The organism is Pseudomonas sp. B7(2017) (assembly GCF_002112745.1).
Taxonomy (GTDB): domain Bacteria; phylum Pseudomonadota; class Gammaproteobacteria; order Pseudomonadales; family Pseudomonadaceae; genus Aquipseudomonas; species Aquipseudomonas ekonensis.
This window is the reverse complement of sequence record NZ_NEIP01000010.1, coordinates 1-225,400: the sequence shown is the minus strand read 5'-3', so window position 1 is coordinate 225,400 and position 225,400 is coordinate 1. Positions and strand designations below refer to the sequence as shown.

188 protein-coding genes, 3 tRNA genes, 1 rRNA gene, 1 other RNA gene and 4 pseudogenes are annotated in these 225,400 nt (G+C 63.0%); 120 read left to right on the top strand and 77 right to left on the bottom strand.

Features of this window, described 5'->3' with window-relative positions; genetic code table 11:
• The 7 genes from rrf to CAG29_RS19685 form a co-directional block, all read left to right on the top strand.
• Positions 1 to 97, top strand: a 5S ribosomal RNA gene (rrf, locus tag CAG29_RS19715); the annotation flags it as partial.
• 153 nt (positions 98 to 250) lie between these two features.
• Entirely contained in the window at positions 251 to 3,703 is a 3,453-nt protein-coding gene (gene recC / locus CAG29_RS19710) for an exodeoxyribonuclease V subunit gamma (RefSeq protein WP_085695011.1), read from the top strand.
• Entirely contained in the window at positions 3,700 to 7,386 is a 3,687-nt protein-coding gene (gene recB, locus CAG29_RS19705; protein WP_085695010.1) for an exodeoxyribonuclease V subunit beta, read from the top strand. Before recC ends, recB begins: the two co-directional genes overlap by 4 nt.
• Complete coding sequence (gene recD / locus CAG29_RS19700) at positions 7,383 to 9,491, top strand: exodeoxyribonuclease V subunit alpha (RefSeq protein WP_085695009.1); 2,109 nt, start codon at positions 7,383 to 7,385, stop codon at positions 9,489 to 9,491. The genes recB and recD overlap by 4 nt, the downstream gene beginning before the upstream one ends.
• A 120-nt stretch (positions 9,492 to 9,611) precedes the next feature.
• On the top strand, positions 9,612 to 10,187 hold the full coding sequence (locus CAG29_RS19695) for a YfiR family protein (protein ID WP_085578310.1): 576 nt from the start codon (positions 9,612 to 9,614) through the stop codon (positions 10,185 to 10,187).
• Positions 10,184 to 11,452 carry a diguanylate cyclase domain-containing protein gene (locus CAG29_RS19690; protein ID WP_085695008.1) on the top strand — a complete coding sequence of 423 codons (1,269 nt, stop codon included), beginning with the start codon at positions 10,184 to 10,186 and terminating at the stop codon, positions 11,450 to 11,452. The genes CAG29_RS19695 and CAG29_RS19690 overlap by 4 nt, the downstream gene beginning before the upstream one ends.
• Positions 11,453 to 11,499: 47 nt before the next feature.
• Positions 11,500 to 11,952: an OmpA family protein gene (locus CAG29_RS19685; RefSeq protein WP_170929987.1), complete on the top strand. Its 453-nt coding sequence runs from the start codon at positions 11,500 to 11,502 to the stop codon at positions 11,950 to 11,952.
• Here the strand turns inward: CAG29_RS19685 and CAG29_RS19680 are convergent.
• A complete protein-coding gene (locus CAG29_RS19680; RefSeq protein WP_085578316.1) occupies positions 11,949 to 12,896 on the bottom strand; it encodes a LysR family transcriptional regulator in 948 nt (315 codons plus the stop codon). The genes CAG29_RS19685 and CAG29_RS19680 overlap by 4 nt on opposite strands.
• A 149-nt stretch (positions 12,897 to 13,045) precedes the next feature.
• Here CAG29_RS19680 and CAG29_RS19675 point away from each other — a divergent pair, with 149 nt between their 5' ends.
• Positions 13,046 to 14,572, top strand: coding sequence for a CoA-acylating methylmalonate-semialdehyde dehydrogenase (locus CAG29_RS19675; RefSeq protein ID WP_085578318.1), 1,527 nt, complete (start codon positions 13,046 to 13,048; stop codon positions 14,570 to 14,572).
• A gap of 10 nt (positions 14,573 to 14,582) precedes the next feature.
• A complete protein-coding gene (gene mmsB / locus CAG29_RS19670; protein WP_085578320.1) occupies positions 14,583 to 15,470 on the top strand; it encodes a 3-hydroxyisobutyrate dehydrogenase in 888 nt (295 codons plus the stop codon).
• A 100-nt stretch (positions 15,471 to 15,570) separates the two neighbouring features.
• On the opposite strand, the gene CAG29_RS19665 is transcribed toward mmsB, so the two are convergent.
• Positions 15,571 to 15,921, bottom strand: a complete 351-nt coding sequence (locus CAG29_RS19665; RefSeq protein WP_003221437.1) for a cupin domain-containing protein — start codon at positions 15,919 to 15,921, stop codon at positions 15,571 to 15,573.
• 531 nt (positions 15,922 to 16,452) lie between these two features.
• Here CAG29_RS19665 and CAG29_RS19660 point away from each other — a divergent pair.
• The 11 genes from CAG29_RS19660 (at position 16,453) to CAG29_RS19610 (ending at position 31,144) form a co-directional block, all read left to right on the top strand.
• Positions 16,453 to 17,022 (top strand): acyl carrier protein, encoded by a 570-nt coding sequence (locus CAG29_RS19660; protein WP_085578322.1) that lies wholly within the window; start codon positions 16,453 to 16,455, stop codon positions 17,020 to 17,022.
• Between the two features lie 8 nt (positions 17,023 to 17,030).
• Entirely contained in the window at positions 17,031 to 18,305 is a 1,275-nt protein-coding gene (locus CAG29_RS19655) for a beta-ketoacyl-[acyl-carrier-protein] synthase family protein (RefSeq protein ID WP_085695007.1), read from the top strand.
• Between the two features lies 1 nt (position 18,306).
• A complete protein-coding gene (locus CAG29_RS19650) occupies positions 18,307 to 19,359 on the top strand; it encodes a beta-ketoacyl synthase (RefSeq protein ID WP_085578326.1) in 1,053 nt (350 codons plus the stop codon).
• Positions 19,356 to 20,651, top strand: coding sequence for a beta-ketoacyl-[acyl-carrier-protein] synthase family protein (locus CAG29_RS19645; protein ID WP_085638304.1), 1,296 nt, complete (start codon positions 19,356 to 19,358; stop codon positions 20,649 to 20,651). Before CAG29_RS19650 ends, CAG29_RS19645 begins: the two co-directional genes overlap by 4 nt.
• A 2-nt stretch (positions 20,652 to 20,653) precedes the next feature.
• The gene (locus CAG29_RS19640) at positions 20,654 to 21,856 is read left to right on the top strand and encodes a beta-ketoacyl synthase N-terminal-like domain-containing protein (protein ID WP_371916636.1); all 1,203 of its coding nucleotides are present in this window, start codon (positions 20,654 to 20,656) and stop codon (positions 21,854 to 21,856) included.
• Between the two features lie 54 nt (positions 21,857 to 21,910).
• Positions 21,911 to 24,781: an aminotransferase class III-fold pyridoxal phosphate-dependent enzyme gene (locus CAG29_RS19635; RefSeq protein WP_085695005.1), complete on the top strand. Its 2,871-nt coding sequence runs from the start codon at positions 21,911 to 21,913 to the stop codon at positions 24,779 to 24,781.
• Between the two features lie 9 nt (positions 24,782 to 24,790).
• Positions 24,791 to 25,528 (top strand): 3-oxoacyl-ACP reductase family protein, encoded by a 738-nt coding sequence (locus tag CAG29_RS19630; protein ID WP_085578335.1) that lies wholly within the window; start codon positions 24,791 to 24,793, stop codon positions 25,526 to 25,528.
• Entirely contained in the window at positions 25,525 to 26,289 is a 765-nt protein-coding gene (locus CAG29_RS19625) for an SDR family NAD(P)-dependent oxidoreductase (RefSeq protein WP_085695004.1), read from the top strand. Before CAG29_RS19630 ends, CAG29_RS19625 begins: the two co-directional genes overlap by 4 nt.
• A gap of 2 nt (positions 26,290 to 26,291) precedes the next feature.
• Positions 26,292 to 27,590 carry a DUF1302 family protein gene (locus tag CAG29_RS19620; RefSeq protein ID WP_085695003.1) on the top strand — a complete coding sequence of 433 codons (1,299 nt, stop codon included), beginning with the start codon at positions 26,292 to 26,294 and terminating at the stop codon, positions 27,588 to 27,590.
• A gap of 68 nt (positions 27,591 to 27,658) precedes the next feature.
• A complete protein-coding gene (locus CAG29_RS19615; RefSeq protein ID WP_085578341.1) occupies positions 27,659 to 28,492 on the top strand; it encodes an outer membrane lipoprotein-sorting protein in 834 nt (277 codons plus the stop codon).
• A 36-nt stretch (positions 28,493 to 28,528) separates the two neighbouring features.
• The gene (locus CAG29_RS19610; protein ID WP_085695013.1) at positions 28,529 to 31,144 is read left to right on the top strand and encodes an RND family transporter; all 2,616 of its coding nucleotides are present in this window, start codon (positions 28,529 to 28,531) and stop codon (positions 31,142 to 31,144) included.
• A 69-nt stretch (positions 31,145 to 31,213) separates the two neighbouring features.
• Here CAG29_RS19610 and CAG29_RS19605 read toward each other — a convergent pair whose 3' ends face one another.
• The 3 genes from CAG29_RS19605 to CAG29_RS19595 form a co-directional block, all read right to left on the bottom strand.
• Positions 31,214 to 31,624: a MerR family transcriptional regulator gene (locus CAG29_RS19605; RefSeq protein WP_085578343.1), complete on the bottom strand. Its 411-nt coding sequence runs from the start codon at positions 31,622 to 31,624 to the stop codon at positions 31,214 to 31,216.
• Between the two features lie 209 nt (positions 31,625 to 31,833).
• Positions 31,834 to 32,415 carry an NAD(P)H-dependent oxidoreductase gene (locus CAG29_RS19600; RefSeq protein WP_170929982.1) on the bottom strand — a complete coding sequence of 194 codons (582 nt, stop codon included), beginning with the start codon at positions 32,413 to 32,415 and terminating at the stop codon, positions 31,834 to 31,836.
• A gap of 52 nt (positions 32,416 to 32,467) precedes the next feature.
• Positions 32,468 to 33,358, bottom strand: a complete 891-nt coding sequence (locus CAG29_RS19595; RefSeq protein ID WP_085695002.1) for a LysR family transcriptional regulator — start codon at positions 33,356 to 33,358, stop codon at positions 32,468 to 32,470.
• Positions 33,359 to 33,630: 272 nt separating this feature from the next.
• On the opposite strand from CAG29_RS19595, the gene CAG29_RS19590 reads away from it, so the two are divergent.
• Complete coding sequence (locus CAG29_RS19590) at positions 33,631 to 34,395, top strand: sulfite exporter TauE/SafE family protein (RefSeq protein ID WP_085695001.1); 765 nt, start codon at positions 33,631 to 33,633, stop codon at positions 34,393 to 34,395.
• Here the strand turns inward: CAG29_RS19590 and CAG29_RS19585 are convergent.
• Complete coding sequence (locus tag CAG29_RS19585) at positions 34,385 to 34,699, bottom strand: putative quinol monooxygenase (protein WP_085578349.1); 315 nt, start codon at positions 34,697 to 34,699, stop codon at positions 34,385 to 34,387. The genes CAG29_RS19590 and CAG29_RS19585 overlap by 11 nt on opposite strands.
• A 198-nt stretch (positions 34,700 to 34,897) precedes the next feature.
• On the opposite strand from CAG29_RS19585, the gene CAG29_RS19580 reads away from it, so the two are divergent.
• The 8 genes from CAG29_RS19580 to CAG29_RS19545 all read left to right on the top strand — a co-directional run bounded on the left by CAG29_RS19580 (position 34,898) and on the right by CAG29_RS19545 (position 43,211).
• Complete coding sequence (locus tag CAG29_RS19580; protein ID WP_085578351.1) at positions 34,898 to 35,488, top strand: NAD(P)H-dependent oxidoreductase; 591 nt, start codon at positions 34,898 to 34,900, stop codon at positions 35,486 to 35,488.
• A gap of 60 nt (positions 35,489 to 35,548) precedes the next feature.
• Positions 35,549 to 36,460 carry a LysR family transcriptional regulator gene (locus CAG29_RS19575; protein ID WP_085633624.1) on the top strand — a complete coding sequence of 304 codons (912 nt, stop codon included), beginning with the start codon at positions 35,549 to 35,551 and terminating at the stop codon, positions 36,458 to 36,460.
• Between the two features lie 522 nt (positions 36,461 to 36,982).
• A complete protein-coding gene (locus CAG29_RS19570) occupies positions 36,983 to 38,704 on the top strand; it encodes a carbamoyltransferase C-terminal domain-containing protein (RefSeq protein ID WP_085695000.1) in 1,722 nt (573 codons plus the stop codon).
• 63 nt (positions 38,705 to 38,767) lie between these two features.
• The gene (locus tag CAG29_RS19565) at positions 38,768 to 39,943 is read left to right on the top strand and encodes an MFS transporter (RefSeq protein WP_085633621.1); all 1,176 of its coding nucleotides are present in this window, start codon (positions 38,768 to 38,770) and stop codon (positions 39,941 to 39,943) included.
• A 1-nt stretch (position 39,944) separates the two neighbouring features.
• Positions 39,945 to 40,607, top strand: coding sequence for an HAD family phosphatase (locus CAG29_RS19560; RefSeq protein WP_256575747.1), 663 nt, complete (start codon positions 39,945 to 39,947; stop codon positions 40,605 to 40,607).
• Positions 40,604 to 41,242, top strand: a complete 639-nt coding sequence (locus CAG29_RS19555; protein ID WP_085633617.1) for a YdcF family protein — start codon at positions 40,604 to 40,606, stop codon at positions 41,240 to 41,242. The genes CAG29_RS19560 and CAG29_RS19555 overlap by 4 nt, the downstream gene beginning before the upstream one ends.
• A 24-nt stretch (positions 41,243 to 41,266) precedes the next feature.
• A complete protein-coding gene (locus tag CAG29_RS19550; protein ID WP_085694999.1) occupies positions 41,267 to 42,724 on the top strand; it encodes an amidohydrolase family protein in 1,458 nt (485 codons plus the stop codon).
• 118 nt (positions 42,725 to 42,842) lie between these two features.
• Complete coding sequence (locus CAG29_RS19545) at positions 42,843 to 43,211, top strand: glyoxalase superfamily protein (protein WP_085578365.1); 369 nt, start codon at positions 42,843 to 42,845, stop codon at positions 43,209 to 43,211.
• Positions 43,212 to 43,471: 260 nt separating this feature from the next.
• Here the strand turns inward: CAG29_RS19545 and CAG29_RS29100 are convergent.
• From CAG29_RS29100 to CAG29_RS29090, 3 pseudogenes are all read right to left on the bottom strand, one after another.
• Positions 43,472 to 44,068: pseudogene (locus CAG29_RS29100) on the bottom strand (methyl-accepting chemotaxis protein); the annotation flags it as partial.
• 309 nt (positions 44,069 to 44,377) lie between these two features.
• Positions 44,378 to 44,428: pseudogene (locus CAG29_RS29095) on the bottom strand (hypothetical protein); the annotation flags it as partial.
• A gap of 165 nt (positions 44,429 to 44,593) precedes the next feature.
• A pseudogene (locus CAG29_RS29090) lies at positions 44,594 to 45,391 on the bottom strand (methyl-accepting chemotaxis protein); the annotation flags it as partial.
• 275 nt (positions 45,392 to 45,666) lie between these two features.
• Here CAG29_RS29090 and CAG29_RS19535 point away from each other — a divergent pair.
• Both CAG29_RS19535 and CAG29_RS19530 read left to right on the top strand, forming a co-directional pair.
• Entirely contained in the window at positions 45,667 to 46,338 is a 672-nt protein-coding gene (locus CAG29_RS19535) for a histidine phosphatase family protein (protein ID WP_085633611.1), read from the top strand.
• Positions 46,339 to 46,364: 26 nt separating this feature from the next.
• Positions 46,365 to 47,186, top strand: a complete 822-nt coding sequence (locus CAG29_RS19530) for a phosphatase PAP2 family protein (RefSeq protein WP_085578371.1) — start codon at positions 46,365 to 46,367, stop codon at positions 47,184 to 47,186.
• Between the two features lie 63 nt (positions 47,187 to 47,249).
• Here CAG29_RS19530 and CAG29_RS19525 read toward each other — a convergent pair whose 3' ends face one another.
• On the bottom strand, positions 47,250 to 48,683 hold the full coding sequence (locus CAG29_RS19525; protein ID WP_085694998.1) for a glycosyltransferase family 39 protein: 1,434 nt from the start codon (positions 48,681 to 48,683) through the stop codon (positions 47,250 to 47,252).
• 68 nt (positions 48,684 to 48,751) lie between these two features.
• Positions 48,752 to 49,339, bottom strand: coding sequence for a ribosomal protein S5-alanine N-acetyltransferase (gene rimJ / locus CAG29_RS19520; RefSeq protein ID WP_085694997.1), 588 nt, complete (start codon positions 49,337 to 49,339; stop codon positions 48,752 to 48,754).
• 149 nt (positions 49,340 to 49,488) lie between these two features.
• Between rimJ and CAG29_RS19515 the strand changes: the two genes are divergently transcribed.
• The gene (locus tag CAG29_RS19515; RefSeq protein WP_085694996.1) at positions 49,489 to 50,070 is read left to right on the top strand and encodes a GNAT family N-acetyltransferase; all 582 of its coding nucleotides are present in this window, start codon (positions 49,489 to 49,491) and stop codon (positions 50,068 to 50,070) included.
• A 97-nt stretch (positions 50,071 to 50,167) separates the two neighbouring features.
• On the opposite strand, the gene CAG29_RS19510 is transcribed toward CAG29_RS19515, so the two are convergent.
• Positions 50,168 to 50,530 carry a DUF6124 family protein gene (locus CAG29_RS19510; RefSeq protein ID WP_085694995.1) on the bottom strand — a complete coding sequence of 121 codons (363 nt, stop codon included), beginning with the start codon at positions 50,528 to 50,530 and terminating at the stop codon, positions 50,168 to 50,170.
• Between the two features lie 109 nt (positions 50,531 to 50,639).
• Positions 50,640 to 51,122, bottom strand: a complete 483-nt coding sequence (locus CAG29_RS19505; RefSeq protein ID WP_085694994.1) for an isochorismatase family protein — start codon at positions 51,120 to 51,122, stop codon at positions 50,640 to 50,642.
• A gap of 779 nt (positions 51,123 to 51,901) precedes the next feature.
• On the opposite strand from CAG29_RS19505, the gene dpdE reads away from it, so the two are divergent.
• Genes dpdE through dpdD form a run of 8 tightly spaced genes read left to right on the top strand, consistent with a single transcriptional unit; the run spans position 51,902 to position 69,321 of the window.
• Positions 51,902 to 54,994 carry a protein DpdE gene (gene dpdE, locus CAG29_RS19500; RefSeq protein ID WP_139831515.1) on the top strand — a complete coding sequence of 1,031 codons (3,093 nt, stop codon included), beginning with the start codon at positions 51,902 to 51,904 and terminating at the stop codon, positions 54,992 to 54,994.
• On the top strand, positions 54,991 to 57,456 hold the full coding sequence (gene dpdF / locus CAG29_RS19495; RefSeq protein WP_085694992.1) for a protein DpdF: 2,466 nt from the start codon (positions 54,991 to 54,993) through the stop codon (positions 57,454 to 57,456). The genes dpdE and dpdF overlap by 4 nt, the downstream gene beginning before the upstream one ends.
• 2 nt (positions 57,457 to 57,458) lie before the next feature.
• Positions 57,459 to 58,343 carry a protein DpdG gene (gene dpdG, locus CAG29_RS28315; protein WP_139831514.1) on the top strand — a complete coding sequence of 295 codons (885 nt, stop codon included), beginning with the start codon at positions 57,459 to 57,461 and terminating at the stop codon, positions 58,341 to 58,343.
• Entirely contained in the window at positions 58,340 to 61,420 is a 3,081-nt protein-coding gene (gene dpdH, locus CAG29_RS19490; protein WP_139831513.1) for a protein DpdH, read from the top strand. The genes dpdG and dpdH overlap by 4 nt, the downstream gene beginning before the upstream one ends.
• Entirely contained in the window at positions 61,413 to 62,171 is a 759-nt protein-coding gene (locus tag CAG29_RS19485) for a hypothetical protein (RefSeq protein ID WP_085694990.1), read from the top strand. Before dpdH ends, CAG29_RS19485 begins: the two co-directional genes overlap by 8 nt.
• An 11-nt stretch (positions 62,172 to 62,182) precedes the next feature.
• Entirely contained in the window at positions 62,183 to 66,604 is a 4,422-nt protein-coding gene (gene dpdJ, locus CAG29_RS19480) for a protein DpdJ (RefSeq protein WP_218191445.1), read from the top strand.
• A 9-nt stretch (positions 66,605 to 66,613) separates the two neighbouring features.
• The gene (gene dpdK / locus CAG29_RS19475; protein WP_085694988.1) at positions 66,614 to 67,141 is read left to right on the top strand and encodes a phospholipase D-like domain-containing protein DpdK; all 528 of its coding nucleotides are present in this window, start codon (positions 66,614 to 66,616) and stop codon (positions 67,139 to 67,141) included.
• The gene (dpdD, locus tag CAG29_RS28550) at positions 67,138 to 69,321 is read left to right on the top strand and encodes a protein DpdD (RefSeq protein ID WP_170930385.1); all 2,184 of its coding nucleotides are present in this window, start codon (positions 67,138 to 67,140) and stop codon (positions 69,319 to 69,321) included. The genes dpdK and dpdD overlap by 4 nt, the downstream gene beginning before the upstream one ends.
• A gap of 135 nt (positions 69,322 to 69,456) precedes the next feature.
• On the opposite strand, the gene CAG29_RS19465 is transcribed toward dpdD, so the two are convergent.
• Genes CAG29_RS19465 through CAG29_RS28305 form a run of 7 tightly spaced genes read right to left on the bottom strand, consistent with a single transcriptional unit; the run spans position 69,457 to position 75,296 of the window.
• Positions 69,457 to 69,846, bottom strand: a complete 390-nt coding sequence (locus CAG29_RS19465; RefSeq protein WP_218191444.1) for a 6-carboxytetrahydropterin synthase — start codon at positions 69,844 to 69,846, stop codon at positions 69,457 to 69,459.
• Between the two features lie 50 nt (positions 69,847 to 69,896).
• A complete protein-coding gene (gene queE, locus CAG29_RS19460; RefSeq protein ID WP_085694985.1) occupies positions 69,897 to 70,529 on the bottom strand; it encodes a 7-carboxy-7-deazaguanine synthase in 633 nt (210 codons plus the stop codon).
• Entirely contained in the window at positions 70,526 to 71,230 is a 705-nt protein-coding gene (gene queC / locus CAG29_RS19455; RefSeq protein ID WP_085694984.1) for a 7-cyano-7-deazaguanine synthase QueC, read from the bottom strand. Before queC ends, queE begins: the two co-directional genes overlap by 4 nt.
• 28 nt (positions 71,231 to 71,258) lie before the next feature.
• Complete coding sequence (gene dbpB / locus CAG29_RS19450) at positions 71,259 to 72,314, bottom strand: DGQHR domain-containing protein DpdB (protein WP_085694983.1); 1,056 nt, start codon at positions 72,312 to 72,314, stop codon at positions 71,259 to 71,261.
• Positions 72,311 to 73,609 carry a tRNA-guanine transglycosylase DpdA gene (gene dpdA, locus CAG29_RS19445; RefSeq protein ID WP_085694982.1) on the bottom strand — a complete coding sequence of 433 codons (1,299 nt, stop codon included), beginning with the start codon at positions 73,607 to 73,609 and terminating at the stop codon, positions 72,311 to 72,313. The genes dbpB (CAG29_RS19450) and dpdA overlap by 4 nt, the downstream gene beginning before the upstream one ends.
• Positions 73,606 to 74,727, bottom strand: coding sequence for a DGQHR domain-containing protein DpdB (gene dbpB / locus CAG29_RS19440; protein ID WP_085694981.1), 1,122 nt, complete (start codon positions 74,725 to 74,727; stop codon positions 73,606 to 73,608). The genes dpdA and dbpB (CAG29_RS19440) overlap by 4 nt, the downstream gene beginning before the upstream one ends.
• Complete coding sequence (locus tag CAG29_RS28305) at positions 74,724 to 75,296, bottom strand: hypothetical protein (protein ID WP_139831512.1); 573 nt, start codon at positions 75,294 to 75,296, stop codon at positions 74,724 to 74,726. The genes dbpB (CAG29_RS19440) and CAG29_RS28305 overlap by 4 nt, the downstream gene beginning before the upstream one ends.
• A 543-nt stretch (positions 75,297 to 75,839) precedes the next feature.
• On the opposite strand from CAG29_RS28305, the gene dbpB (CAG29_RS19430) reads away from it, so the two are divergent.
• Positions 75,840 to 76,895, top strand: a complete 1,056-nt coding sequence (gene dbpB / locus CAG29_RS19430) for a DGQHR domain-containing protein DpdB (protein ID WP_218191443.1) — start codon at positions 75,840 to 75,842, stop codon at positions 76,893 to 76,895.
• A gap of 31 nt (positions 76,896 to 76,926) precedes the next feature.
• Positions 76,927 to 77,364, top strand: coding sequence for a hypothetical protein (locus tag CAG29_RS28300; RefSeq protein ID WP_139831511.1), 438 nt, complete (start codon positions 76,927 to 76,929; stop codon positions 77,362 to 77,364).
• Positions 77,365 to 77,534: 170 nt separating this feature from the next.
• Here the strand turns inward: CAG29_RS28300 and CAG29_RS28805 are convergent, their stop codons facing one another.
• The 12 genes from CAG29_RS28805 to CAG29_RS19370 form a co-directional block, all read right to left on the bottom strand.
• Positions 77,535 to 77,810, bottom strand: a complete 276-nt coding sequence (locus CAG29_RS28805) for a hypothetical protein (RefSeq protein WP_085694979.1) — start codon at positions 77,808 to 77,810, stop codon at positions 77,535 to 77,537.
• Positions 77,807 to 78,787, bottom strand: a complete 981-nt coding sequence (locus CAG29_RS19420; RefSeq protein ID WP_085694978.1) for an integrase domain-containing protein — start codon at positions 78,785 to 78,787, stop codon at positions 77,807 to 77,809. Before CAG29_RS19420 ends, CAG29_RS28805 begins: the two co-directional genes overlap by 4 nt.
• Positions 78,765 to 79,124 (bottom strand): hypothetical protein, encoded by a 360-nt coding sequence (locus CAG29_RS19415; RefSeq protein ID WP_085694977.1) that lies wholly within the window; start codon positions 79,122 to 79,124, stop codon positions 78,765 to 78,767. The genes CAG29_RS19420 and CAG29_RS19415 overlap by 23 nt, the downstream gene beginning before the upstream one ends.
• The gene (locus CAG29_RS19410; protein WP_085694976.1) at positions 79,108 to 80,505 is read right to left on the bottom strand and encodes a YfjI family protein; all 1,398 of its coding nucleotides are present in this window, start codon (positions 80,503 to 80,505) and stop codon (positions 79,108 to 79,110) included. The genes CAG29_RS19415 and CAG29_RS19410 overlap by 17 nt, the downstream gene beginning before the upstream one ends.
• 964 nt (positions 80,506 to 81,469) lie before the next feature.
• Positions 81,470 to 82,726, bottom strand: a complete 1,257-nt coding sequence (locus CAG29_RS19405; protein ID WP_085694975.1) for an integrase domain-containing protein — start codon at positions 82,724 to 82,726, stop codon at positions 81,470 to 81,472.
• 187 nt (positions 82,727 to 82,913) lie between these two features.
• Positions 82,914 to 83,303, bottom strand: a transfer-messenger RNA (tmRNA) gene (gene ssrA, locus CAG29_RS19400).
• 96 nt (positions 83,304 to 83,399) lie between these two features.
• The gene (locus CAG29_RS19395) at positions 83,400 to 83,684 is read right to left on the bottom strand and encodes a hypothetical protein (RefSeq protein ID WP_085694974.1); all 285 of its coding nucleotides are present in this window, start codon (positions 83,682 to 83,684) and stop codon (positions 83,400 to 83,402) included.
• Positions 83,685 to 83,813: 129 nt separating this feature from the next.
• Positions 83,814 to 86,636 carry an FAD-binding and (Fe-S)-binding domain-containing protein gene (locus tag CAG29_RS19390; protein WP_085694973.1) on the bottom strand — a complete coding sequence of 941 codons (2,823 nt, stop codon included), beginning with the start codon at positions 86,634 to 86,636 and terminating at the stop codon, positions 83,814 to 83,816.
• Entirely contained in the window at positions 86,633 to 87,304 is a 672-nt protein-coding gene (locus tag CAG29_RS19385; protein ID WP_085656194.1) for a lactate utilization protein C, read from the bottom strand. The genes CAG29_RS19390 and CAG29_RS19385 overlap by 4 nt, the downstream gene beginning before the upstream one ends.
• The gene (locus CAG29_RS19380; protein ID WP_085694972.1) at positions 87,304 to 88,758 is read right to left on the bottom strand and encodes a LutB/LldF family L-lactate oxidation iron-sulfur protein; all 1,455 of its coding nucleotides are present in this window, start codon (positions 88,756 to 88,758) and stop codon (positions 87,304 to 87,306) included. The genes CAG29_RS19385 and CAG29_RS19380 overlap by 1 nt, the downstream gene beginning before the upstream one ends.
• Positions 88,755 to 89,579, bottom strand: coding sequence for a (Fe-S)-binding protein (locus CAG29_RS19375; protein WP_085694971.1), 825 nt, complete (start codon positions 89,577 to 89,579; stop codon positions 88,755 to 88,757). Before CAG29_RS19375 ends, CAG29_RS19380 begins: the two co-directional genes overlap by 4 nt.
• A 149-nt stretch (positions 89,580 to 89,728) precedes the next feature.
• Positions 89,729 to 91,423, bottom strand: coding sequence for a lactate permease LctP family transporter (locus tag CAG29_RS19370; protein ID WP_085578401.1), 1,695 nt, complete (start codon positions 91,421 to 91,423; stop codon positions 89,729 to 89,731).
• Positions 91,424 to 91,684: 261 nt separating this feature from the next.
• On the opposite strand from CAG29_RS19370, the gene CAG29_RS19365 reads away from it, so the two are divergent.
• A complete protein-coding gene (locus tag CAG29_RS19365) occupies positions 91,685 to 92,452 on the top strand; it encodes an FCD domain-containing protein (protein ID WP_085694970.1) in 768 nt (255 codons plus the stop codon).
• 73 nt (positions 92,453 to 92,525) lie between these two features.
• Here CAG29_RS19365 and smpB read toward each other — a convergent pair whose 3' ends face one another.
• The gene (smpB, locus tag CAG29_RS19360) at positions 92,526 to 93,008 is read right to left on the bottom strand and encodes an SsrA-binding protein SmpB (RefSeq protein WP_085578405.1); all 483 of its coding nucleotides are present in this window, start codon (positions 93,006 to 93,008) and stop codon (positions 92,526 to 92,528) included.
• A 118-nt stretch (positions 93,009 to 93,126) separates the two neighbouring features.
• On the opposite strand from smpB, the gene CAG29_RS19355 reads away from it, so the two are divergent.
• The 3 genes from CAG29_RS19355 to CAG29_RS19345 are packed head-to-tail and all read left to right on the top strand — an operon-like array spanning position 93,127 to position 95,279.
• On the top strand, positions 93,127 to 94,530 hold the full coding sequence (locus CAG29_RS19355) for a sodium-dependent transporter (RefSeq protein WP_085578407.1): 1,404 nt from the start codon (positions 93,127 to 93,129) through the stop codon (positions 94,528 to 94,530).
• Between the two features lie 7 nt (positions 94,531 to 94,537).
• Complete coding sequence (locus CAG29_RS19350; RefSeq protein WP_085578409.1) at positions 94,538 to 94,972, top strand: type II toxin-antitoxin system RatA family toxin; 435 nt, start codon at positions 94,538 to 94,540, stop codon at positions 94,970 to 94,972.
• Positions 94,965 to 95,279, top strand: a complete 315-nt coding sequence (locus CAG29_RS19345; protein ID WP_085694969.1) for an RnfH family protein — start codon at positions 94,965 to 94,967, stop codon at positions 95,277 to 95,279. Before CAG29_RS19350 ends, CAG29_RS19345 begins: the two co-directional genes overlap by 8 nt.
• Positions 95,280 to 95,340: 61 nt before the next feature.
• Here the strand turns inward: CAG29_RS19345 and CAG29_RS19340 are convergent, their stop codons facing one another.
• Positions 95,341 to 95,871, bottom strand: a complete 531-nt coding sequence (locus CAG29_RS19340; protein ID WP_085578413.1) for an outer membrane protein assembly factor BamE — start codon at positions 95,869 to 95,871, stop codon at positions 95,341 to 95,343.
• Positions 95,872 to 95,968: 97 nt separating this feature from the next.
• On the opposite strand from CAG29_RS19340, the gene fur reads away from it, so the two are divergent.
• Positions 95,969 to 96,373, top strand: coding sequence for a ferric iron uptake transcriptional regulator (gene fur, locus CAG29_RS19335; protein ID WP_007915216.1), 405 nt, complete (start codon positions 95,969 to 95,971; stop codon positions 96,371 to 96,373).
• 75 nt (positions 96,374 to 96,448) lie between these two features.
• On the opposite strand, the gene recN is transcribed toward fur, so the two are convergent.
• Positions 96,449 to 98,122 (bottom strand): DNA repair protein RecN, encoded by a 1,674-nt coding sequence (gene recN, locus CAG29_RS19330; protein ID WP_085578414.1) that lies wholly within the window; start codon positions 98,120 to 98,122, stop codon positions 96,449 to 96,451.
• 239 nt (positions 98,123 to 98,361) lie between these two features.
• Here recN and grpE point away from each other — a divergent pair, with 239 nt between their 5' ends.
• The 4 genes from grpE to dapB all read left to right on the top strand — a co-directional run bounded on the left by grpE (position 98,362) and on the right by dapB (position 103,186).
• Complete coding sequence (grpE, locus tag CAG29_RS19325) at positions 98,362 to 98,928, top strand: nucleotide exchange factor GrpE (RefSeq protein WP_085578416.1); 567 nt, start codon at positions 98,362 to 98,364, stop codon at positions 98,926 to 98,928.
• Between the two features lie 102 nt (positions 98,929 to 99,030).
• Complete coding sequence (dnaK, locus tag CAG29_RS19320) at positions 99,031 to 100,947, top strand: molecular chaperone DnaK (protein WP_085578418.1); 1,917 nt, start codon at positions 99,031 to 99,033, stop codon at positions 100,945 to 100,947.
• A 298-nt stretch (positions 100,948 to 101,245) separates the two neighbouring features.
• Positions 101,246 to 102,370, top strand: a complete 1,125-nt coding sequence (dnaJ, locus tag CAG29_RS19315) for a molecular chaperone DnaJ (RefSeq protein ID WP_085578420.1) — start codon at positions 101,246 to 101,248, stop codon at positions 102,368 to 102,370.
• Positions 102,371 to 102,379: 9 nt separating this feature from the next.
• Positions 102,380 to 103,186: a 4-hydroxy-tetrahydrodipicolinate reductase gene (gene dapB, locus CAG29_RS19310; protein WP_085578422.1), complete on the top strand. Its 807-nt coding sequence runs from the start codon at positions 102,380 to 102,382 to the stop codon at positions 103,184 to 103,186.
• Positions 103,187 to 103,254: 68 nt separating this feature from the next.
• Here the strand turns inward: dapB and CAG29_RS19305 are convergent, their stop codons facing one another.
• The gene (locus tag CAG29_RS19305; protein WP_085694968.1) at positions 103,255 to 104,670 is read right to left on the bottom strand and encodes a DNA cytosine methyltransferase; all 1,416 of its coding nucleotides are present in this window, start codon (positions 104,668 to 104,670) and stop codon (positions 103,255 to 103,257) included.
• A gap of 288 nt (positions 104,671 to 104,958) precedes the next feature.
• Here CAG29_RS19305 and carA point away from each other — a divergent pair, with 288 nt between their 5' ends.
• From carA to CAG29_RS19285, 4 genes are all read left to right on the top strand, one after another.
• Positions 104,959 to 106,095, top strand: coding sequence for a glutamine-hydrolyzing carbamoyl-phosphate synthase small subunit (gene carA, locus CAG29_RS19300; RefSeq protein ID WP_085578426.1), 1,137 nt, complete (start codon positions 104,959 to 104,961; stop codon positions 106,093 to 106,095).
• A 125-nt stretch (positions 106,096 to 106,220) separates the two neighbouring features.
• Positions 106,221 to 109,442, top strand: coding sequence for a carbamoyl-phosphate synthase large subunit (carB, locus tag CAG29_RS19295; RefSeq protein ID WP_085578428.1), 3,222 nt, complete (start codon positions 106,221 to 106,223; stop codon positions 109,440 to 109,442).
• A complete protein-coding gene (greA, locus tag CAG29_RS19290) occupies positions 109,439 to 109,915 on the top strand; it encodes a transcription elongation factor GreA (protein WP_085578431.1) in 477 nt (158 codons plus the stop codon). The genes carB and greA overlap by 4 nt, the downstream gene beginning before the upstream one ends.
• Complete coding sequence (locus CAG29_RS19285) at positions 109,893 to 110,342, top strand: MFS transporter (protein ID WP_085578433.1); 450 nt, start codon at positions 109,893 to 109,895, stop codon at positions 110,340 to 110,342. Before greA ends, CAG29_RS19285 begins: the two co-directional genes overlap by 23 nt.
• Before the next feature lie 12 nt (positions 110,343 to 110,354).
• Here the strand turns inward: CAG29_RS19285 and yhbY are convergent, their stop codons facing one another.
• Positions 110,355 to 110,663 (bottom strand): ribosome assembly RNA-binding protein YhbY, encoded by a 309-nt coding sequence (gene yhbY / locus CAG29_RS19280; protein ID WP_085578435.1) that lies wholly within the window; start codon positions 110,661 to 110,663, stop codon positions 110,355 to 110,357.
• 102 nt (positions 110,664 to 110,765) lie between these two features.
• On the opposite strand from yhbY, the gene rlmE reads away from it, so the two are divergent.
• The 16 genes from rlmE (at position 110,766) to CAG29_RS19200 (ending at position 126,303) form a co-directional block, all read left to right on the top strand.
• Positions 110,766 to 111,389: a 23S rRNA (uridine(2552)-2'-O)-methyltransferase RlmE gene (rlmE, locus tag CAG29_RS19275; protein WP_085578437.1), complete on the top strand. Its 624-nt coding sequence runs from the start codon at positions 110,766 to 110,768 to the stop codon at positions 111,387 to 111,389.
• Positions 111,390 to 111,602: 213 nt separating this feature from the next.
• Positions 111,603 to 113,507, top strand: coding sequence for an ATP-dependent zinc metalloprotease FtsH (ftsH, locus tag CAG29_RS19270; protein ID WP_085578439.1), 1,905 nt, complete (start codon positions 111,603 to 111,605; stop codon positions 113,505 to 113,507).
• An 8-nt stretch (positions 113,508 to 113,515) separates the two neighbouring features.
• Positions 113,516 to 114,367, top strand: coding sequence for a dihydropteroate synthase (gene folP / locus CAG29_RS19265; protein WP_085638365.1), 852 nt, complete (start codon positions 113,516 to 113,518; stop codon positions 114,365 to 114,367).
• A 15-nt stretch (positions 114,368 to 114,382) separates the two neighbouring features.
• Complete coding sequence (gene glmM, locus CAG29_RS19260) at positions 114,383 to 115,720, top strand: phosphoglucosamine mutase (RefSeq protein ID WP_085578443.1); 1,338 nt, start codon at positions 114,383 to 114,385, stop codon at positions 115,718 to 115,720.
• A 65-nt stretch (positions 115,721 to 115,785) separates the two neighbouring features.
• Positions 115,786 to 116,541: a triose-phosphate isomerase gene (gene tpiA / locus CAG29_RS19255; protein ID WP_085578445.1), complete on the top strand. Its 756-nt coding sequence runs from the start codon at positions 115,786 to 115,788 to the stop codon at positions 116,539 to 116,541.
• A 4-nt stretch (positions 116,542 to 116,545) separates the two neighbouring features.
• Complete coding sequence (gene secG / locus CAG29_RS19250; protein ID WP_085631752.1) at positions 116,546 to 116,929, top strand: preprotein translocase subunit SecG; 384 nt, start codon at positions 116,546 to 116,548, stop codon at positions 116,927 to 116,929.
• A gap of 22 nt (positions 116,930 to 116,951) precedes the next feature.
• Positions 116,952 to 117,037: transfer RNA gene (locus CAG29_RS19245), tRNA-Leu, on the top strand.
• Between the two features lie 98 nt (positions 117,038 to 117,135).
• Positions 117,136 to 117,212: transfer RNA gene (locus tag CAG29_RS19240), tRNA-Met, on the top strand.
• Between the two features lie 127 nt (positions 117,213 to 117,339).
• Positions 117,340 to 117,798 carry a ribosome maturation factor RimP gene (gene rimP / locus CAG29_RS19235; protein WP_085638536.1) on the top strand — a complete coding sequence of 153 codons (459 nt, stop codon included), beginning with the start codon at positions 117,340 to 117,342 and terminating at the stop codon, positions 117,796 to 117,798.
• 59 nt (positions 117,799 to 117,857) lie between these two features.
• Positions 117,858 to 119,339 (top strand): transcription termination factor NusA, encoded by a 1,482-nt coding sequence (gene nusA, locus CAG29_RS19230; protein WP_085578449.1) that lies wholly within the window; start codon positions 117,858 to 117,860, stop codon positions 119,337 to 119,339.
• A 27-nt stretch (positions 119,340 to 119,366) separates the two neighbouring features.
• A complete protein-coding gene (gene infB / locus CAG29_RS19225) occupies positions 119,367 to 121,889 on the top strand; it encodes a translation initiation factor IF-2 (RefSeq protein WP_085578452.1) in 2,523 nt (840 codons plus the stop codon).
• A gap of 159 nt (positions 121,890 to 122,048) precedes the next feature.
• Positions 122,049 to 122,450 carry a 30S ribosome-binding factor RbfA gene (gene rbfA, locus CAG29_RS19220; RefSeq protein ID WP_085578454.1) on the top strand — a complete coding sequence of 134 codons (402 nt, stop codon included), beginning with the start codon at positions 122,049 to 122,051 and terminating at the stop codon, positions 122,448 to 122,450.
• 4 nt (positions 122,451 to 122,454) lie between these two features.
• Complete coding sequence (gene truB, locus CAG29_RS19215) at positions 122,455 to 123,372, top strand: tRNA pseudouridine(55) synthase TruB (RefSeq protein WP_085578456.1); 918 nt, start codon at positions 122,455 to 122,457, stop codon at positions 123,370 to 123,372.
• Positions 123,373 to 123,511: 139 nt separating this feature from the next.
• Positions 123,512 to 123,781, top strand: a complete 270-nt coding sequence (gene rpsO, locus CAG29_RS19210) for a 30S ribosomal protein S15 (RefSeq protein ID WP_085578459.1) — start codon at positions 123,512 to 123,514, stop codon at positions 123,779 to 123,781.
• A gap of 209 nt (positions 123,782 to 123,990) precedes the next feature.
• Positions 123,991 to 126,096 carry a polyribonucleotide nucleotidyltransferase gene (gene pnp, locus CAG29_RS19205; RefSeq protein ID WP_085578461.1) on the top strand — a complete coding sequence of 702 codons (2,106 nt, stop codon included), beginning with the start codon at positions 123,991 to 123,993 and terminating at the stop codon, positions 126,094 to 126,096.
• A 131-nt stretch (positions 126,097 to 126,227) separates the two neighbouring features.
• Positions 126,228 to 126,303, top strand: a tRNA-Thr gene (locus CAG29_RS19200).
• A 6-nt stretch (positions 126,304 to 126,309) separates the two neighbouring features.
• Here the strand turns inward: CAG29_RS19200 and CAG29_RS19195 are convergent.
• Positions 126,310 to 126,924, bottom strand: coding sequence for a hypothetical protein (locus CAG29_RS19195; RefSeq protein ID WP_085694967.1), 615 nt, complete (start codon positions 126,922 to 126,924; stop codon positions 126,310 to 126,312).
• A 275-nt stretch (positions 126,925 to 127,199) separates the two neighbouring features.
• On the opposite strand from CAG29_RS19195, the gene CAG29_RS19190 reads away from it, so the two are divergent.
• Complete coding sequence (locus CAG29_RS19190; RefSeq protein ID WP_085638374.1) at positions 127,200 to 127,496, top strand: DUF6388 family protein; 297 nt, start codon at positions 127,200 to 127,202, stop codon at positions 127,494 to 127,496.
• 51 nt (positions 127,497 to 127,547) lie between these two features.
• Here CAG29_RS19190 and nadC read toward each other — a convergent pair whose 3' ends face one another.
• Positions 127,548 to 128,396: a carboxylating nicotinate-nucleotide diphosphorylase gene (gene nadC / locus CAG29_RS19185; RefSeq protein ID WP_085578467.1), complete on the bottom strand. Its 849-nt coding sequence runs from the start codon at positions 128,394 to 128,396 to the stop codon at positions 127,548 to 127,550.
• Positions 128,397 to 128,709: 313 nt separating this feature from the next.
• Here nadC and CAG29_RS19180 point away from each other — a divergent pair, with 313 nt between their 5' ends.
• From CAG29_RS19180 to CAG29_RS19160, 6 genes and pseudogenes are all read left to right on the top strand, one after another.
• Positions 128,710 to 130,887: a DUF1631 domain-containing protein gene (locus CAG29_RS19180; protein WP_085694966.1), complete on the top strand. Its 2,178-nt coding sequence runs from the start codon at positions 128,710 to 128,712 to the stop codon at positions 130,885 to 130,887.
• A gap of 64 nt (positions 130,888 to 130,951) precedes the next feature.
• A complete protein-coding gene (gene ampD, locus CAG29_RS19175) occupies positions 130,952 to 131,512 on the top strand; it encodes a 1,6-anhydro-N-acetylmuramyl-L-alanine amidase AmpD (RefSeq protein ID WP_085578471.1) in 561 nt (186 codons plus the stop codon).
• Positions 131,509 to 132,345, top strand: a complete 837-nt coding sequence (gene ampE, locus CAG29_RS19170; protein WP_085578473.1) for a regulatory signaling modulator protein AmpE — start codon at positions 131,509 to 131,511, stop codon at positions 132,343 to 132,345. Before ampD ends, ampE begins: the two co-directional genes overlap by 4 nt.
• 199 nt (positions 132,346 to 132,544) lie before the next feature.
• Positions 132,545 to 133,684: pseudogene (locus CAG29_RS29085) on the top strand (HAMP domain-containing protein); the annotation flags it as partial.
• Positions 133,685 to 133,828: 144 nt separating this feature from the next.
• Complete coding sequence (locus CAG29_RS29080; RefSeq protein WP_371916637.1) at positions 133,829 to 134,542, top strand: methyl-accepting chemotaxis protein; 714 nt, start codon at positions 133,829 to 133,831, stop codon at positions 134,540 to 134,542.
• A gap of 179 nt (positions 134,543 to 134,721) precedes the next feature.
• The gene (locus CAG29_RS19160) at positions 134,722 to 135,111 is read left to right on the top strand and encodes a hypothetical protein (protein WP_085694965.1); all 390 of its coding nucleotides are present in this window, start codon (positions 134,722 to 134,724) and stop codon (positions 135,109 to 135,111) included.
• On the opposite strand, the gene CAG29_RS19155 is transcribed toward CAG29_RS19160, so the two are convergent.
• Both CAG29_RS19155 and cra read right to left on the bottom strand, forming a co-directional pair.
• The gene (locus tag CAG29_RS19155; RefSeq protein ID WP_085694964.1) at positions 135,112 to 135,888 is read right to left on the bottom strand and encodes a TatD family hydrolase; all 777 of its coding nucleotides are present in this window, start codon (positions 135,886 to 135,888) and stop codon (positions 135,112 to 135,114) included.
• Positions 135,889 to 135,891: 3 nt separating this feature from the next.
• Entirely contained in the window at positions 135,892 to 136,887 is a 996-nt protein-coding gene (gene cra / locus CAG29_RS19150; RefSeq protein ID WP_085694963.1) for a catabolite repressor/activator, read from the bottom strand.
• Between the two features lie 296 nt (positions 136,888 to 137,183).
• On the opposite strand from cra, the gene ptsP reads away from it, so the two are divergent.
• The 4 genes from ptsP to CAG29_RS19130 all read left to right on the top strand — a co-directional run bounded on the left by ptsP (position 137,184) and on the right by CAG29_RS19130 (position 144,417).
• A complete protein-coding gene (ptsP, locus tag CAG29_RS19145) occupies positions 137,184 to 140,045 on the top strand; it encodes a phosphoenolpyruvate--protein phosphotransferase (protein ID WP_085694962.1) in 2,862 nt (953 codons plus the stop codon).
• Positions 140,046 to 140,987, top strand: a complete 942-nt coding sequence (gene pfkB, locus CAG29_RS19140) for a 1-phosphofructokinase (RefSeq protein WP_085578486.1) — start codon at positions 140,046 to 140,048, stop codon at positions 140,985 to 140,987.
• Between the two features lie 11 nt (positions 140,988 to 140,998).
• A complete protein-coding gene (locus CAG29_RS19135; protein ID WP_085631740.1) occupies positions 140,999 to 142,732 on the top strand; it encodes a PTS fructose-like transporter subunit IIB in 1,734 nt (577 codons plus the stop codon).
• A gap of 143 nt (positions 142,733 to 142,875) precedes the next feature.
• The gene (locus CAG29_RS19130) at positions 142,876 to 144,417 is read left to right on the top strand and encodes an alkaline phosphatase (protein WP_085694961.1); all 1,542 of its coding nucleotides are present in this window, start codon (positions 142,876 to 142,878) and stop codon (positions 144,415 to 144,417) included.
• A 107-nt stretch (positions 144,418 to 144,524) separates the two neighbouring features.
• Here the strand turns inward: CAG29_RS19130 and CAG29_RS19125 are convergent, their stop codons facing one another.
• Together CAG29_RS19125 and CAG29_RS19120 are read right to left on the bottom strand one after the other, a co-directional pair.
• Positions 144,525 to 147,053: a sulfite reductase flavoprotein subunit alpha gene (locus tag CAG29_RS19125; RefSeq protein ID WP_085694960.1), complete on the bottom strand. Its 2,529-nt coding sequence runs from the start codon at positions 147,051 to 147,053 to the stop codon at positions 144,525 to 144,527.
• A 236-nt stretch (positions 147,054 to 147,289) separates the two neighbouring features.
• The gene (locus CAG29_RS19120; RefSeq protein WP_085578494.1) at positions 147,290 to 149,611 is read right to left on the bottom strand and encodes a TonB-dependent siderophore receptor; all 2,322 of its coding nucleotides are present in this window, start codon (positions 149,609 to 149,611) and stop codon (positions 147,290 to 147,292) included.
• A 208-nt stretch (positions 149,612 to 149,819) separates the two neighbouring features.
• Between CAG29_RS19120 and CAG29_RS19115 the strand changes: the two genes are divergently transcribed.
• On the top strand, positions 149,820 to 150,500 hold the full coding sequence (locus tag CAG29_RS19115) for a Fe2+-dependent dioxygenase (RefSeq protein ID WP_085578496.1): 681 nt from the start codon (positions 149,820 to 149,822) through the stop codon (positions 150,498 to 150,500).
• Positions 150,501 to 150,557: 57 nt separating this feature from the next.
• A complete protein-coding gene (locus tag CAG29_RS19110; protein WP_085578888.1) occupies positions 150,558 to 151,256 on the top strand; it encodes a tetratricopeptide repeat protein in 699 nt (232 codons plus the stop codon).
• Between the two features lie 172 nt (positions 151,257 to 151,428).
• Here the strand turns inward: CAG29_RS19110 and CAG29_RS19105 are convergent, their stop codons facing one another.
• The 5 genes from CAG29_RS19105 to CAG29_RS19085 form a co-directional block, all read right to left on the bottom strand.
• Positions 151,429 to 152,592: a type III PLP-dependent enzyme gene (locus tag CAG29_RS19105; RefSeq protein WP_085578498.1), complete on the bottom strand. Its 1,164-nt coding sequence runs from the start codon at positions 152,590 to 152,592 to the stop codon at positions 151,429 to 151,431.
• Between the two features lie 727 nt (positions 152,593 to 153,319).
• Positions 153,320 to 154,474 (bottom strand): betaine/proline/choline family ABC transporter ATP-binding protein, encoded by a 1,155-nt coding sequence (locus CAG29_RS19100; protein ID WP_085694959.1) that lies wholly within the window; start codon positions 154,472 to 154,474, stop codon positions 153,320 to 153,322.
• The gene (locus CAG29_RS19095) at positions 154,471 to 155,124 is read right to left on the bottom strand and encodes an ABC transporter permease (RefSeq protein WP_085578502.1); all 654 of its coding nucleotides are present in this window, start codon (positions 155,122 to 155,124) and stop codon (positions 154,471 to 154,473) included. Before CAG29_RS19095 ends, CAG29_RS19100 begins: the two co-directional genes overlap by 4 nt.
• Positions 155,125 to 155,137: 13 nt before the next feature.
• On the bottom strand, positions 155,138 to 156,031 hold the full coding sequence (locus CAG29_RS19090; RefSeq protein ID WP_085631732.1) for a glycine betaine ABC transporter substrate-binding protein: 894 nt from the start codon (positions 156,029 to 156,031) through the stop codon (positions 155,138 to 155,140).
• Positions 156,032 to 156,051: 20 nt separating this feature from the next.
• Positions 156,052 to 156,768, bottom strand: a complete 717-nt coding sequence (locus CAG29_RS19085) for an ABC transporter permease (protein WP_085694958.1) — start codon at positions 156,766 to 156,768, stop codon at positions 156,052 to 156,054.
• 326 nt (positions 156,769 to 157,094) lie between these two features.
• Between CAG29_RS19085 and CAG29_RS19080 the strand changes: the two genes are divergently transcribed.
• Entirely contained in the window at positions 157,095 to 158,678 is a 1,584-nt protein-coding gene (locus tag CAG29_RS19080; RefSeq protein WP_085578509.1) for a peptide chain release factor 3, read from the top strand.
• Positions 158,679 to 159,008: 330 nt separating this feature from the next.
• On the top strand, positions 159,009 to 159,269 hold the full coding sequence (locus tag CAG29_RS19075; protein WP_085631730.1) for a hypothetical protein: 261 nt from the start codon (positions 159,009 to 159,011) through the stop codon (positions 159,267 to 159,269).
• Between the two features lie 119 nt (positions 159,270 to 159,388).
• Here CAG29_RS19075 and CAG29_RS19070 read toward each other — a convergent pair whose 3' ends face one another.
• The 9 genes from CAG29_RS19070 to CAG29_RS19030 all read right to left on the bottom strand — a co-directional run bounded on the left by CAG29_RS19070 (position 159,389) and on the right by CAG29_RS19030 (position 171,487).
• Entirely contained in the window at positions 159,389 to 160,369 is a 981-nt protein-coding gene (locus CAG29_RS19070) for a peptide ABC transporter ATP-binding protein (protein ID WP_085578514.1), read from the bottom strand.
• A complete protein-coding gene (locus CAG29_RS19065) occupies positions 160,369 to 161,337 on the bottom strand; it encodes an ABC transporter ATP-binding protein (RefSeq protein WP_085578516.1) in 969 nt (322 codons plus the stop codon). The genes CAG29_RS19070 and CAG29_RS19065 overlap by 1 nt, the downstream gene beginning before the upstream one ends.
• 10 nt (positions 161,338 to 161,347) lie before the next feature.
• On the bottom strand, positions 161,348 to 162,274 hold the full coding sequence (locus tag CAG29_RS19060; RefSeq protein WP_085578518.1) for an ABC transporter permease subunit: 927 nt from the start codon (positions 162,272 to 162,274) through the stop codon (positions 161,348 to 161,350).
• 10 nt (positions 162,275 to 162,284) lie between these two features.
• Positions 162,285 to 163,295, bottom strand: a complete 1,011-nt coding sequence (locus CAG29_RS19055) for an ABC transporter permease subunit (protein WP_085578520.1) — start codon at positions 163,293 to 163,295, stop codon at positions 162,285 to 162,287.
• Between the two features lie 73 nt (positions 163,296 to 163,368).
• Positions 163,369 to 164,964, bottom strand: a complete 1,596-nt coding sequence (locus CAG29_RS19050; RefSeq protein WP_085578522.1) for an ABC transporter substrate-binding protein — start codon at positions 164,962 to 164,964, stop codon at positions 163,369 to 163,371.
• 77 nt (positions 164,965 to 165,041) lie between these two features.
• Complete coding sequence (locus tag CAG29_RS19045) at positions 165,042 to 166,460, bottom strand: OprD family porin (RefSeq protein WP_085578524.1); 1,419 nt, start codon at positions 166,458 to 166,460, stop codon at positions 165,042 to 165,044.
• A 177-nt stretch (positions 166,461 to 166,637) separates the two neighbouring features.
• Positions 166,638 to 168,236 (bottom strand): ABC transporter substrate-binding protein, encoded by a 1,599-nt coding sequence (locus CAG29_RS19040; protein ID WP_085578526.1) that lies wholly within the window; start codon positions 168,234 to 168,236, stop codon positions 166,638 to 166,640.
• 301 nt (positions 168,237 to 168,537) lie between these two features.
• A complete protein-coding gene (locus CAG29_RS19035) occupies positions 168,538 to 170,163 on the bottom strand; it encodes an ABC transporter substrate-binding protein (RefSeq protein ID WP_085578528.1) in 1,626 nt (541 codons plus the stop codon).
• 607 nt (positions 170,164 to 170,770) lie between these two features.
• Positions 170,771 to 171,487, bottom strand: coding sequence for an SIMPL domain-containing protein (locus CAG29_RS19030; protein WP_085578530.1), 717 nt, complete (start codon positions 171,485 to 171,487; stop codon positions 170,771 to 170,773).
• Between the two features lie 236 nt (positions 171,488 to 171,723).
• Here CAG29_RS19030 and CAG29_RS19025 point away from each other — a divergent pair, with 236 nt between their 5' ends.
• The 4 genes from CAG29_RS19025 to CAG29_RS19010 all read left to right on the top strand — a co-directional run bounded on the left by CAG29_RS19025 (position 171,724) and on the right by CAG29_RS19010 (position 176,257).
• Positions 171,724 to 172,983, top strand: coding sequence for an ATP-binding protein (locus tag CAG29_RS19025; RefSeq protein WP_085578533.1), 1,260 nt, complete (start codon positions 171,724 to 171,726; stop codon positions 172,981 to 172,983).
• Positions 172,980 to 173,543, top strand: a complete 564-nt coding sequence (locus CAG29_RS19020; protein ID WP_085578535.1) for a response regulator transcription factor — start codon at positions 172,980 to 172,982, stop codon at positions 173,541 to 173,543. The genes CAG29_RS19025 and CAG29_RS19020 overlap by 4 nt, the downstream gene beginning before the upstream one ends.
• A gap of 96 nt (positions 173,544 to 173,639) precedes the next feature.
• Complete coding sequence (locus CAG29_RS19015) at positions 173,640 to 175,367, top strand: ABC transporter ATP-binding protein/permease (RefSeq protein WP_085694957.1); 1,728 nt, start codon at positions 173,640 to 173,642, stop codon at positions 175,365 to 175,367.
• Positions 175,368 to 175,507: 140 nt separating this feature from the next.
• A complete protein-coding gene (locus CAG29_RS19010) occupies positions 175,508 to 176,257 on the top strand; it encodes a FadR/GntR family transcriptional regulator (RefSeq protein WP_085578890.1) in 750 nt (249 codons plus the stop codon).
• Positions 176,258 to 176,505: 248 nt separating this feature from the next.
• On the opposite strand, the gene CAG29_RS19005 is transcribed toward CAG29_RS19010, so the two are convergent.
• Together CAG29_RS19005 and CAG29_RS19000 are read right to left on the bottom strand one after the other, a co-directional pair.
• The gene (locus CAG29_RS19005; protein WP_085638398.1) at positions 176,506 to 176,697 is read right to left on the bottom strand and encodes a hypothetical protein; all 192 of its coding nucleotides are present in this window, start codon (positions 176,695 to 176,697) and stop codon (positions 176,506 to 176,508) included.
• An 11-nt stretch (positions 176,698 to 176,708) separates the two neighbouring features.
• Entirely contained in the window at positions 176,709 to 178,013 is a 1,305-nt protein-coding gene (locus CAG29_RS19000; protein ID WP_085694956.1) for a phospholipase, read from the bottom strand.
• Between the two features lie 234 nt (positions 178,014 to 178,247).
• On the opposite strand from CAG29_RS19000, the gene kdgD reads away from it, so the two are divergent.
• The 5 genes from kdgD (at position 178,248) to CAG29_RS18975 (ending at position 184,834) form a co-directional block, all read left to right on the top strand.
• Positions 178,248 to 179,159 carry a 5-dehydro-4-deoxyglucarate dehydratase gene (gene kdgD / locus CAG29_RS18995; protein ID WP_085578543.1) on the top strand — a complete coding sequence of 304 codons (912 nt, stop codon included), beginning with the start codon at positions 178,248 to 178,250 and terminating at the stop codon, positions 179,157 to 179,159.
• A gap of 62 nt (positions 179,160 to 179,221) precedes the next feature.
• Positions 179,222 to 180,661, top strand: a complete 1,440-nt coding sequence (locus tag CAG29_RS18990) for an aldehyde dehydrogenase family protein (protein WP_085578546.1) — start codon at positions 179,222 to 179,224, stop codon at positions 180,659 to 180,661.
• Positions 180,662 to 180,761: 100 nt separating this feature from the next.
• Positions 180,762 to 182,126 (top strand): MFS transporter, encoded by a 1,365-nt coding sequence (locus CAG29_RS18985; protein WP_085578548.1) that lies wholly within the window; start codon positions 180,762 to 180,764, stop codon positions 182,124 to 182,126.
• Positions 182,127 to 182,137: 11 nt separating this feature from the next.
• Entirely contained in the window at positions 182,138 to 183,691 is a 1,554-nt protein-coding gene (gene garD / locus CAG29_RS18980) for a galactarate dehydratase (protein WP_085694955.1), read from the top strand.
• A 201-nt stretch (positions 183,692 to 183,892) separates the two neighbouring features.
• Positions 183,893 to 184,834, top strand: a complete 942-nt coding sequence (locus tag CAG29_RS18975) for an AEC family transporter (RefSeq protein ID WP_085631716.1) — start codon at positions 183,893 to 183,895, stop codon at positions 184,832 to 184,834.
• A 163-nt stretch (positions 184,835 to 184,997) separates the two neighbouring features.
• Here CAG29_RS18975 and CAG29_RS18970 read toward each other — a convergent pair whose 3' ends face one another.
• The 6 genes from CAG29_RS18970 to gatC all read right to left on the bottom strand — a co-directional run bounded on the left by CAG29_RS18970 (position 184,998) and on the right by gatC (position 190,218).
• Positions 184,998 to 185,378: a carboxymuconolactone decarboxylase family protein gene (locus tag CAG29_RS18970; protein ID WP_085631714.1), complete on the bottom strand. Its 381-nt coding sequence runs from the start codon at positions 185,376 to 185,378 to the stop codon at positions 184,998 to 185,000.
• The gene (locus CAG29_RS18965) at positions 185,375 to 186,436 is read right to left on the bottom strand and encodes a calcium/sodium antiporter (protein WP_085631712.1); all 1,062 of its coding nucleotides are present in this window, start codon (positions 186,434 to 186,436) and stop codon (positions 185,375 to 185,377) included. Before CAG29_RS18965 ends, CAG29_RS18970 begins: the two co-directional genes overlap by 4 nt.
• A 46-nt stretch (positions 186,437 to 186,482) precedes the next feature.
• The gene (locus tag CAG29_RS18960) at positions 186,483 to 186,857 is read right to left on the bottom strand and encodes a septal ring lytic transglycosylase RlpA family protein (RefSeq protein ID WP_085631710.1); all 375 of its coding nucleotides are present in this window, start codon (positions 186,855 to 186,857) and stop codon (positions 186,483 to 186,485) included.
• A 149-nt stretch (positions 186,858 to 187,006) separates the two neighbouring features.
• The gene (gene gatB / locus CAG29_RS18955; RefSeq protein WP_085578560.1) at positions 187,007 to 188,452 is read right to left on the bottom strand and encodes an Asp-tRNA(Asn)/Glu-tRNA(Gln) amidotransferase subunit GatB; all 1,446 of its coding nucleotides are present in this window, start codon (positions 188,450 to 188,452) and stop codon (positions 187,007 to 187,009) included.
• Positions 188,453 to 188,462: 10 nt separating this feature from the next.
• Complete coding sequence (gene gatA, locus CAG29_RS18950; protein ID WP_085578562.1) at positions 188,463 to 189,914, bottom strand: Asp-tRNA(Asn)/Glu-tRNA(Gln) amidotransferase subunit GatA; 1,452 nt, start codon at positions 189,912 to 189,914, stop codon at positions 188,463 to 188,465.
• Positions 189,915 to 189,930: 16 nt separating this feature from the next.
• Positions 189,931 to 190,218, bottom strand: coding sequence for an Asp-tRNA(Asn)/Glu-tRNA(Gln) amidotransferase subunit GatC (gene gatC / locus CAG29_RS18945; protein ID WP_020297123.1), 288 nt, complete (start codon positions 190,216 to 190,218; stop codon positions 189,931 to 189,933).
• Positions 190,219 to 190,429: 211 nt separating this feature from the next.
• On the opposite strand from gatC, the gene mreB reads away from it, so the two are divergent.
• The 8 genes from mreB to tldD all read left to right on the top strand — a co-directional run bounded on the left by mreB (position 190,430) and on the right by tldD (position 201,691).
• A complete protein-coding gene (gene mreB, locus CAG29_RS18940; RefSeq protein ID WP_002555108.1) occupies positions 190,430 to 191,467 on the top strand; it encodes a rod shape-determining protein MreB in 1,038 nt (345 codons plus the stop codon).
• Between the two features lie 141 nt (positions 191,468 to 191,608).
• Positions 191,609 to 192,751: a rod shape-determining protein MreC gene (mreC, locus tag CAG29_RS18935; RefSeq protein ID WP_085631708.1), complete on the top strand. Its 1,143-nt coding sequence runs from the start codon at positions 191,609 to 191,611 to the stop codon at positions 192,749 to 192,751.
• Complete coding sequence (mreD, locus tag CAG29_RS18930) at positions 192,751 to 193,242, top strand: rod shape-determining protein MreD (RefSeq protein ID WP_085578566.1); 492 nt, start codon at positions 192,751 to 192,753, stop codon at positions 193,240 to 193,242. Before mreC ends, mreD begins: the two co-directional genes overlap by 1 nt.
• Positions 193,243 to 193,332: 90 nt before the next feature.
• Positions 193,333 to 193,929: a nucleoside triphosphate pyrophosphatase gene (locus CAG29_RS18925; protein WP_085578568.1), complete on the top strand. Its 597-nt coding sequence runs from the start codon at positions 193,333 to 193,335 to the stop codon at positions 193,927 to 193,929.
• 58 nt (positions 193,930 to 193,987) lie between these two features.
• Complete coding sequence (gene rng, locus CAG29_RS18920; RefSeq protein WP_085578570.1) at positions 193,988 to 195,445, top strand: ribonuclease G; 1,458 nt, start codon at positions 193,988 to 193,990, stop codon at positions 195,443 to 195,445.
• A gap of 75 nt (positions 195,446 to 195,520) precedes the next feature.
• Positions 195,521 to 199,324 carry a YhdP family protein gene (locus CAG29_RS18915; RefSeq protein ID WP_085694954.1) on the top strand — a complete coding sequence of 1,268 codons (3,804 nt, stop codon included), beginning with the start codon at positions 195,521 to 195,523 and terminating at the stop codon, positions 199,322 to 199,324.
• A 58-nt stretch (positions 199,325 to 199,382) separates the two neighbouring features.
• Complete coding sequence (locus CAG29_RS18910; protein ID WP_085578574.1) at positions 199,383 to 200,243, top strand: carbon-nitrogen hydrolase family protein; 861 nt, start codon at positions 199,383 to 199,385, stop codon at positions 200,241 to 200,243.
• 5 nt (positions 200,244 to 200,248) lie between these two features.
• Positions 200,249 to 201,691 carry a metalloprotease TldD gene (gene tldD / locus CAG29_RS18905; protein WP_085631702.1) on the top strand — a complete coding sequence of 481 codons (1,443 nt, stop codon included), beginning with the start codon at positions 200,249 to 200,251 and terminating at the stop codon, positions 201,689 to 201,691.
• 51 nt (positions 201,692 to 201,742) lie between these two features.
• On the opposite strand, the gene yjgA is transcribed toward tldD, so the two are convergent.
• A complete protein-coding gene (gene yjgA / locus CAG29_RS18900) occupies positions 201,743 to 202,267 on the bottom strand; it encodes a ribosome biogenesis factor YjgA (RefSeq protein ID WP_085578578.1) in 525 nt (174 codons plus the stop codon).
• Between the two features lie 108 nt (positions 202,268 to 202,375).
• Between yjgA and pmbA the strand changes: the two genes are divergently transcribed.
• From pmbA to CAG29_RS18870, 6 genes are all read left to right on the top strand, one after another.
• Positions 202,376 to 203,722: a metalloprotease PmbA gene (gene pmbA, locus CAG29_RS18895; RefSeq protein WP_085694953.1), complete on the top strand. Its 1,347-nt coding sequence runs from the start codon at positions 202,376 to 202,378 to the stop codon at positions 203,720 to 203,722.
• 217 nt (positions 203,723 to 203,939) lie between these two features.
• Positions 203,940 to 204,347, top strand: coding sequence for a FagA protein (locus CAG29_RS18890; RefSeq protein WP_085578580.1), 408 nt, complete (start codon positions 203,940 to 203,942; stop codon positions 204,345 to 204,347).
• A complete protein-coding gene (locus CAG29_RS18885; RefSeq protein ID WP_085578582.1) occupies positions 204,328 to 205,704 on the top strand; it encodes an aspartate ammonia-lyase in 1,377 nt (458 codons plus the stop codon). Before CAG29_RS18890 ends, CAG29_RS18885 begins: the two co-directional genes overlap by 20 nt.
• A gap of 26 nt (positions 205,705 to 205,730) precedes the next feature.
• Positions 205,731 to 206,171, top strand: a complete 441-nt coding sequence (locus CAG29_RS18880) for a hypothetical protein (RefSeq protein WP_085578584.1) — start codon at positions 205,731 to 205,733, stop codon at positions 206,169 to 206,171.
• A 1-nt stretch (position 206,172) separates the two neighbouring features.
• The gene (locus CAG29_RS18875) at positions 206,173 to 206,784 is read left to right on the top strand and encodes a superoxide dismutase (protein WP_085578586.1); all 612 of its coding nucleotides are present in this window, start codon (positions 206,173 to 206,175) and stop codon (positions 206,782 to 206,784) included.
• Between the two features lie 30 nt (positions 206,785 to 206,814).
• A complete protein-coding gene (locus CAG29_RS18870; RefSeq protein ID WP_085631696.1) occupies positions 206,815 to 207,708 on the top strand; it encodes a ZIP family metal transporter in 894 nt (297 codons plus the stop codon).
• A gap of 42 nt (positions 207,709 to 207,750) precedes the next feature.
• Here CAG29_RS18870 and CAG29_RS18865 read toward each other — a convergent pair whose 3' ends face one another.
• From CAG29_RS18865 to CAG29_RS18820, 10 genes are all read right to left on the bottom strand, one after another.
• A complete protein-coding gene (locus CAG29_RS18865) occupies positions 207,751 to 208,026 on the bottom strand; it encodes an HPr family phosphocarrier protein (protein WP_085578591.1) in 276 nt (91 codons plus the stop codon).
• A 15-nt stretch (positions 208,027 to 208,041) separates the two neighbouring features.
• Positions 208,042 to 208,899, bottom strand: coding sequence for an RNase adapter RapZ (gene rapZ, locus CAG29_RS18860; protein WP_085578593.1), 858 nt, complete (start codon positions 208,897 to 208,899; stop codon positions 208,042 to 208,044).
• A 2-nt stretch (positions 208,900 to 208,901) separates the two neighbouring features.
• Positions 208,902 to 209,366, bottom strand: a complete 465-nt coding sequence (ptsN, locus tag CAG29_RS18855; RefSeq protein WP_085578595.1) for a PTS IIA-like nitrogen regulatory protein PtsN — start codon at positions 209,364 to 209,366, stop codon at positions 208,902 to 208,904.
• 11 nt (positions 209,367 to 209,377) lie between these two features.
• On the bottom strand, positions 209,378 to 209,686 hold the full coding sequence (gene hpf / locus CAG29_RS18850; RefSeq protein WP_085578597.1) for a ribosome hibernation-promoting factor, HPF/YfiA family: 309 nt from the start codon (positions 209,684 to 209,686) through the stop codon (positions 209,378 to 209,380).
• A gap of 73 nt (positions 209,687 to 209,759) precedes the next feature.
• Positions 209,760 to 211,253 (bottom strand): RNA polymerase factor sigma-54, encoded by a 1,494-nt coding sequence (locus CAG29_RS18845; protein ID WP_085578599.1) that lies wholly within the window; start codon positions 211,251 to 211,253, stop codon positions 209,760 to 209,762.
• 188 nt (positions 211,254 to 211,441) lie between these two features.
• A complete protein-coding gene (gene lptB / locus CAG29_RS18840) occupies positions 211,442 to 212,167 on the bottom strand; it encodes an LPS export ABC transporter ATP-binding protein (RefSeq protein ID WP_085578601.1) in 726 nt (241 codons plus the stop codon).
• A complete protein-coding gene (gene lptA / locus CAG29_RS18835) occupies positions 212,167 to 212,715 on the bottom strand; it encodes a lipopolysaccharide transport periplasmic protein LptA (RefSeq protein ID WP_085578603.1) in 549 nt (182 codons plus the stop codon). Before lptA ends, lptB begins: the two co-directional genes overlap by 1 nt.
• Positions 212,702 to 213,274, bottom strand: a complete 573-nt coding sequence (gene lptC, locus CAG29_RS18830) for an LPS export ABC transporter periplasmic protein LptC (protein ID WP_085578605.1) — start codon at positions 213,272 to 213,274, stop codon at positions 212,702 to 212,704. Before lptC ends, lptA begins: the two co-directional genes overlap by 14 nt.
• An 8-nt stretch (positions 213,275 to 213,282) precedes the next feature.
• Positions 213,283 to 213,807, bottom strand: a complete 525-nt coding sequence (locus CAG29_RS18825; RefSeq protein ID WP_085578607.1) for an HAD family hydrolase — start codon at positions 213,805 to 213,807, stop codon at positions 213,283 to 213,285.
• A complete protein-coding gene (locus tag CAG29_RS18820; protein WP_085631690.1) occupies positions 213,808 to 214,782 on the bottom strand; it encodes a KpsF/GutQ family sugar-phosphate isomerase in 975 nt (324 codons plus the stop codon).
• A 277-nt stretch (positions 214,783 to 215,059) separates the two neighbouring features.
• Here CAG29_RS18820 and CAG29_RS18815 point away from each other — a divergent pair, with 277 nt between their 5' ends.
• The 10 genes from CAG29_RS18815 (at position 215,060) to hisC (ending at position 223,026) form a co-directional block, all read left to right on the top strand.
• Entirely contained in the window at positions 215,060 to 215,872 is an 813-nt protein-coding gene (locus tag CAG29_RS18815) for an ATP-binding cassette domain-containing protein (protein ID WP_085578611.1), read from the top strand.
• Positions 215,872 to 216,669 (top strand): lipid asymmetry maintenance ABC transporter permease subunit MlaE, encoded by a 798-nt coding sequence (gene mlaE, locus CAG29_RS18810; RefSeq protein ID WP_085578613.1) that lies wholly within the window; start codon positions 215,872 to 215,874, stop codon positions 216,667 to 216,669. Before CAG29_RS18815 ends, mlaE begins: the two co-directional genes overlap by 1 nt.
• Positions 216,669 to 217,136: an outer membrane lipid asymmetry maintenance protein MlaD gene (gene mlaD / locus CAG29_RS18805; protein ID WP_085578615.1), complete on the top strand. Its 468-nt coding sequence runs from the start codon at positions 216,669 to 216,671 to the stop codon at positions 217,134 to 217,136. The genes mlaE and mlaD overlap by 1 nt, the downstream gene beginning before the upstream one ends.
• Before the next feature lie 11 nt (positions 217,137 to 217,147).
• Positions 217,148 to 217,798, top strand: a complete 651-nt coding sequence (locus CAG29_RS18800; RefSeq protein ID WP_085578617.1) for a phospholipid-binding protein MlaC — start codon at positions 217,148 to 217,150, stop codon at positions 217,796 to 217,798.
• Positions 217,795 to 218,100 carry a lipid asymmetry maintenance protein MlaB gene (locus tag CAG29_RS18795; protein ID WP_085578619.1) on the top strand — a complete coding sequence of 102 codons (306 nt, stop codon included), beginning with the start codon at positions 217,795 to 217,797 and terminating at the stop codon, positions 218,098 to 218,100. The genes CAG29_RS18800 and CAG29_RS18795 overlap by 4 nt, the downstream gene beginning before the upstream one ends.
• Positions 218,101 to 218,215: 115 nt before the next feature.
• Positions 218,216 to 218,455, top strand: coding sequence for a BolA family protein (locus CAG29_RS18790; RefSeq protein WP_007953556.1), 240 nt, complete (start codon positions 218,216 to 218,218; stop codon positions 218,453 to 218,455).
• A 22-nt stretch (positions 218,456 to 218,477) separates the two neighbouring features.
• Complete coding sequence (gene murA / locus CAG29_RS18785; RefSeq protein ID WP_085578621.1) at positions 218,478 to 219,743, top strand: UDP-N-acetylglucosamine 1-carboxyvinyltransferase; 1,266 nt, start codon at positions 218,478 to 218,480, stop codon at positions 219,741 to 219,743.
• Positions 219,744 to 219,884: 141 nt separating this feature from the next.
• A complete protein-coding gene (gene hisG / locus CAG29_RS18780) occupies positions 219,885 to 220,520 on the top strand; it encodes an ATP phosphoribosyltransferase (protein WP_085578623.1) in 636 nt (211 codons plus the stop codon).
• Positions 220,521 to 220,644: 124 nt separating this feature from the next.
• Entirely contained in the window at positions 220,645 to 221,970 is a 1,326-nt protein-coding gene (gene hisD, locus CAG29_RS18775; RefSeq protein WP_085638423.1) for a histidinol dehydrogenase, read from the top strand.
• A gap of 3 nt (positions 221,971 to 221,973) precedes the next feature.
• Complete coding sequence (hisC, locus tag CAG29_RS18770) at positions 221,974 to 223,026, top strand: histidinol-phosphate transaminase (RefSeq protein ID WP_085694952.1); 1,053 nt, start codon at positions 221,974 to 221,976, stop codon at positions 223,024 to 223,026.
• Between the two features lie 192 nt (positions 223,027 to 223,218).
• Here the strand turns inward: hisC and algW are convergent, their stop codons facing one another.
• Positions 223,219 to 224,379 carry a Do family serine endopeptidase AlgW gene (algW, locus tag CAG29_RS18765; protein WP_085578629.1) on the bottom strand — a complete coding sequence of 387 codons (1,161 nt, stop codon included), beginning with the start codon at positions 224,377 to 224,379 and terminating at the stop codon, positions 223,219 to 223,221.
• A gap of 102 nt (positions 224,380 to 224,481) precedes the next feature.
• Between algW and CAG29_RS18760 the strand changes: the two genes are divergently transcribed.
• Positions 224,482 to 225,240, top strand: coding sequence for a Nif3-like dinuclear metal center hexameric protein (locus CAG29_RS18760; RefSeq protein WP_085578631.1), 759 nt, complete (start codon positions 224,482 to 224,484; stop codon positions 225,238 to 225,240).
• The last annotated feature ends 160 nt before the right edge of the window (positions 225,241 to 225,400 follow it).

Sequence of the window (225,400 nt, the reverse complement as noted above, 5' to 3'; positions counted from 1 at the left end):
TGGAACCACCTGATCCCATCCCGAACTCAGAAGTGAAACGATGCATCGCCGATGGTAGTGTGGGGTTTCCCCATGTGAGAGTAGGTCATCGTCAAGATTAAATTCCGGAACCCCAACTGCGAAAGCGGTTGGGGTTTTGTTTTGCCCGCAGGAAAGTTCGTACAGCACACCCAGCCTCCGTCCGGCTGTCACAATCAGTCGACAGTGCTAATGTTCTGCCCTGGTTTTGTTCTTCTCCAAGGAATCCTCCATGCCGGACGCCCAGTCCCTCAACCCTGCATTCATGGTTGTTCAGAGCAACAGCCTGGACGAGCTGCGCAGTCTGGTGGTGAGCGTCATGCGGCGTTATCCGCTGGCACCCCTGGAGAATGAGATCGCTTTGGTGCAAAGCAACGGCATCGCCCAGTGGCTGAAGCTGGCACTGGCCGAGGAGCCCGGCGAGGATGACTCGGGCGGTTGCGGCATCGCCGCCGCCATCGACGTGCAATTGCCGGGCAGCTTCATGTGGCAGCTCTACCGTACGGTGCTGGGGCGGGACGAGATTCCGGCAAAGTCCTTGCTCGACAAGGCCCCGTTGACATGGCGGTTGATGCGTCTGCTGCCGCAGGTCATCGAGCGACCGCACTTCGAGCCGCTTCAGCGATTCCTCACCCGTGACACCGACTTGCGTAAGCGCTATCAGCTTTCCGAGCGCCTCGCCGATCTCTTCGACCAATACCAGGTGTACCGTGCCGACTGGCTCGAGGACTGGGCCGAGGGCCGTCATCAACTGCGCAGCGTCAGAGGCGAGATCAAACCGCTGCCGCCGGCCAGTTGCTGGCAAGCCGAGCTTTGGCGTGCGCTGCTCGACGACGTAGGTGCAGAGGGCATGGCCCAGAGTCGGGCGGGGGTTCATCAACGGTTCATCGAGCGCATCAACAACCTTGAGAGCGCGCCTGCCGCCATACCTCCCCGGGTCATCGTCTTCGGGATCTCTTCGCTGCCCGCCCAGGTTCTGGAGGCGCTGGCAGGGCTGGCCCGTTTCAGTCAGGTGCTGCTGTGTGTCCACAACCCGTGCCGGCACCACTGGGCCGACATCGTCGCTGACAAGGACCTGCTGCGGCACCAGTACAAGCGTCAGACACGCAAGACCGGCATGCCCGTGGTCCTTGATCCGGATTCCCTGCATCAGCATGCCCATCCGCTGCTGGCCGCCTGGGGCAAGCAAGGGCGCGACTACATCAACCTGCTCGACAGCTATGATGAGCCCGACAGCTACCGTGCGGCCTTTCGGGATGGGCGCATCGACCTGTTCAGCGAAACGCAGCCCCATACGCTGCTCAATCAATTGCAGGACGACATCCTCGAGTTGCGCCCCCTCAATGAGACGCGTGAGCGTTGGCCCGCCGTTGTTCCGGAGCAGGACGAGTCCATCCGTTTTCACGTCGCCCATAGTGCCCAGCGTGAGGTGGAGATTCTCCACGACCAGTTGCTGGCCCGCTTCAGTGCCGACCCCGGTTTGCGTCCCCGCGACGTGATCGTGATGGTGCCTGACGTCGACAGCTATGCGCCCCACATCCGGGCGGTGTTCGGCCAGCTCGACCGCCGCGACCCGCGTTTCATTCCTTTCACATTGACGGACCAGGGCCAGCGCGGACGCGAGCCGCTGCTGATCGCGGTCGAGCATCTGCTCAAGCTGCCGGACAGCCGCTTCCCGGTCAGCGAGATCCTGGATCTGCTGGATGTGCCGGCCTTGCGCTTGCGTTTCGGGGTGCACGAGCGTGATCTGCCCACCTTGCACCGCTGGATCGAAGGTGCCGGAGTACGTTGGGGCCTGAACGCCCGGCAGCGTGCCGGACTGGGCCTTCCGGGCGAACTCGAGCAAAACAGTTGGAGCTTCGGTTTGCGCCGGATGCTGCTCGGTTACGCGGTCGGACATTCCGATGCCTACGAACAGATCGAGCCTTACGATGAGATCGGCGGCCTGGACGCTGCGCTGATCGGCCCCCTCGTCGCCCTGCTGGATGCATTGGAGCTTGCCCACCGGGAGTTCATGCAGCCAGCGCGACCTGAGGCGTGGGGGCGCCGGTTGCAGGCCTTGATGCAAGTGTTCTTCAAGGCCGGCGATGAACACGATGAGTACCTGATCACCCAGCTCGAGGATCTGCGGGAGACCTGGCTGGAAACCTGCGACGCTGTGAGGCTGGAGGACGAGCTGCCACTGACCGTCGTTCGGGAAGCCTGGCTGGCGGGGCTGGATCAGGGGCGTTTGTCCCAGCGCTTTCTCGCCGGTGCCGTGAACTTCTGCACACTGATGCCGATGCGCGCCATTCCTTTCAAGCTCGTTTGCCTGCTGGGCATGAACGACGGAGACTATCCGCGGGCGCAGCCTCCCCTGGATTTCGACCTGATGGGCAGCGACTACCGGCCGGGCGACCGTTCGCGACGCGAAGACGACCGCTACCTGTTGCTCGAGGCCCTGCTGTCCGCGCGTCATCAGCTCTACATCAGTTGGGTCGGACGCAGCATTCGCGACAACAGCGAACGTCCTCCTTCCGTGCTGATCGGTCAGTTGCGCGACCATATCGCCAGCGGCTGGCACCTGGGCGACACTGCCGAGAGCCTGGTGCACGTCCTCACCGAGGAACATCCTCTGCAGCCATTCAGTTCGCGCTACTTTCAGGAAGGGCGAGCGCTGTTCAGCTATGCCAGCGAATGGCGGACTCTGCATGAGCGCCAGGAACCCGGCGCCGTCACGCCGATGCTTGAGCCCCATGTGCCGGAGGAGCCCCTGAGCCCGGCGTTGCTGCAGGACTTTCTGCGCAATCCGGTTCGCCATTTCTTTACCCAAAGGCTCAAGGTCCATTTTGAATCTGCCCAGGCGCCACTGGCGGACGAAGAACCTTTCGTGCTGGACGCCTTGCAACGCTACACCCTGAGCGACAACCTGCTGGAAGCCGCACTGGGGCACCCGGACGACGCGGCAACGGCGCTGGAGACGCAGGTCCGTCGTCTGCAGAACAGCGGGTTGTTGCCGATGGCCGGGTTCGGCGAGTGCCTGCAGCGGGAGTTGATCGAGCCGCTGCCGAACCTGCTGCAACGCTATGGGCAGTTGCTGGCCTTGTGGCCGACGCCGCTGACGGGCGCCATTCCGGTCAGTCTCGAATGGCAGGCGCTGCGCCTTGAGGGATGGCTTGGCGGACTGCATCAGCGGGCGGACGGCGGGCTTCTGTCCGTCACCACCATCCCCAACGGCATCGGATCGGTCAGGAACCGCAAATGGCATCGTCTGACCAAACCGTGGGTCAATCATGTGTTGGCCTGTGCCAACGGCGTGTCCTTGACGACCGCACTGGTGGCCAGCGATGACTCGCTGCTGCTCGATCCCATCGCGTCGGACAGCGCCTGGCGAATCCTGGAAGACATGCTGCTTGCCTGGCAGACGGGGATGCGTCAGCCGCTGCCCGTCGCCGTGAAGACCGCTTTCGCGTGGCTGACCCAGAGCGATCCGCTCAAGGCCGAAGCCGCTGCCCGAAAGGCCTATGAAGGGGACGGCCTGACCAGCGAGGGCGAGCGAGGCGAAAGCCCGGCCCTCGTCCGTCAGTTCGCTGACTTCGATGCGTTGGCGGCCGACGAAACCTTTCCGGATTGGTGCGGTGCCTTGTATCGCCCATTGCTTGAGGCCGGTTGGCGTTCGTTGAGCGAAGAGGGGAACCGTCCATGACCGCAAAGACGCCTCTGGCCCTGACCTTTCCGTTGCATGGCAGCCAGCTGATCGAAGCCAGTGCCGGCACCGGCAAGACCTTCACCATCTCTGCGCTTTACCTGCGGCTGATCCTCGGCCATGGGGGCGAGCAGTCAGGCTTCGGCCGTGAGCTGCTGCCGCCGCAGATTCTCGTGGTGACCTTCACCGATGCCGCCACCAAAGAATTGCGTGAGCGGATCCGCACCCGCCTGGCCGATGCCGCGCGCTTCTTCCGCGACGAGACGCCGGCGCCGGACGCCTTGATCCAAGCCCTGCGCGGACAGTTCGATCCGCAGCGCTGGCCTGGCTGCGCCAGTCGCCTGGACGTCGCCGCGCAGTGGATGGACGAGGCCGCCGTGTCGACCATCCACGGTTGGTGCCAGCGCATGCTGCGCGAGCATGCCTTCGACAGCGGGAGCTTGTTCACCCAGACGCTGGAGACCGACCACACAGAGCTGCTCGCCGAGGTGCTGCGCGATTACTGGCGTCTGTTCTGCTATCCGATGCAAGGCGATGCCCTGAACTGGGTGCGCAGCAACTGGGGCGGGCCTGCGGCCTTGCTGCCGCGGATACGGGGCCTGCTGTCCAGCGTCCATGAAGGCGACGAGAGCAAGACGCCGGCCGAACTGATCGAAGAATGCCTGCAGCAACGGCGAGCGGCGATGCTTGAGCTGAAAACGCCTTGGCGGCGTTGGGCCCCCGAGCTGCTTGCGATCTGCCACGAGGGCGTTGCGGGCAAAGCGGTCGACGGCCGCAAGATGCAGGCCCGCTACTTCGAACCGTGGTTCGAGAAGCTCACGGCGTGGGCCGAAGACGAGGCGCTCGAACAACTCGACATCGGCACGGGGTTCACCCGTCTCACCCCCGATGGCATGGCCGAGGCCTGGAAAGGCGTACCTCCAAGCCATCCTGGGCTGGAGGCCATGTTGACGCTCAAGGCGAGCCTCGACGCGTTGCCCACGCCTGATGCCGCCGTGCTGGTGCATGCCGCCGGATGGGTCGGTGCCCGCTTCGAGGCCGAGAAGCGCCGCCGGGCCGAGATGGGCTTCGACGACATGTTGCTGCGCCTGGACGCGGCATTGCGTGCCGACGGCGGAGAGCGCCTTGCCACGCTGATCCGTGAGCAGTTCCCGGTCGCCCTGATCGACGAGTTCCAGGACACCGACCCGGTGCAGTACCGGATCTTCGACAGCATCTACCGCATCGGGGACAACGATCCCGAGACCGGGCTGTTCATGATCGGCGACCCCAAGCAGGCGATCTATGCCTTCCGCGGCGCCGACATCCACACCTATCTGCGGGCCCGGCAGGCCACCGCCGGCCGGTGGCATACGCTGGACACCAACTTCCGCTCCAGCCACGGCATGGTCGATGCGGTGAACCATGTGTTCGACCATGCCGAATCCCGGGAGGGAGGGCGAGGCGCGTTTCTGTTCCGGGAGAAGGACGGTGACAACCCGGTGCCGTTCCAGGCCGTGAAGGCCCAGGGGCGAACGGAGCGGCTGCAAGTGTCGGGGCAGGATGTCGCTGCGCTCAACCTCTGGCAGTTGTCCGTCGATCAGCCCTTGTCCGGTGTGGTCTATCGCCAGCAGTTCGCGGCGGCCTGCGCCAGTGAGATCGTGTTCCGACTCAATGGCGGGCAGACCGGGCAAGTGGGCTTCGCGCAAGAGGGCAAGGCATTCAGGGGGCTGAGGCCGGCGGACATCGCGATCCTGGTGCGCGACGGCAAGGAGGCCAAGGCGGTGCGCGACGAACTGGCGAAACGCGGCGTGCGCAGCGTTTACCTGTCGGACAAGGACTCGGTCTTCGCCGCCCAGGAGGCCCGTGACCTGCTCGGTTGGCTTAAGGCCTGCGCCGAACCGGACGTCGAACGCTCGCTCAAGGCGGCCTTGGCCTGCGTCACGCTGAACCTGCCGCTGCTGGAGCTGGAGCGCCTCAACCGTGACGAACGGGCCTGGGAAAACCGGGTGATGCAGTTTCGCGGATACCGTGAACTCTGGCGCAAGCAAGGCGTGCTGCCCATGCTGCGGCGACTGCTGCACGACTTCCGTCTGCCGCAGACATTGATGGCGCGCAGCGACGGGGAGCGGGTGCTGACCAACCTGCTGCATCTGTCCGAGCTGCTGCAGCAGGCCGCCGCCGAACTGGACGGCGAACAGGCGCTGATCCGGCACCTGGCCGAGCATCTGGTGTTGTCCGGGCAGGCGGGCGAGGAACAGATCCTGCGCCTGGAAAGCGATGAGCAACTGGTCAAGGTGGTGACCATCCACAAATCCAAGGGGCTCGAGTATCCGCTGGTCTTTCTGCCGTTCATCTGCTCGGCGAAACCGGTGGACGGCAGCCGTCTCCCGCTGCATTACCACGATGCACAGGGCGAGGCGCAGGTGAGCCTCAGGCCCACGGCGGAGCTGGTCGCCCTGGCGGACGACGAACGTCTGGCGGAGGATCTGCGCCTGCTCTACGTTGCGCTGACCCGTGCGCAGCATGCTTGCTGGCTGGGGGTGACGGATCTCAAACGCGGCAACAGCAACGGTTCGGTGCTGCACCTGTCCGCATTGGGTTACCTGTTGGGCGGCGGTACGCCGTTGGCCGAGTCCGCAGGATTGACCCGGTGGCTGGAGGATCTGCGGCAAGGCAACTCCTCGCTCAGTCTCGAGGCGATGCCCCTGGCGACCGACGAGCATTACCAGCCTCCGGGCGACGACGCGACGCTGCGTCCGGTGTTGATGCCGGCACGCAGAGCCAGCGAGAACTGGTGGATCGCGTCCTACAGCGCCTTGCGCATCAGTGATGTGTTGAGCGATGGCCCGGAGGAAGCGCCCGAGAGTCCGCAGGCGCAGAAGCTGTTCGACGATGAGCGCCTCGACCCCGATGCGCCACAGGAGACCGTCGAAGGAGGCGCCGATATCCACCGTTTCCCCCGTGGCCCCAATCCGGGAACGTTCCTGCACGGCCTTCTGGAGTGGGCGGGCGAGGAAGGTTTTGCCGTGTCCGGCGACGCGCTGAAGGATGCGGTCGCAAGGCGTTGCAGCCGACGTGGCTGGGAGTCCTGGATCGTGACCTTGAGCGAATGGTTGCGGCACCTGCTCAAGTCGCCCCTGCCCGTTGGCGAACAGCCGCCGGTGGTGCTCGAAGGGTTGCGCCAGTACCGGGTGGAGATGGAGTTCTGGTTCGCCAGCCACAAGGTCGACGTGGCGAAGCTGGATGGCCTGGTGCGCCAGTTCACCCACCGTGGCGTGGCACGGGCCGCCGCCGAAGAGGTGCAGCTCAACGGTATGTTCAAGGGGTTCATCGACCTGACGTTCGAACACGATGGCCGTTACTACGTGGCGGACTACAAGTCCAACTGGCTCGGTGCCGACGACACCGCCTACACCGATCAGGCGATGGAGCAATCGATGCTCGACAACCGTTACGACCTGCAATATGTCCTGTACCTGTTGGCGCTTCACCGCCAGCTCAAGGCCCGTCTGGCGGATTACGACTACGACCGGCATGTCGGCGGTGCGCTGTACCTGTTTCTGCGCGGCAGCCGGGCGAACAGCCGGGGCGCATACTTCACTCGGCCGCCGCGGGAGCTGATCGAACGCCTCGACCGGATGTTCCAGGGCAAACCGGAACCCAGAAGCGAACCGGCCTGGGAACAGGGAGTCTTGCTATGAGCCGCACGTTCGCCGATCTGCTGCCCACACCGCTCGCCGCCGACAGCCTGGCCGGCCTGGCACCGTTGACCTGTGCCGATGACTTGCTGATCCTGCTGACCCGTTGGGTCGAGCGCGGCTGGCTTCGTGCACTGGACAAGGCATTTGTGGCGTTCCTTCACGAGCTGGCGCCCGAGGGGGATCCGCTGGTGCTGCTTGCCGCGGCGCTCACCAGCCACCAGCTTGGCCACGGGCATGTGTGCCTGGACGTGTTCGAAACCCTCAAGGCACCGGATTTCGCCCTGTCGCTGCCGCCCGAAGGCGATGTGCAGACGGGCGCGCGGCTGTTGCCGTCGCAGTTGCTCGCCACGGTCGAGGGGCCCCACTGGTGCAAGGTGCTGGCCGGCAGCCCGCTGGTGGCGTTGGCGGCCGATACGGCCGTAGCGGCATTGCAGCGTCCGCTGGTGCTGTCCGGCAAGCGTCTGTACCTGCGGCGTTACTGGTCCTACGAGCGGCGCATCGATGTCGCGTTGCGCCTGCGTCTCGCGCAGCCCGAAACGACCCCGGACGACCTGCCGCAGCAGCTCGATGGATTGTTCGGCGCGGCGAAGGGATCCGCCGTGGTCGACTGGCAGAAACTGGCGTGTGCCTTGGCGGTCCGGGGCGCCTTCAGCATCGTCACCGGAGGGCCCGGCACCGGCAAGACCACGACGGTCGTGCGTCTGTTGGCCTTGCTCCAGGCGCCGGCGGTGACGGCCGGTCAGCCGTTGCGGATCCGTCTGGCCGCGCCCACCGGCAAAGCGGCCGCGCGCTTGACCGAGTCCATCAGCCAGCAGGTGCAATCGCTGAAAGTTCCGGAAGCGGTTCGGGACAAGATCCCCACGGAGGTGACCACGGTTCACCGTTTGCTCGGCAGCCGGCCCGGCACCCGGCACTTCCGTCACCATGCAGGCAACCGCTTGCCGCTGGATGTGCTGGTGGTCGACGAGGCGTCGATGATCGATCTGGAGATGATGGCCAACCTGCTCGATGCCTTGCCGCCCCAGGCTCGGCTGGTGTTGCTGGGGGACAAGGATCAGCTGGCCTCCGTCGAGGCAGGGGCTGTGCTGGGGGATCTGTGCCGCGATGCCGAGAACGGATGGTACAGCCCCGAGACCCGGTGCTGGCTGGAGTCGGTCAGCGGCGAGTCCCTGCAGGACAGCGGCCTTCAGGAGGACACCCAAGGGGTGTATCCGCTGGCCCAGCAGGTGGTGATGCTGCGTCACTCGCGGCGTTTCGGCGAAGGCAGCGGCATCGGCCAGCTCGCACGGTGCGTCAATCAGCAAATTCCGGAAGAGGCTCGACGGGTGCTCGCTGCCGGCAACAATAGCGATGTGTTCGCCTTGCAGCTCAAGAACGAGCAACACCATCAACTGGAACGCCTGGTGCTCGACGGGCGAGGTGAGGGCCCCCAGGGCTATCGCCATTATCTGAACGTATTGCGCGATCGGCGTCCGGCTGCGGGGACGCCCCTGGAGCAGCCGGCATGGGCCGACTGGGCGCGCGAAGTCCTGCAGGCGTTCGACACCTTCCAGCTGCTGTGCGCCGTGCGCAAGGGGCCTTGGGGCGTCGAGGGCTTGAACCTGCGCATCGCCGAGGCCTTGCTCAAGGCGCGCCTGATCCCAAGCGACCAGCAGTGGTACGAGGGGCGCCCGGTGCTGATGACCCGCAACGATTACGGGCTGGGGCTGATGAACGGCGACATCGGCATCGCGTTGTCGTTGCCCGGGCAGGACGGCGACGACGCGGGCAAGCCGCTGCTGCGGGTGGCGTTCCCGCGCAATGACGGGCGCGGCGGCGTGCGGTTCGTGTTGCCAAGCCGGCTCAACGACGTCGAGACCGTTTACGCGATGACCGTGCACAAGTCCCAGGGCTCGGAGTTCGCCCACACGGCCCTTATCCTGCCGGATGCCTTGAATCCGGTGCTGACCAAGGAGCTGATCTACACCGGCATCACCCGGGCCAAGCATTGGTTCACCCTGATAGAACCTCAAGAGGGCGTGTTCGAGGAGGCCGTGCAACGCAAGGTCAAGCGACTGAGCGGGCTGATGCTGGAACTGGAGGAGGGGATCGGGCACAGCGCGTGAAGACAGCGGCGTTTGGCTGCGCGAACTGACCGACCGGTCAGGGGGCTGGCGTCTCGCTGGTGTACCTGCGCTGTGCTATCGTTGCGGCATCATTTTGTGACGATCCAAGAGAATCCCTGCATGAAGCTGGCTGTCTGGGCCACAGAGCGCGTGGTTGGCTGCAAGCAAGCGTTGCTTGTGGGCCTGCTCTGTTTGCTGACGGGCATGGCGGTCGCCCAACCGCAGTCTCCGGCGGGCATGGCCGAGCAACGGGCCAAGTCGGTCACTCAGGTGGTCCTGGGCATCCTCAGCTATGCGCGCTGGCCGGTCGAGCCGGCGCAATTGCGTCTGTGCATCGTCGGCCCCACCGAATACACCGATGACCTGGTCAAAGGCACCACGCAGGCCACGGGACGTCCGGTGGTCGTGCGCCGGCTGCTGGCCGACAGCCCGGCCATCGCCGGCGAGTGCGATGCGGTGTACATCGGCAAACTCACGGCAGAAGAACGCAGTCGCCTGTTCGCCTCCTTGACCGGCCATCCGGTGCTGAGCATCAGCGAGGGCGGCGACCAGTGCACGGTCGGCAGTCTGTTCTGCTTGCGGGTCGGCGACGAGCAGGTGTCCTTCGAGGTCAACCTCGATTCCGTGGCCCGCAGCGGCGTGCGCATCCATCCGAGCGTGCTGCAGCTGTCTCGACGCAAGTCGGCGGTGCCATGAAGCGCAAACGATCCATGGGGCGTCCGGCCCTCGGCGCGGTGATCGGCCGCGGCCACCTGATCGTCGCGCTGGTCGCGGTGGCGATGGCCAGCATTTCCCTGACCCTGTTGGGCGTGCTGGCGCTGCGGGTCTACGCCGACCATAACCTGCACTTGATCGCCCGTTCGATCAGCTACACCGTGGAAGCCGCTGTGGTGTTCGACGACAAGGCGGCCGCCACCGAGGCGCTGGCGCTGATCGCCTCGACCGAAGAGGTGGCGGACGCTCAGGTGATCGACGAGGAAGGCCAGTTGCTCGCCCGCTGGCAGCGCCCGGAAAACGGCTTGATCTCCGAACTGGAAATGCAGCTCGCCCGCACCATTCTGGAAAAGCCCATCAACTTGCCGATCCTGCATCAGAACCGCGAGATCGGCCGCATTCTGCTCACCGGCCACGGCGGCAACCTGATGCGCTTTTTGCTGAGCGGCCTGGCGGGCATCATCCTGTGCACGGCGATCAGCGCCTGGGTCGCGCTCTACCTGGCCCGCCGCCAGTTGCGCGGGATCATCGGCCCGCTGCACAGCCTCGCCGCCGTCGCCCACGCCGCCCGCAGCGAGCGGGCACTGGACCGGCGCGTGCCGCCGGCGCGGATCGCCGAGCTCGACAATCTGGGCAACGACTTCAATGCCCTGCTCGATGAGCTGGAGTCGTGGCAGACGCACCTGCAGAGCGAGAACGAGACCCTCGCCCACCAGGCCAGCCACGACAGCCTCACCGGATTGCCCAACCGCGCCTTTTTCGAAGGCCGCTTGATCCGCGCCCTGCGCAGCGCCAACAAGCTTCATGAGCGGGTGGCGGTGCTGTTTCTCGACAGCGACCGGTTCAAGAGCATCAACGACAACTTCGGCCACGCGGCCGGCGATGCGGTGCTGGTGGCGGTGGCCAACCGGGTGCGGGCGCAGTTGCGCGAAGAGGATCTGGTGGCGCGCCTGGGCGGCGACGAGTTCGCTGTCCTGCTCACGCCCCTGCACAAGACCGAAGACGCCGAGCGCATCGCCGACAAGATCCTCGCCAGCATGGACATGCCCATCGCATTGCCGGGCGACACCAGCGTCGTGACGTCGCTCAGCATCGGCATCGCGGTCTACCCCGATCATGGCGCCACCCCCGGCGCGCTGCTCGATGCCGCCGACGGGGCGATGTACCAGGCCAAGCGCCTGTCCCGCGGCGCCCAGTTCACCGCCGGGTCGGAGGATCCGGTCGTCAATCTTCAAACCAGGAGCTGAATCCCGTGTTCTCACTTCCCCTGCGATTGTTTGCCAGTTTGCTGCTGATGGCCGTTCTGGCCCTGACCGGTTGCCAGTCCGTTCCGCCCAAAGGCCTGACCCCGGAGCAGATCGCCGTGCTCAAGCAGCAAGGCTTCGAGCTGACCGACGACGGCTGGGAGTTCGGCCTGTCGGGCAAGGTGCTGTTCGGCAGCGATGACGACAGCCTGAACCGGCAAAGCACCGAGATCGTCGAGCGCATCGGCAAGGCACTGACCGGCGTCGGCATCGAGCGGGTGCGGGTGGACGGCCATACCGACGCCTCGGGCAAGGAGGGCTACAACCAGCAACTCTCCCTGCGCCGCGCCAAAAGCGTCAGCACGGTTCTGAAAACCGTCGGCATGAAAGAAGAAAACATCCAGCTGCGCGGACTGGGCAGCAGCGAACCGGTGGCGTCCAACGCCACCGCGACCGGACGCAACGAAAACCGCCGGGTGTCGATCGTGGTCAGCGCCGACTAATCGGCAAAGCGCATCTCGCGGCTTTCCCCCATCAACAGCGCCTGGTTGCGCTCCGTCACTTCGCGGATGTAATCCCACAACAGGGTGATCCGCTTCAACTTGCGAAGATCCTCCCGGCAGTACATCCAGAACTGCCGGGTGATGTCGATTTCCTCCGGCAGCACCGGCAGCAGGCGTGGATCCTGTGCGGCGAGGAAGCACGGAAGGATCGCCAGCGACCGCCCTTGCTGCGCCGCCACGAACTGGGCGATCACGCTGGTGCTGCGCAGGTGCGCGTTGGCGCCGGGCAGCACATTGGCCAGGTAGAGCAGCTCGGAGCTGAACGCCAGGTCGTCCACATAACTGATGAACCGGTGCTGGCTCAGATCCGCGGGGCGGCGGATCGGCGGGTGCTGGTCGAGGTATTCCTGGGTCGCGTACAGCTGCAGGCGGTAGTCGCAGAGCTTGCAGCACACGTAAGGCCCGTGCTCCGGCCGCTCCAGGGCGATGACGATGTCCGCCTCGCGCTTGGACAGGCTGATGAAGTGCGGCAGCGGCAGGATGTCCACCGAGATCGCCGGATAGTCATCGACGAAACGGCTCAACTGCGGGGTGATGAAAAAACTGCCGAAGCCTTCGGTGCAGCCCATGCGCACATGGCCGGACAGCGCGACGCCGGAGCCGGACACCTGCTCGCAGGCCATGTGCAGCGTGCTTTCGATCGATTCGGCGTAACTGAGCAGGCGCTGGCCTTCGGCGGTCAGCACGAAGCCGTTGGTGCGCGACTTCTCGAACAGCAAGGTGCCCAGCGCCGCCTCCAGCGAACCGATGCGCCGCGACACGGTGGTGTAGTCCACCGCCAGGCGCTTGGCTGCCGTGCTGGCCTTGCGGGTGCGGGCGACTTCGAGGAAGAACTTGAGGTCGTCCCAGTTCAGCGACCCCAGCGAGGTGATGTTTTTTTGCATGATGGACGGGCTTATATGTGCGTTCTTATTAGAAGTTTGCACATCTATACTCCAAAAACGGTCCGACAACCAATGTGCGGCACACGCCTCCTTCCAAGGCGGACCTTTCGCCTTGGCTCCCACGATAAAAACAAGTTCCGGAGACCAGCATGAACGCATCGCTCACGCCCAACGACACCACGGTCCAGAAGGTCAAGCTGCTGATCGACGGTGAATGGGTCGAATCGCAGACCACCGAGTGGCACGACATCGTCAACCCGGCGACCCAGCAAGTCCTGGCCCGGGTGCCGTTCGCCACCGCCGCCGAAGTCGATGCCGCGGTCAGCGCCGCCCAGCGCGCCTTCCAGACCTGGAAACTGACCCCGATCGGCGCGCGCATGCGCATCATGCTCAAACTGCAGGCCCTGATCCGCGAGCACTCCAAGCGCATCGCCGTGGTGCTCAGCGCCGAGCAGGGCAAGACCATCGCCGATGCCGAGGGCGACATTTTCCGTGGCCTGGAAGTGGTCGAGCACGCCTGCTCCATCGGCTCCCTGCAAATGGGCGAGTTCGCCGAGAACGTCGCCGGCGGCGTCGACACCTACACCCTGCGCCAGCCGATCGGCGTCTGCGCAGGCATCACCCCGTTCAACTTCCCGGCGATGATTCCGCTGTGGATGTTCCCGATGGCCATCGCCTGCGGCAACACCTTCGTGCTCAAGCCGTCCGAGCAGGATCCGCTGTCGACGATGCTGCTGGTGGAGCTGGCCATCGAGGCCGGCATCCCGGCCGGCGTGCTCAACGTGGTGCACGGCGGCAAGGACGTGGTGGACGGCCTGTGCACCCACAAGGACATCAAGGCGGTCTCCTTCGTCGGTTCCACCGCCGTGGGCACCCACGTCTATGACCTGGCCGGCAAGCACGGCAAGCGCGTGCAATCGATGATGGGCGCCAAGAACCACGCCGTGGTGCTGCCGGACGCCAACCGCGAGCAGGCGCTCAATGCGCTGGTCGGCGCCGGTTTCGGCGCGGCCGGGCAACGCTGCATGGCCACCTCGGTGGTGGTGCTGGTGGGCGCGGCCAAGCAATGGCTGCCCGACCTGAAGGCGCTGGCGCAGAAGCTCAAGGTCAACGCCGGCAGCGAGCCGGGCACCGATGTGGGACCGGTGATCTCGAAGAAGGCCAAGGCGAGGATCCTCGACCTGATCGAAAGCGGCGTCAAGGAAGGCGCCAAGCTCGAACTGGACGGCCGCGGCATCAGCGTGCCGGGTTACGAGAACGGCAACTTCGTCGGCCCGACCCTGTTCTCCGGGGTGACCACCGACATGCAGATCTACACCCAGGAAATCTTCGGCCCGGTGCTGGTGGTGCTGGAAGTTGACACCCTTGACCAGGCCATCGCGCTGGTCAACGCCAACCCGTTCGGCAACGGCACCGGCCTGTTCACCCAGAGCGGCGCGGCGGCGCGCAAGTTCCAGGCGGAGATCGACGTCGGCCAGGTCGGCATCAACATCCCGATCCCGGTGCCGGTGCCGTTCTTCAGCTTCACCGGTTCGCGCGGCTCGAAGCTCGGCGACCTCGGCCCGTACGGCAAGCAAGTGGTGCAGTTCTACACCCAGACCAAGACCGTGACCGCGCGCTGGTTCGACGACGACAGCGTCAACGACGGCCCGAACACCACCATCAACCTGCGCTGAGGAACCGGCCATGAAAATCGCATTCATCGGGCTGGGCAACATGGGCGCGCCGATGGCGCGCAACCTGATCAAGGCCGGCCACTCGCTGAACCTGGTGGACCTGAACAAGACCGTGCTGGCGGAGCTGGAGCAACTGGGCGGCACCATCCGCCCGACCGCGAAGGACGCGGCCAAGGACGCTGAGCTGGTGATCACCATGCTGCCGGCCGCCGTGCATGTGCGCGGCGTCTGGTTGGGCGAGGACGGCGTGCTGGCCGGCATCGGCAAAGGCGTGCCGGCGGTCGATTGCAGCACCATCGATCCGCAGACCGCCCGCGATGTGGCCGCTGCGGCCGCCAAGCAAGGCGTGGCCATGGCGGACGCGCCGGTCTCCGGCGGCACCGGCGGCGCGGCGGCCGGTACGCTGACCTTCATGGTCGGCGCCACGCCGGAGCTGTTCGCCACCCTGCAACCGGTGCTGGCGCAAATGGGCCGCAACATCGTGCATTGCGGTGAGGTCGGCACCGGCCAGATCGCCAAGATCTGCAACAACCTGCTGCTCGCCATTTCCATGGTCGGGGTCAGCGAGGCCATGGCGTTGGGTGATGCGTTGGGTATCGACACCACAGTGCTGGCCGGGATCATCAACAGTTCCACCGGGCGCTGCTGGAGTTCGGAGATGTACAACCCGTGGCCGGGCATCGTCGAAACGGCGCCGGCGTCGCGAGGCTACACCGGCGGGTTCGGTGCGGAGCTGATGCTCAAGGATCTGGGCCTGGCCACCGAAGCGGCGCGGCAGGCGCACCAGCCGGTGATGCTCGGCGCGGTGGCGCAGCAGCTGTACCAGGCGATGAGCCAGCGCGGGGAGGGCGGCAAGGACTTCTCGGCGATCGTCAACAGCTACCGCAAGCCGCAGTAGTCGTCAGCCCCACGCCTCAAGTGCTGCAGATGCAGTGACAGTCAGAATGCAGTAGGTGTTGCCGGGAAACCGCGTCGGGCGGTCTCCCGGCTTTTTTGCGTCAGGCGAACACGAAATACTTGCGCACGGTCTCGACCACTTCCCACGTGCCCTTCATGCCCGGCTCGACCACGAAGATGTCGCCGGCGCGCAGATGGATCGGCGCCATGCCGTCCGGGGTGATGATGCAATAGCCTTCCTGGAAGTGGCAGTACTCCCATTTCACGTAATCCACCCGCCATTTGCCCGGCGTGCAGATCCAGGTGCCCATGATCTTGCTGCCGTCTTCGCTGGTGTAGGCGTTGAGGTTGACGGTGTGCGGATCGCCTTCGAGCTTCTCCCATTTGCAGGCGTCGAGAACCGGCAGCGGGTGGGTGTCGCGCAGAACGGTAATGGGGGCGGTGGCGGTCATGGGGACTCCGGCAATGGAATGGACGAAAGGAATCCGCACCCTATAGCGCGTGCTGTCTGTGCTGTTGTCTGCGCTCGACATCCAGTTGCCCATAAACGCAGTTGCGCCGCAGGCCCTGTTGTTCTTCCTGACGCCGTGCGTTGCGCGAAGGTCGAATTGATGTGGAGCAAAAGTTCTGAAGTTATAACTTATTTAATTGTCCGGTTTTGTTTCTTCATGCGTCTGGAGAGTGCCTGCTCAAGTTAGTGCTTTAGTTCGACCAGCAGCGCTTGGCGAAGCAGCGCCGGCGCCATACCGTATACCGTCTCTGTTAAGTAAATGTGTCGTGTCTCCTGAGGTTTGCACCATTGGGGTGCGATGGGCAGGCTCTTTTGTATGTCCGTGCCAAGTGGTCGAAAAACTTCGGAAAGTCCGTTGACTCTCCCCTTAAGGTCAGAGTTTAGATTGCCGCCGCGTGAGAAGTTGTTGTGGGAAAAGTTACTTCTCACGGACGGAATCCATGAAGTAATCACGACATATACGGAGATAAAGATGAACAATCCATTGGACTTGGAAAACGTCATTGCCAGCACCCGCGAAATCCTTGCGCAACTGTTGGTGATGGGCGCCGATGACATCGACGAGCACAGCAGCATCGTCGAAGACCTGGGCGCCGATTCTCTGGACATCGTCGACCTCAGCTTCCAGCTGGGTCGCCAGTACGGCTGCACCTTGCCCAAGACCAGCGTGCTGGATCACGCCGTTGCCGTGTGCGGTGACGCCAGCGAGTTCCTGGCCAACGGCCGCATCACCGAAAGCGGCAAGGCGTTGCTGGAGCAGAGCCTGAGCGCCTATGCCCCGGACCAGCTCCACGCCGGCATGCAACCGGCCCAGGTGTTTGCCGCCACCACCGTGCGCAACTGGGCGCAGCAGTGCCGCAACCTCTTCAACTACCTGCCCAAGGCCTGCCCCGACTGCAATGCCCATCAAGCCGTGCTGAACGAGCGTCAGCAAGTGGTGTGCGGCGCTTGCAGCGCGCGCCTGACGCCGGCCGACGGCGATGAGGTGTCCCGCCAACTGGTCGAGCGCTTTGTGGCTTCCCACGTCAAAGAAGCGGTCTAGGAGTTCCCATGCGGGCACGAGAAGTCTGTGTGAGCGGGTACGGCCTGGCGGCGCCGATGGCGCTGGACGCCGCCACGTTGTTCGAGCGGATCAGCCGCAAGCGATCCTGTGTCCGCGAGCATCCATGGTTCAAGGCGCTGGGGTTTCGCAACAGTGCGGCCGGGTTCATCGATGACCAGCAGTGGCAGCGGATCACGGCGGGGTTCGGCGGCAACGCAGCGCAGCATCCGCGGCAAAGCGTGCTGGCCGACTATGTCGCCCGGCAGGCCCTGCAGCATGCGGGCCTGACGCCGGCGGATTTCGCCCGCAGCCGCAGCGGGCTGTTCCTGGGCGCCAACAAGTACTGTGCCGACAGCCATGACCTGCAATGGGTCGCCCGTTGCATGGACGAGGCGGGTCAGGTCGACCTGGACCGACTGCTGGAGCGTCCGGCGACGTCGGGCACAGCGTTTGCCCGGCGGGTCGATCAGCAGACTCAGGATCTGGCTGACCGTCTGGGCATCCGCGATCACGTCTCGACCCACTCCGATGCCTGCGCCGCCGGCACCATGGCCATCGGCAGCGCGTTCCGGGCCATCGAGCGCGGCGAGATCGATCTGGCACTGTGCGGCGCTGTGGAGTTGATGGCCAACGAGTTGCCTTACTACATGTTCAACAGCCTTGGCGCGATCTGTCAGGCGGACTTGCCGGCCAGCGAGCAGAGCCGGCCGTTCATGCCCGACCGCAGCGGCTTCGTGCTCAGCGAAGGCGCGGCCCTGGTGGTGCTCGAATCCGCCGAGCATGCCCGCCGGCGCAAGGCCAAGGTGCTCGGTCGGGTGCTGGGCTACGCCAACGTGTGCGAGGCCCAGAAGATGACCTCCAGCAGCCGGGACGGCAGCAAATACGAGGAATGCATGGAAGCGGCAATCGAAGACGCCGGCCTGCTGAGCAGCGCCGTGCAGCACGTCAACACCCACGGCACATCCACCCAGGCCAACGACAGTTGCGAGGCCCTGGCCCTGCAGCGCGTGTTCGGCGATGTCCAGGACCATGTGACCTACACCGCCAACAAGTCCGCCGTCGGCCATTCCCTGGCCGGCAGCGGCGCAATCGAGGCGGTGCTGTCGCTGATCAGCCTGCGTGACGGCGTGCTGTTGCCGACGCTGAACTATGAGCCCGAGCGTGCCGACTACCCGGCGCTGCGGTTCCTGGATGAACCGTTGCAGCAGTCGATCAGCGTGGTGATGTCCAATTCCTTCGGGTTCGGCGGCATCAACAGTTCGCTGCTGCTGGGGAGGGCGTGAGATGAACAGCGTCTTTATCCATGCGGCGGCCGTGCTGAACGCCGCCGGCAGCGAATGCGCCGATCTGTTGGGCGCGCCGACGTCGGCGCAACGGTTGGCCTTCGACGCCGAGCGTCGGGCGTTTGCGCTGGCGCCGCCGCGCCTGGCCGGCAACCTGTTCGACCGCAAGATCCAACGCAGCGTCGAGCCCCAGGGCCTGCGCCTGCTGCACTGCGCCGCCCGCCTGGCCCCGGCGCTTGCGGCCCTGAACCTGCCGCCGGAGCGCATCGCCCTGACGGCGGCGATTCCGGAGGTCGACGCGCCGAGCCCGTGCTGGGACGCGGTGCGGGCCATCGCTGAGCAACCGCAGAAAAAAGTCGCGCAACTGTTGGCCAATACGCCGCCGTTGCACGCGCTGACCTTGCTCAACAGCAGCGTGATGGCCTACGTCGCCGAAGCGCTGCAATGCCAAGGACCGATGGGCGGTTTCTGTTCCGGTGACAACGCCGGACTCGATGCGCTGATCGAAGCCAGCCGCCAGATCGGCGAGCAGAACGCCGATGCGGCGTTGGTGGTCAGCAGCAGCCCGAACCTGACGCCGGCGCTGTACCTGCGCGAGGCGGATCCGTCGGGCGAGCCGGTCCACGGTGAAGGCGCCGCTGCCTTGCTGCTGTCCGCCAGCCCTCCCTCCGGTGCCGGGCAGGTGTTGCGCGTCGCCGGATTCGCCCGGGGCTACACCCGCGATCCGCAGCGGGCGCAAGCGGTCGGGCGGCGGGTCATCGAACAGGCGTTGAGCGAGGAAAGGCTGCTTCCCGGCGATGTCGGCCTGGTCGTGGGCAATGCCGGCGACCCGCACTGGCAGGCGCTGTTCGACGCGCCGCCGAGGGCGGTGCGCAGCATCCTGCCGATGACCGGCGACCTCGGCGCCAGCACGCTGCTGACCGAAGCGGCCCTGACCCTGCACCAAAGCCTGGAAGCGGTGGAGCCCGGCTACACGCTGCTGGTCAGCCACAGTCGCGGCGGCCATTGGGGCGCCTTGCTGCTGGCCTGTGAACCCATGGAGAAGTACGCATGAGCGCGACACGGATTGTGATTACCGGCATGGGGGCCGTGACCGGGTTCGGTTTCGAATGGCAGACCCTGTGGGAAAAGATGCTCGGCGGCGAACATTGCGTGCGCCCCTGGCAACCGGAAGACCTCGGCGAGGAACCGTTTCCGGTGCGCTACGCGGCCGCCGTCGACATGGCGCTGATGCCGCAGCGGCTGCAAGGCCATCCGGCCTGGGACATGCCGCTGGAGCGACGCAGTCGGTTCGGCTGGGTGGCCGCCACCCAGGCGGTGGCCGACAGTCGCCTGACGCCCGACCAACTGCGCGATGCGGCCGTGCTGTGCGCGTCCGGCGCGCCTCAGCACATGCTTGCCGACATGTTGCTGGCCCAGGCCCCGGACGGCCGCGAGGCGGACTGGTCGCACCTGATGAACCGTGCGGCGCAGGTGAGCGAAGAAGGTTCGCTGCGTCAGGGCAACGACCGCCTGGCTCGGGTGATCGCCGACGACCTGGGCTGCGAAGGCCCGGTGATCAACATCAGCAGCGCCTGCGCCGGCGCGGCCCAGGCCATCGGCAACGCGTTCCAGATGATCCGCCGCGGCGAGGTGAGCGTGGCGCTGGCCGGCGGCGCGGACTCGGTGCTCAATCTCGACACCATGGCCGCGCTGTACCTGCTCGGCGCCGCGTCGGGCGAGCAGCGTTGGGGCGCCGATCTGTGCCGTCCGTTCGACCGTGACCGCAGCGGTCTGATCGCCGGCGAGGGCGGCGGCTTCGTCGTGCTCGAAAGCCTTGAGCACGCCTTGGCGCGCGGGGCGACGCCCTACGCCGAGGTGCTCGGTTTCGGCAGCAGCCTGGACGCCTACAAGGTCACCGCGCCGCAACCGCAAGGCCGGGGCGCGGCGCTGGCCATGCAGGCGGCGCTGGACGACGCGGGACTGCGCGCCGCGCAGATCGACCTGATCAACGCCCACGGCACGTCCACGCCGCTCAATGACGTGGCCGAAACCCTGGCGATCAAAAGCGTGTTCGCCGAGCAGCGCCACTACCGCTCGCTGGCGGTGAGCGCCAACAAATCGCAGTTCGGCCACCTGATCGCGGCGGCCGGCGCGCCGGAATGCATTGTCACGGCCCTGGCCTGCCTGAACGATCTGGTCACGCCGACCGTGAACCTGCACCACGCCGATGAGCAGTGCGACCTCGACTATTGCCCCGGCGAAGCGGTCAGCCGCCGGGTGGATTTTGCGCTGAGCAATTCCTTCGGCTTCGGTGGCCTCAATACCTCGCTGGCGCTTGGCAAATACCGGGAGCAAGGACAATGAACATGGACTCTGTACAGGTTGCCATCGCCGGCAGCGGTTGCGTGCTGGCCAGCGGCCGGGGCCCGGAGCACCTGTGGTCGGCCGCCGTCGAGGGGCGCAGCGGCATCGTGCCGTTGAGCTCGCCCCTGTTTCGCAGCGAGCGGATCGCCGCGTTCGGCCATGTCAGCGAGCAGGCGCACCAGCGCAGCCGTCAGGATGTCCCGCAGAACCTTCAGCGCTACTGCCCGCCGGCGGTGATCTGGGGCGTCAGCAGCGTGCGCCAGGCGTTGGCCGAGGCGGGGCTTGAGCCGGGCGCCGACGGCCTGCGTTACGGACTCTATTGCTGCCAGGGCGGCTACACCCATCCGTCGGTGGCGTCCTACGGCGAACTGCTGGACGAGTGCCGCGACGCCTCCGGTGCCGACATGCAGCGCCTGGCGCAGCGTGTGCTGCAGGAGCGCGCGCTGGATCCGTTCCTGGTGCTCAAGAGCCTGAGCAACGGCTTGCTCGGCATCGTCAGCCTGGCGCTGAAGCTGGAGTGCGAGTGCAACGCCTACATGCAGGGCGTTGCCGGCAACCAGGCCGCTCTGCGCGAGGCGCGGGCGGCCCTGCAAAGCGGACGCATCGATGCCGCGATCGTGGTCGGTGCCGGCAGTGAACTCGACCCGCTGGCGCTGGCCGCCCTGGCCGAGGCCGGGGCCATCGGCACCGACGGGCCGGTGAGCCTGCGCGCGTTCGACCGTCAGGGCGGCGGCGGGATCGCCGGCGAAGGTGCCGCCGCGCTGATCCTGCGCCGTGCCGACGATCTGCCGCCGGGGCCGCAGGTCTGCCTGGCGGAGCTGGCCGCGCACCCGCGCCTGGAGTCGTTGAACCTGCCGGATCGGCAAGCGGATCTGCTGATCGGCAGCGCCAGCGGCGACCCGCAGCAGGACGCCGACCTGGCCCGCACGCTGGCCCGCACCGGCGCCGCGCACATCACCAGCGGCGTCGGGGTCACCGGCCTGCTCAGCGGTGCGCCGAGCCTGGTCGATCTGATCCTGGCCCGCCAGGCCCTGGTCGCCCAGTGCGTGCCGCCGGTCATCGGCCTGGAGCAGCCGGTGGATCCGCACCTGCCGTTCGTGGCCGGCGGACACCGGGATGCGGTGCTGCACGACTGCTTGATCGTCAACCGCGACACCAACGGCTTCAGCGCCTGCTACCGACTCGATTTACGGGCGGGCGACTGACCGCCCGAACGCAATGCATCGCCTCTCGTTTTTTACCCAAGGGATATGACTGTCATGGATTACCGCGATTACGTACGTCCGAAATTCGTTGAACTGATGCAGGCCCTGGGCCTGGAGTGCCAGTTTCACCGGGCATTGGGCAGCAAACTGTTCTACCGCGACCCGCAAGGCGCGGAAGTCACCGTCACCGATTTCCTCGGCGGCTACGGCGCCGCGCTGTACGGCCACAACGATCCGCAATTCGTCGATCAGCTCTGCGGCCTGTTGCGCGCCGACGTGCCGTTCAACGCACAGATGTCCGTGCGCGGCGCGGCGGGGCAGTTGGGCCGTGAGTTGAGCGAGGCGTTCAACCGCGAACTGAACAACACCGAGCGCTACATTTCGACCTTCTCCAACAGCGGCGCCGAGTCGGTGGAGATCGCGGTCAAGCACGCCGAGTACCGTCGCCAGAAAAACCTGCAGAAGGCGTTCGACGAGCGCGACTTCGCCCTGGCCGAACTGACCGCCAGCGACAAGGCCTATGTGGAGCTTGAGGTCGATGACCTGGACCTGCCGCCAGGCCTGCTGCCGGCCCACCTGACCACCGTGACCGTGCGTCAGGTGGTGGAGGCGGTGCGTCAGCACAACCTGGCGCAACTGCACGTCGAGCCGGTGTTCCTGGCCGTGCGCGGCAGTTTCCACGGCAAACTGGTGAACACCGTCCAGCTGACCTACGGCAAGCAGTACCGCAAGCCGTTCGCCCGGTTCGGCCTGAACGTGGAGTTCATCGATCCGCATCAGCCGCAGCAGCTTCAGGAACTGCCGGCCCGCCATCAGCGCCACTGGCTGAACCTTGAGTGGAGCGGCGAGACCTTGCAGGTGCGCCGCGACGCGTTCAGCGCGATCACCGCCGTGCTGCTGGAGCCGATCCAGGGCGAGGGCGGGATCAACGAGTTCGCCGGCGCGTTCTACCTGGGCCTGCGCAAACTGTGCAACGAGCACCAGTGCCCGCTGATCATCGACGAAGTGCAGTCCGGTTTCGGCCGCACCGGCACCTTGCTCGGCGCCAGCCATTTCAACCTGCAGGGCGACTACTACTGCCTGTCGAAGGCCTTGGGCGGCGGCCTGATGAAAATCGCCGCGACCGTGATCCGCGCCAGCCACTACGAAGTCGATTTCAGCTACATCCACAGCTCGACCTTCGCCGAGGACGATGTCTCCTGCCACATCGCCCTGTCTGCCCTGCGCCGTCTGTTCGAGAACGACAGCGCGATGCTCAAGGACGTGGAGCGCAAGGGCGAATACCTCAAGTCTTCGCTGCTGGAGCTCAAGGCGGCGTACCCGGACGTGATCGCCGATGTGCGCGGGCGCGGCCTGCTGCTGGGCTTCGAGCTGCATGACCTGACCGGCAGCAGTTCGCTGGTGCAGGCCTCGGCGCAGTACAACGACGCGCTGGGCTACATCATCGCCGGCTACCTGCTGCAGTTCGAATCGCTGCGGGTGGCGCCGTCGGGCAGCAACGCCAACGTGATCCGCCTGGAGCCGCCGGTGTGCATCACCTTCGAGGAGATCGACGGCCTGATCGGTTCGTTGCAGAAGGTCTGCGACATGCTGCGCCGCCGCGACGCCTTCCCGCTGGCCGCCGGCGTGCTGGCCGGCACCGTCCCCGGCGTGCCGGCCCGCGACACCAGCTTCAAGGGGGACGAAAGCCTCCCAAAGCCTGACGCGAACGTCCGCGTGGTCGCGCGCGTGGCGTTCATCAACCACCTGATCGACGCCGACATGCTCAGCGATGTCGACCCGTCGCTGGCCACCCTCAGCCCCGAGCAGAAGCGCGAGTTCATCAAGCGTATGGCTCCGGAGCGCCGGGCGGCGCCCATCGGCCCGGTGCAGATCCGTTCGAAGCTCGGCACGGCGGTGGAGTTCACCCTGTATCCGCTGTGCATGCACTCCGACGCCATGGCGGAGTACATCGCCAACGGCGACCTGGAGACCATCCGCGACGAAATCGGCAACCGCATCCGCGATGCCCGCGCCGACGGCTACAGCGTGGCCGGGCTGGGCATGTACACCTCGATCGTCACCAACAACTGCCAGGCGCTGAAGATTCCCGACATGGCGCTGACCTCCGGCAACGCGCTGACCATCGGCATGGGCCTGGAAGCCATCGAGCAGGGCTGCAAACAGCAGGGCCTGGAACTGGCCCGGCAGACTGCGGCGGTGGTCGGCGCCGCCGGCAACATTGCCTCGACCTATGCCTCGCTGCTGTCCGCCGGGGTCGAGCACCTGATCTTGATCGGCAGCGGCCGCGACGGCTCCCTGCGCCGTCTGGAGAAGACCGCGCAGCAGATCTACGCCGACGCCGCCCGGGCGATCCTCAAGGGTGTCGCCGCCGATGACCGCCTCGCCAGCCGCCTGCAAGGGCTCGACGGCATGGACGCCTTGCTGCAGGCCCACGGCGCCGGCGCCGACCTCGGTCAGCGCGTGGCGAAACTGGTCGAAGAACGTCTGGGCGCGAACGCGTTCATCACCGTCAGCAACGATCTGGAAATGCTCAAGCAAGCGCGCATCGTGCTGTGCGCGGCGAACGCTCCGCAGCCGTTCCTCGATGCCCGGCATTTCGCCGAAAGCAGCGTGATCTGCGACATCGCCGTGCCGCTGAACGTGGACCAGAACCTCTCCAGCGAGCGTGCCGACGTGCTCTACATGCACGGCGGGATCGTGCAGACGCCGATGGGCGACGGGCTGGCGCCGAACGTGCGGGCCTACCTCAAGCAGGGGCAGCTGTATGCGTGCATGGCCGAATCGGTGTTGATGGGCCTGTCCGGAATGAAGCAGCACTACTCCTACGGCGACATCAGCCGCGAGCAGGTGCAGCAGATCCGTGCGCTGGCCGCGACCCACGGTTTCAGCCTCGCCCAATTCAAAACCGCCAACTCGCTTTAAGGAGCGGTCATGCCGAACAAAACAGCAGTGGTGACCGGCGGCAGCCGCGGCATCGGCCGGGCGATCGTCCTGGCCCTGGCCGGCGCGGGTTATCAGGTCGCGTTCAGTTACGTACGTGACGAAACGGCGGCGATGGAGCTGCGCGGGCAGCTCCAGGCCCAAGGCGTCGAGTGCCTGGCGCTGCAATGCGATGTCGCCAGCGCCGACAGCATCCGCACCTTCTTCGAGCGGGTCGAGGCGCATTTCCAGCGCATCGACCTGTTGGTGAACAACGCCGGCATCACCCGCGACGGCCTGCTGGCGACAATGCCGGTCAAGGACATCGTCGAGGTGATCCAGACCAACCTCGTCGGCACCCTGCTGTGCTGTCAGCAGGTGGTGCCGGGCATGATGCGCCAGCGCGGCGGCTGCATCGTCAACATCGGTTCGGTGGCGGCGCAGAAGCCCGGCAAGGGCCAGAGCAACTACGCCGCCGCCAAGGGCGGGGTCGAAGCGCTGACCCGCGCCCTGGCGGTGGAGCTGTCGCCGCGCAACATCCGGGTGAACGCGGTGGCGCCGGGCATCGTCAAGACCGAAATGAGCACCGCGCTGATCGGCAGCCAAGAGGAGGAAATCCAGTCGCGGCTGCTGATCAAGCGTTACGCCGAACCTGAGGAGATCGCCGAGGCGGTGCTGTACCTCGCCGAGCGCGGCCTCTATTTGACCGGGGAGGTCCTGCCGGTCAACGGCGGGCTGAAGATGCCATGAACCGCACCATCCTGATCACCGGTGCCGCCAAGGGCATCGGCCGTGCCGTGGCCGAGGCCTTTGCCGCCGACGCCGGCAACCGTCTGATCCTGCTGGATCTGGATCTGCCGCAGTTGCAAGGCTGGCTCGATGCGCAGCCACAGCAGATCCGGGCACAGGTCGAGACCCACCGGGCGGACATCGCCGACCTGCCGGCCATGGAAACGCTGTTCAAGGCCCTCGGCAAACAGGTCGCGCAGGTCGATGTGCTGGTCAACAGCGCGGGCATCTGCAACGAGAACGAACCCGATGACCTGCTCAACTGGCACCGGGTGATTTCGGTCAACCTCAACGGCACGTTCTACGTCACGTCGCTGTGCCTGCCGCTGATGCCCGACGGCGGCCGGATCATCAACATGTCGTCGATCCTCGGCCGCGCCGGCAAGGTGCGCAACACCGCGTACTGTGCCTCCAAGCACGGCATCGTCGGCATGACCAAGGCGCTGGCGCTGGATCTGGCGTCGCGCCGGATCACGGTCAACGCGATCCTGCCGGCGTGGATCGACACGCCGATGCTGCAGGGCGAGCTGGCGACGCAGGCGGCGATGGCCGGGCTGACCCAGGAGCAGATCCTGCGCAACGCGAAGAAGAAACTGCCGATGCGCCGTTTCATCGAGAGCGAAGAGGTGGCGGCCATGGTGAGCTACCTGGCGAGCCCGCAGGCGGGGGGCGTGACGGCCCAGAGCCTGGTGATCGACGGCGGCGTCGGGTTGGGAATGTAGCGATGCCCAGACTTCACATCAGCCGGGCCGCCTGGGCCGCCGTGGCCTGCCTGAGCGCGGGGCCGGCGCTGGCCGGCCTCACGGCGCAGGATCTGCAGCCGGACTACGCCGACGCCGAGGTCGGCGTGGCCACCGCCGTGCGGTTGCACGGCGATGACCGGGTCACCCAGAAGGCCGTGTATTTCAAGGCCAACCTGGAGGACAACTGGGACGGCGGCTACTACAAGGCCAAGGGCCGCGTGCGCTATGACGCCCGCTACGACGGCAGCAACCCCTACGGCGAGCGGGCGCAGGACAAGTACCGCTTCGACGCCGACTGGCGGCACCTGTACGTCGGCCATTCGTTGGGCGACGGCGAGGTGACCGTCGGCTGGCAGCAGGTGGTCTGGGGCCGTGCCGATGAACTGCGGGTGCTCGACCAGATCAACCCGCTGGACTACCGCGACGGCCTGACGCCGCTGCTGGAGGACAGCCGCATCGCTGTGCCGATGGTGCGTTTCGCCCAGCCGGTGGGCGAGTGGGAACTGGAGGCGCTGTGGATCACCGGTTTCGAAAAGAACCGGCCGCCGGTGGCCGGCAGCGAGTTCGACGCGCCGCTGTTCGCCGTGCCGGACCCGCAGTATTTCCTGGTCGACTCCAAGCCCGGCTATGACGGTGACCAAGGCTTTTCCTACGGCCTGAGCGCCAACGGCCGGATCGGTGCGGTGGACACCAGTTTCGTCGCCCTCAACGCCCGCCAGCAGGATCCGGTGTACGCCGTCGAAGGCCTGGCCGAGGACGGCCGCACGCGTCTGGAACGGCGGTTCCCGCGCTACACCATGGGCGGTGCGGGGCTGGCGATCGATGCCGGCCACAGCATCGTGGTGCGCAGCGAAATCGCCTGGTTCGACCGCTGGCGGGTCACCAACCCGACCCGCGGCTACGGCGCCGACAGCACGCCGATGGTCAAGTCGCTGCTGGGCGTCGACTACCTGTTGCGCGACTGGCTGATCTCCGCGCAGTGGCAGCGTCAGCAATTGGTCGACTGGCAGGCCGGCATGGTGCAGGACAAGCTCGACCACCTGTTCACCCTGTCGGCCGAAGGCACCCACTGGCAGGACCGCCTCAAGAGCCGGCTGGTGGTCGCCGCGTCGCCACCGTTCCACGACGATGCGCTGCTGCAGGGCATCTTCACCTACAAGCCGGTGGACTGGATCAAGCTCGGGCTGGAAGTCGACGTGTTCTTCGGCAAGCCGGACCGCTCGTTCGGCGAGTACAGCGACCGCGATCAGGTGCGGCTGTCCGCCGGTTATCTGTTTTGACCCCATGACGCCTGCGTGCCCCGGCGTACAGGCCTGAAACGACTCAAACAACGAAAAGGGAAGCTCACATGTTGCCGTTACTGAAAACCATGACCGCCGCCGCGCTGATCCTCGGTGCCGCCTGCGCGAACGCCGCCGGCCAGAACGCCGACGACATCATCCAGAAGGTGCGCGACCGCAACGACGGCACCAGCTTCATGTCCCAGGTCTCGCTGATCCTGCACGACAAGAAGGGCAACACCCGGGTGCGGGAGTTCACCTACCTGCAGAAGGATTACCCGGACAGCGACAAATTCAGCATGTACTTCTCCGCGCCCACCGACGTGCGCGACGTGGCGTTCCACATCGAGAACCCCCACGAACCCCTGGGCCTGGAGGACAGCCAGTGGATGTACCTGCCGGTCAGCCGCCAGACCCGGCGCATCTCCACCACCGACAAGCGCGGCTCGTTCATGGGCAGCGAGTACTCCTATGCCGACCTGGACAAGATTCGGGTCAAGGACTACTCGCAGGTGCTGGTCGGCGAAGAGCAGGTCAAGGGCCGCGACTGCTACGTGATCGAACGCGAACCGGCCTCCCCGGAGGTGCTGGCCAAGACCGGCTACAACAAGCTCAAGGTGTGGATCGACAAGGGCAACTTCCTGGTCATGCGCCAGGACTTCTTCGACATCAAGGGCGTGCTGATCAAGCAGATGCGCACCCAGAAGGTCGAGACCATCGATTCGATCGACAGCATCGTGCTGAGCGAGACCGAGCACTTCATCGACGGCACCCGTTCGGAGATGCGCTTCAACCAGCTGCAGTACAACGTGCCGCTGGAAGACCGCCTGTTCACCCAGACCGCCATCAAGCGCGGCCTGAAGACCGGCGACCTGCCCGAGTTCGCCGTGTCCGCCCGCTAACCGGGCGCCGCCCCGAAGACCCTGGAACGCATGATCATGGAAAGATACCTGAACTTCGTCGAGCGCCATGCGCGGGCGATCGTTTTCCTGCTGGTGGCGATCACCGCGTATTTCACCTATACGCTGGGTGCGCTGGTGTCCGACACCAACCCTTACTTGCTCAAGGACACCCACCCGGCGCGCAAGACCATCATCGACCTGCAAGGTGAGTTCACCGGCACGTTCGACTCAGTGATGGTGGCGCTGAACAACCCGCAGACGGTGTTCAACAAGGACACCCTCAACGCGCTGTTCTCGCTGTCGCAGTCGGTGCGCAAGATGATCCTGGCCAACGACGCCGACAAGGAACAGCTGGCGCAGATCGTCGCCGGCCATCCCGACGACAGCCGCGCGCAACTGCTGACCCGGGACATTCTGGAGGACGGCTTTTCCCAGAACGACTACGCCCAGGCCAAGGCCCTTCGCGACCATGCCCAGAGCGAGGGCTGGGATCCCCACGACCAGCTGTTCCTGACCTTCCTGGCCGAGCGGATCAACCCGATCCGCGAAATGGCGTCCATGGGCGATCTGGAGAACATCGTCCTGACCGACGGCGGCGAGCTGCTGATCCACAAGACGCTCAACGCCTATGACATGGATCCGGCGCTGGTCGAATCGCAGATCATGGGCAACGAGCTGATGGTCGACGGGGTGGTGTCCAAGGACAAGAAAGTCGCGATGCTGGTGGCCGAGCTCGGCACCAAGCAGGACGACGCCCAGGCCCAGCTGCGCGCCTACCAGATCGTGCGCGGCCTGGTCGCGCAGTACCAGGCCGAGCACCCGGCGTACAAGGACGAGATCTTCATCGCCGGAATGCCGATCTTCATCGCGGCCCAGCAGGAAATCATCGACCACGACCTGGCGGTGCTGTTCCCGATCGTGTTCCTGCTGATCACGCTGCTGCTGATCTTCTTCTTCCGCAAACCGCTGGGCGTGCTGCTGCCGCTGTTCAACATCCTGTTCTGCACCATCTGGACGCTGGGGCTGATGGCCCTGTGGCGGGTGCCGTTCGACCTGCTCACCAGCGTGTTGCCGGTGTTCCTGTTCACCATCTGCTGCTCGGACGCGATCCATGTCATGGCCGAGTACTACGAGCAGAAGAACGCCGGCAAGAGCAACCGCGAGGCCAACCGCCGCACGCAGCGGCTGATGGTGGTGCCGGTGGTGCTGACGACCGTGACGACCATCGCCACGTTCCTGATCTCCACCACCAACAACATCGTCAGCATCCGCAACTTCGGGGTGTTCATGTCCATCGGCCTGACGGCGGCGCTGATCATTTCGCTGCTGCTGATTCCGGCCTGGATCTCGATCTGGGGCAAGGACCCGACGGCGCAGGCCAAGGTGGCGGTGCACAAGGAATCGGTCATCTCGCGCTATCTGGTGGCGTTCTGCGCGTGGATGATCCGCTTCCGCAAGCCGATCCTGGTGGTGCTCGTGCCGTTGCTGGCGCTGGCGACGGTGTTCACGTTCCGCGTCGACATCGAAGACTCCGGCATCGCCTACTTCAAGCCGGACAGCCACATCCGCATCTCCGACCAGTTCATCAACCACGCCAAGGTGGCGGGCACCGCGCCGGGCTGGATCGCCATCGACAGCAAGGAGCCCCGTGGCGTGCTGACCACCGAGACGGTGCAGTTCATCGACCGGCTCGACCGCTTCATCAAGCAGCAGCCGAACGTGAGCTACGGCTATTCGCTGGCCACCTACGTCAAGCGCATGAACCTGGTGCTCAACGACATGGACCCCGCGTACCTGCGGGTGCCGGAGGCGGTCGAGAAGGTGTCCTCGGTCAACGACGACGGGCAGGTCGAGCAGTTCGAGGTGACGGGCAACTCACTGATCGAGCAGCACGTGATGCTGTTCGAGAACGGCGGCGGCTCGGACCTGAACAACGTGCTCAACGCCGACTTCTCCAAGGCGTTGACCCTATACACCATGACCTCGTCCGTGGCCAGCGACTATCAGGGCATGCTGGACCGCCTCGACGCCTGGCTGCTGGTGAACAAGCCGGCCAACCTGGAAGTGACCCACGCCGGCACGCCGCTGATCTGGACCGGTGTGCTGCAGGAGATCACCCAGGGGCAGGTGCTGAGCTTTTCCCTGGCGCTGGTGGTGGTCACGCTGATGATGATGTACTGGCTCAAGTCCGTGCGTCTGGGCCTGCTCGGGATGCTCACGCTGCTGACCACGTCGGTGACGGTCTACGGCTTCATGTTCCTGTTCCACATCGAGCTGAACATCGGCACGACGCTGGTGACGTTCCTGGTGGTCGGCGTGGTCGACTACGCGGTGCACCTGCTGTCGCGGATCAAGCTGCTGGTGCAGGAGGGCGTCGAAGTCGATGCGGCGATTCTGCAGGCGATGCACTGCGTCGGCCGTTCGACGGTGATCAACGTGGTGATCTTCTCCGTCGGCTTCATGGCCCTGCTGTTCTCCGACTTCAAGCCGATCGTCGACCTGGGGGCGCTGGTGGCCATGGCGCTGTTCTCCAGCGGGGTCATGACCATCGTGCTGGTGACGCTGGTGTCGCCGTGGTTCTTCGGGGCGGTCGTTCCGCTGGCGCAGGTGGCCGACACACACTCTGCCGGTGGGGAACCGGCCATGAACTGATTCGGCGAAAACCGCTTCCGCCGGCCCTGGTACGGCCTGCGGGAGCGGTCACCCGGTGCAGCAGGACATTCAGTTCAGTGTGTTGCCGGAGTTTTTTTCGCCTTGGCGGGCGATGCGCTCGAACTGACACTCTTGGCGCGCATCGCTGAGGTTGTTCTCAAAGGCTTCCAGGCCATCGTGCAACTGCCGCAATTCGCCGATCCGGGCCACCAGATCGGCTTTTTTTTCGGCGATCGCCTGCTGCGCCATGTCCCAGGGGAACACGTCGCCGCGGTAGCTGTTGAGGATCACCTGAAGTTCCTTGAGCTTGAAGCCCAATTGCTGGGCGCACTTGATGAACGTCAGCACCTCGACGCTCTCCTGGCTGTAGATCCGGTATTTGCCCTCACGCCTGGGCTCCGGCAACAGGCCGATCTCTTCGTAGTGGCGAATGCTTTTGACTGTGGTGCCCGACAGCTGGGCGGCTTTGCCGATATACATAAAGGTCCGTCTCGATGATCAAACAGGGCTGATGCGCGACCAGGCCTCATGCCTGACCGGGGGCGATCATACCGTGGATAACATGGAGAGGTTGCGGCTGCGTGCTTATGACGCGCGCAGCCGACCGACGGCCCCTTGCCGCAAAGAACCGCAAGGGACCGCAGAAGCGCTGACGGCGGTGTGCCGTCAGCGCAATGAAGGGAAATGCCTCAGCTGGCGGCGGCGGTCACGCGCGCCTGCTCCAGCCAGATGTCGCGCTGTTCCGGCTTCGAGCCGAGGATCGGGCCGAACGTCAGGGTCTTGATCGGTTTGATGCCGCAGAACTCCAGGGTGGTCTTGCGCATCTGGTGCAGGCCCGGCATGCGGTAGATCCACTTGTAGTACCAGGGCGGCGTGTCCATGGTCACCAACAGGTGCGCGGTGCGGCCCTTCAGCAGCTTGTCCGGGAAGGCCTTGCCTTTGCGGTACTTGAAGGCGAAGCCGGACAGCAGGATCCGGTCGAGGAAGCCTTTGAACAGCGCCGGGATCCCGCCCCACCAGATCGGGTACACGAAGGTCAGGTGCTCGGCCCAGGTGATGTCGGCCTGGGCCTGGAGCAGATCCGGCTCCAGGGGCTGGGGCTTGTTGTAGCCTTCGTGCAGCACCGGGTCGAAGTCCAGCGTGTCCAGGCGCAGCAGGCGCACGTCGTGGCCGGCCTCCTTGGCGGCCTGGACGTAGGTTTCGGTCAGGGCGCCGCAAAAGCTGTCGGTGGAAGGATGCCCCAGAATCACGAGCATTCGTTTGCGCATCATGTGTACTCCTGAAATGAAGCCCTCAGGATAGAGTCTGCCCCTAACGGTAGAGTCAAGGCGTTCCCGGCGTCAGCGCGTCCAGCAGGGCGCGGGCGTAGGCGGGCAGGTGGGCGAAGTCGCGGGCGCAGAGGTGGAGTTGGCGGTTGGCCCAGTCCTCGGACAGGGTGCGGTGGGCGATCCGTGGTTTTTGCGCGGAGCGCTCCAGCGCCGCCAGCGGCACGATGGCAAGGCCGGCACCGTGGGCGACCATGCGGATGACGGCGTCGAAACCCTCGGCGCGCATCCGGATCGCCATGCGCTGGCCGATGTGCAGCGCTTGTTCTTCCAGGTGGATCGCCAGTGCGCTGGCGGCGCCCAGGGCCACGTAGTCGTGGCTCAGGGTCTGGGCGAAGGTGAGCGAAGGCCGTTCGGCCAGGGCATGCCCCGGCGGCAGGATCAGCACCAGCGGATCGTCGCGGAAGAAGCGGGTCTGCAAGCCTTCGCGGTCCACCGCATCCGAGACGATCCCCAGGTCCGCCGCCCCCTCGCGCAGGGCGTGGGTGATGCGCGCGCTGGGCAGTTCCTGCAGGTCGATGTCGAGGTTGGGGTGGCGGCCCAGGAAATCCGCCAGGGCTTCGGGCAGGTATTCGGTGATGGCCGTGGTGTTGCACAGCAGGCGGATCCGGCCTTTGACCCCATGGGCGTAGTCGGCCAGGTCCTGCTGCAGGCGTTCGGCCTGCTGCAGCAGGATCCGGGCGTGGTGCGCCAAGACCTGGCCGGCCGGCGTCGGGGTGACGCCACGGCGGCCGCGCTGCAGCAGATCGGTGCCCAGCGACGCTTCCATGGCGCGGATCCGCGCGCTGGCGGCGGCCAGCGACAGGTGGCTGCGGTCGGCGCCGGCGGTGATGTTGCCGGCGTCGAGGGTGTGCAGGAAGAGGCGCAGGTCGGTGAAGTCGAAGTGCATCGGAGAGTCTCGGGCAGTGTGTCGTTTGCACTGGCCTTATCGCCAGCAGGCTGGCTCCCACAGGGATTGTGGTGTCCCCCGGAACGGTGGGAGCCGGCCTGCTGGCGATGGGGCCTGTGAGGTCGTCCTGTCTACCGCATCCCCCTGTGGGAGCGGGCTTGCCCGCGATGGGGCCAGTGGCCTCAGCACTATTCTCAGCCTCTTGTTTTGCAATAGGCTGCCTCAGTATATGGCAGATTTCCAAAACGTCCGGCCAGGCGCACAGTGGCGCCATGAACGCCTACCTCGATTTCTACCAGAACCTCGGCATTGTCCTGTCTTTGCTGGTCATCGCCACTTTCTTCCTCGCCGGCTCGGTCAAGGGCGTGATCGGCCTCGGCCTGCCCACGGTCGCCATGGGGCTGCTGGGTCTGGCTATGGCGCCGGAGCAGGCAGCGGCGCTGCTGATCGTCCCGGCGACCCTGACCAACCTCTGGCAACTGGCCTTCGGCGGCCACTTGCCTGGGCTTGTGAAGCGCCTGTGGCCGATGCTGCTGTCGATTTTCCTCGGCACCGGCGTCGGCACCCTGTGGCTCGGCATGGCGGGCGGGCATTGGGTCGTGCGCGGGCTCGGCGCGGCGTTGCTGCTGTATGCGCTGTACGGGTTGTGGCTGCCGGCCTTGCGGGTCAATCGTCGGTATGAGCCCTGGCTTGGTCCGGTGTGCGGCGCCGTGACTGGGGTCATCACCTCGGCCACCGGCGTGTTCGTGATCCCGGCGGTGCCTTACCTGCAAGCGTTGGGCTTGAGCCGTGATGAGCTGGTGCAGGCGCTGGGCCTGTCCTTCACCGTGTCGACCCTGGCCCTGGCCGGCGGCCTGCTGTGGCGCGGCGCCCTGGGCGGTGCGGAATTCGGCGCCTCTTGGCTGGCGCTGGTGCCGGCGATGCTCGGCATGGGGTTCGGCCAATGGCTGCGCCGACGGATCAGCGCCACCTTGTTCAAGCGGGTGTTCTTCATCGGTCTGGGCGCGCTCGGCGCCCATCTGCTGGTCAGCGGCTAGCCGACGAGGCGCTGAGCATCTCGATCGGGCGGATGTCGAAATCCCGCTCCAGGTATTCCATGCGCTGCGCCAGGAACTGCTGCATGTGCGGCAGGTTCGAGTGCACGTCCAGGTGCGCCTGGGATTCCCAGATCTCGTAGAAGATGAACAGGGTCGGATCGTGCTTGTCGCGCAGCATGTGGTACTCGATGCAGCCCGGTTCGGCGCGGCTCGGCTCGACGTGGGCGCGGAAGAACGCCTCGAAGGCCTCGGCTTTTTCCGGGCGGGTCTTGGCGTGCAGGATGAAGCCTTGGCGTTCGCTCATCGTTCGGTTCCTCAAGTTGAAGTGGCGGCCAATGCTACGGCACGAATCGTTGGGTGATTCGTGATTTTCAGTCAAATGTCATTTGCGCAACCGCTGCTTATTCCGCGCGGGGCGGACCGTTAACCTGCCGCCATTCCTTCACTTCCCTTCTCCATCCGGCGAGTGCGCCGGGCATTGGAATCCATTCGAGGCTGACCCATGAAAAAAGTACTGTTGCTCAACGGCGGCAAAAAATTCGCCCACTCCGACGGCCGCTACAACGCCACCCTGCACGAGGCGGCGCTCGCCGTGCTCGACCGCGGCGGTCTCGACGTCAAGACCACCTTCATCGACGAGGGCTACGACGTGGCCGAAGAGGTGGCCAAGTTCCTCTGGGCCGACGTGATCATCTATCAGATGCCGGGCTGGTGGATGGGCGCGCCGTGGACGGTGAAGAAGTACGTCGACGAAGTGTTCACCGCCGGCCACGGCAGCCTCTACGCCAGCGACGGCCGCACCCGTTCCGACGCCTCGCAGAAGTACGGCAGCGGCGGCCTGATCCACGGCAAGCAGTACATGCTGTCGCTGACCTGGAACGCGCCGCAGCAGGCCTTCGAGGATCCGACCGACTTCTTCGAGGCCAAGGGCGTGGACGCCGTCTACTTCCCGTTCCACAAGGCCAACCAGTTCCTGGGCATGACCGGCCTGCCGACGTTCCTGTGCGTGGACGTGATGAAGCGCCCGAACATCGAGGCCGACGTGGTGCGCTACGAGCAGCACCTGAAAGAGGTGTTTGGCCTCAAGGCTTGAGGCTCGGCTACTATCGCAGGCCTGAGCCTGAGGTGCAGGCCTGCCGATTCGAGGACACCCGTGAAAGCCAGATCCGATGAGTTGCAGATTTTCGTCTGTGTGATCGAGTGCGGTTCGATCTCCGCCGCCGCCGAGCAGGTCGGCCAGACGCCGTCGGCGGTCAGCCGCACCCTGTCGCGGCTGGAGGCCAAGCTCGAAACGACGCTGATCAACCGCACCACCCGGCGTATGGACCTGACCGAAGAGGGCAAGTACTTCTTCGCGCAGGCCAAGCGCATCCTCGACCAGATGGACGAGCTGGAAGAGCGGCTCATTTCCCGCCACCAGACCCCGTCCGGGCGGCTGCGGATCAATGCCGCCTCGCCGTTCATGCTGCACGCGGTGGTGCCGTACGTCGACGAGTTCCGCCGTCTCTACCCGGACATCCTGCTGGAGCTCAACAGCAACGACCTGATCATCGACCTGCTGGAGCAAAGCACCGACATCGCCATCCGCATCGGCACCCTGGCCGACTCGACGCTGCACGCCCGGTCGCTCGGCTGCAGCCCGCTGCTGATCGTCGCCAGCCCGGCATACCTGGCCGCCCACGGCACCCCCGCCGAAGTGGCCGACCTGAGCCGGCACGTCTTGCTCGGCTTCACCCAGAACGAAGGCCTCAACCAGTGGCCGCTGCGCCATGTGCACGGCGACCGCTGGCCGGTCACCCCGGCCATCGGCGCCTCCAGCGGCGAGACCGTGCGTCACCTGGCGTTGGAAGGGCAGGGCATCGCTTGCCTCTCGCACTTCATGACCATCGACGACATCCGCTCCGGGCGCCTCAAGGTGGTGCTGGCGCAATTCAACAGCGGATACCGGCAGCCGATCAACGCCGTGTACTACCGCAACTCGCAGCTGGCGCTGCGGATCCAGTGCTTCCTGGATTTCATCCAGGGCAAGCTGGCGACCTACGCCAATGCGGACTTCAAGGGCTGATCACGCTTGCGCACACAAAACAGACCTGTAGGAGCGAGCCTGCTCGCGATTACGTAGTGTCAGTCGATGCCAATGTCGAATGACAGACCGCAATCGCGAGCAGGCTCGCTCCTGCACGTTTTTGTGTGTCTTGAGTCGCGCAAACCTTTGGAAACAAAAGACTTCGGGCGGCATTTAAATTTTAGGTCGCGTTTTGCGGGCGCTCCGCACAATTGCGGCTAGGCTGATTCCCGGACACGCAGATTCGATACTGCAGGTTCGGCACCCACTTGATGTCAGGCATGAGGCCGTGTGAGTGGGTTACCTCCCGTGGAGTTTTTTCTACAAAAGGAATTGGCGATGACCATGCGCACTCATGATGCCCTCCCCTAAAGGCATGTCCCGGCGAACGTAACCGCTTCGCCGCCTCACTTGTTAACGACCCACGGCCACTGACGGCCGGAATCCGCCATGGGCCCGGGCAACAGATGCCTGGCGCACGGGCGCGCTCATCCATGAAGTCGGCAATAACAGGGAACAGTCATGCTCATTCTAGGGATCACCAACAACGATCTGTCGGGCGCTTGCCTGGTGCGCGACGGTCAGATTCTGTCTGCGGTCAGCGAAGAACGCTTCACCCGGATCAAGGACCACAAGGTCTGGCCCGCCCAGTCCATCGAATTCGTGCTGAGCCAGGCCGGGGTCTCGCTGGAGGACCTCGACCATGTGGCGTACGGATGGAACGCGGGCTTCAACGCCGACAAGCACATGGAGCTGTACTTCGACCGCATCGTCGAGGAGGCGCGGAACAATCCCCAGGGCCTTGCGCAGTTCCGCAAGCGCGTCACCGACGAGATCCGCAACGATAAGGAAAAGCGCGCCGAGTTCGACCGGTTCATCGCGGACAACGGCCTGGCCGGCAAGGCCTACTTCATTGACCACCATGAATGCCATGCCCTGGGTGCCTATGTCTGCTCGCCGTTCGACGAGGCGCTGACCCTGACCTGCGACGGGCGCGGCGACTTCCAGTCCCTCACCGTGAGCTGGTACGGCCCCAACGAAACCACCGTGCTGCAGCGCGAGACCAGCATCGACAGCCTGGGCTATTTCTACGGGCGCATCACCCGCCTGCTGGGTTACAAGCCCAACCGGCACGAGGGCAAGATCACTGGCCTTGCCGCATTCGGCGATCCGCAGAAGCTGCTGGGCGTGATGCAGCAGATGATCCGGTTCGAAGACGGGCGCATCAAGGCGGTGTGCGGCGACCTGTTCCTGCCGTCCTACGACCACTACGCCGACAGCCTGCAGGCCCTGCTGGCCGATGAGACCCCCGAGGACATCGCGGCGGCCGCCCAGCGCCACACCGAAGACCTGCTGGTGGCGACCGTCAGCCATCACCTGGCGCAACGGGGCAGCGCCGCCCTGTGCCTGGCCGGCGGCGTGTTCGGCAACGTGAAGCTCAACCAGCGCCTGCGCGAGATCCCCGGCGTGACGGACGTCTACGTGCTGCCGTGCATGGGCGACGGCGGCCTGGCCCTGGCGGCGGCGGTCGGCGCGGCGTACCTGGAGAACGGCACCCGCTTCAGGGCCCCGTCGATGATGCTCGGGCCGGATTCGCGCAGCGTGTCGCAGAACATCAACCTGATCCACCGCGACTACCCCGAGCTCGGCTACCACACGCCGTCGAACCTCATCGAGGTGCTCACCGAGGCGTTGCAGGAAAACCAGGTGCTGGGCATGTTCAAGGGCAAGATGGAGTTCGGCCCGCGTTCGCTGTGCAACCGCAGCATTGTCTACCACGCCCAGGATGCCGAGGTGAACGACTGGCTGAACAAACGCATGCACCGCACCGAGTTCATGCCGTTCGGCCCGGTCACCGCCATCGAACAGGCGGCGGCCTGCTACGTCGGCTGGGAGGAAAGCCAGGTGGCGGCGGACACCATGACCATGACCTACGATTGCCACCCGACGTTTCGCGAGGCGAGCCCGGCGGTGGTGCACATCGACGGCACCGCACGGCCGCAGGTCATCCGTCCGCAGTCCGATCCGTTCATGCATCGCCTGCTGACCGCCTGGCACGAAAAGACCGGCCAGGCCGCGTTGATCAACACCTCGTTCAACCGCCATGAGGAACCCATCGTCTGCACGTCCCGGGATGCCCTGGATGCGTTGAAGGAGGGGATGGTGGACCTGGTGGTGATGAGCGAATCGCTGATCGTCTGGCGCAAGGGCAAGAACCCTTTCACCCAGCACCGTTTCGAATAGACGCAAGACCGACAGCAGGGCTCCGCCGGAGCCCTGACCGGAGGCAAGTCCTATGGATGACGAATGTATCTGATCTTTTTCGGTTTCTTTGCGGCGGAAGGGATCATCTATCCGTTCTGGCCGACCTGGCTGGACTCGCTGGGCTTCAGCGCCAGCCAGATCGGCCTGCTGATCGCGGCGGTGTACTGGCCGCAGGTGGTGACCGGCGTGCTGATCACCTACGTGGCCGACTGGCGCGTGGACCAACTGCGCCTGGCCGCCGCGCTCGGTTTCTCGGCGGCGCTGTGCACGCTGCTGTTCCATTTCATGCCGGCGCACCTGTGGGGATTCGTGTGCCTGAGCATCCTGTTCGGCGGCCTGTGGATGGTGGTGCTGCCGCTGTCCGAGTCCTACCTGCTCAAGCGCGACAAGCAGGCGTTGCAGAACTACGGCTGGGTGCGGGCGGTGGGGTCGTCGGCGTTCATCCTGACGTCGACCCTCGGCGGCCTGCTGTTCGCGCACCAAGGCCAGTCCTGGGTGCCGCTGGTGATCGCGGCGAGCATGGCCTTCACCGGGGTGGCCTGCCTGTGGCTCAAGCATCGGGTGCCGCGCACGCCGCCGGCGCCGGCCGGGCCCCCCCCCAAGCGTCCGGACTGGACAGCGCTGTTCGCCCACAAGCCGCTGCTGATCGCGGTTGCGGCGGCCAGCTGCATTCAGTTGAGCCACACCCTGTACTTTTCCACCGCCTCGATCGGCTGGGGCGTGAAGGGGTATTCCACGAGCTGGATCGGCGCGTTCTGGGCGTTGGCGGTGCTGGCGGAAATCACCTACTTCGCGTTCTCCAACAAGGTCCTGGCGCACTGGCCGGCGCTGCCGGTGGTGATGGTCTCCAGCGTCTGCGCCGCCGTGCGCTGGGCGTTCTTCTCCGACAGCGACGCGCTGGCGCTGATCGTGCTGGGGCAATGCCTGCACGCCCTGAGCTTCGCCGCCTACCATTCGGCGATCATGCGCCTGATCCGCGATCACGCGCCGCAGGACATCCAGGTCTTCACCCAAGGCGTCTACTATTCGCTGGCTGTCGCGTTGCCCATGGGGCTGGCCACGCCGTTCGCCGGCTACCTGTACGAGACGCTGCCGCAGTGGTCCTATCGCGTCATGGCCCTGTTCGCCCTGGCCGGCACGGCGCTGGCCTTCATCGCCCACCAGAGAATGCGAAGTTCAACGGATGACACCAAGAACGTTTACAGCCGTCTGCTTTGACATGGACGGCGTGCTGATCCAGTCCCGCGAGGTCATCGAACTCGCCTGGACGACCGTGGCGCGCCAGTACGCAATCGCCGTCGACCAGGCGTTCATCGACGAGCACATTCACGGCCGCCCCGGTGGCTACACCTTGCAGGCCCTGTTCCGCCGCTTCGACGAGCGTAAGCGGGCGGCGATCAAGCAGGAAGTCGACGCCATCGAGGAACGTTCCGCGTGCTCGCTGGTGCCGGGCGTCGCCGAACTGATCGGCCGGCTCAGGGGCCGCGTGCCCATGGCCCTGGTGACCAGCAGTTGGCGGGCGCGGGTCGAGCATGTCCTGCAGCAACATGACTTGGCCTCGGCCTTCGACACCATCATCTGCCGTGACGATGTGCGCCACGGCAAGCCCGCGCCCGATCCCTATCACCTGGCGGCGGCGCGGCTGGGTTGCCGAAGCGATGAATGCCTGGTCTTCGAAGACTCCGTCAGCGGCGTGCAGTCGGCCACCGGCAGCGGCGCGCTGTGCATCGGCATCGGCGACGACCCGACCCTGACCGGGCACGGCGCCGCGTGCGCGTACGCCGACTTCACCCGGCTGCCGGTCTCGCTGGCGGCGGAATCGGCCCATGGCTACGTCGACGGCGGTCTGGTCCTCGGTGCCCGGGAGGCGGTTCTCTCATGACGCCGACCCTCAAGCACGCCAGCGTCCTGTGGGACTTTCTCGGGTCGGGGCGCGGGCACGAGTCCTGCGAGCTGATCGTAGTCTGCGGCTCCTACGACCTGCGGGTCTGCGACTACGCCTGCGAGCTGCTCAAACGCGGCGTCGCCCCGCACCTGCTGTTCACCGGCAACACCGGCAACTGGACGAAGCATTTGTGGGAACGTCCCGAAGCCGAAGTCTTTGCGCAACGGGCCCTTATGCTGGGGGTGCCGGCGGAGCGGTTCACCCTGGAGCGCCGCGCCACCAATTTCGCCGAGAACATCGCCTTCGCCAGGGCGCTGTTTCCGGACGTGCGCCGGGCGACGTTCCTGACCAAACCCAACTCGATCCGGCGCGTGGCGTTGACCTTGCCCGTGCAGTGGCCGGAACTCGACGCGCTGGTGGATGCGCCTGCGTTCGGCTTTCCCGACGGGGTCAGTCACTTGATCGGCGTGCTGGGGCTGATCGACGAAATGGTCGGGGATGTGCACCGGATCAAGGTTTATCCGTCGCTGGGCTTTCAGGTCGGGCAGGAAATCCCGGAAGATGTCCAGGTGGCCTGGCGCTACCTGATCGAGCAGGGATTCGATCATCATCTGATCAAGGGAAGGGACTGACGCTGGCCTGATGCCGGAGACCCCATGCGCTACGACACACTGATCCGCAACGCCCACGTCATCGACGGCAGCAATGCCCCCGGCTACACCGCCGACGTGGCGATCCGAGCCGGCCGCATCGAGCGCATCGGCGACCTGCCGGACGCCTGCGCCCGCGAAGAGGTCGACGCGGCCAGTCGGGTGCTGGCACCGGGGTTCATCGACGTGCACACCCACGACGACACCGTGGTGATCCGCCAGCCGCAGATGCTGCCCAAGCTTAGCCAGGGCGTGACCACGGTGATCGTCGGCAACTGCGGGATCAGCGCCGCACCGGTCAGCCTGCGGGGTGATCCGCCGGATCCGATGAACCTGCTGGGCAGTGCGGCGGCGTTCGTCTATCCGCGCTTTCGCGATTACCGCGCCGCGGTCGAATCGGCGAACACGACGCTGAACGTGGCGGCGCTGGTCGGGCATACGGCGCTGCGCAGCAATCACCTCGATGACCTGTTCCGCACCGCCAGCGCCGAAGAGATCGCCGCCATGCGCGAGCAGTTGCGCGAAAGCCTCGAAGCAGGGGCCTTGGGGTTATCCACAGGCCTGGCCTATGCGAGCGCGTTCTCGGCGTCCACCGAGGAAGTGATGCAACTGACCGAAGAACTGAACGCCTTCGGCGCGGTGTACACCACCCACCTGCGCAGTGAATTCGAACCGGTGCTGGAGGCCATGGACGAAGCGTTCCGCATCGGCCGCCACGCGCAATCGCCGGTGATCGTCTCCCACCTCAAGTGCGCCGGCGTCGGCAACTGGGGGCGCAGTCCGCAACTGTTGGCCTCGTTGGAGGCGGCGGCGAAAAACCATCCGGTGGGCTGCGACTGCTATCCGTACGCGGCCAGTTCCTCGACCCTGGACCTCAAGCAGGTCACCGACGCCCACCGCATCACCGTCACCTGGTCCACGCCCCACCCGCAGATGGGCGGCCGCGACCTGGCCGACATCGCCGCCGAATGGCAGGTGCCGCTGCTGGAGGCGGCGCGGCGCCTGCAACCGGCGGGCGCGGTGTATTACGGCATGGACGAGAACGACGTGCGGCGGATCCTCGCGCATCCGCTGACGATGGTCGGCTCCGACGGCCTGCCGGAAGACCCGTTCCCGCATCCTCGCCTGTGGGGCGCGTTCCCTCGGGTGCTGGGGCATTTCAGCCGCGATGTCGGGCTGTTTCCGTTGCACACCGCCGTGCACAAGATGACCGGGCTGTCGGCCAAGCGCTTCGGCCTGGCGGAACGCGGGGAAATCCGCGAAGGGCATTGGGCGGATCTGGTGCTGTTCGACCCGGCCACCGTGCGCGACGTGGCGGACTTCAACGACCCGCAACGGCCGGCGCAGGGGATCGACGGCGTGTGGGTCAACGGCGCTTTGAGCTACCGCGACGGGCAAGCTACAGGGTGCCGGGAAGGACGGTTTCTGGCGCGCCGGGGCGACCTGCGGGAGGGATTTCGCTGAGGATTCCGAGCAGTGCGTCACAGTGGTGGCACATTGCAATTAAAGAATGCCGGGCGCAGGCCGAAGCGCTGACATCCAGCCCGTCTACAATTGGGGCCAATCAGTCAGGGAGCAACCCATGAGCTTCGGCAAAACCACTCCGATCCTGCGGATTTTCGATGAGGCCAAGGCGATCGAGTTCTACGTCGGTTTCCTCGGCTTCACGATCGATTGGCAGCACCGCTTCGAAGAAGGCTTCCCGCTGTACCTGCAAATCTCCCGGGGTGATTGCGTGCTGCACCTGTCCGAACACCACGGCGACGCCACGCCGGGCTCGGCCCTGCGCATCGAGACCGACGAACTGGAGGCGTTCCAGCAGCAACTGATCGCCAAGGCCTACAAATTCGCCCGCCCGGACATCCAGGCCATGCCGTGGGGCAGCCAGGACATGACCGTGACCGATCCGTTCGGGAACCGGTTGGTGTTCACCAATGCGATTTGTGTTTGAGGCGTTCGCTGGCGTAGCAGAGCGTCTGCGGTAACGGCCGAACGTTTTCGGCAACCCTTCTGACCGCTTTCGCGGGCAAGTCGCATCGCCGTTCCCACATGGCTTTGCGGTGGGCGCAGATTCTGCATCCACCCCAATCCTCTGTGGGAGCCAGCCTGCTGGCGATGGCGCCAGAGAAGGCGCCCCAGGAAAAGATCAAGACAGTTGCTCCCGCAGGTTCGTTGCGTCCCTGCGGGAGCAGGCTTGCCCGCTGACGGGTGTCAGACGCGGAAGTGACTCACCATCTGCTGCAGCTGACCGCCCAGGCGGGCCAGTTCGACGCTGGACGCGGCGGTCTCGTCGCTCGCGGCGGCGGTCTGTTCGGACACGTCGCGCACGTTGATGATGCTGCGGCTGATCTCTTCGGCCACGGCGCTCTGCTGCTCGGCGGCGGCGGCGATCTGCTGGTTCATCGACTGGATGTTCGACACCGTGCGGGTGATGTTCTCCAGGGAGTCGCCGGCCTTGCGGGTCAGGGCCACGCTGCTGTCGGTCAGGGCGCGGCTGTTGTTCATCACGGCGGCCACTTGCTGGGTGCCGTTCTGCAGGCCCGCCACCAGTCCTTCGATTTCCTCGGTGGACTTCTGCGTGCGCTGGGCCAGGCCGCGGACTTCGTCGGCGACCACGGCGAAGCCACGGCCCGCCTCACCGGCACGGGCCGCTTCGATGGCGGCGTTGAGGGCCAGCAAGTTGGTCTGTTCGGCCACGGCCTTGATCACGTCCATGACGCTGCCGATCTTGTCGCTTTCCTGCTGCAGCACGGTCATGGCTTCGGTGGAGCGCACCACTTCGCTGGCCAGACGCTCGATCTGGGCGATGGCTTCGTTGACCACCTTGTCGCCGTCGCGGGCTTCGCCGTCGGCGGCCGCAGCGGCCTGGGAGGCCTCTTCGGCGTTGCGCGCGACTTCCTGCACGGTGGCGGTCATTTCATGCATGGCGGTGGCGACCTGATCGGTCTCGACCTTCTGGCTGTTGACCCCGGCGCTGGTCTGCTCGGTGACGGCCGACAGCTCTTCGGCGGCGCTGGCGATCTGGGTGACGCCGTCGCGGATGCCGCTGATCAGGTCGCGCAGGGTCACGCCCATGCGGGCGATGCCTTGCTGCAGCACGCCGAGTTCGTCGCGGCGGGTGACCTTGACGTTCTGGGTCAGGTCGCCGCTGGCGATGCGCTCGACCACGGTCAGGGTTTCCTGCAGCGGACGGGTGATCTGACGGGTGATGATCACGGCGGCGATCACGCCCACCAGCAGCGCCAGCAGGGTGCTGATCAGTTGCAGGGTGCGGGCCTGGGCGCTTTCCACGTCGCGGCGGTCAAGCTGGATCTGGTACAGCTGCTCGCTCAGGGTCACGATGGTGGCGCCCTGGTCGGTCATTTCCTTGCGCGCCTGCACGGCGTCGGTGTTGGCGGCCTTGTAGGCCTGCAAGGCGCTGCGGTAGCTGACCAGCGCGTCTTCCAGCTGGCGCAGGGCGCTCTGGTGGGAGCTGGCGAAGTGCGCGTTCAGCTGCTTGAGGCTGGCGATCGCGACATTCAGCTGGGCGACGGCTTTCTGTTCGGTGTCGGCGTTGGTGGTGGCGGTATAGCCGCGCACTTCGTAGCGCGCCAGGATGAACGCTTCCTTGGCTTCGGTGATGGCCTGGAACTGCTCGAAGCGCTGCTCGCTCATCGGCAGTTGGCGGACGAAGTCGCTGATGGTCTCAAGCTGGGTGTAGGCGGTCTCGGCGTTGGCGGACATGGTGTCGCGTGCGCTGTTGCCGGTGCGGTAGGCGTTGCGCATCTTGTTCAGCGACGTCTGGTACTCGGCGATGGTCTGCGCCTGCTCCTTGAGCAGTTTGACGTTTTCCGGGCTTTTGAACTTGCTGATCAACGCCTGCTGCTGAGCGGCGAAGCCGTCGAGGGTGGTCTGCACGTTCTGCGCGGCGGTCTCGTCGCCGTTGGTCAGCATGTATTGCAGGCGCACCACGCGCAGCTTGGTCAGGCCGGCGTTGAGCTGGGTGATGTCGCTCATCCAGTTGCTGCGGTCAATCAGGCCGCCCAGGCTGGTCCAGCCGGTCAGCGCCAGGATGCAGGTCAGTGCCAGGACAAGGCCGAAGCCCAGCCCCAGTTTGAGGTTCACGCTGATGTTGCCGAACCAGCTATTCATCACAATTCCTCCAGAAACGTTGTGCTGCTTGATCGTCGGTTGGGCTGGAAGATTGTTGTTCTTTTGAGCCAGCAAGGGTGTTAGCAGGACTGTATCGGCCGCAATCCCGAGAGCTGAAAGGATTTTGTCGGACGGAATCTGTAACAAAGCTTTCCGGCGCGTCCGCATGTCCTCCCAAGGTTTTTTTCACACGCGTTTCACCGGTCGCCCACGCCGCTGTCCTTAACCTCGCCGCTTTGAATGTCGCGTGCTGTATGCCGGTGAGGCGGCCTGCTGTGGAATTGAGACTGAGTCTGTTCGGGGTCAAACGCTCGCTGTCGCTGGGCGGCCTGGCCCGCTACCGCAATGCCTGGGTGATCCTGGCGGCCACGCTGCTGGCGGTTCCCTTGACCCTGTGGCTGCTGGCGCCTGCGGCGGTGCCGGACCTGGCCCACGGCAACGTGGCCGGCGCAGAGGCGCTGGCGGCGGGGTGGGCCAAGGGCGACATGATCGTGCTGGTGCGCCATGTCGAGCGCTGCGACCACTCCAAGGCGCCTTGCCTGATCGGCAACGATGGCATCACCGACCGCTCGCGCAGCGTCGCCGTGGGCGTCGGCGCGCAGTTCGAGCGCCTGGGCCTGGCCCACGCCGACATCTACAACAGCCCGATGCTGCGCACCGTGCAGACCGCCGGCTACATGTTCAACCGGGCGGCGACCGGCGAGGACTGGCTGATCAACTGCAAGGGCCGGATGCTGCAGGACGCCCTCGCGCACAAGGTGCCGGGGCGCAACCTGATCCTGGTGACCCACAGCGAATGCATGGCGCAGCTGGAAAAGGATCTGAAGGTCTCCGCCTCGACGCCCGGCTACGGCGCCTCCCTGTTCATCTCCGCCGCCAACCCATCGGCGCCGAAAATGCTCGGCCTCATCGAAGCCTCGGACTGGCGCTCGGTGACTGCCCAATGACTGCCTCCCTCACCTCAGGACACTCCATGACGCCCAGCCGCTACTACCTGTTCAACTTCGGCATTCCCCTGGCCTGCGCGGCGCTGGTGTTTGCGGTGTTCGACATGACCCACCTCGATGTCGCCTTCAGCAACCTGCTGTTCGACCCGGTGAGCCAGTTGTTCCCCATCGAGCAGAACCACCTGTTCGAACAGTTCACCCACAAATGGGCGCGAATCATTCCGAACTGGACGGCCGAAGGGGCGTTGATCGCGTTGATGCTGTCGTTAGTCTGGCCATTGTTGGGCACCGACCGGCGCCCGCGCCTGGGTGCGTTCCTGGAGCGCAGCCAGGTGGCGCCGGTTCTGCGCTTCGCCGCTGAGCATCGGCGCGACTGGCTGTTCGTCGTCGTGGCGTTCGCGCTGTGCACCGGCGTGATCCATTTCCTCAAGGCCCACACCAGCGTGTATTGCCCGATCGAAACCACGCTGTACGGCGGCAAGATGGCGCACGTCGACTGGTTCAGCAATTTCCAGCTGTTCCGCGAGGCCGGCGACGGCCGCTGCTGGCCGGGCGGCCACGCGTCGGGCGGGTTCACCATGCTGGCGCTGTACTTTGTCGCGCGCCGTCACCAGTGGCGTTTCTCCAGCGCCGTGCTGTACGGATCGCTGCTGCTCGGCCTGATCTACGGCACCACGCGGGTGCTGCAGGGCTGGCACTACATGTCCCACACGTTCTGGGCCGGGATCTTCGTCTGGCTGACCTGCCTGCTGACGGCGCTGGCGTTCTACGGCCAGGCCCGGCTGGCATTGCCGGTGCTGCAAGAGCGCCGGCGGCCGGTGTTCGCCGCCCAGGCCGGCACCGCCTGACCCTTCTGCGTCGTGCATGAAAAAACCGCCGTCACTGGCGGTTTTTTCATGGGCGTGAATCCCTCAGTAGCCGACGAAATAATAGGCCTGGCGCCCGACCATCATGGTCTTGAGCACTTTGAGCGGCGCGGCGGGCTCGCTGTCGCCGGACATCACCGCCACGTGGGCCGGCGAGGCGCGCAGGTAGGCGTCCAGTTGGGCGGGGGTGTCCAGGCCCTTGAGGATGCTCTGGGTGTAGAACACGCTGGCGCCACCCAGCCGCTCGTTGGCCTGGAACAGCGCCACCTGTTGGCCGTTGGCCTGCATCGACTGGATCTGCTCGGTCAGCGGCAGGAACGACAACTGGCGGTCGGCCCGGGGCATCGCCCACTGCGCTGCGCCCAGGTAACTGGCGATCACCAGCGCCAGCAGGCCGGACGCCAAGGCCCGGCGGTGCCGTGCGAGCCAGCCGGTGAAGCCGTGTTCGCGGCCCTTCAGCCGTTCGAACAGCACCGCCGCGTACTCCGCTGCGATCACAGCGGCGGCCGGGGTCATCGACATCAGGTACACCGTGCGTTTGCTGGAGGCCAGGGTCAGCATGATGAACTGGGCAATGATCCACAGGCTGAAAAACAGCAGGTAACGGTTGGCCCGCAGGCTTTTGCGAAAGTGCCACAGCCCCAGGTACACCAGAATGTTCCACGGCAGGAACGCTTCCGGCAGTTTGGCCAGGTAGTAGTAGAACGGTTCGTAGTGGCCGGCCTCCACGAAGGAGCCGCTGAAGCGCCCGACGCTGTTGGTCAGCAGCACTTCGCCCACGGCCTGCGCGCCGCCGCGCTGGTACAGCACCGCCAGCCAGATCAGCAGCGGCACCAGCCCCAACGCCGTCAGCAGGCCCGGACGCAGCCAGGCGCCGAGCTTCAGGCGCCGGTCCATCAGGTTGTCCGCCAAAAGGTACGCGAAGATCACCACCCCCGGCATGGCCAGGCCCAGCACGCCTTTGCTCAGGGTAGCGACGGCGATCCCGGCGGCGAACAGCAGGCCGTTACCCACCGTCGGCGAACGCAGGCCCTGGAAAAACGCCAGCAGCGCGGTGGTCACGCCGAGCGCCAGCAACGCGTCTTCGCCGACGCCACGCACGTTGCTCCAGTAGCTGGCCATGGTCGCCAGCAGAATCCCCGCCGTCCAAGCGATGGCCCGTGGCCGTCCGAGGCGGCGCAGCATCGTGTACAGCACCATCACGCTGAACAGCCCGGCAAACGCCGACGCCAGCCGCACCGCCCACGGCGACACGCCGAACACGCGCAGGGCGCCGGCGTCCAGCCACAGGCTCAGGGGCGGTTTCTCCAGGAACGGCTCGCCGAACAGGCGCGGCGTCACCCAGTCGTTGTCCAGGTGCATCTCCATGGCGATCCCGGCGACCCGGGCCTCGGTGGAGCCTTGCAGTTGATGGTTGCCCAACGCGAAGAAGAACAGCAGGGCGGCAAGCAGGAACAGGGACGAGGCGGCACGCGACATGGATTCAGGCAACCGGAGTGAGCAGGAAACCCGAGCTTACCCGGCCAATGCTTAACAAATTGTGAACGTCAGGAAAGACGTCGCGACCAACGCTGCTCTTCCGCCTCGAACCGCTCGTTCACCCGCGCCGTCAGCACATGGTCCTGCCAGCGCCCGGCGATGTTCAGGTACGCCTTGGCGTAACCCTCACGCTCGAACCCCAGGCGCTCCAGCAACCGCGCACTGCGCTCGTTGCCGGGAATGTAGTTGGCCATGATCCGGTGCAGGTTCTGGCTTTCGAACATGTAGGCGATGCCGGCCTCCAGCGCTTCATGCATCAAACCCTGGCCCTGATGGGCCTCATCGATGTGATAGCCCAGGAAGCAGGCCTGGAACGCGCCGCGGATGATCCCGCTGAAATTGCACGCGCCGATCATCTGCCCGCCGTCCGGCGTCAGCAGCGCCAAATGCACCGCCAGCCCGGCCTCGAAAGCGCTGCCCTGCACCTCAAGGCGCCGGCGGATCTGTTCGGTGGAAAAGTAGTCGTCGGTGCGGATCGGCGACCACGGGGCCAGGTGACGCTGGTTGCGTCGGTAGAAATCGTGTTCCAGACCCGCCTGCTCCGGATCGAGCACGGCGAGCGTCAGGCGTTGGCAGGGCAGGGTGAGCAGCGGCATTGTGCGCTCCGTTGGCGGGACTTACTGGAAGAATTGCCCGATAGGGACGAAAACACAAACCGCTCGCTTGAGTTTGCGCAGGGTTTGAAGATTCACGAGGCGGCTTCGTATATCGTCGAGCCCCATGGAATCCGATCAAGGAAAAGGAAATGGAGTTTGCGTTCACCACCGGCCAGCAATCATTGCGCCTGCTGCCCCCCGACCCGACGCTGTGCACCGCGCTTGCCCACGCGCTCAACACCAGCCACGTCGCCCACGCCGAATTCCTGCCCTGGGCCCGTCCCCACACCACCGAGGAACAGGCGCTTGAGTTCCTGCTCATGTCCCGTGACGACTTCAGCAGCGAAACCGGCGAACGCCGCTGGTTCATCGTCACCGACGACGGCCAGACCGTCCTGGGCTGCATCGGCCTGAAGCCTCGGCGACGCAATCGTTACGTCGTGGGGTACTGGGCCAACACCGAGCATTCGGGCAAGGGCTACATGCGTGCTGCATTGAGCCGATTGCTTTGTGGTTTTCCTGACGCTGCCTTCTATCTGAGCGCGTCTTCGGCCAACACCCGCAGCCAACGCCTGGCAGAATCCGTCGGATTCGAGCTGATCCGCGTGCACCGCGCGGCCCGCAACTCGCCGCAGCACGGCGTGCAAGACACACTGGCCTACCGCCTCGATGCCAAATCCGAGGCAAAAAAAAAGCCCGCGGGAGAGCGCGGGCGAACCGTAGTTTCTTGAATGAGCGAGGGCAATGTACACGGCCGTCGATTAAGCGGGGGTGAAGAAAAGTTCATGTCGATGAATGACTTGCACCCACGGCGCCAAGCCTGCCGACTCAGTGGACAACGGGCGCCGGCGGTGGCGCGACGGCCTGCAGCGGATCGACAGTTTCCAGCGCCCGGCACACCAGCATCTCGGTCATGGTCGCCAACTGCTGAATCGCCAGCATCCGACTGCGCTGCGCCCCCTCGAAACCGTCGGCGAAATTGGCCGTCACGGTGGTGAGCGCGGCCAGGGTTTGGGTGGCGTGCGTGAGTAGGGTCAGCGTGTCCACATCGGTGCGGACGCTGAACAGCTCCTTGAAGGGGGGCGCTTGCCGACGCTTGCGCACACGTTCGCTGGGCTGCGGGCGGGACTCGTGGGTTTCCGAATCGGGCGCTGAGGACTGGGCTGGTGGGGTCTGGTTGTCTTTCTTCATGACGGGGCTCCAGGCATTTGATGGCCGGGTGAAAGCGAAGCCAGGAGCCTATCGTGTCGGTGATGCTTGAAACAGTTCATGGAAGTCGACGCGTGTTGCGGGAAACTTCCTAGGACGTGCTTAGCGAAGCACGGAGCTCGCTTGATGTCAGCGTGTGCCGGAAGTGGTGCTTCCACAGCTGAATGCCCAGCCCGCCGGAGCGGTCCAGCGATGAGCCCACGGTCAGGTCGGTGATCAGCGTCGGCTGTAATCCTGCGTCGAACAACGCAAAACCGGCGGCCAAGCAGCAGGTCTCGGTTTGCAGGCCGCAGACCAGGACGCGGTCCGGGTTTTGGCTTTTCAGGTAGTCGAGGGTTTCGGACGAGGGGGCGTAGCCGTGTTTGATGAAAATCCGGTCGGCGGCGATCAGGCAGTTGTCGTCGGGGGCGGGGTGCCAGCCGAGTTGGCGGTGGAAGGGGGTGTGGGATTCGTTGTGGCGTTCGATCGTGGCTACGGTGGGGAGGAGGCCTATCAGGGGGCGGATGCCGTCGATGAGCCAGGTTGGTGGGTTGAAGGTGGGTTGGATGTCGATGATTAGGAGGGTTTGGTGCATGGGGGGGCTCCGGGTGTGGGTCGCCAGATGTGACAGGTGGTGTGTTGGGTGCGCCGGGGTGAGTTGAAATGGATCTATATCCATATGAAAATTAAGTGGAAATTTTTTCTGCAAAATAAACTGGAATACCATTTGGAATACCTAGTCCCGAATTTTAAATCTGAGATTGGCCTGGCAGATTCTTTGAATTTCGCTACCAGAGCTTTGCGTGAGCATGGAAAGCTTGGTTGACCGATGCCAAAGTATCGCTGACGTCACCCACAGTATCGCTCAGAGTACTAACTTCCATTAGAGCGCCGTCTTTCATGGCGTGATGGATATTTTCAAATCGAGTAGCCGACTTTAAGCAGCGCATTTTTCGCGTGGTTCGACCTGTTCGAAAAGTTTACCCGTACGGCTAGGCGCATATGGACATGTCTTTAAGGATTGCATTCTGTTGATTCCTGCAGCGAATCGCGTCATGGATATTCTGCTAATACACTGGCGGTATTCAAGGATCAGGCAGTGCAGGGTGTACCTGTCAGGCGATTGGAAGTGTGGCTGTTCGTCCCCTTTTGCGGGGCTCACGTGATGGTTGCGGGCGTGTGCTAGCTATGATGGCAAAAAAACACCGTGCATGGCTTTACCCAGGTGTCGCCAGCGGATAGGGTGAGGGCCATCGGAAGAATTGGCCTCAGAAGTAGCGCCTATTAACGTGTGAGGCGTCAGGCGCCAAGGCCTCATTCACGTCGTCGGTGAGAGGCGGATAAAAGTGGGAATAATACTGGTAGAGGGACGAAGTGAACCAGGTTTTATACGTTGGTGAGTTGGTTTTGTCTAGTGCTTTTCCCGGCATTGGTAAATTGTCGGGACTGGATCGTGAGAGAGGCGAGTGCGAGGTCACTTTCTTCGAATCCCCTTTGAACCCTGAGGCGAGGAAGTTCAAGGTTGATCTGGCCGACGTTAGGAAAACTCAACTCTATGAGGAAGCCATCGTTTATTGTCGAGATCAATTGACAGGCATCTGGCGACGTGGCCGTTACGGTGGTTCGCGGCCACTCAATCGGCACTTGGTGATCTTTCGCACTGACGATAACGATCAAGCGGTAGTCGATATCGATGAAATCTACTGCCTGAACCTCGGTGCGCAGGATTTGCTCGATCCCTCTGCGTTCCTAGCGGCTAGGGCTAACGACGCGCCTTTTTTCTTCCCCTTGCGCCAGGATTTCCTCGAAGCCTATATTGAGCAACGGGCGGCTTGCCGTTCCATCGGTGCGATTACCAGCAGCAGCGTAGAGTTGGAGCCGCATCAAATTGCCGTAGTTAGGCGTATCCTTAAGGATCCATGCCCTAAGTACTTGCTAGCGGATGAAGTGGGCTTGGGCAAGACAATCGAGGCGGGCCTGATTGTCCGTGAGCACGTACTTCAGAAGAAGTTCGACGCCAATGTTTTAATTGCGGCGCCGGCTTCCCTTGTCACTCAGTGGCATGAGGAGTTAAAGGGCCGATTTCATCTTGGCGAGTTGATGTCTACAAAGCATCGATCGGAACAGCTGATTCGAGTATGCAGTCATGAACAGTTGGTGACGGCTTTGCGGGAGGGTGGCCAGCCTAGCTTGTTCGTCGTTGACGAGATGCATCAATTGGCGCCGCTGGCCTGGTCTTCCGAGCAACACTCGAATGACCGGTTTCAGGTGCTGGCGGAGGCCTGCCAGGCAGCTGAGGTGACTCTGTTGTTGTCAGGAACCCCGTTGAATGGGAACGAAAGAAATTTCCTGGCGATGCTGCACTGCTTGAGTCCCGAAGCTTATGAGATCTCAGAAGCGGGGGTTCAGCGTTTCATCGCTCGAGTCAAGGAGCGTGAGTGGCTTGGCGGGTTGTATAGCGCACTGACCCCGGGTAACTCGAACGCCGCATTGGAACAAGCACTACAGGATCTGCGGGGGAAATTCCCTGAGGATCAGGAGTTGCAAGAGCGAATCGGCAGTTTGATGCCGTTGGTGGATCTCTTTGCCGAGGAGAGCGGCGAGCAGCGCGAGCAACAAATCATAGGCTTGCGGCATTACCTCGGAGAGCACTACCGCCTGCATCAGCGCATGCTTCGTAACCGCCGGGAAATGGGGCATCTCGCGCAGTTGTTTCCAGGATTGGCTGGTTTGCGCCGTCAATACTGGCCGATAGAACCACGCAGCATGCCATTGGATCTGTTGTTGGAAGAGTACCGCAGCCAGGCCTGCCGGGATCCTGATGAGTTCCAGGCAATGAGTTCTGGAGAGTACCTGAACTGGGTTGACGACTTGTTGGGCAGTCCATTACTGGTCAAGCAGCGGGCCGATAGGTTCGACAGGCAACTGGCGGCGACGCTTGAAGCAACCGAGCGAGAGTTCCTCGCCGAAATATCCAAGCAAGCCTCACTCGAGCAGGCGTGTAAAGATCGGAGTTTGATCGCGAGTCTGGAAGATTGGTTGGCCGAAAACCCTAAGGGCAAGGTGGTTGTTTTCTGCGGTGACGAAGTAGTCGCGGATCATGTTGCTGCTACGCTCGGTGACTCTCTGGCTGTAGGTATAGAGCGCAATGCTTCCGACCGCGACTTGCATTTCTTGCAGTCGGGCGGTTCTGTGCGGGTATTGGTTTGCGATCAAGGTGGTGAAGATGGTCTTAACCTGCATGGGGGGCAGAAACTCGCCGTGCATTACAGCCTACCGAGATCGTTCAGTCGCGTTGAACAACGTCTGGGACGATTGAACCGTTACAGCGCAAATCTGCGTGGCATCAGGCCTGTGGAAAGTTTGGTTTTGATGTCTGACCATGATGGTTTGTTCCGACGGTGGCTAGATCTGCTTGACACATCGGTAGGTGTGTTCAATCAGACGGTGGCCAGCTTGCAGTACGTACTAGAAGAGTACCTCGAAAAAACTTGGCAGGCAGTCGCGCGATCCGGCGATGAAGAGTTGCTTGTCTGCGCCAAGCAACTGAGCGGCGAGGGCGGCCTGCTGGACCGCGAGCGCCGTCGGGTGAAAGTACAGGAAGAATTGCTTGCATTGGACGAGGATGTCGCCAAAGCACGGGACTTCGCCGAAAAAATTTCTGAGGCGGACGAAATAGCCGAGGAGCAGATTGGCCGCATGTGTGCCTGGATGACGCGCGGCTTGAACTTCAGGCTAGAAGGCGATCTGCAGCAGCAATTCAGGTTGGGCTTCGGCCTTGACCCAAATGAGCGTGGCGGTCGGACCCTGGTGGACGTGAAGACCTTTATCGAAGGTTGCATCACGGGTATTGATCCGGAAAGTGGTAACCCGCCATACACTGCTCCCATGAGCTTCTTGCGGCAGCAGGCTTCAGCTCAATCGGGCGTGTACCCCTTCCGTTACGGTCAGCCGTTCGTGGATTCCATATATGAACTGGCCGCTGGTGATTCGCGGGGGGCAACCTGCGCATTCTTGCGAATTCTTAATAGCAGTGCACTGCAGGCGCCAAAGATTTTCTTTCATTTCAAGTGGCTGGTAACGGCTGCCCGGCCGGATTGCACGTATCAGGAACAGGTTATCGCCGATGAGTTACTGGCACCTGCGGTGTATGGCCACTGGCTCGCTGAAGACGGCAGGCTGGTAAAGGCCGAAAGCACATTGAAATCCCTGGAATGGCCTTACAAGAAGCCCGCGGGCGCCATCTTCCAGGATATCAATCTGCGCCATGATGTCTGGTCCGAGTTGGAGTTTCTATTACCTGTGGGCGAATGGAAACGCATGGTGCTGGGTATCACTGAGTTGAGCCGAAAGAGGATCGTAGAGGAGATAGGTGCTCTGCGAGGCTCCGTCCTTGAACCGCACGTGCACCTTATGGCGGTACGCGCCCAGATCCTGTGCTCGAAAGATCTGTGGAGGAATGAATGATTCAGGCCCAATGGAATGCCTTGCAGAGGGCTCTGCTGGTGCCAGAGCACCAATCCGAGCAGACAGTCGTCGAGCCGTACTTTCTCCGCCTGCTGATGGTATTCGGCGACGCAAAGGCGGGCTCGGCCGATCGCGCCGTCGCTTGTCGTGATGCTTTCGGTTGTGCTCAAGCTCATGGCTGCACTGATTTGCTGCTACAACTGCCTGCCGGTTCCGTTGAAAGGCAACACGTAGCCCGAGTGGGCCTGACTCAAGATCCGTTAACCGACCGGGTCAGGTTGGAGGCTGCTCTCGAGGAAGCGGAGTTGGCGGTTTACAGACGTCAGCGTCGCCGAGTCCTGCACCAACCTCAAATAGACGTGGCCTTGAGCAGTGCTTTGGGCCGAGTTGGATTTAGCAACTACAACGGCCTCGGTCAGCAAGTTGCAGTGCGGACATTGCTGACCTCTCCGGATGACAGCACGGTCTTCATCAACCTGCCGACAGGTTGCGGCAAGACGCTGGCTGTTCATGCTTTGAGTTTGTTTGCCTATCGGCAGAAAGTGGTGCTTGTCATTGTGCCAACGACCGGACTTGCCATTGAGCAGGCCGCGCGTGCTGGAGAAGTGCTGGAGGCTGCAGGATGCGATCACGGCGGTAGCTACGTTTGGATCGGGGGCCAGGAGGAAGCTGAGCGTCGAGAGATTCGTGAGCGTCTGCATTGCGGCACACAACGGATCTTGTTCTGTGCGCCCGAGTCCGCCATATCGGGCCTTAGACCATTGTTGTTCGAACTCGCCGGAAAAGGACTGCTGGGTGCGCTAGTAATCGATGAGGCACATCTGGTCGGCCAATGGGGGGCGGAGTTCCGTCCTGACTTCCAACTGCTTGCCCCTCTTTTTCACTCCCTCAGAGAGCACTCCTCAAGCGCCATCCGCACCTTGTTGATGTCAGCTACGTTTAATTCCGCCGCTCTGGAGGTGTTGAAGGAAGCATTCGTCCCCGAAGGAACTCAGGCTATCGAGATCAATGGCAGTTTTTTGCGCCCAGAGTTGAACTTCAATGTCCGCCGAGTTCCTGCAGAAGAAGAGCACCGGCAGGTTGTCGTGGACTTGCTATGGCGCTTGCCTCGACCTCTGATTCTTTACACAACGACCCGGGAGGATGCACAGAACTGGCGAGACATGCTGGTCAAGCAGGGCTTCCGTCGGCTTGGCCTGTTCCATGGCGAAACCAACACCCAGGAGCGCGAGCGTCTGATCGGCCAGTGGCAGGATGACCATCTGGACATCATGGTTGCGACGTCCGCCTTCGGTGTTGGCATGGATAAGAGCGATGTCCGTTCGGTATTGCATGCGGCAGTGCCAGAAAATCTGGATCGTTTCTATCAGGAGGCGGGGCGTGCCGGGCGTGACGGTAACGCCTGTTGGTCCTGGCTGGTTTTCTATCCGGGCCAGATAAATGTGGCAGAGCAGATTTCAAGGGCAAGGCTGATTTCCAGTGAAGTGGGATTGGATCGCTGGAACACCTTGCTGCAGAGCCGTCGACGTAGCAGTGATGGTTGCTTCAGTGTTTCTCTGTCTATGTTACGCCGCGATTTGAAGCGACGCAGCGAAGGTAACGCAGAGTGGAATGTACGCACTTTGCTTCTGATGCAGCGTGCTGGTCTGATTCGATTGCGCTATTCACCGCCCGAGGTACCTCACGAAAACGCAGCGGTAGTCGATACGGAATTGCCTCAGGGCGAGAATTATTTTGACCGCATCGATATACAGATCCTGATGGATGCGCATCAGTCCACAGATACTTGGCGGCACTATGTTGATCCGCAACGTGCCCTTGAACAACGGGCCATGGCAAACGGTTTCGCCAGTTTGCGCAGATGGCTGGATGATCCGGACCAGTCGCTGTGCCGCCAGTTAGAAGAGTTCTATCGACTGGATGGCATCAGCCCTGAACGCAGTTGCGGCGGTTGCCCTGGTTGCCGCGCTCAGGGGCGGGGACCCTTTACGCCAACGTTGAGCGCGTCTTTCCATGTGACTGGTGTAGTAACTCCCGCTATGCCGAAGTGGATGCCAGACTCCCAGTTGCTGCGGATTCGCTACAGTACTGAGAGTTATCGTAGCGTCACTCCCCGTGCTCTGATTCATAACTGGCGGCGATGGATGGTCGCTCTTCTGCGCAGCCAGCAGGTGCAGGCTGTCCGTGCCAGTCGGGCCTTGTTGGATGAAATACAGACCGATGCTGGTTTAAAAACACTACCGTTCTGGTGTGCCCTGGAACCGCGCGACAGTGCTGGGAGTTGGACTGAGTTGGTTTTACTCATGCCGGAGGAAAGCAACCTGCCTGCGGGTGGCTATGAGGTTCCAGCAAGATTGATAGTTGCGCCCGAGACTCTGAGTGATCCGTATCACCCGTACCGAAGCTGGTGGGAGTGTGATTCCCAAAGCAAGGATTTGGTCGACTTCGAAAGGGAAATATAAGTATGTCGATGGTGAATAATGCTCACCCAGGCAGCAGTCTGATCCTGCTAAATCTTATTGATCGAGCATTGGTTCGCAGGGGAAAACCAATTGCTCGCGCGGAGTTATTGGAGACATTGCGGCCGGAGTTGCTCCCGAAAAGTGAGACAGGAGCAAAACGTTTTGAGTCGAACCTGGATTTCTGGTTGGAAGAAGGGTTGTGGTTGCAGGACAGTGAGGGAATGATTTTCGCGCCCCCTCAGGCCAGTGAGAATGATCTCCCGTCGCGTGTATTGCAGTTGCTTATTGATAATGCAGCCACGCGGTCGGAATCGGCTATCTTGGACGGTACTCGCACTGAGCCATTTCTTCGTGCAATGACCTGTTTGTTAGTGCAGCGTCGGTACACCTTCATGGGAGGGGAGTCGGTAAGCTCTTTCAATGCCGCCGAGGCGGTAAATAGCCATCTACCGGGTCGGGAATTGAATGAGTCTAACGAACTCTCGACCTTTTTGGCCTATGGGGAATTCCTTGGCTTCTTGGAGCCCTTCGGAAAGGGTTACATTGTAGATCCTACTTTAGCTATCGAACCCTACCTCGAGAGAATTTTCGAAGGCGGGCGAGTACTTCCGTTTAGAGTATTTGTCGAACGTTTGGGAAAGTACCTGCCACTGCTTGATGAGGGGGGCTATCGTCGATTGTTGGAACCTTGCATGGAAAATTGGAAGCCAGACGCACCATATGAAGTAAGTGCCGCACTCAGTCACGCTCTAGTCCGTCTGGAAAGTCTGTTTCGATTGCGCTTGGAAAAGTCCTCTGACGATAGTTTGAGTATGCGTCTGCTTTTGCCAAATGGTGTTCAACGCTCCGTAGGTGAGATTCAATACCGTACCGAGGTTGCTGTATGAATCTGATCAATTACTGGCCAAGTTCGGAACATATTTCCCAGTGCATCCGTACGGAGGCAGAGGAGTTAGCTGAGCACGTACTCTTAGCGGTGCATGAACCTATGCAGTTGCTTCGGGTAGGTAACGGAGCAGAGCAGCAATGTACTGAGGCCGATCTGCTAGCGCACTTTCTTGAGGTGGAGAGACCGATTCCCTTGGTCGGGCGTTCCGGCGTTGGAAAATCCCACCTGATTCGCTGGTTGGAAGCTCAACTAAAACTGCAGTCGCTGTCCGCCAACTGGCATATCGTTCGCATTCCGAAGAATGCAAGTTTGCGCCAGGTATTGGAAATCCTTCTGGATGGCTTGGAAGGAGAAGAGTTCGAGAGTGCACGTCTACGGATTCGGTCGGTAGGTGAGATGCTGAGGACCGGAGAGGTCGCTGACTTGCTGTTGACCTTCATGTCACAGCAATTGCAGCGACTCAACGCCCGCGTCGCAGAGCAAATTAGCTATTACCGAGGAAACCCGCAGGCCAGTCAACAATTGTCTGCTGAAGAAAAGCAGCGTTGGCGAGATGTTAACGCGCATACCACGCTGGGGTGTGGTCTTTCCGAACTGATTACCGACCCTAATTTCAAGAGAAGCTTGCTTGATCCGAAGCATTGTATTTATCAGTTCGCAAGTCGGTTGACTCAGGGCGCTACCGATCAAGAGTTAAGTCGAAACGATTACCAGATCAGGGCCGAGGACTTGGACTTCAGTTTCAACCTCGATGACCTGTCGCAAAGCGCTCGGCAGTATGTCAGTCGAGCCCAATTAAATACCAATCGGCAAGCCCAAGAGTCCGCAGCAGGCGTATTAAACGAAGTTTTGGGTGAGTCCACCAGAACTGCTTTTCGTCATTTGTTCAGTTTCAATGGCGGTAGTTTTTTAGATCTTTTTAAAGACATCCGTCGTACCTTGAAACATCAGGATCGCACTCTGGTGGTACTGGTGGAGGATATGGCGGCGATTTCTGCTATCGAGGACGTGCTGATCGACAGCCTTCTGGAAGAGGCCGTTAGGGATGAAAAGCAAGAACTGTGTACGCTTCGCTCGGCTATCGCGGTAACAGATGGTTATCAAGGATATCTGCGGCGGCAGGACACGATTAGAACACGTGCACAGTATGAGTGGTTGATACGCGATCATGGCCAGAGTCGCGAGCAAACGCTGGAGCGCATCGTTGATTTCTGCGGTCGGTACCTGAACGCTGCCCGTCACGGTAGTTCAAAACTGAAAGAGTCCTGGTTGGAGCGTTCGACAGACGTCAGTTGGCCCTTAATCTGGCAAGATCCCGAAGGCCCGCCGGAGGAACTCCAGGCATTCGGCCATTCGCCTTCTGGCGTGCCGCTCTTCCCTTTCAATCGAAACGCGATCAATGCGCTGGCGGATCACTATTGCAGCAACGATGAAGAGTTGAATTTCAACCCCCGCCAAGTGTTGAACCAAGTGGTGTTGCGAGTACTACGTGATCATCGGCAGGCGTGCCAGGAGCATAGATTCCCGCCGGCAGATTTCGCCAGTATCAAGGCCGGTGCGGGACTGATTGACCTGTATAGACTCGACGAACCAGCGCGCTGCGAATCCTTGGCTGCTATCTGGGGGTACGGTTGCCGATCTATCGCAGAGTTGCAGCAGAGCATGGATTGGCGCATAGCAAACGTCTTCGGTCTAAACGCATTGGCGTCTTTGTTGGAAGAGGTTCAACCCGTTGGTTTTATTCGCCCGCCAACGCGGACAGGCACTGGCCCGAAGAAAGCCAGACCGACTGTAGAGCCAAGAGGAGTGAAAACAGATCCCGATCCCGATCAGCACCGATTGGAAGAGATCGTTTCAGAATGGTTTCAGCGCAGAAGAAAATTGGAGCAAAACGAATCCAGGGACCTAAGAAACGCCCTGAATAAGATGTATCAGCAATATGCTCACCCAGAATGGCTCGGCTTAGGGGCGCGGCCGGAATTACTGCGTGGGGCGATTGTTAATATCAATATTCCATTCTCCATTACCGGTAACAAAGCCACTAATTTCGTGTGGTTTTGCCAGGAGACGGACTTTGAGGATCCTCAAAAGGCAGCTGCTTTGAAGGGGGTTGCGCTGGCGCTTCTGCGTTACGAGAGCGTCAATCGGAGATCCAATGGGATAGGTTGGCAATATACTGGTGGATTCGATGATTACTTGCGCTACCAGAATTTCGCCTCACATTGGGTTCCTCAGGTTCTACAAACACTTTCGCTGATGGAGCGCTCAAAGCTTCATGAGGTGATCCAGGAACAATTGAGTCTAGTACCCATCTTGGGGTTATGGAGGACCGCGTCCAATGATCGCCAACGACTCAATGAATTGCTCACTCCGGCACAGAGGATTCTGGAGTCATTGCCAAAACCTGCTTCTCCTGTACTGCTAGAACTCCGCAAAAGTGCGTTGGATGAGTGGGAAGGGAAGCGAGATGCCTGGTTGAAGTTGGTGGCTGCCAATGACCATGGTATGGACGGAGAGTTGGCGCTCAGGTCATTCAAAGAGGCTAGTAAGACTGATTTTAAGCAGAAACTGCCACGGTATGACAGAGAAATAACCCAGGCACTGCAGTCGTCGTTCAATGTGCTGTCCGTTCTAGATGGCTATTCTCGGCACGAGCAATTTTGCCTCTTGCTGGATCAAATGTCTGAAATTGTTCGTGGTGTAAGTGAAGACGGGTTGCATTATCCCGCTCAGTTTTCAGACGTGCCGAATGCCAAGAGAATGCGTGAGGCATTGAACTCTCTAAAAGCGAGCGAGGTTTGGGCGGCAGTCAAGGTTTTCCTCTCATCTTGGAACGAATCTGATTTGTCCAAGAAGTTGCAGTTGATCAATCAGGTCGACGGTCAGAAATTAGAAGAGGCCGTTCAGACACTGGGGGCGTGGGATAAATTCTACTCCTATGTATTGCCGCGTCTGGAGAGTGAGAATCGTCAATCTGGCCTGGACGTCTTGGGGCAGTCGCAGGAGAGGGTCACCGGATTGTTGAAGGGGTTGACGGGCACTTTGAAGGACTTGTTGGAGGCGTGCCGTGAGTAGTCTTGAGCAAAAAGTTTATGCTTTGCGCGAGCAGTTTGAACTAAATCGCTCGGCCGGTGAACTGCGCACCGCCATTGATGATTGCCAGGAGATTTACGAGAGATTTGTGTCGCTTTCCGAAAGGCTTGATTTGCTGCAGCGCCAATCATCGAGCATTGGCGCTTTACCGGTTGACGCTCCAGAATTGTTGGATTTGAAAGCAGAGTTTAAAGAGCAGGTGTCCACGTCTCTGGCAAGTTTGGGAGTTTTTTTTGAGGTTTGGCGAAAGAATAAACAAGTTTCTCGTCAGGACGATTCTCTCGAGAATTCGCGAGTTGCACTTGAAAGTCTGGTTGTTCGATTGGAGAGCAAAATCGACTCCTGCTGGAAAAAGTGGACGGAACAACTGTACAGCCAGTGCATGGTCGAGAAGGTGATACTGGATAGTCAACGCGAGATACCGGGTTCCGAACGCGTATACAGCGACTATATCGAGTTGCAGGGAAGGTTTAAAGATCTAGCAAAGCAAGTACCGGAGACCGTATGGCCTCTTCGCGACTTGATGGACCTTAAAAATCGTATGGAGCAGGTTAGAGGGGAAATGCAACTCGATCTTCCTGATAACGTTAAGCGTTTCTTCAAGTTATTGAACCAGCGCGGAAGGTCTACGGGTGTTCCATTGTCGGAGATGGACAAGGATACCTTCTGTTGGTTGCTTGAGCACGACTTGCTAGGTCAGTTCTCCGTCGAACGCAGTAGGAAGCTATTTTGATGGAAATATCCATGGAGCGTTTGTGTACTGCCCTCGATCGCCTGGAGGAGTTGGAGACAAGTTTGCTGGCCTGGGGGGACACCGGTGGCTTCTTCACTGAAGACGAGATACTTGCGACACTCGAAGAGGTGCTTCCCGAGGACGATCCCTATGACGTTCTGCTCGGACTCTGCGATCACGCAATGGTGATCGAGGCTCCCCACCCCGAGGGATTGTCCAAGCGCTACAGGACGCGAATGGGAGAGGCTGTGCATCTGTACCGCCATCTTCGCCAGTGGTTCCTAAACAAACCGGTCGACCAGGCCCGTACGCTAGTTTCCGATTTTCGTTTCGTTCGGCGGCCGCGTAGTTACCCCTGCCGCGATCAGAGTTTGCAGAAACTGCTAGATGGCTTGGGCGAGGGCGCTTCTGCGCGATTCCACCTGCCAATCCGCGCTCTACTGGGACAACAGGAGAACCTGCTTCTGGCCGGCTTTCAGGTGCGTGCTACTACTCGAGTCCTGCAGGCGTCTAAGGATCGGTCCATCCATGCTGCCGGCAGCATAGTCTGTGCCGGCACTGGTAGCGGCAAGACCTTAGCTTTCTATTTACCAGCCTTAGCTGCCTTATGCAGTCAATTGGCTGAGGATGCTTCCTCGCGAGTACGCATTCTGGCGATCTACCCGCGGCGTGAACTGCTGAAAGATCAGTTCATGGAGACTTGGAGCCAATGCCGAAAATTGGACGAATTGGTCAAGTCGCAGTCAGACCGAAAAATTTCCATTGGGGCATTTTTTGGCGACACGCTGGAGAACACCAGTACTGCCCATGAAGCCGCAAAAAAGTTCAGCGGCAATTTGCCGTTCGACTTATTGCGTTGCCCAACGAAGGATTGCTCCGGAAAAATGGAATGGCGTCTGGAGGGTTCTGTCGCGCAACGCGAAGAACTGCACTGCAGTCGCTGTGATCATTATGTACCTCATGATGAGGTTCGATTGACTCGGCGGTCTCTGGCTGCTGCGCCACCGGATATCCTCTTCACGACGACTGAAATGCTGAATCAGCATCTTGGGAACTATGCATTCCACCACTTATTCGGGGTAGGTAACTGCGAGGGGCCCACACTGGTGCTGCTGGATGAGGTGCATACTTATGAAGGTAGTAGCGGAGCGCAGACGGCCTATCTGCTACGGCGTTGGATGAAGCGAAGTGAATGCCGGCCACACTTCGTTGGACTTTCCGCTACTTTGAGCGACGCACCTGCTTTTTTTTCCGAGTTAATTGGGGCGAAAGAAGGTCATGTGGAGTTGATCGAACCTCTTGCGGATGAGATGGTGGATGAGGGCGCCGAGTATCTCATGTTGTTGCGCGGGGATCCGGTTTCTCAAACTGCATTGCTTTCCACCACCATTCAGGCCGCCATGTTGACTCGGCGTATCCTAGATAATCGTGACAAGAGATCGCGTGGTACATGGGGAAGTAAAACTTTCGTCTTTACCGATGATCTGGATGTCAACAATCGACTCTATCACCAACTGGCAGATGCTGAAGGTTGGAAAACCAGGGGCGCTCAGTTGGTGCCGGATCATGAACCGCTGGCAAGCTTGAGGGGAGGTGGTCGCTATCTGGATTATCCAAGCCGTCTTAAACGTATTCAGTTAGGCCAAGACTGGCAAATAGGCATGGATATCGGGCATTCGCTCGACAATGATGATCGCGCTCGGGTAGGCCGGACCTCTAGTCAGGACTCTGGCGTCGACCCTAACTCCGAGATAGTGGTGGCTACTGCTTCGCTGGAAGTCGGCTTTAACGATCCATCGGTTGGGGCGGTTTTGCAGCATAAGGCGCCGCGAAGCGTTGCGTCCTATCTGCAGCGCAAGGGACGTGCTGGGCGCCCCCGCGGGATGCGCCCATGGACCCTCGTTGTGCTTTCTGAGTTCGGTCGAGATCGAGTTGCTTTCCAGCGTTACGAGGAGTTGCTTACCCCTGAAATCAAGCGACAGAGGTTGCCCCTTCAGAATGGGCATATCCAGAAGATGCAGGGGGCAATGGCGACGCTGGATTGGTTAGCGATGCTGCTGAAGGAGGGGTCGGTTTGGAGAATCCTGAAGTATCCCAAAGGATCGTCTGCACAACTGACGACCTTACTCTCGTTTGTTGAGCAAGTACTGCAACCAGGTGGAATGCAGGACCGATATGTTGGTTATTTGAAGGACGCGTTGCGCATAGATGAGGCAGCCTTGCAGCAAGTGCTGTGGGCTTCACCGCGATCATTGATGTTGTCTTTTTTGCCGACGCTTCGGCGGCAATTGAAAACGCTGTGGTGCGAGTATGGAGAAAAGTGGAAAGAATTACCCCGAGGCCGCTCTCCGATGCCGGCTTTCATTCCAGAGGCAATGTTCGCCGAATTAAATATTCCTAACCTATTCGTGTCTTTGCAGCGTGGGGAGGGTAGTGATGCAAAATGGGAAGGACTGCCATTTTATCAGGCTTTGCGCGAGTTCTCCCCCGGCAGGATTTCCAAGCGTTTTGCTATCAAGTATGACCTGGCTGACTGGTTGATCCCGGAGGGATTTCAGCCGATTGCCGATACCCTACAACAGGTTGACTTTGAGATTGCAGAAGCATTCGGAGAGTACCTACAGAACGAAGGGGAGGTGGCCGCGGGATCCGATGCAGAATTGTCTGTAGTGCGCCCACGGGAAATACATACCCGCGCTCTGCGCAAGGCGAGTGGGTTGACGGAAAAGAGTAATTCCCGCCTGCGTTGGGACTCGGAATTCATCTTGGCTGAACATACATCTGTTCAGAAGCCACCGATGGGAAGTTGGGGGAAGCACCTGATTGATGTGGCGTTTTGCCTCCACCAGCAGATGACGCCGCTTGAGGTGGTACGCTATAGCAAAGGAGCTGACGCCACGCTGCGTTTTCGCAGCGGCAAAATCGCGCGGGTGAATTTTGCATGGAAAAGCCAAGGTGAGCCGATAGCTGTAGGTGCGCGTCAGTGGGTGGATGGTATGCGCCTTCGTTTTCGAGTCGGCGATGAAACTATTGCCGATCTCCTGGGGACCCTTGCCATATCGGCCGCATTGCGTCCTTTGTTGTTCCGGCGGCGGGTCGAGCAACTAGGTCGTTTCGACGGTGACCCCTTTACAGCCAATTGGGTATGCGAGTGCTTCCTTGCCGCTTTGGGCGCTGAGTTGAAAGACGTAGACCCGGCCGAGCCATCGGTGATGCATGGAGCCTTGCGCCGTCTACTTTCCGACGAGGGCAAGGAGCGCTTGCTCGCTATTCCGCAAAGCCTTTTCCAACTTGATGTGCAAGAAGAAAGTTCCAGAGAGCAGGAATTACAGGCCGACCTGCGCGGACTCCTGGGATGCTCTGAAGTGCTAGCCCAACTAGCAGATTGTGCCGAGCCTCTGTGGCGGGATATTCATGCCTTGCCAGATATCGTGGAATGGACAAAAGAACTGCTGGCCAATACGTTGGCAGCAGCAACCCAGCAAACACTATGTACCTTGCTTGGGGACGTTAACGAACGCTCGGTGAATGCTGATGCGCTTTGGCAAGACGGTGACCTGGAAGTATGGCTCAGCGAGGTCGAAGCGGGTGGTTGTGGAATCATTAGTCGCTTGGCCGAAGACTACTTCGATGATCCTTTGCGATTTCTGAATGTATTGGCGTGCAGTTTGCGCCCTGGTGACTACGAGCAAATTGACTTCGATCTCTACGAATTGCTGGAGAAAGCTTCTATTGATGAGGAAGTCGAGAGGGTTCTAACGGATGTCCGTGCAGCTGCCGATCATAAGCAGCGTCGCAAGGCCGGTGCAGCCATGCATTCCAGTCTCTCGCGGGCGGGGTTTGTACTTAGCCACAGTTTTCTCAGTGTATTGCACTCTCGCATACTCAAGCCGAGCAGCAGTCGGCAAACGGATGCTGAACTGCTTACATTGCTCAAGCAATGGCGAGAACTTGAGGTTAGGAGTGGCATTGAGTGGCCCCTTAATATCGTTTCCCACACGTTGGCGGCGCAGAAGATGAGAGCGAATGCGACTGTCTCTGATTTATTTCGTGCTTATTGTGTGAATCAGGGGTTATTGTGGCCGCGAGGTAATACAATTCGCCAATCGGAATTGAATCGCTACAATCCTTTTAGTAATGGGAGTGCGGCCACGGAACGAATGCTGGGCGCTGGTTTGTTCGCCGGGCGTAGACCTCGGATAGTGTATTCAAATTCCTATTTTAGTGAATTGCACAAATTCTTGCGAGAAGAGGGTAGCGTCGAATTGGTGATTCCCCGCGACCAGCAGGGGGGATTGTCCAAAGTTATTACCGAGGTACAGTTGTATCCGGTTGACTATCTGGGTTTGTTACTTTACCCCAGAGTGGGCGAACTACAGAGAGAAGACGGTTCCCTGGTGCTGGTCATAGAGTTGGCGGAGGCTTTGCAGTGAGGGCGCGCTATGAATGAGCAGCGGCAGATTTTTCTGCATGGACCTCTGGGGCGTAGGCAGTTTCGTGAAGTGCTAAGCACTATGCTGGCGTCTTTGCTGATCAATTCAGACGAGATCTGGCTTGTATCGCCTTGGTTGAGCGATTTTCCTTTATTGGATAATCGCTCAGGTCAATGGAATTCATTGGAACCCAAGTGGGGTAGTCGAACCGTTTCGTTCAGCGAGTTATTGGCACGGGCGGTCACGGGGGGGTGTTCCTTGCGAATTGCAACCCGCGATGTAGACTCCAGTCGCTATTTTGTCCGTGGTCTTGAAAATCGTCTCGGCGACAATCCGGACTTTCACTACTTGATCAGTGACACCCTGCATTCGAAGGGCTTCTTGACCCGATCGGGGTTTCTTAAGGGCTCCTTGAACTACACATTCAGTGGTACGCAACGAAACGATGAGCATGTGACTCTGACACAAGACGCGCAGGTGATATCCGATGCGTTTCTTGAATTTAAAAATCATTATCGTTTCGAGGTCGATAGATGAATATCCCACCAGATTGGCTTCGAAACTTTTTCGCAGAAGACAATCAAATCGATCTTGATCGAGTGCTTTCGTTGAATAACCCGTACGATCCAAAGTTTCAGGATCTACTCAAGCCACTCGTGTCTTCAGCAATCGAGGGAAAATGGCCGTTGCTGCTTCCGGTTAGTCGTGGCGGCGAACTTTATTTCTATGGTGCTGAACGCGACAGGCGATCTTTGGAGGAGTTGCGGCAGATACTGCAAGCGGTGCTGGGAGCAGCGGATACGTATCCAGAGTTTCCATTGATTAAGGTAGCCCGGGAAAAAATCGAACAGATTCTTTTACAGCAGGCACCTTCAGGGCTTCTCAAAGTTGATTTGTTGCGCCAGTCGCAGAGCGACTTCGCTTTACGTAAACGAGTGTTTCAAGCGTTGGCATCGGTGCTGGACCTCTATCAGCAACGGCCGCCAGTAACCGCTGTGGTGAAGCGGCCAGTTGGGCGGATCCTGCGGGATTTCTTCGCTGCTTGTCAGTCCAGGGATGGTTCGAAAACATCGCACTTTTTTGACGAACTCAAAACGACAGGCAATTTCAGTCAGCGGAACCTGATTTCTCTGGAGTTGCAGGCCTGGGAGGCTGAGCGTCGTTGGTCGGACATTCTAGGACATCCCCGACTAGTGGATATGCTGGGCGGAAGAATGCCTGCCCAACTGGTTCGGGTTCTATTGCGTGCCATAGGTAATTTAGGCGGTGATCGCTTGCTGGAACCAGCAGCGTTTGGCGAACTCCCCCTAGAGCATATACGTCTTCTATGTCAGCCGATCAGCCCTCTTTTTGCCAATCGGCCTCCCCTGGAGACGCGCGAATGCTTTGCATCCGACTGGAAACTCTGGGCGATAGGCGCCGGGGCATTGGGCTTCTCCGATGGCCTTGATGGTCTTCCTGACTTCATCGATCCGGCCTGGATTTGCGGATTGCACGACTGGGCCAATTTGCCGACCAAGACCCCGGTAGCGCCAACCATAGCGCCAATCCCTTCGTTGCAAAAAGTCGGATCTCCCCAGACCTTTAACGATCTGCGACTAGTCCTCGAAGGCTCGCTATCTGCCTCCATGGAAGAGTTACGCGAGATCTGGGTCGCAGTGCAGGAAGCACCCGAAGAGTTAAAAAATGAACTCTACGTTTATCCACGCCTGCAGTCGGTTTGGCAAGGCATATGCCAGGTCTTTGATGGTAGTAGGGAACTTGGTTGGAAGGGATGGCTAGAACGCCTGAAGGAGGCTTCTACTGACCCAGATGCCCTGATTCATGAGTTGCAGGAGGAGAGCCAGAGCTGGTCAATAGAGTCCTTCTCGGAGGCTCAGTTGAGTCAGTGTCTGCATGGCGATGCCAGTACTGCCCTATTGTTGCGAGACAGTTTGCCATTGCTGCTTGACTGGCTGGATCGTCGTCAAATCCTCTGCTCCGGGCACTTCTGGCTGGAATGGCTGGAGTTGCTGGCGCTCGATGATTTGGTTAATCCGTCGGACGTACAATTGGCAGGGCAGATTGTGCGACGCTTCTTGTCCCGCCCTAGCCATATCGGCGACCGTGCGCGCCTAGGGGAAGCCTTGGAGTTGTTATGGGAAAAGGGCGGTTCGGTCAGTGCTTATTCGGAAATGCTCGAGATTGTCGAGTTGCTCCTTGACGAGACTCAACCGGAGCAGCAAGAGTTGCAAAAGCTCTGGTTGGTACTTCAAGGATTTGCCTTGAGTCGCTGGACTCGTCTCGAGTTAGCGCAGCGTTTTCTCACCAAAAGCCTCGCCAGAGAGATATTTGGTGAAAGCAATGAAGCGTGTTATCCGCCACTAGTTGCTGAAGAAAGCGATGCTGATTTTGACGTCCAAACAAGAAAGCTATCGGGTAGGCTGCTGGCTATCTACAGCCTCACTGAAGGGGCCGCGCGACGGGCTAAAACGGTACTGGAAGGCATGTTCGAAGGGCTGCGAGTGGAACTCAATCATGATCACACTGCGACCCCAACTCTGCAGAATTTAGCCAAAAAAGCTAATTACTTTTTGTTTGTTGCCGGTAGCGCGAAGCATCAAGCCTTCTATCCCGTGAGTCGGATAAGACAGGATTTGATCTATCCCTTAGGAAAAGGCGCATCGAGCATCATCGAAGCATTCTGCAAAAGCTGCGTAAATTCTACTTCGGAGTGATTAGGTGAATTTATAAAGGTCAAGCGTTCTGCGTCATCGTTCGGCGAGCATGCAGAGTTGCTTCGACTCGACATGCGTGTTGCCTGACGGGTTGTCGAGTGAACAATCCGTCAGCATTACCTACGTGATCAAAGTCTACCGCGTCCAGCGTAACACGCAGCGGTCACCGCTGAGGCGACGCTCGACCATCACGGCGCAAAGACTAGGTACTGAATCTTCGAGTTGCTTACGGATAAACGCACACAGGTTTTCGATTGTGGCCGGCCCCAGATCCTGCACCTCGTCAAGTAGTCGGTGATCGAGCATCTCGCGAACGCGGGTAATCTCGCTTCGTAGGTATCCCAGGTCAATTAGCATGCCGGAGGTGGCATCTGGTTGGCCTGCGACGGTGACCTCCGCTTCATAGGTATGCCCATGGATGCGGCGGCTACTTTCGGTCTCTATGCCACGATTCAACGTATGGGCAGCCTCAAAGTAGAACCGCTGCGACAATTCGCAGACCGTGTTGCTATTCGAGTTGAGCATGGACTCAGCGGTGGGCGAAGGGGAGGGAGGAGCAACTGGAGGCGTGGACATCAGCGGATCTCCAATATCTTGTGTGTTTGCACGGACAGTCGCCACTTGGTATTGGCTTGACAATAGGCAATTGCGGATCGAGTGTTTTGCCGTTGCAATGGACCATCCATTGGTTGTAATAGGTAGTACTTGAAGTCAGTGGCGGTAATGGTGTCGGGCAGCAGTCCCGGTTGTGGGTAGACGAGTTTCAACTCGTCACCGCTTTGCTGTACCCATTCTGTGCCAGCCTTGGGGCTGACACAGATCCAGTCGATACCGGCAGGCGCTGCGATGGTCCCATTTGTCTCAACCGCTACCTCGAAATCTTGGTTATGAAGTGAATTGATCAGGTCCTCATCGACCTGTAGCAACGGTTCACCTCCTGTGAGCACGACATAACGGTGCGCTTGGCCAACTGGCCACTGCGAGCTAATCCGCTCGACCAAGGCCTCCGCGCTCAGGTACTTACCTCCCGAGGTTCCATTTGTACCTACAAAATCGGTGTCACAGAACTGGCATACCGCTTGGGAGCGGTCGGCTTCCCGGCCGCTCCAGAGATTGCACCCAGCAAAGCGACAGAATACTGCTGGCCGGCCCGCTCGAAGCCCTTCTCCTTGCAGGGTGTAGAAAATTTCCTTAACGCTGTAGGTCATACGGCGTTATCCCGCTGGAATGCCTCGAAGCCGTTTCGGCGCAATTCGCAAGCTGGGCAGTCATTGCACCCATATCCCCACTCATGTCGATGCTGACGATCGCCTAGGTAACAGGTGTGGGTTTCCTCCTGTACAAACTCGACAAAGCCAAGCCCGCCAAGGTCTTTGGCCAAGCCCCATGTTTGTTTCTTATCCAGCCACATCAAGGGAGTCTCGATAACCAACGGTAAATCCATGCCAAGGCCGAGAGACACCTGCAGCGACTTCAGCGTGTTGTCTCGACAATCTGGATAGCCTGAGTAGTCCGTTTCACACATTCCGCCCACTAGTACGCTAAGTCCTCGTCGATACGCGATGGCGGCAGCAAAGGTGAAGAACAGCAGATTGCGCCCAGGGACAAAAGTGTTGGGAAGCCCGTTCTTCTCAAATTCTATTTCCTTCTCGGCTGTCATCGCTGTATCGCTGATCTGGCCGAGTAATTTGAGATCAAGTACGTAATCATCACCAAGTCGCTTAGCCCAGTTTGGGAACCTGTTACGTATTTCCAACAAGATGTTTATCCGGCACTGGAGTTCTATTTCGTGCCTCTGGCCATAATCAAAGCCAATAGTCTCAACGTACTCGTAGCGCTCTAGCGCCCAGGCAAGGCAGGTTGTGGAGTCTTGCCCGCCTGAAAATAAAACTAAGGCTTTTTTATGCATATTCCCATCCTCGGAACTGGGCGTGTATTTAGCGACGCTTCAATTCGTGCTTTAGCTTTTCGGTCAGGTACTTCGTAAGTAGTCCGATATCAGTAGGGGTATTTTGGATACCGTTCCAGGGGCGTTGGTCAGTTTCTGAAATATGCCATTCACCACTTGTCCATGCGGTATGAGGTTTCAAAAGTTTGAGGCCTTTGATGAACTCTTCTTTGCTGGCCGAACCTTGCTCGGAGTAAAGCATTTCCATAACGAAACTCAACGATACTAGGCCTGCCCCGTGCTTCAAACGTGAGTTTCTGGGCGCTAGTCCTTCCCACTCCGATCTGAAAACCACGCGCACAGCGTGAAAGAAATTGTTGATGAGTTCGATGCTGCGCCCCTCAAAGTCATCGAATTTCATAAAGCTACGAATGGCGCCGTCGTTAGCAGAGTTCATTACAAACTTCTGCATCGCCATATCGCTTAAAACTCCCTTGGGGTTTGTATGTTGCTTGATCTCGCCAAATAGAGAAGAGTTTGGTAAGAAGTTTAATAGATCAATAATGTGAGCTGCGAATTTGCGACTGGTAAATCTTTCGGGCAAGCCGTCAACAGTTGGTAGCAGTTCATAGATCAGTGACTTTGGAAGCGGCCGCGTATTGTTAACGAGCACAAACTGTTGTCGTAATTCGTTGTAGTCTTTACAAATCAATGCTGATACGAACACCTGGAACCCAGGCTTTTCCATCGTCGCAAGGGCACTGAGTCGTTGTTGGCCATCAACTACAAAGCCCGGCTTGGAATCAGTAGTCTCAATAACGATTTCTACGATGCCTTCGCCGAGGTCTTTAATCGTGACTCCATCTAGAAAGGCTAAGATGATCGCGTTAGGGAGCAATGCATCATCGCGTTGAAGGTAGTCGCGAATATCTCTAATGTGCGAGGCAACCTGATGGCGCTGAAAACCCTTAAGATGACCGTCCTCATTGCGTCCGACTCTCTCAATTTCAGAAAATTCTAAAATGTCATTTGGAGTGGCCGCGAAAGAAAATACGTCATGCCCGGATGCCTGTTGGGCGCGCACACCCTTGAATCGATAGATCATTGTTTCGAAGATTCCAGAGTTTTCTGAAGGTGGCGGTGATAAACGCCCAGGTTGTGAAACCCGCGTCTTTTGTTTCTGTTACTTGCTCTAAATATAATGGTTTCGATGCCGGTTGACTGGCAAATCGAGCACTGGCATTTTTGCCACGGCTTATCTCTCAGTGTGGGTGAGATTAGCCGGATATGTTTTGCTACTTCTTTTTCCATTTCTGCTGGTGATGATATCGATCCCGACAGTGTTAGCCGGAGATAGTCGACTAACACTCCTAGGGTTGAGTCAAAGTCGAGCAGGCCTTTATCGTACTCACGAATTGCTGATAATGCCGATTTTTCTTTTTTTTGTAGTTCTTCTGCGCTCAGCGTGCCTTTTTTTATTCCCTGCATAAGGCGTGGGTTTTCAATTGCCTGAGGGATGCGGATGGCGGTGTAATAATCCAGTTTGCTTGTTGTGGTGCCCATGTAATAGTTGCATTTTGCATCTTTGAATGCGCGTATGAGAGGGGACGTTGAGTCGAAACTGGTAATGCCATATCCAGTGAATTCATGTATGTTTTCGGCTTTGGCAAAGCCCAGGAGATGAATATTTGTTTCTGGCTTAAGAGTCGCACGAAGCGCTTTCAGAACTTCATGAATTTGATCGACCTTTAGAGGGACTAATCCCCCGATTGCCAAGTAGCGATATCCCATGTCTTCAAGTTGTTTGGCAGCGCTCGCCATGCTCTGTGGAGACCAACCCTGCACTGCTCCTAGAGGCTCAAAGGGCCATCCTGCCTCTTTCACCAGGCGCAGAAATTCTTGCGCATTTTTTAGTGTAATTTCGTACCGAAACAGCACATCTTCCGACTGACTCTCCGCTGGAGGATTGCTGGAGTCGCAGTCGAATATGATGTGGTCCGGCGAGCAACCGTGGGTGAATCCTGCATCTGAGTAAAACTCTACTACCTCGCTTGGGCTATACGCAGGGGTCGGATGCTCTACATAGGCGAAAGCCCCACAGTCACCCAAAACCATAGTGTCTTTGAACTGGACGCCATCGAGTCGTAGAAATTTGCGCACACCCTCTCTCAGGAAACGCTGCTGTTCGGAGGTTGAATACCGAACCTTTGAATTAGCGACCCCATTTGCGGGCCGCACAGCGCTCATCGAAACCAAGAGTCCGTCATAAGGGATAGGGGACATCATTTCGTGCGCATAACGGTCATCCCAGTATCTCTTACGGCCCGGCGCATTTCGATCGTTGATGAAGTCGTAGTCCGGGTCTACATAGTCTTGGGTGTCGGCGTATAAGAATTTCATTGGTGAGCGCTGGTCATATAGAGGCGGATCAAGGTTTCTTGCAGTACCTTGATATCTTGGGGGGTGCTTTGGATTTCATTCCACTGGGCATTAATAATCGGCCACTGACCTGACGTCCATGCACAGTAGGGGGCGACTCTGCTCAGTTCATTTAGTATGGCGTCGTAGGTCTCGTGCTGCCCTCCGATTTTGGCGTAGATCCGATCCATAAGGACGCCCATGGCAATTACCCCTGCAGAGTGCATGAGGCGACTGCTCTTGGACTCAAGTGCCCACGCCTCTGGGAACGTATCGCGGACAGCTCGCCAGAAGGTTGTCAGCAGGTGATACATGGACTCAACGTTAGCTGCACCGTCTCTGCTTGAGGTGTACGGAGCCAATGCCCCCAGCGGATTACTAATGCTATTCCGGATCATCGTAATGACAGCAGTGTCAGTGATAACTGCTTTGCAATTGTGCTCGGACGACCGCTTTATGAGTTTATAGAAAGGAGAGTTAGGATCACGGCTAAGAAGCCCGCATAACTCAGCCGGAGCTTTGCGAGCACTCAGTTCGCGGGGTAAAAGAATACCGCCCGTCTCTGGCAGTAGTTCATTGATCAGTCGAGTAGGCAAGGGCTTTGCTTTGTTGACTAAAATGAACTGCTCGCGCTGGGTGGTCAGGCTGTCAGATACGAAACCGATCACTGGAACTGGTAGATCTGAATTTGCTGCTTTCGCTAGCGCTATCGAGCGCTGTTGCCCGTCCACGATCCAGGCAGATCTCAAGCCTTCCTCCCTAATAGGGATCGTCAGGGTACCCGCTTGCGAAAGCCCCGCGTCGCCGGTCGGCTTGCTCCCGCGTGCGGCAACGAAGCGTAGGTCCGGAGACAGCGCCAGGATGATTGCGTTGGGGAAGAGCACGTTTCCCTGATTGAGGTACTCGGTAATCCCTTTGACATGGTTTTTAATCTCGGGGCGCTGGAAGCCCTTGAGGGGGCTACTGTCTTCGCGAGAAAGGCGGGTGATGTCAGCAATCCGGACCAGGTCAGATCCTTTGATGAATAATGCGTACACATCAAGGTTGTCGCCTTGAGTGGTGCGTAGTGCACGCACCACAATCGCATTTTCGCTCGTCATGCTTTGCTCTCTATGCTGTCCTGGCATTTGATGTCGCGCCAGATTTTCCGGAAACGCGATTGCTCGCACGAGACCTGGGCCACATCCCTTAGGTAGCGTAACAAGCGGGTGGAACTGCCTTTGTAGTCGGCCCACACACACTCGAGCATGTAGGCAATTTCACTGTCCGATGCTCGCCGTCGGACAGTCATTTTGGCTGGCGACAAATCATTCATCGCTTCGGAGACGGCCTTACGAGCGACTTCTGCAGGAGCACTCGACAGTTCAAGAACCTCAACGAAGTGACGCATGGCTCTCTGAGGGAAATCATTGCGAGTGCCTGGTAGTGTTGAGCCTTCAAGGCGTTCGTCATAGGGCATCGCCATGCTTCGCAAGCGACGGGGAAGCATCTCAATGCCTGGGCGCGAAGTGAATATCCTGACCTTGTCGATGTGTGCATCCTCTATTTTTTCGAGGTCTGCAGCTATCAACTGAACGTAGCTTGAAGTAAGTGCGATCAGCGTTAAATCGATGTCTGGATGGCTGACGAGATCAGCTAGGGCGCTTGCTCTTTCACGGGTGCCATTCACGGCTTCCCACCAGTCTGACGCGCGGAGCCCCCATTTTTGGAGGTGTGGGATGATAGAATTCGGATCTTGAGACACAGTCAGGTCGTAGGGCGGACACTTATGATCGCTCTCAACCAACCCTAAGCCTGTCGACGCGAACATTAGCCTCGCTCCCAGCCTCGTAGCGACGCACTTCGCGTCGGAAACGCTCCTACCCAGGTAAAGTGAAGATGCCGTCTGAGTGGCAGGACGCTCGTCGACTCGCTCCTTCCACGCTTGCGCCATAGCTGCAAGCGATGGGTAGCATTCGTCGCTCAGCACCACCGAGGGCAGGCCATCAAGGCGCTTTCGATTGGTGCAGTTGGTAATGATGACGGTTCTCATACGAAAAACTGCAAGCCTTTGTGGTGATGGTTCTACATTTATCTGGGGTCGCTAATTTAGCATTGAATAACTGCTTAGGCCATGAAAATTGTCTGGTTTTTGTGCGTTTAGGTTGGTATAAGGGCCTGAAAAGTGCTGTTGCCCCTCTGTTGGAGGGCGCTCAAAGAAGGAATAGTTTCATTGCTTAAGTTCAGCGCAATCAAGGCCTTACAGAGCCAAAGCCACCAGGTGGTATCGTTTGCGGCGACGGTTGAGCAGATTTTGGCGATCGCTAGCATCGACCGAGTCAAGCGTGATGATCGTGGAATTCTTAATGGATTCCAGCGGCCTCAGGTGTCCAAACACATACGAGAGATCCGCGATTACCTGACTCGTCCAGATGCGGTAATGCCCAATTCAGTGGTGCTAGCGTTCACCGGTGGAGTAAAGGTGGTTGAGGGGACTGGGGCTTATGCAGAAATTGAGGTGGACATTTCATCCGGTCCGCCTGGGTTCGTTGTAGATGGGCAGCAGCGTCTTTCTGCGTTAGCTGGGATCGAAGGAAGTTCGTTCCAGTTACTCGTTTCCGCCCTTGTCTGTAAGAGTCAGGAAGAACTTCGTCGGCAATTTATTCTAGTCAATAATACAAGTCCACTGCCAAAGTCTTTGGTTTACGAACTGCTTCCAGGAGTGAGTGGTCTTCCACTTAGAATGACTTCCCGCTCCCGAGCTGCTCGTATCGTGGAGATGCTGAATTATGACGATAGGTCTTCGTTGCAAGGGCAAATAAAGCAGCATACAAACCCTCTGGGCGTATTAGGTGATACTTCGCTTCAAAAGTTGGTGATGAACTCCCTTTCCGACGGCTACTGCCGAGAGGTTATTGAGTTGTCGGGCGGCGAAGATCTTTGCTTTTTAGCTATTAGCGAATTTTTCCAGGCGGTCCAAGAAGTATTTGGAGATGCTTGGCATGGACATACGCCAAAAAGTTCGCGCCTCGTCCATAGTGCAGGGATTATCTCTATGGGGTTCGTCATGGAACAGTTGTGTGCTACAGGAGTACCATTGGCTCCAGTGTTTAAGTTGGGTCTGAAAAAACTGCATGGCTATACTGCTTGGACGTCTGGTTCGGGGGATTGGTTTTTCAAAACTGGCAACCGGCCGTGGAACGGAATCCAAAATCTACATGGTGACATTCATCTCCTGACTGATCATTTGATTAGGGTGCTCAGGAGTTCGGAACTAATAGCTAGTTGAAGAGTAGATGCTGCCAATTTTTGGAGGTGTTATGACTGTGTTAAAGTCCTCAAGTAAATCTGCAGCACTGGACAGTGAAGTCAGTGTAAAGGAATTCTCAGAGCTTATTCTTCATTTGTCCATGGCTTTTCAGGAGGCATTGAGAAAGCTGGCAGGGCAAGATGCGGCTTTCCCTTCCGAAGGTTATGGTATGTTGACTGAAGCGTATGGATTGCGGACGCGTGCGAACATTCTCTACTTGACGCCTTCCACGCATGTGGTCCAAGGTTTGAATTTTACTCAAGCGACTATGCTCGAGAAGTTTGAAGAGGTATTGAATTGCCTTGGTGATGTAACTGATTTACATGTCGTTAACTCTATGTTGGTTTCCGTGGTTACTATTGCTTCAGCACTGGGTGATGGGCGAGCTAAAGTTGTAGAGTTCTTGTTCGATAATTTATGTTGTGATCTTGATTCATGGAAGGCTTGACGCGGCGGGTTGCCGGGAGAGGTAGGGCTGTTCTTGAGGGTTCTTGTCTATGTATCAAATTTTAAGGTGATTACAGGAATTCTCAATTATACGGCCTTGCTGGCGGCGAAGACTTTACTTTGACTAAACGTTTGAGTGTGGCTAAATCAAGCAAGCTCAAGTGCAGTAAGTCAGAGGAGTTCCTTTGAGTCTTTGCCTAGACGTTTGCATACCAGTAGGGCAGTGAGCCGATAATAGTAGTGGCTGTGATCGGAATGATTCTGCAGGTGTTGAGTAAGAAACCAGCGTAGATGTTTGAGTTGCCAAGTCCAAGGATTGTCTCGCTGCCATCTCCGTTGGATGGCGGCCTGCATGATTCGCGCTTGCCGTAGATGTCGTTGCTGGGTGCTCTTCGAGCCGCCCAATACTCCGCTGAGGAACAGCGCCATATCAAAGGGTTTGCTCATGATCGGCCACCAATGTAGGCCGACACCACATCAATCCGGTAGTGTCCAAGTTCAAGGCTGATTTGTTGACGCGCCCACTGATCAAGATCGCGGTCGATGTGGTAGCCGTGGCCATCATTGACTGGTGCAGCACGGCTGGTGAGTTGCGCGTAACGTTCGCAAGCGTAGGCCGCGCGCAGTTCATGAAAGCCCTTTATGCCGTGCTTGTGCAGAATTTCGCGAGCGGGGAGCACCGCCCGTTGTAAGAACGTGGCGTAGGTTTCGGCCCGGTGCAGTAAGTTGTGGCTGCCGATTGGCGATGCGTTGCGCGCCAATAGGAGTGATGCTTTGACCTCTTCATTGGCTATGATCCAACGCGGCGCTGATGCCCCGCTTCGCCCGCCTTTGGTACCGTCCTGGATATTGATGTGACCAAGCGACTCGGCCTCGTGGTGCAAGCGCGGCAGGTTCGCCAGGATCGCTTCGCGCAGGCGCATACCGGTAGTCCGGGCCAACATGATGATAGCGGCCACCCGTTCGTGTTGGTGTTCCACCAGCGACAGCGCCACTCGCTGTACGTCCTGATAATCTTGGCCGTCCGGCCCACGGGTGCGAACGTTGGATCGCTGCTGCCCCAACGCCTGACTCGGGCTGACGATTCTCACGTCCTGATCACCGCGCAGTGCAGCGAGGGTGCGGTTAACGCTGCTCAGGCGGTTTTGCGCGGTGGCGATGCACAGTTCGCCTTGCTGTATCAGCTCGCGTAGGTATGCGACGTAGTCTTGCAGTGTCTGTCGATCAATCTGGCGCGCATCGTTGTAACCAGGGCCGTCCTCTGACCGGCACCAGCGGACGAAGGCTTGCCAGCGATTGCTATGGGCGTTGACGGTGGCGAAGTGGCCGCCGGCGAACAGGTCTTCCAATGCCTGCCGGCCGGCGTAGCTCAGTTGGCGGCCGTAACCAAAGTTGCGACCGTCACGCCGACCGACCAGCGCCATTCTCTTCACCTTGATCGTTGGTTCGTAGGAGCAGCAGCAGGGCTTTCCAGTGGGCGCTGATGCTGTCCAGCTGCCCCCAGTTTGCTGGACGGATAAGAAGGGCGTTTTCGCGGTGTTGCAGCAGAGCCCCTTCTTTTTTCAACTGCTCGATGAGCCGAGCGAGGTCGGTTGACTCAGGTGTTGGAGCGGCGACAGCGGCGACACTGGCGACAACCCCCGCCGCATCTGGATTGGCACGTGGCGACAGAGTGGTGGCAGTGGCGGCGACACACCGTAACTCGGTCGGCGAGCGATGTTGCGCTCGATAGCGGCGCACGGCGTCATTGAGTCGGAACATGGCGCACCTCGAATATGTCCCCGTCATTGTCCAGCCAGTTATGGGCAACCAGTTGCAGCAATAACTCGAAGGTGTGCCGCGTGCTTTTACGGGCAAAGCGGGGGCCGTTGCGCGTAAGGTCGCGCAGGCGAAACGGTGGCCAGTTCTTCTTTATCAACCAGCGCAGCAGGCAATCAGCCTCTGCGCGAAGCTTATTCAGAGGCTCCTGTTCGGTCAGTCGTTGGTTCTCGGCCAGGTAGTAATCCATCAGCGTGGAGGCGCGCTGAATGTGCATGTCTTCCAATACAGTCGATTCCTCAACCACCGCCATCACACCAGCCATGCGTAGTACGTTCGCGGCGGCTTTGCTCGCTGCAGCTTGGACGTTGACCAGCTCGCCGAACTCCCCTGACTCGCATTCAATGGTGTCGTGAATGGCAATCCAGGCCTCACGGGCGCGGGGGCTCAACTCCAGGGCCGCAGGGTTGAGGCCGCCGTCTTTATGGCGTGACCAAGGCTTCTGCATCAGCGCGGCAATGCGCTGCTGGTACAGGTTCACCTTTGGATCTCGGGTCAGATCGATGGCTTTGTACAGCCGTTGACCAACCAGACGCTCCGGCCAACTGATCAGGCAGCGCCCCAGGATGCCTTGGTCTTTGATATCAGCGTCCTGCAGCAAGCGGTCGGCCAGGCGGGGTTGCAGCATCAAGTGCATGCTGAGACGGCGATCATAGGCACGCAGACTTTCCCCAACCATCGCGCGCGACCGATCAATCGGGCTACCGTCCCATAACGTCGACAAGTGAGTGATGGCCTTGATCATGTTGTCCTTGTTCATGGTGCTGCCGCCCAAAAACTGCCCGCCTTCATCGCTGAACAGCCCCATGCTCGGCAAACCATGGCAGAGGCTTTTGACCAGGCCTTCAATGGTCTGCTCAGCACTGAGGAGTCTCGGTTGGACGGGTTCAGGTTGGGCGTCCAGCGCTAGCTGTGCTGACTTTTTCGAGGTTGGCGATTTTGCGGTGAGGCTCATCGCTGCTCGGTGCGCCTTGAGTTGTTCGCCGTAAGCGATCCACTGCTGTCTCTCCCAGTCGCGTACGGCCTGCAGCGCAATATGGTCCACCGCGCTTTTGCGATCACCCGAGCAAGCCACCGTCAGCAAGTACAGCGACAACGGATAAATTCGGCCGTCGAGGTGAACATTGGCGTGCGCCTGGCTCGCCAAAGCTGCCGTGGCTAGAACAGATTGCGCGGCCATGGCGCAGGGCACGCCGATCACATCGGCCAAGCGTTCCACGGCAGGCCCCAATAGATCGCCTAGCGCCGCGATCGGGTAGGGTAGGGGCGGAATCTGCTGTTCCAACAAGGGGCGTGGTGGCCCTTGTACTTCGCGCAGTTGCATAGCCGTCCTCCATAAATTACCGATCTCTCCCTCACGTCATCCCGCCAAGAATGCTGAGTGTTATCAGGGATCAAGGCCCCTGCGACCTGTGAGGGTGTCCACTGACGCGGGACTGGCGACTCCTTACGACCAGGAGCAAGGGCATCTCATGATCTGGCCTCCTGAGCACCGTTGCCGGTGGGCGGGTGGAGGCTACATTGGCTGACGAGACCAGTGCCGCGAGATCCTGAGCCAGGTGCAAGCAGCACTGCGATGACCGGGGCATGCCTGGCTGTCAGTCAGGTGCAGTCCATTCCCTGGTCTGCGGCACCATCATCTATAGCGCTGTTGCTGGTGACATCGGCGTTTGTCACGCCGATTGTCACGAGGGGAATTGCCGCAAAGCCATGTGCGATGAGGGCTGCAGCAGTGGTAGGAGCGCCCGTCTCTTTTCTGGAAAAAGAGACGGGCGAACGGTTGGCGCAAAACGTTGGCCGAGCAGGTTCGTTGCTGCAGGGCTAAAGGGTTAGCGGGCAGCCGCACTAGGCGGATTGTTTAGAGGGCGTCCATCATTCTGGCGAATGACCGTGCGAGCCTCCGGGCGCGAATCGCACTTTGGGATGAACCACCGGGTTAGCGGCATGACCTTGAGGGCTCTGGTCATCTGGGGTGCTGCCTAAGGCAGCGCTTTGAGTCTTCGTTCTATCGGTCACCGCGGCACGGGTCAATTGGTGAAGGCCACATGGAAATGCGCCAGATTCCACCTCTGGCGTGCTTTGGAAGTCGGTGGCTGTCAGCGGCAAAGTGGCCGTTTGTCGCTTTTCTAGTGTTAGCCCGTGAGCATGGGGATGCGAAGCCTCCCCATGCTCACGGGCTTAGCCGGAGAAGCCAAAATAGAGGCGAGTTGGCGACTGTCGCCATCCGCTCAGACGGCAAGGAAGTAGATTGCACGCGGTCTGTCGCCAGTGTCGCCGTTGTCGCCGCCCTATCGGATGGGTACTACGTTCCGATCCTTGGCCACATTCATTGCGCTGGCCGAGAGATTGCCCGTCGACGCCTTCAGAATGTACTCGCTCCACCAAGCCATCATCGGCCGCCGTCGCTCGATGTAGTCGGCTCGGTTGTAGGCACTGCGCACCTCATCCTTGTCGACGTGCGCCAACGCCACTTCGATTAGCTCCGGATCCCACCCATGCTCATTCAAAATGGTGCTGGCCATCGAGCGCATGCCGTGACTGACCAAGCGGTCCTGGAAGCCCATGCGTTTCAACGCCATGTTAGCGGTCTGGCTATTGGCATGAGTACGAGGGTTTCGGTCTGCCGGGAAGACGTATTCTCGATGACCACTGTGGGACTTCAGTATCTCCAGCAATGACATGGCTTGATCGCTCAACGGGATGCTGTGCGGTCGGCGCTTCTTCATCCGCTCCGGCGGGATGGTCCAGACACGCCTTTCAAAATCGATGTCTGCCCAACGAGTAGTCGCCGCCTCGGCTGGGCGAGTCATGGTGTGCAACTGCCATTCGATCAAGCAGCGGGTGGTGCGCTTGATGCTGGCGTTCGCAATTTCCAGCATGAGCTCAGGAAGCTCCTCGGGTGGAAGTGCCGCCATGTTTTCTTTCTTCGGTTTCTTGAATACCGCCCGAATCCCGCTGAGCGGGTTCGCGAAGATCATTCCCGAATTGACCCCGTAGGTCATGATCTCGTTGAGGCGCTGGCTAAGCCGCTTCACCGTTTCCAAGCTGCCTTTGGCTTCGATAGGGCGAAGGATCTTGATCACCATCGGTGCACTGACTTCCGAGATTGGAGTCGATTTCATGCTCGGAAAAACGTGCAGCGTGAGTGAGCGCCAGATGTCCTCAGCATAGGCCGGCGTGACCGAGTCCTTTTTCAACTCGAACCAGGCGCTAGCTACTTTCTCGAACGTATGTTCTGTCTCGGCTAGTTTGGCCTGCGCGAGATCATTGCGCTGAGCTTTGGGGTCGATCCCCTGGGCAAGTACTTCCCTAGCTTCAACCGCTTTTCGCCGAGCTTGCGCCAGAGAGACCTCGGGATAGGAGCCGAGCGCCATGTTGATTCGATTCTTGGTGACCGGATGCCTGTAGTTGAAATTCCACTGCATCGAGCGGTTGACCCGGACTCGGAGCTGGAGCCCGTCGCCATCCGTGAGGACGTAGTCCTTGTCTTTGGGCTTGACCGCCTTGAGCTGGCGGTCTGAGAGTCGAGCTGTTTGAGCGCACATGGGAGAGCTCCATGACACCTTTTGGTATTCCCAAGATTAGCCCCAGGTAGGCTGGAATACCACCGGGAATACCGGGATGGCTGGAACTCAAAAAACCGTTATGGCCCTCAAAAGAGCAGTAAACCCTTGATTTAACTGACTTCCAGGCACAAAAAAAGACGTCCGTGGACGTCTTTTTTTGATCATTTGGTGGAGCCGGGGGGATTTGAACCCCCGTCCGCCAGTGCTCCGCTGTCGGTACTACATGCGTAGCCGTGTCTATTGAGTTAACCCTCAGCGACCCGACGGGCAGGGTGCTTTGGGCGAGTTGTGTAAGTTTTAGCCGCTTCGTCCACAACGTACTGCACGGCGATTCTGTTCTATATGACAATCATTTCGGGTTTACAGACATCCCCTGATGATTGCTGGGCCCGAAGGCACCAGGAGTGCATGTCAGCTGCAATTAAGCAGCGAGAGCAGCACCGTATTGGTCGTCATTGGCAACTATAAGAAGTTGCAACAGTGGATTTACGAGTTCTGTTACCAACTCGGCATGCACCTAAAGTTTCGCCACCGGCGTCGAATCCTAATCGGCCCCGAACCCGTTGCTCGGTATTTCTCTTTGAACAACAGGCACGTGCAGTGTACGCCAAACCGCTGGCGAGGCCAACCCGAAGGTTGGCCCGATCACGGATCAGCTCTTGCCGTCCTTGTTCGCGTTGCGGATGTCTTGGATGGTCTGGGTGGTTTCGGTGATGCATTTCTTGGTGCCATCGTCGGTGTTTTGCGCCTGGTAGGCCTTGGCCTGTTGGACGCTGGCGTCCACCCGGGCGCTCATGTCCGCGGGAATCTGGGCCTTGGCGTTGGCGATGGTTTGCAGGTTGGTCTCGCACAGGTCTTCGGTGCCGCCGGCGGCGAACGCGGCGGAGGTCAGCATCGAGGCGGTGACGAACAGACCGAACAGCACAGAACGTTTCATGGGCAATCTCCTTGAACTGAGGATCCAGACTTCGCTGGCCGTCAGGACGGGCAACCGGATGAAGGAACAGCCCCGTTCGGCGGGGCTTGTTCGGTGGACTGCGGGTGTTCGTCAGGGTTCTGTTTTTTTTCAGGCGGGCGTTTCGCTGCGTTTGGCCCGGGTCACGCGATCCACCAGGTAGACCAGTCCGTGGTAGTCGATGCCGCCGTGCTGCGTCAGGCCGATCTCACAGGTGCGGCTGGTGGAGATCCCCTCGCTGCACTGCTGCACCGCGTCCTTGAGGGTACGCAGCGAATGGCGGTTGAGTTCCGGCGTGGTGAAGCCCTTGTCGCCGGCGAAACCGCAGCAGTGGATGCCTTCCGGGATGACCACGTTCTTGCTGCACTTGCGCGCCAGGTCGATCAGCGCCTGGCTTTCGCCCAGGTGTTGGGTGCTGCAGGTCACGTGCACCGCAATCGGTGCGTCCTGGGGCGTGAACTCCAGCCGGTCGAGAAGATGCGTACGGATGAAGCGCACGGGGTCGTACAGATCCAGGCGAACATCGCCGACATCCTGCACCAGCCGCAGGGTGCAGGGGCTGGTGTCGCAGTAGATCGGGTCGAGCCCGCCGCGGCTGGCCTGGAGCAGGGCGCCGATCAGTTCCTGGCGCTTGTGTTCGGCCTGCTCGGCATAGCCCTTGGAAGCGAACGGCTGGCCGCAGCAGAGGCTGTCCTGATTCTCCGGGAAGACTACTTGATACCCGGCCTTTTCCAGCAGTTGACGGGTTTTGTCGTACAGCGACATCTGTTCCCTGTCACCCGCCGCCGGTCCCATCACCCGCGACACGCACGCCGCCAGGTACACCACGCGCGGGCGCTCGTCGTTGACGGTTGGGCTGAAGCGCACGGCGCGCTCCGGTTGCGGCATCGCGTTCGTCCACTGCGGCACCTGCCCTTTGGACAGGCGCGTCAGCGTCGCCGACAGCTTCGCCAAGCGCGGGGCTCCCAACAGCATGCGGGCGCCGTTGGCCACGTGCAGGGTGAAGCGTGCGCCTTGCAGCGTCGTGGCGAAATTTCCTTCGATCCAGTTAGCGGTTTTCGTATGCGTCGCGTGTCGGCCCCGGAGCTTTTTCACCAGCTCGCCGGTATTGATTCCGACCGGGCAGCGTTGCGCGCACAGGCCGGTGGCGGCGCAGGTGTCGATGCCTTGGTAGTCGTAGGCCTTTTCCAGCTCGGTGGTGTCGACCCCGGCGCGCTTCCTCGCCTGAATGTCACGCCAGATCACGATGCGCTGGCGCGGGCTCAGGGTCAGGCCCTTCGACGGGCAAACCGGTTCGCAGAAGCCGCATTCGATGCACTTGTCGACGATCTCGTCCGCCGCCGGCAGCGGTTTGAGGTGCTTGAGGTGGATCTGCGGGTCTTCGCTGAGCACAACGTCCGGATTGAGGATGCCATCGGGGTCGAGGAGGCGCTTGAGTTGCCACATCAACTGGTAGGCGTCGCTGCCCCATTCCAGTTCGACGAACGGCGCCATGTTGCGGCCGGTGCCGTGCTCGGCCTTCAGCGAACCGCCGAACTCCACTGCCACCAATTGCGCCACGTCGTCCATGAACGCCTGGTAGCGTGCGACTTCTTCTGCGCTGTTGAAGCCTTGGGTGAAGACGAAGTGCAGATTGCCTTCCAAAGCGTGTCCGAAAAGGATCGCTTCGTCGTAGCGGTGTTTGTCGAACAGTTCGATCAGACGGTTCACACCGATGGCCAGTTGTTCCACCGGGAAGGTCACGTCTTCGATGATCACCGTGGTGCCGGTCTTGCGCACCGCGCCGACGGCGGGAAAGGTGTCCTTGCGGATCGCCCAGAGCCGGGCGTTCTCGGTCGGGTCTTCGGTGAAGTCGACCTGCTTTTCCACCGGGAATCCACTGAGCGACGCCATGATCTGCGCCAGCTGTTCCTGCAGCAATGTGGAAGAGGCGGCGCGGGATTCGATCAGCAAGGCGCAGGCATTGTTCGACAGGTGCTGTACGAAATCCGGCATGCCGGGTTTGTCTTGCACCGAGCGCAGGCTGCGCCGGTCAAGCAGTTCCACCGCCGATACCGGCTGGCGCTTGAGCACCGTGACGGCGTTGCAGCAGGTCTCCACATCCGGGAACACGATCAGCGCCGAGGCCTTGTTCGGGTGGTCGACCACGGTGTCGTAGGTCACCGCGCTGATGAAGCCGAGGGTGCCTTCGGAGCCGACCAGCAGGTGGCTCAAGATATCCACAGGCTCGTCGAAATCCACCAGGGCGTTGAGCGACAGGCCGGTGGTGTTTTTCAGACGGTATTTGTGGCGGATTCGCGCAGCCAGTTCGGTATTGGCGCGGGTCCCGCGGCCTAATGTCGCCAGGCGCTCCAGAAGTTCGCCGTGGCTTGCGCGAAACGCCGCGACGCTGGCGGCATCTTCGGTGTCCAGGCGCGTGCCGTCGGCCAGCACCAAACGGATGCCGGCCAGGGTGTGATAGGTGTTCTGCGCAGTGCCGCAGCACATGCCGCTGGCGTTGTTGGCGACGATGCCGCCGATCTTGCAGGCGTTGATCGACGCCGGATCCGGCCCGATCTTGCGCCCGAACGGCGCCAGCCAAGCGTTGGCCTGTGCGCCGATTACGCCCGGCTGCAGACGGATCTGCGCGCCGTGGCCGCGGATTTCACGGCCGTTCCAGTTGTCGCCCAGCACGATCAGCACCGAATCGCTGATCGCCTGGCCGGACAGGCTGGTGCCGGCGGCGCGGAAGGTCACCGGCACCCGGTTGCGGCGGGCCAGTTTCAGCAGCGCCACCACTTCGTCTTCGGATTCGACGCGGACCACCAGTTTCGGGATCAGCCGGTAGAAGCTCGCGTCGGTGCCGAACGCCAGGGTCGACAGGGGATCGTCGAAGCGGCGTTCGGCCGGAATCAGTTGCTGCGCATCGCGCAGGAAAGCCGCCGGTAACGTCATTGGTCCTCCAGGATCAACACCACCAGGTCTTTCGGGCCGTGGGCACCGTAGGCCAGCACTTGCTCGATGTCGGCGGTCTTCGACGGGCCGGACACCAGCAACGCGTTGGTCGGCATGCCCTGGGCCCATTCGAATTCCTGCTGCACCTGGTAGAAGTTGTCGCGGATCTGGCTGGCCTTGAGCAGGGCGAAGTGCACGGTCGGCACCAGGCTCATCAGGCGCGGCTCTTCCCGGGTCGGCCAGAGGATCAGGCTACCGGTGGCGGCGATGGCGCCGAGGGTGCCGGTGAGGCTCGCCGGCGTGTCGTTGAACAGCTCGGCTTTCCATTCTTCCATCGGCCGGTCGTAGGCCTTGAGCACCGGCAGGGCGGGATTGTTCGACCAGTGTTGTGCGATCTGTCGGCCATGATCGGTGGTCGGTGCGACCAGCAGGCTGGGCAACTGACGGTCGCTCAGCAGTTGGGCGAGCAGGGCAGGCCAGCCGTCGCCGGTGGTCAGATGGATCTCGGTGTGCACCGCTTCCATCAGTTTTCGCAGTTGCGGGATGCGTTGTTCGGCCGCGTAGGTGTAAGGCTGCGTCACCAGATCGACATCGAAGTTGTCGGCAATCGGTGTGGTGCCGGTCAGGCTCTTGCGCAACTTGCCGAGGATGTTTTGCTTGGCGCTCATCAGCGGTCTCCCTCTTTGCCCAGATGTTCCCGGGCCATGTCGTGCAGCGAGCGGGCGGCGGGTTTCGGCGCGCTGTGGTTCTGTGTCCATGGGCCGACGTTGTTCGGCGTCAGTGCGCGCAGGCGTGTGGCTGCGAACGTGAACAGCCGGTACAGCGCCGGCGAGCTGTTGAGCTTGGCCCAGGCGTTCCAGATGAAGCGCTCCTTGCGCGAATACTTGCTGCCCTGGCCGCGCATCACCGGGTTCGGCGCGTCCGGCGCCTTGACGTTCTCTTCGCGCAGGCGGCGCAGCAGCGACGGGATCGGAATCTTCACCGGGCACACCTCGCCGCAAGCCCCGCACAGGGACGACGCGCTCGGATGGTCCGGAACTTTCGCCAGGCCGACCATGTGCGGGGTGATGATCTTGCCGATGGGGCCTGGGTAGACCTCGCCGTAGGTGTGGCCGCCGACGCGGGTGTAGACCGGGCAATGGTTCATGCACGCGCCGCAGCGGATGCAGTTGAGGGTCTGGCGCAGTTCGTTGTCGGCGAAGGCCTGGCTGCGGCCGTTGTCGAGCAGCACCAGGTGCACTTCCTGAGGGCCGTCGAGTTCGTGTGCCTTGCGCGGGCCGGAGATCATGTTGACGTAGGTGGTGATCGGGATGCCCAGGGCCGAGCGGGTCAGCAGGGACAGCAGCGGCACCACGTCGCGCAGGTTTTCCACCACCTTCTCGATGCCGGTGACGGCAATGTGCACCGGCGGCACCGTGGTGGTCATGCGGCCGTTGCCTTCGTTCTCCACCAGCAGCAGGGTGCCGGTCTCGGCCACGGCGAAGTTGACGCCGGAGACGCCGATGTCCGCCTCGAAGAATTTCTGTCGCAGCACCCTGCGACCGATCTGAATGAGTTGGTCGACGTCCTTGGTGTACTCCACGCCGAGTTTGTCGTGGAACAAGGACGCGACCTGACCGGCGTTCTTGTGGATGGCCGGCATAATGATGTGAGAGGGCTTTTCGTGGTCGAGCTGGACGATGTATTCCCCCATGTCGGACTCCAGACATTCAATGTCCCGAGCCTCAAGGAAATGGTTCATCTCCATCTCTTCGCTGACCATCGATTTGCCTTTGATCACTTGCCGCGCCTCGTGAGCGCGGATGATCGAAAGGACGATGCCATTGGCTTCGTCCACCGTTTCCGCCCAGTGCACAGTCACACCGTTGCGGGTCAGGTTCTGTTCCAGTTGCTCGAGCAGGTCGGGCAGCTTGGACAGCGCGCGGGCCTTGATCGCATTGCCCAAAGCGCGCAGGTGTTCTCGTTCATGGGCATCGCTGAAGGCCGCCGCTCGCTTGGCCATCAGTGAGTCCATCGCCGTGCGGAAGTTGTTCCGCAACTGCTTGTCGCCCAGGGCGTTGTGGGCCCGGGCGCGGAAATCTTCTTCTACGGCAACCGTAGGAATGATCGTCGAGGCGCTCACTTCGCACCTCCGGTCCGCTGCCACAGGAAGCTGGCCAAATGTTGGCCGCGCAGCGCTTCCTTTTGTTTCTCCAGCGAACCGTTGATGTTCATCAAACAGCCGCAGTCGGCGCTCAGCACCTGGTGCGCGCCGGATTCCTTCAGCGCGCGGGTCTTGTCGGCCACCATCGTGCCGGAAATGTCTGGCATACGGACGCTGAATGTCCCACCGAAGCCACAGCATTCGCTTTCATGGTCATGGTTGACCCGTTCCACGTTGCTCAACTGCGCCAACAGCTCGCGGCCGTGCAGGTGGGTGTTCATCTCCCGGCGCGCCGAGCACGAGGTGTGCAAGGCGACCTTCACCGGCTCGCCGCTGTCCTCAAGCTGCACCTTGCAGACGAACAGCAGGAACTCGGCCAGCTCATAGGTGCGGGCCGCGAGGGCCTGCACCTGTTGCAGCGTGTCCGGCTCGTCCTTGAACAAGTCGGCGTAATGCTCGCGGATCATTCCCGCGCACGAGCCCGACGGCACCACCACCGGCCAATCCCCGGCGAACAGCGCCAGTTGCGAGCGCGCCACGCTCCGGGCCTGCTCGGTGTAACCGGAGGTGTAGGCCGGTTGTCCGCAGCAGGTCTGCCCTTGCGGGTAGTCGACCCGGATGCCTTCGCGCTCCAGCAGGCGGATCGCGTCCATCCCGGCTTCGGGGTAGAACAGATCCACCACGCAGGTCCCGAACAGGTAGACCCGCGACGGTTTCTCGCCGGGGTATTGCCGGGGCTCGGGCAGGGGCGGTGCGACGCGGGTGGCGTTGGGCACGGCGTTGTAGAAAAGCTCGCTCATCAGGCGTGTCTCCGGGTGGGCCCGGTTATCCGTCTGTGCGGCTGCCGAATATAGAGCGCGTTGCTTTCAGCAGCCTTACAGACCGGGGTGTGAATTGCTGACGCCGGAATCACGGACCGGCGTCGGTTTTTTCCTTATGGCTCGTCGTCTCAGTGCACCAGTAGGCCGGTGAACCAGTAGGCCTGGGCCAGGGTGATCAGGCCGACGATCGTTGCAAAGAATAGGCTGTGCTTGAGGGTGAACCGGAACAGATCCGATTCCTTGCCCACCAGGCCGGTCGCGGCGCAGGCCACGGCGATCGATTGCGGCGAGATCATCTTGCCGGTCACGCCGCCGCTGGTGTTGGCGGCCACCAGCAGGGTGTCGTTGACGCCGATCTGGTGCGCGGTGGTCGCTTGCAGCGAGCTGAACAGGGCGTTGGACGAGGTGTCCGAGCCGGTCAGGAACACACCCAGCCAACCGAGGAACGGCGAGAAGAACGGGAACGCCGCACCGGTCGCGGCCAGCACCAGGGCCAGGGTCGAGGACATGCCTGAGTAGTTGGTGACGAAGGCGAACGCCAGCACCATGCCGATCGACAGGATCGGCCAGCGCAGCTCGTAGAAGGTCTCTTTCAAAGTGGTCAGACCAGTTTTGAAGTCGATCTTCAGCACCGCCATCGAGATCAGCGCGGAGAAGAAGATCGCCGTGCCGGTGGCGGAGATCGGGTCGAGCTTGAACACCGCCGGGATTGCAGTCGGCGTGGCGACGATGGGCGCGGTCTTGATCACCAGTTGATCGAGGTGCGGGATCGCGAAGTTGAACACCCAGGCGTACATCGAGCCGCCGGCGGCGAACATGGCCTTGAACGGCTTGAGGGTCCAGATGGTCACCAGCACGGTGAGGATCAGGAACGGCGACCAGGCCTTGAAGATTTCACCCAGGCTGTAGGGCGATTCGACGGTCGTGCGCTTCTGGCCGAAACCGCCTGCGCTGGCCGTCACCACCGAAGCGGAAACGGCGCCGGCGATGTGTTGGCCGGCGGCGCGTTTTGGCTGCCAGACCTTCAGGAACAGAGTCAGCGAAATCAGGCTGGCGAGGGCCGAGGTGATGTCCGGCAGCTCCGGGCCAATGAAGTTCGAGGTGAAGTACTGGGTCACGGCGAAGCTCAGGCCCGCCACCAGCGCAGCCGGCCAGGTCTCACGCACGCCGCGTAGGCCGTCCATCATGAACACCAGCCAGAACGGCACGAACAGCGACAGCAGCGGCAGTTGGCGGCCGGTCATGGCGCCGATCTTGAACGCGTCGATGCCGGTCACTTGGCCGGCGACGATGATCGGGATCCCCAGTGCACCAAAGGCGACCGGCGCGGTGTTGGCGATCAGGCACAGGCCGGCGGCGTACAGCGGATTGAAGCCGAGCCCCACCAGCAGCGCGGCGGTGATGGCCACCGGTGCGCCGAACCCGGCGGCACCTTCCAGGAATGCGCCGAAGCAGAAACCGATCAGCAGAACCTGCAGACGTTGGTCGTCGGTGATCGACAGCACCGAGCTGCGGATGACTTCGAACTGGCCGCTCTTGACCGTCAGTTTGTAGAGGAACACGGCCGCCACGATGATCCAGGCAATCGGCCACAGACCGTAGGCGAAACCGTAGCCGGCGGCGGCGAAGGCCATGTCCACCGGCATGTGGAACGCGAAGATCGCCACGGCGATGGCCAGCGCCAGGGTGATGCTGCCGGCGACATGGCCCTTGAGGCGGAACACCGCCAGGGCGAGGAAGAAGAAGACGATGGGGATGACGGCCGCGAGGGCGGACACGCCGAGGCTGCCGAGCGGGCTGTAGAGCTGTTGCCAGGTTTGCATATGGGGTGGCCCCTAATTGTTGTTGGTCAGGCACTGTCAGCAATTTGGGTAATTGGTAAGACCAATTTACAATCGCTGTCGGCTAGGGTAAAAGCCTCGGTATCGGTGTGTCAATTTGCCGCCCTAAAACTTTTGTCGAACAACCGGACGACCGGGCCGGTTGAACCGGTCGAATCGATGGGATCTGAGAGGTGCCGGCAACGCGGCGATAGGCCAGAATAGAGAGCCCGGCGAGCGGTCGGGGTCGTGGAGAATTGAGTGATGGGGTTTGATCAGATACGTCAGCGCCGTTTGTCTGACGATATTGTCGAGCGGCTTGAGGGGATGATTCTCGAGGGCACGCTGAAGTCCGGCGAACGCTTGCCGGCCGAACGTACGCTGGCCGAACAGTTCGGGGTGTCGCGGCCGTCGCTGCGCGAAGCGATTCAGAAGCTGACGGCCAAGGGCCTGTTGGTCAGCCGCCAGGGCGGCGGCAACTATGTGGTGGAAAGCCTCGGTTCGACCTTCAGCGATCCGCTGCTGCAACTGCTGGAGAGCAATCCTGAGGCCCAGCGCGATCTGCTGGAGTTTCGGCACACCCTGGAGGCATCGTGCGCCTATTACGCGGCATTGCGCGCGACCGACGTGGATCGCGAGCGGCTGACGGCGGCGTTCGAGGAACTGCAGGATTGCTATTCACGGCACGACGAAGTGAGCCGGGCGGAAGAGGGTGCGGCGGACGCGAAATTTCATCTGGCGATTGCCGAAGCCAGCCACAACGCCGTGTTGCTGCACACCATCCGCGGGCTGTTCGACCTGCTCAAGCGCAACGTGGTGACCAACATCGGCGGCATGTACAAGCAGCGCGCGGAAACCCGCGACATGCTGATCACCCAGCATCGGGAACTGTATCAGGCGATCGTCGAAGGGCGGGCGGAACAGGCGCGGGAAGTATCCAGCCGGCACATTCTGTATGTGCAGGAAGTGCTGGAGGAAGTGCGTCAGGAGGTTCAGCGCGTGGCCCGGGCGGAGCGGCGCAAGGGGATGTGACGGCGGTTTGCCTGGCTTGATCTGTGGCGAGGGAGCTTGCTCCCTCGCACGGCACTTGATGACCGGACTGGCGTCAGTCTTCCTTGCCCTTGTTGCGCACGGCGCGCTGCAGTTCGCGGCCGGCGTCGCGTTCGCGCTCGGTGTCGCGCTTGTCGTATTCCTTCTTGCCCTTGCCCAATGCGATTTCGCATTTGACCATGTGCTTGCTCCAGTAGAAGGACAGGCATACGCAGGCGTAGCCCTTCTGCTGGACGGCGGCGGACAGCTTGTCCAGCTCGCGGCGATTGAGCAGCAGCTTGCGGGTGCGCACCGGGTCAGCGATGACGTGGGTGCTGGCGGTCATCAAGGGCGTGATGTGGCTGCCGAGCAGCCAGGCTTCGCCATCCTTGAGCAGCACGTAGCTGTCGACCAGCTGCAGCTTGCTTGCCCGCAGACTCTTTACTTCCCAACCGGCCAGAACCAGACCGGCCTCGAACTTGTGCTCGATGAAGTAATCGTGTCGCGCCTTTTTGTTCTGCGCGATGGTTCCTGTTGGGTGTTTTTTCTGTTTGGCCATAGGGGCGGCATTATATGGAGATAAACGGCTGGCGGCTACGGTGATGCGCGCGCTTGAGCAGGTTGAGTGAATCCCGGACAATGCGGCCTCTTTTTCGAACGCTTGGGCGTGATAAACGATGTCGACAGACAAGGTTTCTGTCCACGGCAGTTGGGCTAGCCGCTGGGTTTTCATATTGGCGGCGACGGGCTCGGCCGTGGGCTTGGGCAGCATCTGGAAGTTCCCCTACATGGTCGGGGTCTACGGCGGCGGCGCCTTTGTGCTGATGTTCCTGGCGTGCATCGCCCTGATCGGGATCCCGGTGATGCTCGCCGAAACCCTGATCGGCCGGCGCGCCCGGCAGAGCCCGGCCAACGCCCTGAAGGTGCTGGCGCTGGAGGCGGGGCACACGGCCAAGTGGTCGTGGGGCGCGTTCGCCGGGATGATCACGGCGCTGCTGATCCTGTCTTTCTATAGTGTGGTGGGCGGCTGGTCGCTGGACTACATCGTCGACATGGGGCGCGGCGACTTCCAGGGCGCCAGCGCCGATCAGGTGGGCGCCTACTTCGGCAACGTGATCGCCGACCCGTGGCGCCTGACGTTGTGGCACACCGTGTTCATGCTGCTGTCGGCCGTCGTGATCGCCAAGGGCGTGGTCGCCGGTCTTGAGCGCAGCCTGCGGATCATGATGCCGCTGCTGTTCGTGATGGTGCTGGTGCTGCTCGGCTACAGCATGACCACCGGGCATTTCATGGAAGGCGTGCATTTCATGTTCGACTTCCATCCGGACAAGGTGCTCGACGGCCTGCTGCCGGCGATGGGGCATGCGTTCTTCTCGCTCAGCGTGGGCGTCGGTTCGATCATGATCTACGGCGCTTACATGCCGAAACACACCTCGCTGTCCGGCACCGTCGTGGGTGTCGCGCTGCTCGACACGTTCGTGTCGCTGCTGGCGGGGCTGGCGCTGTTTCCGATCGTGTTCGCCGGTGGCCTGAACCCCAGCGAAGGGCCGGGGCTGATGTTCGTCAGCCTGCCGTTCGCCTTCGGCAACGTCGCGTTCGGTCAGCTGATGGGCGTGGTGTTCTTCGTCCTGGTGGCCATCGCCGCCTGGAGCTCGGCCATTTCCTTGCTGGAGCCGATGGTCGCCTATCTGGTGGAGCGGACTAAAATCAGCCGTGCGTGGGTGACGTTCTGGCTGGCCTTCATTTGCTGGTTCGTCGGCCTGGGCACGGTGTTCTCCTTCAACATCTGGAAGGAGGCCAAATTCTTCGTGAACGAAGGTGGCCTGTTCCACCTCTACCAGTGGGGCGCGGCGGGCGGTCTGGATTTCTTCGGCGTGATCGATTTCTTCACTTCGCGGATCATGCTGCCGCTCGGCGGGTTGTGTTTCGTGATGTTTGCCGGTTGGGTGATGGGGCGTGAGGCGGTGCGTGACGAGCTGTCGATCCGCAGCCCGGCGCTGTTCGCCTTGTCCCTGTTCTTGATGCGCTATGTGGCGCCTATCGGCATTCTTGTGGTGTTTGCCGCCCAGCTCTGGAAGTGACGCTGACATGACGACACATATTCAACGTTCGGCGCTGTTGCCTTATCCGGCGCAGTTTCTCTACGACCTGGTCAACGACGTGGCGCGCTACCCGGAGTTCCTGCCTTGGTGTTCGTCCGCCGAGGTGCTGGAAAGCTCGGACGTCTACATGCGCGCCAGCGTCGGCGTGGCCAAGGGCGGCCTCAGCCAGCATTTCGTCACCCGCAACACGCTGGTGCCGGGGCAGTCGATCGAGATGAACCTGGAAGAGGGGCCGTTCACGCAACTGCACGGCATCTGGGTGTTCAAGCCGTTGGGCGAGAAGGCGTGCAAGATCAGTCTGGACTTGTCGTTCGACTACGCAGGACCGCTGGTGCGCGCCACCCTCGGCCCGCTGTTCAATCAGGCGGCCAACACCCTGGTGGATGCGTTCTGCCAGCGCGCCAAGCAGAAGCATGGTTGATCCGGTGATCGAGATCGAAGTGGTGTATGCCGCCGTCGACCGTCAGATCCTGCGTTCGGTGAGCGTGGGCGAGGGCACGACGGTGCGCGCTGCGCTCATGGCCTCGGGCTTGGGCAGCGAGTGTCCGGAGCTGGATCTGGCCGGCTGCCCGTTGGGCATTTTCGGCAAGGTGATCGCCGACCCGCAAGTGCGTGTGGTTCAGGCAGGGGATCGCATCGAGGTCTATCGCCCGTTGCTGGCCGATCCGAAGGAAGTGCGGCGTCTGCGTGCGGCCAGGGCCGCCGAGACGAAAGCGCGAAACCAGTGAGTCGGCCGGTGGCCAGGCAATAAAAAACCCGGAATCTCCGGGTTTTTTATTGCGTCGCAAATTATTGCGGCGAGGTTTCCAGCGGCTCCGGCGTCGGCACCGGAACGGTTTCCACGCCATCCACGTCCTTCTGGATCTGATCCAGCAGGGAACCCGGCTTGACCGGTTTTTCCGGTTTCGGCTTCTCGCCGTTTTCTGTGGCAGGGGCGGTCACGGTGGTGCCGGTGTCCTTGCCGAGGATGGCTTCGTCACGGCTTACGCCGGGCATGAAGTCACCGGAGAGGCTGACGAGCTGGTCGTTCGCGTTGAAGTTGACGCTGATGCGTTCCTGTTGGCGTTCACCGCCGCCCGGCTGCAGGCTGTACAGGTAATCCCAGCGGTCGGGGTGGAATGTGTCGGCGATCAGGGGGTTGCCCATGATAAACCGCACTTGCCGCCGGGTCATTCCCGGACGCAACTGGTCTATCATGTCCTGCGTGACGACATTGCCCTGCTGGATGTCGATTTTGTAAACCCCGGGGAATGAACAACCGGCGAGTGCGAGCAGTCCCACGAAGGTGAAACTGGTTAGCAAGAGCTTGGTGTTTTGCATCGGTGGGCGACTTCCACTATCTTGGCTGGGACAACGTAAACGCCGATCATACCCGCATTAAGAGAAGCTGCGAAGCAGCATCGCGAGAAAGCTGACCATGGTTGAAAATAGCGAACTACGCAAAGCCGGCCTCAAAGTGACCCTGCCTCGGGTCAAGATCCTGCAAATGCTGGACTCCACCGAGCAGCGCCACATGAGTGCCGAAGACGTCTACAAGGCGTTGATGGAGGCTGGCGAGGACGTCGGTCTGGCCACGGTCTACCGTGTCCTGACCCAGTTCGAAGCGGCCGGCCTCGTGGTCCGTCACAATTTCGACGGCGGCCACGCGGTATTCGAACTGGCCGACAGCGGACACCACGACCATATGGTCAACGTGGAAACCGGTGAGGTGGTCGAGTTCGTCAGCCCGGAAATCGAAAAGCTCCAGAAGGCGATCGCCGAAGAGCACGGTGTCGAGTTGGTCGACCACAATCTGGTGCTGTACATCCGCAAGAAAAAGTAAGCCTGTCGCGCGAGCGTCAGGTTCGCGAAACGAACGAAGGCGACCCGAGGGTCGCCTTCGTGCTTTGTGCAGGGGTCAGGCCTTTGCGGCGACGACCATCTTTTTGGCGTGTGCCAGGGACTCCTTGGTCAGGTCGATGCCGCCGAGCATCCGCGCCACCTCTTCTATGCGGTCGTTCTTGCCCAACCGGGACACGGCCGTGTGGGTGGCCTGTTCGCCGCGCACCTTGTGCACGAACAGGTGCTGGTGCCCTTGGGCCGCTACTTGAGGCAGGTGGGTCACGGTCAACACCTGGCCCCGTTCGCCAAGGCGCCGCAGCAACTGGCCGACAATCTCTGCCGTCGGCCCGCCGATCCCCACGTCCACTTCGTCGAACACCAGCGTCGGCACGCGGGAGGTCTGGGCGGTGATGACCTGGATCGCCAGGCTGATCCGGGACAGTTCGCCGCCGGACGCCACTTTGGCCAACGCCTTGAGCGGTTGGCCGGGGTTCGCGCTGACCAGCAGTTCCACGTGTTCCAGGCCGTTGGGCTGCAGCTCGTCGCTGTCGTTGGGGCGAAGCTCGATGGTGAAGCGGCCGCCCGGCATGCCCAGGCGTTGAATCTCCTGCTCCACCGCGCCGGCCAGGCTGCCGGCGGCCTGATGCCGCAAGTCACTCAGCTCCCGGGCCTTCTCCTGATAATGACGGGCGAAAGCGTTGAGCTCCTCGCCCAGCCGCTCGATGGATTCGTCATTGGCGTTCAGGGTTTCGATTTCGTCCAGCAGCCTCTGCTGCAGTTCGGCGACCTCGGTGGGTTGGATCCGGTGTTTGCGCGCCAGGGTATAGATGGTGTCCAAACGTTCTTCCAGATACTGCAGGCGTGCCGGATCGGCGTCGAAGTTGTCGAGGAACCGGTTGAGTTCGCCCACGGCCTCTTCGACCTGGATCTGCGCGCTGGTCAGCAGGCTGCTGGCCTCGTTCAGGGCGCCGATGGTGCTGTTGACGCTGGTCAGGCGATTGAGGCAAGCGGTCAGGGCGCTCAGCACGTTGCCGGAATCGCTTTCGCTGCAATGGTCAACCACTTGTCGGCAAATGCCGAGCAGGGCCTCAGCGTTGGTCAGGTTCTTGTGTTCCTGCTCCAGTTCCTCCAGCTCGTTTTCGCCGAGTCCGAGGTTTTCCAGCTCTTCGAGCTGATAGCTGAGCAATTGGTGGCGTGCGCGCTGCTCGTCGCCGGAATTGGAGAGACGCTCCAGTTCCTGGCGGGTCTGGCGCCAACGCTGGGCGGCCAACTGCACCTGGCGGGCGAGGTCGGTGGCGCCGGCGTATTCGTCGAGCAGGCGTCTGTGGGTGTCGGTCTTGAGCAGCGATTGGTGTTCGTGCTGGCTGTGGATGTCGATCAGCAGTTCGCCGAGGGCCTTGAGGTCGCCCAAGGGGCAGGGGGTGCCGTTGATGTAGCCGCGGGAGCGGCCCTCGCTGGTGATGACCCGGCGCAGGATGCACGGGCCGTCGGTTTCCAGGTCCCGTTCGGCCAGCCAGGCGCCGGCCTCGGGGATGTCGCCCAGGTCGAAGGTCGCCAGGATGTCGGCCTTGTCGGCGCCGGGGCGCACCACGCCGCTGTCGGCGCGGTCGCCGAGGGTCAGGCCCAGGGCGTCGAGCATGATCGACTTGCCGGCGCCGGTTTCACCGGTGATCACGCTCATCCCGCGATCCAGCTCGAGATCGAGGTGTTCGACGATGGCGTAGTTGTGTACGGACAGGTGCACCAGCATGTGGGCCGCTCCCAGGCTTGAGGTCTGGTTATTTATACAGTGTTTTGTTTTGGGCTGACAATGCCTTCCCTTAGCTCGATTGGCTTGGATGCGATCGGCGGTTATCGCGTGCGGGAATGACAATGCGGCACTTTTTTGTAGGGTTAATCGCGCCAGGCCCTTGAAGCCTGATTTTGCGGCCCCATATACCGGGGCAGAGCGCGGGTAGAGCCCGCGGACGATATTGAAAGGAGAATTCTATGGCTGACGAACAGACAGTGGATACGCAAAATCCAGAAGCCAATCAGGCGCCCGAAGCGTCGGGCGATGACCTGGCGACCCGTGTGCAAGTGCTCGAAGAGCAACTGGCCGCCGCGCAGGATCAATCTCTGCGCGTAGCCGCCGATCTGCAGAACGTCCGCCGCCGTGCCGAGCAGGACGTCGAGAAGGCGCACAAGTTCGCGCTGGAGAAGTTCGCCGGCGACCTGCTGCCGATCGTCGACAGCCTGGAGCGCGGCCTCGAGCTGTCGAGCCCGGACGACGAAAGCATCCGTCCGATGCGCGAAGGCATCGAACTGACCCTGAAGATGTTCCACGACACCCTCAAGCGCTACCAGCTCGAAGCGATCGACCCGCATGGCGAACCGTTCAACGCCGTTCACCATCAGGCGATGGCCATGCAGGAGAGCGACGATGTCGAGCCGAACAGCGTCCTGAAAGTGTTCCAGAAGGGCTACCAGCTCAACGGCCGCCTGCTGCGTCCGGCGATGGTCGTGGTCAGCAAGGCGCCGGCGCCGATTTCGCCTTCGATCGACGAGAAGGCTTGAAATCTGCCGTAAGGCCCCCATTTAGAAGTCAAGCGTTTAAGTGCTACCGCAGTTGGCCAAGACCGCTGCGGCAACCAAATCCAAAGTTTCGGGAGAGTGAACATGGGCAAAATTATCGGTATCGACCTGGGGACTACCAACTCCTGCGTCTCCGTGCTGGAAAACGGCAAGGCCAAAGTGATTGAGAACGCCGAAGGCGCGCGCACCACGCCTTCGATCATCGCTTACGCCAACGACGGCGAAATCCTGGTCGGCCAGTCCGCCAAGCGTCAGGCGGTGACCAACCCGCACAACACACTGTTCGCGGTGAAGCGTCTGATCGGTCGTCGTTTCGACGAAGAAGTCGTGCAGAAAGACATCAAGCTGGTGCCTTACAAAATCGTCAAGGCCAGCAACGGTGATGCATGGGTCGAGGCCGCCGACAAGCAAATGGCTCCGCCGCAAATCAGCGCCGAAGTCCTGAAAAAGATGAAGAAGACCGCCGAAGACTATCTGGGCGAAGCGGTTACCGAAGCGGTCATCACCGTTCCGGCCTACTTCAACGACAGCCAGCGTCAGGCCACCAAGGACGCCGGTCGCATCGCCGGTCTGGACGTCAAGCGCATCATCAACGAACCGACGGCCGCTGCGCTGGCCTACGGTATGGACAAGGCCAAGGGCGATCACACGGTCATCGTTTATGACCTGGGTGGCGGTACTTTCGACGTGTCGGTCATCGAGATCGCCGAAGTCGACGGTGAGCACCAGTTCGAAGTATTGGCCACCAACGGCGATACGTTCCTGGGTGGTGAAGACTTCGACATGCGCCTGATCGACTACCTCGTCGACGAGTTCAAGAAAGAGTCGGGCATGGATCTGAAGAACGATCCGCTGGCGCTGCAGCGTCTGAAAGAAGCCGCCGAGAAGGCCAAGATCGAACTGTCTTCTTCTCAGTCGACCGACGTCAACCTGCCGTACATCACTGCAGACGCGTCCGGTCCGAAGCACATGAACGTGAAGATCTCCCGTGCCAAGCTGGAATCGCTGGTCGAAGATCTGGTGAACCGTACCATCGAGCCATGCCGCATCGCCCTGAAAGATGCCGGCATCGACGCCAGCCAGATCAACGACGTGATCCTGGTCGGCGGTCAGACCCGTATGCCGCTGGTGCAGAAGGCAGTGACCGATTTCTTCGGTAAAGAAGCACGTAAAGACGTCAACCCTGACGAAGCTGTTGCCATGGGTGCTGCGATCCAGGGCGCCGTTCTGGCTGGTGACGTGAAAGACGTCCTGCTGCTCGACGTCAGCCCGCTGACCCTGGGCATCGAGACCATGGGCGGCGTGATGACCGCGCTGATCGAGAAGAACACCACGATTCCGACCAAGAAATCGCAAGTGTTCTCGACCGCCGACGACAACCAGGGCGCCGTGACCATTCACGTCCTGCAGGGCGAGCGCAAGCAAGCCGCACAGAACAAGTCCCTGGGCAAGTTCGACCTGGCCGACATTCCGCCGGCTCCGCGCGGCGTGCCTCAGATCGAAGTGACCTTCGACATCGACGCCAACGGCATCCTGCACGTCGGCGCGAAAGACAAGGCCACCGGCAAGACCCAGTCGATCGTGATCAAGGCCAACTCCGGCCTGTCCGACGAAGAGATCGAGCGCATGGTGCGTGACGCCGAGGCCAACGCCGAGGAAGACCGCAAGTTCGAAGAGCTGGCCGCTGCCCGTAACCAGGGTGACGCACTGGTTCACTCGACCCGCAAGATGATTGCCGACGCGGGCGACAAGGTCACCGCCGAAGAGAAGACTGCGATCGAAGCGGCTGTGGTTGCCCTGGAAGCCGCCGTCAAGGGCGACGACAAGGCTGCCATCGACGCGAAGGTCGAAGAGCTGTCCAAGGTCTCCGCTCCGGTTGCCCAGAAGATGTACGCCGAACAGGCCCAGCCTGCCGAAGGCGCGGCACCGCACGACGAGAAAGCCGAAAAGGCTGACGATGTCGTCGATGCCGAGTTCGAAGAAGTCAAAGACCACAAGTAAGTTGTTGGTCGGCCGGTTGACTGCCGTTGGGCGGTGACTGGTAGGATGTCGCCGCGCGGGAGCTTGCTCCCGCGTTGGCGTATCTGGAATACGCGAATTTTTACAGCATGCGACAACGTTCGGATGCTGGCGGCATGGCCGGAAATGCTCCTGCTTTTCGCGCCGCAAGTGCCGCATCGGATCAAAGACCAGGATCGTTGAAATTGACGTGAGTTGGGTCCGGGCCTGTTTGGGGGCTCAACGAGTTCGGCGAAGCTCAGGAGGGGTTTGCCGAACGTCCTTAAGAGTGCGAAGACTTATGGCAAAGCGTGACTATTACGAAGTGTTGGGTGTGGAGCGCGGCTCAAGCGAAGCCGAGCTGAAGAAGGCTTACCGCCGCCTGGCGATGAAGCATCACCCGGACCGTAATCCTGATGACAAGGCGTCGGAAGAACTGTTCAAGGAGGCCAACGAGGCCTACGAAGTGCTGTCCGACTCCAGCAAGCGCGCCGCCTACGACCAGTACGGCCACGCCGGCGTCGACCCGAGCATGGGCGGCGGCGGTGCTGGCTTCGGCGGCCAGAACTTCTCCGACATCTTCGGCGACGTGTTCAGCGACTTCTTCGGCGGCGGCCGCGGCGGTTCCCGCGGCGGCGCACAGCGCGGCAGCGACCTGCGCTACACCCTGGAGCTGAACCTGGAAGAGGCGGTGCGCGGCACGACCGTGAACATCCGCGTTCCGACGCTGGTGAACTGCAAGCCTTGCGACGGCTCGGGCGCCAAGAAGGGTTCCTCGCCGTCCACGTGCCCGACCTGCGGCGGCATCGGCCAGGTGCGCATGCAGCAGGGCTTCTTCTCGGTGCAGCAGACCTGCCCGCGCTGCCATGGCCAGGGCAAGATCATCACCGACCCGTGCGACTCCTGCCACGGCGAAGGCCGTGTCGAAGAGTACAAGACCCTGTCGGTGAAAGTGCCGGCCGGCGTCGACACCGGCGACCGCATCCGTCTGTCCGGCGAGGGTGAGGCGGGCACCCAGGGCGGGCCGACCGGCGATCTCTACGTGGTGATCAACGTGCGCGAGCACGCGATCTTCCAGCGCGACGGCAAGCACCTGTTCTGCGAAGTGCCGATCAGCTTCGTCGATGCGGCGCTGGGCGGCGAGCTGGAGATCCCGACCCTTGATGGCCGGGTCAAGCTGAAGATCCCGGAAGGCACCCAGACCGGCAAGCAGTTCCGCGTGCGCGGCAAGGGCGTGGCGCCGGTGCGCGGCGGCGGTGCGGGCGACCTGATGTGCCGGGTGGCGGTCGAGACGCCGGTCAACCTTGACCGTCGTCAGCGTGAGCTGCTGGAGGAGTTCCGCAGTTCGCTGGCGGGCGACAACAGCCATTCCCCGAAAACCGCCGGTTGGTTCGACGGCGTGAAACGCTTCTTCGGCGATCTGTAAGGAGTCGGCATGCGACGTATAGCTGTGATGGGCGCTGCCGGGCGCATGGGCAAGATCCTGGTCGAGGCGGTGCAGCAACGCGCACCGCTGACCGGCCTGACGGCCGCCATCGTTCGTCCCGGCAGCACGCTGATCGGGGTGGATGCCGGTGAGCTGGCTTCGCTGGGCCGCATCGGCGTGCCGCTGTCCGGCAACCTGGAGTCGGTGGCGCAGGAATTCGACGTGCTGATCGACTTCACGCTGCCGGAAGTGATGCTGAAGAACCTGGCGTTCTGCCGCAAGGCTGGCAAGGCCATGGTGATCGGCACCACCGGTCTGGATGCTGCCCAGAAGCAGATCCTGGCCGAGGCCGGCCGGGAGATCCCGATCGTGTTCGCCGCCAACTTCAGCGTCGGCGTCAACCTGTCCCTGAAGCTGCTCGACATGGCGGCGCGGGTGCTGGGCGACGAGGCGGACATCGAGATCATCGAGGCTCACCACCGGCACAAGATCGACGCGCCGTCGGGCACCGCGCTGCGCATGGGCGAAGTGATCGCCGATGCGCTGGATCGCGATCTGCAGAAGGTGGCGGTGTACGGCCGTGAAGGACATACCGGCGCCCGCGAGCGGGAGACCATCGGTTTCGCCACCGTGCGCGGCGGCGATGTGGTGGGCGATCACACCGTGCTGTTCGCCTGCGAGGGCGAGCGCCTGGAGATCACCCACAAGGCCTCGAGCCGCATGACCTTCGCCAAGGGCGCGGTGCGTGCCGCGCTTTGGCTGGATGCCCGCGAGCCGGGTCTGTACGACATGCAGGACGTGCTGGACCTGAAGTAAGGGATCAGCAAGCAAACAAACAAAAGGCGCCTAAGGCGCCTTTTGTTTTGCCCGGTGTTTGCCTCGGGTCAGGCCAGTTCGAGGTTGAACTGGTGCTTCTGCTTCTGCTGTTCGAACAGATTAAGCCACTCGGTGTGGGACGTGGCCTGGTAGCGCGAAAACGGAAAGTTCTGCGGAGGGACGGTGTCGGTGCCGGCCAGCAGTTGGCGGATCAGCCTGCCGACCGCATGGCCGAGGCTCACCGGCACGGCGTTGCCGACCTGCTTGTACTGCTCGATCAGCGGGCCCGCCAGTTGCCAGTCGTCCGGAAACTCCTGGATGCGTTTGTACTCCTGGATCGACAGCGGACGGTCTTCCTCGGGGTGGGCCAGGTCGGTGGCCGGCATGGCCGGATGGGTCACCAGGGTCGGGGACGGCTTGTCCCAATGCAGGCGTCGCAGGAAACCGGTTTTGCCGCCGCCGGAAAAGTACGATTTGCCGAGGGCTTCCTGTTGCAGCTCTGGCGTCAGGCTGCGCCAGTTCTGTCCGGCCTTGAGCATGCGGTAGTACTTGAGGCGTTTTTCCGGGAAGTTCAGGTGCGTGTGCTGGCCGATGCCCTGCAGGGCGCCGCGCAGTTTGTTCCAGACCGGCAGGCCGTGGGAGCCGTCCTCGGAATGCGTAGGCGTCAGGAAAGGCGCTTCCTTGCCGTCGCGGGAGCAGATGATGATCACCCGCTCGCGGATCTGCGGCGTGCCGAAGTTGGCCGAGTTGTAGAGGTTGAACGTGCAGGTGTAGCCCGCCCGCTTGAGCACGCTGATGACGAAGTTCAGCGCGCCGCCCTTCATTTCGTCGAGGGACAGGTCCGGGAATTCGCTGCCGCGCTGGTTGTGCGGGCGGTGATCCATCGGACACGACAGCAGGCCGCGCACGTTCTCGATGACGATGAAGCGCGGGCGGATCTCCAGGGCGAGGTCGATGTACTTGAGGAAGGCGTTGCCGCGGTCGTCATTGAACGCCTTGCGCTTGCCGGCGGTGCTGAACGCCTGGCAGGGCGGGCCGCCGACGATCAGGTCGACGTCTTCGGCGCGCACTTGGGCAGCTTCCAGGATCCGCTCGGCGGTGCAGTCGTTGATGTCGCCGAGCAGGGCGGTGTTGGGGCGGTTCAGGGCGATGGTCTGGCGGCAGTGCTTGTTCGACTCGCACGCCAGGCGGATGTCGAAGCCAGCCTTTTCCAGGCCCAGGTCCAGGCCCATGGCGCCGGAGAAGAAGCTCAGGGCGATCGGTTTGCGTGAGTCGGACGACGTCTGGACGGCGTAGGCAGGGTGGTCTTGTGCGATCATGTGTGCGGTTCGAAGGCCGTAGTTTTTCAGGCTGGCTTGCTCGACGATCCAGGTGTTGCCGATCTTCTCGGACTGGAGCTCGCCGCAGCGGCATAAGGTTCTGACCCGCTGCGTGCTGACGTTCAGCAGTGCGGCGGCGTCGGCGATGCTGAGATGGGTACTCATCGCGGGTTTCTTTCTCGAAACTTGAGATGGGTACCCATTCTAGAGAGGGGCAAAGGGGTGTCAACCGCAGGGACGGTTTAATCTCAATTTGCCCTGCCGGCGTCCTGTCGAGTTTGTGCGAACCTACCCTTTCGATTTTGAAGGCATTCCTGTAAGCTACAGCTTTAGTGTGTCCACTAAAAGCGCGCAGAATAATTCAGTGAAGAAGCGGGGTGACGTGTCCATACGTCACTCCGCTTTTTTACAACCTGCGATTGCCCCTTCATGCGTTATTTACGGGAGGTCTTCTTGACTAAGCCAGCCATACTCGCCCTTGCTGATGGCAGCATTTTTCGCGGCGAAGCCATTGGAGCCGACGGTCAGACCGTTGGTGAGGTGGTGTTCAACACCGCAATGACCGGCTATCAGGAAATCCTTACCGATCCTTCCTACGCCCAGCAGATCGTTACCCTGACCTACCCGCACATCGGCAACACCGGCACCACGCCGGAAGACGCCGAGTCCAACCGCGTGTGGTCGGCCGGCCTGGTCATCCGCGACCTGCCGCTGGTGGCGAGCAACTGGCGCAACACGATGTCCCTGTCCGACTACCTGAAGGCCAACAACGTCGTGGCCATCGCCGGTATCGACACCCGTCGCCTGACCCGTATCCTGCGTGAGAAAGGCGCGCAGAACGGCTGCATCATGGCCGGCGACAACATTTCCGAAGAAGCCGCCATCGCCGCCGCGCAAGGCTTCCCGGGCCTGAAGGGCATGGACCTGGCCAAAGTCGTCAGCACCAAGACCCAATACGAATGGCGCTCCACTGTCTGGGATCTGAAGACCGACAGCCACGCCACCCTCGAAGCCTCCGAGCTGCCTTACCACGTCGTCGCCTACGACTACGGCGTCAAGGTCAACATCCTGCGCATGCTGGTCGAGCGCGGCTGCCGCGTCACCGTGGTGCCGGCCCAGACCCCGGCCGCCGACGTGCTGGCCCTCAAGCCGGACGGCGTGTTCCTGTCCAACGGCCCTGGCGATCCGGAGCCGTGCGACTACGCGATCCAGGCGATCAAGGATGTGCTGGAAACCGAGATCCCGGTGTTCGGCATCTGCCTCGGCCACCAGCTGCTGGCCCTGGCCTCCGGCGCCAAGACCCTGAAGATGGGCCACGGCCACCACGGCGCGAACCACCCGGTGCAGGACCTGGACACCGGTGTCGTGATGATCACCAGCCAGAACCACGGTTTCGCGGTAGACGAAGCGACCCTGCCGGCCAACGTCCGTGCGATCCACAAATCGCTGTTCGACGGCACCCTGCAAGGCATCGAGCGCACCGACAAGAGCGCGTTCAGCTTCCAGGGCCACCCTGAAGCGAGCCCGGGCCCGAACGACGTGGCGCCACTGTTCGACCGCTTCATCAACGAGATGGCCAAGCGACGCTGAGCGTTGCCTTGAGACTGTAGCGAGAAGCCCTTCGAGGGCGGCCCCGCGACCGGCGGCCCCCTCGATACTTCAGAAATCGATCAGGACGGCTTGCCGACTGACCTGCGGATTTGAGTGACAAACCCATGCCAAAACGTACAGACATTAAAAGCATCCTGATTCTCGGCGCCGGCCCGATCGTGATCGGCCAGGCCTGCGAATTCGACTACTCCGGCGCCCAGGCCTGCAAGGCCCTGCGCGAAGAGGGTTACCGCGTCATCCTGGTGAACTCCAACCCGGCCACCATCATGACCGACCCGGCCATGGCCGACGCCACCTACATCGAGCCGATCAAGTGGCAGACCGTCGCCAAGATCATCGAGAAAGAGCGTCCGGACGCGCTGCTGCCGACCATGGGTGGCCAGACCGCGCTGAACTGCGCCCTGGACCTGGAGCGCGAAGGCGTACTGGAAAAGTTCGGCGTGGAAATGATCGGCGCCAACGCCGACACCATCGACAAGGCCGAAGACCGCTCGCGCTTCGACAAGGCCATGAAGGCCATCGGCCTGGAATGCCCGCGCTCCGGCATCGCCCACAGCATGGAAGAAGCAAATGCGGTGCTTGAGCGCCTGGGCTTCCCGTGCATCATCCGTCCGTCCTTCACCATGGGCGGCACCGGCGGCGGCATCGCCTACAACCGTGAAGAGTTCGAAGAGATCTGCGCCCGCGGCCTGGACCTGTCGCCGACCAAGGAACTGCTGATCGACGAATCCCTGATCGGCTGGAAAGAATATGAGATGGAAGTTGTCCGCGACAAAAAGGACAACTGCATCATCGTCTGCTCGATCGAGAACTTCGACCCGATGGGCGTGCACACCGGCGACTCGATCACCGTGGCCCCGGCCCAGACCCTGACCGACAAGGAATACCAGATCCTGCGCAATGCCTCCCTGGCGGTGCTGCGTGAGATCGGCGTCGAGACCGGCGGCTCCAACGTGCAGTTCGGCATCTGCCCGAACACCGGCCGCATGGTCGTGATCGAGATGAACCCACGGGTGTCCCGCTCGTCGGCCCTGGCCTCGAAGGCCACCGGTTTCCCGATCGCCAAGGTCGCCGCGAAACTGGCCGTCGGCTACACCCTCGACGAGCTGTCGAACGACATCACCGGCGGCAAGACCCCGGCGTCCTTCGAGCCGTCCATCGACTACGTCGTCACCAAGCTGCCACGCTTCGCCTTCGAGAAGTTCGCCAAGGCCGACGCACGCCTGACCACCCAGATGAAATCGGTGGGTGAAGTCATGGCCATCGGCCGTACCTTCCAGGAATCCCTGCAGAAAGCCCTGCGCGGCCTGGAAGTGGGCGTCTGCGGCCTGGACGAGAAGCTCGACCTGAGCAACCCGGAAAGCATGAGTGTCCTCAAGCGCGAACTGACCGTGCCGGGCGCCGAGCGCATCTGGTACGTGGCGGACGCGTTCCGTGCCGGCCTGACCGTCGAAGACATCTTCGGCATGAACATGATCGACCCATGGTTCCTGGTGCAGATCGAGGACCTGGTCAAGGAAGAAGAGAAGGTCAAGACCCTCGGTCTGTCGGCCATCGACCGCGACCTGATGTTCCGCCTCAAGCGCAAGGGCTTCTCCGACCAGCGTCTGGCCAAGCTGTTGGGCGTCACCGAGAAGAACCTGCGCACCCACCGCCAGAAGCTGGAAGTGTTCCCGGTCTACAAGCGCGTCGACACCTGCGCCGCCGAGTTCGCCACCGACACCGCCTACCTGTACTCCACCTACGAGGAAGAGTGCGAAGCGGCGCCGTCCGGCCGCGACAAGATCATCATCCTCGGTGGCGGCCCGAACCGCATCGGCCAGGGCATCGAGTTCGACTACTGCTGCGTGCACGCGGCACTGGCGCTGCGCGATGACGGCTACGAGACCATCATGGTCAACTGCAACCCGGAAACCGTCTCCACCGACTACGACACCTCCGACCGCCTGTACTTCGAGCCGGTGACCCTGGAAGACGTGCTGGAAATCGTCCGCGTCGAGAAGCCGAAAGGCGTGATCGTCCAGTACGGCGGCCAGACTCCGCTGAAACTGGCCCGTGCCCTCGAAGCGGCCGGCGTGCCGATCATCGGCACCAGCCCTGACGCCATCGACCGCGCCGAAGACCGCGAGCGCTTCCAGCAGATGGTCGAGCGCCTGAACCTGCGTCAGCCGCCGAACGCCACCGTGCGCAGCGAAGACGAAGCCGTCCGCGCCGCCGCTAAGATCGGCTACCCGCTGGTGGTGCGTCCGTCCTACGTGCTGGGCGGCCGGGCGATGGAAATCGTCTACAAGGAAGAAGAGCTCAAGCGTTACCTGCGCGAAGCGGTGCAGGTGTCCAATGACAGCCCGGTGCTGCTGGATCACTTCCTCAACTGCGCCATCGAGATGGACGTGGATGCGGTCAGCGACGGCAAGGACGTGGTGATCGGCGCGATCATGCAGCACATCGAGCAGGCCGGCGTTCACTCCGGTGACTCCGCATGCTCGCTGCCGCCGTACTCGCTGCCGGCGCACATCCAGGACGAGATGCGCGAACAGGTCAAGAAAATGGCCCTGGAACTGGGCGTGGTCGGTCTGATGAACGTGCAGCTGGCGCTGCAGGGCGAAGACATCTACGTCATCGAAGTCAACCCGCGCGCGTCCCGTACCGTGCCGTTCGTGTCCAAGTGCATCGGCGTTTCCCTGGCGATGATCGCGGCCCGCGTAATGGCCGGCAAAACGCTGAAAGAACTGGGTTTCACCAAGGAAATCATCCCGAACTTCTACAGCGTGAAAGAGGCGGTGTTCCCGTTCGCCAAGTTCCCTGGCGTCGACCCGATCCTCGGCCCAGAAATGAAGTCCACCGGTGAAGTGATGGGCGTCGGCGACACTTTCGGCGAAGCGTTCGCCAAGGCCCAGATGGGCGCCAGCGAAGTGCTGCCGACCGGCGGCACCGCATTCATCAGCGTCCGCGACGACGACAAGCCGCTGGTGGCGGGCGTGGCCCGTGACCTGATCGGCCTGGGCTTCGAAGTGGTGGCCACCGCCGGCACAGCCAAGGTGATCGAGGCCGCAGGCCTGAAGGTACGCCGCGTGAACAAGGTGACCGAAGGTCGTCCGCACGTGGTCGACATGATCAAGAACGACGAAGTCACCCTGATCATCAACACCACCGAGGGTCGGCAGTCGATCGCTGATTCCTACTCCATCCGCCGCAATGCCCTGCAGCACAAGATCTACTGCACCACTACCATTGCTGCGGGCGAAGCCATTTGCGAAGCGCTGAAGTTCGGTCCCGAGAAGACCGTGCGCCGCTTGCAGGATCTACACGCAGGATTGAAGGCATGAACAAATACCCAATGACCGTCCGGGGCGCCAAGGCCCTGGAGGAAGAGCACACGTTCCTGAGCAAGGTCGAGCGTCCGCGCTTGAGCCAGGCCATCGGCGAGGCCCGCGAGCTCGGTGACCTCAAGGAAAACGCCGAGTACCATGCCGCCCGCGAGGAGCAGGGCATGGTCGAGGCGCGGATCCGCGACATCGAAGGCCGTCTGCAGAACTCGGTGGTGATCGATGTCACCACCATCGCCCATACCGGCAAGGTGATTTTCGGCACCACCGTGGATCTGGAAAACACCGAGACCGGCGATCAGGTGACCTACCAGATCGTCGGCGAGGACGAAGCCGACATCAAGAAAGGCAGGCTTTCGGCGGCAGCGCCGATCGCCCGTGCGATCATCGGCAAGGAAGAAGGCGATACGGTCGTGGTCAAGACTCCGAGCGGCACGGTCGAGTACGAGATTGTCGAAGTCAAGCACATCTGACGCGATGTTCCGGGCGCCCACCCTTGAGGCCATCCTTTGGCAGCTGTCCCAGGTCTTCTGGGTCGGCGGCCTTTGGGTGTTTCATGTCGGATTGATTCCGGCGCTGAAGGTCAGCGGGCTGGCGCCGTTGCTGATCGACGACGTCGCGACGCAGATCGACCGTTGGTTGATCGGTGTGGCGGCGGTGGGAATGCTGGTTCAGCTGACGCTGCTGGCGAGGGTTGCCGGTGTCGCGGCATGGTGGCGGGTGTTCAGTGGCCGGGTGCTGCTGGTCGGCCTGGCCGCCTGCTTCGGCTATTACACGCTGCGCTACGGCGTGTCGGTCGATCAGCGCTGGCAGATGTACTGTTTCGTGGTGCTGGGGATCAGCGGCATCGTGCTGGTGGCCCAGTCCGTGCCGGTCAGGGTGCGCAAGCCGCACCGCTGACCGGGGCCACCGTCATTTGTAGCGGTGGATGTTCGACAGCTGCTTGTTCGGCTGCGGGTTCTTGCGGTACAGCAGCACCATCTTGCCGATGATCTGCACCTGCTCGGCGCGGCCGGCCTTGGCCAGCTCGTCCATGACGGCGCGACGGTCGTCGCGGTCTTCGAGCTTGACCTGCACCTTGATCAGTTCATGATCGGTCAACGCACGCTCCAGCTCGGCGAGAACACCTTCGGTCAGGCCGTTGCCGGCCACCATCAGAACCGGCTTCAGGTCGTGACCAATGGATTTGAATTGTTTCTTCTGCTCGTTGCTGAGCGGCATAATCTGACCCTTTCGTCTGGATTCTGTAAAAATGGCGGCCATTTTACCCGAGGGCTCGTGGATCCGCCCGATAAATCACGACCCTTATCATCGAGGTGCCCAATGGCGCGTTCCAAGACAAGCCTTGGTTGGCTGAAACGACATGTCAACGATCCTTATGTGAAACAAGCGCAGAAGGATGGTTACCGCTCGCGCGCGAGCTACAAGCTTCTGGAGGTCCAGGAGAAGTACAAGCTGATCCGTCCGGGCATGAGCGTGGTCGACCTGGGCGCCGCGCCCGGCGGCTGGTCGCAGGTCACTAGCCGGCTGATCGGCGGCCAGGGCCGGCTGATCGCCTCGGACATCCTGGAGATGGACAGCATCCCGGACGTGACCTTCGTCCACGGCGACTTCACCCAGGACGAAGTGCTCGCCCGCATTCTTGAAGCCGTAGGCAATTCGCAGGTGGATCTTGTGATTTCCGATATGGCCCCCAATATGAGTGGTACGCCTGCCGTGGACATGCCCAAGGCCATGTTCCTCTGTGAGCTGGCCCTTGATCTGGCGGCCCGGATCCTCAAGCCTGGCGGCAATTTCCTGATCAAGATTTTCCAGGGCGAGGGGTTCGATGCCTATCTGAAGGACACTCGTCAGAAATTCGACAAGGTCCAGATGATCAAACCGGACTCTTCCCGCGACAGTTCCCGCGAGCAATACCTGCTGGCTTGGGGCTATCGCGGCGAGTGAAAGGCGTCAGGCCGGGGGCTTTCAGAGGCGTCCCATAGTTTTTTGCAATGGGACACGGAACCTGGCCTGGAACAACATCGTGTAGTCTAGGTTTCACAAAGGGTTACAGACGGCGCCTGCAGTCGTGCGGGTAATGTAGTAAGTTAAGCCGGTGATTATCATGCGAGGCACGGCTGCGCCTGGCCTGCTTCAGAGGGTAACGAATTGAACGATATGGCAAAGAACCTGATTTTGTGGTTGATCATCGCGGCGGTCCTCGTGACTGTGATGAACAACTTCTCCAGTCCGAACGAGCCGCAGACCCTCAACTATTCCGACTTCATCCAACAGGTCAAGGACGGCAAGGTCGAGCGCGTGGCCGTCGACGGCTATGTGATCACCGGCAAGCGCAATGACGGCGACAGCTTCAAGACCATTCGTCCGGCCATCCAGGACAACGGGCTGATCGGCGACCTGGTCGACAACCATGTGGTGATCGAAGGCAAGCAGCCTGAGCAGCAGAGCATCTGGACCCAGTTGCTGGTGGCCAGCTTCCCGATCCTGGTGATCATCGCGGTGTTCATGTTCTTCATGCGCCAGATGCAAGGCGGAGCCGGCGGTAAGGGCGGCCCGATGAGCTTCGGCAAGAGCAAGGCGCGCCTGCTTTCCGAGGATCAGGTGAAGACCACCCTGGCTGACGTCGCCGGCTGCGACGAAGCCAAGGAAGAAGTCGGCGAGCTCGTCGAGTTCCTCCGCGACCCGGGCAAGTTCCAGCGTCTGGGCGGTCGCATCCCTCGCGGCGTTCTGATGGTCGGCCCTCCGGGTACCGGTAAGACCCTGCTGGCCAAGGCGATCGCCGGCGAAGCCAAGGTGCCGTTCTTCACCATTTCCGGTTCCGACTTCGTCGAGATGTTCGTCGGTGTCGGTGCCAGCCGTGTTCGCGACATGTTCGAACAGGCCAAGAAGCACGCGCCGTGCATCATCTTCATCGACGAGATCGACGCCGTGGGTCGCCATCGTGGCGCCGGCATGGGCGGCGGTCATGACGAGCGCGAACAGACCCTCAACCAACTGTTGGTCGAGATGGATGGCTTCGAGATGAATGACGGCATCATCGTCATCGCCGCGACCAACCGTCCTGACGTGCTCGACCCGGCGCTGCTGCGTCCGGGGCGTTTCGACCGTCAGGTGGTGGTCGGCCTGCCGGACATCCGCGGCCGCGAGCAGATCCTCAAGGTGCACATGCGCAAGGTGCCGGTGGGCGACGATGTCGCTCCGGCCGTCATCGCCCGCGGTACTCCGGGCTTCTCCGGCGCCGACCTGGCCAACCTGGTCAACGAGGCCTCCCTGTTCGCGGCCCGCGCCGGCAAGCGCATCGTCGAGATGAAGGAATTCGAGCTGGCGAAAGACAAGATCATGATGGGCGCCGAGCGCAAGACCATGGTCATGTCCGAGAAAGAGAAACAGAACACCGCTTACCACGAGGCCGGTCACGCCATCGTCGGTCGCGTCGTGCCAGAGCATGACCCGGTCTACAAGGTGTCGATCATCCCGCGTGGCCGTGCGCTGGGCGTGACCATGTTCCTGCCGGAAGAGGATCGCTACAGCCTGTCCAAGCGCGCGCTGATCAGCCAGATCTGCTCGCTGTACGGTGGCCGTATCGCCGAGGAGATGACCTTGGGCTTCGACGGCGTCACCACCGGTGCTTCCAACGACATCATGCGTGCAAGCCAGATTGCCCGGAACATGGTGACCAAGTGGGGCCTGTCGGAAAAACTCGGTCCGCTGATGTATGCCGAAGAAGAGGGCGAAGTGTTCCTCGGACGCGGTGGTGGCGGCCAGAACGCGAGCTTCTCCGGCGAGACGGCCAAACTGATCGACTCCGAGGTGCGCAGCATCATCGACCAGTGCTACGGCACCGCCAAGCAGATCCTCACGGACAACCGTGACAAGCTCGACGCCATGGCCGATGCGCTGATGAAGTACGAAACGATCGATGCCGAGCAGATCGACGACATCATGGCCGGACGCGAACCGCGCGAGCCTCGCGACTGGTCGGGCGGCACCGGTACGCCTCCGCCCGTGGTGCGGGATGAGCGTCCGGAAACTCCGATCGGCGGCCCGGCAGCTGACGTTTAAGGTTTGAAATGACTTCTGCTCAGTCCCTGACCCGGTTGCCTTGCGGCAACCGGGTTCTTGATTTGGCCCGGACGCATGTCATGGGCATTCTCAATGTCACTCCCGACTCTTTCTCCGATGGCGGCCGGTACGGTCAGCTCGATGCTGCGTTGCGCCATGCCGAAGCGATGGTGCAGGCCGGCGCGACGTTGATCGATGTCGGTGGCGAATCCACCCGGCCCGGTGCGCGGGCGGTTTCTCCGCTGGAGGAACTCGAGCGCGTGGCCCCGGCCGTGGAGCGGATCGCCCGGGAGCTGGATGTGATCATTTCGGTCGACACGTCGACCCCGTCGGTGATGCGCGAGACGGCTCGGCTGGGGGCGGGGTTGATCAACGACGTGCGCTCGTTGCGCCGGGACGGTGCATTGGATGCGGCGGCGGCCACGGGTTTGCCGGTGTGCCTCATGCACATGCTGGGCGAGCCTGGCGACATGCAGGACAATCCGCGGTACCAGGACGTCACCCGTGAAGTGGGCGAGTTTCTGGTCGAGCGGATGTCGGCGTGCGCCGCGGCGGGCATTCCTGCCGAGAGGATCATTCTCGACCCCGGTTTCGGTTTCGCCAAAACCCTGCAGCACAATCTAAGCTTGTTCAAGCACATGGAATCCCTGCATGCGCTTGGGCGGCCGCTGCTTGTGGGCGTTTCCCGCAAGAGCATGATCGGGCAGACCTTGAATCGCCCCGTGGATGAACGTTTGAGCGGTGGTCTGGCACTGGCGGCGCTGGCGTCGGTCAAGGGCGCGCGCATACTGCGCGTGCATGACGTGGCGCAAACGGTGGATGTCGTGCGGATGATCGAAGCCGTGGAATCGGCCGAATAGGAATATGGAGCACTTATGAGCAAGAAATATTTTGGCACCGACGGTATTCGCGGCCGGGTCGGTGAGTATCCGATCACTCCAGACTTCATGCTCAAGCTCGGCTGGGCAGCCGGCATGGCATTCCGCAAGATGGGCGCCTGCAAGGTGCTGGTCGGCAAGGACACCCGGATTTCGGGGTACATGTTCGAATCGGCGCTTGAGGCCGGCCTGACCTCCGCCGGGGCCGATGTGATGCTGCTCGGCCCTATGCCGACGCCGGCCATCGCCTACCTGTCGCGCACGTTCCAGGCCGAGGCCGGGATCGTGATCAGCGCTTCGCACAACCCGCACGACGACAACGGCATCAAGTTCTTCTCCGGCAAGGGCACCAAGCTCCCGGACGAGCTGGAGCTGATGATCGAAGAGCTTCTCGACACGCCGATGACCGTGGTCGAGTCGAGCAAGATCGGCAAGGTCTCGCGGATCAACGATGCCTCGGGCCGCTACATCGAATTCTGCAAGAGCAGCGTGCCGTCCGGCACCAGCTTCTCGGGCCTCAAGATCGTGATCGACTGCGCCCACGGTGCGACCTACAAGGTGGCGCCGAGCGTGTTCCGTGAGCTGGGCGCCGAGGTCGTGGTGCTGTCGGCCCAGCCGAATGGCCTGAACATCAACGACAACTGCGGCTCGACCCACATGGGGCCGTTGCAGGCCGCGGTGCTGGCGGAGCACGCCGACCTGGGCATCGCCTTCGACGGTGACGGCGACCGGGTGCAGATGGTGGATCACACCGGCGCCGTGGTCGACGGCGACGAGCTGCTGTTCATCATCGCGCGGGACCTGCACGAGCGCGGCAAGCTTCAGGGCGGTGTGGTCGGCACCTTGATGAGCAATCTCGGGCTGGAACTGGCGCTGGCCGATCTGGGCATCCCGTTCGTGCGCGCCAATGTCGGCGACCGTTATGTCATCGCCGAACTGCTGGAACGCAACTGGTTGGTGGGCGGTGAGAACTCAGGGCATGTCGTGTGCTTCAACCACACCACAACCGGGGATGCGATCATCGCGGCGCTGCAGGTGCTGATGGCGCTGAAGACCCGCAACGAAGGGCTGGCCCAGACCCGCCAGGCGCTGCGCAAGTGTCCGCAGGTGCTGATCAACGTGCGTTTCGGCGGCGGCGAAAGTCCGCTTGAGCATCCTGCTGTCAAAGAAGCCAGTGCCCGTGTCACCCAGGCGATGGCCGGTCGTGGCCGCGTTCTGCTGCGCAAGTCCGGGACAGAGCCTTTGGTGCGTGTCATGGTCGAAGGCGAGGACGAGGCCCAGGTTCGCGGCTACGCCGAAGAGCTGGCAAAACTGGTGACTGAAGTTTCTGCATGATTCGGCTTGCCAGCCATGATTGTGTTGGGTAACATCTGCGCCCACTTTGACCGACGAGGTAAAGCATGCGTCGCCCTATGGTAGCTGGTAACTGGAAAATGCACGGTACCCGCGCCAGCGTCGCTGAGCTGATCAACGGCCTCCGTCATCTGGCATTGCCAAGCGGCATTGATGTCGCGGTATTCCCGCCTTGCCTGTTCATCAATCAAGTGATTGATGGCCTGAAAGGAAAATCGATTTCGGTCGGTGCGCAGAATTCTGCGGTGGAATCCATGCAAGGTGCCTTGACGGGTGAGATCGCTCCGAGTCAGTTGGTGGACGCAGGTTGTTCCCTGGTGCTTGTCGGGCACTCCGAGCGTCGCCAGATCATGGGTGAGCGTGACGGGATGCTGAACCGCAAGTTCGCGGCGGCACAGGCCTGCGGTCTGGTTCCGGTGCTCTGCATAGGGGAAACCCTTGAGCAGCGCGAAGCTGGACAGACCCTTGAGGTTGTCGGGCGTCAGCTGGGCAGCATCATCGAAGAGTTGGGGGTGGGTGCCTTTGCAAAGGCGGTCATCGCTTACGAGCCGGTCTGGGCCATTGGCACCGGGCTGACTGCGACGCCGCAGCAGGCTCAGGATGTGCACAAGGCCATCCGCGAGCAATTGGCGGCAGAGAATCCTGAAGTGGCACGAGGTGTGCGGCTTCTGTACGGCGGCAGCGTGAAGGCGGCCAATGCGGCTGAACTGTTCGGCATGCCGGATATCGATGGGGGGCTCATTGGTGGAGCTTCCCTGAATGCAGATGAGTTCGGTGCGATTTGCCGCGCCGCGGGAAACTGAAAAAATGCTGGAAACAGTCGTAGTCGTTTTTCATCTGCTGGGTGCATTGGGCGTAGTTGCTCTGGTTTTGCTGCAGCAGGGTAAGGGAGCGGACGCTGGTGCGTCTTTCGGAGCAGGTGCTTCAAATACTGTGTTCGGAAGCCAAGGTTCCTCTACCTTTCTTAGTAAGTTTACTGCTATACTCGCCGCCGGTTTCTTCATAACCAGCTTAGGGTTAGGATACTTTGCTAAAGAGAAGGCTCATCAGCTGACTCAAGCAGGTCTGCCAGATCCAGCGGTGTTGGAAGTTCCAAAGCAACAGCCGGCTTCTGATGATGTCCCGGTGCTTCAAGAGCAAAAGTCGGCCAACTCGGCGACTGACGTACCTCCAGCTCAAGAGCAGAAGTAAGAAGGGTTTCAAACGTAGTTTTGCCGAGGTGGTGGAATTGGTAGACACGCAACCTTGAGGTGGTTGTGCCCATAGGGTGTAGGGGTTCGAGTCCCCTTCTCGGTACCAATTAGTCAGGAGAGCCCGCTGTTGCGGGCTTTCTTGCAGGTGGAAGGTTACATTGACCCTCGTTAGGGTTCGGTCGTATACTTTCGCCCCAGCTTTGTCGCGGGGTGGAGCAGTCTGGTAGCTCGTCGGGCTCATAACCCGAAGGTCGTCGGTTCAAATCCGGCCCCCGCAACCAGTTTAAGGAGCCCCTTCTTCAGGGGCTTTTTGTTAGCTGGACACTTTCAATGCCGCTGTCGCGCGGCAATCTCATGGTGGGCTTCTTGCCCATTTTTTATTTGCACAGCATGCACGAGGGGGTTCAGGTGTCGAGCAAGCTAGAACAGTTGCAGGCCTTGTTGGCCCCGGTGGTCGAGGCTCTTGGCTATCAATGCTGGGGGATCGAATTCATCTCTCAAGGCAAACATTCGGTTTTGCGGATCTACATCGATAAAGAGGGCGGCATCCTGATCGACGACTGCACGGCAGTGAGTCGTCAGGCCAGCGCGGTCCTCGATGTGGAAGACCCGATCAGTTCCGAATACACCCTTGAGGTGTCCTCTCCTGGCATGGATCGCCCGCTGTTCACTCTGGAACAGTTTGCTTCGCATGCCGGCGAACAAGTGAAGATCAAATTGCGTTCGCCTTTTGAAGGCCGGCGCAACTTTCAGGGCCTTCTGCGCGGAGTGGAAGAACAGGATGTCGTGGTGCAGGTGGATGACCATGAGTTCCTGTTGCCGATCGATATGATCGACAAGGCCAACATTATTCCCAGTTTTGACTGAGACCTGCCAGATACTGCGGATCCCGCGGATCCAATGGCTTGCGAAAGGCGAGGCGTACGATGAGCAAAGAAGTACTGCTGGTTGTTGAGTCGGTATCCAATGAAAAGGGTGTACCGGCAGGCGTGATTTTTGAAGCGCTGGAGCTGGCTCTGGCCACTGCAACCAAAAAACGTTTTGAAGACGAAGTGGACCTGCGTGTGGAAATCAACCGCCACACCGGTTCCTACGAGACTTTCCGTCGCTGGACGGTGGTCGAGGAAGCCGATCTGGACGATCCGGCCATCGAGACCTGGCCGAGCAAGGTTGCCGAAACGCACCCGGGCGCCAAGGTCGGCGACGTCGTCGAAGAGAAGATCGAGTCCATCGAGTTCGGCCGCATCGCGGCGCAGACCGCCAAGCAGGTCATCGTACAGAAGGTTCGTGAAGCCGAGCGCGCCCAAGTCGTGGACGCGTACCGCGAGCGCCTGGGAGAGATCATCTCCGGCACCGTGAAGAAAGTGACCCGCGACAACGTGATCGTCGACCTGGGCAACAACGCCGAAGCGTTGCTGGCCCGTGAAGACATCATCTCCCGCGAGACCTTCCGTGTCGGCGTGCGCCTGCGTGCGCTGCTCAAGGAAATCCGCACCGAGAACCGCGGCCCTCAGCTGATCCTGTCGCGCACCGCGCCGGAAATGCTGATCGAGCTGTTCCGCATCGAAGTGCCGGAAATCGCCGAAGGCCTGATCGAAGTGATGGCCGCCTCCCGGGATCCGGGTTCGCGCGCCAAGATCGCCGTCCGCTCCAAGGACAAGCGCATCGACCCGCAGGGCGCGTGCATCGGCATGCGCGGTTCGCGCGTCCAGGCCGTGTCGGGCGAATTGGGTGGCGAGCGTGTGGACATCGTCCTGTGGGACGACAACCCGGCGCAGTTCGTGATCAATGCCATGTCGCCTGCCGAAGTGGCGGCGATCATCGTTGACGAAGACGCCCACGCCATGGACATCGCGGTGGGTGCCGACAACCTCGCTCAGGCCATCGGCCGCGGCGGCCAGAACGTGCGTCTGGCCAGTCAGCTGACCGGTTGGACCCTGAACGTGATGACCGAATCGGACATCCAGGCCAAGCAACAGGCGGAGACCGGCGACATCCTGCGCAACTTCATCGACGAGCTGGAAGTCGACGAAGAGCTGGCCCAGGTGCTGGTCGACGAAGGCTTCACCAGCCTGGAAGAGATTGCCTACGTACCGCTGGAAGAGATGCTCAACATCGACGGCTTCGACGAGGAAATCGTCAACGAGCTTCGCGCTCGCGCCAAGGACCGGTTGTTGACCAAGGCCATCGCTACTGAGGAAAAGCTGGCAGACGCCCATCCGGCCGAAGACCTGCTCTCGCTTGAGGGCATGGACAAGGATCTGGCGGCGGAACTGGCGGTGCGCGGCGTAGTTAACCGCGAAGACCTGGCCGAGCAGTCGATTGATGACCTGCTCGACATCGACGGTATCGACGAAGAGCGTGCCGGCAAGTTGATCATGGCCGCCCGAGCCCACTGGTTCGAGTAATTAGGCGCGGCCTGAGGAGAGAAGTGCATGACGCAAGTCACGGTGAAACAACTGGCCGATGAGGTCAAAACACCGGTAGAGCGCCTGTTGCAGCAGATGCGTGAGGCAGGTCTGCCGCACACCGCCGCCGAAGAACATGTGACTGACAGTGAAAAGCAGTCCCTGCTGACTCACTTGAAGAGCAGCCACAAGGCGAAAGTGGAAGAGCCACGCAAGATCACGCTGCAGCGTAAAACCACCAGCACCCTGCGGGTGGCCGGCAGCAAGAGCATCAGCGTAGAAGTGCGCAAGAAGAAAGTTTTCGTGCAGCGCAGCCCGGAAGAGATCGAGGCCGAGCGTCAGCGTGAGCTGGACGAGCGCCGCGCCGTGGAAAACGCCGCCCGTCAAAAGGCAGAAGAGGAAGCCCGCCTGCGCGCCGAAGAAGAAGCGCGCCGTCAGCCTCCTGCTGCCCCGGCCGCTGCGGCCGAGCCTGTTGCAGCCCCGGCTCCGGTTGCCGAGCCTGTGCGCGAAGCGGTATCCGCAGCGCCGGCCGCTCCGGTCGTCGAAGTGCGCAAGCGTGACGACCAGCGTCGTCCGGACAAGCCACGCGCCGACGAGAACAGCCGTCGCGGCGGCGGTGACGGCGAGCGCAAGAACGCTCCGCACCGCGCATCGGTCAAGGAAAAGGCGCCGGCCCCTCGCGTGGCGCCCCGCACTACCGACGAAGAAAGCGATGGCTTCCGCCGCGGCGGTCGCAGCAGCAAGTCCAAGCTGAAGAAACGCAACGCCCACGGTTTCCAGAGCCCTACCGGGCCGGTGGTGCGTGACGTGAAGATCGGCGAGACCATCACTGTGGGCGATCTGGCCCAGCAGATGTCGGTCAAGGCTGCTGAAATCATCAAGTTCATGTTCAAGCTGGGCACCCCGGCCACCATCAACCAGGTTCTGGACCAGGAAACTGCCCAGCTGGTCGCCGAAGAACTGGGCCACAAAGTGACCCTGATCAGCGACACCGCCCTGGAAGATTCCCTGGCCGAGTCCCTGAAGTTCGAAGGCGAGGCGGTGCCTCGTGCTCCGGTCGTGACCGTCATGGGTCACGTTGACCACGGCAAGACCTCGCTGCTCGACTACATCCGTCGCGCCAAGGTTGCTGCGGGCGAAGCCGGCGGCATCACCCAGCACATCGGTGCGTACCACGTCGAAACCGAACGCGGCATGGTCACCTTCCTCGACACCCCGGGTCACGCGGCGTTCACCGCGATGCGTGCCCGCGGCGCCAAGGCGACCGACATCGTGATCCTGGTGGTCGCGGCCGACGACGGCGTGATGCCGCAAACCATCGAAGCCGTTCAGCACGCCCAGGCTGCTGGCGTGCCGCTGGTGGTGGCGGTGAACAAGATCGACAAGCCGGGTGCCGACCTCGATCGCATCCGCAGCGAGCTGGCGACCCACGGCGTGACGCCGGAAGACTGGGGTGGCGACACGCCGTTCGTTCCGGTTTCGGCGAAGATGGGTACCGGCGTCGACGAACTGCTCGAAGCCGTGCTGCTGCAGGCCGAAGTGCTTGAGCTCACCGCCACTCCGTCGGCCCCTGGCCGTGGTGTCGTGGTCGAGTCGCGTCTGGACAAGGGCCGCGGCCCGGTGGCCACCGTGCTGGTTCAGGACGGTACCCTGCGTCAAGGCGACATGGTGCTGGTCGGTTCGAACTATGGCCGCGTGCGCGCCATGCTCGACGAGAACGGCAAGCCGATCAAGGAAGCGGGCCCGGCCATTCCGGTCGAGATCCTCGGCCTGGACGGCACGCCTGACGCCGGTGACGAGATGAGCGTGGTGGCCGACGAGAAGAAGGCCCGTGAAGTGGCCCTGTTCCGTCAAGGCAAGTTCCGCGAAGTCAAGCTGGCCCGCGCTCACGCCGGCAAGCTGGAAAACATCTTCGAAAGCATGGGCCAGGAAGAGAAGAAGACGCTCAACATCGTCCTCAAGTCCGACGTCCGCGGCTCGCTGGAGGCCCTGCAAGGCGCCCTCAACGGCCTGGGCAACGACGAAGTGCAAGTGCGTGTGGTCGGTGGCGGCGTCGGTGGCATCACCGAATCCGACGCCAACCTGGCACTGGCTTCCAACGCCGTGCTGTTCGGCTTCAACGTGCGTGCCGATGCGGGCGCACGGAAGATCGTCGAGCAGGAAGGTCTGGACATGCGTTACTACAACGTGATCTACGACATCATCGAAGACGTCAAGAAGGCCCTGACCGGCATGCTCGGCAGCGATGTCCGCGAGAACATCCTGGGTATCGCCGAAGTGCGTGACGTGTTCCGTTCGCCGAAGTTCGGCGCGATCGCCGGTTGCATGGTGGTCGAGGGTGTCGTGCACCGTAACCGTCCGATCCGCGTACTGCGTGAAGACATCGTGATCTTCGAAGGCGAGCTGGAATCCCTGCGCCGCTTCAAGGATGACGCTTCCGAAGTCCGTGCCGGCATGGAATGCGGCATCGGCGTGAAGAGCTACAACGACGTCAAGGTCGGCGACAAGATCGAAGTCTTCGAGAAGGTTCAGGTTGCTCGCAGCCTCTGACTCGCGCACTTCGGGAGCCGCAACGGGCCGCCGCAGCGATCTGCGCAGCCCGTCCGGCGGACTCTAAACGCAACGCCCGGTCTGGCCTCCGCCAGGCCGGGCGTTTGCCGCTTTCAGACCTCACGGGTTTCGCCGTGGGGCAGTTACAGGTAACAAACCATGGCAAAAGAATACAGCCGTACCCAACGTATCGGCGATCAGATGCAGCGTGAGCTGGCCCAGCTGATCCGTCGTGAAGTCAAAGACCCGCGCGTCGGCCTGGTCACCATCACTGCGGTGGATGTCAGCCGTGACGTCGGTCACGCCAAGATCTTCATCACTGTGATGGGGCAGGACAACGCTGCCGACATCGCGCAGAGCATCAAGGTGCTGAACGCCGCCGCCGGTTTCCTGCGCATGCAGCTGGCCCGCGAAATGAAGCTGCGCAGCGTGCCGCAACTGCATTTCCACTACGACGAAAGCGTCGCCCGCGGCGCGCACCTGTCGGCCCTGATCGACCGTGCGGTGGCTGAAGACAGCCTGCACGAGACGGCGGCCGAACCCGAAGACACCAAGGAGTAATCCGGTGGCCCAGGTCAAACGTATCCGTCGTAACGTCAGCGGCATCATCCTGCTCGACAAGCCGCTGGGGTTCACCTCCAACGCGGCGCTGCAAAAGGTTCGCTGGCTGCTCAACGCCGAGAAGGCCGGGCACACCGGCAGCCTCGACCCGCTGGCCACCGGCGTGCTGCCGCTGTGCTTCGGCGAGGCGACCAAGTTCTCGCAGTACCTGCTCGATTCCGACAAGGGCTATGAGACGCTGGCGCAACTGGGCAAGACCACTACCACGGCCGATGCCGAGGGCGAGGTTCTGCAGGAGCGTCCGGTGACCGTTGGTCGCGCCGACATCGAAGCCGTCCTGCCGAAATTCCGTGGGCAAATCAATCAGATACCGCCGATGTACTCGGCGCTTAAGCGTGATGGCCAGCCGCTCTACAAGTTGGCCCGTGCAGGTGAAGTAGTGGAGCGCGAACCGCGTTCTGTTACTATTGCGCGCTTGGAATTGCTGGCCTTCGAAGGCGATACTGCGCGACTGGCGGTGGATTGCAGCAAGGGCACCTATATCCGTACCCTGGTGGAGGATATCGGTGAGCAGCTCGGTTGCGGTGCGTACGTCGCTGAATTGCGGCGTACCCAGGCCGGGCCTTTCACCCTGGCGCAGACCGTGACCCTCGAAGAGCTCGAAGCGGCCCATGCCGAAGGCGGCAACGAAGCGCTCGACCGCTTCCTGATGCCGGCGGACAGCGGCCTGCAGGATTGGCCGCTGCTGAAGTTCTCGGAGCACAGCGCGTTCTACTGGCTCAACGGCCAGCCGGTGCGCGCTCCGGATGCGCCGAAGTTCGGCATGGTGCGGGTACAGGATCACAACGGTCGCTTCATCGGCATCGGTGAAGTGAGCGAAGACGGGCGCATCGCGCCGCGTCGCTTGATTCGGTCGGAATGACCGGAACCGGTTCGCGTAACAGCGGGCCGGCGAGGGTGGCTGTCAACAGGCACGGTCACTGCTCTTTTATTGATACAGGGATTTGTCCCTGGCCTGTTGAAACCGTCCCTGGACGGTTTCCTGATAAAAGGATTGCCTCATGGCTCTCAGCGCAGCAGAAAAAGCTCAAATCGTTACCGACTACCAGCAAGCCGTTGGTGATACCGGCTCGCCAGAAGTGCAAGTTGCACTGCTGACCGCCAACATCAACAAGCTGCAAGGTCACTTCAAGGCCAACGGCAAAGACCACCACTCCCGTCGTGGTCTGATCCGCATGGTTAACCAGCGTCGCAAGCTGCTGGACTACCTGAAAGGCAAAGATCTGAGCCGCTACAGCGCTCTGATCGGCCGCCTGGGCCTGCGTCGCTAATCAGCGATTGCGCTATGAGGTTGGTTGCCTGTCGGCTGTCTGCGGTTTTCCGCCGGCAGGCGGCAGGCTTCCAGCCTCAAGTTTTATCTGAGGCACCTGTTTCATCCCGGCAGCACCCCGGACAATCCGCATCGGGCCGATTCCCGACATTGCCCAAGAATTTCGCAAGAAACCAGTTCCCCCAAGAGCCACAAAGAAGGTAGGACACCGTGAACCCGGTAATCAAGAAGTTCCAGTTCGGTCAGTCGACCGTCACCCTCGAGACAGGCCGCATCGCCCGTCAGGCCACCGGCGCAGTGCTGGTCACCGTTGACGACGACGTCAGCGTATTGGTGACCGTGGTCGGCGCCAAGCAAGCCGATCCGGGCAAGGGTTTCTTCCCCCTGTCCGTTCACTACCAGGAAAAGACCTACGCCGCAGGCAAGATCCCTGGCGGTTTCTTCAAGCGCGAAGGCCGTCCTTCCGAGAAGGAAACCCTGACTTCCCGACTGATCGACCGTCCGATCCGTCCGCTGTTCCCTGAAGGCTTCATGAACGAAGTGCAGGTCGTCTGCACCGTCGTCTCCACCAGCAAGAAGACCGATCCGGACATCGCTGCGATGATCGGCACCTCGGCTGCCCTGGCCATCTCCGGCATTCCGTTCGACGGCCCGATCGGCGCCGCCCGCGTCGCTTTCCACGAAAGCACCGGCTACCTGCTGAACCCGACCTACGAGCAACTGGCCGCATCGAGCCTGGACATGGTCGTGGCCGGTACCGAAGAAGCCGTGCTGATGGTCGAGTCGGAAGCCAAGGAACTGACCGAAGACCAGATGCTGGGCGCCGTGCTGTTCGCCCACGACGAATTCCAGTCGGTCATCAAGGCCGTCAAGGAACTGGCCGCCGAAGCCGCCAAGCCGACCTGGGACTGGGCGCCTGCCGCCGAGGCCACCGAACTGCTGGGCGCGATCCGTGCCGAGTTCGGCGAAGCGATCTCCCAAGGCTACACCATCACCGTCAAGGCCGACCGCTACGCCCGTCTGGGCGAGCTGCGCGACCAGGCGGTCGCCAAGCTGTCCGGTGAAGAAGGCCAGCCTTCGGCCGGCGACGTCAAAGCCGCTTTCGGCGAAATCGAATACCGCACCGTTCGCGAGAACATCGTCAACGGCAAGCCACGCATCGACGGCCGCGACACCCGCACCGTGCGTCCGCTGAACATCGAAGTCGGCGTGCTGCCGAAGACCCACGGTTCGGCGCTGTTCACCCGTGGCGAAACCCAGGCCCTGGTGGTCGCGACCCTGGGCACCGCCCGTGACGCGCAACTGCTGGACACCCTGGAAGGCGAGAAGAAAGACTCGTTCATGCTGCACTACAACTTCCCTCCGTTCTCGGTGGGCGAGTGCGGTCGCATGGGCGGTGCCGGTCGTCGCGAAATCGGTCACGGCCGTCTGGCCCGCCGTTCGGTCCAGGCCATGCTGCCTGCCGCCGACGAATTCCCGTACACCGTTCGTGTGGTGTCGGAAATCACCGAATCCAACGGCTCCAGCTCGATGGCTTCCGTGTGCGGCGCTTCCCTGGCCCTGATGGACGCCGGTGTGCCGATGAAGGCACCGGTGGCCGGTATCGCCATGGGCCTGGTGAAGGAAGGCGAGAAGTTCGCCGTCCTGACCGACATCCTGGGTGACGAAGACCACCTGGGCGACATGGACTTCAAAGTGGCCGGTACCGCCAAGGGCGTCACCGCGCTGCAGATGGACATCAAGATCAAGGGCATCACCGAAGAGATCATGGAGATCGCCCTGGGCCAGGCCCTGGAAGCTCGCCTGAACATCCTCGGCCAGATGAACCAAGTGATCGGCCAGTCGCGTACCGAACTGTCGGCCAACGCACCGACCATGATCGCGATGAAGATCGACACCGACAAGATCCGCGACGTGATCGGCAAAGGTGGCGCGACCATCCGTGCCATCTGCGAAGAGACCAAGGCGTCGATCGACATCGAAGACGACGGCTCGATCAAGATCTTCGGCGAAACCAAGGAAGCCGCAGAAGCTGCCCGTCAGCGCGTTCTGGGCATCACCGCCGAAGCCGAGATCGGCAAGATCTACGTGGGCAAGGTTGAGCGCATCGTCGACTTCGGCGCGTTCGTCAACATCCTGCCGGGCAAGGACGGTCTGGTGCACATCTCGATGCTGAGCGACGCTCGCGTAGAGAAAGTCACCGACATCCTGAAAGAAGGCCAGGAAGTGGAAGTGCTGGTGCTGGACGTGGACAACCGCGGCCGGATCAAGCTGTCCATCAAAGACGTGGCGGCTGCCAAGGCTTCGGGCGTTTAATCGACCCCAGGCTTTCGCGCAATGAAAATGCCCCGCCGTGAAAACGGCGGGGCATTTTTTTTCCTGTCAAAAATGATTGCGGCGCGAGATGGGTTGCCGGGCGCCGAGACCGATGCTAGGTTTAGCCCACCGCCCGTGTAGCTCAGCCGGTAGAGCAGCGCACTCGTAACGCGAAGGTCGCAGGTTCGATTCCTGTCTCGGGCACCATTCCCCTCATTTCACCTTGCGGCTCAGCTCCTCCACGGTGCGCTTGAGCTGATCCATCGCACGGTCCTGATCGCTGACGTCCCGCTTGAGGCTCGACAGCTCGCTTGAGCTGGAGCTGGAACCGCTGCTGCTTTTGAGTTCCTCGACCTGCCGGCGCAGGTTGTCCAGTTCCCGGTCCTGCTCCTTGACCTTGTTCCTCAGTTCGTCGGTGTCGCGGCTGCCGGCGCTTGAGCTGGAACCGCTGCTGCGTTTGAGTTCTTCCATCTGCCGGCGCAGGGTGTCCAGTTCACCGTCCTGTTTCTTGACCTGTTCCTTGAGCTGGTCAGTCTCCCGGCTGCCGGCGCTGGCGCTGGAGCCGCTGCTGCGTTTGAGCTCTTCGAGCTGGCGCGTCTGGTCGCCGAGGGTGTCGCGCATCTTCTTCAGTTCATCGAGGCTGATGTCGGTTCTGACGATCACGGTCTTGCCGTTGTCGTTGTGGATGGCGGGAACCGAGTCGCCGTAGCCGGGGAGCCGGTCGCTCAGCTCGATGGCCATTGCATTGCCCGGCAGGGCCAACGCCCCGAGCAGGGCGGTCATTGCGGTAGTGGACACAACAGACGACATTTTCGAAAGGCTGCGCATCACTGGGTTTCCTTGTGGACAGCGGAGTGGCGTGCCGATATGGCACATCGCTATGACTCGGAATCCGGATTTATGTTCCCCCGGTCAGCTTTTTGTGCGAGAGATGTAAAGACCCGTGTCATTCGTCATCCAAACGTCCTATATTCGGCGCCAGCACAAGCATCGCCCTGCAGTGTTCAGATGATCCCGAATGGTTCCGAGGCCGGACAATCCGCGGCAGAGAGATCCCAGAAGATCCAGATCCATCACCCATTCCCCTGATCAGCGAGAACGCCATGATCCCAAAAGAACAACGAATCGATGTAGCGCTGGAGAAATACCTGGCGGCGACGCCTTCCCTTCAGGAAGAGATCAGCGCCCTGGACGCCACCGAGCAAAAGCAGCAGGCGCAGTGGGCGTTCGAGGACGAAGCCGAGTCCCGCGGGCTGGAGCCTTGGGAACTGGTGCTGGAGCTGGTGGCCGAGACGCCGCAGGAGCTCAAGGCCATGCGCCTGGAAGTGCATCAGGAAGTGGCCGAAGCCTTGGGCATGAAGCTGCAGGCCTATCTTGAACTCAACGAAATCGACGATTGAAACAAAAACGCCAGCCCCGACGGAGCTGGCGTTTTTCGTTGCGCGGCGGCTTCAGAGGCTCAGGCGCATCGACAGGTCCACCGCCTTCACGTCCTTGGTCATGGCGCCGATGGAAATGTAGTCCACGCCGGTGCGGGCGATCGGCAGCAGCGTGCTTTCGTTGATGCCGCCGCTGGCTTCCAGCTTCGCCTTGCCGCCGTTCAGGCGCACGGCTTCGCGCATGTCGTCCAGGCTCAGCTCGTCGAGCATGATGATGTCGGCCCCGGCGTCCAGCGCCTCCTTCAGTTCATCCAGGCTTTCCACTTCGACCTCCACCGGCTTGCCCGGCGCGATCCGGTGCGCGGCGGCGATGGCCTGGGGGATGCCGCCGCTGGCGGCGATGTGGTTTTCCTTGATCAGGAACGCGTCGTACAGGCCGATGCGGTGGTTGTGGCAGCCGCCGCAGGTCACCGCGTACTTCTGCGCCAGGCGCAGGCCCGGCAGGGTCTTGCGGGTGTCGAGCAGCTTCACGCCGGTCTCGGCGACGAAATCCGCCAGTTGTCGGGCGCGGGTCGCGACACCGGAGAGCATCTGCAGGAAGTTCAGCGCGCTGCGTTCGCCGGTCAGCAGCGAACGGGCCGGGCCTTCCAGGTGGAACAGCGGCTGGTTGGGGCTCACCCGGTCGCCGTCGCGCACCTGCCAGTGCACCGCCACCCGCGGGTCGAGCTGACGGAACACGGCGTCGACCCAGGCGGTGCCGCAGATGACGGCGGCGTCGCGGGTGATGATGGTCGCCTTGGCCAGGCGTTCGGCCGGGATCAGTTGTGCGGTGATGTCGCCGCTGCCGATGTCTTCGCGCAACGCACGGCGGACGTTGGCTTCGATTTCGGCGGTCAAATCGGCGAGACGTAGGTTCGGCATAACGGGCTCCACAGACAAAGTGGCCCGATTATAGGGGCATGGCAGGGCCCAACCCAAGGCGGGTGCGCAGGGACTTGAGCGCAGCCGGTCGATTTCCTTGAGCAAATGCGCGCCGGGAGCGGTCACTGGAACAGCGCCGGGGCCTAGGGGAATCCCTGAGGGCTCTGGCGCCGGGGACATTTTTTGCAAGATAATCCGCCTTGCATTTGACGTCATGGCTTTGACGTTTGTCTTTGAGCCCGCTTTCCGGCCGTTCCCCGACAGGGATCGGCAGGCCCGCGCACTTGAAGAATCACCGTTTCAGGAGGCTTGGATGCACAACGACGGGAATGTAGTGCCTTTGCGCAAGGCCGCTACCGATCCGGCGAACCCTTCGCCGCTCGCCCGCCTGCCTGTGATTCTGCTTCAGGTGCGCGACAAGGCCACCCAGCAACTGCGCCACGGCCTGCAGGCGCTGTTCGACAATGCCGACGACACCCTGTTCGAAATGGCCGACCGAGCCCGCAGCGACGTCGAGCAGAACCTCTTTTTCGAGGCCATGCGCGACCTGCGCCTGAAGCGCAAGAACATCGAGCGCGGCTTTCTCGAACATCTCTTCGAGGCGTTCGTCGGCCTCACCCAGTACGATCCCGCGCAAAACGCCTTGCCGTCCTCGCTGCTGCCGGACGAAACCTCTGAACGCACCGACGACCGGGAGCGCAGCGTCGCCATCGAGACCATGGTCGGCCGTGTGCTGAGCCGCGACGGTTTCGCCCTCGATCAATTGACGGCGCGGCTCAATGCCCTGCTCGGCAAGACCCTGGAGGATCGGCACAACCCGCTGGGTCCTTCGATGCTGTGCGAATATTTCCTGCTGGCCGGGCGCAACCTGGGGGTGGGGATCAAGGTCAAGCTGATTCTGCTCAAGCTGTTCGAGCGTTACGTGCTGGCCGACACCGATCAGCTGTATGCCGAAGCCAATCAGTTGCTGGCCGCCACCGGCGTGCTGCCCGAGCTGAAACCGGCGCCCGCGCGCCGTGCCATCGACCAGGCCGTCACCCGTGCCAGCAGTGAGCCGACGCACAGCGAACCGCCTCCGCTGGAGGACGGCGTGCAGGAAGTCTTCTCGGCGTTGCAGGCACTGCTGTCGCACCTGCGCGGCAGCGTGGCGCCGATCCTGGAGCCCAGTTCGGCGGTTCAGCCGATCTCCACCCGCGACCTGCTGCGCCTGCTTTCGCACTTGCAGCAGTACGTGCCGACGCTGGCGGCGTTGGACGATTTCGACCTGCGCAACCAGCTCGAGCAATTGCTGACCCAGGTGAGCGTGCGCAGCGGCAAGTCGCGCATCGTCGGCGGCGCCGACGAGGACGTGATCAACCTGATCGCCATGCTGTTCGAGTGCATCCTCGACGACCGCAACCTGCCGGATTCGCTCAAGGCGCTGATCGCTCGGCTGCAGATCCCGATGCTCAAGGTCGCGGTGCTCGACAAGAGTTTCTTCAGCCGCAGCAGTCACCCGGCGCGGCGCCTGCTCAACGAAATCGCGGACGCCGCCATGGGCTGGGGCGAGTGCGACGGCCATGCGCGGGACAGCCTGTACCTGCGCATCGAGCAGGTGGTGCAGCGCTTGCTGACCGATTTCAATGACGATCCGGCGATCTTCTCCGAGCTGCTGGCGGATTTCCTGGCCTTCACCGGCGACGAGCGCCGCCGCAGCGAATTGCTCGAGCAGCGCCTGCGCGATGCCGAGGAGGGGCGGGCGAGGACCGAACTGGCTCGCCGCCGGGTGGAGCAGGCGCTCAACCAGGCGTTGCCGGGCAAGGTGCTGCCGCCCAAAGTGGTGGCGTTCGTCCAGGATGCCTGGAGCAAGGTGCTGCTGTTGACCTGCCTGAAGCACGGCGACCAGAGCGCCGAATGGCGGGCGGACGTGCAGACCATGGAGCAATTGGTCTGGAGCGTGCAGCGTCACGATGGGCCGGAGTCCGGCATGCGCCTGCTGGCGATGGTGCCGGGGCTGCTCAAGTCGTTGCGCGACGGCTTGAGCAGTTCGGCGTTCGACCCGTTCGCCACCAGCGAGTTTTTCAGCGAGCTGGAAGCGCTGCACGTGCGCCTGTTCGAGCGTGCCGATGAGTCCGGCCCCGCCGAGGCGCTGGTCTTAGTCGAGGTGGCGTTGCCGGTGGCCCTGCGCGCGGCGGACGAGGGCATGCCTTTGCGCCTGCCGCAGGACGATGCCGGCCTGCGGCAGGTCGAGCAGTTGCGGCTGGGCAGTTGGGTGGTGTTTCGCGAAGACGAAGAGCACACCTTGCGCTGCAAGCTGGCGGCCATCAACGAGACCACCGGCAAATACGTGTTCGTCGACCGCACCGGCATGAAAGTGCTGGAGCGCGACCGCACCGGGCTCGCCCTGGAGCTGCGTCGCGGCGCGGCGTGGCGGCTGGACGACACCTTGCTGTTCGACCGCGCGCTGGAGTCGGTGCTGGGCAATCTGCGGCGGCGCAATCGCGCCAAGTGATCGCGTCCGGCACGCCGATCACGGCATACTGGGCGCCAACACAGATGGCGTTGAAGGAATCGGTATGCAGTTGGATCCCGCAAGCGGGTGGTGTCACGGGGTGCAGGTCTGTCCGTCGCCCAACTTCAATGAACGCCCGACGGGCGAAGTCTCCCTGCTGGTCATCCACAACATCAGCCTGCCGCCGGCGCAGTTCGCCACCGGCAAGGTGCAGGAATTTTTCCAGAACCGTCTGGATGTCACCGAACATCCCTACTTTGCGGGTATCGCCGACCTGCGGGTGTCTGCGCACTTTCTGATCGAGCGTGACGGCAAGGTCACTCAGTTTGTCTCCTGTCTTGAGCGCGCCTGGCACGCCGGCGTCTCCCGTTTCGAGGGACGCGAGACCTGTAACGATTTTTCCGTGGGCATCGAGCTCGAGGGCACCGATGATCTACCGTTCACCGACGCGCAGTACCAGGCGCTGACCGCGCTGACCCGGCAGTTGCAGGCGAGGTTTCCGGCCATCACCGGACAACGCATCTGCGGGCACAGCGACATCGCCCCCGGCCGCAAGACCGACCCGGGGCCGGCATTCGACTGGGCACGCTACCGGGCGGCCCTGGCACAAGAGGAAGGACAATGAGTTTTCTGGTGTTGCTGTTGGCGGTCTGGATCGAGAAATTCTCGGCCCTGCGCCATCGGGTCCAGCGCGACGGCGGATGGATCCGCGAACTGCACAAGCTCGAAAGCGGCGGCCTGGCCAAGCGCCCTTGGCTGGTGCTGACGGTGCTGGTGCTGCTGCCGGTGGCGCTGCTGGCGTTGCTGCTGGTGGTGCTGGAACCGGTGGCCTACGGCCTGCTGGCCCTGCCGGTGCATCTGCTGGTGGTGATCTACAGTCTGGGGCGCAACGACCTGCTCGGCGGCCTGGGGCCGTTCCGCGACGCCTGGCGCCGGGAAGACCTGCAAGCGGCGGCCCACGTGGCCAAGCGCGACCTGGGCATCTGCGCCGACCGTGGCGAGCAGTTGCTGGCGCGGGTGCAGGGGCATCTGCTGTGGCAGGCCTACCAGAGCTTCTTTGCGGTGATCTTCTGGTATTTCCTGCTGGGCCCGGTGGCGGCCTTGAGTTACCGCTTGCTGGCGCTGGCCGAGGAGAACGCCGCGAACCCGGCGGTGGCCGAACGGGCGGCGCAGCTGCGGCACGCGTTCGACTGGGTGCCGGTGCGCCTGCTGGCGGCGAGCCTGGCCTTGGTGGGCAACTTCGTCGCGGTCAGCCGGGTGATGCTGCATGAACTGCTGAACTGGCACATCAGCGCCGCCCGCCTGATCGACAAGGCAGGCCTGGCCGCCGGGGAGATCCCGCCGCCGGTGACCGGCCCGGAAGGCATCAATACCCTGGATTGCCTGTGGGAACTGCTGCTGCGCGCCGCCGTGCTGTGGTACGCCGGGTTTGCCTTGTGGACCGTCCTGGTTCGCTGACCCGAATACCCTGTGGCGGGAGCTAGCGCCCTCGCCACGGCCGTTAACCTTAAGTTACAAAACCTCCCTCCGATTTGAGCTATACAGAGATGGCGCTCGATAGTGGCTATCTGCTGTCGCCCCGCGCCTGCCAATAAAAACAAGAACAAACCGAGGGAGACTTCCAGTGAAGAGCTTGCTCTATCCCGCCGTCTCGCTGATGAACCGCCTGAGCTTCGGCATGAAGTTCAGCCTGATCAGCGTCCTGTTCCTGGTGCCGATGCTGGTGACCAACTTCTATCTGGTGCGCGATTCGTACCGCGAGTTCCAGGGCACCCGGGTGGAACTGCAAAGCCTCGACCTGCTGGGCAGCAGCCTGAGCCTGCGGCGGGACCTGGAGACCCTCAACAACCTGGTGCAGATCAACGTGACCCTCGGCCAGTCGGGCAAGGCGGGCAATGTCGAAGCGAACATCACCACCCTTGAGCAGAACGTGCTGACGCGCCTGCAAGGGCTGAAGGCGATGACCGACGATCCGGAGCAGACCGCGGTGTTCGACGCCAAGCGCGATGAGATGATCGCCGCGTTCAAGGCCCAGCAAGCGGAGAACTCCCTGCAAAGCAAAAGCGCGCTGATCGGCAAGCTGCTGGGCAGCGCGCAGATCTTCAGCCAGATCGTCGCCAGCCAGGCCGGCCTGAGCCGCGACGGCCAAAGCGACATGCGCCAGCTCAGCGAGCTGGTCACCGCCATCACCCCGGCCGTCACCCAGACCCTCGGCGAAGGCCGGGCCATGGGCTCGTACTCGTTGGGCCAAGGTTTTCTCAACAGTTCATCCAGCACCCGCTTCGACGAACTGTTGGCGCAGATCGAAAAACTCCAGGCCGAGTACGGCCTGAAACTGCAGGATGCCCTCGGTTCGAGCAAGGCGGCGCGGGAGTTCCTCAGCGCCCCGGCGGACGCCAGCAAGGCCTCGCTCAAGCAGGCCAGCGAGCTGTTCGAGGAGCAAGTGGTGATGGCCGACACCCTCGATGCGCCCTGGCAGGCGTTCTACGATCAGGTCAGCGGGCTGATGGAGCGCACTTACCAGCTCAACGAAGCGACCCTGAAGTTCCTCGACAGCCAATTGCAGCAACGCCTGGCCCAGAACCGCACGCACATGGTGCTGCAGGCGGTGGCGCTGGCGGTGGTGTTCGTGCTGATTTTCTACCTCTACGGCGGTTTCTACGCGTCGACCCGCACCACCCTGAAACGTCTGGGCGCCATGATGGACAAAGTGGCGGCCGGCGACATGACGGTGAATTTCCGCGCCAACAGCCGGGATGAACTGGGCGAGCTGGGCGAGGTGTTCAACGGCACCGTGAAGAAGATCCACGACCTGATCGAACGGGTCGGGCAGACCGTCAGCGAGGTCGAGCGCCAGGCCGGTCAGGTGCAGAGCGTGTCGGCCCAGAGCAACCAGGCGGTGGCCGGCCAGCGTACCCAGATCGAGCAGGTGGCGACGGCCATGAACCAGATGTCGGCCACCTCCCAGGAAGTGGCGCGCAGCGCTGCGGCGGCGGTCAGCAGCGCCCACAGCGTGAACGACGAGACCGTCAGCGGGCGCGGCCTGGTGGAGTCCCAGCAGGGCAGCATCGCGGCGCTGGCCAGCGAGATCGATCAGTCAGTGTTGGTGATCAACCAGTTGGCCAGCGACAGCCAGTCGATCAGCAGCGTGCTGGAAGTGATCAAGAGCATCGCCGAGCAGACCAACCTGCTGGCGCTCAACGCCGCTATCGAAGCGGCGCGGGCGGGCGAGCAGGGGCGGGGTTTTGCGGTGGTGGCGGACGAGGTGCGCACGTTGGCCAAGCGCACCCAGCAATCGACCGAGGAAATCGAGCAGATGATCGCCAAGCTCCACGGCGGCGTGGGCGCGGCGGTGAAGGCCATGGGCGTCAGCCATCAGATGGCCAACGGCACCGTGGGGCAGTCGGAAAAGGTACAGCAGGCGCTGGAAAACATCCTCGGCGCGGTCGGAATGATCGTCGACCAGAACCAGCAGATCGCCGCCGCGGTGGAGCAGCAGACTGCCGTGGCCCACGACATCGACCAGAACATCGTCGAGATCAACCGTGCCGGCGAGCGTACGGCGCAAGGCGCGCACCAGACCGAGAACGCCAGTCGCGCCCTGTCGGCGCAGGTGGTGGAGCTCAAGCAGTTGATCAACGCGTTCCGGGTCTGACGTTGGGTTCGATCCGGCCTTCGTGGGAGCGGTCGTGCTCCCACGTCTGAGGTTGTGGAATTTTTTGTAGTACTTTTTTGCTTACATTTGTAAGCCAAATCCTGTTTTTCTCCGCGCTCTGTTTTTTCGTCTTCAATCAATCAAGATCACCCGACTTGACCGCTTGGAGGAGCCCGTTAATGTCCGTCGCCACCTTGGGAGTCCAAGGCCGTTGCGCCCATTGTCAGACCACCCTGGTGCTGAAACCCTGGCAACTCAATGCCCTTTCGATCAACGAAGCCTTCACCTGCCCCCATTGCGAGCAACGGCTGGAGCTGCGTTGCCCGCAGCAGATCAAACGGTTCAGGTCCCTCGACTCGCTGGGGCTGTTGCGCGCCAGCGCGCGGGTGACGGTGTGCACCGCGCTGCTGGTGGCGCTGGTGATGGAGTGGGTGGGGCTGCTCAGCGTCACCGAACAGTTGAACGCGTCTTTGATCACGGTGTTCGTGTACTTCGCCGTCACGCGTTACTTCCGCCACCGGCAGCACCTGACGCTGATCCTCGACGCCGCCAAGGCCCACGGCGACTGATCACCAGCCGAACACCTCGCAGGCATTGGCCGTGCTGGCGGCGGCCAGTCGTTCGGGGCTGACGGCCATCAGGGCGGCCAGCGCCGCGCAGATCGCCGGCAGATGCGCGGGGGTGTTGCGCACGCCGGGGAACATGGCGGGGGCCATGTCCGGCGAGTCGGTCTCCAGCACCACCGAATCGAGCGGCAGATCCGCCAGCACCCGGTGCAGGCGCAGCGCCTGGGGCCAGGTCGGCGCGCCGCCCAGGCCCAGCCGGAACCCCAGCTTGATGTACTCCCGCGCCTCTTCGCGGCTGCCGGCGAAAGCGTGGATGATGCCGGCGCGCTTGAGCCTGAAGCGCTTGAGCGTGGCGATCACCGCCGCATGGCTGCGCCGCACGTGGATCAGCGCGGGCAGCCCGAAGTCCGCCGCCAGTTGCAGCTGAGCCTCGAACAGCGCCTGCTGGCGCTCGCGGTCGAGGGTTTCGATGAAGTAGTCCAGGCCGATCTCGCCCACCGCGCACAATTGCCGATGGCCGCGCAGCCGGGTCAGCCAGTCGCCGAGGGCCTGCACGTCTTGCGGGCGGTGTCGGTCGAGATACACCGGATGCAGGCCGAACGCCGCGTACAGGTCGGCGTCGCCCTGCACCAGGTCCCACACCCGTTGCCAATTGCCTTCATATACCCCCAGCACCACCATCCGCCGCACTCCGAGGGCGCGGCTCTCGGCCATCAACGCCGTGCGGTCGGCGTCGAAGTCGGGAAAGTCCAGATGGGTGTGGCTGTCGATCAGCTCCACGGTTCAGTCCCGGCGGATGCGCTGCTTGAAGGTGCGGGCGATGGCCTGCACGCCGGGCTCGTAGTCCGATTGCTCGACGGCGGCCAACGCCAGGGCCAGGGCCTTGTCGGCGATCAGCTGGTGCTGCTGGGCCATGGCGTTGACCGGCAGCGGCAGGAAGTCCAGCAGTTGCGTGTCGCCGAAGGTGCCCAGGCGCAGCGGGCGGTTCTTGAGCGGGAAGTCGTGCAGCGCATCGAACACGCCCTGCAGCAGCACGTAGGACGTAGTCACCAGTGCGTCCGGCAAATGCCCCAGCCGTTGCAGGAGTTCTTCCATCAGTTGCTTGCCGCAGTCGCGGCTGAACGACTCGGCATGCTCGATGAGGATGTCGCCCTTGAACCCGGCCAGCGCCTGCCTGAACCCGGCGGCCCGCTCCTGGCTGATGCTCAGTTCGGGACGGGCGCCGAGCAGGACGATCTGCTTGGGTTGCGGTTCGAGCAGGCTTTGGGTCAGGTGCAGGCTGGCCTCGCGGTCGTCGCTGATCACCGAGCAGAAGTGCGCAGGATCCATCACCCGGTCGATGGCAATGATCGGCAGGCCCTTGGCCTGCAATTGGCGATAGCTGTCGTCGCCGGCCGGCAGGCAACTGGCGACGATCAGCGCATCGCAGCGGCGGGCGCGGAACAGTTGCAGCAGTTGCCGTTCGCTGTCCGGCGCATCGTCGGAGCTGGCGATCAGCAATTGGTAGCCCCGGGCCCGGGCGCCTTGTTCCAGCAGCTTGGCGATCCGCGCGTAACTGGGGTTTTCCAGGTCCGGCAGGATGAAGCCCAAGGTGCGGGTGTGCCGGCTGCGCAGCCCGGCCGCCTGGGGGTTGGGGGTAAAGCCGTGCTGATCGACCACCGCCCGCACCCGCTCGACGGTGGCGTTGCTGATGCGTTGCTGTTCGGCCTTGCCGTTGATGACGTAGCTGGCGGTGGTCACGGACACTCCGGCCAGCCGCGCGATATCACTGAGTTTCACCCGGGATTTCCTTGTTTTTTCCAGCGTGCCCCGACATTTTCGCCAATCCTACCCGATTCGGGGAGGCGACCATTGTCGCAGCGCAGCCGACGGTTGGCCTTCAAGGATGGGACATTATCGAGTAACGTGCCGATCAATCTAGATTAAACGTTTCAGCAGGCGTATTTTCTGCACTTTAGTCGCCTTTGGCCGCAGCTGCCGCGAATCCGCCAAAACTGCCCCTGAAAAGTGCAGGCGCTAAGCTGAAACTATCCACAACAATACCTGGCACCTCCCGATGCCAAAAAGGAGAACGCATGCTCGAGCTCACTGTAGAGCAGATTTCCATGGGCCGGTCGGCTGTGGATAAGTCCGCCGCCCTGCAACTGCTGGCTGACCGCCTGGTGGCCGATGGATTGGTGGCCGACGGTTACCTGGCCGGGCTGCAGGCCCGGGAGGCCCAGGGCTCGACCTTTCTCGGGCAAGGCATCGCCATTCCCCACGGCACCCCGGAGACCCGCGATCAAGTGTTCGCCACCGGCGTGCGGCTGATGCAGTTCCCCGACGGCGTGGATTGGGGCGACGGCCAGATCGTCTACCTGGCCATCGGCATCGCGGCCAAGTCCGATGAGCACCTGCGTCTGCTGCAACTGTTGACCCGCGCCCTGGGCGAGACCGACCTGGGCCAGGCGCTGCGCCGCGCCGGCTCGCCCGAGGCGTTGCTGAAGCTGCTGCAGGGCGCGCCCCAGGAGCTGGCGCTGGATGCGCAGATGATCGGCCTTAGCGTGTCCGCCGACGATTTCGAAGAACTGGTCTGGCGCGGTGCGCGCTTGCTGCGCCAGGCCGATTGCGTGAGCAACGGTTTCTCCGGCGTGCTGCAGCAGGTCGAAGCGCTGCCGCTGGGCGACGGCCTGTGGTGGTTGCACAGCGAGCAGACCGTGAAGCGCCCGGGCCTGTCCTTCGTCACCCCGGACAAGCCGATGCGCTACCTCGGCCAGCCCCTCAACGGGCTGTTCTGCCTGGCCAGCCTGGGCGAGGCCCACCAGGCGCTGCTCGAACGCCTGTGCGCGCTGCTGATCGAGGGGCGCGGCCATGAGCTGGGCCGCGCCACCAGCAGCCGCAAAGTGTTGGAAGTGCTGGGCGGCGAGCTGCCGGCCGACTGGCCGAGCGCGCGCATCGCCCTGGCCAATGCCCATGGCCTGCATGCACGGCCGGCGAAGGTGCTGGCGCAACTGGCGAAGAATTTTGAGGGCGAGATCCGCATCCGTCTCGTCGACGGCCAGGACAGCGCCGTGTCGGTGAAAAGCCTGAGCAAGCTGCTCAGCCTCGGCGCCCGTCGCGGCCAGGTGCTGGAACTGATCGCCGAACCGGCCATCGCCGCCGATGCCTTGCCGGCGCTGCTGGCGGCCATTGAAGAAGGGCTGGGCGAAGAGGTCGAGCCGCTGCCGGCGGTCGCCCCTGCGCAGGAGGCGCTCGCCGAGGTGGCCGAGGTGCTTGTCGCGCCGGCCTCCGGCAGCCTGCTGCAAGCCATCGCCGCCGCCCCCGGCATCGCCATGGGGCCGGCGCACATTCAGGTGCAACAGGCCATCGATTACCCGCTGCGCGGCGAGTCCGCCGCCGTCGAGCGCGAGCGTCTCCAGCAAGCGCTGAGCGAAGTGCGCCACGACATCCAGGGCTTGATCGAGCGCAGCCAGGCCAAGGCCATCCGCGAGATCTTCATCACCCACCTGGAAATGCTCGACGACCCGGAGCTCACCGACGAAGTCGACACCCGCCTCAAGCAGGGCGAAAGCGCCGAGGCGGCGTGGATGGCGGTGATCGAGGCGGCGGCGAAGCAACAGGAGTCGCTGCAGGACGCCTTGCTCGCCGAGCGCGCCGCCGACCTGCGCGACATCGGTCGGCGGGTGCTGGCGCAACTGTGCGGCGTGCAGACCCTGAGCGAGCCCGCGCAACCTTACATTCTGGTGATGGAAGAGGTCGGCCCCTCCGATGTGGCGCGGCTCGATCCGGCGCGGGTGGCGGGGATCCTCACCGCGCGCGGTGGGGCCACCGCCCACAGCGCCATCGTGGCCCGGGCGCTGGGCATTCCGGCGCTGGTCGGCGCCGGCGCTGCGGTGCTGTTGCTGGCGCCGGGCACGCCGCTGCTGCTCGACGGGCAGCGCGGCCGCCTGCACGTGGACGCCGACGCCGCGACCCTGCAACGGGCCGCCGAAGAGCGCGACAGCCGCGAGCAACGTCTGAAGGCCGCCGCCGAACAGCGCCATCAACCGGCGCTCACCGCCGACGGCCACGCAGTGGAGGTGTTCGCCAACATCGGCGAAAGCGCCGGCGTCGCCCGCGCGGTGGAGCAGGGCGCCGAAGGCATCGGCCTGCTGCGTACCGAGCTGATCTTCATGGCCCACCCGCAAGCGCCGGACGAAGCCACCCAAGAAGCCGAGTACCGCCGCGTCCTCGACGGCCTCGCCGGTCGGCCGCTGGTGGTGCGCACCCTGGACGTGGGCGGTGACAAGCCGTTGCCCTATTGGCCGATCGCCAAGGAGGAAAACCCGTTCCTCGGCGTGCGCGGCATCCGCCTGACCCTCCAGCGTCCGCAGATCATGGAAGCGCAGCTGCGCGCCTTGCTGCGTTCGGCCGACAACCGTCCGCTGAGGATCATGTTCCCCATGGTCGGCAGCGTCGAGGAGTGGCGTCAGGCCCGGGACATGACCGAGCGTCTGCGCCGGGAAATCCCGGTGGCCGACCTGCAACTGGGGATCATGATCGAAGTGCCCTCCGCCGCGCTGCTGGCGCCGGTGCTGGCCCGTGAGGTGGATTTCTTCAGCGTCGGCACCAACGACCTGACCCAGTACACCCTGGCCATCGACCGCGGCCACCCGACCCTTTCGGCCCAGGCCGACGGCCTGCACCCGGCGGTGCTGCACCTGATCGACATCACCGTGCGCGCCGCCCATGCCCACGGCAAATGGGTCGGCGTGTGCGGCGAGCTGGCGGCCGATCCGCTGGCGGTGCCGGTGCTGGTCGGCCTCGGTGTGGATGAACTGAGCGTGGCCGCCCGCAGCGTCGCCGAAGTCAAGGCGCGCATCCGTGAACTGACCCTGACCCAGGCGCAAACCGTTGCCCGGCAAGCGCTTGCCGTGGGCAGCGCACAGGATGTGCGCGCATTAGTGGAGGCTCTGTAAATGGCCAAGATCCTGACCCTGACCCTCAACCCGGCCCTCGACTTGACGGTGCGCTTGCCGCGCCTTGAGGCCGGCCAAGTCAACCGCAGCGACGAGATGCACAGCCACGCCGCCGGCAAAGGGGTGAACGTCGCCCAAGTGCTGGCGGACCTTGGGCATCAGCTGACGGTCAGCGGGTTCCTCGGCGAGGAGAACCTGCAAGCGTTCGAGAACCTGTTCGCCCGGCGCGGGTTCGTCGACGCTTTCATCCGCGTGCCGGGCGAGACCCGCAGCAACCTCAAACTGGCCGAGCACGACGGTCGCATCACGGACATCAACGGGCCGGGGCCGGTGGTCGGCGCCGTGGCGCAGCAAGCCTTGCTCGACCGTCTGGTGCAGATCGCGCCGGGGCACGATGCGGTGGTGGTGGCCGGCAGCCTGCCGCGCGGGGTGAGCGCACAGTGGTTGCGCGAGCTGATCGAGCGCCTGAACGGTTTGGGCCTGAAGGTCGCGCTGGACACCAGCGGCGAAGCGTTGCGCACGGCGCTCAAGGCCAACCCGTGGCTGATCAAGCCCAACGCCGAAGAGTTGGCCGATGCGCTGGGTTGCGATGTGCTGTCCCACGAGGCCCAGGCGCAGGCGGCCAACCGCCTGCACGCCCAGGGCGTCGAGCATGTGGTGATTTCCCACGGGGCCGAGGGCGTGAGCTGGTTCGCGGTCGGTGCGGCCCTGCACGCCACGCCGCCGAAGGTCCGCGTGGCCAGCACGGTGGGGGCGGGCGACTCGCTGCTGGCCGGCATGCTTCACGGCCTGCTCAGCGCCGATACGCCCGAGCAGACCCTGCGCACCGCCACGGCGATCGCCGCGCTGGCGGTGACCCAGATCGGTTTCGGCATCCACGATGCGGCGCGCCTGGCGCCGCTCGAACAGGGCGTGCGCGTGCGTCCCCTGACAGAACAATAAGAGGGTTTGTCATGAAGTTAGCCATTGTCACGGCCTGCCCGAACGGCATGGTCACCAGCGTGCTGTGCGCCCGCCTGCTGGAGGCGGCGGCCCAGCGCCAGGGCTGGAGCACCAGTGTCGAGGTGGTGGATGCCGCGCACCCGGAACGCCGGATGTCGGCCGCCACCCTTGAGGCGGCCGAGTGGGTGCTGCTGGTCGCCACGGGGCCGGTGGACATGACCCGGTTCATCGGCAAGCGGGTGTTCCGCATCGCGCCGTCGCAGGCGTTGCAGGATGTCGAAGCGGTGCTGCGGCGCGGGGCCGTCGAGGCCGCCGTGCACGTCGCCGATCACGCCGAAGCCGTGCCTGCGGCAGTGGGCGCTCCGCGCCTGGTGGCCGTCACGGCATGCCCGACCGGCGTCGCCCACACGTTCATGGCCGCCGAAGCCTTGCAGCAGGCCGCCAAGCGCCTGGGCTATGAGCTGCAGGTCGAGACCCAGGGCTCGGTCGGCGCCCGCAACCCGCTCAGCGCAGCGGCCATCGCCGAGGCGGACGTGGTGCTGCTCGCGGCGGACATCGAAGTCGCCACCGAGCGTTTCGCCGGCAAGCGGATTTACCGCTGCGGCACCGGCATCGCCCTCAAGCAGTCCGAAGCCACGCTGAAGAAAGCCTTGGCCGAGGGCAAGCAGGAGAGCGCCGCGGGCGACGCAAAGGCTGCGCCGAAACAAGAGAAGACCGGCGTCTACAAACACCTGCTGACCGGTGTGTCGTTCATGCTGCCGATGGTGGTGGCGGGCGGCCTGATGATCGCGCTGTCGTTCGTGTTCGGCATCACCGCGTTCAAGGAGGAGGGCACGCTGGCGGCGGCGCTGATGCAGATCGGCGGCGAGACGGCGTTCAAGCTGATGGTGCCGTTGCTGGCCGGCTATATCGCCTATTCCATCGCCGACCGTCCGGGCCTGGCGCCGGGGATGATCGGTGGCCTGCTGGCGAGCACCCTCGGGGCCGGGTTCATCGGCGGGATCGTCGCCGGGTTCATCGCCGGCTACGCGGCCAAAGCGATCAGCCGCTATGTGGCGTTGCCGCAAAGCCTCGAGGCCTTGAAGCCGATCCTGATCATCCCGTTGTTCGCCAGCCTGTTCACCGGGCTGGTGATGATCTACGTGGTCGGCAAACCGGTGGCGGGCATGCTGGCGGCGCTCACGCACTTTCTCGACAGCATGGGCACCACCAACGCGATCCTGCTGGGCGTGCTGCTGGGCGGCATGATGTGCGTCGACCTCGGCGGGCCGATCAACAAGGCCGCGTATGCGTTTTCGGTGGGGCTGCTGGCGTCTCAGAGCTACGCGCCGATGGCCGCGACCATGGCCGCCGGCATGGTGCCGCCGATCGGCCTCGGCCTCGCGACGTTCCTCGCCCGGCGCAAGTTCGCCCAGACCGAGCGCGAGGCCGGCAAGGCGGCGCTGGTGCTGGGGCTGTGCTTCATCTCCGAAGGCGCGATCCCGTTCGCCGCCAAGGATCCGCTGCGGGTGATCCCGGCGAGCATCGCCGGCGGCGCGCTGACCGGTGCGTTGTCGATGTACTTCGGCTGCAAGCTGATGGCGCCCCACGGCGGGCTGTTCGTGATGGCGATTCCGAACGCGATCAACCATGCGTTGCTGTACCTGCTGGCGATTGTCGCGGGGAGTGTGCTGACGGCGTTGGCGTACGCGGTGGTCAAGCGGCCGGAGTCGGTGGAGCTGGCTGTGGAGCCCAGCGCCGCGTGATTGCCCGGGGAGCGGCGCTGCCTGTGTCGCCTTCATCGCCAGCAGGCTGGCTCCCACAGGCCTGATCGCCTGCCGAAAGGCATCGGGTGTCACTCCGGGGTCATGAAGCCGTGCTTTAGTTTTCCTTTTTCAGGGAGAACACCATGAGCGAATTCGACCTCGGTCGCCGACGGGTCATGCAGGTCGTCGGCGCCGGATTGCTGGTGCCGGGGATGGCGCCGGCCGTGATCGCCTCGGTCAAGGACCGGCCGAAACTCACCGACGGCGTGCAGTCCGGCGATCTGCTGGGCGACCGGGCCATGATCTGGAGCCGCACCGACCGCCCGGCGAAGATGGTGGTGGAATGGGACACCCGCAGCCGCTTCGCCAATCCGCGCCGCGTCGTATCGGCGCTGGCCGATGCCGGCACCGACTTCACCGCCCGGGTCGAGCTCACCGGCCTGCCCGCCCACCAGGCGATCTTCTATCGCGTGCACTTCGAAGACGCCCGCACCGGGGTCGCCAGCGAACCGTGGCTGGGCCACCTGCGCAGCGCACCGTCGGGCCGGCGTGACATTCGTTTCGTCTGGAGCGGCGACACCGTCGGCCAGGGCTTCGGCATCAACCCGGACATCGGCGGCATGCGCATCTACGAAGCCATGCGCCTGCGCCTGCCGGACTTCTTCATCCACAGCGGCGACACCATCTACGCCGACGGCCCGGTGCCGGCGCAACTGACCGTCGAAGGCGGCCGCCTCTGGCGCAACCTCACCAGCGAAGCCAAGAGCAAGGTCGCCGAAACCCTCGACGAATACCGCGGCAACTACCGCTACAACCTGATGGATGAGAACGTCCGCCGGTTCAACGCCGAGGTGCCGCAGATCTGGCAGTGGGACGACCATGAAGTGGTGAACAACTGGTCGCCGGGCAAGCAGCTCGACGAGCGCTACCAGGAAAAGGACATCCACACGCTGCTGGGCCGCGCCCGCCGCGCCTGGCTCGAGTTCGCGCCGATGCGCCTGCAGGCTGCCGACGGCGGCGGGCGGATCTACCGCCGGCTGAGATACGGGCCGATGCTGGAGGTGTTCGTGCTCGACATGCGCAGTTACCGCGGGGGCAACGACGACAACCTCGGCGCGGCCAAGCCGTTCCTGGGGCGTGAGCAGTTGGACTGGCTCAAGCGCGGGCTCAAGAGTTCCAAGGCCCAGTGGAAGGTGATCGCCGCCGACATGCCTATCGGCCTCGGCGTGCCGGACGGCGAAGTCAGCCCCGGCGTGCCGCGCTGGGAAGCGGTGGCCAACGGCGACCCCGGCCCGGCCCAGGGGCGCGAGCTGGAGATCGCCGAACTGCTCGGTTTCCTGCGGGCGCAGCAGGTGCGCAACTTCGTGTTCCTGACGGCGGACGTGCATTATTGCGCCGCCCATCACTACCACCCGGACCGCGCCGCGTTCCAGGACTTCGAGCCGTTCTGGGAGTTTGTCGCGGGGCCGTTGAACGCCGGCAGCTTCGGGCCCAATGCGCTGGACAAGACCTTCGGTCCCGAAGTGGTGTTCCAGAAGGCGCCGCCGACGCAGAACGCCTCGCCGTTCGCCGGCTTCCAGTTTTTCGGTGAGGTGAACATCGACGGACGCAGCGGCGAGATGAGCGTGGTGCTGCGGGATCTGAACGGGGTGGCGGTGTTCGAGCAGAAGCTGCAGCCGGCCTGACCCCTGCGGCACCTGTAGAAGCGAGCCTGCTGGCGATGGGTCAGTCAACGGTGAGTCGACAGGCCCGGCGCCATCGCCAGCAGGCTCGCTCCCACAGTGGGGATGTGTCAGTAGACGTCGCGGCGATAGCGGCCCTGTTCGATCAGGCGTTCGACTTCGGCGGCGCCGAGGATGTCGTTGAGCGCTTCGTCGACGCCCGAGGCCATGCCCTTGAGGCTGCCGCAGATGTAGATCACCGCGCCGTCCGCCAGCCATTTCTTCAGTTCGCCGGCCGATTCGCGCAGGCGATCCTGCACGTAAATCTTTTCGGCCTGATCCCGCGAGAAGGCCAGATCCAGCCGCGCCAGATCGCCGTTGACCAACCACTCCTCCAGCTCCGCGCGGCAGAGGAAATCGTGCGCGCGGTTACGCTCGCCGAACAGCAGCCACTGGCGTTGCTGGCCATCGGCGATCCTGGCCTTGAGCAGGCTGCGCAGCCCGGCCAGCCCGGTGCCGTTGCCCAGCAGAATCATCGGCACCGGCGCATTGGGCAGGTGGAAACCGCTGTTGCGCCGCACCCGCAGGCTGATGCTGCCGCCCACCGGGGCATGCTCGGTCAGCCAGCCGGAGCCGATGCCCAGGCTGCCGTCGCTGCGCAGTTCCTGGCGCACGATCAGCTCCAGCACGCCGTCGGCGGCGATCGAGGCGATCGAGTACTCGCGCATCGGCAGCGGCACCGTCGCATCGATCAGCGCCTGGGCGTGCAGGCCCACCAGGTGCGCCCGGTGTTCGGGCAACTGGCGGCTGGCCAGGGCCAGCTCCAGCGGTTCTTCGAGGCCGTTGACCTTGACGGTGCTTTCGCCGCGGATGCCGAGGCCGTCGAGGAAGTGCTCGATGGCCCACGGGCAGTTGCGCGGCAGCACTTCCACCAGGTCACCGGCCAGCCAACTGCCGATGCCCGGTGCTGTCAGGCCCAGCAGGAAGACCGGGGCGCCGCTGCTGTCGGCGTTCATCAGCTCGCGGCGCGCCAGCGTCCAGTTCTCATAGTCCGGGGCCTGCCAGGTGTCGACCGGGGCCTGCCCGGTGATCAGGCCCAGTTGCGTCTGCCAGTGGCGCAGGGCGTAAGGGTCGCCGCCGTCGACTTCCACCGGGGCGAACAAGGTCTTGCCGCCGTGCTCGCCCAGCCAGCGGTGCAGGCGCCGGGCGAAGCCGCAGAAGTGTTCGTACTGGCGGTCGCCGAGGCCGAGCACGGCGTAGTTCAGGCGGTCGAGGGCCGGGGCGTTGCCCAGTACCTTGCGCTCGAAGCCCCGGGCGCTGTCCGGCGCCTGGCCGTCGCCGAAGGTGCTGACCACGAACAAGGCGTTGTCCGACTCGCGCAGGTCCTGTTCGCGGACGTGCGCCAGCGGCTGCACCTTCACCGGCAGCCCGGCGGCCTGCAACTGGCCGGCGGTCTGCCAGGCCAGCTGTTCGGCGAATCCGCTCTGGCTGGCGAAGCCGATCAGCCACGCCGGCGCGTCGCCGGTCGGTTGCCCGATGCCTTGGCGGGCGTCCCTGACCTGCTTTTTCTTGCGCCGGCGGTCCAGGTACAGCAGCCAGCCGGTGATGAAGAACAGCGGCATGAGCACGGCGGCGACGGTCACGATGATCCGCCCGGCGAGGCCGAAATAGCTGCCCACGTGCAGGGCGTAGATGCTGGTCAGCAGCTGTGCCTTGAAGCTCTTGTCCGCGTAGCGGTCGACCCGTTTGACGATGCCGGTGGCCGGGTCGAGGGTGATCTGGTTGAGGGCGCGCTCATGGGGTGAGCTCTCCAGCAGGTAGAACACGGTGGCCGGTTGATCTGCCACCGGCGGCATGCGGATGTTGTAGGCGGCAAGGCCGGGGCCGGCGGCGCTGTAGATGCTGCTCCACATCGCCGCGTAGTCGGCGGTCGGCGCCGGGCCTTCGGGGGCCGGGCCGCGGCCGCCGCGCACGCGCTCGTTCTGCGGGGCGTCCGACAGCAGGCGGGTCAGGCCTTTGTTGTACCACTCGTAGGACCAGGACAGCCCGGTCAGCGCCAGCAGCAGGTACACCAGCAGGCACCAGGTGCCGGCCACCGAGTGCAGGTCCCAGTTGAAGTTGCGGCCTTTCTTGTTCCAGTCCAGGGTCAGCCACACGCGCCAGCTGTTCCACTGGCGCGGCCAGCGCAGGTACAGGCCGGACAGGCAGAAGAACACCAGGATCAGGGTGCAGGCGCCGGTGATGTTGCGGCCGGTGTCGCCCATGGCCAGAAAGCGGTGCAGCTGCAGCATCAGGCCGAAGAAGTCCTGGCCGACGGCATCGCCCATGAACTCGGCGGTGTAGGGGTCGAAGTAGCGCATTTCGCCGCGGCGCTCGCCCTTGGGCGGGGTGAAGTACACACGGGCGGCGGTGCCGCTGTCGGTCTCGACCCACAGCATCGAGACCTTCTTGCCCGACGCGCCCTCGATGCGTTCCACCAGCTCGGCGGGCGGAAGGACGCCGGCCACCTGTTTTTCCACCTGCAGCACCGAAGGGTTCAGCGCCCGCAGGATTTCGTCCTGAAAGGAATAGGCCGCACCGGTGATGCCCATCAGGGCCAGCACCAGGCCTGCGCTGATGCCAAAAAACCAGTGCACCTGGAACAGGGTCTTCTTCAACACGTCATTCGCCTTGTCCGTTCGAAAATGTCGTCACGGCGCGCATTATGCCGTGGGCTTCGAGAAGCGTTCTTTGATTACGCACAAATGCCCCGTTCAATCGAATGAACGGGGCATTGGCGTTTCCACGTCTTCCTTGTGGGAGCGAGCCTGCTCGCGAAAGCGGTGGGTCAGTCAGCATCGATGTCGCTGATCGATCGCCATCGCGAGCAGGCTCTCTCCTACAGGTCTTGCAGCCGTCAGAAGTGGAAGTTGGTGCTCAACAGTGCCGTACGGCCCGCCGCCTGGTTGGCGAAGTGGGTCGAGAAGGCCTTGTCGTAGTAGGTCTCGTTGGTCAGGTTCTGCACGTTCAGCTGCAGATCGACGTTCTTGCTCAGCTTGTAGGCGGCCATCGCGTCGTAGCGCACGTAGGAATCGACCATGGTGGTGTTGGCCACGCTGCCGAACACGTCGTCCACATAGAACGCCCCGCCACCGACGGTCAGCTTCGGCGTGACCTGATAGGTGGTCCACAGGCTGGCGCTGTTCTTCGGCGTGTTGGGCAGTTCGTTGCCGTCGTTGGCCTTGCCCATCGGGCCGCCGTCGATCTGCTCGCTGTCCATGTAGGCGTAGCCGGCGAACACTTGCCACTTGTCGGTGATCTTGCCGCTGGCCGACAGTTCGATGCCCTGCACGCGGGTCTTGCCGGCGTTTTCGTACGAGGTGGTGTCGACCTGGACGCGGGCGTTCTCCTTCTCGGTGCGGAAGATGTCGGCGGTCAGCGACAGGCGATCGTTCAGCAGGTCCCACTTGGTGCCGATTTCGTAGTTCTTGGTGGTTTCCGGCTCCATGTCGCTCTTGAGCAGGTTGCCGTTGCGGTCCGGCGTGCCGGCCAGCGGGTTGCCTTCCATGCCTTCGCCCAGGGTGTTGCCCGGCGGCGTGGCGGAGGTGGCGTAGGACGCATAGATGCTGCCGTTCTCGGCCGGCTTGTAGACGACGCCGAACTGGCCGGTGACGAACTCGCTGGTGTCATCACCCTTGGAGGTGGTGCGGCCTGCGTTGTTGTAGGTCTTGTAGCCGGTCTCGAAGTGGTCGTAGCGCAGGCCCATGTTGACCAGCCACTGCTCGGTCAGCTCCAGGGTGTCGAACACGTACAGCGCGTAGGTGTCGGACTGGGTGTCGGTGCCGGCGTAGTTGCGCGAGATGGCGCCGTTCCACGGGTCGTTCGGGTTCGGGTTGGACAGCGAGGTGCAGTTGTAGCCGCTCGGTGCGCCGATCATCGCCGGGGTGCAGTTGGTGCTGGACGGCACGTTGGTGGTGCGCGGCGTGGTGTCGGTGTTGACGTTGTACGAGGACTTGCTGCTTTCCTCGCGGGTGTACTCGACGCCGGTGGAGAAGCTGTTCTTGAAGCCGCCCAGGTAGAACGTGCCGAACAGGTCGGTCTGGTTGGTGGTGGTCTCGGTGTTGCTCACGCGGGTGTTGGCGCGGCGCCAGACGCTGCCGTTGTTGACGTTGCCCTTGCTGTCGTCCGGCTGGGTCAGGATGTAGTCCTGCATGCTGGTGCCGTGGCGCAGGGTGTTCTTGATCGTCAGCGAGTCGTTCAGGTCATGCTCGATGGCGAAGGTCGCGGTGTCGGTGCGGCCCTTGCGGAAATCGCGGTCCAGACCGTAGAAGTTGCTGTGGTCGCCGCCGGCGTAGGGCTTGTCCGGATCGGACTTGGTGCGTGCGGCGGAACCGGCTTTCGGGATGGTGTACGGGATGCCCGAATCCGGGGTGTCGTTGCTCTCGAGGTGGTAGTAGTCGAGGTTGACGCGGGTGTCGGTGCCCAGGCCGAAGGCCAGGGACGGCGCGATGCCCCAACGGTCGTAGTCGACCTTGTCGCGGCCGGCGACGTTGCTTTCGTGGCTCATCAGGTTCAGGCGGCCGGCGGCGGTGTCGCTGAACTGGTAGTTGCCGTCCAGGGTGTAGCGCTGGGTCTGGTCGGAGCCCCAGGTGAAGCCGCCGTCGAACGAGTTGCCCAGGTGCGCCTTCTTGCTCACCAGGTTGATGCTGCCGCCGGCGGCGCCGCGCCCGCCGATGGCCGAGTTCGGGCCCTTGCTGACTTCGATGTTTTCCACGGCGAAGATTTCGCGGCTCTGGGAGCCGGTGTCGCGCACGCCGTCCAGGTAGGTGTCGCCCTGGGCGTCGAAGCCGCGGATGAACGGACGGTCGCCCTGAGGGTTGCCGCCTTCACCGGCGCCGAAGGTGATGCCCGGCACGGTGCGCAGCGCGTCCTGCATGTTCAGGGCGCCGGTGTCCTTGAGGACTTGTTGCGGAATCACGGTCACCGAGCGCGGTGTGTCGACCAGCGGCGCGGTGTACTTGGGCGAGGAGGCTTTCTCGACCTGGTAGGAAGTCGAACTCTGGTTTTCGCCGGTGATGGACGTGGCGTCCAGGGCGATGGCATTGCCGGAAGGCTTGCTGTCGGTCTTTTCGGCGGCGAATGCCACGTGGCCTGCGGAGCTGGCGGTGATCGCCACGCCAATGGCAGAAGCGAGCAAACGTGGTGAGCTGACCGGCATTTGTACTTGTCGACGTGACATTGAAGATTCCCCTCCCCAAGGATTTGAGGTCGCGGAATATAGGGTAAACAAGTATTCGTATCAATTGCGAAACATTGCCATTCGCACTGAATTTACATTCTTTACAATTTAGCCTTACGGTTTTTGCCGGTTCATTCGTCACGCGGGTTTTACACAGCCAATAAGAATCAATACCATTGCCGCCTCTTTGCCATCAGGTGACATCGCCATGCTGCTGCACATCCCCGGACTGTTCGAAAAGGACGAAGTGCAGCGCATCCGCGAGGCGTTGGAGCAGGCCGACTGGGCCGACGGCAAGATCACCGCCGGCTACCAATCGGCCAAGGCCAAGCACAACCTGCAACTGCCCGAAGGCCATCCGCTGGCCAAGGAAATCGGCGCGGCCATGCTCGACCGGTTGTGGAAGAACCCGCTGTTCATGTCCGCCGCGCTGCCGCACAAGGTGTTCCCGCCGTTGCTCAACTGCTACACCGCCGGCGGCAGCTTCGGCTTCCACATCGACAATGCGGTGCGCCAGCCCAAGGGCAGCATCGAGCGGGTGCGCACGGACCTGTCGGCCACGCTGTTCTTCAGCGAGCCTGAGGACTACGACGGCGGCGAACTGGAGGTCCAGGACACCTACGGCACCCAGCGGGTCAAGCTGCCCGCCGGCGATATGGTGCTGTACCCCGGCACCAGCCTGCACAAGGTCAACGCCGTCACCCGCGGCGCGCGCTATGCGTCGTTCTTCTGGACGCAGAGCCTGGTGCGCGAGGACAGCCAGCGCGCCTTGCTGTTCGAGATGGACGGCGCGATCCGCCAGCTCACCCAGGACATGCCCGACCACCCTTCGCTGATCCGCCTCACCGGCACCTACCACAACCTGCTGCGCCGTTGGGTCGAGGTGTAAGTGACGGACTTCCGCTTGCGCCGCGAGGAAGCCCTCGACGGCGACCGGCTCAACGCCATGCTCGAAGAGAGCCCGGCCCGCGCCGCCCAGGCGATTCTGCTGGCGGCGGGCGAAGGCGTGCTGGAGGCGCAGGCATTGCTCGGGCAGATCCTGCTCGACGGCCACGGTATCGCCCAGGACCTGCCGCTGGCACTGCGTTGGTTCGGGATCGCGGCAGGGCAAGGCCATGCGATGGCGCGCAATATGGTCGGCCGTTGCCATGAGCACGGTTGGGGTTGCGCGGCGGACGCTGCGCTGGCTGCACGGCATTACCGGATCGCGGCGGACGCCGGACTGGACTGGGCGATGTACAACCTCGCCAATCTGCTCGCCACCGGACGCGGCATGGACGAGGACCAGGGGCAAGCGCTGGAACTGTATCGGTGCGCCGCTGAACGGGGGCATGCCAAATCCATGAACCTGTTGGGACGCTATCTGGAGCAAGGGCAGGCATGTGCGCAGGATGTGGCGGCGGCGCATGAGTGGTATCGCCGCTCGGCCGAGGCCGGGGATTTTCGTGGGCAGTTCAGTCATGCAGCAGTGCTGGCGGATCAGGGGCGAGTCGAGGAGGCACTGGTCTGGCTGGAAAAAGCGCGGGTCGGCGGCAATCTGAAATTTCTGCGGGTGGCGAGCGAAGCGCTGGCCGGGGCGAGTGATCCCCGGATTCAAGCCATCGCAGACACCTACCGGACGCGCCAAAACGAACTGACTGCCTGACCCTGTGGGAGCGAGCCTGCTCGCGAAAACGGTGGGTCATTGCAGATGCTGGAGCCTGACACGACGCCATCGCGAGCTGGCTCGCGCCTACCGGAGAAGTGCCAAACAAAAAAGCCCATGACGTGTCATGGGCTTTCGCTTGGCGCTTGCAGCTTGATACGGACCGCTGCCTTTACACGTAGAACGACTTCAGCGGCGGGAAGCCGTTGAACTCCACCGCGCTGTAGCTGGTGGTGTACGCGCCGGTCGACAGCCAGTACAGGCGGTCGCCGATGGCCAGGTTCAGCGGCAGGCCGTATTTGTAGTTCTCGTACATGATGTCGGCGCTGTCGCAGGTCGGGCCTGCGATGACCACTTCTTCCATCTCGCCTTTCTTCTCGGTCCAGATCGGGAACTTGATGGCTTCGTCCATGGTTTCGATCAGGCCGGAGAACTTGCCCACGTCGGTGTACACCCAGCGCTCGACGGCGGTGCGCGACTTGCGCGCCACCAGCACCACTTCACTGACCAGGATGCCGGCGTTGGCGATCAGCGAGCGGCCCGGCTCCAGGATGATTTCCGGCAGGTCGTCGCCGAAGTCTTCCTTGAGGAAGCGGATGATTTCCTCGGCGTAGGTCTCCAGGCTGTTGGTGCGGGTGATGTAGTTGGCCGGGAAGCCGCCGCCCATGTTGATCAGCTTCAGGTGGATGCCGTCTTCTTCCTTCAGGCGTTCGAAGATCACCTTGACCTTGGCGATGGCGGCGTCCCACACGCTGATGTCGCGCTGCTGCGAGCCGACGTGGAACGAGATGCCGTAAGGCACCAGGCCCAGGTCGCGGGCGAGGATCAGCAGGTCCATGGCCATGTCGGTCTGGCAGCCGAACTTGCGCGACAGCGGCCAGTCGGCGGTGGTCGAGCCTTCGGTCAGGATGCGTACGTACACTTTGGCGCCCGGCGCGGCCTTGGCGATGTTGCGCAGGTCGGCTTCCGAGTCGGTGGCGAACAGACGCACGCCCTTCTCATAGAAGTAGCGGATGTCCTTGGACTTCTTGATGGTGTTGCCGTAGCTGATCTGGTCCGGGCGCACGCCGCGGCCCAGCACCTTGTCCAGCTCGTAGATGGAGGCGATGTCGAAGCTCGAACCCTTTTCCTTGAGCACGTCGATGATCTCGACGGCCGGGTTGGCCTTGACCGCGTAGTAGACCTTGGCGAATTCGAAACCGGCGCGCAGGTCATCGTAGGCCTGGGCGATCATCGCGGTGTCGATCACCACGAACGGGGTTTCCTGCTTGTCGGCGAACGCCTTCATCTTCTGAAAGGTTTCGCGCGCGAAATAGTCTTCGACCTGGATCGACATACCTGGGAGCTCCTATGGGCAAACTCGTGAAAACAATGGGTGCAATGAACGTCCTCCGTATCCCCACTTTGGTTCGCCTACTTCCCAAGGCATGTCGCCGAAAGCAAAAAGGCCATGGGAAATGCAGCTTTCTTTCCCTTGGCCTTGCTGTCTCGTCGTCAGTACTTGAGCCGGATGGATCGTTTCCAGCATGGACGTTCGGCGCGAACTTTAGGGCGTGGGGGGCCTGAGATCAACTAAAAATGTCGCGTTTTTGCACGCTTCTGACGTACGTCGTCCGCAGCACTCTTTGTAGCCGACCGAGATGACGGCCAGATGTTCCATGAAAATATCGAAGTGTTAAAAATACCTGCATGTTCGAAGCTTTTGCGCGCCAGATCGTCGATAAGTACGATGGCTGCAACTTCGGCGACGTTGGCCGCGAGAAGGTTTTCCGAAAGGGGATTTGGTCGGTTCGGGAGGGATTCTTGAGGGGGACTTCGAGGACGTGGTGTTGATATTTCTTTCCGGTCGCTGTGCTGGTCGAAAAATGTACAGGGCCTAGGGGCGACGGGGCTGATCCGGCCTGCGGCGCCTTGACTCACCCCACCATCCGCACGCTGGTTCCCAAAGAGAACCAGGGTGAAGGGAGAATCTCTGGCCACCGAATAGCCCTGCGGGAGCGGGCTTGCCCGCGAAGGCGTCCTCACGGACACCTTCGCGGGCAGGTTTCCCGGTGATGGCCGGGTCAGGCGAGCGCTTCGGCCGGCGACACGATGTGGGTCTTCATCCCCCGCGAACGGCCCGAGCTCAGGTACGCCGCAATCGACTCCTGCGTCACCTCGCCGAGGAACACCCGCTCGGCGTCGAGCACCGGCAGCCATGCACGGTTGAACTCGTACATGCGCGACAGCAGGATCCGCAGGTGCTCGTCGTAGGCCGCCGTGGCGTTGAACTCGCGCAGGAACTGCCCGCAGGCGCCGGCCTGGCGGTGCAGGTCGCGGCGGCGCACATAGCCCAGCGCCTTGTTCTGGGCGCAGGTGACCACGACGTAGCGGCGGTCGAGTTCGTCCATCAGTTCCAGCGCCTCGGCCACCGGGGTCTCGGGGCTCACCGACGGCGCGTTGTCCGCGGCGTCTTCGGCCTTCACCAGCAGCAGGCGCTTGAGGGTGCTGTCCTGGCCGACGAAGTGGCTGACGAAGTCGTCCGCCGGGTGCGCGAGCAACGTGTCGGGATGGTCGATCTGCAACAGCTTGCCGGCACGGAAGATGGCGATCTTGTCGCCCAGCTTGATCGCTTCGTCGATGTCGTGGCTGACCATGATCACGGTCTTGTTCAGCGCCCGCTGCATCTCGAAGAACTCGTTCTGGATCATCTCCCGGTTGATCGGGTCGACCGCGCCGAACGGCTCGTCCATCAGCAGCACCGGCGCATCCGCCGCCAGCGCGCGGATCACGCCGATCCGCTGCTGCTGCCCGCCGGACAGCTCGCGGGGGTAGCGGTGCAGGTACTGCTTGGGTTCCAGCTTGATCATGTTCATCAGTTCGCGGGCGCGGTCGTGGCAATTCTGTTTGTCCCAGCCGAGCAGCTTCGGTACCACCACGATGTTTTCCTCGATGGTCATGTTCGGGAACAGGCCGATCTGCTGGATCACGTAGCCGATGTTGCGGCGCAGGGTCACTTCATCGAGGGCGGTGGTGTCCTCGCCGTTGATCAGGATCTTGCCCGAGGTCGGTTTGATCAGGCGGTTGATCATTTTCAGAGTGGTGCTTTTGCCGCAACCCGATGGCCCGAGGAACACGCAGATTTCACCTTCATTGACGGTCAGGCTTACCGAGTCCACGGCTTTCACATCTTTGCCGTTGCTTTGGAAGGTCTTGCTGAGGTTTTGAAGTTCGATCATTTGAGGAGTCCTTTTGGAGTCAGCGAACGTTGCAGCCACTGCAGAATGAGGTCGGCGAAAATCGCCAGCAGGCTGACCAGCAGCGCGCCGACGATCAGCATCGGCATGTCGCTGCGGCTGATGGAGGCGAGGATCAGCACGCCGAGGCCGCCGGCGCCGATGGTGGCGGCGATGGTCATCACGCCGATGTTCATCACCACGGCGGTGCGTACGCCGGCGAGGATCACCGGCACCGCGATCGGCAGTTCTACCATGCGCAGGCGCTGGCCGAAGGTCATGCCGATGCCCCGTGCGGCTTCGCGGATGCCGGGCTCCACGCCGGTCAGGGCCAGGTAGGTGTTGCGCATGATCGGCAGCAGTGAATAAAGGAACACGGCGGTGATGGCGGGCAGCGGCCCGAGGCCCTGGCCGAACTTCGAATAGAACGGCAGCAGCAGGCCGAACAGCGCAATCGACGGCACGGTCAGCAGCACCGTGGCGCTGGCCTGCAGGGGGCCGGCGAGGCTCGGAAAGCGCGTCATCAGGATGCCCAGCGGCACGCCGAACAGAATCGCCAGGCTGACGGCGACCCCGACCAGGGTGATGTGCTGCCAGGTCAGGTGCAGCACCTGCTGCCAGTCGAGATGGGAAAAGGCGTTGAAGAATTCCATGGCTTTTCCTCCTTCAGTTCAGTGGGTGCCGGCGCAGGAAATCGGCGGCCACTTTCGATGGGCTCTCGTGATCGACATCGACCCGCGCGTTGAGCTGGCGCATGGTTTCGTCGTCGAACAGTTCGGCCAGCGGCTTGAGTTGTTCCGCCAGTTGCGGATGGGCGTCGAGGTAGGCCTGACGCACCACGGGGGCGGCGGTGTAGTCCGGGAAGTAATGCTTGTCGTCTTCCAGCAGCTTCAGGCCGAACGCGTTGAGGCGCCCGTCGGTGGTGTAGACCAGCCCGGCGAACACCTGGCCGTTGCGCAACGCCGTGTAGACGAGGCCGGCATCCATCTGCCGGATGTTTTGGCGGGTCAGGTTCATGCCGTAGCGTTTGACCATGCCCGCCAGGCCGTCGGAGCGGTTGGCGAACTCGGTGTCCAACGCCACCAGATGATGGGTCTTGGCCTCGCCGCGCAGCACCTCGTTCAACTGACTGATGTTGCTGATCTGCGGATATTCCTCGGCCACTTTTTTCGGCAGGGCGAGGGCGTAGGTGTTGCTGAATTTCGACGGCGCGAGCCAGACCAGTCCTTTTTTCGCGTCGAGTTCTTTCACCCGTGCGTAGGACTGTTCGCTGTCGAGTGTTTCGGTGACATGGTTGTAGGCCACCAGCGACACACCGGTGTACTCCCAGAGCAGGTCCAGTTGCCCGCTTTCGTGGGCGCTGCGGGCCAGGTTGCTGCCCAGGCCGCCGGTGATCTGCGCGTCGTAGCCTTTACTGCGCAGGTATTGCGAAGTGATTTCCGCCAGCAGGGTCTGTTCGGTGAACACCCGGGCGCCGATGCGGATCGCCGGTTTGTCGGCGGCTTGGGCAAATCCTGCGAACAGCAGGGCACAGCCTAGGAAAAAGCTAAGTCGTTTCATGGGTTTTCCTTCCGGGAGCCTTAGGACGGGCGCAGACCACGTTCCAGCCAGAGGCGGCTGGCGAGGGTGACCGCGCCGTCGAGCAGCAGGGCCAGCAGCGCGGTGCACGCGGCGCCGAGCAGCAGTTGCGGCTGATTGTTCAGGGCGATGCCGGGGAAGATCAGGCTGCCGAGGCTGTTGGCGCCGATCAGGAACGCCAGCGGCGCGGTGCCGACGTTGATCGCCAGCGCCACCCGTACGCCGCCGACGATGATCGGCACGGCGTTGGGCAGCTCGACCTGCCACAGCACCTGGCGCGGAGTCATGCCGATGCCGATCGCTGCTTCCTTCAATGAGCCCTGGACGTTTTTCAGGCCTTCGTAGGTGTTGCGCACGATGGGCAGCAGGGAGGCCAGGAACAGGGCGAAGATCGCCGGGCCGCTGCCGATGCCGAGAATCCCCAGGGCGATGGCGAGCACCGCCAGCGGCGGCACGGTGTTGCCGATGTTGAAGCCTTGCATGAAGCGTTCGGCGCGGCCGAGCATGGCCGGGCGGCTGAGGAGGATGCCGGAGGGTATGCCCACGGCCAGGGCGGCCAGCATGGACGCGAGGACAAGCACCAGGTGGGCTTGCAGGTAGAACAGCAGATCGTCGCGGTAGCGTTGGATCGTGTCGGTGCCGATCCAGTGGATCAGCAGGGCCAGGAGGGCGATCACCACCGCACCTCCCGTCAGCCCTTTGCCATAGCGGATAGCCACAGGCGGACTCCTTTTCCAGTCGGCGACCGCTGTCCCGTGCGGCAATGCCATACCTGGCTGCCGGAGCGGCGGTCGCGAGAAGCGGCTGTTTTCCGGTACGCCTAGACGTACCGCAAGCGAGCCATGAGCGCGGCCCCGCAGGGCCGACTTGCCGGATTCTCAGGCCCTCGCGAGAGGGCGTGACAGGGGAGTGGACGTGCGCGCGCTTTGAAAGGTTCCCCGGCGAGACAGCATTTGGCCATTTCGGATGCGCTCAACGGTTCGGATATTGAAGCGAGTTGGGCTATAATCGCCGCCCTTTTTGAATCACCGCCAGGCGATTTCCCATGACCAGACAGGCCGCCGAAGTCGCGAAACGCCGCACTTTCGCCATTATTTCCCACCCCGATGCCGGTAAAACCACCATCACCGAAAAGCTCTTGCTGATGGGCAAGGCGATTGCGGTGGCCGGTACGGTGAAGTCCCGCAAATCCGATCGCCATGCGACATCCGACTGGATGGAGATGGAGAAGCAGCGGGGCATTTCCATCACCACGTCGGTCATGCAGTTCCCGTACCGCGAACACATGATCAACCTGCTCGACACCCCGGGCCACGAAGACTTCTCCGAAGACACCTACCGCACCCTGACCGCAGTGGACTCGGCGCTGATGGTGCTCGACGGCGGTAAGGGCGTGGAGCCGCGCACCATCGCCCTGATGGACGTCTGCCGTCTGCGCGACACGCCGATCGTCAGCTTCATCAACAAACTCGACCGTGACATCCGCGACCCGATCGAACTGCTCGACGAGATCGAAGCCGTCCTCAAGATCAAGGCCGCGCCGATCACCTGGCCGATCGGCTGCTACCGCGACTTCAAGGGCGTGTACCACCTGGCCGGCGACTACATCATCGTCTACACCCCGGGCCACGGCCACGAGCGCACCGAAACCAAGATCATCGAGAAGCTCGACTCGCCGGAAGCCCGCGCGCACCTGGGCGACGAGTACGACCGCTTCCTGGAGCAGCTCGAACTGGTGCAGGGCGCCTGCCACGAGTTCGACCAGCAGGAATTCCTCGACGGCCAGCTGACCCCGGTGTTCTTCGGTACGGCCCTGGGCAACTTCGGCGTCGACCACGTCCTCGATGCCGTCGTCGACTGGGCGCCGCGCCCGCTGGCCCGGGTCGCCAACGAGCGCACCGTGGAGCCGGTCGAAGAGAAGTTCTCGGGCTTCATCTTCAAGATCCAGGCGAACATGGATCCCAAGCACCGCGACCGCATCGCGTTCATGCGCATCTGCTCGGGCAAGTACGAAAAAGGCATGAAGATGCGCCACGTGCGCACCGGCAAGGACGTGCGCATCGGCGACGCCCTGACGTTCTTCTCCTCCGAGCGCGAGCAACTGGAAGAGGCCTACGCCGGCGACATCATCGGCCTGCACAACCACGGCACCATCCAGATCGGCGACACCTTCAGCGAAGGTGAAGCGCTGGGCTTCACCGGCATTCCGCACTTCGCCCCGGAACTGTTCCGCCGCGTGCGCCTGCGCGATCCGCTGAAATCCAAGCAGCTGCGCCAAGGTCTGCAGCAACTGGCCGAAGAAGGCGCGACCCAGGTGTTCTTCCCGGAGCGCACCAACGACATCATCCTCGGCGCCGTCGGTGTGCTGCAGTTCGATGTGGTCGCCAGCCGCCTGAAAGAGGAATACAAGGTCGAGTGCTCCTACGAGCCGATCACCGTGTACTCCGCGCGCTGGATCGATTGCAGCGACAAGAAGAAGCTGGAGGAATTCTCCAACAAGGCGGTGGAAAACCTGGCCATAGACGGCGGCGGTCACCTGACCTACCTCGCCCCGACCCGGGTCAACCTGGCGCTGATGGAAGAGCGCTGGCCAGACGTGAAATTCCGCGCTACCCGTGAGCACCACTAAGCGCTGAGCGATGCACCCGAAACCCCGTTGCGAAAGCAGCGGGGTTTTTTGTTGCCTGCCGGTTCCCTGTGGTAGCGAGCCTGCTCGCGATAACGGTATGTCAGGCGCCCCTTGAGCGACGGGATGACCGCCATCGCGAGCAGGCTCGCTCCCTCATGCGCGGGGATAAGAGCCATTTGGCATAACGCTTATTTCAAAGCGGTCTTCGGCATCAGGGCAATTTAGCCGGGCCGTCAGCGTCCCATATGGAGAACCCGGCTGACCGGAACTAGATTTCACAGAGCGCCAGTCCGGCACTGTTGTTTCACCTGAAAAGGGATGGAATCGGCTATGAAGAGCAGGTTGCTACGCGTATTGCTGCTGTTGAAAGTGATGGTGATGCTGTCCCTCGGCACGGCGACGGCCTGGGCCGAATGCGAGGATCACGATACCCAGGCGTTCAGCGGGCAGGTGGGGCACAGCGGCCTGATGCTCGCCAAGTCCGAATCCGAACCGGGTGACCAGGGCCAGGGCGGCAGCGCCGATGACGATGACTCGACCACCGACGAGCCGGACAGCGACGATCCGGATGACGGTGACAGCCAGACATAGGTCGCCGGCAAAAGAAAACCCCTTCTCCCCCGACTGATGCGCAATCGGGGGAAGAGGGGTTTGTTGAACGCTTGATCCCCTGAGGGAGCGGGCCGGCCCGTTCCCTCAGTTCGTTTGGCTCAGGCCGCGCCGTCGAGGAACTGCTCGGCGTAGTGGCAGGCCACCTGCCGTGTGTCGAGCTGGCGCAGTTCCGGCACTTCGCTGCTGCAGCGCTCGGTGGCGTACGGGCAACGCTTGTGGAACGCGCAGCCGGGCGGCGGGTTCAGCGGGTTGGGCAGTTCGCCGGCGATCTTGATCTTCGGCTTGTCCGGATCCGGATGGATGGCCGGGGTTGCCGACAGCAGCGCCTGGGTGTACGGGTGCAGGGGACGGGTGTAGATGTCCTCTTTCGGGCCCATCTCCACCGGACGGCCGAGGTACATCACCAGCACCTGGTCGGCGACGTGGCGCACCACCGCCAGGTTGTGGGAGATGAACACGTAGGCGGTGTTGAACTCCTGCTGCAGGTCCATGAACAGGTTCAGCACCTGGGCCTGGATCGACACGTCCAGCGCCGACGTCGGTTCGTCCGCCACCAGCACCTTCGGTTGCAGCATCATCGCCCGGGCGAGGGCGATCCGCTGGCGCTGGCCGCCGGAGAACATGTGCGGATAGCGCTGGTAGTGCTCGGGGCGCAGGCCGACCTGCTTCATCATCGCCTGGACTTTCTCGCGACGCTCGGTGGCCGACAGGTTGGTGTTGATCAGAAGCGGCTCGGCCAGTTGGTCGCCGATCTTCTGGCGCGGGTTCAGCGACGCGTAGGGGCTCTGGAACACCATCTGCACGTCTTTGCGCAGTTGCTTGCGCTGGGCCTTGTCGGCGCCGGCGACTTCTTGGCCGGCGATCTTCAGGGAACCGGACGACGGCTCCTCGATCAGGGTCAGGGCCCGGGCCAGGGTGGATTTGCCGCAGCCCGACTCGCCCACCACGGCGAGGGTCTTGCCGGCCTCCAGCTCGAACGACACGCCGTTGAGGGCGCGCACGGTCGCATGGCCCTTGAACAGGCCGCGGGAGACCTCGTAGTGACGGGTCAGGTCACGGGCGGTAAGTACGACGGCCATTACGCCACCTCCTGGTTCAGCGGGTAGAAGCAGCGGGCGAGGCTGTGGGTTTTCGGGTCAAGGGCAGGGCGCTGCGCGCGGCAGCTCTCTTGCACGTAAGGGCAGCGCGGCGACAGCAGGCAGCCCTGCGGACGGTCGTAGCGGCCCGGCACGATGCCCGGCAGGGTCGCCAGGCGCTCGGCGCCCAGGCTGTGCTCCGGGATCGCCTTGAGCAGCGCTTCGCTGTACGGGTGCGCCGGGATGTCGAACAGCTGCGGCACCTGGCCGACCTCCACCGCTTGCCCGGCGTACATCACGCACACGCGCTGGGCGGTTTCGGCCACGACGGCGAGGTCGTGGGTGATCAGCACCAGGCCCATGTTCTGCTCTTTCTGCAAGGCCAGCAGCAGGTCCATGATCTGCGCCTGGATCGTCACGTCCAGCGCGGTGGTCGGTTCGTCGGCGATCAGCAGCTTGGGTTCGCCGGCGATCGCCATGGCGATGGCCACCCGCTGGCTCATGCCGCCGGACAGCTGGTGCGGGTAGGCGTCCATGCGGCTGGCGGCGGCCGGGATCTCGACCTTTTCCAGCAGTTCGATGGCGCGCTTGCGGGCGGCCTTGCCGGACATCTTCAGGTGCAGGCGCAGCACTTCCTCGATCTGGAAGCCGACGGTGTAGCTCGGGTTGAGCGCGGTCATCGGATCCTGGAAGACCATCGACAGGTCCTTGCCGACGATCTGCCGGCGCTGGCGGTTGCTCAGCTTGAGCATGTCCTTGCCGTCGAAGCTCAGGGCGTCGGCGGTGACGATCCCCGGGTGCTCGATCAGGCCCATCAGCGCCATCATGGTCACGGACTTGCCGGAACCGGACTCGCCGACGATGGCCAGCACTTCGCCCTTGTCCACTTTCAGGTCCAGGCCGTCGACCACCGGGGTGGCGTTCTTGTCGCCGAAACGGACGTTGAGATTCTTGATTTCTAACAGTGACATGGGAATCTCCTCAGGCGGCGTTCTTGAGTTTCGGGTCCAGCGCGTCGCGCAGGCCGTCGCCCATCAAGTTGATTGCCAGCACGCTGAGCAAAATGGTCAAGCCAGGCAGACTCACTACCCACCAGGCGCGTTCGATGTAGTCGCGGGCCGAAGCCAGCATGGTGCCCCACTCAGGGGTCGGCGGCTGCACGCCCAGGCCCAGGAAGCCCAGGGCGGCGGCGTCGAGGATCGCCGAGGAGAAGCTCAGCGTCGCCTGGACGATCAGCGGCGCCATGCAGTTGGGCAGCACGGTGATGAACATCAGGCGCGGCAGGCCGGCGCCGGCCAGGCGCGCGGCGGTCACGTAGTCGCGGTTCAGCTCGCCCATCACGGCGGCACGGGTCAGGCGCACGTAGGACGGCAGGGACACCACGGCGATGGCGATCACGGTGTTGATCAGGCCTGGGCCGAGGATGGCGACGATGGCCACGGCCAGCAGCAGCGACGGCAGGGCCAACATGATGTCCATCAGGCGCATGATGGTCGGGCCGAGGATCTTGGGGAAGAAACCGGCCAGCAGCCCCATGAGGATGCCCGGGATCAGCGACATCACCACCGAGGACAGGCCGATCAGCAGCGACAGGCGCGAGCCCTGGATCAGGCGCGAGAGCAGGTCGCGGCCCAGCTCGTCGGTGCCGAGCAGGAATTGCCATTGTCCGCCTTCGAGCCAGACCGGCGGGGTCAGCAGGAAGTCGCGGTACTGCTCGCTCGGGTTGTGCGGCGCCACCCACGGGGCAAAGATCGCGCAGAACACGATCAGGGCGAAGAACATCAGGCCGGCGACCGCGCCCTTGTTCTTGGCGAACGCTTGCCAGAATTCCTTGTAGGGCGACGGGTACAGCAGGCTTTGGTCCACGGCGGAAGCGGCGGTGGCGACTGAGGAAGTTTGAGTGCTCATGGGTATGTCCTCAGCGCTGGTGACGGATGCGTGGGTTGGCGAAGCCGTAGAGGATGTCCACCACGAAGTTGACCAGAATCACAATGCAGGCAATCAGCAGGATGCCGTTCTGCACGACCGGGTAGTCCCGGGCGCCGATGGCTTCGATCAGCCATTTGCCGATGCCGGGCCAGGAGAAGATCGTCTCGGTCAGCACGGCGCCGGCCAGCAGGGTGCCGACTTGCAGGCCGACCACGGTCAGCACCGGGATCAGCGCGTTGCGCAGGCCGTGGACGAACACCACGCGCGCCGGCGACAGGCCCTTGGCCTTGGCGGTGCGGATGTAGTCTTCGCGCAGCACTTCGAGCATCGACGAACGGGTCATCCGGGCGATCACCGCCAGCGGAATGGTGCCCAGCACGATGGCGGGCAGGATCAGGTGATGCAGGTAGTCGAGCAGGGCGCCCGGTTCATCGCTGAGCCAGGTGTCGATCAGCATGAAGTGGGTCTTGCGCTCCACGTCGATCAGCAGGTCGTTCTGGCCGGAGACCGGTGTCCAGCCCAGGCTGACCGAGAAGAACATGATGAGGATCAGGCCCCACCAGAAGATGGGCATCGAGTAGCCCGTCAGGGAGATGCCCATCACGCCGTGGTCGAACAGGGAGCCTCGCTTGAGCGCGGCGATCACGCCGGCCAGCAGGCCGAAGACGCCGGCGAAGAGCAGGGCCGCCATCGACAGTTCGAAGGTGGCCGGAAACAGCTGCGTGAACTCGGTCCAGACGCTTTCCCGGGTGCGCAGGGATTCACCGAGGTCGCCGTGGGCGAGCTTGCCGACGTAGTCCAGGTACTGGACGTACAGCGGCTTGTTCAGACCGAGGCGTTCCATTGCCTGAGCGTGCATTTCGGGGTCGACCCGACGTTCGCCCATCATCACTTCCACGGGGTCGCCGGGAATCATGCGGATCAACGCGAACGTCAGTAAGGTGATGCCGAAAAACGTGGGGATCAGCAATCCCAGTCGGCGGGCAATAAAACTAAACATCTTGTGTGGTACCTCATCAGCCGGTTAGGCGTGCCCGGCGACCCTGGGTTCAGGGAGGCCGGGAGTCTCTTATCTACTTCACCTGGGTGGTGGCGAAGTTATTGGTGGTCAGAGGGCTGATGTAGTAGCCCTCTACGTTGTTGCGCATCGCCGTGAACATCCGGGTGTGGGCCATGCTGATCCAGGGTTGGTCCTGGTTGAACAGCACCTGGGCTTGTTCGTACAGCTTGGCCCGTTCGGCCGGATCTACTTTAGCCCGTGCTTCGTCCAACAGCGCCTGGAATTTTTCGTTGCACCAGCGCGAGTAGTTTTCGCCGTTCTTGGCGGCCTCGCAACTGAGCATAGGCGTCAGGAAGTTGTCCGGGTCGCCGTTGTCGCCCGCCCATCCGGCTGAGACCATGTCGTGCTCGCCGCTTTTGGCGCGTTTGAGCATTTCGCCCCATTCCATCACGCGGATGTCGATCTTGAGGCCGATCTTGGCAAGGTCGGCCTGCATCATCTGCGCGCCGAGCATCGGGTTCGGGTTGGTCGGGCCGCCGCCGTTGCGGGTGAACAGGGTGAACACGGTGCCTTCCGGCACGCCGGCTTCCTTGAGCAGGGCGCGGGCCTTGTCGAGGTCGCGGGGCGGGTTCTTCAACTCATGGTTGTAGCCCAGCAGGGTCGACGGGTAAGGGTTGACCGCCACGGTGGCGTTGCCCTTGCCGAACAGCGCATCGACATAGGCTTCCTTGTCGAAGGCGATGTCGATCGCTTTGCGCACCCGCACGTCGCTCATGTATTTGTGCTGGGTGTTCAAGGCGATGTACGACACGGTCATCGCATCCAGTTCGGAGACTTTCAGCTTGTCGTCCTTCTTGATGCTCGGAATGTCATCGGGCTTGGGATACAGCGCGACCTGGCATTCGTTGGCCTTGAGCTTCTGCAGGCGCACGTTGTTGTCGGTGGTGACGGCCAGGATCAGGGCATCGGCCGGCGGCTTGCCGCGGAAGTAGTCCGGGTTGGCCTTGAACCGCACCTGCGCGTCCTTGTTGTAGCGCTGGAAGACGAACGGGCCGGTGCCGATCGGTTTGCTGTTCAGGTCGCCGGTCTTGCCGGACTTGAGCAGTTGGTCGGCGTATTCGGCCGGATAGATCGAGGCGAACGCCATGGCCAGGTCGGCCAGGAACGGCGCTTCGCGGCGGGTCAGGGTGAACTTGACCGTGTTGTCGTCGACTTTCTCGACGTTCTTGAGCAGTTCTTTGAAGCCCATGCTTTCAAAGTACGGGAAGCCCACGCTCGACAGTTTGTGCCACGGGTGGTTCGGGTCCAGCTGACGCTGGAAGCTCCAGAGCACGTCGTCGGCGTTCATGTCGCGGGTCGGCTTGAAGTATTCGGTGGTGTGGAACTTGACGCCTTTGCGCAGGTGGAACGTGTAGGTCAGGCCGTCCTCGCTGATGTCCCAGGATTCGGCCAGGGCAGGCACTACCTCGGTGGTGCCCGGCTTGAAGTCCGCCAGCCGGTTGAAGACGGTCTCGGCCCCCGCATCCGCGGTGACTGCAGTCGTGTACTGAACCACATCGAAGCCTTCCGGACTGGCTTCGGTGCAGACCACCAAGGGTTTGGCCGACACGCCGACAGCGACGCTCAGCAACGCGGCCGCGACGGCCGCACGTAGGGGAAGCATTTTCATCAAGAACCCTCTGCAATCGGTTGAAGACAAAAAGCCGGACGGCCGACCCTTCATGAGTCAGCCGTCGGCGTGCGGTTTTACAGGATGTTGAACGGAACGGTGGTCACCAGGCGGAACTCGTTGATGCTGCCGTCCAGTTGGTTGTCGCTGGCGCGGTGGGCGGTGTAGGTCGCGCGGACGGTGGTCGCCTTCAGCGGGCCGCTCTGCACGGCGTAGGTACCGCCGATGCCGTATTCGTAGTGGGTCTCGCCGTTCATGGCCAGAACGCTGTCGTAGGCGCCGCCCTTGTAGTGGGTGCCGTCGATGCCCCAGCCACGGGCGCTGTAGATGTTGAACTTCAGGCCCGGTACGCCGTACTCCGCCATGTTCAGGCCGTAGGCGACCTGGAACGATTTTTCGTTCGGACCGTTGAAGTCCGAGAGCAGGGAGTTGGCCAGGTAGATGCCGTTGGTTTCGTGCAGGTAGTCGAAGTACTCGTTGCCGTTCACTTGCTGGTAGGAGAACGTCAGGCTGTGGGCCTGGTGAGTCAGCCCCAGGGACAGGGAGTAGGTGTCGTTGTCGATCTCGCCCAGCTTGGCTTTGCCTTCGTCCACGGTCTTGTAGTAGTTCAGGCCGGTGGTCAGGGCCAGGAGGGAGCTGTCGCCCAGCTCGTGGGTGGCGCCGAAGTAGTACTGCTTCCAGATGTCTTCAGCCTGGGTCGCCCAGAGGCTGGTCTTCAGGCTGGCGAATGGCTGGTAGGACACGCCCAGGGTGTTGACGTGATCGATCTCGACCAGGGTATCGGCGTATTCGGTGCGGAACTTGCTCAGGCTCTGTTCGCTACGCGGCGATACGCGGTCGAAGGTCGCGGCGTCGAACGTCAGGTTGTTCAGTTCTTCGCTGTGGATCGACACGCCCTGGAAGCTGGAAGGCAGCGGACGGTTGCCGATGACATCGACCTGCGGGCTGCTGAAGTTCTGGCGACCGGCGGTCAGGGTCGTGTTGGAGATGCGTGCCTTGACGTTGGCCAGGCCCAGCTTGCTCCACTGGCCTTCGGCGTCGCCGCCGTTCTTGGTCAGGGTACGGTTGTTGCCGCGGCCGCCGACGCCCGGGATCGGAGCGCCGCCGTTGGCGGAGGCGAGATCCTTGCGGTCACGTTCCAGGGCAATGGCGTTGTAGGCGGCGAGTTCGGTGCTGAAGCCCACGGTGCCTTCGGTGAAGCCGGAGTTGTACTTGACGATGGTGCCTTGGACCCAGTTGATACGGCGGTCGGTCTCTTGCAGCGCGCCGTCCTTGTTGTAGCGGAATTTCGCCCCGCGCTTGAGTTGCTCGTTGGCGTACCAGTTGCGGGTCGTGCCGCTGATCGACTGGCCTTCGAGGAAGCCGGTGGCTTCGGCCTGGGCGCTCTTCTCGTTGACGGTCACCGGGGTGAACGCCTGGCTCTGGGTTTCCGCATAAGCCGTGGCGGTGATGCTGCTGATGGCCAAGGCCAGTATCGCGGTGCTGCTCAGTTTCATGGGTGAAGCTCCTTTACTTTCTTTTTATGCCGGCCTTTTTGGTTTGGCCGGTTATTGGTTTAGAACTCATTCACACATCGCAAACGTTTGCAGAAGGCCTGAACGGCGAATTTCGGCAAAACGCTTGCGTGAGGGGGTAGACGGCCCCCCCAGCGTTGCGGCTATTCGGTTTTGTGTTTAATCGATGCTGACACCCGAGAACACGTTGCGGCCGAAGGGGCTGACCTTGAATCCTTCGACTTTGGCGCTCAACGGCTGGTTGACCGTCGAGTGGGCGACAGGCGTGATCGGCACTTGCTGCTTGAGCAACTGCTGGGCCTGTTTGTAGAGCACGGTGCGCTGGTCGCGGTCGGTGACGACCTTGGCTTCCTTGATCAGCTTGTCGTAGGCCGGATCGCACCACATGGAGTAGTTGTTGCCGCCGATGGCGTCGCAGCTGTACAGCGTGCCGAGCCAGTTGTCGGGGTCGCCGTTGTCGCCGGTCCAGCCGATCAGGCTGATGTCGTGCTCGCCGTTCTTGGTGCGCTTGATGTACTCGCCCCATTCGTAGCTGACGATCTTGACCTTCAGGCCGATCTTCGCCCAGTCGGCCTGGAGCATCTCGGCCATCAGCTTGGCGTTGGGGTTGTAGGGGCGCTGCACGGGCATCGCCCACAGGGTGATCTCGGTGCCTTCCTTGACGCCGGCGGCCTTGAGCAGTGCCTTGGCCTTTTCCGGGTCGTAGGCGGCGTCCTTGATCGAATCGTCGTAGGACCACTGGGTCGGCGGCATGGCGTTGACCGCCAGTTGGCCGGCGCCCTGGTACACGGCGTTGAGGATCGCCGGCTTGTTCACTGCCATGTCCAGCGCCTGGCGCACTTCGAGCTGGTCGAACGGCTTGTGGCGGGTGTTGTAGGCGATGTAGCCGAGGTTGAAGCCCGGCTTGGTGATCAGTTGCAGCTTGGGATCGTTCTTCAGCGCTTCGACGTCGGCCGGGCGCGGATGCAGGGTGACCTGGCACTCGTTGGCCTTGAGCTTCTGCACCCGCACCGAGGCATCGGTGTTGATCGCGAAGATCAGGTTGTCGAGCTTGACCCGGCTCGGATCCCAGTAGTGCTTGTTGCCGGTGTAGCGGATATTCGAGTCTTTCTGGTAGCTCTTGAACACGTACGGCCCGGTGCCGACCGGCTTCTGGTTGATGTCGCTCGGCTTGCCTTCGGCCAGCAGCTTGTCGGCGTACTCGGCGGACAGGATGGCGGCGAAGCTCATGGCGATGTTCTGGATGAACGCGGCGTCGACGGTGTTGAGTGTCATGACCACGGTCAGCGGCCCGGTCTTCTCGACCTTGGCGATGTTCTTGTTCAGGCTCATCCCGTTGAAGTACGGGAATTCTGTCGGATAAGCCTTACGGAAAGGCTGCTGCGGATCGAGCATGCGGTTGAAGGTGAACAGCACGTCGTCGGCGTTGAAATTGCGGGTGGGCTTGAAGTACGGCGTTGTATGAAATTTCACGCCTTCACGCAGGTGGAAGGTGTATTTCAGGCCATCTTCGGAGATTTCCCAACGGGTCGCCAGGCCAGGTACGACGTTGGTCGCGCCTTTCTCGAATTCGGCGAGGCGGTTGTACAGCGGCTCGGCGGCGTCGTTGTCGGTGGCCGTCGTGTACTGCGCGGTGTCGAAGCCGGCCGGGCTGCCTTCGGAGCAGAACACCAGGCTGTTGCCGGCGGCGAGGCTGGCGGATGAGGCGGCCAACAGGCCGGCGCCCAGCAATGCGGAAAAAACCAAGGAATGGCGCATGACGCTCCCTCTTATTGTCGTGTGTTCCGATGCGCGCGATCCCGTCCGGGGATCTGGCGGCCGCATCGGGCTCAAACCAGTACGGGCAACAAACCGATGGCCCGCGCGATCACTGGTCAGCACCCGACGGTAGGGGCCGTGGGGCTGGCAGTAAATGCGCTGAGTCCTAAAGACTCGTAGGAAAAGGCAACGCGTCCTAAACCACTATGGTCAGACCCAGTGGAAACGGATGTAGGCAAATTCCTGGCTTCTCGGCAGAAAAAAGCAGCGGCGACGCTGAATACGTCGCCGCTGCCGTTTCTTACTTGCTGACGCTGACGCCGTAGAAGGAGTTCAAGCCGAATGGGCTGATCTTGAAGTCCTGCACGTTGGCGCGCATGGGTTGATACACCGTCGAGTGAGCGATAGGTGTCATTGGCACAGCATCTTTGAGGACGTGTTGCGCCTGTTTGTACAGTTCGGTGCGCTTGGCCTGGTCGGTGGTGCGCTTGGCTTCCTTCACGAGGCCGTCAAACTTCTTGTCGCACCATTTGGAGAAGTTGTTGCCGCTGAGCGAGTCGCAGCCGAACAGCACGTTCAGCCAGTTGTCGGGGTCACCGTTGTCGCCGCTCCAGCCGATGATCATCGCCTGGTTCTCGCCGCCCTTGGAGCGCTTGATGTACTCGCCCCACTCGTAGCTGACGATCTTCACGTTCAGGCCGATCTTCTTCCAGTCGGACTGGAGCATTTCGGCCATCAGCTTGGCGTTCGGGTTGTACGGACGCTGTACCGGCATCGCCCACAGGACGATCTCGGTGCCTTCCTTGACGCCGGCTTCCTTGAGCAGCTCCTTGGCTTTCTCTGGATCGTACTTGGCGTCCTTGATGGTGGTGTCGTAGGACCATTGGGTCGGCGGCATGGCGTTGACGGCCAGTTGACCGGCGCCCTGGTAAACGGAGTCGATGATCTGCGGCTTGTTGACCGCCATGTCCAGCGCCTGACGGACCTTGAGGTTGGCCAGCGGGTTCGCGTCGTTGCTGCCCTTGACCTTGTCCATCACGTTGTAGGCGATGTAGCCCAGGTTGAAGCCGGCCTGGTCAGGCATCTTCAGCGCCGGATCGGCCTTCAGCGCGGCCAGGTCGGCCGGACGTGGGAAGAGGGTGATCTGGCACTCGTTCTTCTTCAGCTTCTGGATGCGCACCGACGGGTCGGTGGTGATGGCGAAGATCAGGTTGTCGATCTTCACGTCATCCGGTTTCCAGTAGTCCTTGTTGCCGGTGTAGCGGATGTTCGAGTCTTTCTGGTAGCTCTTGAACACGAACGGGCCGGTGCCGACCGGTTTCTGGTTGATGTCGGCGGCCTTGCCTTCCTTGAGCAACTGGGCGGCGTATTCGCCGGACTGGATCGAGGCGAAGCTCATCGCCAGGTTCTGGATGAACGCGGCGTCCACTTCCTTGAGGGTGAACTTGACGGTGTGGTCGTCGACTTTCTCGACCTTGGTGATGTTGGTGTCCATCCCCATGTCGGTGAAGTACGGGAATTCGGTCGGATACGCCTTACGGAAAGGGTCGTCCTTGTTGATCATGCGGTTGAAGGTGAACAGCACGTCGTCCGCGTTGAACTCACGAGTCGGCTTGAAATACGGGGTGGTGTGGAACTTGACGCCTTCACGCAGGTGGAAGGTGTAGGTCAGGCCGTCGTCGGAAATGTCCCATTTGGTCGCCAGGCCAGGAATCACGGCGGTGCCGCCGCGCTCGAACTGGGTCAGGCGGTTGAACATGGTCTCGGCCGAGGCGTCGAAGTCGGTTCCGGTGGTGTATTGGCCTGGGTCGAAACCGGCCGGGCTGCCTTCGGAGCAGAACACCAGGTTAGTCGCAGCGGAAGCGAAAGGTGCGGAGGCAAGCATGCCTGCGCCGACTAAAAACGGAATGACCGCGTGTTTAAGCATGTTGGCCTCATGATTTGTTGTCATTTTTTGATATTGAGGTACGACCTCGTGAGTCGTGCCTGCGGATACTTATGCAGGCCCCATACCCAATGCAAGATGCAGAGCGACGGCAGGCGTCAAACGGTGGCACGAACGTACCTTAATGTCGCATTGGTGTAAGTTTTGACGCATTTGACCGTTTGCGGGTGGTTTTTACGGTGCACGGGGCGCTCTAAAACGGTGCATTGGCGGGTGCAGCCGCTCCGCAATGGGGCCGGGTGTTACCTATTTATACCGGCGGTTTGCGGGACGCTTCGGGGCAGGCCGGCGCGTATCGGACGCAAGGCGTCTGGATCGCAGGGAAGGGCGGAGTTTCACCAGGTGCAACTGGTGCTTCTTTTGGTAGCGCCGGGTTTCTGTGGTGTATGGGTCATTGGGCGCCCTGTCGGACGCCATCGCCAGCAGGCTGGCTCCCACGGGAACTTGTGCGCGATGCAGATCATGTGGGAGCCAGCCTGCTGGCGATGGCGTCAGTGAAGACACTGCCGACCGTGCGCATTGGCACGGTCGGCAGGCACAAAAAAACCGGCGGTCGCTGCCGATCGCCGGTTTCCGTTCACGGATCAGATCACTGCATCAGCACTTCAATCGACCCGTCCGCCGTCATGCCGACCTGGCTGGTGCCGGCTTCGACTTCCGGGGTCACCGGCGCTGCGTCCATGCCGGCCGCCTTCATCATCATCGGCGCGCGCAGGTACGGCTGCGGGTAGCCGTTGCTGTTGAGGTTCAGGTTGACGATCTTGTAGCCCTTGCCGCCCAGTGCATCGGTGGCCAGTTGGGCGCGGGCCTTGAACGCGCTCACGGCTTCCTTGAGCAGCTTGTCTTCGCTGGCCTTGCGGGTGGCGTCGGCAATGGCGAAGTCCATGCCGCCCATCTTCAGCTCGCCCAGCAGTTCGCCGGTGAGCTTGGACAGGGCGGCGAAGTCGGCGCTTTCCAGGCGCAGTTCGGCGCGCTCGCGCCAGCCGGTGATCTTCTGGCCCTTGGTGTCGTAGATCGGGTAACTGTTGCGGCTGCCTTGGCGCAGGGTGACGTCCTTGACCTGCTTGGCCTGGGCCAGCGCCTTGTTCATGGTGGTGCTGACGTCGGCGGCGAGCTTGGCCGGGTCGGTGTTCTGCTCTTCGGTGTAGAGGGTCACGATCATCAGGTCGCGGGCCACTTCCTGGCTGACTTCGGCGCGCAGGGAAATCTGGTTGTAGTGCAGCTCGTCGGCGGCCAGGGCCGGAAGGCTGGCGACGCTGCCGACGGTCAGGGCGAGAAGGGCGGCGCTGCGGCGGAATGTGTGCATGAAGGCTCCTTGATGGGGGCGCAGGCGTTGGTTCGGGGGCCTGCGTGAAACCATCAGACTCTAGCCCTGTCGGCGCGGTTCGCCCAGTTACAACTTCTATACAGATGGCCCGCTCCACTTGCCCTAGATCAATTTCCCGTTTGCGCCATGTGGTCGTTTGCCGCACTTTCGACTCTCAGGCGCGCCGCTTCGGTATACTCCGAGCGATCCGCCTGGAGCGCTCATCAGGAGAGCTCATGCTCGCCCCCGTACAACTGACTTCCGCCACCCGCCAGAACCTCTGGCGCCTGACGTTCATACGCATTCTGGTGCTCGCCGCCCAGGCCGGCTCCGTGGGCCTGGCCTACTGGCTGCAACTGTTGCCGTTGCCGTGGGTGCAACTGGTGATGACCCTGGGCTGTTCGATTCTGCTGTGCACGTTCACCGCCGTGCGCCTGCGCACCTCGTGGCCGGTCACCGAGCTTGAGTATGCGCTGCAGCTGGCCTGCGACCTGTTTATCCACAGCGCCTTGCTGTATTTCTCCGGCGGTTCGACCAACCCGTTCGTGTCCTATTACCTGGTGCCGTTGACCATCGCGGCGGTGACGCTGCCGTGGCGCTACTCGGTGATCCTGTCCGGCATCGCCCTGGCCCTGTACACCTTGATGCTGACCCATTTCTATCCGCTGGAGACCCTGCCGGTCGCCCGGGAGAACCTGCAGATCTACGGCATGTGGCTGAGCTTCGCCCTGGCCGCCGCCGTCATCACGTTCTTTGCCGCACGGATGGCCGAAGAGCTGCGCCGCCAGGAAGAACTGCGCGCGATCCGCCGCGAAGAAGGCCTGCGCGATCAGCAACTGCTGGCCGTCGCGACCCAGGCGGCCGGCGCGGCCCATGAGCTGGGCACGCCGCTGGCGACCATGAGCGTGCTGCTCAACGAGATGCAGCAGGACCATCACGACCCGATGCTTCAGGACGACCTGAAAGTGCTCAAGGATCAGGTCAAGCTGTGCAAGGAGACCCTGCAGCAACTGGTGCGCGCCGCCGAGGCCAACCGGCGGATGGCGGTGCAGATGCAGGACGTCACCGACTGGCTGGACGAAGCCCTGAACCGCTGGCACCTGATGCGCCCCGAAGCCAGCTACCGTTTCCAGCGCCTGGGCCAGGGCACGCTGCCGCGCATCGCGCCGCCGCCGGACCTGACCCAGGCGCTGCTGAACCTGCTCAACAACGCCGCCGACGCCTGTCCGGAAAACCTTCAGGTGACCCTGGACTGGACCGCCGAAGACCTGACCATCAGTATCCGCGACCACGGCGCCGGCGTGCCGCTGGCCATCGCCGAGCAGATCGGCAAACCGTTTTTTACCACCAAGGGCAAGGGCTTCGGCCTGGGCCTGTTCTTGAGCAAGGCCAGCGTGACCCGCGCCGGCGGCTCCGTGAAACTCTATAGTCATGAGGAAGGCGGCACGCTCACCGAGCTGCGCTTGCCCCACGGCGCCCGAGGAGACCAACTATGAGTGACGAAGAAATCCAAACCGAAGGCGAAGAGCTGCCGCATCTGCTGCTGGTCGACGACGACGCGACCTTCACCCGGGTGATGGCCCGCGCCATGGCCCGCCGCGGCTTTCGCGTCAGCACCGCCGGCTCCGCCGAAGAGGGCCTGGCCCTCGCCCAGCAGGACCTGCCGGACTACGCCGCGCTGGATCTGAAGATGGACGGCGACTCCGGTCTGGTGCTGCTGCCCAAGCTGCTGGAGCTGGATCCGGAGATGCGCGTGGTGATCCTCACCGGCTACTCGAGCATCGCCACGGCGGTCGAGGCGATCAAACGCGGCGCCTGCAACTACCTGTGCAAACCGGCGGACGCCGATGACGTGCTGGCGGCGCTGCTGTCCGAACACGCCGACCTCGACAGCCTGGTGCCGGAAAACCCGATGTCGGTGGATCGCCTGCAATGGGAGCACATCCAGCGCGTGCTGACCGAGCACGAAGGCAACATCTCCGCCACCGCCCGCGCCCTGGGCATGCACCGCCGCACCTTGCAGCGCAAGCTGCAGAAGCGCCCGGTCCGTCGCTGAACCTGCGCTGAACGGCCATCGCCGCCGCTCGCGATGAAACGCACCGATCTACTATGATCGGTGCGTGTCTGTTCTTTTCTCTATCGAGCCTTATCCATGAATCAGAACGCTGAATATTCCGCGGTCAACGATGCCGTGCGCGGGCAGTTTTTCCGCAAAGTGTGGGCGATGACCACGCCTTACTGGCGCAGCGAAGAGAAGGGCAAGGCGTGGACGCTGCTGATCGCCGTGATCGCGCTGTCGCTGTTCAGCGTGGCGATTTCGGTGTGGATCAACAGTTGGTACAAGGATTTCTACAACGCCCTGCAGAAAAAGGATGAGGCGGCGTTCTGGCAGTTGATCCTGTATTTCTGCGGGATTGCCACAGTGGCGATCCTCGGCGCCGTGTATCGGCTGTACCTGACGCAGATGCTGACGATCCGTTGGCGGGCCTGGCTGACCGAAAACCACTTCAAGCGCTGGCTCGGCCACAAGAACTATTACCACTTGGAGCAGGGCGGCTACACCGACAACCCTGACCAACGGATTTCCGAAGACCTCAATACCTTCACCGCCAACACCCTGAGCCTGGGCCTGGGGCTGATCCGCACCGTGGTCAGCCTGGTGTCGTTCTCGATCATTCTGTGGGGCGTGTCCGGCAGCATCGAAGTGTTCGGCGTCGAGATCCCCGGCTACATGTTCTGGTGCGCACTGCTGTACGCCGCCGTCGGCAGTTGGCTGACGCACCTGATCGGCCGTCGCCTGATCGGCCTGAACAACCAACAGCAACGCTTCGAGGCCGACCTGCGTTTCTCCATGGTACGGGTGCGCGAGAACGCCGAGAGCATCGCCCTGTACAACGGCGAGCCCAATGAGAACCGTCGGTTGAGCAACCGTTTCGGTCTGGTCTGGCACAATTTCTGGGACATCATGCGGGTGTCCAAGCGCCTGACGTTCTTCACCTCCGGCTACGGCCAGATCGCGATCATCTTCCCGTTCATCGTCGCCGCGCCGCGTTATCTGGCGGGCAAGATCGAGCTGGGTGAGCTGATGCAGATCAACTCGGCCTTCGGCAACGTGCAGGAGAACTTCAGTTGGTTCATCAGCGCGTATGCGGACCTGGCCGCCTGGCGCGCCACCTGTGACCGTCTGCTGAGCTTCCGTCAGGCGATGACCGACAACGAAGAGCGTGCGCCGGCCATCGACGTGCAGAACCAGGGCAGTGAACTGAAAGTGCACAACCTCGGGCTGGACCTGGCCGACGGCCGTCACCTGCTGACCAGCGCCGACATGACGGTCGACGCCGGCGACCGGGTGATGCTCAGCGGTCGCTCCGGCAGCGGCAAGTCCACCCTGCTGCGGGCGATGGGGCACCTTTGGCCGGCGGGGCACGGGAGTATCCGTCTGCCGGCGGCGCGCTACCTGTTCCTGCCGCAGAAACCCTACCTGCCGATCGGCACCCTGCGCGATGCGCTGAGCTATCCGCAACCGGGCGACACCTATGCGCCGGAGCGCTATCAGGAAGTGCTGGACATCTGCCGCCTGCCGCACCTGGCGGCGCGTCTGGACGAGGCCAACCACTGGCAGCGCATGCTCTCGCCGGGCGAGCAGCAACGCCTGGCCTTCGCCCGTGCGCTGCTGTACGCGCCGCAGTGGCTGTATATGGACGAGGCCACGTCGGCGATGGACGAAGAAGACGAAGCGAACCTGTACCAGGCGCTGATCGACCGCTTGCCGGGGCTGAGCATCGTCAGCGTCGGTCACCGCAGCAGCCTCAAGCGTTTCCACCCAAGGCATGTGCGGATCGACAGCGGCCATCTCGTTGAGCAGGCCGTCACCGCCTAGTCAGCGAAGCCCCCGTGGGAGCGGCCGACGCCATCGCCGGCAGGTCGGCTCCCGCAGGGGCAATGCGAGCCGGCAGTGATCGTACAACCCGCTTGCGCTATGATGCCCGCCAAGCCGACCTTCGAGACAAGACGCAGACCATGCAAACCCCGATCGACACCCCGCGCCTTCCGCGCAAGCGCCGCAGCCTGGCCCAGGAACTGGTGACGGTGCTGACCGAGCAGATCCGCGACGGCCTGCTCAAGCGCGGCGACAAGTTGCCCACCGAGTCGGCGATCATGGAGGCCCATGGCGTCAGCCGCACGGTGGTGCGCGAGGCGATTTCCCGCTTGCAGGCCGCAGGCCAGGTGGAGACCCGCCACGGCATCGGCACCTTTGTGCTCGACACGCCGAGCCCGAGCGGCTTTCGCATCGACCCGGCCACGGTGGTCACCCTGCGCGACGTGCTGGCGATCCTGGAGTTTCGCATCAGCCTGGAAGTCGAATCCGCCGGCCTGGCCGCCCAGCGCCGCAATCCCGAGCAACTGGCGGCCATGCGCGCCGCCCTCGATGCCCTGAACGAAAGCGTGGCCCACGCCAGCGATGCGGTGGCCTCGGACTTCCAGTTCCATCTGCAGATCGCACTGGCCACCGGCAACCGCTACTTCACCGACATCATGACCCACCTGGGCACCAGCATCATTCCGCGCACCCGCCTGAACTCCGCGCGCCTGGCCCACGACGATCAGCAGCACTACATGAATCGCCTGAGCCGCGAGCACGAAGAGATCTATGAAGCGATCGCCCGCCAGGACGCCGACGCCGCCCGGGCGGCCATGCGCCTGCACCTGACCAACAGCCGCGAGCGGCTGCGCCAGGCCCACGAGGAGGCGCAGGCGCAGGGCAACTGACGGGGCAGCCCCACCGCCATCGCCAGCAGGCTGGCTCCCACAGTGAAGCTTGGGTGGATGCAGAATCTGTGGTCACTGCAGAACCCTGTGGGAGCAAGCTTGCTTGCGATGACGGCGGCCCATCCGACCTCGATGCGCCAGACAGACCGCCATCGCCAGAGGGCTGGCTCACACAGTTTTGGGTTGCGCACCGACCCCGGTGGGAGCGAGCCTGCTCGCGATAGGCCGGTGCCTTCAGCGCAAAGGCATCAGCCTGCCGGCAGGATCGAACGGTCCACCCGGACCGCCAATGCCCCTTTCACAGGCCCGGTCTCGAACACCGCATACCCCTGTTTATCCACAACCCCCCGGGCCACCGGCCGTCCATCGGCCAGCAGTTCCAGCGGCGCCCCTTGCATCGATTGGCCCGAAGCCAGTTCCAGCTTCAATCTGATCGTCATCGCAGCGTGCCTCAATTCGTGTTGCCGGTCGGTTGATAGTTCTTGAGCAGCAGGTAAGTGCTCCAGCCCCACCAGTCGTCGACGGTGGCGGTGTCGTTGAGGTTGTTCACGTCCTTGCGCCGCAGCACCTTGCCGTTCTCCAGGCGGAACAGCGGCGAGTAGTTGCTCTTCAGGTCCAGCACCGCCGTCAGGTCGGGGAGCCGTTGCAGCGCGGCGAAACCGGAGGCGGCCGGCACGCTGCCGCTGGCGTAGGCGGCGAAGACCTCGTCCGCCGACGCCTGCACCGCCTGGTTGACCTGCTGACGATTGTCGTTGTCGGCGGCCGCGAAGTAGCGCTTGTCGCCGAAGGCGCGCCATTGCTCGCCGCGGCCGTTGCGCACCTTGAGGCCGAACCGGCTGTCTTCGTCGTGCATGAAGCGGCTGACCAGCGAGCCCAGGTCGCTCGGCGTCACCACGGCGGCCATGGCCTTGCGCGGCACCCGCAGGTGGCCGGCGGAGAACAGGTCGGTGAGGTAATGGTCGGCGAACGCGTTCATGGCGTAGGCCCGTTCCAGCTGTCGTTCATCTTGGCCTGCGTGAGCCGCCGCAGCGGCCTGCAACGCGACGGTGTGCCCGGCGATGTAGGCGGCCCTGGCCCATTCGGCGAAGTGGTCGGCGTTGTTCGCGGCCAGTTTCAGGTAGCGTCCCAGCGGAATCAGCGCCGAAATGAAGCTGCCGCCGCCGGTGATCTTGTTCCACTCTTCCGACAACGTATCTCCCAATGCGTCGTAGGCTTCGTGGGGCGGCTTGCCGTCCTTGATCGCCTGTTTGACCGCGTCGATTTCCTTCTGCATCACCGCCAGGATCTGCGCCGCCTCGGCCCGGGAGGCCGAGGTCACGGCGAGGGTGTCGAACGCGGCGCTGAAGCGCTGCTGACGCTCCGCTGCGCTGGCGCCTTCATTGATCGGCCGGTCCGCCACGCCGTAGAAGTCGCCGCCCAGCGAGATCACCTGGCCGTAGGTGAGGGCCAGGCCGTTGGGCAAGTGCAGCGGCACGCTGTGGGCGGGCACCGGTTCGGCGTTTTCCGAGAAGCGCAGCCGGGTGCCGTCGCCGATGGCGGTGTGTTCGGCGCCCTCGAACCTCAGCGGTGGCTTGCCTTTGAGGGCTTTGCCTGCGGAGGCGGGGGACGCTGCGACGTCGCTGTGGGCATCGGCGATGTGCAGCAGCAGGTGTGGCTCGTCAGGGTGGAAGGGGATACCGTGTTCGGTGAACAGGTCGTCGAGACGGGCCACGGTCGGCGTGGGTCTTTCCTGGGGTTTCGGTACGAGTCCGGACATTTCTTTCTCCTTGATATGTCGTCGGTAGGTTCTTATTTAGCTGTATGGATATACAGCTAGAGCGAGCCTAGCCGAGAAACCTCCCACGTCAAGAAACGATCTTGTCCGACAAAAAATGCCCCACAGCGATGAAATGCAGTTGACGGTTGTCTTTTAAGTTGTACGATGACCTACAACTTCGGCCAAGGCTGAACAGTCCACTCACAAAAAACGTTGCTACAGGGTGTTCGAACAATGAATCCACAAGAACTGAAGTCCATCCTCTCCGCCGGCCTGCTGTCGTTCCCGGTCACCGATTTCAACGCCCAGGGCGATTTCAACCGCGCGGGCTACATCAAACGCCTGGAATGGCTGGCCCCGTATGGCGCTTCGGCCCTGTTCGCCGCCGGCGGCACCGGTGAGTTCTTCTCCCTGGCCGCCAGCGAATACTCGGAAATCATCAAGACCGCCGTCGACACCTGCTCGAGCAGTGTGCCGATCCTGGCCGGCGTCGGCGGCTCGACCCGCCAGGCCATCGAATACGCGCAAGAGGCCGAGCGCCTGGGCGCCAAGGGCTTGCTGCTGCTGCCGCACTACCTGACCGAAGCCAGCCAGGACGGCGTCGCCGCCCATGTCGAGGCCGTGTGCAAATCCGTGAACATCGGCGTGGTGGTCTACAACCGCAACGTCTGCCGCCTGAACGCGCCGCTGCTGGAACGCCTGGCCGAACGCTGCCCGAACCTGATCGGCTACAAGGACGGCCTGGGCGACATCGAACTGATGGTGTCGATCCGCCGCCGCCTCGGCGACCGCTTCAGCTACCTGGGCGGCCTGCCGACCGCCGAAGTCTATGCCGCGGCCTACAAGGCACTGGGTGTGCCGGTCTACTCGTCGGCGGTGTTCAACTTCATCCCCAAGACCGCGATGGACTTCTACCACGCCATCGCCCGTGAGGATCACGCCACCGTCGGCAAGCTCATCGACGATTTCTTCCTGCCGTACCTGGACATCCGCAACCGCAAGGCCGGCTACGCCGTGAGCATCGTCAAGGCCGGCGCCAGGATCGCCGGCTACGACGCAGGCCCCGTGCGCGCGCCGCTGACCGACCTGACCGGCGAAGAGTACGAAATGCTCGCCGCGCTGATCGACAAGCAAGGTGCGCAATAACATCCGCGACTGAATCGGGGCCGCTGAGCGATCAGCGGCCTTTTGCGTGAGGAGAACGACTCGTGACAAAGCGCTACGACAACTACATCAACGGCGAGTGGGTCGCCGGCACCGACTACTCGGTCAACATCAACCCGTCCGAACTGAGCGACGCCATCGGCGACTACGCCAAGGCTGACGTGACCCAGGTCCACGCCGCCATCGACGCGGCCCGCGCCGCGTTCCCGGCCTGGTCGGTCTCGGGCATCCAGGCCCGCCACGATGCGCTGGACAAGGTCGGCAGCGAGATCCTCGCCCGCCGCGAAGAACTGGGCATCCTGCTGGCCCGGGAAGAGGGCAAGACCCTGCCCGAAGCCATCGGCGAAGTCAGCCGCGCCGGCAACATCTTCAAGTTCTTCGCCGGCGAGTGCCTGCGCCTGTCCGGCGACTATGTGCCGTCGGTGCGTCCGGGCGTCAACGTCGAAGTCACCCGCGAAGCCCTGGGCGTGGTCGGCCTGATCACTCCGTGGAACTTCCCGATCGCCATCCCGGCCTGGAAGATCGCCCCGGCCCTGGCCTACGGCAACTGCGTGGTGCTCAAGCCGGCCGACCTGGTGCCGGGCTGCGCCTGGGCCCTGGCCGAAATCATCTCCCGCGCAGGTTTCCCCGCCGGGGTGTTCAACCTGGTGATGGGCAGCGGCCGCGTCGTCGGCGAAGCGCTGGTCAACAGCCCGAAGGTCGACGGCATCAGCTTCACCGGTTCCGTGGGCGTGGGCCGCCAGATCGCGGTCAACTGCGTGTCGCGCCAGGCCAAGGTGCAACTGGAGATGGGCGGCAAGAACCCGCAGATCATCCTCGACGACGCCGACCTCAAGCAGGCGGTCGAGCTGTCGGTGCAGAGCGCGTTCTACTCCACCGGCCAGCGCTGCACGGCCTCCAGCCGCCTGATCGTCACCGAGGGCATCCACGACAAGTTCGTAGAGGCGATGGCCGAACGCATGAAGTCGATCAAGGTCGGCCATGCGCTGAAGACCGGCACCGACATCGGTCCTGTGGTGTCCCAGGCCCAGCTTGAGCAGGACCTGAAGTACATCGACATCGGCCAGTCCGAAGGGGCTCGGCTGGTCAGCGGCGGCGGCCTGGTGACCTGCGACACCGAGGGCTACTTCCTGGCGCCGACGCTGTTCGCCGACAGCGACGCGTCGATGCGCGTCAGCCGCGAAGAGATCTTCGGCCCGGTGGCCAACATCGTCCGCGTGGCCGACTACGAGGCGGCGCTGGCCATGGCCAACGACACCGAGTTCGGCCTTTCGGCGGGCATCGCCACCACCTCGCTCAAGTACGCCAACCACTTCAAGCGCCACTCCCAGGCCGGGATGGTGATGGTCAACCTGCCGACCGCCGGCGTGGACTACCACGTTCCGTTCGGGGGCCGTAAGGGTTCATCCTATGGCTCACGTGAGCAAGGCCGTTACGCGCAAGAGTTCTACACGGTCGTGAAGACCAGCTACATCGGTTCCTGATACAGGCAATACCGGTGGGAGCCGGCTTGCCGGCTCCCACAAGACAGACCAAAGAAAAGATTCACCCGCGCATAAAAACAATCAGTGGGAGTACATCTGCATGCAATCCTCCAAGCCGACTCACGTCCGCTATCTGATCCTGCTCATGCTGTTTCTGGTGACCACGATCAACTACGCCGACCGGGCCACCATCGCGATCGCCGGCTCCAGCCTGCAAAAGGACCTGGGCATCGACGCGGTCACCCTCGGCTACATCTTCTCCGCGTTCGGCTGGGCCTATGTGGCCGGCCAGATTCCCGGCGGCTGGCTGCTCGACCGCTTCGGCTCGAAAAAGGTCTACGCCCTGAGCATCTTCACCTGGTCGCTGTTCACCGTGCTGCAAGGCTTCGTCGGTGAGTTCGGCCTGTCCACCGCCGTGGTGGCGCTGTTCATGCTGCGCTTTCTGGTGGGGCTGGCCGAGGCGCCGTCGTTCCCCGGCAACGCGCGCATCGTCGCGGCGTGGTTCCCGACGGCCGAGCGCGGCACCGCGTCGGCGATCTTCAACTCGGCGCAGTATTTCGCCACCGTGCTGTTCGCGCCGCTGATGGGCTGGATCGTGTTCACCTTCGGCTGGGAACACGTGTTCATCGTCATGGGCATCCTGGGCATCGCGTTCTCGCTGGTCTGGCTGAAAATCATCCACAGCCCGCGCCAGCACCCGATGGCCAACGAGGCGGAAGTGAAGTTCATCGCCGACAACGGCGGCATGGTCGACATGGACCAGAAGCAGGGCAAGCGCGCCGACGGGCCGAAATGGGACTACATCCGCCAGTTGCTGACCAACCGCATGATGCTGGGCGTGTACCTGGGCCAGTACTGCATCAACGGCATCACCTACTTCTTCCTGACCTGGTTCCCGGTGTACCTGGTGCAGGAACGCGGCATGACCATCCTCAAGGCCGGTTTCATCGCCTCGTTGCCGGCGATCTGCGGCTTCATCGGCGGCGTGCTCGGCGGGGTGATTTCCGACTGGCTGCTGCGCAAGGGCCATTCGCTGACCTTCGCCCGCAAGGCGCCGATCATCGCCGGCCTGCTGGTGTCCAGCAGCATCGTGGCCTGCAACTACGTCGAGGTGGAATGGATGGTGGTCGGCTTCATGGCCCTGGCATTCTTCGGCAAGGGCGTCGGCGCGCTGGGCTGGGCGGTGGTCTCCGACACTTCGCCCAAGCAGATCGCCGGCCTGAGCGGCGGCCTGTTCAACACCTTCGGCAACATCGCCTCGATCACCACGCCGATCGTCATCGGCTACATCATCAGCTCCACCGGCTCGTTCAAGTGGGCGCTGGTGTTCGTCGGCGCCAACGCACTGGTCGCGGTGTTCAGCTACCTGGTGATCGTCGGCCCGATCAAGCGTGTGGTACTCAAGGAGCCGCCGACCAACGGCGGATCCGAAGCCACCGGCAAATTGTCCCAAGCGCATTCCTGAGGAGCGGCGCCATGCAGTTGATTGAACATTCCGACTCGCCGCGCTACATCCGCCTGCACGAGCGGGACAACGTCGTGGTCGTGGTCAACGACCAGGGCGTGCCGGCCGGCACCGAATTCGCCGAGGGCCTGGTCACGGTGGATTTCGTGCCGCAGAGCCACAAGGTCGCCGTGGAGGACATTCCCGAGGGCGGACAGGTGATCCGTTACGGTCAGATCATCGGCTACGCGTTGCAGCCGATCCCGCGCGGCAGTTGGGTCAAGGAAGATCAACTGCGCATGCCGACCGCGCCGCCGCTGGACAGCCTGCCGCTGTCCACCGACGTGCCGGATGCCCAGGCGCCGCTGGAAGGCTATACCTTCGAGGGCTACCGCAACGCCGACGGCACCGTCGGCACGCGCAACATCCTCGGCATCACCACCACGGTGCAGTGCGTCACCGGGGTGCTGGATCACGCGGTCAAGAAGATCAAAGAGGAACTGCTGCCCAAGTATCCCCACGTCGATGACGTGGTGGCGCTGACCCACAGCTATGGTTGCGGCGTGGCGATCACCGCCACGGACGCGTACATCCCGATCCGCACCGTGCGCAACCTGGCGCGCAACCCGAACCTGGGTGGCGAAGCGCTGGTGATCAGCCTGGGCTGCGAGAAACTGCAGGCCGGGCAGGTGATGCACGAAGGCGACGCCTCGGTGGATCTGAGCGAGCCATGGCTGTACCGCTTGCAGGATTCCAGCCACGGCTTCACCGAAATGGTCGAGCAGATCATGGAACTGGCCGAGACCCGCCTGAAGAAACTCGACCAGCGCCGCCGGGAAACCGTGCCGGCTTCGGAGCTGATCCTCGGCATGCAGTGCGGCGGCAGCGATGCGTTTTCCGGCATCACCGCCAACCCGGCGCTGGGGTACGCTTCGGACTTGCTGCTGCGGGCCGGGGCGACGGTGATGTTCTCCGAGGTCACCGAGGTGCGCGACGCGATCTACCTGCTCACCTCCCGGGCGCAGACCAAGACTGTCGCCGAGGAACTGGTGCGCGAGATGGACTGGTACGACCGCTACCTGGCCAAGGGCGAGGCGGACCGCAGCGCCAACACCACGCCGGGCAACAAGAAGGGCGGGCTGTCGAACATTGTCGAGAAGTCCCTGGGCTCCATCGTCAAGTCCGGCGGCAGCGCCATCAGCGGCGTGCTCGGCCCCGGCGAGCGGTTCAAGCACAAGGGGCTGATCTTCTGCGCGACCCCGGCCAGCGACTTCGTCTGCGGCACGCTGCAACTGGCGGCGGGGATGAACCTGCATGTGTTCACCACCGGTCGGGGCACGCCTTACGGGCTGGCCATGGCGCCGGTGGTGAAGGTCTCGACCCGCACCGAGCTGGCGCAGCGCTGGCCGGACCTGATCGACATCGACGCCGGGCGGATCGCCACCGGGCGCGCGTCCATCGAGGAACTGGGCTGGGAACTGTTCCATTACTACCTGGAGGTGGCGAGCGGCAAGCAGCAGACCTGGGCGGAGAAGCACAAGCTGCACAACGACATCACCCTGTTCAACCCGGCGCCGATCACCTGATCGGGGGCAGGGCACTTGTGGTGAGGGAGCTTGCTCCCGCTGGACTGCGCAGCAGGCCCCTTCTGATGGCGAGACAGAAGGGCCGCTTCGCGCCCCAGCGGGAGCAAGCTCCCTCGCCACAAGTCCCTCGCTGCAACAGACGCCGGAGGACTTGTGGCTTATCATTAGCCCCCTAACGACACCCATCCAAGGTTCCCCGGCATGCTGGCCATTTTCCTCGAAACCCTGAACATCACCGCGCCGGTGTTTGCCATGCTGTTTCTGGGTGTGCTGCTCAAGCGCATCGACTGGATCAACGACAACTTCATCCACACCGCGTCGGCCCTGGTGTTCAACGTCACCATGCCGGCGCTGCTGTTTCTGGGCATCCTCCATGCCGACCTGCACGCCGCCCTGCAACCGGCGCTGCTGATCTATTTCGCCATCGCCACGCTGGCCAGCTTCGCGGCGGCCTGGGGCTGGGCGATCCTCAAGTGCCCGCGCGAGGATCGCGGCATCTACACCCAGGGGGCGTTTCGCGGCAACAACGGGGTCATCGGCCTGGCGCTGGCGGCGAGCATGTACGGCGACTACGGCATCTCCCTCGGGGCGATCCTCGCGGCGCTGGTGATCCTGTTCTACAACACCCTCTCGACCATCGTGCTGGCGGTGTACAGCCCGGTGATCAAGTCCGACCCGTGGAGCATCTGCAAAAGCGTGGTCAGCAACCCGCTGATCATCAGCGTGATCGCGGCGGCGCCGTTCGCCTACTTCAAGATTGCCTTGCCCGGCTGGCTGGAGACCTCCGGCCAGTACCTGGCGCAGACCACCTTGCCGCTGGCGCTGATCTGCATCGGCGGCACGCTGTCGCTGGCGGCGCTGCGCAAGAGCGGCAACATGGCGCTCAGCTCCAGCCTGGTGAAGATGGTCGGCCTGCCGGTGCTGGCGACGCTCGGCGCCTGGCTGTGGGGTTTTCGCGGGGCGGAGCTGGGGATTCTGTTTCTGTACTTCGGCAGCCCCACCGCCGCAGCCAGTTTCGTCATGGCCCGGGCGGCGCAGGGCAACCATGAGCTGGCGGCGGCGATCATCGTCATGACCACCTTGATGGCGGCGGTGACCACCAACATCGGGATCTTCTTTTTGCAGTGGGGCGGGTGGATCTGACCTGCGGGTTGACGGTGTCCTCGGGGGCCTCATCGCTGGCAAGCCAGCTCCCACAGGGTTCTGCGGTGTGAATGCAATCACATTGGCAACACAAAACCCTGTGGGAGCTGCGGTGCGACGATTCGACTTGCCTGCGATGGCGCCCGATCAGGCGCCGGGAAACTCACTCAGGCTTCTGAAAACTCTCGATCACTTCCTGCGCCGCCCGGAACGCATCGATCGCCGCCGGCACGCCGGCATACACCGCGCAGTGCAGCAGCGCCTCGCGGATTTCCTCCACGGTGCAGCCGTTGTTCAACGCGCCGCGCACGTGGCCCTTCAGCTCCTGCGGGCACTTGAGCGCCGTCAGCGCGGCGAGGGTGATCAGGCTGCGGGTCTTGAGCGGCAGGCCTTCGCGGTTCCACACGCCGCCCCAGGCGTGTTCGTTGACGAAGTCCTGCAGCGGCTGGGTGAATTCGGTGGCGTTGCCCAGGGCGCGGTCGACGAACGCATCGCCCATCACCTGGCGGCGGATCTCTACTCCGGTCTTCTTCGAATCGGTCATGGCACATCCCTCTTATGGTGTTGGCGGCGCCAGGCGCGCACGGACGTGAAAAACAGAAACGCCAGCAGCGTCGGCAGCACATAAAACAGCATCAACCGCTCCAGCTTGCCCGCCAGCGGCATGCCGGTGGTGAACGACAGCAGGTGCAGCCCGTAGGCCAGGTACAGGCCGAGCAGCAGCAGGCCCTCGGCGCGGGTCACCCGGTAGCCGGAATAGAACACCGGCAGGCACAGCACGGCGACGCCGAGCATCACCGGCAGGTCGAAATCCAGCGCATTGGGCGACACCGACAGCGGCGTCGGCGACACCAGCGCGGTGAAGCCCAGCACGCCCAGCAGGTTGAACAGGTTGGCGCCGATCACGTTGCCCACGGCGATGTCGCGCTGCCCGCGCAGGGCGGCGATCAGCGAGGTGGCGAGCTCCGGCAGCGAGGTGCCGACCGCCACCACGGTCAGGCCGATGATCCGCTCGGAGAACCCCAGGTCGGTGGCCACCGCCACGGCGGCGCCCAGCAACAGGCGCCCGGCGAACACCAGCAGGGTCAGGCCGCCGACGATCATCAGCACGCTGACGGCCCATGAGGCCTGCGGATCCTGCGGGTGTTCGGCGTGCGGTCGCGCCGAGTGCCGCGACTGGCGCTTGAGCAGGCCGAGGTACAGCGCCAGGGCGCCCAGCAGCACAAGGCCGTCGATGTGCCCCAGTTCCTTGTTCCAGGCCAGCGCGAACACCAGCAGGCTGGCGCCGATCATCAGCGGAATGTCCAGGCGCACCAGTTGCCGCGACACCCGCAACGGGATGATCAGCGCCGACAGGCCCAGGGTGACGAGGATGTTGAAGATGCTGGCGCCGACCACGCTGCCGACGGCGATGTCGGGGTTGTGCGTCAGCGCGGCCTGCAGGCTGACCGCCATCTGCGGAGCGCTGCTGCCGAGGGCGACGAGGGTCAGGCCGATGATCAGCGGGCGCACGTGCAGGCGCGTGGCCAGGCGGACGGCGGCGCGCACCATCAGTTCGGCGCCGGCGATCAGCAGGATCAGTCCGCTGAGCAGTTCGATCACGCTGATCAGGGGCAGCTCGGCTAAGGCGAAAATGGTCGGCGCTCCATCAGTCTTCGAGGGCCTGCACCCGTACCCGGGCGGTGCCGCTGCCGATCATGCCCAGGCGCTGCGCGGCTTCGCGCGAGAGGTCGATCAGGCGCCCGCGGGTGTGCGGGCCGCGGTCGTTGATGCGCACGACGCAGGATCTGTCGTTTTTCAGGTTGGTGACCTTCACCCACGTGCCGAACGGCAACTGGCGGTGGGCGGCGGTCAAGGCATTCTGGTTGAACGGCTCACCGCTGGCGGTGCGTTTGCCGTGGTGCTTGGCGCCGTAATAGGAGGCGACGCCGGTCTGGTCGTACCCGTGCGGGTCGATGGTGCCGGAGCTGGCGCAACCGGCCAGCAGGGAAAGCAGGGCGCAACTCAAGAGCAGGCGCTTCATTCGAAGGGTTCCCGAAAACAGTTGCGGGAGCCCGCTCGCCGGCGATTGCGCAACGACAGACAACCGGTGGCTGAATGTCAGACCGTCATCGCCAGCAGGCGGGCTCCCACAGGGATTGGAGCCTAGATTGGAATCCGGCTCCATTGTGGTCAGCCTTCGAGCTTGCTTTTGAGCAGTTCGTTCACTTGCTGCGGGTTGGCCTTGCCCTTGGACGCCTTCATGGCCTGGCCGACGAAGAAGCCGAACATCTTGCCGCGCTTGGCTTCGTCCGCCGCACGGTACTGCTCGACCTGCTCGGCATTGGCGGCGAGCATTTCGTCCAGCACCGCGGAGATCGCGCCAGTGTCGGTCACTTGCTTGAGGCCGCGCTTGTCGATGATCTCGTCCGCGCTGCCTTCACCGTTGGCCATCGCCTCGAACACCACCTTGGCGATCTTGCCGGAGATGGTGTTGTCCTTGATGCGCTGCAGCATGCCGCCCAGCAGCTCGGCCGAGACCGGCGACTGCTCGATGTCCAGGCCTTGCTTGTTGAGCAGGCTGCCCAGCTCGACCATCACCCAGTTCGCCGCCAGCTTGGCGTCGCCGCTGATGCCCGCGACCTGTTCGAAGTAGTCCGCCTGCTCGCGGCTGGTGGCCAGCACGTTGGCGTCGTAGGCCGACAGGCCGAACTGGCTCTGGAAGCGCTCGCGCTTCTGCGGCGGCAGTTCCGGCAGGGTGGCGCGCACCTCGTCCAGGTAGGCTTGCTCGATGACCACCGGCAGCAGGTCCGGATCGGGGAAGTAACGGTAGTCGTTGGCTTCCTCCTTGCTGCGCATCGGACGGGTCTCGTCCTTGTTCGGGTCGTAGAGGCGGGTCTGCTGGATCACCTTGCCGCCGTCTTCGATCAGGTCGATCTGGCGCTGGATCTCGGAGTTGATCGCCTTCTCGATGAAGCGGAACGAGTTGACGTTCTTGATCTCGCAGCGGGTGCCGAACTCGGCCTGGCCTTTGGGGCGGATCGACACGTTGCAGTCGCAGCGCAGCGAGCCTTCGGCCATGTTGCCGTCGCAGATGCCCAGGTAGCGCACCAGCGCGTGGATCGCCTTGACGTAGGCCACGGCTTCCTTGGCGCTGCGCATGTCCGGCTCGGAGACGATCTCCAGCAGCGGCGTGCCGGCGCGGTTCAGGTCGATGCCGGTGGCGCCGCCGAACTCTTCGTGCAGGCTCTTGCCGGCGTCTTCCTCAAGGTGGGCGCGGGTGATGCCGACGCGCTTGACCGTGCCGTCCTCCAGGGCGATGTCCAGGTGGCCCTTGCCGACGATCGGCAGGTCCATCTGGCTGATCTGGTAGCCCTTGGGCAGGTCCGGATAGAAGTAGTTCTTGCGGGCGAACACGTTGTGCCGGCCGATCTCGGCGTCGATCGCCTGGCCGAACATCACGGCCATGCGCACGGCTTCCTGGTTGAGCACCGGCAGCACGCCGGGCATGCCCAGGTCGATCAGGCTGGCCTGGGTGTTCGGTTCGGAACCGAAGGTGGTGGAACTACCGGAAAAGATTTTCGACCGGGTGGTGAGCTGGGTGTGAATCTCCAGCCCGATCACGACTTCCCATTGCATGTGCGTCTCCTCAGAAGCCGGTTGGGGTGCGGGTGTGCCAGTCAGTGTTGAGCTGATACTGGTGGGCGACGTTCAACAGGCGACCTTCCTGGAAGTACGGAGCGAGCAACTGCACGCCGACCGGCAGGCCGTCGGCGAAACCGGCCGGCATCGACAGGCCCGGCAGGCCTGCCAGGTTGGCGGTGATGGTGTAGAAGTCTTCCAGGTAGGCGGCGACCGGATCGTTGTTCTTGGCGCCGAGCTTCCAGGCCGGGTTCGGCGTGGTCGGGCCGAGGATGATGTCGACTTCATTGAACGCGGCCATGAAATCGTTCTTCACCAGGCGGCGGATCTTCTGCGCCTTCAGGTAGTAGGCGTCGTAGTAGCCAGCGGACAGCGCGTAGGCGCCGACCATGATCCGGCGCTGCACTTCCGCGCCGAAGCCTTCGCCGCGGGAGCGCTTGTACAGGTCTTCCAGGTTCTTCGGGGCTTCGCAGCGGTGGCCGAAGCGCACGCCGTCGAAGCGCGACAGGTTGGAGGAGGCTTCGGCCGGGGCGATCACGTAGTACGCCGGAATCGCGTGCTGCATGTTCGGCAGGCTGATTTCCTTGATCACGGCACCGAGCTTCTGCAGCTGCTGGATGCTGTTCTGGATCAGTTCGGCGATGCGCGGATCGAGGCCGGCGCCGAAGTATTCCTTCGGCACGCCGATGCGCAGGCCCTGCAGCGAGCCGTTGAGGCCGGCGGTGTAGTCCGGCACCGGCTCATCGATGCTGGTGGAGTCGTTCGGGTCGAACCCGGCCATGCCCTGCAGCAGGATCGCGCAGTCTTCGGCGGTGCGGGCCAGCGGGCCGCCCTGGTCGAGGCTCGACGCGTAGGCGATCATGCCCCAGCGCGAAACGCGGCCGTAGGTCGGCTTCAGGCCGGTCAGGTTGGTGAACGCGGCAGGCTGGCGGATCGAGCCGCCGGTGTCGGTGGCGGTGGCGGCCGGCAGCAGGCGCGCGGCCACGGCGGCGGCGGAACCGCCGGACGAACCGCCCGGCACGTGTTCCAGGTTCCACGGGTTCTTCACCGGGCCGTACCAGCTCGACTCGTTGGCCGAACCCATGGCGAATTCGTCCATGTTGGTCTTGCCCAGGGTCACGGTGCCGGCGGCGGCCAGCTTGGCGACCACGGTGGCGTCGTACGGGGCCTTGAAGTTGTCGAGCATCTTCGAGCCGCAGCTGGTGCGGATGCCCTGGGTGCAGAACAGATCCTTGTGGGCGATCGGCGCGCCGAGCAGGGCGCCGCTCTCACCGTTGGCGCGGCGGGCGTCGGCGGCTTTCGCCTGACCCAGAGCCAGCTCTTCGGTGAGGCTGATGAAACTGTTGATCTGAGGGTCGAGCTGGGCGATGCGCGCCAGCAGGGCCTTGGTCAGCTCTTCGGAGGAAAACTTCTTGTCGGCCAGACCGCGGGCGATCTCGGCCAGAGTCATGTGATGCATTGCAGGCTCTTTCCCTTTAGTCGATGACTTTCGGAACCAGGTACAGGCCGTTTTCGACCGCTGGTGCGATGGACTGATAGGCCTCGCGGTGATTGCTTTCGGTGACGACGTCGGCGCGCAGGCGCTGGCTGGCTTCCAGCGGGTGGGCCAGCGGCTCGATGCCGTCGGTGTCGACGGCCTGCATTTCGTCGACCAGCCCCAGGATGCTGTTGAGGGCCGAGGTGATGTGCGGAAGATCGGCTTCATTGAGGCCCAGGCAGGCCAGATGAGCGATTTTTTCCACGTCGGAGCGTTCTAGCGCCATCGGGATTCTCCAGTGGAAAACAGGACGGACGGCGTCCCTGTGTTAGATTGTCGGAACACTACCGCACTTCTACGGTCATAAGGCCGCGATTGTGGGGCTTGGTGCGCAGAAAAGCGGCCAATTTAACATATTGGCGCCTTGCCCAAAATCCCTGTCGTTGTTAGAGTTTGCCGCACTTTTTTACCCACGCGTTGCCTAGGGTCCCTTTCCCATGTTCAAGAAACTGCGTGGCATGTTTTCCAGCGATCTTTCCATTGACCTGGGCACTGCCAACACCCTTATTTACGTGCGCGAGCGCGGTATCGTCCTGAACGAGCCATCGGTTGTGGCCATCCGGACACACGGTAACCAGAAAAGTGTCGTGGCTGTCGGCACCGAAGCCAAGCGCATGCTCGGCCGTACGCCGGGCAACATTGCCGCCATTCGTCCGATGAAGGACGGCGTGATCGCCGACTTCAGCGTCTGCGAAAAGATGCTGCAATACTTTATCAACAAGGTTCACGAAAACAGCTTCCTGCAGCCCAGCCCACGCGTGCTGATCTGCGTTCCGTGCAAGTCCACCCAGGTCGAGCGTCGTGCCATCCGTGAATCGGCCCTCGGCGCCGGTGCCCGCGAAGTGTTCCTGATCGAAGAGCCGATGGCCGCTGCCATCGGTGCCGGCCTGCCGGTCGAAGAGGCCCGCGGCTCGATGGTCGTCGACATCGGCGGCGGCACCACCGAGATCGCGCTGATCTCCCTGAACGGTGTGGTCTACGCCGAATCCGTCCGCGTCGGCGGCGACCGCTTCGACGAAGCGATCATCACCTACGTTCGCCGCAACTACGGCAGCCTGATCGGCGAATCCACCGCCGAGCGCATCAAGCAGGAAATCGGCACCGCCTATCCGGGCGGCGAAGTCCGTGAAGTCGACGTCCGCGGCCGTAACCTGGCCGAAGGCGTTCCACGCGCATTCACCCTGAACTCCAACGAAGTGCTGGAGGCTCTGCAGGAGTCGCTGGCGACCATCGTTCAGGCCGTGAAAAGCGCCCTGGAGCAATCGCCTCCGGAGCTGGCTTCCGACATCGCCGAGCGTGGCCTGGTGCTGACCGGCGGCGGCGCGCTGCTGCGAGACCTGGACAAGCTGCTGGCCCAGGAAACCGGTCTGCCGGTGATCGTCGCCGAAGACCCGCTGACCTGCGTTGCCCGTGGCGGTGGCCGTGCTTTGGAAATGATGGACAAGCACACCATGGATCTGCTCTCCAGCGAATAAGTCGCCGGGCGCAATACGTGGGTGAACGCACAGGCAGCACTTTGCAGTGCTGCCTGTCGGCGTTTATCTTCTGTCAGTTTTCATCCAGGCCGGTTTGAAGCCGTATGAATAAACAGAACATCTGTCCGGAAGGAGCGGCCTATTAAACCGCTTTTCGCCAAGGGCCCCTCATTGGGCGTGCGCCTGCTGGTGCTGGCCGTGCTGTCGGTCGCGCTGATGGTGGTCGATGCCCGCTTCAGTCTGCTCAAGCCTGCGCGCAGCCAGATGTCGCTGGTGCTGATGGACGCCTACTGGATCACCGACCTGCCCGGACGGCTCTGGGACGGTGTCGCCAGCCAGTTCGGCAGCCGCACCGAGCTGATCGCCGACAACGAAAAACTCAAGACCGAGAACCTGCTGCTGCAGGGCCGCCTGCAGAAGCTGGCCGCCCTCACCGAGCAGAACGTGCGCCTGCGCGAGTTGCTGAACTCGTCCGCGCTGGTCAACGAGAAGGTCGAGGTCGCCGAACTGATCGGCATGGACCCGAACCCGTTCACCCACCGCATCATCATCAACAAGGGCGAGCGCGACGGCGTGGTGCTCGGCCAGCCGGTGCTCGACGCCCGCGGCCTGATGGGCCAGGTGGTCGAACTGATGCCGTACACCTCCCGCGTGCTGCTGCTGACCGACTCCACCCATAGCATCCCGGTGCAGGTGAACCGCAACGGCCTGCGGGCCATCGCCAGCGGCACCGGCAACCCGGAACGCCTGGAACTGCGCCACGTGGCCGACACCGCCGACATCAAGGAAGGCGACCTGCTGGTCAGCTCCGGCCTGGGCCAGCGTTTCCCGGCCGGTTACCCGGTGGCGACGGTCAAGGAAGTGATCCACGATTCCGGCCAGCCGTTCGCCATCGTTCGTGCCGTGCCGACCGCCGCCCTGAACCGCAGCCGCTACATGCTGTTGGTGTTCAGCGACAACCGCACCGCCGAAGAGCGCGCGAACGACGCGGCCCAGGCCCAGGAAAACCTCGACGCCCTGGGCGGCGGCCCGGTGATTCCGGCGACCGTGCCCAAGCCGGTCACGGTGCCTGCCGCGACTCCGGCGGCCACGAGCCCGGCCGCTGCGGGCCCTGCTGCCGCGACCCCGGCCAAGCCTGCGGCCGGCAAGCCGCCGGCGTCCGCCCCGGCCGCCGCGAAACCGCCAGCCGCCACCGCCGCCAAGCCACCGGCAGCCCAGCCTGCTGCGCGACCGGCGGCCAAACCGCCGGCCGCTGCGCCAGCCACCACCGGGAGACAGGAATAATGGTCGGGGCTACCGCTTCCCGTAACGGCTGGATGGTCTGGCTGACGTTCTTCATCGGCATGCTGCTCAGCGTGTCGCCGTTGCCGCAGTTCATGGAAATCCTGCGCCCGCTGTGGCTGGCCCTGCTGCTGGCGTTCTGGGCGCTGGCCTTGCCGCAGAAGGTCGGCATGGTCACCGCGTTTTGCCTGGGGTTGGCCGAGGACGTGCTGTACGGCACGCTGCTGGGGCAGAATGCCTTGATCCTGACCCTGATCACGTTCCTGGTGCTGTCGTTGCAGCAGCGCCTGCGGATGTTCCCGATGTGGCAGCAAAGCCTGGTGATCCTGGTGATCTTCGGTCTCGCGCAACTGGTTCAGCTGTGGCTCAGCGCCTTGACCGGCAACCGTCAGCCGACGCTGGCGCTGGTGCTGCCGGCGTTGGTCAGCGCGTTGCTCTGGCCTTGGGTCAGCTTCGCTTTGCGTGGCTTGCGCCGCCGCTACAAAATCAATTGATCTGCCCAGGCATGCGCCCGTGACGGCGCCTTGCCTCGCCAAACGGAAATGGCATGTGCGAGGCAGGGCACCCAACAGGGAGATGTCTTGATGAAGCCGCTTTACCTCGCCTCCGGCTCACCGCGCCGGCGTGAACTGCTCACGCAGATCGGCGTGCCGTTCACCGCCGTCAGCGCGGACATCGACGAAACCCCGTCACCCCATGAAACCCCGTCCGCCTATGTCGAGCGCCTGGCCCGCGGCAAGGCCGAGGCCGGCCGCCGCGCCGTCGGCTCCCGCGACGGGGGCTGCGTGCTGGGGGCCGACACCGCCGTGGTGCTGGACGGCAAAATTCTCGGCAAACCGGTGGACGAAGCCGATGCATGCGCCATGCTGATGATGTTGTCCGGCAGGGAGCATGAAGTGCTGACGGCGATCGCCTTGGTCGAGGACGGCCGCTGCGAGTCGCGGGTGGTGCGCAGCCGGGTGCGTTTCCGCCCGATCGGCCAAGCGGAGGCCGTCGCCTACTGGGCCAGCGGCGAACCCCGGGACAAGGCCGGCGGTTACGGCATCCAGGGCCTCGGCGCGGTGTTCGTGGCGGGCCTGGACGGCAGCTATTCGGCGGTCGTCGGTTTGCCGTTGTGCGAAACCGCAGAACTGCTGGGCCATTTCGGCATACCCTGTTGGCAAACCCTGAACGCGCAGTGAGCGCCGTGCGGATCAAGATGCGGCCATTACCGTGAACACGCCTGAACGAGACCCTGCCATGAGTGAAGAGATCCTGATCAACATCACGCCGATGGAATCGCGCGTGGCGGTGGTCGAAAACGGTGTGCTGCAAGAAGTGCATGTCGAGCGCACGCAAAAACGCGGGATCGTCGGCAACATCTACAAAGGCAAGGTCGTGCGCGTGCTGCCGGGCATGCAGGCGGCGTTCGTCGACATCGGCCTGGACCGCGCCGCGTTCATCCATGCCTCGGAAATCTCCCTGCGCGAAGGGCCGGCGGTGGAGAGCATCGGCGCCCTGGTGCACGAAGGCCAGAGCCTGGTGGTGCAGGTGACCAAGGATCCCATCGGCTCGAAGGGCGCGCGCCTGACCACCCAGCTGTCGATCCCGTCGCGCTACCTGGTCTACATGCCGCGCACCGCCCACGTCGGCATTTCCCTGAAGATCGAGGACGAAGCCGAGCGCGAACGCCTCAAGCAGGTGGTCAGCGACTGCGTGGCCAAGGAAGACATCAAGGAAGCCGGCGGCTTCATCCTGCGCACCGCCGCCGAAGGCGCCGGGGCCGACGAGATCCTGATGGACATCCGTTACCTGCGCAGGCTCTGGGATCAGATCAGCGCCCAGATCAAGACCATCGGCGCGCCGAACGTGATCTACGAGGATCTCGGCCTGGCCCTGCGCACGCTGCGTGACCTGGTCAGCCCGAAGATCGAGAAGATCCGCATCGACTCCCGGGAGACCTTCCAGAAAACCACGCAGTTCGTCGCCGAACTGATGCCGGAGATCGCCGACCGCCTGGAGCATTACCCGGGCGAGCGGCCGATCTTCGACCTGTACGGCGTCGAGGACGAGATCCAGAAGGCCCTGGAGCGTAAGGTGCCGCTCAAGTCCGGCGGCTATCTGGTGGTGGATCCGGCGGAAGCCATGACCACCATCGACGTGAACACCGGGGCTTTCGTCGGCCACCGCAACCTTGAAGAGACCATCTTCAAGACCAACCTCGAAGCCGCCACCGCGATCGCCCGGCAACTGCGTCTGCGCAACCTGGGCGGGATCATCATCATCGACTTCATCGACATGGAAGACGAAGAGCACCAGCGCCAGGTGCTGCGCACCCTGGAGAAACAGCTGGAGCGCGACCACGCCAAGACCAACATCATCGGCATCACCGAACTGGGCCTGGTGCAGATGACCCGCAAGCGCACCCGCGAGAGCCTTGAGCAGGTGCTGTGCGAGCCGTGCAGCAGTTGCCAGGGGCGCGGCAAGCTGAAGACACCGGAAACCATCTGTTACGAGATTTTCCGTGAGATCCTGCGCGAGGCCCGGGCCTATCAGGCCGAGGGCTACCGCGTGCTGGCGAACCAGAAAGTGGTGGATCGGCTGCTCGACGAAGAGTCCGGCAACGTCGCCGAGCTTGAAGCGTTCATTGGCCGCACCATACGCTTTCAGGTAGAAACCATGTATTCCCAGGAACAATATGACGTGGTGCTGCTCTGATCCCCTGCGTCGCCTTTGTCCTGAAACGGCTGGCCTCAGCTTTTCGCAGTTTTTTTGCCATGGGAGCCAACTGACATGGAGCGTCTGACCCGCATTCTGGCCGCACTCACCCGCTGGGGGTTGGGCCTGTGCGCGCTGGCACTGGTGTTGATGGCGTTGTACGTCAGCCTCGGCCGGGAACTGGCGCCGCTGGTGGCCGAGTACCGCGCCGACGTCGAGCAGAAGGCCGCCGCCGCCCTCGGCATGCCACTGCGGATCGGTGAGCTCGAAGGCGACTGGAACGGGTTCGCGCCGATCCTGCTGGCCCACGACGTGACGGTCGGCGAGGGCGCCAACACCCTGCGCCTGGATCGGGTGCGTGCGGTGCCGGACCTGTGGGCCAGCCTGTTGGCCCGGGAAGTGCGCATCGCCCACCTCGAACTCAACGGCCTGAAGATCAGCCTCAAGGAAGGCGAAGACGGCCAATGGGCACTGGAAGGGTTGCCGGTCAAGCAGGACCGGCCGCTGGATCCGCAGCAGCTGTTCGACCGCATGCAGATCGTGCAGCAACTGTCCGTGCTCGACAGCCAGGTGACCTTGCAGCCGCTCGATCATGCGCCGCTGACCTTCACCTACGTCGGCCTCAACCTCAAGACCGGCGCCGTCCGCCAGCGGCTGGACGTGCGTCTGACCCTGCCCGACGGCCAGCCGGTGGCCACCAGCCTGCGTACGCGGATCCGCGCCGGCCAGTGGCAGGACAGCGCCGTCGAAGGCTACCTGAGCCTGCCGCAGAGCGATTGGGCCAAATGGCTGCCCGAGCGCCTGACCCAGCAGTGGAACTTCTCCGAGATCAAGGCCGGCGGCGAACTGTGGGTCGACTGGCGCGAAGGCACGCTGCAGAGCGCCGCCCTGCGTCTGAACGCGCCGCAGCTGACCGGCGCCTATGCCGAGCGCAAGCCGATCCGGATCGACAACCTGGCCCTCAACGCTTACTACGAGCGCAACCGCGACGGCGCCACTGTCACCCTCGATTCTCTGGCGATGAACTTCGGCGAAACCCGCTGGGAGTCCCGGGTGCAGATCAAGCAGACCGCCGCCAGCGACAAGGCCGAAGAACTGTGGCACCTGCAGGCCGACCGGATCGACCTGACGCCGATCACGCCGTTGCTCAATGCCCTGGGGCCGTTGCCGCAAGGGTTCGCCACGGTGGTCGAGCGCCTGAAGGTGACCGGCGGACTGCGCAACGTGCTGCTGGATGTGCGCCCCAACGCCACCGATGACTCACGATTCAGCTTCGCCGCCAACCTCGACCGGGTCGGCTTCGACGCCTACCACGGCGCCCCGGCGGCGCGGAACGTCAGCGGCAGCCTCAGCGGCAACTTGGGCGGCGGCGAGCTGCGGATGGACAGCAAGGACTTTGTCCTGCACCTGGACCCGATCTTCGCCAAGCCGTGGCAGTATATCCAGGCCAATGCCCGCTTGACCTGGAAGCTCGACAAGGAAGGCTTCACCCTGATCGCGCCGTACCTGAAGGTGCTCGGCGAAGAGGGCAAGATCGCCGGCGACTTCCTGATCCGCCTGCATTTCGACCACGACCAGGAAGACTACATGGACTTGCGCGTCGGCCTGGTGGACGGCGACGGACGCTACACCGCCAAGTACCTGCCGCAGGTCCTGAACCCCGCCGTCGACGAATGGCTGCGCACCGCGATCCTCAAGGGTGCGGTGGACCAGGGCTTCTTCCAGTACCAAGGTTCGCTGAACAAGGGCGCGGCCGACGCGGACCGCAGCATCAGCCTGTTCTTCAAGGTGCATGACGCCGAACTCGCGTTCCAGCCGGGCTGGCCCCATGTGAGCAAGGTCAACGGCGACGTGTTCATCGAAGACAGCGGCATCCGGATCGTGGCGCAGAAGGGCCAGTTGCTCGACACCCAGGTCAGCGACGTGTTCGTCAACATACCCCACGCGCCGGAAGGCGAACACAGCCATTTGCTCCTCGACGGCGCGTTCGCCGGCGGACTGGGCGACGGTCTGAAGATCCTTCAGGAAGCGCCGATCGGCACCGCCGAGACCTTCGCGGGATGGGAGGGCGAGGGCGAACTGACCGGCAAGCTGAAGCTGGACGTGCCGCTGGACAAGGGCGATGCGCCGAAGATCCTCGTCGACTTCAAGCCGGCCAACGCGCGGCTGAAGCTGGCCGAGCCCAAGCTTGAGCTGACCCAGCTCAAGGGCGATTTCCGGTTCGACAGCGCCAAGGGCCTGAGCGGGCAGAACATCGCGGCACGGGCGTTCGACAAACCGGTGACCGCGCAGATCTTCGCCGACGGCGGCCCGGGCCGGCTCAAGACCCGCGTGGCCGCCTCCGGACAGGTCGAGGTGAAGAAACTCACCGACTGGCTCGGCGTGACCCAGCCGCTGCCGGTGTCCGGCACGGTTCCCTATCAGTTGCAGGTGAACCTGGACGGCGCCGACAGCCAGTTGATTGTCAGCTCCAGCCTCAAGGGCGTGGCGGTGGATCTGCCGGCGCCGTTCGGCCTGCCGGCCAGCACCGGACGCGACACGGTGTTCCGCATGACCCTGCAAGGGCCGGAGCGGCGCTACTGGGTCAATTACGATCAGTTGGCCAATTTCACCTTCGCGGCGCCGCCGGGCAATTTCGCCGACGGCCGCGGTGAACTGTTCCTCGGCGCGGGCGAGGCGGTGCTGCCCGGCGGCAAGGGCCTGCGGGTGCGCGGCGTGCTGTCGGAGCTGGACGTCAAGCCGTGGCAGGACCTGGTGGACAAGTACGCCGGCAAGGATCCGGGCGGCAGCGCCAGGCAACTGCTGAGCAGCGCCGACTTCAAGGTCGACAGGCTCACGGCGTTCGGCACCACGCTGGATCAGGCGTCGGTGCAGCTCAATCGCAAGGCGGGCGCCTGGGCGCTGGCGCTGGACAGCCGGCAGGCCAAGGGCACGGTCGCGATTCCCGACGCCAACGGCGCGCCGATCGCGGTGAACCTGCAATACGTGCGCCTGCCGGCGCCGGATCCGGCGGTGCAGGCTGACGAGAACGCGCCCGATCCTCTGGCCTCGGTCGATCCGAGCAAGATTCCGGCGCTGGACATCACCGTCAACCAGCTGTTCCAGGGCCAGGACCTGGTGGGCGGCTGGTCGCTCAAAGTGCGGCCGACCGCCAAGGGCATCGCCCTGAGCAACCTGGACCTGGGCCTCAAGGGCATCCTGCTGCAGGGCAGCGGCGGCTGGGAAGGCACGCCGGGCAACACGAACAGTTGGTACAAGGGCCGGATCGGCGGCAAAAACCTCGCCGACGTGCTCAAGGGCTGGGGGTTCGCGCCGAGCGTGACCAGCGAAGAGTTCCACATGGACGTCGACGGCCGCTGGCCGGGTTCGCCGGCGTGGCTGGCGACCAAGCGCTTCTCCGGCACCCTCGATGCGTCGCTGAACAAGGGCCAGTTCGTCGAGGTGGAAGGGGGCGCCCAGGCGCTGCGGGTGTTCGGCCTGCTCAACTTCAACTCCATCGGCCGGCGCCTGCGCCTGGACTTCTCCGACCTGTTCGGCAAAGGCCTGAGCTATGACCGGGTCAAGGGCCTGCTGGTGGCGACCAACGGCGTCTACGTGACCCGCGAACCGATCCTGCTGACCGGGCCGTCGAGCAACATTGAGCTCAACGGCACCCTGGACCTGGTCGGCGACCAGGTGGACGCCCGGCTGCTGGTGACCTTGCCGGTGACCAACAACCTGCCGATCGCGGCGCTGATCGTGGGGGCGCCGGCGGTCGGCGGTGCGCTGTTTCTGATCGACAAGCTGATCGGCGACCGCGTGGCGCGGTTCGCCAGCGTCAAGTACACGGTCAAGGGGCCGTGGAAAGAGCCGAAAATCACCTTCGACAAGCCCTTTTGAACAGCCAGGCCCGGCACCGATGGAGTAGCATGGCCGCAAACCTCTTGCGGAGTGCGCCATGTCTTTAGCGGTGATTCAAATGGTCAGCCAGAGCGATGTGCCGGCCAACCTGCGCGATGCCCGGCGCCTGCTTGAGCAGGCGGCCGAAGCGGGCGCGAAGCTGGCGGTGCTGCCGGAGAACTTCGCCGCCATGGGCCGTCGCGACATCGCCGACATCGGCCGTGCCGAAGCGCTGGGCGAGGGGCCGATCCTGCCGTGGTTGAAACAGACCGCGCGCGACCTCAGGTTATGGATCGTGGCCGGCACGTTGCCGCTGCCACCGGTGGGCCAGCCTGCGGCGAAGTCCCATGCCTGCTCGCTGTTGGTCGATGACCAGGGCGAAATCGTTGCGCGGTACGACAAGCTGCACCTGTTCGATGTCGATGTGGCGGACAATCGCGGCCGTTACCGCGAATCCGATGACTATGCTTATGGCAGCGGCGTGGTGGTGGCGGACACGCCGGTGGGCCGGCTGGGGCTGACGGTGTGCTACGACCTGCGCTTCCCGGAGCTCTACAGCGAACTGCGGGCCGCCGGCGCCGAGCTGATCACCGCGCCGTCGGCCTTCACGGCGGTGACCGGCGCCGCGCACTGGGATGTGCTGATCCGCGCACGGGCCATCGAGACCCAGTGCTATGTGCTGGCGGCGGCCCAGGGCGGGATGCATCCGGGCCCGCGCGAGACTTTCGGCCACGCAGCCATCATCGACCCGTGGGGCCGCGTGCTGGCGCAACAGGACACCGGCGAGGCCGTGCTGCTGGCCGAGCGCGACAGCAGCGAACAGGCGTCCATCCGGGCGCGGATGCCGGTGGCCACTCACCGGCGGTTTTTCTCGCAGGGCGCGCAGCGGCCTGCCTCAGAACACGAATTTAAGGCGTAGAACCTATGAGCGAGTTGTTGTCCTCAGTCAGTGACCACCTGTTGGCGCCCGGCGGCGTGACCATCGAGAGCCTGCAAGGCGTGCTCGGTGACCTGGCCGGCCCCGGCATCGATGCCGCCGACCTGTACTTCCAGGGGCAGATTTCCGAGTCCTGGTCGCTGGAAGACGGCATCGTCAAGGAAGGCAGCTTCAACCTCGACCAGGGCGTCGGCGTACGGGCGCAGTCCGGCGAGAAGACCGGCTTCGCCTACAGCAACGCCATCACCCTGGAAGCGCTGGGCGCGGCGGCCCGTGCGGCCCGCTCGATCTCCCGCGCCGGTCAGGACGGTAAGGTGCAGGCGTTCACCACCCAGGACGTCGCGCAGCTGTACGCGCCGGACAATCCGCTGGAAGTGCTGAGCCGCGCCGAGAAGGTCGACCTGCTCAAGCGCATCGACGTCGCCACCCGCGCCCTCGACCCGCGCATCCAGCAGGTCAGCGTGAGCATGGCCGGCGTCTGGGAGCGGATCCTGGTGGCGTCCACCGACGGCGGGCTGGCGGCGGACGTGCGGCCGCTGGTGCGCTTCAACGTCAGCGTGATCGTCGAGCAGAACGGTCGCCGCGAACGCGGTGGCCATGGCGGCGGCGGGCGTACCGACTACCGCTATTTCCTCGCCGAAGACCGTGCCATGGGCTACGCCCGTGAGGCCCTGCGCCAGGCGCTGGTCAACCTGGAAGCGATTCCGGCGCCGGCCGGCACGTTGCCGGTGGTGTTGGGTTCGGGCTGGTCCGGCGTGCTGCTGCACGAAGCGGTCGGCCATGGCCTGGAAGGCGACTTCAACCGCAAGGGCAGTTCGGCCTACAGCGGCCGGATGGGCGAAATGGTCGCCTCCAAACTCTGCACCATCGTCGATGACGGCACCTTGAGCGGTCGCCGCGGTTCCCTGAGCGTCGACGACGAAGGCACCCCGACCGAGTGCACCACCCTGATCGAGAACGGCGTGCTCAAGGGCTACATGCAGGACAAGCTCAACGCCCGCCTGATGGGCGTGGCCCGTACCGGCAACGGCCGGCGCGAGTCCTACGCGCACCTGCCGATGCCGCGGATGACCAACACCTACATGCTGGGCGGCGAAAGCGATCCGGCGGAAATCATCGCCTCGGTGAAGAAGGGCATCTACTGCGCCAACCTCGGCGGCGGCCAGGTAGACATCACCAGCGGCAAGTTCGTGTTCTCCACCAGCGAGGCGTACCTGATCGAGGACGGCAAGATCACCGCACCGGTCAAGGGCGCCACCCTGATCGGCAACGGCCCGGAGGCCATGAGCCGGGTGTCGATGGTCGGCAACGACCTGGCGCTGGACAGCGGCGTGGGCACCTGCGGCAAGGACGGGCAATCGGTGCCGGTGGGCGTGGGCCAGCCGACGCTGAAGATCGACGCGATCACCGTGGGCGGCACAGGCGCATAAGAAGGGATGGAGCGACGGGTGGCGCCTTGGGCGGCCACCCGGTGACGATGATCAACGCAGGCCGCGTTGGGTCTCGTCCAGCTCTCGGATGTACTTGAAGATTTTACGGCTGGAGGCCGGCGGCTTGTTGCGCGCCACCTCGTGTTGGGCCTGACGGATCAGGGAGCGCAGTTGCTGACGGTCGGTCTCCGGGTATTCGGCGACGAACTTCTCCAGCACCGCGTCGTCACCGCCGATCAGGCGGTCGCGCCAGCGTTCGAGGTTGTGGAAACGCTCGTTGTACTGGCGGGTGGAGGCGTCGAGCTGGTCGAGCAGCACCAGGATGGCGTCGGTGTCCTGGTCGCGCATCAGCTTGCCGATGAACTGCAGGTGCCGTTTGCGTGCGATGTGCGCCACGTGCTTGGGCGCATCGGCCAGGGCCCGGCGCAACGGGTCGGTCAACGGCAGTTTGGCCAGCAAGTCGGGCTTGAGGGTCGTGAGGCGCTCGCCGAGGTCAACCAGAGCATGCAGCTCGCGTTTGACCTGGGATTTGCTTTTTTCTCCCGTATCGAGGGAGTCGTCGTAAGAATCAACCATGGTGGCAGTCCGCAAAGAAACGCCGCCATGATAACCAGTCGGGGGCCGCTTGTCCGGCCCGGTCGCTCGATGGCCCCAGCCGAAAGCAGAATTTGAGTGGAGATGAGCATGAGTGCAGTTGAAAGCGTCGGCCCGCAGGCATTGCCGGCCCTGCAGGAACAGGTCGAGCAGATCATCGCCGAAGCCAAGCGCCAAGGGGCCAGCGCCTGCGAAGTGGCGGTGTCGCTTGAGCAGGGGCTGTCGACGTCGGTGCGTCAGCGCGAAGTCGAGACGGTCGAGTTCAACCGCGACCAGGGCTTCGGCATCACCTTGTATGTCGGCCAGCGCAAAGGTTCGGCCAGCACCTCGGCGACCGGGCCTGACGCGATCCGCGAAACCGTCGCCGCCGCGCTGGCCATCGCCAAGCACACCTCCGAGGACGAAGCCTCCGGCCTGGCCGACGCCGCGCTGATGGCCAGGGACGTCCAGGATTTCGACCTGTTCCACGCCTGGGACATCACCCCCGAGCAGGCCATCGAGAAAGCCTTGATCTGCGAGGCGGCGGCGTTCGACGCCGATGCGCGGATCAGGAACGCCGACGGCACGACGCTGAGCACCCATCAGGGCTGCCGCGTCTACGGCAACAGCCACGGCTTCGTCGGCGGCTACGCCTCGACCCGGCACAGCCTCAGCTGTGTGATGATCGCCGAGGCCGACGGCCAGATGCAGCGCGACTACTGGTATGACGTGAACCGTCAGGGCAGTCTGCTGGCGGATCCGGTGAGCATCGGCCAGCGGGCCGCACAGCGGGCGGCGAGCCGTCTGGGCGCACGTCCCGTGCCGACCTGCGAAGTGCCGGTGCTGTTTTCGGCCGAACTGGCTGGCGGGCTGTTCGGCAGTTTCCTGTCGGCGGTGTCCGGCGGCAGCCTGTACCGCAAGGCGTCGTTCCTTGAAGGCACGCTGGGGCAGCAGCTGTTTCCGGAGTGGCTGACCATCGATGAGCGCCCGCACCTGATGCGCGCCATGGGCAGTGCGGCCTACGATGGCGACGGTCTGGCGACCTACGCCAAGCCGTTCGTCGAAAAGGGTGAGCTGGTGTCGTACATCCTCGGCACCTATTCCGGCCGCAAGCTCGGCATGCCGAGCACCGCCAACGCCGGCGGCGTGCACAACCTGTTCGTCACCCATGGCGACGAGGATCAGGCGGCGCTGCTGCGGCGCATGGGCCGGGGCCTGCTGGTCACCGAACTGATGGGCCACGGCCTGAACATGGTCACCGGCGACTACTCGCGCGGAGCGGCGGGGTACTGGGTCGAGAACGGCGAAATCCAGTTCGCGGTGCAGGAAGTGACCATCGCCGGCAACCTGCGCGACATGTTCAAGCAGATTGTCGCGGTGGGCAACGATCTGGAACTTCGCAGCAATATCCGCACAGGATCGGTGCTGATCGAGCGGATGACCGTCGCGGGCAGCTAAGCTCGACCGTTGCGCAAAAAGGCGCGTCACCCCAGCGGGTGGCGCGCCTTTTTTGTGTCCTGCAATACCGGGTCTCCGGGGAAGCGCCTGCATTGACGCCATCGCCAGCAGGGCTGGCTCCCACCGTTTTTGCCTGAATCAGCAAAACTTGGGCGCTCTTGTTTTGGTTCTCATTATCAACTAATAATAAATCTCATTATCGGATGAGCCAGGAATCATGAGTTCTGCCTTGCACGAGCAGCCTTACCTCGAAAGCTGGCGCTGGATGAGCCGCCAGATCCGCTGTGCGATGGATCCGGACGAGCCGCGCCTGATCGAACATTACCTCGCCGAGGGCCGCTACCTGGCCTGCTGCACGACGACGTCGCCTTGGACGATCGCCGAAACCGCTTTCCGTCTGCTGATGGACACCGCCAACGACATCGCCTTGCCGTGGCATTGGCGCAGCCTGTGCCTCGACCAGGCCTGGCGCCCCTTGCGTGAGATGGAGCGCCTCTCGCTGTGCAAATGCCGGCTCAAGCGCTGGCAAAGCTTCACCTGGCAACTGGCGACCTGCGAGTTGCTTCCCTCGATTCCCCTCATTGAACTAGTCCAAGGATTCACCGATGACCAAGACACGTATTGAGCGCGACAGCATGGGCGAACTGCAGGTGCCGGCGGACGCGCTTTACGGCGCGCAGACCCAGCGGGCGGTGGATAACTTCCCGATCAGCGGCAAGCCGATGCCCACCCAGTTCGTCCGTGCGCTGATCCTGGCCAAGGCCGCCGCCGCCCGGGCCAACGTCGAACTCAACCAGCTCAGCGCCGCTCAAGGCAAGGCCATCAGCGATGCCGCCCAAGGCTTGCTCGAAGGCGACTTCATGCAGCATTTCCCGGTGGATGTCTTCCAGACCGGCTCCGGCACCAGTTCCAACATGAACGCCAACGAAGTGATCGCAACCCTGGCCAGCCGTCTGCTGGGCGAGCCGGTCAACCCGAACGATCACGTCAATTGCGGCCAGAGCAGCAACGACATCATCCCGACCACCATCCACGTCAGCGCCGCCCTGGCCCTGCACGAGCAACTGCTGCCGGCGCTGCTGCACCTGGTGCAGGTGATCGAGCACAAGGCCGTTCAGGTCCATCACCACGTGAAAACCGGCCGCACGCACCTGATGGATGCCATGCCCGTGCGCATGAGTCAGGTGCTCAACGGCTGGGCGCAGCAGCTCAAGGCCAACGTCGGCCATCTGCAGGACCTGTTGCCGAGCCTGCAGTCCCTGGCCCAGGGCGGCACGGCGGTCGGCACCGGGATCAACGCGCATCCGGAGTTCGCCGGGCGTTTCAGCCGTCACCTGAGCCAGCTCACCCACGTGCAGTTCACGCCGGGCAAGGATCTGTTTGCGCTGATCGGCTCGCAGGACACCGCCGTCGCCGTCTCCGGCCAGTTGAAGGCCACCGCCGTGTCGCTGATGAAAATCGCCAACGACCTGCGTTGGATGAACTCGGGCCCCTTGGCCGGCCTGGGTGAGATCGAGCTGGAAGGCTTGCAGCCGGGCTCGTCGATCATGCCCGGCAAGGTCAATCCGGTGATTCCGGAAGCCACCGCCATGGTCGCCGCGCAAGTGATCGGCAATGACGCGGCCATCACCGTCGCCGGCCAGTCGGGCAATTTCGAGCTGAACGTGATGCTGCCGATCATCGCCCAGAACCTGCTCGGCAGCATCGAACTGCTGGCCAACGCCAGTCGGCTGCTGGGCGACAAAGCCATCGCCAGCTTCAAGGTCAACGAGTCGCGCCTCAAGGAAGCGCTCTCGCGCAACCCGATCCTGGTGACCGCGCTCAACCCGATCATCGGTTACCAGAAGGCCGCCGAAATCGCCAAGCAGGCCTACAAGCAGGGCCGCGCGGTGATCGACGTCGCGCTGGAGCACACCGACCTGTCGCGCAGCGAACTGGAAGCGTTGCTCAACCCCGAGAAACTCACCGCCGGCGGCGTGTAAGCGCCGCACCGCTTTGGAGGTTCACCATGGAGCACTGGAAACGCACGATCGAACGGGCCAATCGCTGCTTCATGCTGGGCGAACTGATCGATGCCCGCGAAGCCTACCTGCAAGCCCTGGCCCTGGCTCAGGTGCTGTTCGAGCGCTGGGCGGACGCCGACGAAGCGGTGGCGGCCTGTGTCATCTCGCACCACAACCTGGCTGATCTGCACCTGCGCCTGAACCAGCCGGAGGAGAGCGCCGAATACCTGTGCGCCATCCATCAGCGGCTGCTGCAGGCCATGCAGGACGAACGCCTGCGCCCGGCCCTGCGCGAAGCGGCGCTGCGCCAGAGCAGCAAGACCTATGTCGAGCTGCTCAATTTCATCAGCGAGCACGGCGAATACCCGCGCACCCAACGCCTGCTGCATCCGGACGCCGGCAATGCGCGCCGGCCGTCGGTTTCACATCACCATGGAGTCCATTGAAATGGCTTTTACCCTGCCTGCCTTGCCTTACGCCTACGACGCGCTTGAGCCGCACATTGACGCGCAGACCATGGAGATCCACTACACCAAGCATCACCAGACCTACATCAACAACCTCAACGCCGCCGTCGAGGGCACGGAATACGCCGGGTGGCCGGTGGAACGGCTGGTCGCCAGCGTCCGGCAACTGCCGGAAAGCCTGCGGGCGGCGGTGATCAACCAGGGCGGCGGCCACGCCAACCATTCGCTGTTCTGGGAAGTGATGGTGCCCGACGGCGGCGGTGCGCCGGACGGCGCGCTGGCCGAGGCCATCGACGAGCAACTGGGCGGCCTCGACGCGTTCAAGGAAGCATTCACCAAAGCGGCGTTGACCCGTTTCGGCAGCGGCTGGGCCTGGCTCAGCGTCACCCCGGAGAAAAAACTGCTGGTGGAGAGCAGCGGCAACCAGGACAGCCCGTTGATGAACGGCAACACGCCGATCCTCGGCCTCGACGTCTGGGAACACGCCTACTACCTGCGCTACCAGAACCGCCGGCCGGAATACATCAATGCGTTCTACAACGTGATCAATTGGCCGGAAGTCGCTGCACGCTATCAGGCGGCGCTGGCTTGAGTCCCCGATAAAAACCATTCAAGGCTGACTATGGGCACTGGAACACTGGCGATCGGCAGCGGGCGGATGTTCCGTTACGCGTTCGGCTCGCTGCTGCTGTTGGCGGGCATGACCTTGCTGGTCGCCCACGGGCTGGAATGGCTGGATCTTGAGCCGAGACTGTCGCGGGCGTTGCAGGGCGGTGCGGTCTGTGCCCTCGGCACGGCGCTGGGGGCCGTGCCGGTGCTGGTGATCCGGCGCATGCCGCAGGCGCTTAGCGATTCTTTGCTGGGGTTCGGCGCCGGCGTGATGCTGGCGGCGACGGCGTTTTCGCTGATCGTGCCGGGCATCGCTGCCGCCGAGGGCCTGGGCATGACGCCGTGGGGCGCCAGCGGCCTGATCTGCCTGGGCATCCTGTCCGGTGCGTTCGGGCTGTACCTGGTGGATCGCCGGGTTTCCGGCGCGACCCCGGAAATGCTCGTCGGCACCGTCGAACACCCGGTGATCCCGCCGCGCATCTGGCTGTTCGTGTTCGCCATCATCGCCCACAACATCCCGGAAGGCATGGCCGTCGGCGTGTCGGCCGGCGGCGGCATGCCGGATGCGGACAGCCTGGCCATGGGCATTGCCTTGCAGGATGTGCCGGAAGGGCTGGTGATCGCCTTGGTGCTCGCCGGGGCGGGGATGTCGCGCATGAAGGCGTTCCTGATCGGCGCCGCCTCAGGGCTGGTGGAGCCGGTGTTTGCGCTGCTGTGCGCGTGGCTGGTCAGCCTTGCGCAGGTGCTGTTGCCGTTGGGGCTGGCGTTGGCCGCAGGGGCGATGCTGCTGGTGGTGACCCACGAAGTGATTCCGGAGTCGCGGCGCAACGGCCATGACAAGCTGGCCAGTCTGGGATTGCTGGTGGGCTTCTGTCTGATGATGGTGATGGATACGGCGTTGGGGTGAATCTCAGGAGGGCGCCTTCGCTCCCTCCTGACGAATACGGTCTCAGCCACCTTCGTCGAAATAGTTGTTGATCAGCGCCACCAGCGCATCCATGGCTTCTTTCTCTTGATGCCCTTCGGTGCTCAGGTGGATCTTGGTGCCCTTGCCGGCGGCCAGCATCATCATGGCCATGATGCTCTTGCCGTCCACCGTGGTTTCCGGCGTGCGGCCGACCCTGATCGTGCAATCCGGGAACTGGCCGGCGACACCGACGAACTTGGCCGATGCCCGGGCATGCAGACCCAGTTTGTTGATGATTTCGATTTCCAGAGCAGGCATCGCGGTGTGGATCCTTTAGGTGAGGTCGCGGTGGCGGACCTGGACGTTCTTCAGGGTTTTCTGCAGCGCCTGGCCCAGGCGCTCGGTCAGGTAGACGGAGCGGTGGTGCCCGCCGGTGCAGCCGATGGCAATGGTGACGTAGGCGCGGTTGCTGGCGGCAAAGCGCGGCAGCCACTTGAGCAGGTAGGCGTAGATGTCCTGGAACATCTCCTCGACCTCCGGCTGCGCCGCGAGGTATTCGGCCACCGGCTCGTCCAGGCCGGACTGTGCGCGCAGTTCGGGCTTCCAGTACGGATTGGGCAGGCAGCGTACATCGAACACCAGGTCGGCATCCACCGGCATGCCGCGTTTGAAACCGAACGACTCCACCAGGAACGCCGTACCGGGTTCCGGCTGGTTCAGCAGGCGCAGCTTGATGGTGTCACGCAGCTGGTACAGGTTCAGGCTGGTGGTGTTGACCTTAAGGTCCGCCAGGTCGGCGATGGGGCCGAGCAAGGCCGTTTCGTCTTCGATGGCTTCGGCCAGCGAACGGTTGGCGCTGCTCAGCGGGTGGCGCCGGCGGGTTTCCGAGAAGCGCTTGAGCAGGGTTTCCTCGTCGGCGTCCAGGTAGAGGACGTCGCACTGGATATGCCGGCTGCGGACTTCTTCGAGCAGTTCGGGAAAACGCGACAGGTGGCTCGGCAGGTTGCGCGCATCGATGGAGACGGCGACCAGCGGCTGCGACAGTTCGGTATGGATCAACGCACGCTCGGCCAGATCCGGCAGCAGGCCGGCCGGCAGGTTGTCGATGCAGTAGTAGCCGTTGTCCTCCAGGACATCCAGTGCGGTGCTTTTACCCGAGCCGGAACGGCCGCTGACGATGATCAGACGCATGGTTACTGCCCGTTCTGCTCGTTCAGGACAACCTGATACAAGTCTTTGTTGCTGGCGGCGCGACGCAGTTTTTCGCGTACTTCCTTGCGGTCGAGCATGCTGGCGATCTGGCGCAGCAGCTCCAGGTGCGCATCGGTGGCGGCTTCCGGAACCAGCAGGACGAACAGCAGGTCGACCGGGGCGCCGTCGATGGCGTCGAAATCGATGGGGGCTTCAAGGTGCATCAGCGCGCTGATGGGCGACTCGCAACCCTTGAGGCGGCAGTGCGGAATGGCGATGCCGTTGCCGAAGCCGGTGGAACCGAGCTTCTCACGGGCGACCAGTGCCTCGAAGACATCTTGCATCTCCAGATCCGGCACTTCCCGGGCGATCAGGTTGGCAATTTGTTCGAGGGCTTTCTTTTTGCTGCCGCCCGGCACGTTCACGAGGGAACGGCCGGGGGTCAGGATACTTTCAAGTCGGATCATGGAGTGGGGGGTTATCGACCGGTAGCGCCCTGAAGGACTTTCTGGGTCTTTTCCTTATGCGTTTTGAGTTGGCGATCCAGTTTGTCGGTCAGGAGGTCAATGGCTGCGTACATGTCGTCATGTTCGGCATTGGCCACCACTTCCTTACCCGGCACATGCAGCGTGGCTTCGATTTTCTGTTTGAGCTTCTCGACGGTCATGATCACCTGAACGTTGGTGATCTTGTCGAAATGTCCCTCGATCTTCTTGAGCTTGGACTCGACGTACTCGCGCAGAGGGGCGGTCACTTCCAGTTGGTGTCCACTGATGTTGACTTGCATACAGCTTCTCCTTCGTTGCCAGTGCATAAAGCGGCAGGCCCGATAGCCTGCCACTGGAACGCTGTAACGTGGCTTACATCAACCGCTTGCGTTCGCTCGAAGGCGCGATCCCGAGGGATTCACGGTACTTGGCGACGGTGCGGCGAGCCACCTGAATGCCTTGTGCCTCCAGTAAACCAGCGATCTTGCTGTCGCTCAACGGCTTTTTCTGATTTTCCGCGGCAACCAGTTTCTTGATGATCGCGCGGATCGCCGTGGACGAGCATTCGCCGCCTTCGGAGGTGCTGACGTGGCTGGAGAAAAAGTATTTCAGCTCATAAATGCCCCGGGGGGTATGCATGAACTTTTGCGTGGTCACCCGGGAAATCGTCGACTCGTGCATGCCCACCGCTTCGGCGATGTCGTGCAGCACCAGGGGTTTCATGGCTTCGTCGCCGTACTCCAGGAAGCCGCGCTGATGCTCGACGATCTGGGTCGCCACTTTCATCAGGGTCTCGTTGCGGCTCTGCAGGCTCTTGATGAACCAGCGCGCCTCCTGCAACTGGTTGCGCATGAAAGTGTTGTCGGCGCTGGTGTCGGCGCGGCGCACGAAGCCGGCGTACTGGGCGTTGACCCGCAGGCGCGGCACGGATTCCTGGTTCAGCTCGACCAGCCAGCGTTCGTTGTCCTTGCGCACGATGACGTCCGGCACCACGTACTCGGCCTCGGACGACTCGATCTGCGAGCCCGGACGCGGATTGAGGCTCTGCACCAGCTCGATGACCTGGCGCAGTTCGTCTTCCTTGAGCTTCATGCGCCGCATCAGCTGGCTGTAGTCGCGGCTGCCGAGCAGGTCGATGAAGTCGGTGACCAGGCGCTTGGCCTCTGTCAGCCACGGGGTCTTGGCCGGCAGTTGGCGCAATTGCAGCAGCAGGCATTCGCCGAGGTTGCGGGCACCGATGCCCGCCGGTTCGAACTGCTGGATGCGGTGCAGGACGGCTTCGATCTCGTCGAGCTCGATGTCCAGCTCCGGATCGAACGCGTCGAGGATTTCTTCGAGGGATTCGTCGAGGTAGCCCTGATTGTTGATGCAGTCGATCAGGGTGACGGCGATCAGACGGTCGGTGTCCGACATCGGCGCCAGGTTGAGCTGCCACAGCAGGTGGCTTTGCAGGCTCTCGCCGGCGGAGGTGCGGGTGGTGAAGTCCCACTCGTCGTCATCGTTTCCGGGCAGGCTGCTGGCGCTGGTCTGGTAGACGTCTTCCCAGGCGGTGTCGACCGGCAGTTCGTTGGGGATGCGCTCGCTCCATTCGCCGTCCTCGAGGCTGTCCACCGTCGGCGCCGCCTCTTGGTAGGCCGGTTCCTGGATCTCGGTGTTGGGCTTCTGTTCGGCGTTGTCGGCCATGGGGTCGGAACTGTCGAAGTCGTCGCCGTCTTCCTGGCGTTCGAGCATCGGGTTGGATTCCAGGGCCTCCTGGATCTCCTGCTGCAGGTCCAGGGTCGACAATTGGAGCAGACGGATGGCCTGTTGCAGCTGCGGCGTCATCGTCAGCTGCTGGCCCATTCTCAAGACTAGCGATGGTTTCATGGCAGGGGCTTAACACCTTATTTGCCGGCGCACATGCGCCATCCACTACAGGGCGCCGAAGCGCCAAACTTAAGCAAATTATATGCCTGAAACTGAAGTGTTTGCCTAGAGCGCTGTAACAATTAAAGCGCATAAAACCGCGCTTGAATTGATGCAGCGCAGGGGCGGCAGGGCGGCGACCTCAGCGCTTACAGGCGGAACTCGTGGCCCAGGTACACTTCCTTCACCAGGTCGTTGGCGAGGATGGTGTCCGAGTCGCCTTCGGCGATCAGTTGGCCGTCGTTGACGATGTAGGCCGTTTCGCAGATGTCCAGGGTCTCGCGGACGTTGTGGTCGGTGATCAGCACGCCGATGCCCTTCGCCTTGAGGTGGTGGATGATCTGCTTGATGTCGCCCACCGAGATCGGGTCCACGCCGGCGAACGGTTCGTCGAGGAGGATGAATTTCGGTGCGGTGGCCAGGGCCCGGGCGATCTCCACGCGACGGCGCTCGCCGCCGGACAGGCTCATGCCGAGGTTGTCGCGGATGTGGCTGATGTGGAACTCCTGCAGCAGGCTTTCCAGTTCCTTGCGCCGGCCGGCCTTGTCGAGCTCCTTGCGGGTCTCGAGGATGGCCATGATGTTGTCGGCCACCGACAGTTTGCGGAAGATCGACGCTTCCTGCGGGAGATAGCCGATGCCGGCCTTGGCGCGGCCGTGCATCGGCTGGTGGCTGACGTCCAGGTCGTCGATCAGGACGCGGCCCTGGTCGGCCTGCACCAGGCCGACGATCATGTAGAAGCAGGTGGTCTTGCCGGCGCCGTTGGGGCCGAGCAGGCCCACGATCTGACCGCTGTCGATGGACAGGCTGACGTCGCGCACGACCTGGCGGCTCTTGTAGCTCTTGGCCAGATGCTGGGCTTTCAGGGTTGCCATTACTGGGCCTTCTGTCCGTCGGTTTTCTGTTTCGGCTGGATCACCATGTCGATCCGCGGACGCGACTCGGTCACCTTGTTGCCGGTGGCGCGACCGGCGCTGGCCAGCTTCTTCACCGTGTCGTAGACGATCTTCTCGCCCTGGGTGGTGTTGCCGTCCTTGTCGATGACCTTGGCGCGGTCGATCAGCACGACGCGGTTCTGCTGCGCGTGGTACTGGATGGTCACGCCGTAGCCCTGGACGGGCTTGGTGTCGCCCTGGGTCTGCAGCTGCTCGAAGTAGGCCAGGTTGCCCACCGAGGTCACGACGTCGATGTCGCCGCTGGTGGCGCGGGTGATGGTCACGGTGTTGCCTTTCACGATCATGGAGCCCTGGGTGATGATCACATCGCCCTTGTAGGTCGCCACGCCGTTCTTGTCGTCGATCTGGGCGTCGTCGGCCTGGATGCGGATCGGCTGCTGGCTATCGTTCGGCAGGGCCCAGGCGCTCGCGCTTCCCAGTGCTGCGCCCAGACTGAGCAAAATAGGGAGGGTTTTAACGAGCCTCATACTGTCCTCTTACGTTCGATAGCAGGTGGATCCTGCTGTCTTTCAGGTACGCTTTCATTCCTTTGCCGGTCGATACGCCGCCAGCGCCGTCAATTCTAACGGGTTGCTCGGTCTGCGCATATTGCTGCTGCGGGAACACTGTCATGCGGGTGGTGGTGATCAGGGTGTCGCGGTTCTTCTCGTCGGTGCGCTTGATGCGTACCGAGTCGATCAGTTCGACTTCGGTGCCGCCGGGGTTCACTTCGCCGCGTTCGCTGGTGACGTGCCACGGGTATTCGGTGCCGCGGAACATGTTCAGGTCGGGCTTGGTGACCAGGGTGATGTCGGTGGCCTTGACGTGCTCGGCCTTCTGCGACGTCATTTCGTACTGCACCTTGCCGTCTTCCAGGTACTGCAGCGTGTGGGTGTTGGTCGCGTACCAGTCGATCGGGCTTTCCTGGGCCGAGACCGCCGGCTTGTCGAGGAAACGCTCCGGGCTGATGTTCCAGTAGCCGACCGCGCCGAAGATCGCCGCGATGCAGCAGAACAGCAGGATGTTGCGAAACTTTTTGCTAAACATGGTCTGGCTCACAGATATGCGGCGTTGGCGGCATCGAGGCGGCCCTGGGCGCGCAGGATCAATTCGCAGAATTCCCGCGCAGCGCCTTCGCCGCCGCGGGCCTGGGTGACGCCATGGGCATGCTCGCGCACGAACGCGGCGGCGTTGGCCACGGCCATGCCGAGCCCGACGCGGCGGATCACCGGCAGGTCGGGCAGGTCGTCGCCCAGGTAGGCGACCTCTTCATAGCTTAGGCCCAGTTGCTCCAGAAGGCCGTCGAGCACCACGAGTTTGTCCTCGCGGCCCTGGAACAGGTGCGGGATGCCCAGGTTCTTGGCCCGGCGCTCGACCACCGGGGTCTTGCGGCCGCTGATGATCGCGGTTTGGACGCCGGCGTTCATCAGCATCTTGATGCCTTGGCCGTCCAGGGTGTTGAAGGTCTTGAATTCGCTGCCGTCTTCGAGGAAGTACAGGCGGCCGTCGGTGAGGACGCCGTCGACGTCGAACACCGCCAGCTTGATCGGTTTGCCGCGTTGCAGCAGGTCGTTGCTCATTTACATGACTCCTGCGCGCAGCAGGTCGGACAGGTTGAAGGCGCCGACCGGGCGATCCTCCGCGTCCACGACCACCAACGCGTTGATTCGGTTGTCTTCCATGATCTTCAGGGCCTCGGCGGCGAGCATCTCGGCGCGGGCGGTCTTACCGTGCACGGTCATCACCTGGTCGATGATGGCGCTGTGCACGTCGATGTTGCGGTCCAGGGTGCGGCGCAGGTCGCCGTCGGTGAAGATCCCGGCCAGCTTGCCGTCGGCCTCAAGGACCGCGGTCATGCCCAACCCCTTGCGGCTCATTTCCAGCAGGGCATCCTTGAGCAGGGTGCCGCGCTGCACCTGCGGCAGTTCATTGCCGGCGTGCATGACGTTTTCCACCTTCAACAGCAGGCGACGGCCCAGGGCGCCGCCCGGGTGGGAGAACGCGAAGTCTTCGGCGGTGAAGCCGCGGGCCTCCAGCAGCGCCACCGCCAGGGCGTCGCCCATGACCAGCGCGGCGGTGGTCGAGGAGGTCGGCGCCAGGTTCAGCGGGCAGGCTTCGTGCTCCACCTGCACGTTCAGGTTGACTTCGGCGGCCTTGGCCAGCGGCGACTGAGGATTGCCGGTCACGCTGATCAGCTGGATGCCCAGGCGCTTGATCAACGGCAGCAGGGTGACGATCTCGTTGGTCGAGCCGGAGTTGGACAGGGCCAGGATCACGTCTTCGCGGGTGATCATGCCCATGTCGCCGTGGCTGGCTTCGGCCGGATGGACGAAAAAGGCCGGGGTGCCGGTGCTGGCGAGGGTCGCGGCGATCTTGTTGCCGATGTGCCCGGACTTGCCCATGCCGACCACGACCACACGGCCCTTGCTGGCCAGGATCATCTCGCAGGCGCGCACGAAATCGGCGTCGATGTGGGCCATCAGGCCTTGCACGGCCTGCGCTTCGAGGCGGACGGTGCGTTGTGCCGATTGGATCAGGTCGCTGGATTGGCTCATGTCAGAAATCGTATAGCCCGATGAAAAGGCGGCGATTATAGCGGTTCTGTCGAAAAGCCTCACGCAAGTTCGTCGCGCGTTGCCCTTCGCGGCGGCCGAAACCGTGTGGACGGTGAGGGCAGAGCCCTTCGGCGGGCAAAAAGCGGGGTGGTCGAGACCTTGGGCGCTTGCCCATTGCAATGATATAGTTCGCCGCCAGTTCGGCCTGCCCGGGACGCTTGTGCTTTATTCACCAAGCCTGGCGTCCGAGTGAGAGGCTGCATCGCAAGGAGTTTAGATGAGTGCCGATAACGCCTACGCGGTCGAGCTGAAGGGAGTCTCCTTCAAGCGCGGTGCGCGGAGCATTTTCAATAACGTCGATATCCGCATCCCCCGCGGCAAGGTCACCGGCATCATGGGACCTTCCGGGTGCGGCAAGACCACGCTGCTGCGCCTGATGGGCGCCCAGCTGCGCCCGTCCAAGGGCGAGGTGTGGGTCAACGGCCAGAACCTGCCGAAGCTTTCGCGCAGCGATCTGTTCGATGCCCGCAAGCACATGGGCGTGCTGTTCCAGAGCGGCGCGCTGTTCACCGACCTCGACGTGTTCGAGAACGTCGCCTTCCCGCTGCGCGTCCACACCGACCTTCCGGAAGAGATGATCCGCGACATCGTGCTGCTCAAGCTGCAGGCGGTGGGGCTGCGCGGGGCCATCGAGCTGATGCCTGACGAGCTGTCCGGCGGCATGAAGCGCCGGGTCGCCCTGGCGCGCGCAATCGCCCTGGATCCGCAGATCCTGATGTACGACGAGCCTTTCGTCGGCCAGGACCCGATCGCCATGGGCGTGCTGGTGCGCCTGATCCGCCTGCTCAACGACGCGCTCGGCATCACCAGCATCGTGGTTTCCCACGACCTGGCCGAGACCGCGAGCATCGCCGACTACATCTATGTGGTGGGCGACGGGCAGGTGCTGGGGCAGGGCACGCCGAAGGAGCTGATGGGCTCGGACGACCCGCGCATCCGTCAATTCATGACCGGCGAACCCGACGGCCCGGTTCCGTACCACTTTCCAGCGCCGGATTACCGCGCCGATCTTCTGGGGAAGCGACGCTGATGCGCAGAATTACATTGATGGAGCGCGTGCGCCGCTTCGGTCAGGCCGGCATCGACACCGTCGCGGTGTTCGGCCGTTCGACCCTGTTCCTGTTTCATGCCCTGCTGGGCCGCGGCGGCATCGGCAGCGGCTTCGGCCTGCTGGTCAAGCAGCTGCATTCGGTCGGCGTGATGTCGCTGGTGATCATCGTGGTCTCCGGCATCTTCATCGGCATGGTGCTGGCGCTGCAGGGGTTCAACATCCTGTCCAGCTACGGTTCGGAGCAGGCGGTGGGGCAGATGGTGGCCCTGACGCTGCTGCGCGAGCTGGGGCCGGTGGTGACCGCGCTGCTGTTCGCCGGGCGCGCCGGTTCGGCGCTGACGGCCGAGATCGGCAACATGAAGTCCACCGAACAGCTCTCAAGCCTTGAGATGATCGGCGTCGACCCGCTCAAGTACATCATCGCCCCGCGTCTGTGGGCCGGTTTCATTTCCCTGCCGGTGCTGGCGATGATCTTCAGCGTGGTGGGCATCTGGGGCGGCTCGTGGGTGGCGGTCGACTGGCTGGGGGTCTATGAAGGTTCCTACTGGTCGAACATGCAGAACAGCGTCAGCTTCGGCGACGACGTGCTCAACGGCATCATCAAGAGCGCGGTCTTCGCCTTCGTCGTGACCTGGATCGCCGTATTTCAAGGCTATGACTGCGAACCCACTTCCGAGGGGATCAGCCGTGCCACCACCAAGACCGTGGTATATGCCTCGCTGGCAGTGCTCGGCCTGGACTTTATTCTGACCGCTTTGATGTTTGGAGATTTCTGATGCAAAACCGCACCCTGGAAATCGGTGTCGGCCTGTTCCTGCTGGCAGGGATCCTGGCTTTGCTGCTGCTTGCGTTGCGGGTCAGCGGCCTGTCTCCGACCTCGTCCACCGATACCTACAAGCTTTATGCCTACTTCGACAACATCGCCGGCCTGACGGTCCGGGCGAAAGTGACCATGGCCGGCGTGACCATCGGCAAGGTCACGGCGATCGACCTGGACCGCGACAGCTTCACCGGCCGGGTGACCCTGCAGGTGGACAAAAGCGTCGACAACCTGCCGACCGACTCCACAGCATCTATCCTGACGGCTGGACTGCTGGGCGAGAAGTACATCGGCATCAGCGTGGGCGGGGAAGACACCCGGCTCAAGGATGGCGGGACCATTCACGACACCCAGTCGTCGCTGGTGCTGGAGGATCTGATCGGTAAATTCCTGCTCAATACCGTTAGCAAAGACGCCAAATGAGGAGCTTTCGAATGATCTCTACCTTGCGACGTGGCCTGTTGGTGTTGCTCGCAGTGCTGCCTCTGGCGGCCAACGCCGTGGCGGCGCCTTCGGCGCATGACCTGGTCCAGGACACCACCAACCGGATGCTGGCCGACCTTGCCGCCAACAAAGAGAAGTACAAGCAGGATCCGGCCGACTTCTATGCCGCGCTCAACAGCATCGTCGGCCCGGTCGTGGATGCCGAAGGCATCTCCAAGAGCATCATGACGGTCAAGTACTCGCGCAAGGCCACGCCGGCGCAGATGAAGACCTTCGAGGAGAACTTCAAGCGCGGCCTGTTCCAGTTCTACGGCAACGCCTTGCTGGAGTACAACAACCAGGGCATCACCGTCGATCCGGCCAAGGACGAATCGGGCGACCGCACCAGCGTCGGCATGACCGTCAAGGGCAGCAACGGCGCGATCTACCCGGTCTCCTACACGCTTGAGAAAATCAACGGCGAGTGGAAGCTGCGCAACGTGATCATCAACGGCATCAACATCGGCAAGCTGTTCCGCGACCAGTTCGCCGACGCCATGCAACGCAACGGCAACGACCTGGACAAGACCATCAACGGTTGGGCCGGCGAAGTGGCCAAGGCCAAGCAGAACGCCGAACAGCAAGAGAAGCCAGCGCAATGACCGAGTCGGCCGTTCGTCTGGACCAGGCCAGTGAGCTGCAGCTCAGCGGCGTGCTGGACTACCGCACCGGCCCCGCGCTGCGCGAGCAGGGCCGGGCGCTGATCAAGTCCTGCACGGCGCCGGCGCTGGTGATCGACTGCTCCGAAGTGGAGAAGTCCAGCAGCGTCGGCCTTTCGTTGCTGCTGTGCTTCATCCGCGATGCGAAGGCCGCCGGCAAGGCGGTCAGCATCCGGGCGATGCCCGAAGACATGCGCGAAATCGCCCAGGTCAGCGAGCTGACCGAGCTGTTGGCGCAACCCTGAACCCGCATCGACGAGAAAGCCCCCCGTCAGAGTCCTGCGCCGCGGGGTTCGCAGGCGCGGGGCTTTTTTGTATGATGTCCGACCCGCGCGCACAGGGCGCCGATTGAGGTTGAGCATGCAGGCCGTAGAAGTGAAGAGCTTCCTTGAAGGAAAGCTGCCAGGAACGCAGGTGGAAGTCGAAGGCGAAGGCTGCAACTTCCAGTTGAACGTGATTAGCGATGAACTGGCGGCATTGAGTCCGGTCAAGCGTCAGCAGAGCATCTATGCCCATTTGAACCCATGGATCGCCGATGGCAGCATCCACGCGGTCACTATGAAATTTTTCAGCAGCGCGGCCTGGGCCGAGCGCACCTGAGCCTTAGGGCGTCGAGATTCTTATGGATAAATTGATTATTACCGGCGGCGCACGCCTTGACGGCGAGATCCGGATCTCCGGGGCGAAGAACTCCGCCCTGCCGATCCTGGCCGCCACCCTGCTGTGCGACGGCCCGGTCACCGTGGGCAACCTGCCGCACCTGCACGACATCACCACCATGATCGAGCTGTTCGGCCGCATGGGCATCGAGCCTGTGATCGACGAAAAGCTGAGCGTGGAAATCGACCCGCGCACCATCAAGACCCTGATCGCCCCGTACGAGCTGGTCAAGACCATGCGTGCGTCGATCCTGGTGCTGGGCCCGATGGTCGCCCGTTTCGGTGAAGCCGAAGTCGCGCTGCCGGGCGGTTGCGCCATCGGTTCGCGTCCGGTCGACCTGCACATCCGCGGCCTGGAGGCCATGGGCGCGGTCATCGACGTCGAAGGCGGCTACATCAAGGCCAAGGCGCCTGAAGGCGGCCTGCGCGGCGCGCACTTCTTCTTCGACACCGTCAGCGTGACCGGCACCGAGAACATCATGATGGCCGCTGCCCTGGCCAAGGGCCGCAGCGTGCTGCAGAACGCCGCCCGCGAACCTGAAGTGGTGGACCTGGCGAACTTCCTGAACGCCATGGGCGCCAAGGTTTCCGGCGCCGGCACCGACACCATCACCATCGATGGCGTCGAGCGCCTGGCCCCGACCTTCTACAAGGTCATGCCTGACCGCATCGAGACCGGCACCTACCTGGTGGCCGCCGCCGTCACCGGCGGGCGCGTGAAGGTCAAGGACACCGATCCGACCATCCTCGAAGCCGTCCTGGAAAAACTGCGCGAGTCCGGCGCCGAGATCACCAGCGGCGAAGACTGGATAGAGCTGAACATGCACGGCAAGCGGCCGAAGGCGGTCAACGTGCGCACTGCGCCGTACCCGGCGTTCCCGACCGACATGCAGGCGCAGTTCATCTCGCTCAACGCCATCGCCGAAGGCACAGGCGCTGTGATCGAGACGATCTTCGAAAACCGTTTCATGCACGTGTACGAACTGCACCGCATGGGCGCCAAGATCCAGGTCGAAGGCAACACCGCCATCGTGACCGGCACCGAGATCCTCAAGGGCGCACCGGTCATGGCGACCGACCTGCGGGCCTCGGCCAGCCTGGTGATCTCGGCCCTGGTGGCCGACGGCGACACCCTGATCGACCGCATCTACCACATCGACCGTGGCTACGAGTGCATCGAAGAGAAACTGCAGATGCTGGGCGCCAAGATCCGCCGCGTTCCGGGCTAGTCCTGCATCCGGACACAAGGAGGTGTCCACCGAGTTCGTTTTTGGTCGAGGGCTGCCGTTCCGTTCGGGACAAGCCCTCGATGTGTGTCCGGCGCCGATCGCGTCCGGGCATGAGTACCTTGATAAGGACTGACGCTACCCATGTTGACCATCGCACTGTCCAAGGGCCGCATCCTTGACGACACCCTGCCGCTTCTGGCCGAAGCGGGCATCGTGCCGACCGAGAATCCGGACAAGAGCCGCAAGCTGATCATCCCCACGACCCAGGAAGACGTCCGTCTGCTGATCGTGCGCGCCACCGACGTGCCGACCTATGTCGAGCATGGCGCGGCCGACCTCGGTGTGGCCGGCAAGGACGTGCTGATGGAATACAGCGGCCAGGGCCTGTACGAGCCGCTGGACCTGCAGATCGCCCAATGCAAGCTGATGACCGCCGGCAAGGTCGGCGCCGCCGAACCCAAGGGCCGCCTGCGGGTGGCGACCAAGTTCGTCAACGTCGCCAAGCGCTACTACGCCGAGCAGGGCCGTCAGGTCGACATCATCAAACTGTACGGCTCGATGGAGCTGGCGCCGCTGATCGGTCTGGCGGACAAGATCATCGACGTGGTCGACACCGGCAACACCCTGCGCGCCAACGGCCTGGAGCCCCAGGAACTGATCGCCACGATCAGCTCGCGCCTGGTGGTCAACAAGGCTTCGATGAAGATGCAACACGCCCGGATCCAGGCGTTGATCGATACCCTGCGCAAGGCAGTGGAATCGCGACACCGCGGCTGATGTACCCGCGCGGCCTCCGGCTGCGCCCGTCTATCCGCCTCATAGCCAGAATCTCAGGTGCCCAAGCGGAACGACTGCTAAGTTAGGGCGCCTGAGTTTTCGCCAATCCTATGAGGCTCTCGCTATGACCGCACCGACTGCAATTCGCCGACTCAACGCTGCTGACCCGGATTTCGCGCATCATCTGGATCATCTGCTGAGCTGGGAAAGCGTGTCCGACGACTCGGTCAATCAGCGGGTGCTGGACATCATCAAGGCCGTGCGCGAGCGCGGCGACGAGGCGCTGGTCGAGTTCACCCGCCAGTTCGACGGCGTGGACGCCGCCTCGATGGCGGACCTGATCCTGCCGCGCGAGCGCCTGGAACTGGCCCTGACCCGCATCACCCCGGTCCAGCGCGAGGCGCTGGAAAAAGCCGCGGCACGGGTGCGCAGCTACCACGAACGGCAGAAGCAGGATTCCTGGAGCTACACCGAGGCCGACGGCACCGTGCTCGGCCAGAAGGTCACGCCGCTGGACCGCGCCGGCCTGTACGTGCCGGGCGGAAAGGCGTCGTACCCGTCGTCGGTGCTGATGAACGCGATCCCGGCCAAGGTGGCCGGCGTCGGCGAAGTGGTCATGGTGGTGCCGACCCCGCGCGGCGAGGTCAATGAGTTGGTGCTGGCCGCCGCGTGCATCGCCGGGGTCGACCGGGTGTTCACCATCGGCGGCGCCCAGGCTGTCGCCGCACTGGCCTACGGCACCCAAAGCGTGCCGCAGGTGGACAAGGTGGTCGGCCCCGGCAACATCTACGTGGCCACCGCCAAGCGTCACGTGTTCGGCCAGGTCGGCATCGACATGATCGCCGGCCCTTCGGAAATCCTCGTGGTGTGCGACGGCCAGACCGATCCGGACTGGATCGCCATGGACCTGTTCTCCCAGGCTGAGCACGACGAAGACGCCCAGGCGATCCTGGTCAGCCCCGATGCGCAGTTCCTCGACAAGGTGGCCGCCAGCATCGACAAGCTGCTGCCGACCATGGACCGCGCCGCCATCATCGAGACCTCGATCAACGGCCGCGGTGCGCTGATTCAGGTGCGCGACATGGCCCAGGCCATCGAAGTCGCCAACCGCATCGCGCCGGAGCACCTTGAGCTGTCGGTCGCCGACCCGCAGGCCTGGCTGCCGCAGATCCGCCACGCCGGCGCGATCTTCATGGGCCGCCACACCTCCGAAGCGCTGGGCGACTACTGCGCAGGCCCCAACCACGTTCTGCCGACCTCCGGCACGGCGCGGTTCTCCTCGCCGCTGGGCGTGTACGACTTCCAGAAACGCTCGTCGATCATCTTCTGCTCCGAGGCCGGCGCCTCCGAGCTGGGCAAGACCGCATCGGTGCTGGCCCGTGGCGAATCCCTGAGCGCCCACGCGCGCAGCGCCGAATACCGCATCCTCGATGAACAGCAGGGGAACTGAGACATGAGCAAATTCTGGAGCCCGTTCGTCAAGGATCTGGTGCCTTACGTGCCCGGCGAACAACCGAAGCTGGCCAAACTGGTCAAGCTCAACACCAACGAAAACCCGTACGGCCCGTCGCCCAAGGCGCTGGCCGCGATGCAGACCGAACTCAACGACAACCTGCGCCTGTACCCGGACCCCAACAGCGACCTGCTGAAAAACGCCGTGGCCGACTATTACGGCGTGCAAGCCAACCAGGTGTTCCTCGGCAACGGCTCGGACGAGGTGCTGGCGCACGTCTTCCACGGCTTGCTGCAGCACGACAAGCCGCTGCTGTTCCCGGACATCAGCTACAGCTTCTATCCGGTGTACGCCGGGCTGTACGGCATCGGGTTCGAGGCAGTGCCGCTGGACGCGCAGTTCCAGATCGACCCGGCGGACTACGCCAGGCCCAACGGCGGGATCATCTTCCCCAACCCGAACGCCCCGACCGGCTGCCTGCTGGCGCTGGACGCGGTCGAGCGGATCCTCAAGGCCAATCCGGATTCGGTGGTCGTGGTGGACGAGGCCTACATCGACTTCGGCGGTGAAACGGCCATCAGTCTGGTGGACCGTTATCCGAACCTGCTCGTCACCCAGACCCTCTCCAAGTCACGCTCGCTGGCGGGGCTGCGGGTCGGGCTGGCGGTGGGGCATCCGGAGCTGATCGAGGCGCTGGAGCGGATCAAGAACAGCTTCAACTCCTACCCGCTGGACCGGATGGCGAATGTCGGCGCTGCCGCGGCCTTCGAAGACCGCGAGTACTTCGACAAGACCTGCCGCCTGGTGATCGAGAGCCGGGAATGGGTGACCGCGCAGTTGCAGGCCAAGGGCTTTGAAGTGCTGCCGTCGGCGGCCAACTTCATCTTCGCCCGCCATCCGCAGCACGACGCGGCGGGGCTGGCGGCCAAGCTGCGGGAGCAGGGCGTGATCGTGCGCCACTTCAAGCAGGAGCGGATCGCCCAGTTCCTGCGCATCTCCATCGGCACGCCGGAGCAGAACCAGGCGCTGATCGACGGCCTCGGCGAGCTGTGACAGCCTGCTGACACCGATCAAAAAAAAGGCCGGCACCTCACTGAAGGTGCCGGCCTTTTTTCATCATGCCCTGCGGCGCTTCGGCTGACGCCATCGCCAGCAGGCTGGCTCCCACCGTGTTCTGCGGTGAACACAGCGGCTGGGACCCATCCAGATCCCCTGTGGGAGCCAGCCTGCTGGCGATTGGATGGGTCAGTTCTCTTCCTGTTCCTTGACCGGTGCCGGCGGCGGACGCAGGCCGATTTCCGCGGTCAGCTTCAGTTCCTTGCCGTTGCGCATCACCTGGATCGTGACTTTGTCGGTCGGTTTGATCCGCGCCACCTGGTTCATCGATTTGCGGCCGTCACCGGCCGGTTCGCCGTCGATGCTCAGGATCACGTCGCCCAGTTGCAGGCCGGCCTTCTGCGCCGGGCCGTCGCGGAAGATCCCCGCCACCACGATGCCCGGACGGCCGGACAGGCCGAACGACTCCGCCAGTTCCTGGGTCAGCGGCTGCACCTCGATGCCCAGCCAGCCACGGATGACCTGGCCGTGCTCGATGATCGACTTCATGACCTCCATCGCCAGCTTCACCGGGATCGCGAAGCCGATGCCCTGGGAGCCGCCGGACTTGGAGAAGATCGCCGTGTTGATGCCGGTGAGGTTGCCGTTGGCGTCCACCAGGGCGCCGCCGGAGTTGCCGGGGTTGATGGCCGCGTCGGTCTGGATGAAGTCTTCGTAGTTGTTCAGGCCCAGTTGGTTGCGCCCGGTGGCGCTGATGATGCCCATGGTCACGGTCTGGCCGACGCCGAAGGGGTTGCCGATGGCCAGGGCGACGTCGCCGATGCGGATGTTGTCGGAGCGGCCCACGGTGATCGCCGGCAGGTTCTTCAGGTCGATCTTGAGCACCGCCAGGTCAGTCTCGGGATCGCTGCCGATGACCCGGGCCAGGGTCTCGCGGCCGTCCTTGAGGGCCACGACGATCTGGTCGGCGCCGCTGGTGACGTGGTTGTTGGTCAGGATGAAGCCTTCCGGGCTCATGATCACGCCGGAGCCCAGGCTCGACTCCATGCGCTTCTGCTTGGGCGAGTTGTCGCCGAAGAAGCGGCGGAACTGCGGGTCATCGAACAGCGGATGGGCCGGTTTGGCGATGACTTTGGTGGTGTACAGGTTGACCACCGACGGCGCGGCGATGGTCACGGCGTCGGCGTAGGTCACCGGCCCCTGCTGAATGCTGGTGGTCTGCGGGGCTTGCTGCAGGTTGACGTCGAGGCTCGGGAGCCCGACCCACTGCGGGTAACGCTGGATGATCAACAGAGCGATAAGCACGCCGGCCAACAGCGGCCAGCCGAAAAAACGCAGCGCCTTGAGCATTAAGCACGTCCTGGAAAAGTTGCAGGCGGGGTCGGACCGCCCATAATGTCGCGCATTATACGAGGCCGCGCGCGCCTCTGAACGGATATTTAGGAGTCTTTCATGGCCGTCGCCCTGAGCACCCTGGTCGAGGAAGCCGACCGTTACCTCGGCAGTTCGAAAATCGCCGATTACTGCCCCAACGGCCTGCAGGTCGAGGGCCGGCCGCAGGTGATGCGCATCGTCAGCGGCGTCACCGCCAGCCAGGCGCTGCTCGACGCCGCCGTCGAAGCCGAGGCGGACCTGGTGCTGGTGCACCACGGCTACTTCTGGAAGGGCGAGAACCCCTGCGTCACCGGCATGAAGCAGCGCCGCCTCAAGACCTTGCTCAAGCACGACATCAGCCTGCTGGCCTACCACCTGCCGCTGGACCTGCATCCGGACGTCGGCAACAACGTGCAGTTGGCCCGTCAGCTGGACATCACCGTCGAAGGGCCGCTGGACCCGGACAACCTGAAGGTCGTCGGCCTGGTCGGCTCGCTCAGCGAACCGGCGACGCCGCGGGATTTCGCCCGGCGGGTGCAGGAGGCCATGGGCCGCGAGCCGCTTTTGGTCGAAGGCAGCGCGATGATCCGGCGGGTCGGCTGGTGCACCGGCGGCGGCCAGGGCTACATCGACCAGGCCATCGCCGCCGGGGTCGACCTGTTCCTCAGCGGCGAAGCCTCGGAACAGACCTTCCACAGCGCCCGGGAGAACGGCATCAGCTTCATCGCCGCCGGCCACCACGCCACCGAACGCTACGGCGTGCAGGCGCTGGGCGAGTACCTGGCCAGGCGGTTCGCCCTGGAGCACATCTTCATCGATTGCCCGAACCCCATCTGAAACCGGCGGGGAGGCTGCGGGAGCGGGCTGCCTGACATGCCGATGCCGGATGTGCCGCCGTCATCGCCAGCAGGCTGGCTTGTATGCTGGTACTTGAAGGGAGGAGGAGGGACTAGGCTGGATTCTGACTGTTGACGCAGTACAGACCGTGGGAGATTTC

Bases quoted from the DNA above. Each gene is read 5' to 3' on its own strand.
- nadC (WP_085578467.1), bottom strand. From the start codon at position 128,396: ATGCCGAACCTACGTCTCGCCGATTTGACCGCCGAAATCGAAGCCAAC.
- rapZ (WP_085578593.1), bottom strand. From the start codon at position 208,899: ATGCGTCTGATCATCGTCAGCGGCCGTTCCGGCTCGGGTAAAAGCACC.
- CAG29_RS19190 (WP_085638374.1), top strand. From the start codon at position 127,200: ATGATCCCAAAAGAACAACGAATCGATGTAGCGCTGGAGAAATACCTG.
- CAG29_RS19305 (WP_085694968.1), bottom strand. From the start codon at position 104,670: ATGAGTACCCATCTCAGCATCGCCGACGCCGCCGCACTGCTGAACGTC.
- CAG29_RS19015 (WP_085694957.1), top strand. From the start codon at position 173,640: ATGAATCAGAACGCTGAATATTCCGCGGTCAACGATGCCGTGCGCGGG.
- ampD (WP_085578471.1), top strand. From the start codon at position 130,952: ATGCAGTTGGATCCCGCAAGCGGGTGGTGTCACGGGGTGCAGGTCTGT.
- rng (WP_085578570.1), top strand. From the start codon at position 193,988: ATGAGTGAAGAGATCCTGATCAACATCACGCCGATGGAATCGCGCGTG.
- CAG29_RS19570 (WP_085695000.1), top strand. From the start codon at position 36,983: ATGCTCATTCTAGGGATCACCAACAACGATCTGTCGGGCGCTTGCCTG.
- CAG29_RS19505 (WP_085694994.1), bottom strand. From the start codon at position 51,122: ATGCACCAAACCCTCCTAATCATCGACATCCAACCCACCTTCAACCCA.
- recN (WP_085578414.1), bottom strand. From the start codon at position 98,122: ATGCTGGTGCACCTGTCCGTACACAACTACGCCATCGTCGAACACCTC.
- CAG29_RS19550 (WP_085694999.1), top strand. From the start codon at position 41,267: ATGCGCTACGACACACTGATCCGCAACGCCCACGTCATCGACGGCAGC.
- CAG29_RS19655 (WP_085695007.1), top strand. From the start codon at position 17,031: ATGCGGGCACGAGAAGTCTGTGTGAGCGGGTACGGCCTGGCGGCGCCG.
- CAG29_RS19075 (WP_085631730.1), top strand. From the start codon at position 159,009: ATGAAGAGCAGGTTGCTACGCGTATTGCTGCTGTTGAAAGTGATGGTG.
- CAG29_RS19595 (WP_085695002.1), bottom strand. From the start codon at position 33,358: ATGCACTTCGACTTCACCGACCTGCGCCTCTTCCTGCACACCCTCGAC.
- dpdJ (WP_218191445.1), top strand. From the start codon at position 62,183: ATGGAGCGTTTGTGTACTGCCCTCGATCGCCTGGAGGAGTTGGAGACA.
- CAG29_RS19340 (WP_085578413.1), bottom strand. From the start codon at position 95,871: ATGCAAAACACCAAGCTCTTGCTAACCAGTTTCACCTTCGTGGGACTG.
- hisG (WP_085578623.1), top strand. From the start codon at position 219,885: ATGTTGACCATCGCACTGTCCAAGGGCCGCATCCTTGACGACACCCTG.
- CAG29_RS18910 (WP_085578574.1), top strand. From the start codon at position 199,383: ATGTCTTTAGCGGTGATTCAAATGGTCAGCCAGAGCGATGTGCCGGCC.
- CAG29_RS18870 (WP_085631696.1), top strand. From the start codon at position 206,815: ATGGGCACTGGAACACTGGCGATCGGCAGCGGGCGGATGTTCCGTTAC.
- CAG29_RS19050 (WP_085578522.1), bottom strand. From the start codon at position 164,964: ATGAAAATGCTTCCCCTACGTGCGGCCGTCGCGGCCGCGTTGCTGAGC.
- lptC (WP_085578605.1), bottom strand. From the start codon at position 213,274: ATGTTTAGCAAAAAGTTTCGCAACATCCTGCTGTTCTGCTGCATCGCG.
- CAG29_RS19030 (WP_085578530.1), bottom strand. From the start codon at position 171,487: ATGCACACATTCCGCCGCAGCGCCGCCCTTCTCGCCCTGACCGTCGGC.
- CAG29_RS19365 (WP_085694970.1), top strand. From the start codon at position 91,685: ATGGGGTTTGATCAGATACGTCAGCGCCGTTTGTCTGACGATATTGTC.
- dnaJ (WP_085578420.1), top strand. From the start codon at position 101,246: ATGGCAAAGCGTGACTATTACGAAGTGTTGGGTGTGGAGCGCGGCTCA.
- CAG29_RS19345 (WP_085694969.1), top strand. From the start codon at position 94,965: ATGGTTGATCCGGTGATCGAGATCGAAGTGGTGTATGCCGCCGTCGAC.
- rpsO (WP_085578459.1), top strand. From the start codon at position 123,512: ATGGCTCTCAGCGCAGCAGAAAAAGCTCAAATCGTTACCGACTACCAG.
- CAG29_RS19070 (WP_085578514.1), bottom strand. From the start codon at position 160,369: ATGGCCGTCGTACTTACCGCCCGTGACCTGACCCGTCACTACGAGGTC.
- mlaD (WP_085578615.1), top strand. From the start codon at position 216,669: ATGCAAAACCGCACCCTGGAAATCGGTGTCGGCCTGTTCCTGCTGGCA.
- dpdG (WP_139831514.1), top strand. From the start codon at position 57,459: ATGTCGATGGTGAATAATGCTCACCCAGGCAGCAGTCTGATCCTGCTA.
- CAG29_RS19625 (WP_085695004.1), top strand. From the start codon at position 25,525: ATGAACCGCACCATCCTGATCACCGGTGCCGCCAAGGGCATCGGCCGT.
- CAG29_RS29080 (WP_371916637.1), top strand. From the start codon at position 133,829: ATGAACCAGATGTCGGCCACCTCCCAGGAAGTGGCGCGCAGCGCTGCG.
- CAG29_RS19060 (WP_085578518.1), bottom strand. From the start codon at position 162,274: ATGAGCACTCAAACTTCCTCAGTCGCCACCGCCGCTTCCGCCGTGGAC.
- CAG29_RS19545 (WP_085578365.1), top strand. From the start codon at position 42,843: ATGAGCTTCGGCAAAACCACTCCGATCCTGCGGATTTTCGATGAGGCC.
- CAG29_RS19390 (WP_085694973.1), bottom strand. From the start codon at position 86,636: ATGACGTTACCGGCGGCTTTCCTGCGCGATGCGCAGCAACTGATTCCG.
- carB (WP_085578428.1), top strand. From the start codon at position 106,221: ATGCCAAAACGTACAGACATTAAAAGCATCCTGATTCTCGGCGCCGGC.
- CAG29_RS19135 (WP_085631740.1), top strand. From the start codon at position 140,999: ATGAAGTTAGCCATTGTCACGGCCTGCCCGAACGGCATGGTCACCAGC.
- CAG29_RS19005 (WP_085638398.1), bottom strand. From the start codon at position 176,697: ATGACGATCAGATTGAAGCTGGAACTGGCTTCGGGCCAATCGATGCAA.
- CAG29_RS19000 (WP_085694956.1), bottom strand. From the start codon at position 178,013: ATGTCCGGACTCGTACCGAAACCCCAGGAAAGACCCACGCCGACCGTG.
- pfkB (WP_085578486.1), top strand. From the start codon at position 140,046: ATGGCCAAGATCCTGACCCTGACCCTCAACCCGGCCCTCGACTTGACG.
- CAG29_RS19120 (WP_085578494.1), bottom strand. From the start codon at position 149,611: ATGTCACGTCGACAAGTACAAATGCCGGTCAGCTCACCACGTTTGCTC.
- pmbA (WP_085694953.1), top strand. From the start codon at position 202,376: ATGAGTGCAGTTGAAAGCGTCGGCCCGCAGGCATTGCCGGCCCTGCAG.
- dpdH (WP_139831513.1), top strand. From the start codon at position 58,340: ATGAATCTGATCAATTACTGGCCAAGTTCGGAACATATTTCCCAGTGC.
- dpdK (WP_085694988.1), top strand. From the start codon at position 66,614: ATGAATGAGCAGCGGCAGATTTTTCTGCATGGACCTCTGGGGCGTAGG.
- kdgD (WP_085578543.1), top strand. From the start codon at position 178,248: ATGAATCCACAAGAACTGAAGTCCATCCTCTCCGCCGGCCTGCTGTCG.
- CAG29_RS19685 (WP_170929987.1), top strand. From the start codon at position 11,500: ATGGCCGTTCTGGCCCTGACCGGTTGCCAGTCCGTTCCGCCCAAAGGC.
- secG (WP_085631752.1), top strand. From the start codon at position 116,546: ATGCTGGAAACAGTCGTAGTCGTTTTTCATCTGCTGGGTGCATTGGGC.
- grpE (WP_085578416.1), top strand. From the start codon at position 98,362: ATGGCTGACGAACAGACAGTGGATACGCAAAATCCAGAAGCCAATCAG.
- CAG29_RS18985 (WP_085578548.1), top strand. From the start codon at position 180,762: ATGCAATCCTCCAAGCCGACTCACGTCCGCTATCTGATCCTGCTCATG.
- infB (WP_085578452.1), top strand. From the start codon at position 119,367: ATGACGCAAGTCACGGTGAAACAACTGGCCGATGAGGTCAAAACACCG.
- CAG29_RS18815 (WP_085578611.1), top strand. From the start codon at position 215,060: ATGAGTGCCGATAACGCCTACGCGGTCGAGCTGAAGGGAGTCTCCTTC.
- CAG29_RS19660 (WP_085578322.1), top strand. From the start codon at position 16,453: ATGAACAATCCATTGGACTTGGAAAACGTCATTGCCAGCACCCGCGAA.
- CAG29_RS18970 (WP_085631714.1), bottom strand. From the start codon at position 185,378: ATGACCGATTCGAAGAAGACCGGAGTAGAGATCCGCCGCCAGGTGATG.
- CAG29_RS18885 (WP_085578582.1), top strand. From the start codon at position 204,328: ATGACCAAGACACGTATTGAGCGCGACAGCATGGGCGAACTGCAGGTG.
- mreB (WP_002555108.1), top strand. From the start codon at position 190,430: ATGTTCAAGAAACTGCGTGGCATGTTTTCCAGCGATCTTTCCATTGAC.
- CAG29_RS19585 (WP_085578349.1), bottom strand. From the start codon at position 34,699: ATGAGCGAACGCCAAGGCTTCATCCTGCACGCCAAGACCCGCCCGGAA.
- gatA (WP_085578562.1), bottom strand. From the start codon at position 189,914: ATGCATCACATGACTCTGGCCGAGATCGCCCGCGGTCTGGCCGACAAG.
- CAG29_RS18925 (WP_085578568.1), top strand. From the start codon at position 193,333: ATGAAGCCGCTTTACCTCGCCTCCGGCTCACCGCGCCGGCGTGAACTG.
- CAG29_RS18760 (WP_085578631.1), top strand. From the start codon at position 224,482: ATGGCCGTCGCCCTGAGCACCCTGGTCGAGGAAGCCGACCGTTACCTC.
- CAG29_RS19385 (WP_085656194.1), bottom strand. From the start codon at position 87,304: ATGAGCGCCAAGCAAAACATCCTCGGCAAGTTGCGCAAGAGCCTGACC.
- CAG29_RS19045 (WP_085578524.1), bottom strand. From the start codon at position 166,460: ATGAAACTGAGCAGCACCGCGATACTGGCCTTGGCCATCAGCAGCATC.
- CAG29_RS19620 (WP_085695003.1), top strand. From the start codon at position 26,292: ATGCCCAGACTTCACATCAGCCGGGCCGCCTGGGCCGCCGTGGCCTGC.
- CAG29_RS19115 (WP_085578496.1), top strand. From the start codon at position 149,820: ATGCTGCTGCACATCCCCGGACTGTTCGAAAAGGACGAAGTGCAGCGC.
- CAG29_RS19180 (WP_085694966.1), top strand. From the start codon at position 128,710: ATGCACAACGACGGGAATGTAGTGCCTTTGCGCAAGGCCGCTACCGAT.
- CAG29_RS19020 (WP_085578535.1), top strand. From the start codon at position 172,980: ATGAGTGACGAAGAAATCCAAACCGAAGGCGAAGAGCTGCCGCATCTG.
- CAG29_RS18865 (WP_085578591.1), bottom strand. From the start codon at position 208,026: ATGCCTGCTCTGGAAATCGAAATCATCAACAAACTGGGTCTGCATGCC.
- hisD (WP_085638423.1), top strand. From the start codon at position 220,645: ATGACCGCACCGACTGCAATTCGCCGACTCAACGCTGCTGACCCGGAT.
- CAG29_RS19160 (WP_085694965.1), top strand. From the start codon at position 134,722: ATGTCCGTCGCCACCTTGGGAGTCCAAGGCCGTTGCGCCCATTGTCAG.
- tldD (WP_085631702.1), top strand. From the start codon at position 200,249: ATGAGCGAGTTGTTGTCCTCAGTCAGTGACCACCTGTTGGCGCCCGGC.
- recB (WP_085695010.1), top strand. From the start codon at position 3,700: ATGACCGCAAAGACGCCTCTGGCCCTGACCTTTCCGTTGCATGGCAGC.
- CAG29_RS18890 (WP_085578580.1), top strand. From the start codon at position 203,940: ATGAGTTCTGCCTTGCACGAGCAGCCTTACCTCGAAAGCTGGCGCTGG.
- CAG29_RS19515 (WP_085694996.1), top strand. From the start codon at position 49,489: ATGGAGTTTGCGTTCACCACCGGCCAGCAATCATTGCGCCTGCTGCCC.
- CAG29_RS18825 (WP_085578607.1), bottom strand. From the start codon at position 213,807: ATGAGCAACGACCTGCTGCAACGCGGCAAACCGATCAAGCTGGCGGTG.
- CAG29_RS18880 (WP_085578584.1), top strand. From the start codon at position 205,731: ATGGAGCACTGGAAACGCACGATCGAACGGGCCAATCGCTGCTTCATG.
- CAG29_RS28300 (WP_139831511.1), top strand. From the start codon at position 76,927: ATGACTGTGTTAAAGTCCTCAAGTAAATCTGCAGCACTGGACAGTGAA.
- CAG29_RS18875 (WP_085578586.1), top strand. From the start codon at position 206,173: ATGGCTTTTACCCTGCCTGCCTTGCCTTACGCCTACGACGCGCTTGAG.
- folP (WP_085638365.1), top strand. From the start codon at position 113,516: ATGACTTCTGCTCAGTCCCTGACCCGGTTGCCTTGCGGCAACCGGGTT.
- CAG29_RS19645 (WP_085638304.1), top strand. From the start codon at position 19,356: ATGAGCGCGACACGGATTGTGATTACCGGCATGGGGGCCGTGACCGGG.
- CAG29_RS19100 (WP_085694959.1), bottom strand. From the start codon at position 154,474: ATGATCGAACTTCAAAACCTCAGCAAGACCTTCCAAAGCAACGGCAAA.
- queE (WP_085694985.1), bottom strand. From the start codon at position 70,529: ATGACCTACAGCGTTAAGGAAATTTTCTACACCCTGCAAGGAGAAGGG.
- CAG29_RS19195 (WP_085694967.1), bottom strand. From the start codon at position 126,924: ATGCGCAGCCTTTCGAAAATGTCGTCTGTTGTGTCCACTACCGCAATG.
- gatB (WP_085578560.1), bottom strand. From the start codon at position 188,452: ATGCAATGGGAAGTCGTGATCGGGCTGGAGATTCACACCCAGCTCACC.
- rimJ (WP_085694997.1), bottom strand. From the start codon at position 49,339: ATGCCGCTGCTCACCCTGCCCTGCCAACGCCTGACGCTCGCCGTGCTC.
- CAG29_RS19580 (WP_085578351.1), top strand. From the start codon at position 34,898: ATGAAAAAAGTACTGTTGCTCAACGGCGGCAAAAAATTCGCCCACTCC.
- CAG29_RS19590 (WP_085695001.1), top strand. From the start codon at position 33,631: ATGAACGCCTACCTCGATTTCTACCAGAACCTCGGCATTGTCCTGTCT.
- CAG29_RS19555 (WP_085633617.1), top strand. From the start codon at position 40,604: ATGACGCCGACCCTCAAGCACGCCAGCGTCCTGTGGGACTTTCTCGGG.
- recC (WP_085695011.1), top strand. From the start codon at position 251: ATGCCGGACGCCCAGTCCCTCAACCCTGCATTCATGGTTGTTCAGAGC.
- yhbY (WP_085578435.1), bottom strand. From the start codon at position 110,663: ATGCCGCTCAGCAACGAGCAGAAGAAACAATTCAAATCCATTGGTCAC.
- CAG29_RS19065 (WP_085578516.1), bottom strand. From the start codon at position 161,337: ATGTCACTGTTAGAAATCAAGAATCTCAACGTCCGTTTCGGCGACAAG.
- CAG29_RS19375 (WP_085694971.1), bottom strand. From the start codon at position 89,579: ATGAGCGAGCTTTTCTACAACGCCGTGCCCAACGCCACCCGCGTCGCA.
- murA (WP_085578621.1), top strand. From the start codon at position 218,478: ATGGATAAATTGATTATTACCGGCGGCGCACGCCTTGACGGCGAGATC.
- CAG29_RS18960 (WP_085631710.1), bottom strand. From the start codon at position 186,857: ATGAAGCGCCTGCTCTTGAGTTGCGCCCTGCTTTCCCTGCTGGCCGGT.
- mmsB (WP_085578320.1), top strand. From the start codon at position 14,583: ATGAAAATCGCATTCATCGGGCTGGGCAACATGGGCGCGCCGATGGCG.
- queC (WP_085694984.1), bottom strand. From the start codon at position 71,230: ATGCATAAAAAAGCCTTAGTTTTATTTTCAGGCGGGCAAGACTCCACA.
- dbpB (WP_085694983.1), bottom strand. From the start codon at position 72,314: ATGATCTATCGATTCAAGGGTGTGCGCGCCCAACAGGCATCCGGGCAT.
- CAG29_RS19080 (WP_085578509.1), top strand. From the start codon at position 157,095: ATGACCAGACAGGCCGCCGAAGTCGCGAAACGCCGCACTTTCGCCATT.
- CAG29_RS19410 (WP_085694976.1), bottom strand. From the start codon at position 80,505: ATGCAACTGCGCGAAGTACAAGGGCCACCACGCCCCTTGTTGGAACAG.
- CAG29_RS19415 (WP_085694977.1), bottom strand. From the start codon at position 79,124: ATGTTCCGACTCAATGACGCCGTGCGCCGCTATCGAGCGCAACATCGC.
- CAG29_RS19565 (WP_085633621.1), top strand. From the start codon at position 38,768: ATGTATCTGATCTTTTTCGGTTTCTTTGCGGCGGAAGGGATCATCTAT.
- lptB (WP_085578601.1), bottom strand. From the start codon at position 212,167: ATGGCAACCCTGAAAGCCCAGCATCTGGCCAAGAGCTACAAGAGCCGC.
- ftsH (WP_085578439.1), top strand. From the start codon at position 111,603: ATGGCAAAGAACCTGATTTTGTGGTTGATCATCGCGGCGGTCCTCGTG.
- CAG29_RS19355 (WP_085578407.1), top strand. From the start codon at position 93,127: ATGTCGACAGACAAGGTTTCTGTCCACGGCAGTTGGGCTAGCCGCTGG.
- CAG29_RS19350 (WP_085578409.1), top strand. From the start codon at position 94,538: ATGACGACACATATTCAACGTTCGGCGCTGTTGCCTTATCCGGCGCAG.
- CAG29_RS19090 (WP_085631732.1), bottom strand. From the start codon at position 156,031: ATGAAACGACTTAGCTTTTTCCTAGGCTGTGCCCTGCTGTTCGCAGGA.
- dapB (WP_085578422.1), top strand. From the start codon at position 102,380: ATGCGACGTATAGCTGTGATGGGCGCTGCCGGGCGCATGGGCAAGATC.
- CAG29_RS19600 (WP_170929982.1), bottom strand. From the start codon at position 32,415: ATGATGCGCAAACGAATGCTCGTGATTCTGGGGCATCCTTCCACCGAC.
- recD (WP_085695009.1), top strand. From the start codon at position 7,383: ATGAGCCGCACGTTCGCCGATCTGCTGCCCACACCGCTCGCCGCCGAC.
- CAG29_RS19695 (WP_085578310.1), top strand. From the start codon at position 9,612: ATGAAGCTGGCTGTCTGGGCCACAGAGCGCGTGGTTGGCTGCAAGCAA.
- mlaE (WP_085578613.1), top strand. From the start codon at position 215,872: ATGCGCAGAATTACATTGATGGAGCGCGTGCGCCGCTTCGGTCAGGCC.
- glmM (WP_085578443.1), top strand. From the start codon at position 114,383: ATGAGCAAGAAATATTTTGGCACCGACGGTATTCGCGGCCGGGTCGGT.
- CAG29_RS19635 (WP_085695005.1), top strand. From the start codon at position 21,911: ATGGATTACCGCGATTACGTACGTCCGAAATTCGTTGAACTGATGCAG.
- mreD (WP_085578566.1), top strand. From the start codon at position 192,751: ATGGTCGGGGCTACCGCTTCCCGTAACGGCTGGATGGTCTGGCTGACG.
- yjgA (WP_085578578.1), bottom strand. From the start codon at position 202,267: ATGGTTGATTCTTACGACGACTCCCTCGATACGGGAGAAAAAAGCAAA.
- ptsN (WP_085578595.1), bottom strand. From the start codon at position 209,366: ATGATCCGACTTGAAAGTATCCTGACCCCCGGCCGTTCCCTCGTGAAC.
- CAG29_RS19675 (WP_085578318.1), top strand. From the start codon at position 13,046: ATGAACGCATCGCTCACGCCCAACGACACCACGGTCCAGAAGGTCAAG.
- smpB (WP_085578405.1), bottom strand. From the start codon at position 93,008: ATGGCCAAACAGAAAAAACACCCAACAGGAACCATCGCGCAGAACAAA.
- CAG29_RS19650 (WP_085578326.1), top strand. From the start codon at position 18,307: ATGAACAGCGTCTTTATCCATGCGGCGGCCGTGCTGAACGCCGCCGGC.
- CAG29_RS18975 (WP_085631716.1), top strand. From the start codon at position 183,893: ATGCTGGCCATTTTCCTCGAAACCCTGAACATCACCGCGCCGGTGTTT.
- fur (WP_007915216.1), top strand. From the start codon at position 95,969: ATGGTTGAAAATAGCGAACTACGCAAAGCCGGCCTCAAAGTGACCCTG.
- CAG29_RS19040 (WP_085578526.1), bottom strand. From the start codon at position 168,236: ATGCGCCATTCCTTGGTTTTTTCCGCATTGCTGGGCGCCGGCCTGTTG.
- dnaK (WP_085578418.1), top strand. From the start codon at position 99,031: ATGGGCAAAATTATCGGTATCGACCTGGGGACTACCAACTCCTGCGTC.
- tpiA (WP_085578445.1), top strand. From the start codon at position 115,786: ATGCGTCGCCCTATGGTAGCTGGTAACTGGAAAATGCACGGTACCCGC.
- hisC (WP_085694952.1), top strand. From the start codon at position 221,974: ATGAGCAAATTCTGGAGCCCGTTCGTCAAGGATCTGGTGCCTTACGTG.
- CAG29_RS19395 (WP_085694974.1), bottom strand. From the start codon at position 83,684: ATGAAACGTTCTGTGCTGTTCGGTCTGTTCGTCACCGCCTCGATGCTG.
- CAG29_RS19105 (WP_085578498.1), bottom strand. From the start codon at position 152,592: ATGTCGATCCAGGTCGAAGACTATTTCGCGCGCGAAACCTTTCAGAAG.
- CAG29_RS19420 (WP_085694978.1), bottom strand. From the start codon at position 78,787: ATGGCGCTGGTCGGTCGGCGTGACGGTCGCAACTTTGGTTACGGCCGC.
- CAG29_RS18790 (WP_007953556.1), top strand. From the start codon at position 218,216: ATGCAGGCCGTAGAAGTGAAGAGCTTCCTTGAAGGAAAGCTGCCAGGA.
- CAG29_RS19605 (WP_085578343.1), bottom strand. From the start codon at position 31,624: ATGTATATCGGCAAAGCCGCCCAGCTGTCGGGCACCACAGTCAAAAGC.
- rbfA (WP_085578454.1), top strand. From the start codon at position 122,049: ATGGCAAAAGAATACAGCCGTACCCAACGTATCGGCGATCAGATGCAG.
- lptA (WP_085578603.1), bottom strand. From the start codon at position 212,715: ATGAGGCTCGTTAAAACCCTCCCTATTTTGCTCAGTCTGGGCGCAGCA.
- hpf (WP_085578597.1), bottom strand. From the start codon at position 209,686: ATGCAAGTCAACATCAGTGGACACCAACTGGAAGTGACCGCCCCTCTG.
- CAG29_RS19615 (WP_085578341.1), top strand. From the start codon at position 27,659: ATGTTGCCGTTACTGAAAACCATGACCGCCGCCGCGCTGATCCTCGGT.
- dpdA (WP_085694982.1), bottom strand. From the start codon at position 73,609: ATGAAATTCTTATACGCCGACACCCAAGACTATGTAGACCCGGACTAC.
- CAG29_RS19560 (WP_256575747.1), top strand. From the start codon at position 39,945: ATGGACGGCGTGCTGATCCAGTCCCGCGAGGTCATCGAACTCGCCTGG.
- CAG29_RS18795 (WP_085578619.1), top strand. From the start codon at position 217,795: ATGACCGAGTCGGCCGTTCGTCTGGACCAGGCCAGTGAGCTGCAGCTC.
- nusA (WP_085578449.1), top strand. From the start codon at position 117,858: ATGAGCAAAGAAGTACTGCTGGTTGTTGAGTCGGTATCCAATGAAAAG.
- ptsP (WP_085694962.1), top strand. From the start codon at position 137,184: ATGCTCGAGCTCACTGTAGAGCAGATTTCCATGGGCCGGTCGGCTGTG.
- CAG29_RS19025 (WP_085578533.1), top strand. From the start codon at position 171,724: ATGCTCGCCCCCGTACAACTGACTTCCGCCACCCGCCAGAACCTCTGG.
- CAG29_RS19610 (WP_085695013.1), top strand. From the start codon at position 28,529: ATGGAAAGATACCTGAACTTCGTCGAGCGCCATGCGCGGGCGATCGTT.
- dpdD (WP_170930385.1), top strand. From the start codon at position 67,138: ATGAATATCCCACCAGATTGGCTTCGAAACTTTTTCGCAGAAGACAAT.
- CAG29_RS19370 (WP_085578401.1), bottom strand. From the start codon at position 91,423: ATGCAAACCTGGCAACAGCTCTACAGCCCGCTCGGCAGCCTCGGCGTG.
- CAG29_RS19640 (WP_371916636.1), top strand. From the start codon at position 20,654: ATGGACTCTGTACAGGTTGCCATCGCCGGCAGCGGTTGCGTGCTGGCC.
- CAG29_RS19665 (WP_003221437.1), bottom strand. From the start codon at position 15,921: ATGACCGCCACCGCCCCCATTACCGTTCTGCGCGACACCCACCCGCTG.
- CAG29_RS19510 (WP_085694995.1), bottom strand. From the start codon at position 50,530: ATGAAGAAAGACAACCAGACCCCACCAGCCCAGTCCTCAGCGCCCGAT.
- CAG29_RS18845 (WP_085578599.1), bottom strand. From the start codon at position 211,253: ATGAAACCATCGCTAGTCTTGAGAATGGGCCAGCAGCTGACGATGACG.
- dpdF (WP_085694992.1), top strand. From the start codon at position 54,991: ATGATTCAGGCCCAATGGAATGCCTTGCAGAGGGCTCTGCTGGTGCCA.
- CAG29_RS19530 (WP_085578371.1), top strand. From the start codon at position 46,365: ATGACGCCCAGCCGCTACTACCTGTTCAACTTCGGCATTCCCCTGGCC.
- CAG29_RS18800 (WP_085578617.1), top strand. From the start codon at position 217,148: ATGATCTCTACCTTGCGACGTGGCCTGTTGGTGTTGCTCGCAGTGCTG.
- CAG29_RS18915 (WP_085694954.1), top strand. From the start codon at position 195,521: ATGGAGCGTCTGACCCGCATTCTGGCCGCACTCACCCGCTGGGGGTTG.
- CAG29_RS19035 (WP_085578528.1), bottom strand. From the start codon at position 170,163: ATGCTTAAACACGCGGTCATTCCGTTTTTAGTCGGCGCAGGCATGCTT.
- algW (WP_085578629.1), bottom strand. From the start codon at position 224,379: ATGCTCAAGGCGCTGCGTTTTTTCGGCTGGCCGCTGTTGGCCGGCGTG.
- ampE (WP_085578473.1), top strand. From the start codon at position 131,509: ATGAGTTTTCTGGTGTTGCTGTTGGCGGTCTGGATCGAGAAATTCTCG.
- CAG29_RS19010 (WP_085578890.1), top strand. From the start codon at position 175,508: ATGCAAACCCCGATCGACACCCCGCGCCTTCCGCGCAAGCGCCGCAGC.
- CAG29_RS28805 (WP_085694979.1), bottom strand. From the start codon at position 77,810: ATGAGCAAACCCTTTGATATGGCGCTGTTCCTCAGCGGAGTATTGGGC.
- CAG29_RS19465 (WP_218191444.1), bottom strand. From the start codon at position 69,846: ATGCTCAACTCGAATAGCAACACGGTCTGCGAATTGTCGCAGCGGTTC.
- CAG29_RS19630 (WP_085578335.1), top strand. From the start codon at position 24,791: ATGCCGAACAAAACAGCAGTGGTGACCGGCGGCAGCCGCGGCATCGGC.
- rlmE (WP_085578437.1), top strand. From the start codon at position 110,766: ATGGCGCGTTCCAAGACAAGCCTTGGTTGGCTGAAACGACATGTCAAC.
- greA (WP_085578431.1), top strand. From the start codon at position 109,439: ATGAACAAATACCCAATGACCGTCCGGGGCGCCAAGGCCCTGGAGGAA.
- CAG29_RS19130 (WP_085694961.1), top strand. From the start codon at position 142,876: ATGAGCGAATTCGACCTCGGTCGCCGACGGGTCATGCAGGTCGTCGGC.
- CAG29_RS19055 (WP_085578520.1), bottom strand. From the start codon at position 163,295: ATGTTTAGTTTTATTGCCCGCCGACTGGGATTGCTGATCCCCACGTTT.
- CAG29_RS19680 (WP_085578316.1), bottom strand. From the start codon at position 12,896: ATGCAAAAAAACATCACCTCGCTGGGGTCGCTGAACTGGGACGACCTC.
- CAG29_RS19110 (WP_085578888.1), top strand. From the start codon at position 150,558: ATGCTCGAAGAGAGCCCGGCCCGCGCCGCCCAGGCGATTCTGCTGGCG.
- CAG29_RS19405 (WP_085694975.1), bottom strand. From the start codon at position 82,726: ATGTGCGCTCAAACAGCTCGACTCTCAGACCGCCAGCTCAAGGCGGTC.
- CAG29_RS19525 (WP_085694998.1), bottom strand. From the start codon at position 48,683: ATGTCGCGTGCCGCCTCGTCCCTGTTCCTGCTTGCCGCCCTGCTGTTC.
- CAG29_RS19095 (WP_085578502.1), bottom strand. From the start codon at position 155,124: ATGGAATTCTTCAACGCCTTTTCCCATCTCGACTGGCAGCAGGTGCTG.
- CAG29_RS19690 (WP_085695008.1), top strand. From the start codon at position 10,184: ATGAAGCGCAAACGATCCATGGGGCGTCCGGCCCTCGGCGCGGTGATC.
- garD (WP_085694955.1), top strand. From the start codon at position 182,138: ATGCAGTTGATTGAACATTCCGACTCGCCGCGCTACATCCGCCTGCAC.
- CAG29_RS18820 (WP_085631690.1), bottom strand. From the start codon at position 214,782: ATGAGCCAATCCAGCGACCTGATCCAATCGGCACAACGCACCGTCCGC.
- gatC (WP_020297123.1), bottom strand. From the start codon at position 190,218: ATGGCGCTAGAACGCTCCGACGTGGAAAAAATCGCTCATCTGGCCTGC.
- dbpB (WP_085694981.1), bottom strand. From the start codon at position 74,727: ATGACGAGCGAAAATGCGATTGTGGTGCGTGCACTACGCACCACTCAA.